152 protein-coding genes and 1 pseudogene (2 of these 153 running past the window's edge) are annotated in these 230,686 nt (G+C 73.3%); 82 read left to right on the top strand and 71 right to left on the bottom strand.

Features of this window, described 5'->3' with window-relative positions; all coding sequences use genetic code 11:
* The 3 genes from MUY22_RS42740 to MUY22_RS42730 all read left to right on the top strand — a co-directional run.
* Positions 1-19,897, top strand: partial view of a type I polyketide synthase gene (locus tag MUY22_RS42740; protein ID WP_256475021.1) — the 3' portion only. It extends 7,010 nt beyond the left edge of the window; the window shows 19,897 of its 26,907 coding nt (coding positions 7,011-26,907); its start codon lies beyond the left edge, outside the window; its stop codon occupies positions 19,895-19,897.
* Positions 19,898-19,936: 39 nt separating this feature from the next.
* Entirely contained in the window at positions 19,937-55,624 is a 35,688-nt protein-coding gene (locus MUY22_RS42735) for a type I polyketide synthase (protein WP_247053096.1), read from the top strand.
* Positions 55,625-55,770: 146 nt separating this feature from the next.
* Complete coding sequence (locus MUY22_RS42730) at positions 55,771-56,460, top strand: O-methyltransferase (protein WP_247053095.1); 690 nt, start codon at positions 55,771-55,773, stop codon at positions 56,458-56,460.
* Positions 56,461-56,475: 15 nt separating this feature from the next.
* Here MUY22_RS42730 and MUY22_RS42725 read toward each other — a convergent pair whose 3' ends face one another.
* Positions 56,476-57,318, bottom strand: a complete 843-nt coding sequence (locus MUY22_RS42725) for an SAM-dependent methyltransferase (protein WP_247053093.1) — start codon at positions 57,316-57,318, stop codon at positions 56,476-56,478.
* A gap of 107 nt (positions 57,319-57,425) precedes the next feature.
* Here MUY22_RS42725 and MUY22_RS42720 point away from each other — a divergent pair, with 107 nt between their 5' ends.
* The 3 genes and pseudogenes from MUY22_RS42720 to MUY22_RS49580 all read left to right on the top strand — a co-directional run.
* On the top strand, positions 57,426-57,761 hold the full coding sequence (locus MUY22_RS42720; protein ID WP_247053091.1) for a YciI family protein: 336 nt from the start codon (positions 57,426-57,428) through the stop codon (positions 57,759-57,761).
* Positions 57,758-58,990 (top strand): RNA polymerase sigma factor, encoded by a 1,233-nt coding sequence (locus MUY22_RS42715; protein ID WP_247053089.1) that lies wholly within the window; start codon positions 57,758-57,760, stop codon positions 58,988-58,990. The genes MUY22_RS42720 and MUY22_RS42715 overlap by 4 nt, the downstream gene beginning before the upstream one ends.
* A pseudogene (locus MUY22_RS49580) lies at positions 58,884-59,486 on the top strand (SRPBCC domain-containing protein); the annotation flags it as partial. The gene MUY22_RS42715 and the pseudogene MUY22_RS49580, both read left to right, overlap by 107 nt.
* A gap of 146 nt (positions 59,487-59,632) precedes the next feature.
* Here MUY22_RS49580 and MUY22_RS42705 read toward each other — a convergent pair.
* Complete coding sequence (locus tag MUY22_RS42705) at positions 59,633-60,277, bottom strand: TetR/AcrR family transcriptional regulator (RefSeq protein ID WP_247053087.1); 645 nt, start codon at positions 60,275-60,277, stop codon at positions 59,633-59,635.
* A gap of 46 nt (positions 60,278-60,323) precedes the next feature.
* On the opposite strand from MUY22_RS42705, the gene MUY22_RS42700 reads away from it, so the two are divergent.
* Together MUY22_RS42700 and MUY22_RS42695 are read left to right on the top strand one after the other, a co-directional pair.
* Positions 60,324-61,472, top strand: a complete 1,149-nt coding sequence (locus MUY22_RS42700) for an epoxide hydrolase family protein (protein WP_247053085.1) — start codon at positions 60,324-60,326, stop codon at positions 61,470-61,472.
* Positions 61,473-61,608: 136 nt separating this feature from the next.
* Positions 61,609-62,052 carry a DUF4328 domain-containing protein gene (locus tag MUY22_RS42695; protein WP_247053083.1) on the top strand — a complete coding sequence of 148 codons (444 nt, stop codon included), beginning with the start codon at positions 61,609-61,611 and terminating at the stop codon, positions 62,050-62,052.
* A gap of 48 nt (positions 62,053-62,100) precedes the next feature.
* Here MUY22_RS42695 and MUY22_RS42690 read toward each other — a convergent pair whose 3' ends face one another.
* Positions 62,101-62,652, bottom strand: coding sequence for a TetR/AcrR family transcriptional regulator (locus MUY22_RS42690; protein ID WP_247053081.1), 552 nt, complete (start codon positions 62,650-62,652; stop codon positions 62,101-62,103).
* Positions 62,653-62,720: 68 nt separating this feature from the next.
* Here MUY22_RS42690 and MUY22_RS42685 point away from each other — a divergent pair, with 68 nt between their 5' ends.
* Positions 62,721-63,419 (top strand): alpha/beta fold hydrolase, encoded by a 699-nt coding sequence (locus tag MUY22_RS42685; RefSeq protein WP_256475017.1) that lies wholly within the window; start codon positions 62,721-62,723, stop codon positions 63,417-63,419.
* A 61-nt stretch (positions 63,420-63,480) separates the two neighbouring features.
* Here the strand turns inward: MUY22_RS42685 and MUY22_RS42680 are convergent, their stop codons facing one another.
* Positions 63,481-64,101, bottom strand: a complete 621-nt coding sequence (locus tag MUY22_RS42680) for a LuxR C-terminal-related transcriptional regulator (RefSeq protein WP_247053077.1) — start codon at positions 64,099-64,101, stop codon at positions 63,481-63,483.
* A gap of 242 nt (positions 64,102-64,343) precedes the next feature.
* Between MUY22_RS42680 and MUY22_RS42675 the strand changes: the two genes are divergently transcribed.
* Positions 64,344-64,778, top strand: coding sequence for a LysR substrate-binding domain-containing protein (locus tag MUY22_RS42675; protein ID WP_247053075.1), 435 nt, complete (start codon positions 64,344-64,346; stop codon positions 64,776-64,778).
* Between the two features lie 154 nt (positions 64,779-64,932).
* Here MUY22_RS42675 and MUY22_RS42670 read toward each other — a convergent pair whose 3' ends face one another.
* Entirely contained in the window at positions 64,933-65,514 is a 582-nt protein-coding gene (locus tag MUY22_RS42670; RefSeq protein WP_247053073.1) for a TetR/AcrR family transcriptional regulator, read from the bottom strand.
* 124 nt (positions 65,515-65,638) lie between these two features.
* Between MUY22_RS42670 and MUY22_RS42665 the strand changes: the two genes are divergently transcribed.
* Genes MUY22_RS42665 through MUY22_RS42645 form a run of 5 tightly spaced genes read left to right on the top strand, consistent with a single transcriptional unit; the run spans position 65,639 to position 68,426 of the window.
* Positions 65,639-66,583 (top strand): SDR family oxidoreductase, encoded by a 945-nt coding sequence (locus tag MUY22_RS42665; RefSeq protein ID WP_247053071.1) that lies wholly within the window; start codon positions 65,639-65,641, stop codon positions 66,581-66,583.
* A 21-nt stretch (positions 66,584-66,604) separates the two neighbouring features.
* A complete protein-coding gene (locus MUY22_RS49870) occupies positions 66,605-66,832 on the top strand; it encodes a GntR family transcriptional regulator (protein WP_371827539.1) in 228 nt (75 codons plus the stop codon).
* Positions 66,816-67,001, top strand: coding sequence for an FCD domain-containing protein (locus tag MUY22_RS42655; protein WP_247053067.1), 186 nt, complete (start codon positions 66,816-66,818; stop codon positions 66,999-67,001). Before MUY22_RS49870 ends, MUY22_RS42655 begins: the two co-directional genes overlap by 17 nt.
* A 49-nt stretch (positions 67,002-67,050) precedes the next feature.
* Complete coding sequence (locus MUY22_RS42650) at positions 67,051-67,545, top strand: SigE family RNA polymerase sigma factor (RefSeq protein ID WP_247064394.1); 495 nt, start codon at positions 67,051-67,053, stop codon at positions 67,543-67,545.
* A complete protein-coding gene (locus MUY22_RS42645; RefSeq protein WP_247053065.1) occupies positions 67,545-68,426 on the top strand; it encodes a hypothetical protein in 882 nt (293 codons plus the stop codon). Before MUY22_RS42650 ends, MUY22_RS42645 begins: the two co-directional genes overlap by 1 nt.
* Before the next feature lie 64 nt (positions 68,427-68,490).
* Here MUY22_RS42645 and MUY22_RS42640 read toward each other — a convergent pair whose 3' ends face one another.
* Positions 68,491-69,822, bottom strand: coding sequence for a glycoside hydrolase family 6 protein (locus MUY22_RS42640; RefSeq protein ID WP_247053063.1), 1,332 nt, complete (start codon positions 69,820-69,822; stop codon positions 68,491-68,493).
* A gap of 250 nt (positions 69,823-70,072) precedes the next feature.
* On the opposite strand from MUY22_RS42640, the gene MUY22_RS42635 reads away from it, so the two are divergent.
* A complete protein-coding gene (locus MUY22_RS42635; protein ID WP_247053061.1) occupies positions 70,073-70,402 on the top strand; it encodes a hypothetical protein in 330 nt (109 codons plus the stop codon).
* A gap of 78 nt (positions 70,403-70,480) precedes the next feature.
* Positions 70,481-71,506: a LacI family DNA-binding transcriptional regulator gene (locus tag MUY22_RS42630; RefSeq protein ID WP_247053060.1), complete on the top strand. Its 1,026-nt coding sequence runs from the start codon at positions 70,481-70,483 to the stop codon at positions 71,504-71,506.
* 44 nt (positions 71,507-71,550) lie between these two features.
* Here the strand turns inward: MUY22_RS42630 and MUY22_RS42625 are convergent, their stop codons facing one another.
* Positions 71,551-72,993, bottom strand: coding sequence for a non-reducing end alpha-L-arabinofuranosidase family hydrolase (locus tag MUY22_RS42625; RefSeq protein ID WP_247053058.1), 1,443 nt, complete (start codon positions 72,991-72,993; stop codon positions 71,551-71,553).
* A gap of 513 nt (positions 72,994-73,506) precedes the next feature.
* Here MUY22_RS42625 and MUY22_RS42620 point away from each other — a divergent pair.
* The 7 genes from MUY22_RS42620 (at position 73,507) to MUY22_RS42590 (ending at position 81,065) form a co-directional block, all read left to right on the top strand.
* Positions 73,507-74,337 carry a transporter substrate-binding domain-containing protein gene (locus MUY22_RS42620; RefSeq protein ID WP_247053056.1) on the top strand — a complete coding sequence of 277 codons (831 nt, stop codon included), beginning with the start codon at positions 73,507-73,509 and terminating at the stop codon, positions 74,335-74,337.
* Between the two features lie 127 nt (positions 74,338-74,464).
* Entirely contained in the window at positions 74,465-74,731 is a 267-nt protein-coding gene (locus MUY22_RS42615; RefSeq protein WP_247053053.1) for a hypothetical protein, read from the top strand.
* A gap of 633 nt (positions 74,732-75,364) precedes the next feature.
* Positions 75,365-76,354 carry an ABC transporter substrate-binding protein gene (locus tag MUY22_RS42610; RefSeq protein WP_247053052.1) on the top strand — a complete coding sequence of 330 codons (990 nt, stop codon included), beginning with the start codon at positions 75,365-75,367 and terminating at the stop codon, positions 76,352-76,354.
* 10 nt (positions 76,355-76,364) lie between these two features.
* Entirely contained in the window at positions 76,365-77,879 is a 1,515-nt protein-coding gene (locus MUY22_RS42605) for a sugar ABC transporter ATP-binding protein (protein WP_247053049.1), read from the top strand.
* Positions 77,876-78,913, top strand: coding sequence for an ABC transporter permease (locus MUY22_RS42600; protein ID WP_247053047.1), 1,038 nt, complete (start codon positions 77,876-77,878; stop codon positions 78,911-78,913). The genes MUY22_RS42605 and MUY22_RS42600 overlap by 4 nt, the downstream gene beginning before the upstream one ends.
* Positions 78,910-79,893, top strand: a complete 984-nt coding sequence (yjfF, locus tag MUY22_RS42595) for a galactofuranose ABC transporter, permease protein YjfF (protein ID WP_247053045.1) — start codon at positions 78,910-78,912, stop codon at positions 79,891-79,893. Before MUY22_RS42600 ends, yjfF begins: the two co-directional genes overlap by 4 nt.
* A 329-nt stretch (positions 79,894-80,222) precedes the next feature.
* Positions 80,223-81,065, top strand: coding sequence for a carbohydrate-binding protein (locus MUY22_RS42590; RefSeq protein WP_247053044.1), 843 nt, complete (start codon positions 80,223-80,225; stop codon positions 81,063-81,065).
* A gap of 31 nt (positions 81,066-81,096) precedes the next feature.
* Here the strand turns inward: MUY22_RS42590 and MUY22_RS42585 are convergent, their stop codons facing one another.
* From MUY22_RS42585 to MUY22_RS42575, 3 genes are all read right to left on the bottom strand, one after another.
* Positions 81,097-81,972 (bottom strand): fumarylacetoacetate hydrolase family protein, encoded by an 876-nt coding sequence (locus MUY22_RS42585; protein WP_247053042.1) that lies wholly within the window; start codon positions 81,970-81,972, stop codon positions 81,097-81,099.
* A gap of 129 nt (positions 81,973-82,101) precedes the next feature.
* Positions 82,102-85,236 (bottom strand): LamG-like jellyroll fold domain-containing protein, encoded by a 3,135-nt coding sequence (locus tag MUY22_RS42580; protein WP_247053040.1) that lies wholly within the window; start codon positions 85,234-85,236, stop codon positions 82,102-82,104.
* Between the two features lie 154 nt (positions 85,237-85,390).
* Entirely contained in the window at positions 85,391-86,839 is a 1,449-nt protein-coding gene (locus MUY22_RS42575) for an amino acid adenylation domain-containing protein (RefSeq protein ID WP_247053038.1), read from the bottom strand.
* A gap of 115 nt (positions 86,840-86,954) precedes the next feature.
* Between MUY22_RS42575 and MUY22_RS42570 the strand changes: the two genes are divergently transcribed.
* The 6 genes from MUY22_RS42570 (at position 86,955) to MUY22_RS42545 (ending at position 92,114) form a co-directional block, all read left to right on the top strand.
* Positions 86,955-87,704 (top strand): SDR family oxidoreductase, encoded by a 750-nt coding sequence (locus MUY22_RS42570; protein ID WP_247053036.1) that lies wholly within the window; start codon positions 86,955-86,957, stop codon positions 87,702-87,704.
* Positions 87,705-87,835: 131 nt separating this feature from the next.
* Positions 87,836-88,048, top strand: coding sequence for a hypothetical protein (locus MUY22_RS42565; RefSeq protein ID WP_247053035.1), 213 nt, complete (start codon positions 87,836-87,838; stop codon positions 88,046-88,048).
* Between the two features lie 44 nt (positions 88,049-88,092).
* Positions 88,093-89,952, top strand: a complete 1,860-nt coding sequence (locus tag MUY22_RS42560; RefSeq protein WP_247053033.1) for a RiPP maturation radical SAM C-methyltransferase — start codon at positions 88,093-88,095, stop codon at positions 89,950-89,952.
* Positions 89,953-89,963: 11 nt separating this feature from the next.
* Entirely contained in the window at positions 89,964-90,578 is a 615-nt protein-coding gene (locus MUY22_RS42555; protein ID WP_247053030.1) for a DUF5825 family protein, read from the top strand.
* Complete coding sequence (locus tag MUY22_RS42550; protein ID WP_247053028.1) at positions 90,575-91,828, top strand: MFS transporter; 1,254 nt, start codon at positions 90,575-90,577, stop codon at positions 91,826-91,828. The genes MUY22_RS42555 and MUY22_RS42550 overlap by 4 nt, the downstream gene beginning before the upstream one ends.
* Positions 91,829-91,946: 118 nt before the next feature.
* Positions 91,947-92,114, top strand: a complete 168-nt coding sequence (locus tag MUY22_RS42545; protein WP_247053027.1) for a hypothetical protein — start codon at positions 91,947-91,949, stop codon at positions 92,112-92,114.
* Positions 92,115-92,126: 12 nt separating this feature from the next.
* Here the strand turns inward: MUY22_RS42545 and MUY22_RS42540 are convergent, their stop codons facing one another.
* Together MUY22_RS42540 and MUY22_RS42535 are read right to left on the bottom strand one after the other, a co-directional pair.
* Positions 92,127-92,810, bottom strand: coding sequence for a response regulator transcription factor (locus MUY22_RS42540; RefSeq protein ID WP_256475009.1), 684 nt, complete (start codon positions 92,808-92,810; stop codon positions 92,127-92,129).
* Positions 92,807-94,000, bottom strand: a complete 1,194-nt coding sequence (locus tag MUY22_RS42535; protein ID WP_247053025.1) for a sensor histidine kinase — start codon at positions 93,998-94,000, stop codon at positions 92,807-92,809. The genes MUY22_RS42540 and MUY22_RS42535 overlap by 4 nt, the downstream gene beginning before the upstream one ends.
* 108 nt (positions 94,001-94,108) lie before the next feature.
* Between MUY22_RS42535 and MUY22_RS42530 the strand changes: the two genes are divergently transcribed.
* Entirely contained in the window at positions 94,109-96,076 is a 1,968-nt protein-coding gene (locus MUY22_RS42530; protein ID WP_247053023.1) for an alpha/beta fold hydrolase, read from the top strand.
* Positions 96,073-96,546 carry an SRPBCC family protein gene (locus MUY22_RS42525; protein ID WP_247053021.1) on the top strand — a complete coding sequence of 158 codons (474 nt, stop codon included), beginning with the start codon at positions 96,073-96,075 and terminating at the stop codon, positions 96,544-96,546. The genes MUY22_RS42530 and MUY22_RS42525 overlap by 4 nt, the downstream gene beginning before the upstream one ends.
* 19 nt (positions 96,547-96,565) lie before the next feature.
* On the opposite strand, the gene MUY22_RS42520 is transcribed toward MUY22_RS42525, so the two are convergent.
* The 4 genes from MUY22_RS42520 to MUY22_RS42505 all read right to left on the bottom strand — a co-directional run bounded on the left by MUY22_RS42520 (position 96,566) and on the right by MUY22_RS42505 (position 104,745).
* Positions 96,566-96,943 carry a MerR family transcriptional regulator gene (locus MUY22_RS42520; RefSeq protein WP_247053019.1) on the bottom strand — a complete coding sequence of 126 codons (378 nt, stop codon included), beginning with the start codon at positions 96,941-96,943 and terminating at the stop codon, positions 96,566-96,568.
* Positions 96,944-97,028: 85 nt separating this feature from the next.
* Entirely contained in the window at positions 97,029-102,743 is a 5,715-nt protein-coding gene (locus MUY22_RS42515; protein ID WP_247053018.1) for an RHS repeat-associated core domain-containing protein, read from the bottom strand.
* A 378-nt stretch (positions 102,744-103,121) separates the two neighbouring features.
* Entirely contained in the window at positions 103,122-103,850 is a 729-nt protein-coding gene (locus MUY22_RS42510) for a trypsin-like serine protease (protein WP_247053016.1), read from the bottom strand.
* Between the two features lie 118 nt (positions 103,851-103,968).
* Positions 103,969-104,745: a hypothetical protein gene (locus MUY22_RS42505; RefSeq protein WP_247053014.1), complete on the bottom strand. Its 777-nt coding sequence runs from the start codon at positions 104,743-104,745 to the stop codon at positions 103,969-103,971.
* Between the two features lie 160 nt (positions 104,746-104,905).
* Here MUY22_RS42505 and MUY22_RS42500 point away from each other — a divergent pair, with 160 nt between their 5' ends.
* Positions 104,906-108,607, top strand: a complete 3,702-nt coding sequence (locus MUY22_RS42500) for a S8 family serine peptidase (protein ID WP_247053012.1) — start codon at positions 104,906-104,908, stop codon at positions 108,605-108,607.
* Here the strand turns inward: MUY22_RS42500 and MUY22_RS42495 are convergent.
* The gene (locus MUY22_RS42495; protein ID WP_256475005.1) at positions 108,604-109,668 is read right to left on the bottom strand and encodes a LuxR family transcriptional regulator; all 1,065 of its coding nucleotides are present in this window, start codon (positions 109,666-109,668) and stop codon (positions 108,604-108,606) included. The genes MUY22_RS42500 and MUY22_RS42495 overlap by 4 nt on opposite strands.
* 54 nt (positions 109,669-109,722) lie before the next feature.
* Complete coding sequence (locus tag MUY22_RS42490; RefSeq protein WP_247053008.1) at positions 109,723-110,358, bottom strand: TetR/AcrR family transcriptional regulator; 636 nt, start codon at positions 110,356-110,358, stop codon at positions 109,723-109,725.
* A 48-nt stretch (positions 110,359-110,406) separates the two neighbouring features.
* Here MUY22_RS42490 and MUY22_RS42485 point away from each other — a divergent pair, with 48 nt between their 5' ends.
* Positions 110,407-111,852, top strand: coding sequence for an FAD-dependent monooxygenase (locus tag MUY22_RS42485; protein WP_247053006.1), 1,446 nt, complete (start codon positions 110,407-110,409; stop codon positions 111,850-111,852).
* On the opposite strand, the gene MUY22_RS42480 is transcribed toward MUY22_RS42485, so the two are convergent.
* Genes MUY22_RS42480 through MUY22_RS42470 form a run of 3 tightly spaced genes read right to left on the bottom strand, consistent with a single transcriptional unit; the run spans position 111,849 to position 114,343 of the window.
* Positions 111,849-112,460: a TetR/AcrR family transcriptional regulator gene (locus MUY22_RS42480; RefSeq protein ID WP_247053004.1), complete on the bottom strand. Its 612-nt coding sequence runs from the start codon at positions 112,458-112,460 to the stop codon at positions 111,849-111,851. The two genes, MUY22_RS42485 and MUY22_RS42480, sit on opposite strands and share 4 nt — an antisense overlap.
* A gap of 43 nt (positions 112,461-112,503) precedes the next feature.
* Entirely contained in the window at positions 112,504-113,232 is a 729-nt protein-coding gene (locus MUY22_RS42475) for a hypothetical protein (protein WP_247053002.1), read from the bottom strand.
* Positions 113,233-113,266: 34 nt separating this feature from the next.
* Positions 113,267-114,343 carry an NADH:flavin oxidoreductase gene (locus tag MUY22_RS42470; protein ID WP_256475004.1) on the bottom strand — a complete coding sequence of 359 codons (1,077 nt, stop codon included), beginning with the start codon at positions 114,341-114,343 and terminating at the stop codon, positions 113,267-113,269.
* Positions 114,344-114,543: 200 nt separating this feature from the next.
* Between MUY22_RS42470 and MUY22_RS42465 the strand changes: the two genes are divergently transcribed.
* Entirely contained in the window at positions 114,544-114,924 is a 381-nt protein-coding gene (locus MUY22_RS42465; RefSeq protein WP_247053000.1) for a hypothetical protein, read from the top strand.
* A gap of 118 nt (positions 114,925-115,042) precedes the next feature.
* A complete protein-coding gene (locus MUY22_RS42460; protein WP_247052999.1) occupies positions 115,043-116,221 on the top strand; it encodes a PLP-dependent aspartate aminotransferase family protein in 1,179 nt (392 codons plus the stop codon).
* Here MUY22_RS42460 and MUY22_RS42455 read toward each other — a convergent pair.
* The gene (locus MUY22_RS42455; protein ID WP_247052998.1) at positions 116,218-116,433 is read right to left on the bottom strand and encodes a hypothetical protein; all 216 of its coding nucleotides are present in this window, start codon (positions 116,431-116,433) and stop codon (positions 116,218-116,220) included. The genes MUY22_RS42460 and MUY22_RS42455 overlap by 4 nt on opposite strands.
* Before the next feature lie 133 nt (positions 116,434-116,566).
* Between MUY22_RS42455 and MUY22_RS42450 the strand changes: the two genes are divergently transcribed.
* A complete protein-coding gene (locus MUY22_RS42450) occupies positions 116,567-117,793 on the top strand; it encodes a TetR/AcrR family transcriptional regulator (protein WP_247052997.1) in 1,227 nt (408 codons plus the stop codon).
* On the opposite strand, the gene MUY22_RS42445 is transcribed toward MUY22_RS42450, so the two are convergent.
* A complete protein-coding gene (locus MUY22_RS42445) occupies positions 117,740-118,951 on the bottom strand; it encodes an oxygenase MpaB family protein (RefSeq protein ID WP_247052996.1) in 1,212 nt (403 codons plus the stop codon). The two genes, MUY22_RS42450 and MUY22_RS42445, sit on opposite strands and share 54 nt — an antisense overlap.
* A gap of 174 nt (positions 118,952-119,125) precedes the next feature.
* Here MUY22_RS42445 and MUY22_RS42440 point away from each other — a divergent pair, with 174 nt between their 5' ends.
* On the top strand, positions 119,126-120,289 hold the full coding sequence (locus MUY22_RS42440; protein ID WP_247052995.1) for an acyl-CoA dehydrogenase family protein: 1,164 nt from the start codon (positions 119,126-119,128) through the stop codon (positions 120,287-120,289).
* Positions 120,290-120,309: 20 nt separating this feature from the next.
* Here MUY22_RS42440 and MUY22_RS42435 read toward each other — a convergent pair whose 3' ends face one another.
* Positions 120,310-120,918, bottom strand: a complete 609-nt coding sequence (locus tag MUY22_RS42435) for a class I SAM-dependent methyltransferase (protein ID WP_247052994.1) — start codon at positions 120,916-120,918, stop codon at positions 120,310-120,312.
* Between the two features lie 363 nt (positions 120,919-121,281).
* On the opposite strand from MUY22_RS42435, the gene MUY22_RS42430 reads away from it, so the two are divergent.
* Both MUY22_RS42430 and MUY22_RS42425 read left to right on the top strand, forming a co-directional pair.
* Complete coding sequence (locus MUY22_RS42430) at positions 121,282-121,971, top strand: M15 family metallopeptidase (RefSeq protein ID WP_247052993.1); 690 nt, start codon at positions 121,282-121,284, stop codon at positions 121,969-121,971.
* 132 nt (positions 121,972-122,103) lie between these two features.
* Positions 122,104-122,430 carry a hypothetical protein gene (locus tag MUY22_RS42425; RefSeq protein ID WP_247052992.1) on the top strand — a complete coding sequence of 109 codons (327 nt, stop codon included), beginning with the start codon at positions 122,104-122,106 and terminating at the stop codon, positions 122,428-122,430.
* A gap of 15 nt (positions 122,431-122,445) precedes the next feature.
* Here the strand turns inward: MUY22_RS42425 and MUY22_RS42420 are convergent, their stop codons facing one another.
* Both MUY22_RS42420 and MUY22_RS42415 read right to left on the bottom strand, forming a co-directional pair.
* A complete protein-coding gene (locus tag MUY22_RS42420; RefSeq protein WP_247052991.1) occupies positions 122,446-123,477 on the bottom strand; it encodes an aldo/keto reductase in 1,032 nt (343 codons plus the stop codon).
* Positions 123,478-123,539: 62 nt separating this feature from the next.
* Positions 123,540-124,007, bottom strand: a complete 468-nt coding sequence (locus tag MUY22_RS42415) for a VOC family protein (RefSeq protein WP_247052990.1) — start codon at positions 124,005-124,007, stop codon at positions 123,540-123,542.
* A gap of 112 nt (positions 124,008-124,119) precedes the next feature.
* Here MUY22_RS42415 and MUY22_RS42410 point away from each other — a divergent pair, with 112 nt between their 5' ends.
* Positions 124,120-125,100, top strand: a complete 981-nt coding sequence (locus MUY22_RS42410) for a YafY family protein (RefSeq protein ID WP_247052989.1) — start codon at positions 124,120-124,122, stop codon at positions 125,098-125,100.
* Positions 125,101-125,278: 178 nt separating this feature from the next.
* Here MUY22_RS42410 and MUY22_RS42405 read toward each other — a convergent pair whose 3' ends face one another.
* From MUY22_RS42405 to MUY22_RS42390, 4 genes are all read right to left on the bottom strand, one after another.
* A complete protein-coding gene (locus MUY22_RS42405) occupies positions 125,279-125,587 on the bottom strand; it encodes a transposase (RefSeq protein ID WP_247052987.1) in 309 nt (102 codons plus the stop codon).
* 373 nt (positions 125,588-125,960) lie between these two features.
* Positions 125,961-127,139 carry a cytochrome P450 gene (locus tag MUY22_RS42400; protein ID WP_247064388.1) on the bottom strand — a complete coding sequence of 393 codons (1,179 nt, stop codon included), beginning with the start codon at positions 127,137-127,139 and terminating at the stop codon, positions 125,961-125,963.
* Positions 127,139-127,846, bottom strand: a complete 708-nt coding sequence (locus MUY22_RS42395; protein WP_247052986.1) for a thioesterase II family protein — start codon at positions 127,844-127,846, stop codon at positions 127,139-127,141. The genes MUY22_RS42400 and MUY22_RS42395 overlap by 1 nt, the downstream gene beginning before the upstream one ends.
* On the bottom strand, positions 127,843-129,585 hold the full coding sequence (locus tag MUY22_RS42390; RefSeq protein ID WP_247052985.1) for a non-ribosomal peptide synthetase: 1,743 nt from the start codon (positions 129,583-129,585) through the stop codon (positions 127,843-127,845). The genes MUY22_RS42395 and MUY22_RS42390 overlap by 4 nt, the downstream gene beginning before the upstream one ends.
* Positions 129,586-130,257: 672 nt before the next feature.
* Here MUY22_RS42390 and MUY22_RS42385 point away from each other — a divergent pair.
* The gene (locus MUY22_RS42385; protein ID WP_247052984.1) at positions 130,258-131,037 is read left to right on the top strand and encodes a class I SAM-dependent methyltransferase; all 780 of its coding nucleotides are present in this window, start codon (positions 130,258-130,260) and stop codon (positions 131,035-131,037) included.
* A gap of 176 nt (positions 131,038-131,213) precedes the next feature.
* The gene (gene mdlC, locus MUY22_RS42380; RefSeq protein ID WP_247052983.1) at positions 131,214-132,800 is read left to right on the top strand and encodes a benzoylformate decarboxylase; all 1,587 of its coding nucleotides are present in this window, start codon (positions 131,214-131,216) and stop codon (positions 132,798-132,800) included.
* Between the two features lie 209 nt (positions 132,801-133,009).
* Here mdlC and MUY22_RS42375 read toward each other — a convergent pair whose 3' ends face one another.
* Complete coding sequence (locus tag MUY22_RS42375; protein WP_247064386.1) at positions 133,010-134,020, bottom strand: ABC transporter substrate-binding protein; 1,011 nt, start codon at positions 134,018-134,020, stop codon at positions 133,010-133,012.
* A 713-nt stretch (positions 134,021-134,733) separates the two neighbouring features.
* Between MUY22_RS42375 and MUY22_RS42370 the strand changes: the two genes are divergently transcribed.
* Together MUY22_RS42370 and MUY22_RS42365 are read left to right on the top strand one after the other, a co-directional pair.
* Complete coding sequence (locus MUY22_RS42370; RefSeq protein ID WP_247052982.1) at positions 134,734-135,729, top strand: YncE family protein; 996 nt, start codon at positions 134,734-134,736, stop codon at positions 135,727-135,729.
* A gap of 105 nt (positions 135,730-135,834) precedes the next feature.
* Entirely contained in the window at positions 135,835-136,134 is a 300-nt protein-coding gene (locus MUY22_RS42365; RefSeq protein ID WP_247052981.1) for a hypothetical protein, read from the top strand.
* Between the two features lie 48 nt (positions 136,135-136,182).
* On the opposite strand, the gene MUY22_RS42360 is transcribed toward MUY22_RS42365, so the two are convergent.
* Entirely contained in the window at positions 136,183-137,892 is a 1,710-nt protein-coding gene (locus MUY22_RS42360; RefSeq protein WP_247052980.1) for a transporter substrate-binding domain-containing protein, read from the bottom strand.
* Between the two features lie 4 nt (positions 137,893-137,896).
* Positions 137,897-138,268: a hypothetical protein gene (locus MUY22_RS42355; RefSeq protein ID WP_247052979.1), complete on the bottom strand. Its 372-nt coding sequence runs from the start codon at positions 138,266-138,268 to the stop codon at positions 137,897-137,899.
* Between the two features lie 226 nt (positions 138,269-138,494).
* Between MUY22_RS42355 and MUY22_RS42350 the strand changes: the two genes are divergently transcribed.
* Positions 138,495-139,310 carry an endo alpha-1,4 polygalactosaminidase gene (locus MUY22_RS42350; RefSeq protein ID WP_247052977.1) on the top strand — a complete coding sequence of 272 codons (816 nt, stop codon included), beginning with the start codon at positions 138,495-138,497 and terminating at the stop codon, positions 139,308-139,310.
* Positions 139,311-139,322: 12 nt separating this feature from the next.
* Here MUY22_RS42350 and MUY22_RS42345 read toward each other — a convergent pair whose 3' ends face one another.
* The 7 genes from MUY22_RS42345 to MUY22_RS42315 are packed head-to-tail and all read right to left on the bottom strand — an operon-like array spanning position 139,323 to position 147,079.
* Complete coding sequence (locus tag MUY22_RS42345) at positions 139,323-140,123, bottom strand: DUF427 domain-containing protein (protein ID WP_247052975.1); 801 nt, start codon at positions 140,121-140,123, stop codon at positions 139,323-139,325.
* On the bottom strand, positions 140,120-141,142 hold the full coding sequence (locus MUY22_RS42340; RefSeq protein WP_247052974.1) for a 2OG-Fe(II) oxygenase family protein: 1,023 nt from the start codon (positions 141,140-141,142) through the stop codon (positions 140,120-140,122). The genes MUY22_RS42345 and MUY22_RS42340 overlap by 4 nt, the downstream gene beginning before the upstream one ends.
* 1 nt (position 141,143) lies before the next feature.
* Entirely contained in the window at positions 141,144-141,689 is a 546-nt protein-coding gene (locus tag MUY22_RS42335; protein ID WP_247052973.1) for an alpha/beta fold hydrolase, read from the bottom strand.
* The gene (locus MUY22_RS42330) at positions 141,686-143,692 is read right to left on the bottom strand and encodes an ABC transporter ATP-binding protein (protein ID WP_247052972.1); all 2,007 of its coding nucleotides are present in this window, start codon (positions 143,690-143,692) and stop codon (positions 141,686-141,688) included. The genes MUY22_RS42335 and MUY22_RS42330 overlap by 4 nt, the downstream gene beginning before the upstream one ends.
* Entirely contained in the window at positions 143,689-144,564 is an 876-nt protein-coding gene (locus MUY22_RS42325; RefSeq protein ID WP_247052971.1) for an ABC transporter permease, read from the bottom strand. Before MUY22_RS42325 ends, MUY22_RS42330 begins: the two co-directional genes overlap by 4 nt.
* A complete protein-coding gene (locus MUY22_RS42320) occupies positions 144,561-145,514 on the bottom strand; it encodes an ABC transporter permease (protein WP_247052970.1) in 954 nt (317 codons plus the stop codon). The genes MUY22_RS42325 and MUY22_RS42320 overlap by 4 nt, the downstream gene beginning before the upstream one ends.
* On the bottom strand, positions 145,511-147,079 hold the full coding sequence (locus MUY22_RS42315; RefSeq protein ID WP_247052969.1) for an ABC transporter substrate-binding protein: 1,569 nt from the start codon (positions 147,077-147,079) through the stop codon (positions 145,511-145,513). The genes MUY22_RS42320 and MUY22_RS42315 overlap by 4 nt, the downstream gene beginning before the upstream one ends.
* A gap of 476 nt (positions 147,080-147,555) precedes the next feature.
* Between MUY22_RS42315 and MUY22_RS42310 the strand changes: the two genes are divergently transcribed.
* Positions 147,556-147,963, top strand: coding sequence for a peptidase inhibitor family I36 protein (locus tag MUY22_RS42310; protein ID WP_247052968.1), 408 nt, complete (start codon positions 147,556-147,558; stop codon positions 147,961-147,963).
* Positions 147,964-148,083: 120 nt separating this feature from the next.
* On the opposite strand, the gene MUY22_RS42305 is transcribed toward MUY22_RS42310, so the two are convergent.
* Positions 148,084-148,479, bottom strand: coding sequence for an HPF/RaiA family ribosome-associated protein (locus MUY22_RS42305; RefSeq protein WP_247052965.1), 396 nt, complete (start codon positions 148,477-148,479; stop codon positions 148,084-148,086).
* A gap of 79 nt (positions 148,480-148,558) precedes the next feature.
* Entirely contained in the window at positions 148,559-149,596 is a 1,038-nt protein-coding gene (locus MUY22_RS42300; protein ID WP_247052963.1) for an alpha/beta fold hydrolase, read from the bottom strand.
* Between the two features lie 134 nt (positions 149,597-149,730).
* Here MUY22_RS42300 and MUY22_RS42295 point away from each other — a divergent pair, with 134 nt between their 5' ends.
* The 5 genes from MUY22_RS42295 to MUY22_RS42275 all read left to right on the top strand — a co-directional run bounded on the left by MUY22_RS42295 (position 149,731) and on the right by MUY22_RS42275 (position 153,716).
* On the top strand, positions 149,731-150,378 hold the full coding sequence (locus MUY22_RS42295; protein WP_247052961.1) for a class I SAM-dependent methyltransferase: 648 nt from the start codon (positions 149,731-149,733) through the stop codon (positions 150,376-150,378).
* Positions 150,379-150,418: 40 nt separating this feature from the next.
* Entirely contained in the window at positions 150,419-150,946 is a 528-nt protein-coding gene (locus MUY22_RS42290; RefSeq protein WP_247052959.1) for an NAD(+)/NADH kinase, read from the top strand.
* Complete coding sequence (locus MUY22_RS42285; RefSeq protein ID WP_247052957.1) at positions 150,886-151,374, top strand: hypothetical protein; 489 nt, start codon at positions 150,886-150,888, stop codon at positions 151,372-151,374. Before MUY22_RS42290 ends, MUY22_RS42285 begins: the two co-directional genes overlap by 61 nt.
* A gap of 235 nt (positions 151,375-151,609) precedes the next feature.
* Positions 151,610-152,929, top strand: coding sequence for a GH25 family lysozyme (locus tag MUY22_RS42280; protein ID WP_247052955.1), 1,320 nt, complete (start codon positions 151,610-151,612; stop codon positions 152,927-152,929).
* Between the two features lie 58 nt (positions 152,930-152,987).
* Positions 152,988-153,716, top strand: a complete 729-nt coding sequence (locus MUY22_RS42275; protein ID WP_247052953.1) for a D-Ala-D-Ala carboxypeptidase family metallohydrolase — start codon at positions 152,988-152,990, stop codon at positions 153,714-153,716.
* A 228-nt stretch (positions 153,717-153,944) separates the two neighbouring features.
* Here the strand turns inward: MUY22_RS42275 and MUY22_RS42270 are convergent, their stop codons facing one another.
* Together MUY22_RS42270 and MUY22_RS42265 are read right to left on the bottom strand one after the other, a co-directional pair.
* Entirely contained in the window at positions 153,945-154,931 is a 987-nt protein-coding gene (locus MUY22_RS42270; RefSeq protein ID WP_247052951.1) for a helix-turn-helix domain-containing protein, read from the bottom strand.
* A gap of 239 nt (positions 154,932-155,170) precedes the next feature.
* Complete coding sequence (locus MUY22_RS42265) at positions 155,171-156,748, bottom strand: long-chain-fatty-acid--CoA ligase (RefSeq protein WP_247052949.1); 1,578 nt, start codon at positions 156,746-156,748, stop codon at positions 155,171-155,173.
* Positions 156,749-156,963: 215 nt separating this feature from the next.
* On the opposite strand from MUY22_RS42265, the gene ggt reads away from it, so the two are divergent.
* Entirely contained in the window at positions 156,964-158,754 is a 1,791-nt protein-coding gene (gene ggt / locus MUY22_RS42260; RefSeq protein ID WP_247052947.1) for a gamma-glutamyltransferase, read from the top strand.
* 18 nt (positions 158,755-158,772) lie between these two features.
* Here the strand turns inward: ggt and MUY22_RS42255 are convergent, their stop codons facing one another.
* Positions 158,773-159,654: a helix-turn-helix transcriptional regulator gene (locus tag MUY22_RS42255; RefSeq protein ID WP_247052945.1), complete on the bottom strand. Its 882-nt coding sequence runs from the start codon at positions 159,652-159,654 to the stop codon at positions 158,773-158,775.
* Between the two features lie 113 nt (positions 159,655-159,767).
* Between MUY22_RS42255 and MUY22_RS42250 the strand changes: the two genes are divergently transcribed.
* Complete coding sequence (locus tag MUY22_RS42250) at positions 159,768-160,466, top strand: SDR family NAD(P)-dependent oxidoreductase (RefSeq protein WP_247052943.1); 699 nt, start codon at positions 159,768-159,770, stop codon at positions 160,464-160,466.
* A gap of 8 nt (positions 160,467-160,474) precedes the next feature.
* Here MUY22_RS42250 and MUY22_RS42245 read toward each other — a convergent pair whose 3' ends face one another.
* The 5 genes from MUY22_RS42245 to MUY22_RS42225 all read right to left on the bottom strand — a co-directional run bounded on the left by MUY22_RS42245 (position 160,475) and on the right by MUY22_RS42225 (position 163,883).
* Complete coding sequence (locus MUY22_RS42245) at positions 160,475-160,987, bottom strand: roadblock/LC7 domain-containing protein (protein WP_247052941.1); 513 nt, start codon at positions 160,985-160,987, stop codon at positions 160,475-160,477.
* On the bottom strand, positions 160,984-161,352 hold the full coding sequence (locus MUY22_RS42240; protein ID WP_247052939.1) for a hypothetical protein: 369 nt from the start codon (positions 161,350-161,352) through the stop codon (positions 160,984-160,986). The genes MUY22_RS42245 and MUY22_RS42240 overlap by 4 nt, the downstream gene beginning before the upstream one ends.
* A 340-nt stretch (positions 161,353-161,692) precedes the next feature.
* Positions 161,693-161,863: a hypothetical protein gene (locus MUY22_RS42235; protein ID WP_247052937.1), complete on the bottom strand. Its 171-nt coding sequence runs from the start codon at positions 161,861-161,863 to the stop codon at positions 161,693-161,695.
* A 65-nt stretch (positions 161,864-161,928) separates the two neighbouring features.
* A complete protein-coding gene (locus tag MUY22_RS42230; protein WP_247052935.1) occupies positions 161,929-163,026 on the bottom strand; it encodes a glycoside hydrolase family 3 N-terminal domain-containing protein in 1,098 nt (365 codons plus the stop codon).
* A 302-nt stretch (positions 163,027-163,328) separates the two neighbouring features.
* Positions 163,329-163,883: a CGNR zinc finger domain-containing protein gene (locus MUY22_RS42225; protein WP_247052933.1), complete on the bottom strand. Its 555-nt coding sequence runs from the start codon at positions 163,881-163,883 to the stop codon at positions 163,329-163,331.
* A gap of 148 nt (positions 163,884-164,031) precedes the next feature.
* On the opposite strand from MUY22_RS42225, the gene MUY22_RS42220 reads away from it, so the two are divergent.
* The 3 genes from MUY22_RS42220 (at position 164,032) to MUY22_RS42210 (ending at position 166,600) form a co-directional block, all read left to right on the top strand.
* Positions 164,032-164,715: an AzlC family ABC transporter permease gene (locus MUY22_RS42220; protein ID WP_247052931.1), complete on the top strand. Its 684-nt coding sequence runs from the start codon at positions 164,032-164,034 to the stop codon at positions 164,713-164,715.
* Positions 164,712-165,032 carry an AzlD domain-containing protein gene (locus MUY22_RS42215; protein WP_247052929.1) on the top strand — a complete coding sequence of 107 codons (321 nt, stop codon included), beginning with the start codon at positions 164,712-164,714 and terminating at the stop codon, positions 165,030-165,032. The genes MUY22_RS42220 and MUY22_RS42215 overlap by 4 nt, the downstream gene beginning before the upstream one ends.
* A gap of 644 nt (positions 165,033-165,676) precedes the next feature.
* On the top strand, positions 165,677-166,600 hold the full coding sequence (locus MUY22_RS42210) for a LysR family transcriptional regulator (protein WP_247052927.1): 924 nt from the start codon (positions 165,677-165,679) through the stop codon (positions 166,598-166,600).
* Between the two features lie 336 nt (positions 166,601-166,936).
* Here MUY22_RS42210 and MUY22_RS42205 read toward each other — a convergent pair whose 3' ends face one another.
* Genes MUY22_RS42205 through MUY22_RS42140 form a run of 14 tightly spaced genes read right to left on the bottom strand, consistent with a single transcriptional unit; the run spans position 166,937 to position 180,959 of the window.
* A complete protein-coding gene (locus MUY22_RS42205; RefSeq protein WP_247052925.1) occupies positions 166,937-167,683 on the bottom strand; it encodes a flavin reductase family protein in 747 nt (248 codons plus the stop codon).
* On the bottom strand, positions 167,680-169,194 hold the full coding sequence (locus MUY22_RS42200) for an amino acid adenylation domain-containing protein (RefSeq protein ID WP_247052923.1): 1,515 nt from the start codon (positions 169,192-169,194) through the stop codon (positions 167,680-167,682). The genes MUY22_RS42205 and MUY22_RS42200 overlap by 4 nt, the downstream gene beginning before the upstream one ends.
* Positions 169,195-169,199: 5 nt before the next feature.
* Entirely contained in the window at positions 169,200-170,186 is a 987-nt protein-coding gene (locus MUY22_RS42195; protein WP_247052921.1) for a hypothetical protein, read from the bottom strand.
* 4 nt (positions 170,187-170,190) lie between these two features.
* Positions 170,191-170,871, bottom strand: a complete 681-nt coding sequence (locus tag MUY22_RS42190; RefSeq protein ID WP_247052919.1) for a 4'-phosphopantetheinyl transferase superfamily protein — start codon at positions 170,869-170,871, stop codon at positions 170,191-170,193.
* On the bottom strand, positions 170,868-171,995 hold the full coding sequence (locus tag MUY22_RS42185) for an acyl-CoA dehydrogenase family protein (protein ID WP_247052917.1): 1,128 nt from the start codon (positions 171,993-171,995) through the stop codon (positions 170,868-170,870). The genes MUY22_RS42190 and MUY22_RS42185 overlap by 4 nt, the downstream gene beginning before the upstream one ends.
* Positions 171,988-173,139 carry an acyl-CoA dehydrogenase family protein gene (locus MUY22_RS42180; RefSeq protein WP_247052915.1) on the bottom strand — a complete coding sequence of 384 codons (1,152 nt, stop codon included), beginning with the start codon at positions 173,137-173,139 and terminating at the stop codon, positions 171,988-171,990. Before MUY22_RS42180 ends, MUY22_RS42185 begins: the two co-directional genes overlap by 8 nt.
* Complete coding sequence (locus MUY22_RS42175; RefSeq protein ID WP_247052913.1) at positions 173,136-173,387, bottom strand: acyl carrier protein; 252 nt, start codon at positions 173,385-173,387, stop codon at positions 173,136-173,138. The genes MUY22_RS42180 and MUY22_RS42175 overlap by 4 nt, the downstream gene beginning before the upstream one ends.
* A gap of 11 nt (positions 173,388-173,398) precedes the next feature.
* Entirely contained in the window at positions 173,399-174,691 is a 1,293-nt protein-coding gene (locus MUY22_RS42170) for a type III PLP-dependent enzyme (protein WP_247052912.1), read from the bottom strand.
* Positions 174,675-176,177 carry a class I adenylate-forming enzyme family protein gene (locus MUY22_RS42165; protein ID WP_247052911.1) on the bottom strand — a complete coding sequence of 501 codons (1,503 nt, stop codon included), beginning with the start codon at positions 176,175-176,177 and terminating at the stop codon, positions 174,675-174,677. The genes MUY22_RS42170 and MUY22_RS42165 overlap by 17 nt, the downstream gene beginning before the upstream one ends.
* Positions 176,174-177,280: an acyl carrier protein gene (locus tag MUY22_RS42160; protein WP_247052910.1), complete on the bottom strand. Its 1,107-nt coding sequence runs from the start codon at positions 177,278-177,280 to the stop codon at positions 176,174-176,176. The genes MUY22_RS42165 and MUY22_RS42160 overlap by 4 nt, the downstream gene beginning before the upstream one ends.
* Positions 177,270-178,634 carry a TrpB-like pyridoxal phosphate-dependent enzyme gene (locus MUY22_RS42155; protein ID WP_247052909.1) on the bottom strand — a complete coding sequence of 455 codons (1,365 nt, stop codon included), beginning with the start codon at positions 178,632-178,634 and terminating at the stop codon, positions 177,270-177,272. Before MUY22_RS42155 ends, MUY22_RS42160 begins: the two co-directional genes overlap by 11 nt.
* A complete protein-coding gene (locus MUY22_RS42150) occupies positions 178,631-178,918 on the bottom strand; it encodes an acyl carrier protein (protein ID WP_247052908.1) in 288 nt (95 codons plus the stop codon). Before MUY22_RS42150 ends, MUY22_RS42155 begins: the two co-directional genes overlap by 4 nt.
* 47 nt (positions 178,919-178,965) lie before the next feature.
* On the bottom strand, positions 178,966-179,694 hold the full coding sequence (locus MUY22_RS42145; protein WP_247052907.1) for an alpha/beta fold hydrolase: 729 nt from the start codon (positions 179,692-179,694) through the stop codon (positions 178,966-178,968).
* Positions 179,694-180,959: a glutamate-5-semialdehyde dehydrogenase gene (locus MUY22_RS42140; RefSeq protein WP_256474992.1), complete on the bottom strand. Its 1,266-nt coding sequence runs from the start codon at positions 180,957-180,959 to the stop codon at positions 179,694-179,696. Before MUY22_RS42140 ends, MUY22_RS42145 begins: the two co-directional genes overlap by 1 nt.
* 225 nt (positions 180,960-181,184) lie before the next feature.
* Between MUY22_RS42140 and MUY22_RS42135 the strand changes: the two genes are divergently transcribed.
* From MUY22_RS42135 to MUY22_RS42120, 4 genes are read left to right on the top strand one after another with little or no spacing between them, the layout of a single operon-like run.
* The gene (locus MUY22_RS42135; RefSeq protein ID WP_247052903.1) at positions 181,185-182,186 is read left to right on the top strand and encodes an aldo/keto reductase family protein; all 1,002 of its coding nucleotides are present in this window, start codon (positions 181,185-181,187) and stop codon (positions 182,184-182,186) included.
* 22 nt (positions 182,187-182,208) lie between these two features.
* Positions 182,209-183,267 carry a fatty acid desaturase family protein gene (locus tag MUY22_RS42130; protein ID WP_247052902.1) on the top strand — a complete coding sequence of 353 codons (1,059 nt, stop codon included), beginning with the start codon at positions 182,209-182,211 and terminating at the stop codon, positions 183,265-183,267.
* Complete coding sequence (locus MUY22_RS42125; RefSeq protein WP_247052900.1) at positions 183,254-184,591, top strand: O-acetylhomoserine aminocarboxypropyltransferase/cysteine synthase family protein; 1,338 nt, start codon at positions 183,254-183,256, stop codon at positions 184,589-184,591. Before MUY22_RS42130 ends, MUY22_RS42125 begins: the two co-directional genes overlap by 14 nt.
* Positions 184,588-185,328 carry a gamma-glutamyl-gamma-aminobutyrate hydrolase family protein gene (locus MUY22_RS42120; RefSeq protein ID WP_247052897.1) on the top strand — a complete coding sequence of 247 codons (741 nt, stop codon included), beginning with the start codon at positions 184,588-184,590 and terminating at the stop codon, positions 185,326-185,328. The genes MUY22_RS42125 and MUY22_RS42120 overlap by 4 nt, the downstream gene beginning before the upstream one ends.
* 5 nt (positions 185,329-185,333) lie before the next feature.
* Here the strand turns inward: MUY22_RS42120 and MUY22_RS42115 are convergent, their stop codons facing one another.
* Positions 185,334-185,984: a YitT family protein gene (locus MUY22_RS42115; RefSeq protein ID WP_247052895.1), complete on the bottom strand. Its 651-nt coding sequence runs from the start codon at positions 185,982-185,984 to the stop codon at positions 185,334-185,336.
* 42 nt (positions 185,985-186,026) lie between these two features.
* Positions 186,027-186,677, bottom strand: coding sequence for a DUF4230 domain-containing protein (locus tag MUY22_RS42110; protein WP_247052894.1), 651 nt, complete (start codon positions 186,675-186,677; stop codon positions 186,027-186,029).
* Positions 186,678-186,774: 97 nt separating this feature from the next.
* On the opposite strand from MUY22_RS42110, the gene MUY22_RS42105 reads away from it, so the two are divergent.
* Complete coding sequence (locus MUY22_RS42105) at positions 186,775-186,933, top strand: hypothetical protein (protein ID WP_247052893.1); 159 nt, start codon at positions 186,775-186,777, stop codon at positions 186,931-186,933.
* Here the strand turns inward: MUY22_RS42105 and MUY22_RS42100 are convergent.
* Both MUY22_RS42100 and MUY22_RS42095 read right to left on the bottom strand, forming a co-directional pair.
* Positions 186,888-192,203, bottom strand: a complete 5,316-nt coding sequence (locus MUY22_RS42100; protein WP_247052892.1) for an RHS repeat-associated core domain-containing protein — start codon at positions 192,201-192,203, stop codon at positions 186,888-186,890. The genes MUY22_RS42105 and MUY22_RS42100 overlap by 46 nt on opposite strands.
* 136 nt (positions 192,204-192,339) lie before the next feature.
* A complete protein-coding gene (locus MUY22_RS42095; RefSeq protein ID WP_247052891.1) occupies positions 192,340-195,192 on the bottom strand; it encodes a LuxR family transcriptional regulator in 2,853 nt (950 codons plus the stop codon).
* Positions 195,193-195,872: 680 nt separating this feature from the next.
* Between MUY22_RS42095 and MUY22_RS42090 the strand changes: the two genes are divergently transcribed.
* Genes MUY22_RS42090 through MUY22_RS42060 form a run of 7 tightly spaced genes read left to right on the top strand, consistent with a single transcriptional unit; the run spans position 195,873 to position 205,116 of the window.
* Positions 195,873-196,733 (top strand): 3-hydroxybutyryl-CoA dehydrogenase, encoded by an 861-nt coding sequence (locus MUY22_RS42090; RefSeq protein ID WP_256474988.1) that lies wholly within the window; start codon positions 195,873-195,875, stop codon positions 196,731-196,733.
* A gap of 19 nt (positions 196,734-196,752) precedes the next feature.
* Entirely contained in the window at positions 196,753-197,958 is a 1,206-nt protein-coding gene (locus MUY22_RS42085) for an aminotransferase class I/II-fold pyridoxal phosphate-dependent enzyme (RefSeq protein WP_247052890.1), read from the top strand.
* Positions 197,955-199,559 (top strand): carboxyl transferase domain-containing protein, encoded by a 1,605-nt coding sequence (locus MUY22_RS42080; protein WP_247052889.1) that lies wholly within the window; start codon positions 197,955-197,957, stop codon positions 199,557-199,559. Before MUY22_RS42085 ends, MUY22_RS42080 begins: the two co-directional genes overlap by 4 nt.
* Before the next feature lie 6 nt (positions 199,560-199,565).
* Complete coding sequence (locus MUY22_RS42075; protein WP_247052888.1) at positions 199,566-201,536, top strand: biotin carboxylase N-terminal domain-containing protein; 1,971 nt, start codon at positions 199,566-199,568, stop codon at positions 201,534-201,536.
* On the top strand, positions 201,529-202,827 hold the full coding sequence (locus MUY22_RS42070; protein WP_247052886.1) for an ATP-grasp domain-containing protein: 1,299 nt from the start codon (positions 201,529-201,531) through the stop codon (positions 202,825-202,827). Before MUY22_RS42075 ends, MUY22_RS42070 begins: the two co-directional genes overlap by 8 nt.
* 15 nt (positions 202,828-202,842) lie before the next feature.
* Positions 202,843-203,883, top strand: coding sequence for a 3-oxoacyl-ACP synthase III family protein (locus MUY22_RS42065; protein ID WP_247052884.1), 1,041 nt, complete (start codon positions 202,843-202,845; stop codon positions 203,881-203,883).
* 12 nt (positions 203,884-203,895) lie between these two features.
* Positions 203,896-205,116: an MFS transporter gene (locus tag MUY22_RS42060; RefSeq protein WP_247052882.1), complete on the top strand. Its 1,221-nt coding sequence runs from the start codon at positions 203,896-203,898 to the stop codon at positions 205,114-205,116.
* A 4-nt stretch (positions 205,117-205,120) separates the two neighbouring features.
* On the opposite strand, the gene MUY22_RS42055 is transcribed toward MUY22_RS42060, so the two are convergent.
* Positions 205,121-206,059: an amidohydrolase family protein gene (locus MUY22_RS42055; protein WP_247052880.1), complete on the bottom strand. Its 939-nt coding sequence runs from the start codon at positions 206,057-206,059 to the stop codon at positions 205,121-205,123.
* A 57-nt stretch (positions 206,060-206,116) separates the two neighbouring features.
* Here MUY22_RS42055 and MUY22_RS42050 point away from each other — a divergent pair, with 57 nt between their 5' ends.
* The 3 genes from MUY22_RS42050 to MUY22_RS42040 all read left to right on the top strand — a co-directional run bounded on the left by MUY22_RS42050 (position 206,117) and on the right by MUY22_RS42040 (position 207,739).
* Positions 206,117-206,590: a MarR family winged helix-turn-helix transcriptional regulator gene (locus MUY22_RS42050; protein ID WP_247052878.1), complete on the top strand. Its 474-nt coding sequence runs from the start codon at positions 206,117-206,119 to the stop codon at positions 206,588-206,590.
* 229 nt (positions 206,591-206,819) lie between these two features.
* On the top strand, positions 206,820-207,257 hold the full coding sequence (locus tag MUY22_RS42045; protein ID WP_247052875.1) for a VOC family protein: 438 nt from the start codon (positions 206,820-206,822) through the stop codon (positions 207,255-207,257).
* A gap of 32 nt (positions 207,258-207,289) precedes the next feature.
* Positions 207,290-207,739, top strand: coding sequence for a nitroreductase family deazaflavin-dependent oxidoreductase (locus tag MUY22_RS42040; protein ID WP_247052873.1), 450 nt, complete (start codon positions 207,290-207,292; stop codon positions 207,737-207,739).
* A gap of 68 nt (positions 207,740-207,807) precedes the next feature.
* Here MUY22_RS42040 and MUY22_RS42035 read toward each other — a convergent pair whose 3' ends face one another.
* Positions 207,808-209,058 carry a cytochrome P450 gene (locus tag MUY22_RS42035; protein ID WP_247052872.1) on the bottom strand — a complete coding sequence of 417 codons (1,251 nt, stop codon included), beginning with the start codon at positions 209,056-209,058 and terminating at the stop codon, positions 207,808-207,810.
* 237 nt (positions 209,059-209,295) lie between these two features.
* Between MUY22_RS42035 and MUY22_RS42030 the strand changes: the two genes are divergently transcribed.
* The 10 genes from MUY22_RS42030 to MUY22_RS41985 all read left to right on the top strand — a co-directional run bounded on the left by MUY22_RS42030 (position 209,296) and on the right by MUY22_RS41985 (position 229,238).
* On the top strand, positions 209,296-216,033 hold the full coding sequence (locus MUY22_RS42030) for a type I polyketide synthase (protein WP_247052870.1): 6,738 nt from the start codon (positions 209,296-209,298) through the stop codon (positions 216,031-216,033).
* Positions 216,026-221,839 carry a type I polyketide synthase gene (locus MUY22_RS42025; protein ID WP_247052868.1) on the top strand — a complete coding sequence of 1,938 codons (5,814 nt, stop codon included), beginning with the start codon at positions 216,026-216,028 and terminating at the stop codon, positions 221,837-221,839. The genes MUY22_RS42030 and MUY22_RS42025 overlap by 8 nt, the downstream gene beginning before the upstream one ends.
* A gap of 115 nt (positions 221,840-221,954) precedes the next feature.
* Entirely contained in the window at positions 221,955-223,667 is a 1,713-nt protein-coding gene (locus MUY22_RS42020) for an AMP-binding protein (protein WP_247052867.1), read from the top strand.
* Entirely contained in the window at positions 223,664-224,533 is an 870-nt protein-coding gene (locus MUY22_RS42015) for a ferritin-like domain-containing protein (protein ID WP_247052866.1), read from the top strand. Before MUY22_RS42020 ends, MUY22_RS42015 begins: the two co-directional genes overlap by 4 nt.
* Positions 224,530-225,060: a PaaI family thioesterase gene (locus MUY22_RS42010; protein WP_247052865.1), complete on the top strand. Its 531-nt coding sequence runs from the start codon at positions 224,530-224,532 to the stop codon at positions 225,058-225,060. The genes MUY22_RS42015 and MUY22_RS42010 overlap by 4 nt, the downstream gene beginning before the upstream one ends.
* Positions 225,057-225,332 carry an acyl carrier protein gene (locus MUY22_RS42005; protein ID WP_247052864.1) on the top strand — a complete coding sequence of 92 codons (276 nt, stop codon included), beginning with the start codon at positions 225,057-225,059 and terminating at the stop codon, positions 225,330-225,332. Before MUY22_RS42010 ends, MUY22_RS42005 begins: the two co-directional genes overlap by 4 nt.
* A complete protein-coding gene (locus tag MUY22_RS42000; RefSeq protein ID WP_247052863.1) occupies positions 225,329-226,198 on the top strand; it encodes a cyclopropane-fatty-acyl-phospholipid synthase family protein in 870 nt (289 codons plus the stop codon). The genes MUY22_RS42005 and MUY22_RS42000 overlap by 4 nt, the downstream gene beginning before the upstream one ends.
* Positions 226,195-227,052: an acyl-ACP desaturase gene (locus tag MUY22_RS41995; protein WP_247052862.1), complete on the top strand. Its 858-nt coding sequence runs from the start codon at positions 226,195-226,197 to the stop codon at positions 227,050-227,052. Before MUY22_RS42000 ends, MUY22_RS41995 begins: the two co-directional genes overlap by 4 nt.
* Before the next feature lie 14 nt (positions 227,053-227,066).
* Positions 227,067-228,263 (top strand): cytochrome P450, encoded by a 1,197-nt coding sequence (locus MUY22_RS41990; protein WP_247052861.1) that lies wholly within the window; start codon positions 227,067-227,069, stop codon positions 228,261-228,263.
* A 300-nt stretch (positions 228,264-228,563) separates the two neighbouring features.
* A complete protein-coding gene (locus MUY22_RS41985; RefSeq protein ID WP_247052859.1) occupies positions 228,564-229,238 on the top strand; it encodes a fasciclin domain-containing protein in 675 nt (224 codons plus the stop codon).
* 329 nt (positions 229,239-229,567) lie between these two features.
* On the opposite strand, the gene MUY22_RS41980 is transcribed toward MUY22_RS41985, so the two are convergent.
* A protein-coding gene (locus tag MUY22_RS41980; RefSeq protein WP_247052856.1) for a vWA domain-containing protein crosses the window boundary here: on the bottom strand, positions 229,568-230,686 show its 3' portion. It continues 519 nt past the right edge of the window; 1,119 of the gene's 1,638 nt are visible here — the last part of the coding sequence; the start codon falls outside the window, past its right edge; its stop codon occupies positions 229,568-229,570.

Here is a 230,686-nt window from a genome sequence, read left to right as displayed (position 1 = left end):
GGCCTGGGGTCCGTGGGCCGGTGACGACGGCATGGCCGCGCGCCTCGGCGCGGCGGACACGGCCCGCCTGGCCCGCGCCGGTCTCCGGCCGCTCGACCCGGCCCTGGGCATGGCGCTGCTGGACGCCGCGCTCGCGGACGAGCGTCCGGTGCTCGTCCCGGTCTCGCTGAAACTCGGCGACCAGATCGCCCCGGTGCTGCGCGAACTCGCCGGCCCCTCGGTGCGCGGCGGCGGCGACGATCTCGCGGCCCGGCTGGCCGGCCTCGATGACGACGCCGGGGTGGCGCTGCTGACCGACCTGGTCCGCGCCGAAGCGGCCACGGTGCTGGGTGGCGGACCCGGCGTCGGCGCGCTGCAGGCGTTCCGGGACGCGGGGTTCGACTCCCTGATGGGCGTGGAACTGCGCAACCGCATCGCCACCCGCACCGGGCTGGCCTTGCCCGCCTCGGTGGTGTTCGACCACCCCAGTCCGGCCGCCCTCGCCGAGCAGCTGCACGCGGACCTGCTCGGCCGCGCCGCGCCCGCCGTGGCCGCCGCAGGTCCGGCGGACGACGACGATCCGGTCGTGATCGTCGGGATGGGCGTCCGGCTTCCGGGCGGGGTCACCACGCCGGAAGCGTTGTGGGACCTCGTTTCCGGCGAGGTCGACGCGATCTCGGAGTTCCCGGCCGACCGCGGCTGGGACGTCGAAGCGCTCTACGACCCGGATCCCGCCGCCGCGGGCAAGTCCTACACCCGGCACGGCGGCTTCCTGCACGACGCCGCGTTGTTCGATCCGGCGTTCTTCGGGATCTCGCCGCGTGAAGCCCTGGCCATGGACCCGCAGCAGCGGCTGCTGCTCCAGACGTCATGGGAGGCCCTGGAGCGCGCGGGCATCGCGCCGACGTCCCTGCGCGGGCAGAACGCGGGGGTGTTCTTCGGGGCCTCGACGCAGCCGTACGGGGTCAGCGCGCGCGACGCCTCCGGCGAGACCGAGGGCTACGTCATGACCGGGTCGTCCGCCAGCGTCCTGTCCGGCCGGGTGTCCTATGTGCTCGGTGCGCGCGGTCCCGCCGTCACCGTCGACACCGCGTGCTCGTCGTCCCTGGTCGCCCTGCACCTGGCCGCGCAGTCGCTGCGGTCGGGGGAGTGTTCGCTCGCGCTGGCGGGCGGGGCGACGGTGCTGGCGACCCCGGACATCTTCGTCGAGTTCTCCCGGCTGCGCGGCCTCGCCGCGGACGGCCGGTGCCGGTCGTTCGCCGACGACGCCCAGGGCACCGGCTGGGCCGAAGGGGTCGGTGTCCTCGTGCTGCAGCGCCGTTCCGACGCCCTGCGCGACGGGCGTGAGGTGCTGGCCGTCGTGCGTGGGACGGCGGTCAACCAGGACGGCGCGTCCAACGGGCTGACCGCGCCGAACGGACCGTCGCAGCAGGCGGTGATCCGGCAGGCACTCGCGAACGCGGGCCTGCGGCCGTCCGATGTGGACGCGGTGGAAGCCCACGGTACGGCGACGACGCTGGGCGATCCGATCGAAGCGCAGGCGCTCCTCGCGACGTACGGCCAGGACCGTTCGGAACCGCTGTGGCTGGGCTCGTTGAAGTCCAACATCGGGCACGCCCAGGCCGCGGCCGGGGTGGCGGGCGTGCTGAAGATGGTCCTGGCCATGCGTCACGGCGTCCTGCCGCGGACGTTGCACGTCGACGCGCCGACGTCCGCAGTGGACTGGACGACCGGTGCGGTCCGGCTGCTCACCGAGGCCCGGCCGTGGGACGTGGCCGACCGGCCGCGGCGGGCCGGGGTCTCGTCGTTCGGGGTGTCCGGGACCAACGCGCACGTCGTGCTGGAACAGGGGCCCGCGCCGGTGCGCCCGGAGCCGTCCGCGGGGCTGGTGCCGCTCGTCGTCACCGGCCGGTCCGCGGCGGGCCTGGCCGGCCAGGCCGCCCGCTTGGCCGAGTCGCTGCCGGCCGACGTCGGCGCGGCCGGCCGTTCCCTGCTGTACTCGCGCGCCCACTGGGAGCACCGCGCCGTGGTGCTGGCCGCGGATCACGAGCAGGCCGTGGCCGGACTGCGTGCGGTGGCCGGTGGTTCGGCCTCGCCCGACGTGCTGCGCGGGATGGCGGACCCCGGACCCGTGGTGTGGGTCTTCCCCGGCCAGGGCGCGCAGTGGGCCGGCATGGGCCGGGAGCTGTGGGCGGCGAACCCGGTGTTCGCCGCCCGGATGGCCGAGTGCGAGGCGGCCCTCGCGTCCCATGTGGACTGGTCACTGTCCGAAGTGGTCCGTGGCGCCGGCGCGCTCGATGCGGTGGACGTCGTGCAGCCCGTGTCGTTCGCGGTGATGGTGTCGCTCGCCGCGGTGTGGGCGTCGCTGGGCCTGCGGCCGGACGCCGTCGTCGGGCACTCGCAGGGCGAGATCGCCGCGGCCTGCGTCGCCGGCGCGCTGTCCCTGGCCGACGCGGCCCGGGTCGTCGCGGTGCGCAGCCGCATCATCGCGCGGCGGCTGGCCGGCCACGGCGGGATGCTGTCCGTCGCACTGGGCGAAGAGCGGATCCGGCTCGCCGAGGGCGTCGAGATCGCGGCGGTGAACTCACCCGACGCGGTCGTGCTGGGCGGGGATCCCGCGGCGCTGGACGAGCTGGCCGAGACCTACCGGGCGCAGGACGTCCGGGTGCGACGGGTGCCGGTGGACTACGCGTCGCACACCGCGCACGTCGCCCGCGCCGAAGCCGAGCTGACCGCTGAACTGTCCGATGTGGACAGTAAGGCGCCCGCGATCCCGTGGTACTCCACAGTGGACAGCGCGTGGACGACCGGTCCGCTCTCCTCGGACTACTGGTACCGCAACCTGCGTGGCACCGTCCGGTTCGCCGACGCCACCCGCGCGCTCGCCGACGCGGGCCACCGCGTGTTCGTCGAGACGAGCTCGCACCCGGTGCTGACGACGAGCGTGCAGGAGACCGTCGCGGACGCCGTGGTGTGCGGCACGCTGCGGCGGGACGAACCCGAGCAGGACCGGCTGCTGCGCTCGGCGGCCGAGCTGTTCGCGCACGGCGTCCCCCTGGACCCGGCGGCGTTGCTGGCACCCGGGCCGGGCGCCGCGGTGCCGACCACGGCGTTCCAGGAGCGGCGTTACTGGCTGACGGCCGAGCGGGGCCCGGACCTGGAGCGGGTGGGGCACCCGCTGCTGACGGCCGCCCTGGACGACCCGGTGACCGGTGGCGTCGCGCTGACCGGCCGCGTCTCGCTGCGGACGCACCCGTGGCTGGCGGACCACGCCGTGTCGGGTGTCGTGGTGGTGCCCGGGACGACGTTCGTGGAGCTGGCGGTGCGGGCCGGTGACCGGCTCGGGGTGCCGGTGGTGCGGGAACTGGTCGTCGAAGCGCCGATGGTGCTGCCGGAGACGGCGCCGGCCGAGCTGCGGGTGACCGTCGGCGCGGCGGACGGCGACACGCGGCCGGTCACCGTGCACTCCCGGGGTGGCGACGGCACCTGGACCCGCCACGCGACGGGCGTCCTGACGGCGGCTTCGACCTCGGCTGCCGCGTCGACCGAGTGGCCGCCCGCGGACGCCGAAGCCGTGGACGTCTCGGCGTTCTACGACCGGCTCGCGGAGCACGGTTACGGCTACGGCCCGGTGTTCCGCGGCCTGACCGCGGCGTGGCGCCGGGGTCCCGTGGTGTTCGCGGAGGTCTCGCTGCCCGACGGCACGGACGTGGCGGGCTACACGCTGCACCCGGCGCTGATGGACGCGGCGCTGCACGCGGCGATGCTGCACACGACCGAGGTGCGGCTGCCGTTCTCGTGGACGCGGGTGGCGATCCACGCGGCGGGAGCGACGGCGGCCCGCGTCACGCTGAGCCCGGCCGAAGGCGGCGTGTCGGCCGAGCTGACGGACGCGACCGGAACGCCGCTGCTGTCCCTGGGCGCCCTGACGACCCGCCCGGTCACCCCGGGCCAGCTGACCACGTCGGCGAGCGACGCGCTGTTCGCGCTCGCGTGGACGGAGCTGTCCCTGGACGCGGGCGAACCCGGCGAGGTGCGGGTCCTCGAGGGCGACGAGCCGTGGCTCGACCCGGAAGCTCGGTGGTTCGTCCTGCCGGTCGACCCCGATCCCGCCGAAGCCGAGACCCGGCGCGTCCGGACCACCGTCGCCCGGGTGCTGCGCGTGCTGCAAGCCGTCCTGACCGGCGCGGACCCGGCCGCGCGCCTCGCCGTCGTCACCTCCGGGGCCGTCGCGGCCGAGCCGGGGGAGAGCGCCGATCCGGTGGCCGCCGCCGTCTGGGGCCTGGTGCGGGCCGCCCAGGCCGAACACCCCGGCCGCTTCCTGCTCGTCGACCGGGACGGCGAGGCCCCCGGCCACGGCGTGCTCGCCGCGCTCGCGGCCCGCGCCGAAACCCAGTGCGCCCTGCGCGGACCGCGCGTCCTCGTCCCGCGGCTCGAGCGGGCCGCCGCCGGGACGAACACCTTCCCGGCCGGCGGCACCGTGCTCGTCACCGGCGGCACCGGGCTGCTCGGCTCGCTCGTCGCGCGCCGGCTCGTCACCGGCCACGGCGTCCACCGCCTCGTCCTGGCGTCCCGGCGCGGTCTCGCCGACGACCTCGCCGCCGAACTGCGGGACCTCGGCGCCGACGTCCGCATTGAAGCCTGCGACGTCGGGGACCGCGACCAGGTCAAGGCCCTGCTCGACGGCATCCCCGGCCTCACCGCCGTCGTCCACGCCGCCGGGGTGCTCGACGACGGCGTCGTCACCGCCCTCGACGGCGGCCGCCTCGAGCCCGTCTTCCGGCCCAAGACCGACGCCGCCGTCCACCTCGACGAGCTGACCCGCGACCGCGACCTGGCCGCCTTCGTGCTGTTCTCCTCCGCCGCCGGTGTCCTGGGCAACGCCGGGCAAGCGAACTACGCCGCCGCCAACGCCTTCCTCGACGGCCTCGCCACCCGCCGCCGGGCCGCCGGCTTGCCCGCCGTCTCGCTCGCCTGGGGACTGTGGACCGAAGCCAGCGGCCTGACCGCCGGCCTCCGGGTCCGCGAAGGCCTCGGCACCGCCCAGGGCCTGGACCTGTTCGACCGCGCGCTCACCTCGGACCGGCCGGTGCTCGTCCCGATCGCCCTCGACCTGCCCGCCCTCCGGCGCCTGCCGGCCGTGCCGCCGCTGTTGCGCGGCCTCGCCGGGCCCGTCCGCCCGCAGGCGCGCGCCGCCCGCGACGGCGGGTTCGCCGACCGGCTCGCCCGGCTGGCCCCCGCCGCCCGCCGCGCCGTGCTCGACGACCTCGTGTGCGCCGAGGCGTCGGCCGTGCTCGGTGGCCTCGACGTCGCCCCGACCCGGGCGTTCCGCGACGCCGGGTTCGACTCGCTCACCGCCGTCGACCTGCGCAACCGGCTGGCCGCCACGACCGGGCTCACCCTGCCCGCGACGCTCGTCTTCGACCACCCGAACCCGGCCGCGCTCGCCGCCCACCTGCACGGAGAGCTGTTCGGGCCGGCGCCGGCCGCCGCCGAGACCGCCGTCGCGTCGGCCGAGCCGATCGCGATCGTCGGCATGGGCCTGCGGCTCCCCGGCGGCGTCGACAGCCCCGAAGCGCTCTGGGACCTGGTGCGCGACGGCGTCGACGCGGTGGCGGGCTTCCCGGCCGACCGCGGCTGGGACCTCGCCGCGCTCTACGACCCCGACCCGGACGCCGCGGGCACGTCGTACACGCGCTCCGGCGGGTTCCTGCACGACGCGGGTGTGTTCGACGCCGGGTTCTTCGGCATCTCGCCCCGCGAGGCCCTCGCCATGGATCCGCAGCAGCGGCTGCTGTTGCAGACGTCGTGGGAGGCCGTCGAACGCGCGGGCATCGCCCCGACGTCCCTGCGCGGACAGCGCGTCGGCGTCTTCACCGGCCTGATGTACCACGACTACGGCGTCGGCGCCCCCGCCGACCCGGAGCTGGAAGGCCTGCGGGGCACGGGATCGGCGGGCAGCGTCGCCGCCGGCCGGGTGTCCTACGTGCTCGGTCTGCAGGGTCCCGCCGTCACGGTGGACACCGCGTGCTCGTCGTCGCTGGTCGCGATCCACCTGGCGGCGCAGGCCCTGCGCGCCGGCGAGTGCTCGATGGCACTGGCCGGCGGCGCGACCGTGCTCTCCAGCCCCGAGGTCTTCGTCGAGTTCTCCCGCCAGCGCGGCCTGTCCGCGGACGGCCGGTGCAAGTCCTTTTCGGACGACGCCGACGGCACCGGCTGGGCCGAAGGTGCCGGCGTGCTCGTGCTGCAACGGCTGTCCGACGCCGTCCGCGACGGCCGGGAGATCCTCGCCGTCGTCAAGGGCAGCGCGGTCAACCAGGACGGCGCCTCCAACGGCCTCACCGCCCCGAACGGCCCGGCCCAGCAGGCGGTGATCCGGCAGGCCCTCGCCGCCGCGAGCCTCGAACCGTCCGAAGTGGACGCCGTGGAGGCGCACGGCACCGGGACGGTCCTGGGTGACCCGATCGAGGCGCAGGCGGTGCTCGCGACCTACGGCCAGGACCGGGAAACGCCGTTGTGGCTGGGTTCGCTGAAGTCCAACATCGGCCACGCGCAGGCCGCGGCCGGTGTCGCGGGCGTGGTGAAGATGGTGCTGGCCATGCGCCACGGCCTCCTGCCGAAGACCTTGCACGCCGGGACGCCGTCGTCCAAAGTGGACTGGAGTGCCGGGGCCGTCCGGCTGCTCACCGAGCCCGCCGAGTGGCCCGCCGGTGACCGGCCGCGCCGCGCGGCCGTGTCGTCCTTCGGCGTCAGCGGCACCAACGCCCACCTCGTCCTGGAGCAGGGCCCCGCGCGCGAACCGGCCGAGCCCCTGCCGGTGACCGGTCCGCTGCCGCTGGTCGTGACCGCGCGCTCGGCGGGCGGGCTCGCGGCGCAAGCGGCGCGGCTCGCCGGGGGAGCCGGCGATCTCGCCGGGACGGCGAACGCGCTGGTGCGGACCCGGGCGATCTGGGAGCACCGCGCCGTCGTCGCGGCGAGCGACCGGGAGACGGCGATCGCGGGCCTCACCGCGTTGGCCGCGGGGAACTCCGCGTCCGGTGTGGTCACCGGCGTCGCCGATCCGGCCGGGCCGGGCAAACTCGTCTGGGTCTTCCCCGGCCAGGGTGCGCAGTGGGCCGGGATGGGCCGCGAGCTGTGGCGCACCGAACCGGTGTTCGCGGCGCGGATGGCGGAGTGCGAAACGGCCCTCGCGCCGTGGGTGGACTGGTCGCTCGCCGACGTCGTGCACGGCGCCGCCGCGCTGGACGCCGTCGACGTCGTGCAGCCGGTGTCGTTCGCGGTGATGGTGTCGCTGGCGGCGTGGTGGGAGTCGGCGGGGCTGCGGCCCGACGCCGTGCTCGGCCACTCGCAGGGCGAGATCGCCGCCGCCTGCGTCGCGGGCGCCCTGACCCTGGCCGACGCCGCGCGCGTGGTCGCGGTGCGCAGCCGCGCGATCGCCACCGGCCTCGCCGGCTCCGGCGGCATGCTCTCGGTCGGCGTCGGCGCGGACCGCGCCCGGGCCGACCTCGCCCGGTGGCCCGGCGTCGAAACCGCCGCCGTCAACTCCCCGCACGCCGTCGTCTTCGCGGGCGAGAGTGGCGCGCTCGACGAGGCCGAGTCGTTCTACCGCGAGCAGGACGTGCAGGTCCGCCGGATCCCGGTGGACTACGCCTCGCACACCGCGCGGGTCGAGGCGATCGAGGCCGAGCTGACCACCGCGCTGGCCGACGTGCGCGCGGGGAAGCCGTCGGTGCCGTGGTTCTCCACAGTGGACCAGAACTGGGTGGAGACGCTCGACCCCGGCTACTGGTACCGCAACCTCCGCGCCACGGTCGGGTTCGCCGACGCGATCCGCACGCTGTCCGGCGACGGCCACCGCGTGTTCCTCGAAACGAGTTCGCACCCGGTGCTCACCACGAGCATCCAGGCCACAGTGGACGATCCGGCGGTGCTAGTGTGCGGCAGCCTGCGCCGCGACCAGCCCGAACGGGAACGGCTGCTGCAGACCGCGGCCGAGCTGTTCACCCGCGGCGTCGACGTCGACTGGACGGCGTTCCTGCCGGAGGCCGAGCCGGTCGCCCTGCCGACCACGGCGTTTCTCGGCGAGCACTACTGGCTGCGGGCCGGACCGGCCACCGCGGACCCGGCCGGCGTCGGGCAGGAAGCCGTCGACCACCCCGTGCTGGGCGCGGCCGTCGAGGACGCCGCGTCCGGCGGGATCGTGTTCACCGGCCGGATCTCCCGCGACACCCACCCGTGGCTGAGCGACCACGCCGTGTCCGGGACCGTCCTGGTACCGGGCGCGGCGCTGGTCGAACTCGCCGTCCGCGCCGGGGACCGGGCGGGCACGCCGGTGCTGCGGGAACTCGTCGTCGAGACGCCCCTGCTCCTGCCGGAAGCCGGGGTCGTCCCGGTGCAGGTCGTGGTGGGCGCACCCGACGGCGACGACCGGTCCGTGAGCCTCCACTCCCGTGTGGACGGTGGCTGGGTCCGGCACGCCGAAGGCCTCCTGACCGCCGACGACCTGACGAAGTCCACTGTGGACTTGTCGACCTGGCCGCCGCCGGGTGCAGTGGAAACCGACCTCGCCGGGTTCTACGACGTCCTGGCCGCCCGCGGGTACGAGTACGGCCCGGCGTTCCAGGGCATCACCCGCGTGTGGCGGCGCGACGAGGACCTGTTCGCCGAGGTCACGCTGCCCGGCGGCGTCGACGCGACGGGCTTCACCATCCACCCGGCGCTGGTCGACGCCGCCCTGCACCCGCTGATCCCGGCCGCGGGCGACGGCGTCGAGCTGCCCTTCGCGTGGACCGGCGTCACGCTGCACGCGACCGGTGCGACCGCGGCCCGGGTGCGCCTGCGTCCGGCCCCCGGCGGCACCGCGGTCGAGCTGGCCGACGAGACCGGCGCGCCCGTGCTGTCGGTCGCCGCGCTGGCGACCCGGCCCGTCCGCCCGGACCAGCTCGCCGCGGCGGGAACCGGCGGGGATGCGCTGTTCGCCGTCGAGTGGACCGAGCTGCCGCCGGGCACCGACGTCGACCCGGGCGACGCCGAAGTCCTGCACGTGGACACCGGCGACCTCCACACCGTGGTCGCCGGAGTGCTGCGCCGGGTCCAGGAGTTCGTCGCCGGACCGGGGACGCGGCTCGTCGTGCACACCCACCACGCCGTGTCGACCGGCCACCCCGAGCCCGTCGACCCGGTGGCCGCCGCGGTGTGGGGACTCGTGCGGTCCGCGCAGACCGAACACCCGGACCGGCTCCTGCTCGTCGACGGCGAGCTGCCGGCCGGTCTCCCGGGGACGCTCGCCGCCCGCGGCGAGGACCAGTGCGCCGTCCGCGACGGGCGCGTCCTCGTCCCGCGGCTCGTCCGGCCCGCTCAAGACGGACTGTCCCTTCCGGACGGTGCCGCGCCGTGGATCCTGCGGTCCGGCGACACGTTCGACGACCTCACGCTGGAACCGTCCGAAATGGACCCGCTGGAGCCGGGCCAGGTCCGGGTGGCGGTCCGCGCGGCCGGGATCAACTTCCGTGACGTGCTCGCCGGGCTCGGCGTGCGGCTGAGTCTCCAGAGCGTCGCCGGCGAAGGCGCCGGGGTCGTCGTCGAGGTCGGTCCCGGTGTCACCGGGTTCGCGGTGGGCGACCGGGTCCTCGGGCTGGTCACCCGCGCGTTCCAGCAGGTCGTGGCGGCGGACGCGCGCACACTGGCGCCGATGCCGGACGGCTGGTCGTTCGAGCAGGCGGCGTCGATCCCGGTCGTGTTCCTCACGGCGTTCTACGGCCTCGCCGATCTGGCGAGCCTCCGTCCGGGCGAGAAGGTGCTGGTGCACGCGGCCGCGGGCGGCGTCGGCCTGGCCGCGGTGCAGCTGGCGCGGCACCTCGGCGCCGAGGTCTACGCGACGGCGAGCCCCGGCAAACACGGCGTGCTGCGGGAGCTGGGCATCCCGGACGACCACATCGCGAACTCGCGGACCCTGGAGTTCGCCGAGACGTTCGGCCCGGTCGACGTCGTCCTGAACTCTCTGGCCGGGGAGTTCGTCGATGCCTCGCTGGGACTGCTCGCCGAGGGCGGCCGGTTCCTCGAGATGGGCAAGACCGACATCCGCACCGGAATCGCGGGCTACCAGGCCTACGACCTCCACGAAGCCGGTCCGGACCGCATCGGTGAGCTGCTCCGCGAAGTCCTCGGCCTGTTCGCCTCCGGGGCGCTGCGGCCGATCCCGGTCACGCCGTGGGACGTCCGGCAGGCGCCGGCGGCGTTCCGGTTCATGGCCCAGGGCAAGCACATCGGCAAGAACGTCCTCACCACCCCCCGCTCGCTCGACCCGGCGGGCACGGTGCTGATCACCGGCGGCACCGGCCGGCTGGGCGCGCTGGTGGCGCGGCACCTCGTCGCCGGCCACGGCGTCCGCGACCTGCTGCTGGTGTCCCGGCGCGGCCCGGACGCCGACGGCGCGGCCGAACTGGCCGGCGAGCTGCGGGCGGCCGGCGCGCGGACGCGGATCGTGGCCTGCGACGTCGGCGACCGGGAGCAGCTGCGCGCGCTGCTCGACGGCGTCGCGCTGACCGCGGTCGTCCACGCGGCCGGGGCCCTGGCCGACAGCGTCCTCGCCGCCCAGGACGAAGCCGGGCTGGCCACGGTGTTCCGGCCCAAGGCCGACGCCGCCGCCCACCTCGACGAGCTGACCCGCGGCCACGACCTGGCCGCGTTCGTGCTGTTCTCCTCGGCCGCGGGCGTGCTCGGCGGCGCCGGGCAGGCCGGCTACTCGGCGGCCAACGCGTTTCTCGACGGCCTCGCCGCGAGTCGCCGGGCCGCCGGCCTGCCCGCTGTGTCGCTGGCCTGGGGCCTGTGGGCCGACGCGAGCGGGCTGACCGCGCACCTCGGCGCGGCCGACACGACGCGGATGGCCCGCACCGGCGTCGGCGCGCTGACCGCCGACCAGGGGCTGCGCCTGCTCGACGCGGCTCTCGCCTCCCCGCGCCCCGCGACGGTCCCGATGGTCCTGGACCACGCCGCGCTCCGCGACCGGGCGCGCACCACGACCGTGCCGCCGCTGCTGCGGGAGCTGGCCGGCCGGGGCCGCCGCACCGCGCGGACCACCGTCCGCGCCGGGACGTGGACCGCCCGCCTGAGCCGGCTGGACGGCCCGGCCCGGCTGGCCGCGCTGACCGACCTGGTCACCGGCGAAGCGGCCGTTGTCCTCGGTGGCGGGGTCGCCGTGGCGGGCGGCCGCGCCTTCCGCGACGTCGGCTTCGACTCGCTGACGGCGGTCGAGCTGCGCAACCGGATCACCGCGGCCACCGGCGTCACCCTGCCGGCGACGGCCGTGTTCGACCACCCGACCCCGGCTGAGCTGGCCGCCCACCTGCGCGACGCTCTCCTCGGCGCCGAGGCCGCCCCGGCACCCGCGGCGTCGGTGACCACCGACGAGCCGATCGCCATCGTCGGCATCGGCGTCCGGCTCCCGGGCGGAGTGGACAGTCCCGAATCGTTGTGGGATCTGGTTTCCGACGGCGTCGACGCCATCTCGCCGTTCCCCGGCGACCGGGGCTGGGACGTCGGCACGGGCGCGTCCTACGCCCGCGCCGGCGGCTTCCTGCACGACGCCGGCCAGTTCGATCCCGCCTTCTTCGGCATCTCACCGCGTGAAGCCCTGGCCATGGACCCGCAGCAGCGCCTCGTCCTGCGGACCGCCTGGGAAGCCCTCGAACGGGCGGGCATCGCGCCGACGTCCGTGCGGGGCGACGACGTCGGGGTGTTCCTCGGGGCCATGGCGCAGGACTACGGCACGCGGGTGCACGAGGCACCGGCCGAGACCGCGGGGTTCGCGCTCACCGGCTCGTCCTCGAGTGTGCTGTCGGGCCGGGTGTCCTATGTGCTCGGTGCGCGCGGCCCGGCGGTCACCGTCGACACGGCGTGCTCGTCGTCGCTGGTGGCGATCCACCTCGCGGCGCAGTCGCTGCGGTCGGGTGAGTGTTCGACTGCGCTCGCCGGCGGGGTCACGGTGATGGCGACCCCGGCCGCGTTCGTGGAGTTCGCCCGCCAGGGCGGCCTCTCCACCGACGGCCGGTGCCGGTCGTTCGCCGACGACGCGGACGGCACGGGCTGGGCCGAAGGTGTCGGTGTGCTTGCCCTGCAACGGCTTTCCGACGCGATCCGCGACGGCCGAGAGGTGCTGGCCGTGGTGCGCGGCACCGCGGTCAACCAGGACGGCGCGTCGAACGGCCTGACCGCCCCGAACGGCCCGGCGCAGCAGACGGTGATCCGGCGGGCGCTGGCCAACGCCGGGGTGACACCGTCCGAAGTGGACGCCGTCGAGGCGCACGGCACCGGCACGACGCTCGGCGATCCGATCGAAGTCCAGGCGCTCCAAGCCGTCTACGGGACCGAACGCGATCCGGACCGGCCGTTGCTGCTGGGGTCGCTGAAGTCCAACATCGGGCACGCGCAGGCCGCGGCGGGCGTCGCCGGGGTGATCAAGATGGTCCTGGCCCTGCGGCACGGTGAGCTGCCGCGCACCCTGCACGCCGGCACGCCGTCGTCCAAAGTGGACTGGTCGGCCGGCACGATCCGGCTGCTGGCCGAACCGCACGCCTGGCCGGCCGGTGACCGCCCGCGGCGCGCCGGCGTGTCGTCGTTCGGCGTGTCCGGCACCAACGCGCACCTCGTGCTCGAACAGGCCCCGGCGGCCGTCGACCGGGAGCCGGCGCCGGACGTCGCCGTCCCGCTGATCGTCTCGGCCCGCTCGGCTGAGGGACTGACGGCGCAGGCCGGTCGCCTCGCGTCCGCCCTGGCCGGCGGCGCGGGCTTGCCGGAGGTGGCCTGGTCGCTGGTGCGATCCCGGGCGGTCTGGGAACACCGGGCCGTGGTGACGGGCGGCAACCGCGACGACGTGATCGCGGCGTTGCGGGCCGTGGACAGCCGCGGCCCGGCCGACCCGGCGAGCGGCGTGGCGTTCGTGTTCGCCGGCCAGGGATCGCAGCGGCCGGGCATGGGCGCCGAGCTGTACGCGCAGTTCCCGGTGTACGCGGAGGCGTTCGACGCGGTGTGCGCGGAGCTGGACCGGTGGCTGGCCGGGCACGTCGACCTGCCGGTGCGCGACGCGCTGGCGTCGGACCTCGTGCACGAGACGGTGTACGCGCAGGCGGGGCTGTTCGCGGTCGAGGTCGCGATGGCCCGGCTGCTGGAGTCGTTAGGGGTCCGCCCGAAGGTGGTGGCGGGGCACTCGCTGGGCGAGCTGTCGGCGGCGCACGTGGCGGGCGTGTTCACGCTGCCGGACGCGGCTCGGCTGGTGGCCGCGCGCGGCCGGTTGATGCAGGCGTTGGCGCCGGGCGGGGCGATGCTGGCGGTGTCGGCGTCCGAAGCGGATGTCGAGCCCTTGCTCGGCGACGGCGTCTGGCTGGCCGCGGTGAACGGGCCCGCGTCGGTCGTGCTGTCGGGCGCGCAGGGGGCGCTCGACGCGGCGGCCGGGGAACTGGCGGCCCGCGGGTTCGAGACGTCGGAGCTGCCGGTGGGCCACGCGTTCCACAGTGGACTGATGGCGCCGGTGCTCGCGGACTTCGCGGCGGAACTCGCGGAGGTGGAGTTCCACGAGCCGGTGCTGCCGCTGATCTCGACGGTGACCGGGGAGCAGGCCGACGTCGGCACGGCCGAGTACTGGGTGGACCAGATCCGCCGTCCGGTGCGCTTCGCGGCGGCGGCCGAGACCCTCCTGGCGCACGCGCCGGGCACCGTGGTGGAACTCGGCCCGGGCGGCGTCCTGACGGCGGTGATCCGGTCGCTGCCCGTGCCGTCGCCGGCCGACGTCGTCGCGCTCACCCGCCGCGACCGGCCGGAACGCGCCACTCTCACGGCCGCGCTGGCCGCTCTCTTCACCCGCGGCGCCGACGTCGACTGGACGCCGCTCTTCCCGCCCGCCACCCGGCACGTGGTTCCGCTGCCCACCACCGCGTTCCAGGAGCAGCACTTCTGGCTGCGGCCCGGCCCGGCGATCGCCGACCCCGGCGACGCCGCGTTCTGGCGAGCGGTCGAGCGGGAGGACCTGACCGCGCTCGGCGACGTGCTCCCCGCCGCGGCCCCGGAGTCGCTCGCCGGCGTCCTGCCGGACCTCGCGCAGTGGCGTCGGAAGCAGCAGGCGGAAGCCGCCGTCGACGACTGGCGCTACCAGGTCACCTGGCAGCGGCTGCCGCAGTCCGAGGTGCCCCTCACCGGTCACTGGCGGGTCCTGGGCGACGACGGCACCTTCACCGCCGCCCTGCGCGACCGCGGCGTAGTCGCCGAGCCCGCCGACCACGTCCTCCTGCTCTCCGACGGCCGCGCCGGCACCCTGCTTCCGCAGGTGCAGGACCTCCTGGCCACGACGTCCGCCCGGCTGTGGGTCGCCACCCGCGGCGCGGTCGGCGTCGGCGGCGGGGACGTGCCCGCCGATCCGCGCGCCGCCCAGGCGTGGGGGCTCGGCCGGACCGTCGCGCTGGAGCACCCCGGCCGCTGGGGCGGCCTGCTCGACCTGCCCGCCGTCCTCGACGACACCGCCGTCCGCCGCGTGCTCGACGTCCTCGCCGGCGACGAGGACCAGGTCGCGATCCGGCCGTCCGGGGTCTTCGGCCGCCGGCTCGTCCGGGCCGGGACCCCCGCGGGCGGTCCGGAGTGGACACCGCGCGGCACCGTCCTGATCACCGGCGGCACCGGCGGCCTCGCCGCGCACCTGGCCCGCGACCTCGCGGCGCGCGGCGCCGAGCGCGTCGTCCTGGTGAGCCGCCAGGGCCCGGCCGCCCCACTGGCCCGCACCGGTGAGTTCGACGTCGTCGCGGCGGACGTCACCGACCGCGACGCGCTGGCCGCCGTCCTGGCCGAGTACCCGCCGGACGCCGTCGTCCACGCCGCCGGGGTGTCCGGTGGCGCCGTCGCGGTCACGGACGCCGACCCGGCGGGCTTCGAACGGGTCCTCGCGGCGAAGGCGGAAGGCGCGCTGCTACTCGACGAGCTGCTGGGCGACCGCCCGCTGGACGCCTTCGTGCTGTTCTCCTCGGTCGCCGCGACCTGGGGCGCCGCCGGTCAGGCCGCCTACGCGGCGGCCAACAGCACCCTGGACGCCCTCGCCGAGACCCGCCGGGCCCGCGGCCGCACCGCGGTCTCGATCGCCTGGGGTCCCTGGGACAGCGCCGGCATGAGCACCGAGGACGGCGCCCGCGCCCGGCTGGCCCGCGGGGCCGTCGCGCCGATGGCCCCGGCGCCGGCCCTGACGGCGTTGCGCGCGGTACTGCGGACGGGCGCGCCGACGGCGGTCGTGGCGTCGGTCGACTGGCCGCGGTTCGCCCCGGTCTTCACCGCGGCCCGCCCGAGCCCCCTCCTCACCGCCTTCGCCGAGCCGGCGCCGGTCACCGGCCCCGCCCGGCTCACCGGCACCGACCTGGCCACCTTGACCGACCTGGTCCGCACCGAGGCACGCGCGGTGCTCGGCGGGGCCGGCGTCGCGGCCCGGCAGGCGTTCCGCGACGCCGGGTTCGACTCGCTGACCGCCGTCGAACTGCGTGACGTCCTCGCCGCCCGCACCGGCCTCGCGCTGCCCGCGACGACCGTCTTCGACCACCCCGACCCCACGGAGCTGGCGGCCCACCTGCACGGCGAGCTGACCGGCGCGACGGCGGACGCGCCGGTGCTCGCGACCACCGCGGCGAGCGGCGACCCGATCGTCGTCGTCGGCATCGGGCTGCGCCTTCCGGGCGCGGTGGACAGTCCGGAAGCGTTGTGGGACCTGGTTTCCGGCGGGGTCGACGCGATCTCGCCCTTCCCGGCCGACCGCGGCTGGAGCCCGGGCGGCGCCGGCGGGTTCGTGCACGACGCGGGCCTGTTCGACCCGGAGTTCTTCGGGATCTCGCCCCGTGAAGCCCTGGCCATGGACCCGCAGCAGCGCCTCGTCCTGCGGACGTCGTGGGAAGCCCTCGAACGGTCCGGCATCGCGCCGACGTCACTGCGCGGCGAGCCCGTCGGAGTCTTCGTCGGGGCGTCGGCCCAGCAGTACGGCCCCGGCACGGACACCGACGGCTTCGGCCTGACCGGCTCGTCGGCGAGCGTGCTGTCGGGGCGGGTGTCCTACGTGCTCGGTGCGCGGGGACCGGCGGTCACCGTCGACACGGCGTGTTCGTCGTCGCTGGTCGCGATCCACCTGGCCGCGCAGTCGTTGCGGACGGGGGAGTGCTCGCTGGCGCTGGCCGGCGGGGTCACGGTGATGGCGACGCCGGCCGCGTTCACCGAGTTCGCCCGGCAGGGCGGTCTCGCCGCCGACGGCCGGTGCAAGTCCTTCGCCGACGACGCTGACGGGACGTCCTGGGCCGAAGGCGCGGGAGTCGTGGTGCTGCAACGGTTGTCCGACGCGGTCCGCGACGGCCGTGAGGTGCTGGCGGTCGTGCGGGGCACGGCGGTCAACCAGGACGGTGCGTCGAACGGGCTCACCGCGCCGAGTGGTCCCGCGCAGCAGGCGGTGATCCGGCAGGCGCTGGCCAACGCCGGCGTGACACCGTCCGAAGTGGACGTCGTCGAAGCGCACGGCACCGGCACGACGCTGGGTGATCCGATCGAGGCGCAGGCGTTGCTGGCGACGTACGGCCAGGACCGGGACACGCCGCTGTGGCTGGGGTCCCTGAAGTCCAACATCGGGCACACCCAGGCCGCGGCGGGCGTCGCGGGGGTCGTCAAGATGATCATGGCGATGCGCCACGGCGAGCTGCCGAAGTCCCTGCACGCGGGCGAGCCGTCGTCCCGGGTGGACTGGACGGCGGGGAACGTGCGGGTGCTGACCGCGGCCGAACCGTGGCCGCGGCCGGGCCGCCCGCGCCGCGCGGGTGTGTCGTCGTTCGGGGTGAGCGGCACCAACGCCCACCTCGTGCTGGAAGAGCCCCCGGTGACCGAGGCGGCCGCGCCGGAGGAGGCCCCGGGTGTGGTCCCGGTCGTCGTGTCGGCCCGCTCGGCCGCCGGACTGACCGCGCAGGCCGAGCGCGTGGCGTCCTACTTGGACGGTCAGGAAAACCTGACGGCACCCGCGTGGTCGCTGCTGCGGTCCCGGGCGGTGTGGGAGCACCGCGCCGTCGTCCTCGCCGGCGACCGCGGACAGGCGGTCGACGGCTTGCGGCGCGGACCTGTGCGCGGTGAGGCCGACCCGGCGCGCGACGGCGTCGCGTTCGTCTTCACCGGCCAGGGCGCGCAGCGGCCCGGGATGGGGCAAGAGCTGTACGAGGCGTTCCCCGCGTACGCGGATGCGTTCGACGAGGTGTGCGCGGAGTTCGACCGGTACCTCGACAAGCCGTTGCGCGAGGCGATCGCGTCGGATCTGGTGCACGAGACGGTGTACACACAGGCGGGGTTGTTCGCGGTCGAGGTCGCGATGGTCCGGTTGCTGGAGTCGTTCGGGGTGCGGCCGAAGGTCGTCGCGGGCCACTCCCTCGGTGAGATCACCGCGGCGTACGTCGCGGGCGTGTTCTCGCTGCCGGACGCCGTGATGCTGGTCGCGCACCGCGGCCGGCTGATGCAGGAGCTGCCGCCCGGCGGGGCGATGGTCGCGGTCGAAGCGTCCGAAGTGGACGTTTGCTCCGTACTGGGCGACGGCGTCTGGCTCGCCGCCGTCAACGGGCCGCGCTCGGTCGTGCTGTCCGGCGACGCGGCCGCGGTGCACGCCGCCGCGGCGTCCCTGCCGGGCAAGACGACCCCGCTGCCGGTGAGCCACGCGTTCCACTCGGGACTGGTGGAGCCGATGCTGGCCGAGTTCGCGCAGGTGACGGGCCGCGTCGAGTACTACGAGCCCGCGGTGCCGGTGATCGCCGGCGACGTGACGTCCGCGCGGTACTGGGTCGACCAGGTCCGCAGTCCCGTCCGGTTCGCCGACGCGCTCGACGCGATCGGCGGCCACGCGGTGACGGCCGTGCTGGAGGTCGGGCCGGACGGCGTGCTGACCGCGATGGCGCCCGAAACGCTCACCGCCGTCGCGCTGACCCGGCGCGACCGGCCGGAACCCGCCACCGCCCTCGCCGCGCTGGCCGCGTTGTTCGTGCACGGCGCCGACGTCGACTGGACCCCGCTGTTCCCGCCCGCCACCCGGCGGATCGTGCCCGTGCCGACGACGGCGTTCCAGGAGAAGCGCTACTGGCTGGAGCCGGAGCCGGCCCCGACCCGCAGTCCCGGCTCCTTGCGTTACCGCGTCGAGTGGGAAGCGTTGCCGGACAACGGAACGCGGATCGCGGGCCGCCGCTGGCTGGTGGCCGCCCCCGGCGACGACCTTGGCGTGGCCGGCGCGCTGCGGGCGCGGGGCGCGGACGTCGTCACGATCCCGTGGAGCACCGACCGGGAGGCGACGACCCGGCTCGTCGACGACGCCGGCCCCCTTGACGGCCTGATCCTGGTCACCGGCACCGCCGACGCCGTCACCGCGCTGCCCGGGCTGCAGGCGGCCCTCGCCGCGGCGGTCCCGGCCCCGGTCTGGGTGGTCACCGAGCAAGCCACGGTCAACCCGGACGCGGCCCAGGTCCAGGCCCTCGGCCGGACCGCCGCACTGGAACACCCGAGCCGCTGGGGCGGGCTCGTGGACCTGTCCGGTCCCGACGCGGTCGACCGGTTGCCGGGGGTGCTGGACGGGACCGAGGACCAGGTGGCCGTGCGCGCGGACGGCGTCTTCGGCCGGCGCCTGGTGCCCGATGACGCGCCGGCGGCCGGGGACGGCTGGACCCCGCGCGGAACGGTGCTGGTCACCGGCGGTGGCGGCGCGCTTGCCCCGCACCTCACCCGCTGGCTCGCCGACGCCGGCGCCGACCACGTCGTGCTGATCGGCCGCCGTGGCGGCGAGCCGGCGGACCTGCCGGGGTGCCGGGTGACGGCGGTGGCGTGCGACGTCACCGACCGGGCCGCGCTCGCCCGGGTGCTGGCCGAGTACCCGCCCGACGCCGTGCTGCACGCCGCCGGGGTTCCGGGCGGCCCGGCCGGGATCGACGACCTGACCCCGGCAAGTCTGGCCGACGCGGTCGCCGCCAAGGTGACCGGCGCCGTCCACCTCGACGACCTCCTGGCCGACCGGCCGCTGGACGCGTTCGTGCTGTTCTCCGCCACCGCCGGGATCTGGGGCGCCGCCCGGCGCGGCGCGTACGCCGCGGCGGCCGGGTTCCTCGACGCGCTCGCCGAGCGCCGCCACGCCCAGGGCCGCCCGGCCCTGTCGGTCGCCTGGGGCACCTGGGCCACCGAGGCCCTGACCGGCGACACCCGGCGGCAGCTCGAGCGCCAGGGATTGTCCACTATGGAGCCCGGCGACGCGCTGACGGAGCTGAGTGCGGCGCTGCGGACCAGACGGCCCGCCGCCGTCGTCACCGCGATGGACTGGGCCCGGTTCGGGTCGCTGTTCACCGCGTCCCGGCCGAGCCCGCTGCTTTCCGGCCTGACCGGCACGGGCGCCGACGAGTCCACAGTGGACGACTCGGCGTCGCAAGCGCTGCGGGAGCGGTTGCGACCCCTGGATCCGGCGGCCCGGCGCACGGCGCTCACCGAGCTGGTCCGGGCCGAGGCCGCCGCGGTGCTGGGCACCGATCCGGGCCCGGCGAAGCCGTTCCGCGACGCCGGGTTCGACTCGCTGACCGCGGTCGAACTGCGCCGGCGCCTGACCACGGCGACCGGCGTGGCCCTGCCCGCGACCGTCGTGTTCGACCACCCCACCGCGCGGGCCCTCGCCGAGCGGCTCGACGAGCTGCTGGCCGCCCCGGCCGGCGACCTCCTGGCCACCCTGGACGCGGTGCTGGACGCGCTCGACCCGGCCGCGCTCGACGACCGGATCACCGCGAAGCTGCGCCGGCTCCTGGAACCGGTGCCCGTGCCGGCCCCGCAGCCACCGGCGGCGAACGACCTGGACGCCGTGACCGCCGACGGCCTGTTCGACTTCCTCGACCGCGAACTCGGCCCGTCGTGACCCCGGCCGGCCCCCGAGACGGAAACCCGAGTGTGACCCGTGGACGTTGACGACAAGGTTCTCGACTACTTCAAGCGGACCGTGGCCGAGCTGCGCCAGGCCCGCGCCGAGCTGGACGAGCTGCGGGCCGCGAAGGCCGAGCCCATCGCGGTGGTCGGCATCGGCGTCCGGCTGCCGGGCGGCGTCACGAGCCCGGAAGCGCTGTGGCGCCTGCTCACGGACGAGGTCGACGCCGTCTCGGGGTTCCCGGCCGACCGCGGCTGGGACGTCGAGGCCGTCTACGACCCCGATCCGGACGTCCCCGGCAAGTCCTACACCCGCTCCGGCGGGTTCCTGGCCGACGCGACGCGGTTCGACCCGGCGTTCTTCGGGATCTCGCCGCGTGAAGCGCTTTCCATGGACCCGCAGCAGCGGCTGCTGCTGCAGACGTCGTGGGAGGCCCTCGAACGCGCGGGCATCGCGCCGACGTCGCTGCGGGGCAGCCGGACCGGCGTGTTCTTCGGCGCGGCCGCCCAGGGTTACGGCGCCCAGTTGCGGGAATCGACCGGCGACGCGGCCGGGTACGCGCTGACCGGCTCGTCGTCGAGCGTTCTGTCCGGCCGGGTCGCCTACGTGCTCGGCCTGCGCGGTCCCGCGGTGACGCTGGACACGGCGTGCTCATCGTCGCTGGTGGCCCTGCACCTGGCGGCGCAGTCGCTGCGGTCCGGCGAGTGCTCGGTGGCGCTGGCGGGCGGCGCCACCGTGATGGAGACGCCGAGCATCTTCGTCGAGTTCTCGCGCCAGCGCGGGCTGTCCGCGGACGGCCGGTGCAAGTCCTATTCGGACACCGCCGACGGCACGGGCTGGGGCGAAGGCGTCGGGGTCCTGGCCCTGCAACGGCTTTCCGACGCGCGCCGCGAAGGCCGTGAGGTGCTGGCGGTGCTGCGCGGCAGCGCGGTCAACGCCGACGGCGCGTCCAACGGGCTCACCGCCCCGAACGGCCCGGCCCAGCAGGAGGTCATCCGCCAGGCCCTGGCCGGCGCGGGCCTGGCACCGTCCGATGTGGACGCCGTCGAAGGCCACGGCACCGGGACGACCCTGGGCGATCCGATCGAGGTCCAGGCGCTGCTGGCGACCTACGGTCAGGGCCGGGAAACGCCGTTGTGGCTCGGCTCGCTGAAGTCGAACGTCGGGCACACGCAGGCCGCGGCCGGCGTGTCCGGGGTCGTCAAGATGATCCTCGCGATGCGGCACGGCGTGCTGCCGCGCACCCTGCACGTGACGGAACCGTCGTCCCGCGTCGACTGGGCCGGCGGCGCGGTGCGGCTGCTGACCGAGGCGCGCCCGTGGCCGGAGACCGGCCGGCCGCGCCGGGCCGGGGTGTCGTCGTTCGGGGTGTCCGGGACCAACGCGCACGTCATCGTCGAGCAGGCCGCCGAGGAGGAGCCGCCGCCCGGCACGTCGACCGGGGTCGTGCCGCTGGTGGTGTCCGCGCGGTCGGCGGCGGGCCTGACCGACCAGGCCGCGCGGCTGGCCGGGGCCCTGGACCCGGCCGCGGATCTCGGTGCGGTGGCGGCGGCGCTGGTGCGGTCGCGAGCGCTGTGGGAGCACCGGGCGGTCGTGTGGGCCGAGGACCCCGAGCAGGCGGTCGCGCGGCTGCGCGAGGTGACCAGCCGCGGACCGGCACCGGACGACGACGGCGTGGCGTTCCTCTTCACCGGGCAGGGTGCCCAGCGGCCCGGGATGGGCGCGGAGCTGGCCGCGGAGTTCCCGGTGTTCGCGACGGCCTTCGACGAGGTGTGCGCGGAGCTGGATCGTCATCTGGACCGGCCGCTGCGCGAGGCGATCGCGTCGGACGCGGTGCACGAGACGGTGTATACGCAGGCGGGGTTGTTCGCGGTCGAGGTCGCGATGGTCCGGTTGCTGGAGTCGTTCGGCGTGCGCCCGCGCGTGGTCGCGGGGCATTCACTGGGGGAGATCACCGCGGCGTACGTGGCGGGTGTGTTCTCCCTCGAAGACGCGGCGATGCTGGTGGCGGCCCGGGGTCGGTTGATGCAGGAGCTGCCGCCGGGTGGGGCGATGGTGGCGGTGGCGGCGTCCGAAGCAGACGTCGAGCCGGTGCTCGGGGACGGCGTGTGGTTGGCGGCGGTCAACGGGCCGGAGTCCGTGGTGCTGTCGGGGACCGCCGAGGCGATCGAGGCCGCGGTGGAGCGGCTGCCGTACCGGACGAAGCGGCTGACCGTCTCGCAGGCGTTCCACTCCGGGCTGGTCGAGCCCGTGCTGGCGCCCTTCGCCGCGGTGGCCGCGCGCGTGACCTACCGCGAGCCGTCCGTCCCGCTGGTGTCCACTGTGTCCGGTGCGGTGGCCGACCCCGAGATCCGCACGGCGCAGTACTGGGTCGACCAGGTCCGGCGTCCGGTGCGGTTCGCGGACGCCGTGACGACGGTGCTGGCGACCACACCGGCCGTGCTGCTCGAGGTCGGCCCGGACGCCGCGCTGACGGCGATGGTCCCCGACGGCGCGCCCGCGACGGTGCCGCTGGGCCGCCGCGGACGTCCCGAGCCGGACGTCTTCCGCGCCGCGCTGGCGGCGGCGTTCGCCTGCGGCGCCGACGTGGCGTGGGACGCGCTGCTGCCCGCGGCGCCCGCCCGCGTGTCGCTGCCGACCACGGTGTTCCGCCCGGACCGGTTCTGGCTGACGCCCGGCAGCGCGGTGGCCGACGCGGCCGGTCTCGGCCTCGACGCGGTGGCGCACCCGGTGCTCGGCGCGGCGGTGGAGGACCCGGCGACCGGCGCGGTGACCCTCACCGGCCGGCTGTCGTCCGACGTGCTGCCGGAAGCGGGCGCGGAAGCCTGGCTGGAGCTGGCGATCCAGGCCGGTGACCGGGTGGGTGCGCCGGTCGTGCGCGAGCTGACGGCCGAACGACGGCTCGCCCTCATCCCGGGGACACCGGTGCGGGTGCAGGTCGTGGCCGGTCCGGCGGAGTCCGGTGCGCGCCGGGTCGAGGTCCACGCGCGTCTCGCCGACGGCGGTGCGTGGGTGCGCTGCGCGACCGGGACCCTGACGACCGCGGCCCCGGTGCCGCCGTCCTTCGCCTGGCCGCCGCCGGGAGCGACGCGAACCGCCGACGGCCTGCTGCGCCGCGGCGAGGAGATCTACGCCGAGGTCGAACTGCCGTCCGAAGTGGATCCCGCGACGTTCGCGATCCACCCGGCGCTGCTCACCGCGGCGCTGGCGATGACGGGGGAGCGACCTTCGGCCTGGGCCGGGGTGACGCTGAGCGCGGGCAACGCGGGGGTCGCCCGGGCCCGGCTGACCCCGGTCCCCGGCGGCTGGGCGCTGACCCTGCAGGACACGGCCGGGGCGCCGATCCTGTCGGCGGAATCGGTGACGACCGGGACGGTGCCCCTCGCGCACGACGGCGCCGGGGACGCACTGTTCGCGGTCGAGTGGCGGCCCCTGCCCGACGTCGCTCCCGGTGGATACGGCGAGGCCCTGGTCATCGACGGTGCGGCCGGCCTCGCCGAGGCCGTCGAGAAACCGTCCACTGTGGTCCTGCGGGTCGCCCCGGGGACGGGCGAGGAGACCGCCCGGGTGCGCGAGGTCCTCGCCGGGGTGCTGGCGACACTGCAGGCCTTCCTCGCGGACCCGGCCTGGCAGGACAGCCGGTTGCTGGTCGTGACCCGCGACGCCGCCGACCCCGTCGCGACGGCGGTCGGAGGGCTCGTCCGCACCGCCCGGACCGAGCACCCGGGCCGCGTCCTCCTGGCGGACGTCACCGGCGAAACCGACCTGGCCGCCCTGGCCGCGACACTGGTGTCCGCCGGCGAGGACGAGTGCCGCGTCGCCGACGGCGAGGTCCGGGTGCCCCGGCTCGTCCGCGAGACCGCCGCCCCGGATCCCGGCGCGCGCCCGCTCGACCCGGCCGGCACGGTCCTCGTCACCGGCGGCACCGGCATGCTCGGCTCCGCCGTCGCGGAGTTCCTCGTGCGGGAGCTGGGCGTGCGCGGTCTCCTGCTCGCCTCCCGCCGCGGGCCCGCGGCCGACGGCGCCGCCGACCTGGTCGGCCGTCTCGAAGCCGCCGGTGCGCGGGTCGACGTCGTCGCCTGCGACACCGCCGACCGCGACCAGGTGCGCGACCTGCTCGCCCGGGTGCCGGACGGGGCGCCGCTCACCGCCGTCGTGCACACGGCCGGGGTGATCGACGACGGCCTCCTCGGCACGCTCGACCCCGCGCGCCTCGACACCGTCCTGCGCCCCAAGGCCGACTCCGCCGTCCACCTCGACGACCTCACGCGCGACGCCGGCCTCGCCGCGTTCGTGCTGTTCTCCTCCGCCGCCGGGGTGCTCGGCGGCGCCGGGCAGGGCAACTACGCGGCCGCAAACGCTTTCCTCGAGGGTCTCGCCGCGCGGCGCCGCGCCGCCGGCGAGGCCGCCGTCGCCCTGGCCTGGGGCCTCTGGGCCGGCGACGGGCGGATCTCCCGGGCCGCCGACGCCCAGCGGATGGCCCGCGCCGGCTTCGGCGCCCTCGACCCCGCGCGGGGCCTCGCCCTCCTCCGCACCGCGCTGACGTCGGCCCGGCCGGCCCTCGTGCCGATGGTCCTCGACCTGCCGGTCCTGCGGGACCGGGCGCGCGACCACGGCGTCCCGCCGTTGCTCACCGAACTCACCGGGCCGATCCGGCGGCCCGCCGCCACCGCCGGGAACGGCCTGCTGAGCCGCCTGGCCGCGGCCGGGCCCGCCGACCGCGTCGCGCAGCTCACCAGTCTCGTCCGCGCCGAAGCCGCCGTCGTCCTCGGCGGTGGCGACGGCGTCACCGCCACGCAGGCCTTCCGCGACGCGGGGTTCGACTCCCTCACCGCGCTCGAACTCCGCAACAAGCTCGCGGACCTCACCGGGGCGGCCCTGCCGTCCACTGTGGTCTTCGACCACCCCGACCCGCAGGCGCTCGCCGAGTACCTCGCCGGCACCCTCGCGCCGGTCGCTCCCGTGGCCGCCGTCGTCACCGGCGACCCGGTGGTGGTCGTCGGCGTCGGGCTGCGGCTGCCGGGCGGAGTGGACGGTCCGGAAGCCCTGTGGGAGGTCGTTTCCGGCGGGGTCGACACGATCTCGCCGTTCCCCGCCGATCGCGGCTGGGACACCACCGGCCTCGACGGCGTCGCCCGCTTCGGCGGGTTCCTGCACGACGCGGGCCGCTTCGATCCCGCGTTCTTCGGCATCTCGCCCCGCGAAGCCGCGGCGATGGACCCGCAGCAGCGGCTCCTGCTCCAGACGTCGTGGGAAGCGCTGGAACGCGGCGGGATCGCCCCGACGTCGTTGCGCGGGCAGGACGTCGGCGTGTTCTTCGGCGCCTCCGCCCTCGGTTACGGGATGCAGGGCCAGGGTTTCGCCGACGAAGCCGCCGGGTTCGCCATGACGGGGTCGTCGGCGAGCATCATCTCGGGTCGCGTTTCGTACGTGCTCGGGGTGCGCGGCCCGGCCGTCACCGTGGACACGGCGTGTTCGTCGTCGCTGGTGGCGATGCACCTCGCGGCGCAGTCGCTGCGGTCCGGGGAGTGCACGATGGCGCTCGCCGGGGGCGCGACGGTGATGGCGACCCCGGCGGCGTTCACCGAGTTCGCCCGCCAGGGCGGGCTCGCGGCGGACGGCCGGTGCAAGTCCTTTTCGGACGGAGCCGACGGCACGGGCTGGGGTGAGGGCGTCGGGGTCCTGGTGCTCCAGCGCCTCTCGGACGCCGTGCGCGACGGCCGGGAAATCCTGGCCGTCGTCAAGGGCAGCGCGGTCAACCAGGACGGCGCGTCGAACGGCCTGACCGCCCCGAACGGACCCGCGCAGCAGGCGGTGATCCGCCAGGCACTGGCCAACGCCGGGGTGCGACCGTCCGAAGTGGACGTCGTCGAGGCGCACGGCACGGGCACCACACTCGGCGACCCGATCGAGGTCCACGCCCTCCAAGCGGCCTACGGTCAGGACCGCGAAACGCCGTTGTGGCTGGGGTCGCTGAAGTCCAACATCGGGCACGCGCAGGCCGCGGCGGGCGTCGCCGGGGTCGTCAAGATGGTCCTGGCCCTGCGCCACGGCGTCCTGCCGCCGACACTGCACGCCGCGCACCCGTCCACCCAGATCGACTGGAGCGCCGGGGCGGTCCGGCTGCTGACCGCGGCCGAGGAGTGGCCCCGCGGGGACCGGCCGCGCCGGGCCGGGGTGTCGTCGTTCGGGGTGAGCGGGACCAACGCGCACCTGGTGCTGGAGGAAGCCCCACCGGCACCTAGGCCGGTACCGATCGCCGATCCGGGTGTCCTGCCCGTGGTCGTGTCGGCGCGTTCGGCCCGCGGCCTCGCCGAGCAGACCGAGCGGGTGGCCGGTTTCCTCGAGAGCCACGACACCCTCGTCGCGCCCGCGTGGTCGCTCCTGCGGTCACGGGCGTTGTGGGAACACCGCACCGTGGCACTGGCCGGGACTGCCCACGAGGCCGCGGACCTGCTGCGGAAGGGCGCGGTCCAGGGCGTCGTCGACCCGTCCCGTGACGGCGTCGCCCTGCTGTTCACCGGTCAGGGCGCGCAGCGGGTCGGGATGGGCTTCGAGCTGGCGGCGGAGTTCCCGGTGTTCGCGACGGCGTTCGACGAGGTGTGCGCGGAGTTCGACCGGCACCTGGACCGGCCGTTGCGTGCGGCGATCGCGTCGGATCTCGTGCACGAGACTCGCTATACGCAGGCGGGGTTGTTCGCGGTCGAGGTCGCGATGGTCCGGTTGCTGGAGTCGTTCGGCGTGCGCCCGCGCGTGGTCGCGGGGCATTCACTGGGGGAGATCACCGCGGCGTACGTGGCGGGCGTGTTCTCCCTCGGAGACGCGGCGATGCTGGTGGCCGCGCGGGGTCGGTTGATGCAGGAGCTGCCGCCGGGTGGGGCGATGGTGGCGGTGGCGGCGTCCGAAGCAGAAGTCGAGCCGGTGCTCGGCGACGGCGTGTGGCTGGCGGCGGTCAACGGGCTGCGGTCGGTGGTGCTCTCCGGCGACGCCGAGGCGGTGCACGCGGCCGCGGCAGGCCTGGCGTTCAAGACCACCCCGCTGACGGTGAGCCACGCGTTCCACTCCGGACTGCTGGACCCGATGCTCGCCGGGTACGCCGAGGTGGCGCGCCGCGTCGACTACCGCGAGCCCACGCTGCCCGTCGTGTCCACTGTGTCCGGACGGGCCGCGGGGGCGGAGCTGGGTTCGGCGGACTACTGGGTCGAGCAGGTGCGGCGCCCGGTGCGGTTCGCCGACGCCGTCCGGACCGTCCTGGACCTCTCGGTCGCGGCGGTCCTCGAAGTCGGGCCGGACGCGGCCCTCACCCCGGCCGTGCGTGAGATCGACGACGCGCCGGTCGCCGTCGCGCTGACCCGGCGGGACCGGCCCGAGTCCGGCACCGCCCTGACCGCGTTGGCCACGCTGTTCGCCCACGGCGTCCCGGTGGACTGGAGCGCGCTGTTCCCGGCCGGGCTCCCGGTCGTGCCGGTGCCGACCACGGCGTTCCAGAACCGCCACTACTGGCTCAAGACCGGCACCGCCGACACCGGCGTCCTGCCGGTCGCCCACCCGCTGCTCGGCGCGGCGGTGCCCGACGCCGCGTCCGGCGGGGTCGTCCTGACCGGGCGGATCGCCCGCGAGACGCACCCGTGGCTGGCCGACCACGAGGTGGCCGGCACGGTCGTGGTCCCCGGCACGGCGCTCGTCGAGCTGGCGGTGCAGGGCGGCGACCGCGTGGGCACGCCGGTGGTGCGCGAGCTGGTCGTCGAGGCCCCGCTGCGCCTGGACGACGAGCCGGTGCGCGTGCAGGTCGTCGTCGGCGCCGACGAATCGGGCCGTCGCCCGGTCGGCGTCTACTCCCGAGTGGACGGTGCACAGTGGACCCGGCACGCCGCGGGCTTCCTGGTCGCCGGGGAACCGGCCGCGACCGGCCTGGGGGAGTGGCCGCCCGGTGGCGCCGAGCCCGTCGACACGTCCGGGTTCTACGACACCCTCGCGGGCCGCGACTACACCTACGGCCCGGCGTTCCGCGGCGTGACGGCGGCTTGGCGGCGCGGTGACGAACTCTTCGCCGAGGTGACGCTGCCCGAGGGCCTGGAAACCGCGGGGTTCGCGATCCACCCGGCGCTGTTCGACGCCGCCCTGCACCCGACCATCCTGGACGCGGGCGACGAGGTGGCGCTGCCGTTCGCCTGGACCGACGTCGTGGTGCACGCCACCGGCGCGACCACCCTCCGGGCCCGGTTGCGCCCGGTCGACGGCGGCCTGGCCGTCGACCTCGCCGACGGTACCGGCGACCCGGTGCTGTCCGTCGGGTCCCTGACGACCCGGCCGGTGCCGCGCGACCGGCTCGCCCGCCCGGTCGACGACTCACTCTTCCGGCTCCGGTGGACGCCCTTGACCGCGGAACCCGGCACGCCCGTCGCGACCGAGACGGTGACCGGCAATCTCGGCCGCCTGACCACGCGTCCCGAGTGGATCGTCCTGCGTGCCGACGCCGGTGCAGGCAGCGACGAACCACGGCGGGTACGGGACGTCACCGGCCGGGTTCTGCGCACCCTGCAAAGCTTCCTCGGTGATCCGACGTGGACCGGCTCGCGGCTCGTCGTCGTGACGTCCGGCGCGGTGGACCTCGGCGGCCCGCCGGACCCGGTCGCGGCGGCCGTCTGGGGACTGGTGCGCAGCGCCCAGACCGAGAACCCCGGCCGCCTGCTGCTCGTGGACGGCGACATTCCGGACGGCCTGCTCGCGGCCTTGGCCGCGTCGGGTGAGGACCAGTGCGCGGTCCGCGACGGCCGGGGCTGGGTGCCGCGGCTGGCCCGGGCCACCGACGACGACCTCGTGCTGCCGGAGGACGGCCCGTGGGTGCTGCGGGCCGCGGGCGGCACCTTCGACGGCCTGACCCTCGAACCGTCGACAGTGGAACCGCTGGCCGCCGGGCAGGTGCGGGTCGACGTGCGCGCGGCCGGGGTGAACTTCCGCGACGTCCTGTCCGGGCTCGGCGTCGACGTCGGCGCCGCCGGGATGGGCGGCGAGTGCGCCGGCGTGGTCACCGAGGTCGGCCCGGGCGTGACTGGCCCGGCCGTCGGCGACCGTGTCCTCGGCATGGTGCCGGGCAGCTTCGCCCCGCAGGTCGTGGCGGACGTCCGCACCCTGGCGCCGGTGCCGGCGGGCTGGTCGTTCGAGCGGGCCGCGTCGGTCCCGGTCGTGTTCATGACCGCCTGGTACGGCCTCGTCGACCTCGCCGGAGTGCGGCCCGGCGAGCGCGTGCTGGTGCACGCCGCGGCCGGCGGCGTCGGGATGGCCGCGGTCCAGGTCGCCCGGCACCTCGGCGCCGAGGTCTACGCGACGGCGAGCCCGGGCAAGCAGTACGTCCTGCGGGAGATGGGGATTCCGGACGACCACATCGCGAATTCGCGGACCCTGGAGTTCGCGGAGCAGTTCGGTGAAGTCGACGTTGTGCTGAATTCCCTGGCAGGGGAGTTCGTCGACGCGTCACTGGGGTTGCTGGCCGAAGGTGGCCGCTTCCTGGAGATGGGCAAGACCGACATTCGCACGGACGTCGACCGCTATCAGGCGTTCGACCTGCCGGAAGCGGGCCCGGAGCGGATCGGCGAGCTGCTGCGCGAGGTCCTGGACCTGTTCGGGACCGGCGAGCTGCGGCCGATCCCGCTCACGACGTGGGACATCCGCCGCGCGCCCGAGGTGTTCCGGACGATGGCGCAGGGCAAGCACATCGGCAAGAACGTCCTGACGCTGCCGCGCGCCCTCGACCCGGCGGGCACGGTCCTCATCACTGGCGGGACGGGCATGCTCGGCTCACTCGTCGCGCGGCACCTGGTGGCCGAGCACGGTGTGCGCCACCTCGTCCTCGCGGCACGCCGTGGCGGCGACACCGAGACCGCCCGTGAGCTGCGGGAACGCGGTGCGCGCGTCGACGTCGTGGCGTGCGACACGAGTGACCGCGAGCAGGTCCGGACCCTGCTGGACGGCCTCCCGCTCACCGGCGTCGTCCACGCCGCCGGGGTCCTCGACGACGGCGTGCTCGCGTCCCTGGACGACGAGCGCCTGGACCGGGTCTTCGCGCCCAAGATCGACGCCGCCGTGCACCTGGACGAGCTGACCCGCGACGCCGACCTGGCGTTGTTCGCGGTGTTCTCCTCGGTCGCGGGCGTGCTCGGCGCCGCTGGCCAGGCTAACTACGCCGCCGCCAACGCGTTCCTCGACGCCTTGGCCGCTCGCCGTCCCGGTGCGGTGTCCCTGGCTTGGGGCCTGTGGGCCGGCGACACCGGCATGAACGCCGGGCTCGCCGACCAGGACCGCCGGCGCATGGCGCGAGCCGGGTTCGGCGCCCTCGACCCCGCCCGGGGCATGGCCCTGTTCGACCGCGCGCTGACGTCCGCGCGGCCCGCACTGGTGCCGATGGCCGTCGACGTCCACGCGCTGCGCGACGTCCCGCCGATCCTGCGGGACCTCGCCGGCCGCACCCGCCGCACCGCCCGGCCCGCCGAAAACCGTGCTGCCGTCCGGGATCTGGCCGCGCTGACGGAGCTGGTGCGCGCCGAGGCCGCCGCCGTCCTGGGCGGCGACGAGCACACCATCGGGGCCGCACAGGCGTTCCGCGATGTCGGGTTCGACTCCCTGACCGCCGTCGAGCTGCGCAACCGGCTCACCACCGCGACCGGGATCGCGCTGTCGGCCACCGTCGTGTTCGACCACCCCAGCCCCCGCGCCCTCGCCGAGCACCTGCACGGCGAACCCGCCCCCACCGAGCCCACGCGCGCGGTCCTCGACGACGACCCGGTCGTGGTCGTCGGCATGGGCGTGCGGCTGCCCGGTGACGTCGACAGCCCGGACGCGCTGTGGGAGCTGGTGCGCGACGGCGTCGACGCGATCACCGGGTTCCCGGCCGACCGCGGCTGGGACCTCGACGCGCTGTACGACCCCGACCCGGACTCGCCGGGCACGTCCACCACGCGATCCGGCGGGTTCCTCCACGACGCCGGCCGCTTCGACGCGGGGTTCTTCGGCATCACCCCGCGCGAGGCGCTCGCCATGGACCCGCAGCAGCGGCTGCTGCTCCGGACGTCGTGGGAGGCCCTGGAACGCGCGGGCATCGCGCCGACGTCCCTGCGCGGGCAGGCCGCGGGGGTGTTCTTCGGCGCCTCGGCGCAGCACTACGGCGCCGGCGCGGAGGACCCCGGCGTCGAGGGGTACGTCCTCACGGGATCGTCGTCGAGCGTGCTGTCCGGCCGGGTGTCCTACGTGCTCGGCGTGCGCGGGCCGGCGGTCACGGTGGACACGGCGTGTTCGTCGTCGCTCGTGGCCCTGCACCTGGCCGCGCAGTCGCTGCGCAGCGGCGAGTGCTCCCTCGCGCTGGCGGGCGGCGCGTCCGTGATGGCGACGCCCGGGATGTTCGTCGAGTTCTCGCGCCAGCGCGGCCTGTCCGCGGACGGCCGGTGCAAGTCCTTCTCCGACCACGCCGACGGCACCGGCTGGAGCGAAGGCGTCGGAGTGCTGGTGCTGCAACGGCTTTCCGACGCGGTGCGCGAGGGCCGTGAGGTCCTGGCCGTCGTCCGGGGCACCGCGGTCAACCAGGACGGCGCGTCCAACGGTCTCACCGCGCCGAACGGGCCCGCCCAGCAGGAGGTGATCCGGCAGGCCCTCGCCAACGCCGGGCTGGCACCGTCCGATGTGGACGTCCTCGAAGGACACGGGACCGGCACGACCCTCGGCGACCCGATCGAAGTCCAGGCACTGCAAGCGGTCTACGGCGTGGACCGCGATCCGGCGCGGCCGTTGCTGCTGGGGTCGCTGAAGTCCAACCTCGGGCACGCGCAGGCCGCGGCCGGGGTCGCCGGGGTGATCAAGATGATCCTCGCGATGCGGCACGGCACGGCGCCGCGGACCCTGCACGCCGGCGAACCGTCGTCGCGGGTGGACTGGCCGGCCGGCGGGATCCGGCTGCTCGCCGAGCCGGCGCCGTGGCCCGAGGCGGACCGGCCGCGGCGCGCGGCGGTGTCGTCGTTCGGGGTCAGCGGGACCAACGCGCACGTCGTCCTGGAGCAGGGGCCGCCGGTCACCGAGGCCGACGTCCGCCTCACCGGGCCGGTGCCGGTGGTCGTGTCGGCCCGGACCGCCGACGCGCTGCTCGACCAGGCGACGCGTCTCGCGGCCTTCCTGGACGGTGGTCCGGATCTCGGGACCGTCGCGTGGACCCAGGCGCACGCGCGCGCCGCGTGGGAGCACCGTGCGGTGGTGTTCGCGTCGGACGTCACCGAGGCGGCGACGCGGCTGCGTGAAGCGCGAGCATCGCAGGTCGCGTCCGGCAGCGGCGTCGCGCTGGTGTTCACCGGTCAGGGTGCGCAGCGGGTCGGGATGGGCTTCGAGCTGGCGGCGGAGTTCCCGGTGTTCGCGACGGCGTTCGACGAGGTCTGCGCGGAGCTGGATCGTCATCTGGACCGGCCGTTGCGCGAGGCGATCGCGTCGGACGCGGTGCACGAGACGGTCTACACGCAGGCGGGCTTGTTCGCGGTCGAGGTCGCGATGGTGCGGTTGCTGGAGTCGTTCGGCGTGCGCCCGCGGGTGGTGGCGGGGCACTCGCTGGGCGAGATCACGGCGGCGTTCGTCGCGGGGGTGTTCTCGCTCGACGACGCGGCGATGCTGGTCGCGGCCCGGGGCCGGTTGATGCAGGCGCTACCGCCCGGTGGGGCGATGGTGGCGATGGCGGCGTCCGAAGTGGACGTCCAGCCGTTGCTGGGCCACGGGGTCTGGCTCGCCGCGGTGAACGGGCCCGAGGCGGTCGTGCTGTCGGGCGACGCCGACGCGGTGCACGCGGCCGCGGCCGCGCTGCCGGTCAAGACCACCTCGCTGCCGGTGAGCCACGCGTTCCACTCCGGACTCGTCGAGCCGATGCTGGCGGAGTTCGCCGAAGTGGCCGCCCGCGTCGAGTACCGCGAGCCGGTGGTGCCGCTGGTGTCCACTGTGTCCGGTCAGCTCGCCGGGGCGGAGCTGTGCTCGGCGGACTACTGGGTCGAGCAGGTGCGGCGTCCGGTCCGGTTCGCCGACGCGGCCCGCACCGTGGCCGGCCAGAACGTGGCGGCCGTGCTCGAGGTGGGCCCGGACGGCGTCCTGACGGCGATGCTGCCCGACGGCGGTGTGGCCTTCACCCGGCGCGACCGGCCGGAGGCCGAGACGGCGCTGGCCGCGCTGGGGCAGGTGTACGCCCGAGGCGTCGACGTCGACTGGACGCCGTTGTTCCCCGAGGACGCGCGCCGGCTCGTGCCGGTGCCGACGACGGCGTTCCAGGACGAGCACTACTGGCTCAAGCCGGGCACCGGCCGCACCGACGCGGCCGGGCTGGGGCAGGTCCCGGTGCGGCACGCGCTGCTGAGCGCCGTGGTGGAGGACCCGGTGGCGGGCGGCGTCGTCCTGACCGGCCGGGTGTCCCGCGAGACGCCCGCGTGGCTGGCGGACCACGCGGTCGCGGGTTCGGTGCTGCTGCCCGGGACCGCGCTGCTGGAGCTGGCGATCCAGGGCGGTGACCGGGTCGGCACGCCCGTGGTGCGCGAGCTGGTGATCGAGGCGCCGCTGCGGCTCGACGCGGCCACCCGCGTGCAGGTCACGGTGGGTGCGGAAGCGGACGGCCGCCGCGCGGTGGCCATCCACTCCCGCCCGGCCACCGGATCCGGTGGCTGGACACGCCACGCGGCCGGCTTCCTCGCCGCGGCCGGCCCGGCCGGCCAGGCGCTCACCGAATGGCCGCCGCCCGGCGCCGAAGTGCTGCCCATCGACGGCTTCTACGCGCAGCTCGCCGAACGCGGCTACGCCTACGGGCCCGCGTTCCAGGGCGTCACGACGGCCTGGCGGCGGCGCGGCGAGCTGTTCGCCGAGGTCACCCTGCCCGGCGGCCTGGACGTCGCCGGATTCGCGCTGCACCCGGCGTTGTTCGACGCCGCCCTGCACGTCGCGGCGCTCGACGCCGCCGACGGCGTCACGCTGCCGTTCGCCTGGACCGACGTCGCCGTGCACGCCACCGGCGCGACGTCGCTGCGCGTCCGGATCCGCCCGGCCGGCGACGGCCTGGCCCTCGACCTCGCCGACCCGGCGGGTGCGCCGGTCGCGTCCGTCGGCTCCCTCGTCACCCGCCCGATCCCGCGCGACCACCTGACCGCGCCGGTCGACGACGCCCTCTTCACCCTCACCTGGACCGAACTCCCGCGCCACGAAGATCCGGCACCCCAAGACTGCGTCGTGCTCCGGGTCGGCGCCGACGGCCCGGGCGACGAGCCCCGCCGCGTGCGCGACGTGGCCGGGAGCGTGCTGCGGTCCGTCCAGGAGTTCCTCGCCGACCCGGCCCAGGTCGGAACCCGGCTCGCCGTGGTCACCACCGGCGCCGTCGCCCCGGACGGCGGCACCCCCGACCCGGTCGGCGCGGCGGTCTGGGGCCTGGTCCGCAGCGCCCAGACCGAGAACCCGGGCCGGCTCCTGCTCGTGGACGGCGACGTCGCCGACGGCCTGTTCGCGACCCTCGCGGCCGCCGGTGAGGACCAGTGCGCCGTGCGCGACGGGCACCTCTGGGTGCCGCGCCTGACGCGCCCCGACCCCGGGCTCGTGCCGCCCGGCGGGCCGTGGGTCCTCACCGCCACCGGCGGCGGCACCTTCGACGACCTCGCGCTCGTCCCCGCGCCGCACGCCGCGGCCCCCCTCGAACCCGGCCAGGTCCGCCTCGCCATGCGTGCCGCCGGCCTCAACTTCCGGGACGTCCTGTCCGGCCTCGGCGTCGACGTCGGCGCGGCCGGGATGGGCGGCGAAGGCGCCGGTGTCGTGCTCGAGACCGGCCCGGGAGTGTCCACTGTGGACGCCGGCGACCGGGTCATGGGCATGGTGCCACAGGGCTTCGGGCCCGTCGTGGTCGCCGACGCCCGCACCCTCGCCCCGGTGCCGGAAGGCTGGTCGTTCGAGCGGGCCGCGTCGGTGCCGGTCGTGTACCTGACGGCGTTCTACGGCCTCGTGGACCTGGCCGGACTGCGGCCGGGCGAGCGCGTGCTGGTGCACGCCGCGGCCGGGGGCGTCGGAATGGCGGCGGTGCAGCTGGCGCGGCACCTGGGCGCCGAGGTCTACGCGACCGCGAGCCCCGGCAAGCAGCACGTGGTGCGGGAGATGGGGATTCCGGACGACCACATCGCGAACTCGCGGACCCTGGAGTTCGCGGAGAAGTTCGACCAGGTCGACGTCGTGCTGAATTCTCTGGCCGGGGAGTTCGTCGACGCTTCGCTGGGACTGCTCGCCGAAGGCGGCCGGTTCCTGGAGATGGGGAAGACGGACATCCGCACGGACGTCGACCGCTATCAGGCGTTCGACCTGCCGGAAGCCGGTCCGGAGCGGATCGGCGAGCTGCTCCGGCACGTCCTGGACCTGTTCGACGCCGGAGCACTGCGGCCGATCCCGGTGAAGCCGTGGGACATCCGGCGGGCACCGGACGCGTTCCGGTTCATGGCCCAGGGCAAGCACATCGGCAAGAACGTCCTGACCCTGCCGCGCACCCTCGACCCGGCGGGCACGGTCCTGATCACCGGCGGCACGGGCATGCTCGGCTCGCTCATGGCACGGCACCTCGTCGCCGAACACGGCGTGCGTCACCTGGTGCTCGCGTCACGCCGTGGCGGCGACACCGAGACGGCCCGTGAGCTGCGGGAACGTGGCGTAGGTGTCGACGTCGTGGCGTGCGACCTGAGCGACCGGGACCAAGTCCGGACGCTCCTGGACGGCCTCTCGCTGACCGGCATCGTGCACGCGGCCGGAGTGCTCGACGACGGCGTGTTCTCGTCCCTCGACGACGAACGCCTGGACACGGTCTTCGCGCCGAAGATCGACGCCGCCGTGCACCTGGACGAGCTGACCCGCGACGCCGACCTCGCGCTGTTCGTGATGTTCTCCTCCGTCGCGGGGGTGCTCGGCGCCGCGGGCCAGGCCAGCTACGCCGCCGCGAACGCCTTCCTCGACGCGCTGGCCGCCCGCCGCCCGGGCGCCGTTTCCCTGGCCTGGGGCCTGTGGGCCGGTGACACCGGGATGACCGCGAGCGCCGACGCCACCCGGCTCGCGCGCTTCGGGCTCGGCGCCCTCGAACCCGCCCGCGGCCTCGCGCTGTTCGACCGCGCGCTCGACGCGGCCCGGCCGTCGCTGCTCCCGATGGCCCTCGACCTCACCGCCCTGCGCGACGTCCCGCCGATCCTGCGGAAGCTCGCCGCCCCGGCCCGGCGGACCGCCCGCACCGACCGGCCCGGCACCGGCGTCTTGGGCGCCCGGCTGGCGCGCCTGGACGCCGCCGCGCAGCTCACCACCCTGACCGACCTGGTCTGCGCCGAAGCCGCCGCGGTCATCGGCGGCGGCGCCGGGATCGGCGGCACGCGGGCGTTCCGCGACGTCGGCTTCGACTCGCTGACCGCCGTCGAACTGCGCAACCGGCTCGCGACCGCCACCGGCCTCGCCCTGCCCGCCACGGCCGTGTTCGACCACCCCAGCCCGGCCGCGCTCGCCGCCCACCTGCACGCGCGGCTCCTCGGGACCGGCGCCGAGGCCGCGCCCGCCACCACGGCGGCGTCCGACGAACCGATCGCCGTCGTCGGCATCGGCCTCCGGCTCCCCGGCGGCATCGACCACCCGGACGCGCTGTGGGAGGCGCTGTCCGACGGCGTCGACGCGGTCTCGGCGTTCCCCGCCGACCGCGGCTGGGCCACCACCGGGCTCGACGGCACCGCCCGCGTCGGCGGCTTCCTGCACGACGCCGGCCGGTTCGACGCCGCGTTCTTCGGGATCTCCAGCCGCGAAGCCCTCGCGATGGACCCGCAGCAGCGGCTCGTGCTGCAGACGTCGTGGGAGGCCCTGGAACGCGCCGGGGTCGCGCCGACCGCGGTGCGCGGCCAGGAGGTCGGCGTCTTCTTCGGCGCGATGACCCAGGAGTACGGCACCCGCCCGGACGCGGCCGCCGATGTCACCGGCTACGGCCTGACCGGATCCTCGACCAGCGTCGTCTCGGGCCGGGTGTCCTACGTGCTCGGTGTCCAGGGCCCCTCGGTCACCGTCGACACGGCGTGCTCGTCGTCCCTGGTCGCGTTGCACCTCGCGGCGCAGTCACTGCGCGCGGGGGAGTGCACGATGGCCCTCGCGGGCGGCGCGACGGTGATGGCGACCCCGGCGGCCTTCGTCGAGTTCACCCGCCAGCGCGGCCTGGCCGCGGACGGCCGCTGCAAGTCCTTTTCGGACGATGCCGACGGTACGGGCTGGGGCGAGGGTGTCGGAGTCCTTGTACTGCAACGGCTTTCCGACGCGGTTCGCGACGGTCGCGAGATCCTGGCTGTGGTGCGCGGGTCGGCGGTGAACTCCGACGGCGCGTCGAACGGGCTGACCGCGCCGAACGGCCCGGCGCAGCAGGCGGTGATCCGGCGGGCGCTCGCCGGGGCGGGGCTCGAAGCGTCCGAAGTGGACGCCGTGGAAGCGCACGGCACCGGCACCGTCCTGGGCGACCCCATCGAAGCCCAGGCCCTCCTGGCCACCTACGGCCGCGACCGCGCACCGGACCGGCCGCTGTGGCTCGGCTCGGTCAAGTCCAACTTCGGGCACACCCAGGCCGCGGCCGGAGTCACCGGCGTGATCAAGATGATCCTGGCCATGCGGCACGCCCGGCTGCCGAAGACGCTGCACGCGGGCACGCCGTCGTCGCGCGTGGACTGGACGTCCGGGGCGGTCCGGCTGCTCGCCGACGCCCGGCCGTGGCCCGAGACGGACCACCCGCGCCGCGCCGGGGTGTCGGCGTTCGGCATCTCCGGCACCAACGCGCACGTCGTCCTCGAACAGGCCCCCGCCCCCGCGACCGTCCCGGCCGCGGGGGAGACCGGACCGGTGGTGCCGCTGGTGATCTCGGCCCGTTCGGCAGCCGGCCTGGCCGCGCAGGCCGTCCGGCTGGCGGCCGCTCTCGACGACGACCTCGGCGCGGCGGGCTGGTCGCTGCTCGGCACCCGGGCCGTCTGGGAGCACCGCGCCGTGATCCTCGCCAAGGACCGTGACCAGGCCCTTTCGGCTCTGGAAGACCTCGGCCGAGGCGTGACCCGGGGTGAAGTGAACCCGGCGCTCAGCGGTGCGGGCTTCCTGTTCACCGGACAGGGCGCGCAGCGCGCCGGCATGGGAAACGAGCTGTACGACGCCTTCCCGGCGTACGCCGAGGCGTTCGACGAGGTCTGCGCGGAGCTGGACCGGCACCTGGATCGCCCGCTGCGCGAGGCGATCGCGTCGGAGCTGGTGCACGAGACCGTCTACACGCAGGCGGGGCTGTTCGCGGTCGAGGTCGCGATGGTGCGGCTGCTCGCGTCGTTCGGCGTCCGGCCCAAGGTGCTCGCGGGCCACTCGCTGGGCGAGCTGAGCGCCGCCCACGTCGCCGGGGTGTTCTCGCTGGCCGACGCCGCGCTGCTGGTCACCGCGCGCGGCCGCCTGATGCAGGCGCTCCCCGCCGGCGGGCGCATGGTGGCCGTCGTCGCGGCCGAAGCGGACGTCGAGCCGCTGCTGGGCGGCGGGGTGTGGCTCGCGGCCGTCAACGGCCCGCGGTCCGTGGTGCTCTCGGGTGAAGCGGACGCCGTCCGGGCCGCGGCGGAGTCCTTGTCCGGACGGGGTTTCCGGACGACCGAGCTGACGGTCGGCCACGCGTTCCACTCCGGGCTCGTCGAGCCGATGCTGGCCGAGTTCGCCGAGGTCGCGGCCCGCGTCGAGTACCACGAACCGCTGGTACCGGTGGTGTCCACGGTGTCCGGAGAACTCGCCGGGGCGGAGCTGTGCTCGCCGCGGTACTGGGTGGACCAGGTGCGCCGGCCCGTGCGGTTCGGCGACGCGCTGCGCACCGTCGCCGGGCAGGCCGTGGCGGCCGTGCTGGAGGTCGGGCCGGACGCCGCGTTGACCGCGCTGGCCGGCGAGCCCCTGGTCGCCGTCGAGCTGAGCCGCCGGGACCGGTCCGAGACCGGCACCGCCCTGGCCGCGCTCGCCGAGCTGTTCACCCACGGCGTCGACGTCGACTGGACACCGCTGTTCCCGGCCGGCGCGCGGCGGATCGTGCCGCTGCCGACCACGGCCTTCCAGGACCGCCACTTCTGGCTCGAGCAGCGGGCCGCGCCGGCCGACGTCTCGGCCGCCGGGCTGCGGCCCCTGGCGCACGCCCTGCTCGGCGCGGCGATCGACGACCCCGGCTCGGACACCGTCGTGCTGACCGGGCGGATCTCCCGCGACGCGCAGCCGTGGCTCGCCGACCACACCGTGGCCGGTACCGCCGTCGTCCCGGGCACCGCCCTGGTCGAGCTGGCGCTCCAAGCCGGCCGCGAGACCGGGACCCCGGTGGTGCGGGAACTCGTCATCGAAGCCCCGCTGCCCCTGGACGGCGTCCGCCAGCTCCACGTCGTCGCCGGGCCCGGTCAGGACGGCCGCCGGCCCGTCGCCGTCCACTCCCGGCCGGCCGGCGGGACCTCCTGGACCCGGCACGCCTCCGGCTTCCTCACGACGGGGGAGCCGGCCCCGCAGGCCTCGGTGGACTGGCCCCCGGCCGGCGCCGACCAGCTCGACCTCGACGGCTTCTACGACGTCCTGGCCGCCCGCGGCTACGCCTACGGCCCGGCGTTCCGGGGCGTCACCGCGGCGTGGCGCCGGGACGACGAGCTGTTCGCCGAAGTCGCGCTGGGCGCGGGCGCAGGGGACTTCGCCGTGCACCCCGCGCTGTTCGACGCCGCCCTGCACGTCACGGCGCTCGAAGCCGGCGACGGCGTCGCGCTGCCGTTCGCGTGGCAGGACGTCGCCGTCCACGCCGGCGGCGCGACCGCGGCCCGGGCGTGGATCCGCCCGGTGACCGGCGGCATCTCCCTGGAACTGGCCGACGCGACCGGGGCACCGGTGCTGTCGGTCGGCGCGCTGCTCAGCCGTCCGGTGGCCCCGGGCGGCCCGGCCGACGGCCGTCTCTTCGCCCTCGGCTGGACCACCCTCCCGGCCGAGATCGTCGATGACAGTCCGTTGTGGACGATCACCGGAGCGGACGACGACCTGCCCGCGGAGCGGCCACCGTGGGTCGCGCTGCGCGTCACTTCCGGCGACGCCCGGACCGCCGTGGGCGCGGTGCTGGCGGCGATCCAGCGGTTCGTCTCCTCACCGAGCCGGCTCGTGGTGGTCACCGGCGCCGACGGGCCGGTGGCGTCGGCCGTCGGCGGGCTCGTGCGCAGCGCGCAGGCCGAGCACCCCGGACGGTTCGTGCTGGCCGCGGGCGACGTCCACAGTGGACACCTCGCGGTGGCCGACGCCCGCGGTGAGTCCGAGTTCCGGGTGCGCGACGGCCGCATCGAGGTGCCGCGGCTCGTCCGGGAACCGGTCCGCGACGCCGTCGCCTTCGACCCCGCCGGGACCGTGCTGATCACCGGCGGCACAGGCATGCTCGGCGCCCTCGTCGCCCGGCACCTGACCGGCACGCACGGGATCCGCAGCCTGCTGCTCGCGTCCCGCCGCGGCCCGGACGCCGACGGCGCCCGCGAGCTGGCCGGCGAACTGCGCGGCTGGGGGGTGCGCGTCGACGTCGTCGCCTGCGACACCGCCGACCGCGACCAGGTCGCCGCGCTCCTGACCCGCGTGCCGGACGACGCCCCGCTGATCGGCGTCGTCCACGCCGCGGGCGTGCTGGACGACGGCGTCGTGACGGCCCTCGACGCGACACGGGTGGACCGCGTGTTCCGGCCCAAGGCCGACGCCGCCGCGCACCTCGACGAGCTGACCGGCGACCTGGCCTTCTTCGTGCTCTTCTCGTCGGTGGCCGGCGTGCTCGGTGGCGCCGGACAGGCGAACTACGCCGCGGCCAACGGCTTCCTCGACGGCCTGGCCGCACAACGTCACGCGGCGGGACGTCCCGCCGTGTCGCTGGCGTGGGGCCTGTGGGCAGGCGAACGCGGGCTGAACGCCGGCGCCGACACCGCCCGGCTGGCCCGCCTCGGCTTCGGCGCGCTCGACGCCGCGGCGGGGATGGCGTTGTTCGACGCGGCGCTCGCCTCGCCCCGGCCGGTGCTGGTGCCGATGACCCTCGACCTCGCCGCCGTCCGCGAAACGGGCACGGTCCCGCCGGTGCTGCGGTCCCTGGCCGGCCGGGCCCGGGCCGCCGCGGCCCCGGTCACGCCCGCGTCCGGGTTCGAGCGGGACCAGCTGATCGAGCTGGTGTGCGCGGAGGCCTCGATCGTCCTCGGCGGCGACCCGGTCGCCCCGGCGCGGGCGTTCCGCGACGTCGGCGTCGACTCCCTGGCCGCGGTCGAGCTGCGCAACCGGCTGGCCGCCGCGACCGGCCTGGACCTGCCGCCGACGGTCGTGTTCGACCACCCGACCCCGGCGCTGCTGGCCGGGTACCTGCACGGCGAGGCGGCCGGTGACGCACCCGCCGCGGTCGTGCCCGCGGCGGTCGTCGACGACCCGGTCGTCATCGTCGGCATGGGCGTGCGCCTGCCCGGCGGCGTCGACAGCCCGGAAGCGTTGTGGGACCTGGTGTCCGGCGGAGTCGACGCCGTGACGCCGTTCCCGACTGGCCGCGGCTGGGACGTGGCCGGGCTGTACGACCCGGACCCGGACAAGGCAGGCAAGTCCTACACCCGCTCGGGCGGCTTCCTGCACGACGCGGGCGAGTTCGACCCCGACTTCTTCGGGATCTCGCGGCGCGAGGCCCTGGCCATGGACCCGCAGCAGCGGCTCCTGCTGCAGACGTCGTGGGAGGCACTGGAACGCGCGGGTGTCGCCCCGGATTCCCTGCGCGGCCAACGCGTCGGCGTCTTCACCGGGCTGATGTACCACGACTACGCGACCGCCGACGAAGGCCTGGAAGGCATGCTCGGCGCCGGCTCCGCGGGCAGCGTCGCCGCGGGGCGGGTGTCCTACGTGCTCGGTGTGCAGGGCCCGGCCGTCACCGTCGACACGGCGTGTTCGTCGTCGCTCGTGGCGATCCACCTCGCGGCGCAGTCGCTGCGCTCGGGCGAGTGCACGATGGCCCTAGCGGGCGGCGCGACGGTGATGGCGACGCCCGGTGTGTTCGTCGAGTTCTCCCGGCAGCGCGGCCTCGCCGCCGACGGCCGCTGCAAGTCCTTTTCGGACGACGCGGACGGCACCGGCTGGGGCGAAGGCGTCGGTGTCGTGGTGCTGCAACGGCTGTCCGACGCCATCCGCGACGGCCGTGAGGTGCTGGCCGTAGTCCGGGGTACCGCGGTCAACCAGGACGGTGCGTCGAACGGGCTCACCGCGCCGAGCGGTCCGGCGCAGCAGGCGGTGATCCGGCAGGCGCTGGCCAACGCCGGGGTGGCACCGTCCGAAGTGGACGCCGTCGAAGCGCACGGCACCGGCACCCGCCTCGGCGATCCGATCGAGGCCCAGGCGCTGCTGGCGACGTACGGCCAGGACCGTGGGACGCCGTTGTGGCTGGGATCCCTGAAGTCGAACATCGGCCACGCCCAAGCCGCGTCCGGCGTGGCCGGGGTGATGAAGATGGTGCTCGCCATGCGGCACGGCGTCCTGCCGCCGACGCTGCACGCGGGCACGCCCTCGACCCGGGTGGACTGGACGTCCGGCGCCGTCCGGCTGCTCACCGAGGCCGTGGACTGGCCTCGCGCGGACCGGCCGCGCCGGGCCGGGGTGTCGTCGTTCGGCGTCAGCGGGACCAACGCGCACCTCGTCCTGGAAGAGGGCGTCCCGGTCTCTGTGCCGCCCGCGGCCGGGGGAGTGGTGCCGGTCGTCGTGTCAGCCCGGTCGGCCGACGGGCTCGCCGAGCAGGCCGAACGCCTGGCCGCGACCCTGGACGACGCGCCCGGCCTGGGTGCGGTGGCGTGGTCGCTGCTGCGGTCACGCGCGGTGTGGGAGCACCGCGCGGTCGTGCTGGCCGACCGCTCGACTGACGCGGCCACGGCCTTGCGCGGCGGAACGGCGGTCCGCGGCGAAGCCGACCCGGCGCGCCACGGCGTCGCGCTGGTGTTCACCGGTCAGGGTGCCCAACGGGTCGGGATGGGTGCGGAGCTGGCGGCGGAGTTCCCGGTGTTCGCGACGGCGTTCGCCGAGGTGTGCGCGGAGTTCGACCGGCACCTGGACCGGCCGCTGCGCGAAGCGATCGCGTCGGAGCTGGTGCACGAAACCGCCTACACGCAGGCGGGGTTGTTCGCGGTCGAGGTCGCGATGGTGCGGCTGCTGGCGTCGTTCGGGCTGAAGCCGCGGGTGGTCGCCGGGCATTCGCTCGGTGAGATCACCGCGGCCTACGTCGCGGGCGTGTTCTCCTTGCCGGACGCGGCGATGCTCGTCGCCGCTCGCGGACGGCTGATGCAGGCGCTGCCCGCCGGGGGCGCGATGGTGGCCGTCGAAGCGTCCGAAGTGGACGTCCACTCCGTACTGGGCGACGGCGTCTGGCTGGCGGCGGTGAACGGCCCGCAGTCCGTGGTGCTGTCCGGTACCGCCGAGGCGATCGAGGCCGCGGCGGAGCGGCTGCCGTACCGGGTGAAGCGGCTGACCGTCTCGCAGGCGTTCCACTCCGGACTGGTCGAGCCGATGCTGGCGGAGTTCGCCGAGGTGGCCGCCCGGGTCGAGTACCACGAGCCGGTGGTGCCGCTGGTGTCCACTGTGTCCGGTGCGGTCGCCGGGGCGGAACTGGGCTCGGCGGGCTACTGGGTCGAGCAGGTACGACGTCCGGTGCGGTTCGCCGACGCCGTCACGACGCTGCTGGACCGGTCCGTGGCGGCCGTGCTGGAAGTCGGCCCCGACGCCGCGCTGACGCCCCTGATCGACGCGGCCGGACCGGCGGTGGCCGCCCTTTCCCGCCGCGGCCGGGGCGAGGTCACGACGTTCCTCACCGGGCTCGCCGAGGCCTTCGCGCACGGCGCCGACGTCGACTGGACGCCGCTCTTCCCGCCGGGCTACCGGGCCAACGTTCCTCTGCCGGTCACGGCGTTCCGGCGCGAACACTTCTGGCTCGCCCGCCCCGCCGTGACCGCCGACCCGGCCGGGCTCGGCCAGGACGAGCTCGCGCACCCGATGCTGCGTGCCGCCGTCGACGACCCCGGGTCCGGCGGCCTCGTCCTGACCGGCCGGCTCTCGCACACCGCGCTGCCCTGGCTGGCCGGCCACACCGTCGGCGGCGTCGCCCTGCTCCCCGGCACCGCGCTCGTCGAACTCGCCGTCCAAGGCGGCGACCGGCTCGGCCTGCCCGTGCTGCGGGAACTCGTCATCGAGGCGCCGCTGCCGGTGCCGGAAGGCGCCGAGCCGCAGCTGCGGGTGGTCGCCGGGCCGGACGACGACGGCCGCCGCACCGTCGGCGTGTACTCCCGCCGGGGCGACGGCCCGTGGACGCGGCACGCGAGCGGCGTGCTGGCCGCCGACACCCCGGCCCCGCCGGCCGACACGGCCGAGTGGCCGCCGCCCGGCGCGGAACCCGTGGACGTCGAAGGCTGCTACGACGTTCTGGCCGATCGCGGCCTGGGGTACGGCCCGCTCTTCCACTGCCTCACCGCGGCCTGGCGCCGCGGCGACGACCTGTACGCCGAGATCGAGCTGCCCGACGGCGCCGACGTCGCCGGGTACACGATCCACCCGGCGTTGTTCGACGCCGCTCTGCACCCGGCCGCCCTGGCCGCCGGCACCGCGGCGCTGCCGTTCGCCTGGCGCGACGTCGTGGTCCACGCCGACGGCGCGTCGGCGGCCCGCGTCCACCTCCGGCCCGACGGCACCGGCGGGCTGGCGATCACCCTGACCGACCCCGCCGGGGCGCCCGTGCTGTCGGTGGGCTCCTTGGTGACCCGTCCCGTTCCCGCCCAGCTCGGCGAAATCCAGGACGACGCGCTGTACACAGTGGACTGGCGGTCCGTGACCCCGTCCGACGCCCCGGCGGTCCCGGCCGTGGTCGTCACCGACGCGGCGGGACTGGCCGCGGCCGCCCCCGGCGTCCAGGTGCTGCTCCTCGTCGAAACCACCGGGGCCCGGGAAACCGTCACCGGTGTGCTCGACGTGCTGCAGGCCTTCCTCGCCGACCCGCGTCGCACCGAAGCAAGGCTCGTCGTCCTCACCCGGGACGCGGTCGCCGACCCGGCCGCGGCCGCCGTCTGGGGCCTGGTCCGCGCGGCGCAGGCCGAACACCCGGGCCGGTTCGCGCTCGTCGACCTCGGCGACGCACCCGCGCCCGGCACGTCCTGGCGCGATCCCGCCGGACCGGCGGAGAACCAGTGCGCGCTCCGCGACGGCCAGGTCCAGGTGCCCCGGCTGGTCCGCGCCCGGCGCGACGCCGGCTCGAGCCCGCTCGACCCGGCGGGCACCGTGCTGATCACCGGCGGCACCGGCACCCTCGGCTCGCTGGTCGCCCGGCACGTCGTCGCCGAGCACGGGGTGCGCAGCCTGCTCCTCGCCTCCCGCCGCGGCGAGACCGCGCCGGGCGTCGCCGAACTGTGCGACGACCTGCGCGGCCTGGGCGCGCGGGTCGAGGTGGCCGCCGCCGACCTCGGCGACCGCGAGCAGGTCCGCGCGCTGCTCGCCCGGGTGCCCGCCGACGCGCCGCTGACCGCCGTGGTCCACGCCGCGGGCGTGCTGGACGACGGCGTCGTCACGGCCCTCGACGCCGCCCGCGTCGAGACGGTCTTCCGGCCCAAGGTCGACGCCGCGGTGCACCTCGACGAGCTGACCCGCGACGCCGATCTCCGGGCGTTCGTGCTCTTCTCGTCGCTGTCCGGCGTGCTCGGTGGCGCGGGCCAGGGCAACTACGCCGCGGCCAACGCGTTCCTCGACGCCCTCGCCGTCCGCCGCCGGGCGGCCGGGCAGCCCGCGCAGTCACTCGCGTGGGGCCTGTGGAGCGACGGGTTGGGCGCGGCCGCCGACGGCGCGCGGCTGGCTCGCGCCGGCCTCCGGGTCCTCGACCCCGGGCACGGGATGCGGCTGTTCGACGCCGCGCTCGCCTCGGACACCACCGTGCTGGTCCCGGCCGCGTTCGACGTCCCCGCACTGCGCGAACACGCCCGCACCGGCGACGTCCCGGCGCTGCTGACCGACCTGGTCGGGCCGGTGCGCCGCCGGGCCCAGCGGGCGCCGCGCGTCACGAACGCCGATGCGGCCGCGCTGCTCACCCTCGTCCGCACCGAGGCCGCCGCTGTGCTCGGCGCGGGCACCACCGTCGGCGCCACCCGGCCCTTCCGCGACGCCGGGTTCGACTCGCTGACCGCGGTCGAGCTGCGCAACCGGCTCACCGCCGCGACCGGCGTCACGCTGCCCGCCACCGTCGTCTTCGACTTCCCCAGCCCGGCCGAACTGGCCGGGCACTTGCGCGACGCGCTCCTGGGCGGGACCGCGCCCGCGGCCCCGGCCACCGCGGTCGCCGACGACGACCCGATCGCCATCGTCGGCATGGGCTTGCGCCTGCCCGGCGGCGTGCGCACCCCGGACGAGCTGTGGGCGCTGCTCGACGGCGGGGTCGACGCCGTGACGCCGTTCCCCGCCGACCGCGGCTGGGACGTCGAGGCGCTCTACGACCCCGACCCGGACGCCGCGGGCAAGTCCTACACCCGCCACGGCGGCTTCCTGCACGACGCGGCGCTGTTCGACCCGGGCTTCTTCGGGATCTCCCGCCGCGAGGCCCTCGCCATGGACCCCCAGCAGCGGCTGCTGCTGCAGACGTCGTGGGAGGCCCTCGAACGCGCCGGGATCGCGCCGGATTCGGTGCGGGGGCAGGACATCGGCGTCTTCACCGGCCTGATGTACCACGACTACGGCACCGGCGCGCACGACAGCGGCCTCGAAGGGATGCTCGGCACCGGCGCCGCCGGCAGCGTCGCGGCCGGGCGCGTCTCGTACGTCCTCGGCCTGCGCGGACCCGCCGTCACCGTCGACACCGCGTGCTCGTCGTCGCTCGTCACCATCCACCTGGCCGCGCAGTCGCTGCGGTCGGGGGAGTGCTCGATGGCCCTGGCCGGCGGCGCCACGGTGATGGCGACCCCGGGCGTCTTCGTCGAGTTCTCGCGCCAGCGCGGCCTGGCCGCCGACGGCCGCTGCAAGTCCTTTTCGGACGAAGCCGACGGCACGGGCTGGGCCGAAGGCGTCGGAATCGTGGTGCTGCAACGGCTTTCCGACGCCCGGCGCGAAGGCCGCGAGGTTCTGGCCGTGGTGCGCGGGACGGCCGTCAACCAGGATGGCGCGTCCAACGGGCTCACCGCGCCGAACGGGCCCGCGCAGCAGGCCGTGATCCGGCGGGCCCTGGCCAACGCGGGCCTGCGACCGTCCGATGTGGACGCCGTCGAGGCGCACGGCACCGGGACGGCGCTCGGCGATCCGATCGAGGCGCAGGCGCTGCTGGCGACGTACGGCCAGGACCGCTCGGAGCCGCTGTGGCTGGGCTCGTTGAAGTCCAACATCGGGCACACCCAGGCCGCGGCCGGCGTCGCGGGCGTGCTCAAGATGATCCTGGCCATGCGCCACGGCGTCCTGCCCCGGACGCTGCACGCCGCCGCGCCGACGTCCGAAGTGGACTGGACGGCCGGCGCCGTCCGGCTGCTCACCGAGGCCCGGCCCTGGCCGGAAAGCGACCGGCCCCGCCGCGCCGGGGTGTCGTCGTTCGGCGTCAGCGGCACCAACGCCCACCTCGTCCTGGAGCAGGGACCCGCGCCCGTGCGCCCGGAGCCGGCCGACGGGCTGGTGCCGCTCGTGGTCTCGGCCCGTTCGGCGGCCGGGCTGGCCGAGCAGGCCGCACGGCTGGCATCGGTCGTCGGAGAAGCGGCCGGTGTCGGCTGGTCGCTGGTCCGCTCCCGCGCCACGTGGGAGCACCGCGCGGTCGTCCTCTCCGACGAGCCCGCCGATGCCCTCCGCCGCATCACCGAAGACCGCGCCGACGTCGTGACCGGCGTCGCCGGCCCGGGCGGCCCGCTCACCTGGGTGTTCCCCGGCCAGGGCGCGCAGTGGACCGGGATGGGCCGGGAACTGTGGGCGGCGAACCCGGTGTTCGCGGCCCGGATGGAAGCCTGCGCGGCCGCCCTGGCCCCGCACGTGGACTGGTCCCTGGCCGACGTGGTGCGCGAAGGCCGGCCCCTCGACGCCGTGGACGTCGTCCAGCCGGTGTCGTTCGCGGTCATGGTGTCGCTGGCCGCGGTGTGGGAGTCCCTGGGCGTGCGGCCGGACGCCGTCGTCGGGCACTCGCAGGGCGAGATCGCGGCCGCGTGCGTCGCCGGGGCGCTCTCCCTCGACGACGCCGCTCGAGTGGTGGCCGTCCGCAGCCGGATCATCGGCCGGCGGCTGGCCGGCCACGGCGGGATGCTGTCCGTCGCGGTCGGCGCCGACGAGGTCGCGCTCGTCGACGGCGTCGAGATCGCGGCCGTGAACTCGCCGTCCGCCGTGGTGCTCGCCGGCGTCCCGGAAGCGCTCGACGACCTGGAAGAGCTGTACCGGGCCAAGGACATCCGGGTCCGCCGCGTGCCGGTGGACTACGCCTCGCACACCGCCCAGGTCGAAGGGATCGAGGCCGACCTGCGTGCCGCCCTCGGCGACGTGCCGGGCGACGTCCCGGCCGTCCCGTGGTACTCCACTGTGGACAGTGCGTGGATCACCGCGCCGCTGCCGCCGGACTACTGGTTCCGCAACCTGCGCGGCACCGTCCGCTTCGCCGACGCGATTCGCGCACTGGCCGGCGAAGGCCACCGCGTGTTCCTCGAGACCAGTTCGCACCCGGTGCTCGGCCCGGCAATACGCGAGACCGTCGACGACGACGCCGTGCTGGTCGCCGGGACCCTGCGCCGCGACCGGCCCGAATGGCCGCGGTTGCTCAAGTCCGCGGCCGAGCTGTTCGTCCACGGCGTCGACGTCGACTGGACCGGCGCCTTCCCCGCCGGGCACACCGGCGTCGTCCCGCTGCCGACCACGGCGTTCCAGGAGGAACGCTTCTGGCTCACGCCGCGCCCGGCCACCGCGGCGGGCTCCGACGGCGACTTCTGGGACGCCGTCGCGCAGGACGACCTCGCCACCCTCGGCGACACCCTCTCCACCACCGACCAGGAAGCCCTGCGCGCCCTGGTGCCCGGCCTGACGCGCTGGCGCGCCACCCGCCGCGACGCCGCCACGGCCGCCTCCTGGCGCTACCGCGTCGAGTGGGTCCGCGTCCCCGAACCGGCCGGCACCGGACGCTGGCTCGTGGACGGCGACGACCCCGTGCTCGCCGGCCTGCCGGGCGCCGGGACCGGCCCGGCCGACGGCGTCGTCGTCTTCGCCGCGGACGCGCGGACCGCGTTGCCGCGCATCCAGGCCGCGCTCGCCGCCGACCACGGCCGCGTCTGGGTGGTGACCCGCGGCGCCGTCGGCGTCGGCGGTGTTGATGGCGCGCCCGACGACGCCGCGGCCGCCGAGGTCTGGGGCCTCGGCCGCACCGCCGCGCTGGAGCACCCCGGCCGCTGGGGCGGGCTGATCGATCTGCCGGCCGACGCCGACGAGACCACGGCCCGGCGGCTGCTCAGCGCGTTGCAGGGGCCCGAAGACCAGGTCGCCGTGCGCGCGACCGGCCTGTACGCCCGCCGGCTCGTCCGTGCCGCCACTGTCGCGGGCCCGGGCTGGACGCCGCGCGGGACGGTCCTGGTGACCGGCGGCACCGGCGGGGTCGGCCGGCACGTCGTCCGCTGGCTCGCCGAAGCCGGGGCCGAGCACCTGGTGCTGCTGAGCCGCCGCGGCGCCGACGCTCCCGGCGCGGCGGACCTGGCCGCGCTCGACGTCCGCGTGACGCTGGTGGCCGGCGACGTGGCGGACCGCGAGACCGTGGCGCGGGTGCTGGCGGAGTACCCGCCGGACGCCGTCATGCACGCCGCCGGGGTCCCGGGCGGCGCGGTGGCCGTCGCCGACTGCACGCCGGAAGACCTCGACGAGGTCCGCGCGAAGGTCGTCGGGGCGCGTCACCTGGACGAGCTGACGGGCGACCTGGACGCGTTCGTGCTGTTCTCCTCGGCCGCCGCGACCTGGGGTGCGGCCGGGCAGGGCGCCTACGCGGCCGCGAACAGCCACCTCGACGCGCTGGCCGAGATCCGCCACGCCCGGGGCCAGGCCGCGCTGTCGGTCGCCTGGGGGGCCTGGGCCGGCGGGATGGCCGAGGAGGCCGGGTTCGCCCGCCGCGCGGTGCTCACCATGGCCCCGGACCTCGCCCTCTCGGCGCTGCGGGCCGCCCTGCGCGACGGCCGTCCGGCCGCCGTCGTCGCGGCGGTCGACTGGCCGCGGTTCGCGCCGCTGTTCACCGCGGCCCGGCCGAGCCCGCTGCTCGACGGCATCCCCGAAGCCGCCGCCGCTGCCGCCGCACCGGACGTCCCCGACGTCACCGCGGCCGAAACCCTGCGGGCGCGCCTGCGCGACCTCGACCGCGCGGCCCGGCTCGGCCACCTCACCGGCGTGGTCCAGGCCCAGGCCACCGCGGTGCTGGGCGAGCAGGACGAGGTCCCGGCGGCCCGCGCGTTCCGCGACGCCGGGTTCGACTCGCTCACCGCGATGGAGCTGCGCACCCGGCTGGCCACCGCGACCGGGCTCGCGCTGCCGGTCACCGTCGTGTTCGACCACCCGGATCCGGCCGCGCTCGCCGAGCACCTGCACGACGAGCTGTTCGGTACCGCCGCAGTGGTGGCCCCGGCGGCCGCGATCACCGCCGACGACCCGATCGTGATCGTCGGCATGGGCGTGCACCTGCCCGGCGGCGTCGACGGCCCGGAAGCGTTGTGGGACCTGCTGTCCGCGGGCACCGACGCGGTCACGGAGTTCCCTGCGGACCGCGGCTGGGACGTCGGCGCCGTCTACGACCCGACTCCCGGCACCCCGGGGAAGACCTACAGCCTGGCCGGGGCGTTCCTGCACGACGCCGGCCTGTTCGACCCGGAGTTCTTCGGGATCTCGCCGCGCGAAGCGCTGGCGATGGACCCGCAGCAGCGGCTGCTGCTGCAGACGTCGTGGGAGGCCCTGGAACGTTCGGGGGTCGCCCCGACGTCGTTGCGCGGCCAGGACGTCGGCGTGTACTTCGGCGCGGCGGTCCTCGGCTACGGCGCCGGCCCGGCGTCGGACGACCTCGCCGGTTACGCGCTGACCGGCTCGTCGTCGAGCGTGCTGTCCGGCCGGGTGTCCTACACGCTCGGCCTGCGCGGCCCCTCGGTCACGCTCGACACGGCGTGCTCGTCGTCGCTGGTGGCGATCCACCTGGCCGCGCAGGCCCTGCGGGCGGGGGAGTGCTCGATGGCGCTGGCCGGTGGCGCGACGGTGATGGCGACGCCCGCCGCGTTCGTCGAGTTCGCCCGCCAGCGCGGCCTCGCGGCGGACGGCCGGTGCAAGTCCTTTTCGGACGATGCCGACGGCACGGGCTGGGGTGAGGGCGTCGGAGTACTGGTGCTGCAACGGCTTTCCGACGCGGTCCGCGACGGCCGGGAGGTCCTGGCCGTCGTGCGCGGGTCGGCCGTCAACTCCGACGGCGCGTCGAACGGCCTCACCGCGCCGAACGGCCCGGCGCAGCAGGCGGTGATCCGGCAGGCCCTCGCCGACGCCGGGGTGACACCGTCCGAAGTGGACGCCGTGGAGGCGCACGGCACCGGCACGACCCTGGGTGATCCGATCGAGGCGCAGGCGCTGCTGGCGACGTACGGCCGCGACCGGGAGCGGCCACTGCTGCTCGGGTCGCTGAAGTCGAACGTCGGGCACACGCAGTCCGCGGCCGGCGTCGCCGGGGTGATCAAGATGGTCCTGGCGCTGCGCCACGGCGTGCTGCCGAAGACCCTCCACGCGGACCGGCCGTCGGCGAAGGTGGACTGGACGTCCGGCGCGATCCGGCTGCTCACCGAACCGGCACCGTGGCCGGAAGCCGCCCGCCCGCGCCGCGCCGGGGTGTCCGCCTTCGGCGTCAGCGGGACCAACGCCCACGTCGTCCTGGAGCAGGCCCCGGCCGCCGACCGGCCCGGGCCGCCCGTCGCGGCGGGCGCGGTGCCGCTGGTGGTGTCGGCCCGCACGGCCACCGGGCTGGCCGAGCAGGCCGGGAAGCTCGCCACCGCCGTCGCCGGGCTGCCGGCGGCGAGCGTGGCGCGGTCCCTGCTGACCGGCCGGGCGCGGTGGGACCACCGCGCCGTCGTCCTCGCCGAAACCCCGCAGCAGGCGGCCGACGGCCTGGAGGCGATCGCCGCCGGGGCGGGCCTGCGCGGGGTCGCCGGGCCGCGCGCGCTCGACGTCGCGCTCGTCTTCACCGGCCAAGGCGCGCAACGGCCCGGCATGGGCCGCGAGCTGTACGAGGCGTTCCCGGTGTACGCCGAGGCCTTCGACGAGGTCTGCGCCGAGTTCGACGGCTACCTCGAGCGGCCGCTGCACACGGCGATCGCGTCGGAACTGGTGCACGAGACGGCTTACACGCAGGCCGCGTTGTTCGCGATGGAGGTCGCGCTGGTGCGGCTGCTGGCGTCGTTCGGCGTCCGCCCGGCGGTGGTGGCCGGGCATTCGCTGGGCGAGCTGACCGCGGCGTACGTCGCGGGCGTGTTCTCGTTGCCCGACGCGGTGAAACTGGTCGCGACGCGGGGCCGCCTCATGCAGGCCCTGCCCGCCGGCGGGGCGATGGTCGCGGTGGCCGCCTCCGAAACGGCCGTCCGGCCGGTCCTCGGCGACGGCGTCTGGCTAGCCGCGGTCAACGGCCCCGAGGCCGTGGTGCTCTCCGGGGAAGCGGCGGCCGTGCACGCGGCCGCGGCGTCGCTCGGCGTTCGCGCCACCACCCTCGACGTCGACCGGGCGTTCCACTCCGGACTGGTCGAGCCGATGCTCGCGGAATTCACCGAGGTCGCCGAGTCGGTGGCATACGCCCCGCCGTCGATCCCGCTGATCTCCGCGGTGACCGGCGTCGAGTCCACTGTGGACATAACGGAGCACTGGGTGCGCCAGGTGCGCAGCCCGGTCCGCTTCGCCGACGTGACCCGCGTGCTGCTCGACCGGGGTGTGGCGGTGGTGGAAGCCGGGCCCGGCGGCGGCCTCGCGGCCGCGGTCCGCGGGCGCGGCGGCGACGCGGTCGCCGTCGCCCTGTCCCGTCGTGACCGGCCCGAACGCGAAACCCTGCTGACGGCGCTGGCCGAGCTGTTCGTCCACGGCGTCCCGGTGGACTGGGCACCGGTGGTCCCGGCGGACGTCCCGGTCGTGCCGCTGCCGACGACGGCGTTCCAGCGGCAGCACTACTGGCTGGAGTCCGCGCCGGCCCGCGACCACGCCGAGACGTCGTTCTGGGAGGCGGTGGCGGCGGAGGACGCCGAGTCGCTGAGCGAGGTCCTCGCCCTGCCCGATCCGGAGCGGCTGCGTGACGTCCTGCCCGAGCTGACCCGCTGGCACCGCGAGCGGCACGGCGAGGCCGTGCTCCGGCCGTGGCGCTACCAGGTCGAGTGGACCCGGCTGCCGGATCCCGCGCCGGCGCGACCGCGGGTGCGGGTGCTCGGCGACCCCGGCCTCGCCGCGGCGCTGGGCGACGACGAATCCCCGGACGCCGTCCTCGTGCGAGCCACGGACGCCGCGAACGCGTTGCCGGTGCTGCAATCGCTGCTCGCGGACGGCCCGCGGGTCTGGGTGGTGACGTCCGGGGCCGTCGGGACCGGGGGCGACGACGTGCCCTCCGACGCCGCCGCCGCGCAGGTGTGGGGCCTCGGCCGGACCCTCGCCCTGGAGCACCCCGGCCGCTGGGGCGGCCTGATCGACGTACCCGGGACGCTCGACGAGACCGCCGTTCAGCGGGTGCTCGGGGTCATCGGCGGACCGGAGGACCAGGTCGCCGTCCGCACGGAGGGGGTGTTCGCCCGCCGGCTGGTCCCGGCGCGCCCGGTCCCGGCCGGACCGGGCTGGACACCGCGGGGCACGGTCCTGGTGACGGGCGGCACCGGCGGCGTCGCCGGGCACGTCGTCCGCTGGCTGGCCGAAGCGGGAGCGGCGCACCTGGTACTGCTGAGCCGTCGTGGCGGCACCGCGCCCGGGGCGGCGGAACTGGCCGCGGAGGTCGAGAAAGCCGGTGTCCGGGTGAGCCTGGTCGCCGGGGACGTCGCGGACCGGGACACGGTCGCGCGGGTGCTGGCGGAGTACCCGCCGGACGGCGTCGTGCACGCCGCCGGCGTCTCCGGTGGTGCCGTCACGATCGCGGACTGCACGCCCGAAGCTCTCGAGAAGGTGTTGGCGGCCAAGGTTTCCGGCGCTCGTCACCTCGATGAGCTGACCGGCGACCTGGACGCGTTCGTGCTGTTCTCGTCGGCGGCCGCGGTCTGGGGCGCCGCCGGGCAGGGGGCGTACGCGGCGGCCAACAGCCACCTCGACGCGCTGGCCGAGATCCGGCGCGCCCGGGGGGAAGCCGCGGTGTCGGTCGCCTGGGGCGCCTGGGCCGACGGCATGACCACCGAGGAGGACGCGCGCGAACACCTGCACCGCCGGGCGGTGCGGACGATGGCCCCCGGCCCGGCGCTGTCCGGGCTGCGCGCGGTGCTGCGCGAACAGCGCGTCACCGCCGTCGTCGCGGACGTCGACTGGGCCCGGTTCGCGCCGATCTTCACCGCGGCTCGGCCCAGCCCGCTGCTGGCCGGCGTGCCCGCGGCGGTCGAAGCCCTGGTCGTCCCGGAACCGGCGGGCACGGCCCTCCCGCGGCTGCGAGACCTCGGCCCGGCGGCCCGGGTCGACGCGCTGACCGACCTGGTCCGCACCGAGGCCGCGGCCGAACTGGGGCACCCGGGGGCCGAGGCGATCGCCGCCGACCGGCCCTTCCGCGACCTCGGCCTCGACTCGCTCACGGCCGTGGGCCTGCGCGACCGCCTGGCGTCGGCGACCGGCCTGCGCCTCACCGCGGCACTGGTCTACGACCACGGCACCCCCGCCGCCGTCGCCCGGCATCTGGCCCCGCTGCTCGACGGCGGCGCGGCCCCGGCCGGCACGCTCGGCGGCGTCTACCGGGACTTGGCCGAACGCGGCCTGGGCGAGGAGATGCACCGGTTCGGCCTCGGCGCGGCCGTACTGCGGGAGCGGTTCACCGGCGGCGAGACCGCCAAGGTCGTCCGGCTCGGCGGCGGCCCGGACGGGCCGCACCTGATCGGTCTCCCGCCGCTGACGGCGTTCGACCACGTGCTGAACTTCGCGCAGCTCGCCCGGTGCTTCCCCGGGGAGACGTCGGTCGTCCTCCCGCCGGGCTACGCGGCGGACGAGCGGCTCGCACCGTCGTTCGCCGCGCTGGCCGACGTCCTGACGGCCGCGGTCACCGCGTGCGCGGCCGGGAAACCGTTCGCACTGCTGGGAATCTCGGCGGGCGGCTTGCTCGCACACGCGGTCGCGGTCCGGCTGGAGCGTCAAGGCCTGGCGCCGTCCGGGGTGGTCCTGCTGGACAGCTACCTCCCGGGCGGCCTGGCTCCGCGGCTGTCCCGAGCGCTGGTGCACGGAGCGGCCCAAGCGGGCGCGGCGACCTACCACGACCACGCGATCACGGCGGCATCCGCGTACACCGAGCTGCTGCGCGAGTGGCGGCCGGAAGAACTGGCGACGCCGACGCTGGTGCTGCGACCGGAGGACGCCGTGCCACTGCCGACGGGGGAGGAGCCCTTGACCCTGGCCGAGCGGACGTCGGTCTGGCCGTTGCCCCACGAGTCGGCCCGCGTGCCGGGCGACCACTTCACGATGAGCACGGCGCACGCCGCGGAAACGGCAGAGGTGGTGCTGCGCTGGCTCGGCCACTCCGCGAAAAAGTGAGCAGCCGAGGCGAGCTCGCGGTCATGGGTGCTTCCGGCCGGGCTGTTCCCGCAGCTCGAAGCCGTGCTGCCCGGAACACGGCTCCTCCCCGGAAAGGCCGGCGAAAGCGAGTTTCGGGCGCGCGGAGAATCGCCCACAATGATCACATGACCAGCCGCGATCCTCTTGCCCTGCTTGACACCCGGGCCGCAGGGGTGCTTCGTCGCCTGCACTCGGCGAACGACCGGCAGCTGCCACGGATCCTCCTGCGGCTCGCCGGTGATCTCCCCGCGCTCGCGCTCGGCCGGCCGCGGCGTCGCCCGCCCGCGGCGGCCGAGCGCTTCGACGACGCATTCCTCGCACTCGGGCGGAAGCAGGCCGCTTACTGCTACGCCCAGGCCCGAGCCGTGCGCGCTCGACGCGTCGTCGAGTTCGGGACGTCGTTCGGCGTGTCGACGATCTGGCTGGCGGCGGCCGTGCGGGACAACGGCGGCGGCACGGTGATCGGCACCGAGATGGTGCCGGAGAAGGCCGAACGCGCTCGGGCCCACGTGCGGGAAGCCGGTCTGGCGGACCACGTCGACATCCGCACGGGCGACGCCCTGGAGACCTTGCGCGACCTCGACGGCCCGGTCGACCTCATGCTCAACGACGGCTTCCCCGACGCGGCGCTCGACGTGCTGCGCCTCGTCGCGCCACGGCTGCGCACGGGAGCGGTGGTGATCACCGACAACGTCGGCGCGATGCGCGGCGACTACGCTGGCTACGTGTCCTGGTTGCGGGACCCGGTCAACGGCTTCGTCTCGGTCCGGGTGCCCTACAAGGGAGGTACGGAGGTCTCGATCCGGGTGGAGTGACGAACGAGCCCTCGTTCAGTGAGCCGGTGACTCGAATCGCGCGTCCCGGTGGCGGACGCCCAGGCCGGCGTACAGTCCGTCGTCCTGGGGGAGCACGGCCGCGGTCAGCCGCTCGGGTTTCCAGTTCCCGCTGGTGGTCAGGCCCGGCTCGACCAGTTCGAAACCTTGGAACAACGCCAGTACCTCCGCTCGCGGCCGGGGGAAGATGTGGTCCTGTGTGGAGCGCATCGTTTCGGCGACCCGGGGATCGGCCAGCACGGCGAAGTCGTTGGTCAGGTGGGTCAGCGCGAACTGGCTGCCGGAGGCGAGCGCGTCGCGGTAGGTGGCGAACACCCGGGGGACGTCGGCTTCCGGTGGCAGGTAGTGCCCGACGGCGACCGCGAGCAGCCCGACCGGCTGCGTCAGGTCGAGCAGGGTCCGCACGGGCCCGGAGTTCAGCACGTCGGCGGGGCGCGTGATGTCGGCCTGGACCGTGGCCGCGTAGGGGTTGTCCGCGAGCAGCAACCGGCTGTGGGTGACGGCGACGGACTCGTAGTCGACGTAGACGACCCGGGCGGCCGGGTCGACCGCTTGGGCCACTTCGTGGACGTTCCCGGTCGTCGGGATGCCGGAGCCGAGGTCGAGGAACTGGCGGATGCCCGCGTCGAGCATGAACCGCACGGCCCGGCGGAGGAAGGCCCGGTTGCGCCGGGCGACGAGAGCGACCTCCGGCTGGATGTCCGTGAGCCGCTGCGCCACGGCACGGTCGGCGGCCAGGTTGTGCGCCCCGCCGAGCAGGTAGTCGTAGATCCGCGCGACGCTGGGCGTGGCCCGGTCGACTCCGGCCGGAACCCAGTCCGCGCCTTCGGCTTCGGTCACCGTCGCCCTCCCTGATGATTCTCGGTACCCAGTATGGCGGATCCACCACCTGGAGCGGGCCTTCGGATACCGCTGCGCGAGCCGATCGGCTGCGCTTGAATGGCGCCATGAAGTACGTCTTGCTGATCTGCGACGACGAGGTCGACGCGCCGACGAACGAGCAGCTCGCGGCCGATCCGGTCCACACCGGGTGGCTGGCCGACCTCGACCGGCGCGGCCGGGTCAGCGGCATGGCGCGCCTGCGCCCGGTGGAGAGCGCGACCACCGTCCGGGTCCGCCACGGCGAGACCCTGATCTCGGACGGTCCGTTCGCGGAGACGAAGGACTTCGTCGGCGGCGTCGTCATCGTCGACTGCGCGAACCTGGACGAGGCGGTCGCGATCGCCGCCGGTCATCCGTACGCGCACCGGGGCTGCGTCGAGGTCCGCCCCGTCTGGGAATGAGCGCGCCGTCCCCGGCGGTCCGCGCGGCCGTCGAGGCGGCCTACCGGGAGGAGTGGGGTCAGGTCGTCGCGACGTTGATCGGCTTCACCGGGAACTGGGACCTGGCCGAGGACAGCGCGCAGGAGGCGTTCGCGTCCGCGCTCACGACGTGGGCGCGCGACGGCGTCCCGCGCAACCCGGGGGCGTGGCTGACCATCGCGGCCCGCAACCGGGCGACCGACCGGATCCGGCGTGACGCGGTCGGGGCCACCAAGCTCCGTGACCTGGCCGTGCGGCAGCCCGTTCACGACGACGCCGCCGAGCCGGACGACATCCCGGACGAGCGGCTGCGGCTGATCTTCACCTGCTGCCACCCCGCACTGCCGCTGCCCGCGCGGGTGGCGCTCACGCTGCGCACGCTCGCCGGCCTCACGACCGCCGAGATCGCCCGGGCGCTGCTGTCCGCCGAAACCACCACGGGCCAGCGGCTGAGCCGGGCGAAACGCAAGATCCAGGACGCCGGCATCCCGTACCGGGTCCCGCCGGCGGAGCTGCTGCCGGAGCGCCTGGCGGCGGTGCTGGCCGTGTTGTACCTGATCTTCAACGAGGGCTACGGCGAGGCGGACCAGCGGGCGCTGACCGTCGAGGCCATCCGGCTGGCCCGGGTCCTGACGACGTTGATGCCCGCGGAGGCCGAACCACGCGGGCTGCTCGCGTTGATGTTGCTGCACGAGTCGAGGCGGGCCACCCGGCTGCGCGACGGCGAGCTCGTCACCCTCGAGCACCAGGACCGGTCGCGGTGGGACGGCGCGCTGATCGACGAGGGCGTCCGGGTCCTGGCCGAGGCCCTGGCGCTGCGCCGGACCGGCCCGTACCAGCTGCAGGCGGCGATCGCGGCCTGCCACGCGACGGCGCCCAGCGCGGCGGCGACCGACTGGGTGCGGATCGCCGGCCTGTACGCGGACCTGAGCGAACTGACGGCGTCACCGGTGGTGGAGCTCAACCGCGCGGTGGCGGTGGCCATGGCGGACGGCATCGCGGCGGGCCTGGCGCTGGTGGACGCGCTGGCGGTGGCCGGCGGCCTGGACGGCTACCACCTGCTGCCGGCGACCCGCGCGGACCTGCTCCGCCGTGCCGGCCGAGATGCCGAAGCCCGCGCGTCCTACGAGCAGGCACTGGCGCTGGCTCCGACCGGAACAGAGCGCCGCTACCTGGCCAAACGGCTCCTCGAACTGGCGCCGGAAAACTGATCGAAGATTTCTCGCGGCAGGTGGCAAAGCCGGCTCTCGCCGTTCGTCGGTGGCACAACAGGGTCCTCCGGGACCCGCACCGACCACCGAGGAGACAGCCGTGAACGACAGCTACACCACCACCTTCACCGTCCCCAGCACCGCCGCCGAGGTCACCGACGCGATCACCGACCCGCGCGCCTGGTGGATGACCGACATCGCCGGTGACACCCGGCAGGTCGGCGACGAATTCTCCTTCGAGGTCCCCGGCGTCCACCACTCCCGGCTCCGGGTCACCGACCTGATCCCCGGCGAGCTCGTCGTCTGGGAGGTCGTCGACGGCAAGGTCGAGTTCGTCGCCGACCAGGACGAATGGACCGGCACCCGGATCCGCTTCGCGATCTCGCCCACCGACGACGGCACCACGGTCCGCTTCACCCACGAAGGCCTGCGCCCCACGGACGAGTGCTACGACGCCTGCTCCGGCGCGTGGAACCGCTACGCCGGCGCCAGCCTCCGCGACCTCCTCGTCACCGGCACCGGACAGCCCAGTTCGAACCCCGACGAGGTCACTTTCCAGGAAACGCGCGCAGCAGCCGCTGAACCGGCGAACGGGCCCAGCGGGGGCGTCGACCGCTGGGCCTGCCGCGGTGGTGATGCCGATCAGCCGGGACCGCCGTCGGGCGATCCGAGGTGCGGAGCCGTTGGTGGCGCGGGGAGAGTGAGCAAGGGCAGGACGACGTCGTCGACGAGACGGTGCTGGGCTTCGGCGTCCGGGGGAGTGCCGTCGAGCAAAGTGGACAGGAACAGCTGAGCGACGGCCAGGCCGAGCACCGCGGCCGGGTTCGCCGCCGTCACCGGCTCGCCGCGGTCGGCGGCCCGGCGGGCGATGGCCGTCGCGACCGCGTGGCCGGTGCCGGCGATCTGGGCGCGGATGAGGCCGCGCAGCGCGGGATCCTCGCGCACCGCGCCCAGGAGTCCCAGCAGTGATGGGCCGCGCTCACCGGTGAGCGCGCGTGCCATGCCCTCGACCGCGACGACCAGGTCGCCGCGCAGGGTGCCCGTGTCGGCGATGTGCAGGGTCTCGCCTTCGGCGTGCCGGCGCAGTGCTTCCGCGACCAGTTCCGCTTTCCCCGGCCATCTGCGGTAGATGGTCATCTTGGACGCCCTCGCGCGGGCGGCGACGGCGTCCATGCTGAGCCGGTCGTAGCCGATCTCGCCGATGAGCTCGACCGCGGCGGCCAGGATCGCGTCTTCACGGGCTTTGCCTCGTCGAGGCGAGGGTGTCTCGGCCGCTTCGGGCGTCATCGATTCTCCTTGACTTCTGTACGATACAGTATCGTACAGTATGACGATGCAGATCACGCCCTTCTCCCTCGCCGTTCCCGAATCGCAGCTCGCCGACCTGCGCGAACGCCTGCGCCTGACTCGCTGGCCGGAGCCCGAAACCGTGTCCGACACGAGCCAGGGCCCGCGGCTGGCCAAGATCCGCGCTTTGTGCGAGCACTGGAGCGGCGGTTACGACTGGCGCCGGTGCGAGGACCTGCTCAACGGCTTCGGCCAGTTCCACACGGAAATCGACGGCGTCGACATCCACTTCCTGCACGTCCGCTCGCCCGAGCCGGACGCGCTCCCGCTGATCATGACCCACGGCTGGCCCGGCTCGGTGCTGGAGTTCCGCAAGGTGATCGGCCCGCTCACCGACCCGGCGGCCCACGGCGGGGATCCCCGCGCGGCGTTCCACCTCGTCGTCCCGACGATGCCGGGCTTCGGATTCTCCGGCAGGACCACCGAACCGGGCTGGACGCTCGCGCGCACCGCCGGCGCCTGGATCACGCTGATGGACCGGCTCGGCTACGACCGCTGGGGCGCCCAGGGCGGGGACCTCGGCGCCGGCGTCACCGACGAGATCGGCCGGAAGGCACCCGCGGGCTGCGTCGGCCTGCACCTGAACTTCGCCATGTTCTTCCCGACGCCGCAAGAGCGGGCCGAGGCCACCCCGCACGAACAAGCCATGCTCGACAGCGCCGACTACTTCTGGGAGACGTTGTCCGGCTACGCCAAGGAACAGTCCACCCGGCCGCAGACCATCGGCTACTCCCTGGCCGACTCGCCGGCCGGGCAGGCCGCGTGGATCTACGCGATGTTCCAGGACACGTGCGGCACCCCGGGTGACGCGGAAGCGTCGTTCACGCACGACGAACTGCTCGACGACATCATGCTCTACTGGCTCCCCAACGCCGGGTCGTCCGCCGCCAAGACGTACTGGGAGATGGCCCGCGCCCGCGCGGCCGCGTCGGGTCCGCCCGCCCCGATCACGATCCCGACGGGCTTCACGATGGCACCGCACGAGCACGTCCGGAAGTCCCGGCGCTGGATCGAACGCCGCTACACCGATCTCGTCCACTTCGCCGAACTCGACCAGGGCGGCCACTTCCTGGCGCTGGAACAGCCGGACCTCTTCGTCGCCGAGGTCCGGGCGAGTTTCGCCACCCTGCGCTGAGCGCACCGCCGGCGTAAGTCACTTGACACGCATCGCGGCGCTTGCTTTTCTCGTGATCCACGCACTGGCCTGGGGGGACCATGCAGCCGCACTTCTACGCGCCTGTTCCGCAGAGACCGATTGCGTCTGGTCGGTCGTGGTCTGGACCTCCCTCGGGAGCCGGCTCGTCACCGGGATCGTCTTCATGCGGTGGCTGTGGCTCGCCCGCACCAACGCCGAGGTGATCGAACCCGCCCGGCACCGGCACTCGCCCATGTGGGCCGTGCTCGGCTGGATCGTGCCGATCGTCAGCTTCTGGTTCCCGCAGATGGTGGTCCGAGACGTCTGGAACGCCGTCAACCCCCAGCGGCCGCGCGGAACGGGGCAGCTGTACCGGACGCCGGGCGCCGAGCTGGTCACCTGGTGGTGGGCCGCCTACCTCACGAACCAGGTCCTGTCCACGACCGGCGCCCGCCTCACCGAGAACACGACGATCACGCGCGGCATGGACACCGTCGCGGCGGTGGCCCTGGTCGTGGCCGCGGTGCTGATCATCAAGATCAGCACCCGGATCACGGCCTGGCAGACGAACCCCCGCTGAGGCGTGCCTCGAACCCTGCGTCCGAGTGGCACCCGCCGGCCGCCGGGATCACTCGTGAGCGTCCAGCGTGCTGAGGAAGTGTGTGAACGCCTCATCCGCGCGGTCACGGTCCTCGGTTGCGTCGAGATCCATGAGGAGGCCGCGGATGACGGCCAGGACCAGGGTGGCCAGTTCCGGCCGGTCCATGCTGCGCAGGCCTTCTTCGAGCGGGCCGAGCCAGTCCGTTGTCGCCGCTCGGCGGAAGCCGGGTCGGTGCTGTTGCGCCGCGCTTTCCCGCCACAGTCCGAACATCCGCAGGTACGGCCGGCCCTCGGGGCCGGTCATGAAAGCCCAGGCCTGCGCGAGGGTGACGGTGTAGGGCCGGTCGGGTTGCACGCGAAGCACGTCGCCGAACGTGACTAGCTGGCGTTGCCGCGCACTGTCGAGGATCGCGCTCAGGAGGGCGTCGCGCGTGCCGAAGTGGTAGATCAGCATGCGCGCCGACGTGCCGGTGGCGCGAACCAGCGGGTCGAGCCGGTCGGGCAGGCCGTGTTCGAGCGCGTGGTCGGTGCACGCGTCGAGCAGCCGCTGCTTGATCTCGGGTTCCGGTCGTCTTCCCACACGGCTACTTTTTCACGTAATAACCGCTACGTCTAACGTCGGTGTTTCGCACCGACGTGGAGGTAGTGATGAGGGTTGTGTTCGTGCACGGCGCATGCGTCCGGGACGGATCGTGGTGGTGGCACCGCATGTCCGGGCTCCTGCGGGAGCGAGGCGTGCCGAGCGTGACCCCGGCGCTGCCGAGCTGTGGGGAGACCGGCGTGCCCGGCGGTACCGGCGGTCCGGGGTTGGCCGAGGACGTCGACGCGGTGCGTCAGGTGCTGCGGGACAGCGACGAACCGACCGTCGTCGTCGCCCACAGCTACGGCGGGATCGTGACGGCCGAGGCGGCCGCGGGTGTGGCTTCGGTGCGCCACCTGGTGCTGATCTCCAGCTATCTGCCCGAGATCGGGCAAAGCCTCGCGGACTTCGGTGACGGTGACCCCGCGCCGTTCCTCGACGTCGACCCCGACGCCGGCACGTTCGGGGTTCGCCCCGAACTGCTGGTGAACACGTTCCTGCAGGACTGCGACGCCGACGTCCAGGCCGAAGCGGCGAACCACCTGACCCGGCAGAGCGTGCGGGTCACCGGCGAAGCGGTCGGGGCGGCCGCCTGGCGGGACGTGCCGACGACGTATCTCGTGTGCGCCCAGGACGCGGGCACGCCGGCCCGTTCACAACGGGAGTTCGCCCGCAAAGCCGGTCGCGTCGTCGAACTCGACGCGGGCCACCACCCGTTCCTGTCCCGGCCCGCCGCGGTCGGCGACCTGCTGCTGAGCCTGTCGTGAGTGGCGCGTAAGCCCTGCTGCTCAAGGCTTGCGCGGCATATGATGCGGCGTCGTGAGCGGGTCAGGTGATCCAGCCCGAATCCTGCGCCACGCGGATGCTGTCCACAAGGGAACGGGTGCGCAGCTTGCTCTGGATCGCGGCCAGGTGGTTGCGGACGGTCCCGGTCGCCAGCCCGAGTGCGGTGGCGACCTCCTTGGGCGGGCTTCCGGCCGCGGCGGCGGTCAGCACCTCGCGTTCCCGCGGGGTCAGCGGACTCTCTCTGGCCGCCCAGGCGGACAGCGTCAGGCTGTTGCTGACGGCTCGGCGGCCATCTTCGACGGTGTAGATGACATCGTGTAGGTGAGCGACGCCTTCGTGCAGGTAGACGACGCCCCGTGGTTTGTGGGAGAGGATCCTCTGGGCGTCGTGACTGGACAAGGACGTCACGAGGAAGATCAGGTTGTTGTGTTCGGTCGCCTCGGAAGCGCTGGACTCCTGCTGCCGGCAGCGGTGCTGGAGATCGTCTTCCGCGGGGTAGAGGACGAAGACGAAAGAGTCCTGGTCGGCGAGTGCGGCGCGAGCGAGATCGATCTGCTCGAAGTCGAACACCCGGTGCGGGTCGAAGTCGTAGGCCCGGGCGAGCAGCGCGGCGACCGCCGCGCGGTTGATGGTGTCCGGGCCGATGAGAATGGCTTGCTGCATAAGGGCTCACCGCGCTCGGAGTCTGCTGGGGATGTGGTTATTCGATCATGGTGAAGGCACCCTACGTCACCGCACTCGCCTGTGCAGCCACCCGTGAGGGTGAGGTGGGATGGTGCGGGAGGTGCCGCCGGAGCCGTTCCACGCCGGCGACCGCGGGCCCCGTGCAACCGGTGGTGTAGGCCGCCGAGCTGGTGGGTATGTCTGTTTTGTCCCGAGCAGATCTCGGGGCACGCACCTGGTAGGTGGCGCCGGATAAGTCCCCAGGCCGGCGTCGCCTGCCGTATAACGCCCTACACGTCCGGAGCCTGGCCGTCCCGGCCATCGACGCGCACCGCGTGCACGGCGCCGGCACGGTCACGGCGTTCCGCGACCACGGCTGGATCGTCGGCTCCCGCAGCTTCGCCGACGAAGACGTGATCCGCCGGCTGGCGTCCACCGCGCGGTTCACCCCGGACGTCACGCACCGGGCGGACAACCTGGACCTGGTCGAAGACCTCATCGCGACCGGCCCGGCACCCGTGGTCGGCCTGATGCCGGCGACCCGCGCCGCGAGGCCGGGAGTCGCACTGCTCCCGCTGGCCGGGCCGGATGTGCGGCAGCGGGCTTTCACCTGCATCCGCCGCGGCCGGGCGGCGCGGCCACCGCTGGCGCTGGTTCTCGGGCTCCTGACCCGGTGACGCCGTCCGCCGAGATCTGTCCCGGTCGAACCGGTCGGCTCTGCAGTTCCCGGAGTCCGATCACCCGCATTCAGGCCGAGCTTCTGCTGGTCCTCGGAACCCGGCGGGGCCGTCATGATCACGATCGTCTGGTCGCATCGCGAAGGCGGTGGCTTCAGGCGGGCCGGGCCGGTGAGGTGGGCGCGGAGAGGGCGCGTAGGTCGTCGAAGGCCTGGGAGAGGCACTTGTCCAGGCTCTGTTCGGGGTCGTCGACCCAGGTCTGGACCGCGTGCTGGTAGGCGGCCCAGCCGGTCCGCGCGGCCAGGTCGGCCAGGTCGTCGCCGACACCACGCTGCCGCAGCGCCTCCGCGACGGCGTCCGTGAGCCACGCGTGCTTGGCCAGCTCCCGCTCGCGGAGGGCCGGCGTCACCGCGATGATCTTCCACCGCGGTTCGGCGAACGGGCGGTTGTCCTCCAGGTTCCGTGCGGATTTCCGGAAGGCGCACAACAGGGCGTCGAACGGTTCGAGGTTTCCGGGTGCGTCGGCGATCGCCTGCATCAGCGTCACGCGCAGGTCGGCCTCGCCGTCGAAGAGCACCTCGCGCTTGTCCGGGAAGTGCCGGAAGAAGGTGCGCTCGTTGACTTCGGCCTTGGCGGCGATCTCCGCCGCCGTGGTCCCGTCGAACCCGCGTTCCCGGTACAGCTCCAAAGCCGCCTGCTGAAGGCGGCGGCGCGCTTCTGCTCCGCTACGTGGCACCTCCCGAGACTACCGCAGTTGTGTCAGTGACTGGCGTCATGTTGCGCCAGTCGCTGACGCTACGCGTAGAGTCACTCACTGGCACTAAGAAGCGTCAGTAAGTGGCATTACGAGGAGTGTTCCCATGCGTGTTTTCGTCACCGGTGGTACCGGCCAGACCGGCCCCACCGTCGTCGCCGAGCTGATCGGAGCCGGTCACACCGTGCTCGGCCTGGCCCGTTCGGACCGCGCCGCCGCCCGGTTGGCGTCGCTGGGCGCCACACCGCATCGCGGCGACCTCGGCGACCTCGACAGCCTGCGTCGCGGCGCCGAGAACGCCGACGGCGTCCTGCACATGGGCTACGGCGGCGACTTCGCCGACCCGGCCGACCTGATCCGCCGCGACCGCGCCGCGATCGAGGCGCTCGGCCGGCCGCTGGAGGGGTCCGGCAAGCCGTTCGTCAGCACGTCGGGGACGCTGGTGACGGTGGCCGGCCGGGTCAGCACCGAGCAGGACCCGCCGGATCCGGCGTCCGTCGCGGCCTTCCGCATCGCGGGTGAGCAGGCTTGCCTGGCCTTCGCGGATCGGGGGGTGCGAGCCGGTGTCGTGCGCCTCGCCCCGACCGTGCACGGGCCGGGCGACCACGGGTTCATCCCGGCGCTCATCGCCGCCGCGCGCAGGACGGGCCTCTCGGCCCGCATCGGCGACGGCGCCAACCGCTGGCCGGCGATCCACCGGGCCGACGCGGCCGTCCTGTTCCGGCTGGCACTGGAGAAAGCCCCCGCCGGCGCGGTGTTGCACGGCGCGGGTGAAAGCGCTGTCACGATCAGGAGCGTCGCCGAGCAGATCGCGCGGAAGCTCGACGTCCCCGCGGCGTCGCTGACCCTCGAGCAGGCGGCCGGGCACCTGGGAAACCCGTTCCTGGCCCGGTTCTTCTCCCTCGACGTGCCGGTGTCCAGCGAGCACACCCAAGCGCTCCTGGGCTGGACGCCGAAGCACCCGACGTTGATCGAGGACCTCGAGACCGGTGACTACTTCACGCCGGAGGCCAGCCTCCGCGCCGAAGAGATCTGGTCGCCGCACCCTTGAAAGGAAGCTCGAGCTTTCCCGGTGGCCGTGCAACACGAGGTATCCGAGCAGGCGTCTACAGGAGGGGGATCGTCCCCGACGAAGGGACAGTCCGCGGTAGGCGGACCGCCCGGTTTTGGTGAGGTGATCGCCGAGCGGATCCTCCGGCTCATCACCGAGCTGCGGCTGCGGCCGGGCGATCGCATGCCCACCGAGAACGAGCTGGCGGCGCAGCTGGGCAGCTCGCGCACCCTTGTTCGACCGCGGTGACGACGAGTTCCACCTCGGCCACGCGGCGGAGGCGGTCGAGGAGCACGCGGCGGTCTACCAGGCGATCCGCGACGGCGACCCGGAAGCGGCCGCGCGGGCCGCCGCGGTCCACCTCGACAACACCCTGGAGGACTACCGCCGCGAGATCCGGTGGCGGGTCTTCGGCTGATCCGCCCGCGACTGCAACGGATCGTGCGGGAGGCGGCGTCTTGAAGGGTGTGCAGTTCGAAGAGTTCTCCCGTGAGCAACTGCCCGGCCTGGTGCGGTTCGCCGCCGTCCTGACCGGCGACCGTGATCTGGCTCAGGACGTGGTGCAGGACGCGCTCGTGCGCGCGCACCAGGGCTGGCGGCAGGTCGCGGCGGCGGACCGGCCCGAGCTGTACATGCGCAAGATCGTCGTCAACGGCTACCTCTCGTGGCGCCGCCGCTGGTACCAGCGATCCGTGCGCCCCACCGCCGACACCACCCGCTTCCGCGAGCCGGCCGTGCCCGATCCGGCGTGGCGGATCGCCGACGCCGACCAGCTCGCCGGGCCGCTCGCCCGGCTGACCCGCGCCCAGCGGGCGGCGATCGTGCTGCGCTTCTACGAGGACCGCGACGACGGCGAGATCGCCGCGGTGCTCGGCTGCGCGCCCGCGACGGTGCGCAGCCACGTCTCGCGCGGCCTCAGCGCGCTGCGCGTCCAGCTCACCGAAGGCAAGGAGACCGTGTGATGACCGACCTCGACGAGCTGCGCCGCGCGCTGCGCGCCCAGGAGTCCCTGGCGCCCGATCCCGACGCTGTGCTCGCCGTCGCCACCCGCCGGATCCGGCGGCGTCGCACGACCAGCGTGGCCGCCGTGACGCTCACCGTCGCCGCCCTCGGTGCGGGCGCCGTCGGCCTGCTGGATCGCGGTACCGCCGTGGTGCCACCGGCCACGCTCGCGAGCCCCCCGTCCGCCACGGTGACGCAGCCGCCGGCCGCCGGCAAGGTGCCTCCGGCCGCCCCGGCGATCAGCCTCGAGGACAGCTCCTGGGACTTGACGATGTGGGCCGTCCAGCCGCACATCGAGACCCTGCACTACGCGCAGAACCACAGCTACGCGTTCACGATCGAGTCCCGTGGCGGCACCGCGCCCCACAGCGCACTGGCCACGAAACCCTCGACAGCGGACCGGATCCCGCACCCGCAGTCGGTCATGTGGCAGGACGGCCCGGACCACTGGATCCGCGTGACGACCACGAAACCCGTGACGGCCCCGGAAATGCTGGCTCTGCTGGGGAAGATCCACACCACGCCACCGATGATCGCGTCGCCGCTCAAGTCGCTGCAGGTCCCCGACGGGCAGCAGGTCGGCACGTTCACCAGCGAGCCCGAAACCAACACCCTGGTGCTCTGCCCGCCCGCCGAGGTGGGGAAGACCCCGCTCGACCCCCGATGCTTCTCGCTGACGGTGTCGCTGACCGGCAGAGCCGCGGACGGCGGTTATCCGCAGGACCCGCTGCCCGTGCACCAGCACCGGACGCTCGGGGCCTACACCATCGAGATCGACAGCTCGCCCGCCCACGCGAAGGAAGCGTTGACCTTGCTCGATTCCGTTCAGCTCAACCGATGATTCCTCGTCCGCCGCCGGACGATCACGGCTCGGCGTGGGCCGTGATCGTCCGGTGGCCGGGGACTCAGGAGCAGGACACTCCGTTCAGCGCGGGGGACAGGAACGGCGGGGTGCCGCCGCTGTAGTCCGCGTTGTAGCCGACGGTCGCGGTGCCGCCGGTGCCGCCGGTGCCGAGCTTGCCGTTCCACGCGGCGTTCACGACCCGCACGGTGTCGCCGGTGTCGGTCCAGGTCGCGTTCCAGCCCTGGCCGACGGTCACCCCCGGCGCGGAGAACGTCAGTGTCCAGCCGTCGACGGGTGCTCCCCGGTTCTCGATGACGACCTCGCCGGTGTACCCGTTCTGCCACGAGCTGACGACCCGGTGCGTCACCGTGCATGAGCCGTTGCCCGGCGGCGTCGTCGTGGACGTCGTCGTCGGGGGAGTGGTGGCGGTCGTCGGCGTGGTGCCGGCCGGCGGCGCCCCGGCGGCCGCCAGGTCGTACGCCCGCTGCGGGACGAACTGCCCGGCCGCGGCGAGGCAGCCGTCGGCTTCGCCCGGCGGCTTGACCCAGAGGTACGCGGCGATCTGCGTGTCACCCGTGGCGTCGGTGCTGGGCGTGCCGATGGCGCGTCCCGCCGGGTCGCACCACTCGCTGCCCTGTGGCCCGTTGCCGTTGCGGCTCGTGTCGATCACCGCGCGCAGCCGCGTGTCGCCCACCGCGTTCAGCACCGCTTTGGCGAAGCCCGCCTCGTCGCCGGTCGACCGGTAGTTGGAGACGTTGGTGGCGATACCGTCGGCGCTGTTGGAGATGTCCGCGGCCCGCACCCGCGACGCGGCTTCGGCGGGCGAGAGCCACGCGGAGTGGCCGACGTCGTAGTACACCTTCGTCTGCGTCGAACCGGACTTGAGCTTCCTGCCCGCGTAGGCCACCGAGGCCTTGGTCTGGTTCTGCTGGTCGGCCGACTGGCAGTTCGTCATCAGCGCGAGCACGTCGGGCTCCAGCACGATCGCCGCGGGCCGGCCCGCGATGCCGGCGGCCACCTGGTCGATCCACGCCCGGTAGGCGTCGTGGGACGGCGCGCCGCCGCCGCTGGCGCCACCGCAGTCGCGGTTGGGGATGTCGTAGACGACCATGATCGGGACCTTGCCCGCCGCCGCGGCGGCGCCGACGTAGGCGTCGACGTCGGCGCGCACGGTCGAGGTGTTGGTGGTGGTGAACCACCTTCCCTGCGGCGTGGCGGCGACGCGGTCGCGGATCATCGGGGTCCGCGAGTCACCGGGGTTGGCGGCGACCCACTGGGCCGCGTTCGTGCCCGGGTCGACGTAGAACGGTGAGGAGGCGGCCTGGGCGCTGCCACCCACCGTCAGCGCGGTCGCGCCGGCGAGGAGCGTCGCGCCGAGGGCCGCGGCGGCCAACTGGGCGCGTCTCTTCCCGGGTCCGTCGGGTAGCCGGTCCGGCCGGCCGTCTCGCGCGGCCGGGCGGGTGGTGCGTCCGTGGGGAACGCGTACCTGTTTCGTCGCTCTCATGAGTCCTCACAGCGTCGTCGGCGTTGGCGACTGGGAGCGCTCCCATACCGGCTCACTGTAACCGGCGCGAGGCGGCCGGGAAAGAGCGGCGGTCTTCGGAGCGGGCAGAGGCGTGCGTGGATTGGGTCATACTCATCGGGTGACCCGTGATGAGGAAGCCGCGCCGCCGGCCCCGGCCCGGCGACCGGATGCCGACCGAGGCCGAGCCGGCGGCGCGGATGGGCACCAGCCGGACCGTGCTCTGTTCGACCGCGGTGACGACGAGTTCCACCTCGGCATCGCCACCGCGTCGCACAACCGGTTCCTCGTCGCGGCCGTGCGCGAGGCCCGCCGCCTGCAACGCCGGCCGAACGTCATCGGCGTGTCCGGCGCGGTCGGCGGGCACGCCGCCCACGCGGTCGCCGTCCACCTCGGCAACACCCCGGAGGACTGCCGCCGCGAGATCCGGCGCCGCCTCTTCGGCAGCTGACCACGCCGCGGCGGGCTCGGTCCTTTGTGGACCGACCGCCCGGGCTCACGAAGACAACGACGTCTTGGGAGAGCGAACGTGTCCTTCGCCGAGTCACCCGAACCGCGGCCGACCCTGGCCGACGTCGCGCGTGCGGCCGGGGTGTCGACCGCCACCGCGTCCCGTGTGCTCAACGGCTTTCCCCGCGTCCGGCCGGAAACGCGCGAGCGGGTCGAGTCGGCGGTGGCGGCCCTGGGGTACACCCGCCACCGCGCCGCGCGGGCGGCGGCCGGGTCCACGGGCTCGGTCGCGCTCGTGGTGTGCGAGGAAGTCCCGCGGCTGTTCGCCGACCCCTACTTCGCCCGCGTGGCCGCCGGGGCGGGGAAAGCGCTGACCGGCGTCGGCCTGCAGCTCGTGCTGCTCACCGTGCCCGCGACGGCGGACTACCAGGGACCGGTGGTGCGGTTCCTCGGCGGCGGGCACGTCGACGGCGCCCTGGTCATCGGGATGCACGGCCGCCGGCCGCTCGACCTCGGCCGGCTCGGCATCCCGGTGGTGTTCGGCGGCCGCCCGGTCTGCGGGCGGGAACCCGGGCGCTTCTCCTACGTCGACGTGGACAACCGCGGCGGCTCCCGGCGGGCCACCCAGCGGTTCCTCGACGCGGGCCGGCGCACGGTGGCGACCATCGCCGGACCCCAGGACATGACCGCCGGAGTGGACCGGCTGCTCGGCTACCGGCAGGCGGTGTCGGGCGCCGGCCACGGCGACCGGGGGCTGGTGGTGTTCGGGGACTTCGGCCAGGCGTCCGGCGAGCACGCCACCGCCCGCCTGCTGGACCGCCGGCCGAACGTCGACGCCATCTTCGCCGCCTCGGACATGATGGCGATCGGCGCGCTGCGGGCCCTGCGCCGCGCGGGTCGCCGGGTCCCCGGTGACGTGGCCGTCATCGGCTTCGACGACCTGCCGATCGGCCGCCGCACCGATCCGCCGCTCACCACCGTGCGCCAGCCGATCGAAGCGATGGGCGCCCGGATGACGGACGAGCTGCTGGCGATGCTCGGCGGGTCGGCCGGGCCGCGCCGCACGGTGCTGGACACCGAGCTGGTCGCACGCACCTCGGGCTGAGACCGTCCCTTCCGGGGAGGGTTCCCCGGAAGGGACGGACGTGGCTAACGTTGCAGCGTCAGGACTCCGGGCCGCCACGGCAGCTGGTCGTACGGGCCGCTCGCGCTGGGGTTCTTGCCCTGGTAGAGCAACTGCAGGGAGCACGGATCGATGGTCTTGGTCTGGTCGGGGTTGGTGCGGACCAGGTCGCCGTGGCTGATGTCGTTGGTCCAGGAGGCGCCGCTGTTGGCCTTGCCGGCGAACGGGTTGCTTTCGCCGGCGGCCTGCGGAGCCCACGACCCGCTCAGGCTGGTGGAGGTGAACGAACGGAAGTAGCGCCCGTTCGCGCCCATCGCCTCGACGATCATCAGGTACTGGTTCTGGCCCTGGACCTTGTAGACCTCGACGGCTTCGAAGAGGTTGGCCTGCGTGTCGCTCATGATCGTCGTGTAGTTCGAGCCGAAGCTGCCCGGGAAGTTCCCGATCGGCATGCTCGCCCGGTAGATCTTGCCGTTGTCACCGGCGAAGAACAGGTACATGTTCGAGCCGTCGGCGATCAGCGTCTGGTCGATCGGACCGGTGCCGGAGCCGGAGATGCTGCCGGTGAACAACGGCTGCGGCGAGGACCAGCCGTTGGGGTTGGTCGGGTCGCTCGACGTGCGGTAGATGAAGGGCCAGGCGCCCCACTGGTAGGCCAGCACCCAGATGTTCTTCGGCGCGAAGTAGAACAGCGTGGGTGCCACCGCGGCCGAGCTCATCCCGTTCTGGCCGGCTGACGCCATGTCGGACCAGTTCGTGAAGGGGCTGAAGGCCATCGAGCCGTACGACGATCCCGAGACGTTCGACGCGTAGACGAGGTGCTTGCCGTTGTAGACGACGTTGGTGAAGTCCTTGAGCGATACCCACCCGTTCTTCGGTGTCGCCAGCACTCCGCTCGAGCTCCAGCGGTAGGTCGAGGGCAGGGAGCAGCCGGTGCCGCCGCCCGTTGTGGTTGTGGTCGTGGTCGGCGTGGTCGACAGGCCCGTCCACTTCTGGTTGCCGCCGCCGTTGCACGTCCAGAGCGCCACCGCGGTGCCGTTGGCCGTCGCGGCGCCGGTGACGTCCAGGCAGAGCCCGGACTGCACCCCGGCGATCGTGCCGTCGGAGTTCACCCGCCACTGCTGGTTGGCCCCGCCGTGACAGGTCCAGATCTGCACCCGGGTCCCGGTGGTCGCGCCGCCGGGCACGTCGAGGCACTTGCCGCCGTACACCGTCAGCCGGCCGCCGGACGTCGACGTCCACTGCTGGTTCGCCCCGCCGGAGCAGTCGTAGATTTGCAGGAGAGCCCCGTCGGCCTGACTGGCGTTCGAGACGTCGAGGCACCGGTCCGAACCGGCACCGCGCAGCGCGCCGGTGACGTCGGCCGCGGCCGGGCCGGCCCCGAGCGTCACCGCCAGCGTCACGGTCGACGCGGCGGTGAGCACACCGATGAGGGTGCGGATCCTGCGGCTGGTACTTCCTCTGTTCATGACGACCTTCTCCCGGCGAGCGAGACGAGTGTTATCGCTAACAGCGTTGCTTCACCCTGGGTCGCCGGGAGAAAAAATGTCAATCCGGAGGTCCGGGTCTTCGGGAACCCGGACGCCGGGCCGGGCGACCGGCCACCTCAGGGCCGTCGCGATAGGTCTACAAAGGACAGTCTGGCCGTGAAAGTTACATTTCCGACGGTCGAGACACTTCCAGTTCCCGCACGGTCGTCTGGTGAGTAGTGGGCATTTCACGCTCGAAGCGAGGCACCGCGACCGGATCACGCCGGCTGTGGTGCGGCCAGGACGTGATCAGGGGTTGAACAAGGCGACAGATCATGCAACGATCGCCGCCGCGTTAGCAACCTATTGTGTCTGGGGTCTCATCCGCCTGACGCGGTTCGAGCCTGGCAGCCGAGCACAGGAAGACGTCCAATGCGATCACCGCTTCGCCGACGAAGCCGAAGAACGATCCTCGCGATCGCCGCCCTCGGGCTGGCCGCCGCCGGGTGCACGGTGGGAAGCGGTTCCCCGACCCTGGCGACCGCGACGAACCTCGCGGTGGTGCAGTCCCTGCACGACGCGCTGCCGCAGGCGATCAAGGACGCCGGGGTGATCCGGTTCGCCGGTGACTCCCACCCGCCCTACCGCACGGTCGCGCCGGACGGGTCGGTCACCGGGATCGACGCCGACTTCCAGGCCGCGATCGGGCAGGTGCTGGGCGTCCGGACGCAGACCATGATCGTCAACGCGTTGCCGGCCGCGCTGCAGGGCATGCTGAGCGACCGGTACGACGCGTTCAACGGCCCGGTCAAGGCCACCGCCGAGCGCGAGAAGCAGTTCGACACGATCACCTGGATGACCACCCGCACGGCCTACGTGTTCCCCGATTCGGCGGCGGGGATCGCGCGGGTCGAGGACCTCTGCGGCAAGCGCGTCGCGGTGGTGACCGCCAGCGTCGTGGAGGAGCAGCTGAACAAGCTGTCCCGCTTCTGCACGCAGGGCAAACGTCAGGCCACGCAGACGGTCGGCCTCGACGACACCAACGCCACGCTGCTGGCCACCCTGTCGGGCCGCGCGGACGCCGCGGGCATGACGGAGGCCGCGGCGATCGACGTGACGCAGAGGCAGGGTGGGACCAAGTACGTCACCCAGACCGAAGCGCAAGGGGCGTCGAAGGACGACCTGGCGTTGTACGTCCCCAAGTCCTCGAAGCTGGGCCCGGTGCTGCAGGAGGTGTTCGAGGAGCTGTTCCGCGACGGCACGTACGTCGGGATCATGTCCCGCTGGGGGCTCAACCAGGTCTCGGTCCCGAAGCCGGTCTTCAACGCGGCCACGCCGCAATAACGCGGACTCCGACGGGAGCGGTTCGTGGGTACCGGAGTCACCTTGGCGGCTACGGCTGTGGTCGTAGCCGCCTTCCTCGCCACCGCTCCGGCGACGGAAGCCGGAACACCCGCTGGGACGCGGCGAGGTGCGTCGATGGGCGACTGCCCGATGGCACGACGACCCCGTCGCCGAGCCCGCCCGGTGGAACGGCGCCGTGCTGGTGGACCTCGACTTCGCCGCGGGGCAGTGGCCTTCGGCGGTCACGTCGGCTCAGGCGGCCGCGGCGGGCAAGGCACGCATCGCGCTCGCGGCGGCGATCGGCCGGCTGCCGCCGGGCTGGGCTCTGGTCGCCGACGGCACGACGCCCCCGTCCCGGACGACCCCTACGCCGACGGCGTGGTGCAGGGGATGATTCTGGCGCTCGCGAGTGGTCCGCTGCCCTGCCCGTCGGCGGGAGATCGGGTAGCAGGCGGGCGAGAACCCGTGGTGGAACACGGGAGTCGACCATGCGCGCCAGCTCACGACAGCCGAGCCGGCGGAACGCGGTGCGGCGGCTGTCCGAGAGTGGGGCTCGACCTGCGCGCCCACCTGGGGCCGCCGCGCCGGCCGGCCTCTGGCGCGGGACGTCGTGGTATCCGGTGCCCTGCGGACCGGGTGCTGGCCGGGCACGCCGAACCGGCCGGCGGCGGCCACGGACGGCACAACAGCCCCCTACCTGAGCCACGCAATCCCGCACTTCAACCGGAAGTACCTCGCTGACCGGCGGCACGACGACCCCGTGTGCGGCACTCGCGGTGGTATGTGACGAGACCGTTACCGCGGTCGGGCTTGACCGGATTGTTGTTATCGCTAACACTGACTCCCCGTCGCCACCCGAAAGAGTGATGGGGGTCACGTTGATGCGGGGTCGGACTGCCCGGTGGCGAAGGGGCCTCGACCGGCTGGTCCCGTGAGGGTGGTCGGCAATGCGCGCGGCCGGCGCGACGACCGGTCCCTGATTCGCGAACTGTTAACGCTAACAGCAAAGATCACCGTCGATCGAGGAGTGCACGTGCTGAAGAAGCGATGGGCCGCCGCGGCGGTCGCGGCGGCCGGACTGGTCCTGCTCACCGCCTGCAGTGGTAGCAGCGGCAGCGGCGGCACGGGAACCTCCGGCGGGGCCGTCACACTCGGCTTCGCCCAGGTGGGCGCCGAGAGCGGCTGGCGGACCGCGAACACCAAGTCCATCCAGGAGTCGGCCGAGTCCGCCGGGATCGAGCTCAAGTTCTCCGACGCGCAGCAGAAGCAGGAGAACCAGATCGCCGCGATCCGCTCGTACATCCAGCAGAAGGTCAAGGTCATCGCCTTCTCGCCGGTCGTCGAGTCCGGCTGGGAGACCGTGCTCAAGGAGGCGAAGACGGCGAAGATCCCGGTCATCCTCACCGACCGGGCGATCGACTCGCCGGACAAGACGCTCTACAAGACCTTCCTCGGCTCGGACTTCATCGCCGAGGGCAAGAAAGCGGGGGAGTGGCTGACCAAGGAGTTCGGCAGCGCCACCGGCCAGGTGAACATCGTCGAGCTGCAGGGCACCACCGGCTCGGCTCCGGCCAACGACCGCAAGAAGGGCTTTGGCGACGTCATCGCCGCCGACCCGAAGTACAAGATCATCGCCTCGCAGACCGGGGAGTTCACCCGCGCCAAGGGCAAGGAGGTCATGGAGGCCTTCCTGAAGTCCCAGCCGAAGATCGACGTGCTCTACGCGCACAACGACGACATGGCCCTCGGGGCCATCGAGGCGATCCAGGCGGCGGGCAAGGTGCCCGGCAAGGACATCAAGATCGTCTCGGTCGACGGCGTGAAGGACGCCCTCCAGGCGCTGGCCGACGGCAAGATCAACCACGTCGTCGAATGCAACCCGTTGCTCGGCCCGCAGCTGATGGACCTGGTCAAGAAGGTCGACGCGGGGGAGCAGGTGCCCGAGCGGATCGAGACCCAGGAGACCGAGTTCGACCAGGCGTCGGCCAAGGCCGCGCTGCCGAAGCGCCAGTACTGAGGGGTTCGCGATGCCCGCCGAAATCCTCGTCATGACCGGGATCCGCAAGGAGTTCCCGGGTGTCGTCGCCCTCGACGACGTCGGCTTCCGCTTGTTCCCGGGCGAGGTCCACGCGCTGATGGGGGAGAACGGCGCCGGGAAGTCGACGCTGATCAAGGTGCTCACCGGCGTGCATGGGGTGGACGCGGGCTCGATCACGCTCGCCGGGACCGCCGTCTCCTTCGGCGGCCCCGGCGAGGCCCAGCGGGCCGGCGTCAGCACGGTTTACCAGGAGGTCAACCTCTGCCCGAACCTGTCCGTGGCGGAGAACGTCTGCCTCGGCCGGGAACCCCGCCGCTTCGGCCGCATCCGGTGGGGCCCGATGCGGCGGCGGGCCGAGGAACTGCTGGCGCGGCTGGACGTCCGGGTCGACGTCTCGGCCGAGCTGGGCACCTGCTCGATCGCCGTCCAGCAGCTCGTCGCCATCGCCCGGGCGCTCGACGTCGAAGCGCGGATCCTGGTGCTCGACGAGCCGACGTCCAGCCTGGACGCCGGCGAGGTCGAGCGGCTGCTGACGGTGGTGCGCTCACTGCGCGACGAAGGTTTGGCGATCCTGTTCGTCTCGCACTTCATCGACCAGGTCTTCGCGATCGCCGACCGGATGACCGTGCTGCGCAACGGAAAGCTGATCGGCGAGTACCGCACCGCGGAGATCACCCCGGTCGAGCTGGTCACCAGGATGATCGGCAAGGAGCTGCGGGTCCTCGAAACGCTCGAGGACTCCGGGCCGACCCGGGCCGAGGTGGCGGACGCGCCGGTGCTGCTGGCGGCCGAAGACCTCGGCCGCAAACGCGGGGTCGAGCCGTTCACGCTGGACATCCACGCCGGCGAGGTCGTCGGGCTGGCCGGGCTGCTCGGCTCCGGGCGCACCGAGCTCGCCCGGCTGCTCTTCGGCGCCGACCACGCCGACAGCGGTTCCGTGAAGATCGACGGCCGCGTCACCCCGCTGCGGACGCCGCGAGCCGGGCTCGACCACCGGATCGCGTTCTGCTCGGAGAACCGCAAGACCGAAGGCCTGGTCGAGGAACTGACCGTCCGGGAGAACATCGTCCTCGCGCTCCAGGCCTCGCGCGGCTGGGCGCGGCCGCTGACCCGGCGCCGCCAGGACGAGATCGCCCGCGAGTACATCGCAACGCTCGACATCCGCCCCGCCGACCCCGAGGCGCCGGCCGGCACCCTGTCCGGCGGCAACCAGCAGAAGGTGCTGCTGGCCCGCTGGCTCATCACCGAGCCGCGGCTGCTCATCCTCGACGAGCCGACCCGCGGCATCGACATCGGGGCCAAGACGGAGATTCAGCGGCTGGTCACCCGGCTCTCGGCCGACGGGATGGCCGTCGTGTACATCTCCGCCGAGCTGGAGGAGGTGCTCCGGCTGAGCCACCGCGTCGTGGTGCTGCGCGACCGGAAAGTGGTGGCCCAGCCGGAAAACCGGGCGCTCACCGCCGACGAGATCATGGCCACGATGGCCGAGGGAGCCGTCTCATGACCAAGCACCGGTTGTTCTGGCCCGTGGTGGCGTTGCTGGCGCTGCTGGCCGGCGACCTCATCGCGAGCCCGGCGTTCTTCTCGATCGAACTGCGCGATGGCCACCTCTACGGGAACCTCGTCGACATCCTGAAGAACGGCGCCCCGCTGATCCTCATCGCGATCGGCATGACGCTCGTCATCGCCACCCGCGGCATCGACCTCTCGGTGGGCGCGGTCGTCGCGATCAGCGGCTCGCTCGCCTGCCTCTGGATCGCCGATCACCCCGGCGGCGTGGGCGCCACGCTCGTCGCCGTCGGACTGGCGCTCGGGCTGTCGCTGGTGCTCGGGGTGTGGAACGGCTGGCTCGTCGCCGTGCTGGGCATCCAGCCGATCATCGCCACGCTCATCCTGATGGTCGGCGGGCGCGGGATCGCGCAGCTGATCTCCGGCGGGCAGATCATCACGATCACCTCGGCGCCGTACGAATGGATCGGCAGCGGGTTCGTGCTGACCCTGCCGAGCGCGATCCTCGTCGCGCTGGCCGTGTTCGTGCTCGCGTCCCTGCTGGTCCGCCGCTCCGCGCTCGGCCTGCTCGTCGAGGCCGTCGGCGGCAACCCCGAGGCCAGCCGGCTGGCCGGCCTCCGCTCGGCCCGGCTGACCTGGCTCGGCTACGTCTTCTGCGCGCTGTGCGCGGGCATCGCCGGGCTGATGATCAGCGCGAACGTGCACAGCGCCGACGCCAACCACGCCGGGCTGTTCATCGAGCTCGACGCGATCCTCGCCGTCGTCGTCGGCGGCACGCAGCTGACCGGTGGCCGGTTCTCCCTGGGTGGCGCGGTGATCGGCGCGCTGCTCATCCAGACGCTCACCACCACCGTCTACGCCCTCGGCATCCCGCCCGAGTCGATCATGTTGTTCAAGGCCGTGGTCGTGCTCGCGGTGTGCCTGCTGCAGTCGCCCGCGTTCCGCCGCAAGCTCCGGCGCCGCCGGACACCCCGGTCCGGACAGCCGGCCCCCGCAGCCGCTCCGGAGAAGGTGGAGGTCACGGCATGACGACCCTGGACCGCGTCCGCGGTTACCGGCCCAAGCAACGGCATCTGCCGATCCTCGCCACGATGGCGCTGCTCGTCGGGGCCTACGTCTTCGGCGCGTCGAGCTACGAGGCGTTCGGCTCCGGGCAGGTCGTGCTCGACCTGTTCATCAACAACGCCTTCCTGCTCGTGGTCGCGGTCGGGATGACGTTCGTGATCCTCACCGGCGGCATCGACCTGTCCGTCGGGTCCGTGGTCGCACTGTCCACAGTGGTCTCCGGCGACCTGATGCAGAAGCACGGCTGGCCCGCGTACGCGGCGATCGCGGTGGTGCTGATGATCGGGGCGCTGCTCGGCGCCGGGATGGGCGCGCTCGTCCACTTCTTCGAGATCCAGCCGTTCATCGCGACGCTGATCGGGATGTTCTTCGCCCGCGGGCTCTGTTACACGATCAGCACCGAGGCGTACTCGATCGACAACCCGACGATCGCCACGCTCGCCCAGGCGCAGCTCCCGCTCGGCGGTGAGCTGCACATCTCGATCAGCGTGGTCGCCGCCCTGGTCGTCGTCGCCGTCGCGGCGTACGTGCTGGCGTTCACCCGGTTCGGGCGCACGGTCTACTCGGTCGGCGGCAACGCGCAGTCCGCGATGCTGATGGGTCTCAAGACCGGCCGCACGAAGATCGCGGTGTACACGATCAGCGGCTTCTGCTCGGCCCTCGGCGGGCTGCTGCTGGTGCTGTACAAGTCTTCCGGCGACCCGCTCAACGGAGTCGGCCTGGAGCTGACGGCGATCGCGGCGGTGGTCATCGGCGGCACCATCCTGACCGGTGGCTCCGGCTACGTGCTGGGCACGGTGCTGGGAATCATGGTGCTGGGCATCATCCAGACGCTGATCACCTTCGACGGCACCCTCAACTCGTGGTGGACCTCGATCATCACCGGGGCCCTCCTGTTCGTCTTCATCGTCCTGCAACGGCTCGTCACCCGCAGCACCCGCTAGCCGGTTCCGGTCCGATGTGGACGGTCTGCGGCAGAGACAGGAATCAGACAAGTTGAGGGGAAAGTCTGGACCACGGGGAAGACCTTTCTCACACTGGTGGGTGAATATCTCCCTGTCCCCGGAGGTGGTCCCCGAAATGCGTCGAAGGAGTTTCCGCAGAAGCACCGCCTGAAGCTGGTCATCTCCTGATCCGCGTGCGGGGCCACGGCCCCGTGCGCCTGTTTCGCACGCGTCATCGACGGCGGGTGCGTTCCCGGCCTGCGTGAGCGGGCCCCCGCTCACGCACCGGACCGGAGCCTGGGCGATGCGCTTTCAGACTAGGAGTTCTGATGCGAAAATCCCTCGTCGCACTCTCCGCCGCGGTCTTCCTCTGCGTGCCGGCCACCGCGATCGCGGCGCCGGCCTCGCCGGCGGCGGCGGGCACCGCCGTGGCCGGCGCGGTCGACGGCACCACCCAGGTCGCCGCGGCCGACCGGTTCCGGGAGATCCGCACCGGGCAGGCCGGGCGTCGCACCGAGGCCACCAGCATCCACGACGACTGGGGCGTCTACACCGGTGGCAGCGCGGTCACCGGGCAGGACGCCGTCCAGTCGGCCTACAACGACCTCAGCGTCTCCGGCGACACCCTCTACGCCCCGACGATGAAAGCTCCCGGGTCCTGTGTGGAGCTGGTGACCGCCTACTCCGGCGGGGCCAAGCAGGTCTGGGCCTGGGACTGGTGCGTCGGCGTGCACGTGGCCAAGTCGGTGAACATCGATGCCGCCTTCCGCACCAACTACGTGACCTCGGTCAACGGCCACGACTCCTACCACGGCAAGGTGGAGCAGACCGACGCGGGCAAGAACACCTGGACCTCGTCGCTGTTCAACTACCACGCCAACCGGTGGGACGTGCTCTACACGCAGTCGGGCACCGACCAGTCCCGGGACAACCGCAGCTGGAACATCTTCGAGGTCTACGCCAGCGGCACGACCACCGCGGCCTACTGCACCGCGCTGGGCACGCGGAACATCGAGAGCAGCAGCTACAAGATCAAGCTGAACGGCTCCTGGCAGGCCGCGGGCACCGGCAACACCTCGGTCATCTCCAACTCCTCGGCCGCGAACTTCCTGTGCCCGAACCTGTCGCGCACCGTGGTGCACGCCAACGATCAGTGGCAGGTCCACCGCTGACCGCCGACCGGCGGAGCTGTCGAGGTGCGTTTCAGCGCGCCGCGAGCGCCCGGCGCACCTCGGCCGCGCCCAGCACCACGGGGGAGTGCAGCGATCCGACCTCGCCGATCTCGATCTCGACGACGTCTCCCGGCCGCAGCCCCTGATCGAGGCCCGGCACGACGGACGTGCCCGTCGAAAGGACGGCGCCGTCGGGGAAGTCGTTGTCCCGCCACAGGTATTCGACCAGGTCGGCCGGCTTGCGGTTGAGCTGGGCGGTGCCGGCTTCGCCGTCGAACACCTCCTGACCGTCGCGCAGGATGCGCATGCGGAGGCTGAGCGACAGCGGGTCCGGCACCTCCCACACCGGTCGCACCCGCGCCGACACCGCGCACGAACCGGTGTAGATCTTGGCCTGCGGGAGGTACAACGGGTTCTCGCCTTCGATGCTGCGGGAGCTGACGTCGTCGACCACCACGTACCCGGCGACCTCCCCGGCACCGGTCAGCAGCAGGCCGAGTTCCGGCTCCGGCACGGTGTTGGCGGAATCGGCGCGGACGGCGATCGGCTCGCCGTCGGTGACCACGCGCCACGCGGCCGACTTGAAGAACAACTCGGGCCGCTCCGCGCGGTACACCCGCGCGTAGACGTCCTCGTCGGCGCTCTCCTCGCGGCGGGCCTCCTCGGACCGCTGGTAGGTCACCCCGGCGGCCCACACCTCCATGCGGCCGTCCAGTGGCGGCAGCAGACGCGTCCCGTCCGTGGACACGGGATCCCCGGCGGCCTCGGCGAGTTCGCGGATCTCCGCCACGGTGTGGCGCAGCAGGTCCCTCATCGACGCCACCGCGAGCGGCCTCAGCTGCTCATCGGTGAGCAGCCCGACCCGGATGTCGCCGGTTCCGTCGGTGAATCGCACCAGGTGGCTCATGCCGGACCTCCTCGTCCGGTGTCGAACCTACGGAGTGCGGAGTGCGGTGGTCAACGACAGCCGAGCGGACGCGGGTGCCGCGATGGAGCGCGCGGCACCCGCGTCACCGGGTTCAAGACACAAGAGGCATCAAGGGAGCTGGGCCACCTCCGCGTCCGTCAGCGCCTTGCCGACCACGTCGACGTCGTCGATCGCGCCGCGCCAGAAGTCGGTGTTGCCGCCGTTGTACTTCGCCCGTCCGAGCGTGAACGCGCCGGTGCCGGCGACGGCCGGTCCGGCCGGGGCCGTCGCGACCTTCACGCCGTCCACGTAGAGCCGGATCTCGGTGCCGGCCCGCACTCCCGTCAGTTCGTACCAGCGGCCGATCTCCGGCACGACCTCGTACCGGGCCCGGTTGCCGCCGGGCGTGCTGAACGCGAACGCGCCCTGCCCGTACTGCAGGTAGAACGGGCTTTCCCGGTCCCGGCCGTCCTGGCTCACCGCGGTCGCGTAGTTGCCGGGCAGCTCGTCGAGCCGCACCTTCGCGGACACGGTGTAGTCACCGGTCGTGTCGACGACCGGGCCGTAGGTGTCGGCGGAGCCACCGGTGAACTGCAGCGCGCCGTCCTGGAACGCCGCACCGGTCGGGGTGAGCGTCAGCGGGTTGTTGCCGCCGCTCGAGTCCTTCGCGGTCGTTCCCCGGCGCTCGTCGAGGTTCCACTCGCCCTTGCCCGCGTAGGGATAGGGCTTGCCCGCGTTGGCACCCGCCTCGATCACGCGCCGGTTGATCTCGCGGACGGGACCGGGGTCGACCTTGAGGCGCTTGCGGTCGTAGGTCCAGAGCCCGTTGAGCTCGCCTTCCAGGTCGGTGACCTGCGTGTAGACCGAAGCCGACAGCTCGGCCCTGGCCTGCCCGAGGTAGAACGTGCGGGTGTTGTCGACGTACTTCGCCGTCAGCGCCGCCTTGTCCGCCACGCCGCTGTAGATCGCGATCGGCGCACCCGGCCACTGGTGACCCGGCGTGCGCAGCGTGAAGCCGCCGTGCTCGCCGTCCATCGCGACGCGCCTGCCGTCCGAGGCGGCCGGGTCGGTGTTGTTGTAGTCGTGGTGGTCGATGACGTCACCGCGGCCCGAGTCGCCCTTGGACGCACAGCAGTTCACCCCGCTGTGGGCGTTGACGATCCGGCTCGGGTCGGCCGCCTTGACCTGGTCGGCGATCCGGCCGGTGGCCGTCTTGTCCCACTCGCCCCAACCCTCGTTGAACACGACCCAGGCGTAGACCGACGGGTAGTTCTGCAGCTGGTGCATCTCCTCCAGGCCCTGGCTGAGCCACGCCTGCTGCGCCGCGGGGTTGTTGCCGTCGTCGAGGGACACGAAGTCCTGCCACACCAGCAGTCCCAGCTGATCCGCGTGGTAGTACCAGCGGGCCGGCTCGACCTTGATGTGCTTGCGGACGGCGTTGAAGCCGAGGTCCTTCTGCGCCTTCAGGTCGAAGACGAGGGCGTCGTCGCTCGGTGCGGTGTTCAGGCCGTCCGGGTAGAAGCCCTGGTCCAGCTGCATCAGGGAGAAGAACGGCTTGCCGTTGAGCGTCAGCTTGGGGATACCGCCGACGTTCGTGATGCCGGTGGACCGCATGCCGAAGTAGCTCTTGACCTTGTCGCCGCCCAGCTTGATCTCCAGCTGGTACAGGTACGGGTCGTCCGGCGTCCACAGGTGCGGGTTGGGCACGGCCAGCTTCAGGTTCGCGTTCGCCGGTCCGCTGACCGTGCCGACCTGCCGGCCGCGCGCGTCCTTGGCGACCGCCGTGACGGTGGCGGTGCCCGCGGACTTGACGTTCAGCGCCAGCGAGCTGGTGGTGAGGTCGGGAGTCGTCTTGATCTCGTCGATGCCCTTGTCCGCCACCGGTTCCAGCCACACCGTCTGCCAGATGCCCGACGACGGGGTGTAGAAGATGCCGCCGGGGTTGGGGGACTGCTTGCCCTTGGGCTGGTACGGGCCGGTCGTGTCGGTGACGGCGACGACGATCTCCTGCTCGTCACCGCGCTTGAGCGCGTCGGTGATGTCGGCGCTGAACGCCGTGTAACCGCCGGTGTGCTCGGCCACGACCTTGCCGTTCACCCACACCTTGGCCTGGTAGTCGACCGCGCCGAAGTTGAGCTTGAGGCGCTGCCCGCCGCCGATCTTCCAGTCGCGCGGGACGGTGACCGTGCGGCGGTAGAACATGTGGTCCTCGTGCCGTTCGAGCCCGGAGAGCTGCGACTCGATCGGGTAGGGCACGACCACCTTCTCGGGCAGCCGCTTGCCGAACGCAGGCTGCTGGCCCTCCTTGGCGGCCGAGAACTCCCACGGGCCGTTGAGGTTGACCCACTTGTCGCGCTCGAGCTGCGGCCGCGGGTACTCCGGCAACGGGTGGCGCGTGTCGACGTTCTCGCCCCACGTCGTCCGGAGCCGTTCCGTCGACGCGTTCGCGGCACTGCGGATGACCTTGCCGATCTTCGTGCCGTTCACCGCGAGCGCGCCGGCGCCGTCGTAGTAGACGCTGACTCGCTGGCCCTTCAGGACCCTCTCGGCCAGCCGGATCGTGACTCGGTCGCGGTTCGCCGTGACGAGCGAGACCGGCATCGGCGTCGCATCGACGTCGATCCGCAGGTGGTCCTTCAAGTCGTCCGAGCCCGAGACGCGGCCGTCGAAGCCGGCCGTGAGCGTGCGGCCGTCCTGGGACACCTCCGCCGTGCGCGGCACGACCTGGTAATCGGCCGGCGGCGTGAACGCCGACAGCGGCACGATCTGCTTCGCGATGGCCGCGCTCGACCAGCGCAGGAACATGTTGGCGCCGCCGGTGTCCTGGAACATCTCCAGCTTGAAGCCGTACTGCTTGCCGGCGGTCAGCGTGACCGGCGCGCCGGTCTGCTCGGTGTCCCAGTCGCCGACCCAGTGGTCGATCACCGGGGCGCCGTCGATGAACAGCCGGAACCCGTTGTCGCCGATGGCGTAGAACGTGTAGGCGCCGGTCTGCGGCACGGCGATCTGCCCGGTCCACCGGGCGGTCGTGTGCTCCGTGCGCCCGGTGACCAACCCGAACACCGAGGTCAGGTCCGGGTGGTCGACCTCCGAGTCGAGCGCGGTGCCGGCCAGGTCGGCGAAGTCGTGCGCGTCCGGCGACGACGGCGTGAAGTACTCGGCCTTCAGGCCGTGCACGGGCTCGGCGGCACCTGCGGGCGGCGTTCCCGACGCCACGCCCAGCGCCACCAGCAAGGCGAGGAGGACGGAAGCGGCTCTTCTCATCAGCGAGATCCCCTTCGGATTTACAACGTTGTAAAACGATCTGGGAGAATCGAAGCAGACAAGTCGGACGTCTATCTACCGCCGAATGTCGGTATCTTGAGGGCCGAGTGCCGATGCCGGGAGCGCGGCGTGCCTGCCGGGACGGACGGTGACGTCAGCCTTCGGGCGTGGGCAGCTCGCGGCGGTTCAGCTTCCCGTTGGGCAGCAGCGGCATCCGGTCGAGGACGAGCACCCGGTGCGGGACCAGGTGCGCGGGCAGCCGCCCGGCGAGTGCGGATCGCAGGTGCCCGGCCTCGGCGGGGCCCACGACGTAGCCGATCACCCGCCCGTCGCGCAGGGCGGCGGCGGCGCGGACGACCCCCGGTTCCCGCAGCAGCGCGTCCTCGATCGCGGCGAGCTCCACCCGCGGGCCCGGCCGCGCGATCTGGTCGGTGCCGCGGCCGAGGTAGTCGAGGTTGCCGTCGGCGCGGGTCCGCACGACGTCGCCGGTGCGGTACATCCGCGCCCCCGCGGTGCACGGGTCGGCGACGAACAGCGACGCGTTCTGCGCGGGCCGGTCGCGGTAGCCGCGGGCCACGCCCGCGCCGCCGATGTAGAGCTCGCCGATCCCGCCCGGCTCGATCGGCTGGAGCCGATCGTCGAGGACGTGGGTGTGGACGCGCGGTATCGGCGTGCCGAGCGGCACGATCGCGGTGTCGCCGAGCACGTCGACGTCCGGGCGCAGCAGGAGGGAGTCCACGGTGGTCTCGGTGAGGCCGTAGGCGTTGAGCACCACCGAGCCCGGGTGCAGCCGCCCGGCGAGCTCGCGGAAGTCGGCCGCGGGCCACCCCTCCGAGCCGACCGACATCAGGCGCATGACGGGCAGCTCACCCGCTCGGCCGAGCGCCTTCGCCTGGGTGGGCACCAGTTCGGTCGCGTCACCGCCGTGGCGGCGGAACTCGGCGAGCAGCTCGGCCGGATCGGCCACCGCCTCGCGCGTCGCGATGACCATCGTGCCGCCCGCGAACACCGAGCGCAGCAGGTCGGCGAAGAAGAGGTCGACGCCGATCCCGATGACGGAGACGAACGTCAGCGGCTCCTCGCGCAGCCGGAACAGCTCGTCCCACGCCGCGAAGACGTGCTCGAGGTGCCGGTGCTCGACGCCCACCGGCTTGGGCTTGCCCGACGAGCCCGAGGTGTACATGACGTAGGCGAGGTTCTCGGGCCGGAGCTCGACGTCGGGGGCGTGGTCGGGCTGGCCGGCCACGGCATCGCCGAGCCGGACGTCGGCCGCGACCTCGGTGGTGTTGGTGAGCACGAGCGAGACGCCCGCGTCCGCGCCCATCCAGGCCACGAGGTCGGACGGGTACACGGGATCGAGCGGCAGGCAGGCCGCACCGGCTTTGAGGACGCCGAGCGCGCCGACCGCCATCTCGAACCCGCGGTCCATCCGCAGCCCCACCAGGTCCTCGGGCCCCAGGCCCCGTCCGGCGACGTAGTGGGCGACCCGGTTGGCCTCGCGGTCGAGCCGCGCGAAGGACATGCGCTCGCCCGCGTAGACGAGCGCAGTGGCGTCAGGGCTCTCGGCGACCCTGGCCGCGAAGAGGTCGAGCAAGCGTTCCATGTGTCTCCCCAGACGGTCCTGCACTCATCGTGCGGGACCGGCCGCCCGCTCGCAGCGTGGCGGCGGGCGGTGAGCCACGGTTGCGTCGTCCGGCACCGCTGTTTACCGTTGATCCGTGCGTATCGCGGTGGCCGGAGCGGACGAACTGGTGGGCCCGCACGTCGCCGAGGCGGCTCGCGGGCGCGGCCACACGGTCGTGCCGCTGGCCGGCGTCGACCTCCTGGACGGCGCCGGGCTGAGCGCCGCGCTGGCCGGCGTCGACGCCGTGGTCGACGTCAGCAACGCCACGTCCCTGGACGAGGAGCCGGCCACGCGGTTCTTCACCAGTGCCGCGGCCACCCTGCAGCGCGTCGGCGCCGAGCGCGGGGTGCGGCACATCGTGACCCTGTCGGTCGTGGGGATCGACGACACCGGGTTCGGCTACTTCCGCGCGAAGGAGGCGCACGAGCGCGTGGCGGGTGCGGGGCCGGTCCCCGCCACGATCGTGCGCGCGACCCACTTCCACGAGTTCCCCGGGCAGCTCGTGGGCCGGACCCGCGACGGCGACCACGCCACGGTGTTCGGCCTGCGCGTGCAGACCGTGGCCGCGACGGCGGTGGCCGCGGCGCTCGTCGAGGTCGCCGAGCTTCCCGCGCGGGGCCGCATCCCCGACATCGCCGGCCCGGACCCGGCCGAGGTGCCCGACCTCGCCCGTGCCTTCGTCGACCACTTCGACCTGCGGCTGGAGCTGCGGACCGACGAGCACACGGTGACCGGCATCGCCGCGGACGGCCTCCTGCCCCGGGCGGGCGCGACCATCCTCGGGCCGAGCTACGCCGAGTGGCTCCACAGTCCCGAGGCCGCCGCGCTGGTCTCCGGCGGCTGACCGATTCGTAGCCGAGGAAACGCTTTACCGACGAGGCTCGCGGGATTTACCCTGTAGTTTCGAGGCGGCCGGCGGACGACCCCGCCGGTGCGTCACCAAGTTTCGAAAACGCGTCGAAACGAGGGGGAAAGATGAAATCCACGCCCGCTGCCGCGCCCAAGATGACGAATCTCGCGGAAACCGACGAGCGTTCCGATGCCGGCCGCGGCATTCGGCCCATCGCCGCTCCGGCGTCCGCGCTCACCGTGACACACCTGGCCGAACGTGACGAGCACGCCGGCACCGGCCGCGGCGTGACCATGTACAACGAAGCCGGAAAAGCCGACGCCGCGAAACCGCGCTGACCGGCCGGACAAGCGGTCCGACGCCCCGCACCTGCCTGGTGTCGATGCCGTGGCACTCGCTGCACCGTCCCTCCCTCGCACTCGGCGTACTGCGCGCGGCCTGCGCACGGGAGGGACTTCCGGTCCCGGTTTCCTACCACGGCAGTCTCGCCTTCGCCGAAATGATGCTGCGCGCCGGTCTGACCGTGGGCGATTACGCGGAAATGGCGGACACCGGGTTCCACCATTCGCTCGGTGAATGGATCTTCGCGGGCGCGCTCAACGGACCCGGTTTCGGTTGTGCGGGCATGCGGGATCTGGCCCGCCGCGCCGGCCTGCCCTTCCGCGTCGCCGCGGCGGTTCGCGACCTCGCGGACGAATTCACCGACCAGGCCGCCGACGCCATTCTCGACCGCGAGCCGGAACTGGTCGGCTTCAGCGCGACCTTCAGCCAGACCATCGCCAGTCTCGCGGTGGCCCGGCGGATCAAGGACCGGCGACCCGACGTGCGGATCCTGGTCGGCGGCTACTCGACCGACGGCCCGATGGGCGTGGCGCTGCACCGGGAGTACCCGTTCGTCGACTACGTCCTGCGCGGCGAGGCCGACGTGAACTTCCCGAAACTGCTGCGGGCGCTCGCCGATTGCGAGACGACCGGAACCCGTGACGGTCTCGACGACGTGCCCCAGCTGTGCTGGCGGGCCGATGACGGCACGACCCGGGTCAGTCCGGCCGCGTCTCGGCTGGTCCCGCCGACGTCGATCACGACACCGGACTACGACGACTGGTTCGCCGCCGTTCCCGCTTCCGTCGCGGCCCGCGTCGAACCGGAGCTGGTCGTGGAGTCCTCCCGCGGCTGCTGGTGGGGCGCGAAACACCACTGCGTCTTCTGCGGCCTCAACGGCACCGCGATGACCTACCGGGCCAAGCCCGCCCAGTCCTTTGTGGACGAAGTGCTCGGGCTGGTGCGCCGGCACCGGATCCTCGACGTCACCACGATCGACAACATCCTGCCGAACGAGTTCTACCGGTCGGCGCTGCCGGAGCTGGCCGGCGCCGGCCACGACCTGCGCATCCACTACGAGATCAAGGCCAACGCGCGGATCGAGGACGTGGCCGCGCTGCGGGCGGCCGGGGTGTGGGACGTCCAGCCCGGCGTCGAGAGCCTGGTCGACGACGTGCTGCGCCGGATGCGCAAGGGCGTTCGCGGGGCACACAACGTGCGGATGCTGCGTGACGGCGCCTCCGCCGGGCTCACCGTCGCCTGGAACTGGTTGTACGGGTTTGCGGGCGAACGCGCCGCGGACTACGCCGCGGTCGTGGCCCAGCTGCCGGCCCTGGTGCACCTGCAACCACCCAGTGGCGCGGCACGGATTGCCCTGCAACGGTTTTCGCCGAACTTCGACGACCCGCGCCAGGGCTTCACCGAGCGTCGCCCGGCGGCCGGGGCGCGCTTCGTCCACGACATCGACGACCCGGAGCGGCTCGCCGAGCTCGTCTACTCCTTCGACACCCCGGACCAGGGACTCACGGCCGCGGAGGTCGGGCCGCTGGTCGACGCGCTGGCCGCGTGGACCGCGGGCTACGCGGGGAGTGCGCTGATCGCCCGCACCCTCGGCGACGTCGTGGTGATCCGGGACCGGCGCCACGGCTGGGCGCCGGTCGACCACGTGCTCGAGCACCCGCGGGAGATCGCGGCCTGGCGAGCACTGGAAACCGGCCGCGCCCCGCTCCGGGTCCTCGCCGAACTGAATCACGAACAGCACCACGACTGGGACCCGGACGATTTCGACCACTGGCTTTGCCGGCTCGGGGAGGCCGGTCTGGTCTTCACCGACGGCGATTTGTGGATCACCCTGGCCACCTCGCCTGCCGTGGCGGGGAAGGCCCACTTGCCGTTGTCGGTGCTCACGCCGTCCGCCTGAGGAGGAGCCACATGCGTACCCTGTCCGCTCCGCACCCGGCGTGGCCCGAGGCGGTCGACCTCGGCTTCGACCGGATCGACGCCGATCCCGGCGGCGCCCGGCGCGTCGTGGCCGGACTGGCCGCGAGTGCGCAGCGGCTGCGGCTGCCGGAGCCGTTCGCCTTCGGCGAGTCCGCGCACCGCGACGCGACGATGGTGCGCCTGCTCGCCACCGCCGCGGCGGCGTTCGTCCCGGTGGACTGGACCTTGCGGGAACCGTTGCCGGGCACCGTTCCCGAACGCGCGTTGTGCCACCTGCCGCCACCACGGGACGACGGGGGATTCGGTCGCGGCTGGCGTGCCGCCCACGACGTCGGCAGCTGCACCTACCGGTACGGCCCGGGGTTCGTCCTCATCCACGACACCCGCCCGGGCGGGCCGATCAACCGCGTCCACGTCGAAGCCGGCTGGGTCGGTACGTTCCGGACCCTGGCCGGCACGGACCGGCCGCCGGCCGGCGGGGCGGCGGCGGATCTCGTCGACCAGCTGGCGGCGCACCAGCTCGCCCTGCGGCTGGACGACGGGTACGCCGTCGTGCTGCCCTACCACGCGGATCGGCGTCCGCCGCCCGGCCGGGTGGTCCCGTGACCGACGCCTCGCCGGAAGCGGCGACGTCGACGGCCGGGCTGCGCGGGCACCGCGCGTTCCGGTTCCTGTGGACCGCGGACGCCGCCTCCCAGCTGGGTACCGCCGCCGCGACCGCGCTGGTGCCGCTGCTCGCCGCGACCACCCTCGGCGCCACGCCACTGCAGATGGGCCTGCTCACCGCGGCGGAGACCGTGGCGTTCCTGGTCATCGGCCTGCCCGCCGGTGCCTGGATCGACCGGACCCGCCACCGCCGCGCGGTGCTCGTCGGCGCCGACGTCGTCCGGGCCCTGCTGTTCTTCGGGCTTCCGGTCGCGGGCTGGACCGGGGTGCTGGACTTCGGGCAGCTGCTCGTCACGGCGGTGCTCGTCGGCGTCGCGACCGTGTTCTTCGACGCCGCCTACCAGGCGTACCTGCCGGTGGTGATCGGGCTGGAGAACCTGGAAACCGGCTACGCGCGCCTGCAGATCACCCTGTCGGTCGCCGCGGCCGCCGGGCCCGGCATCGGCGGCCTGCTCACGCGCGTGATCGGGGCCGCGTCCGGGCTGGTGCTCACCGGGGCGGGCTACCTGGCGTCGGCGGCGCTCCTGTCGCGCGTCCGGGCCACCGTGCCACCGATCCCGCCGCGGCCGCAGAAGGTGCGGCTGCGCACCGAGATCGCCGAGGGCCTCCGCTACATCGTGCACCACCGCCAGCTCCGCCCGCTGGCCGTCGCGAGTTCCGTCGCCGCGTTCTTCACCGCGGGCATCATGTCCATGGAGATCCTGTTCTTCACGCACGACCTGCACCTGGACGCGGCGGGCGCGGGCGTGCTGCTGGCCCTGTCGGGAGTGGGCAGCGTCATCGGCGCCGCGACGACCGGCCGCTGGACCCGCCGCCTCGGGGCGGCTCGCGCCAACTGGCTGGTGCCGGTGCTGACGTGGCCACCCCACCTGCTGCTCCCGCTCGCCCAGCCGGGTCCGATCGGCCTGGTACTGGCCGCAACGGGAATCGTCATCCACGCCGCCGGCGGCACGACCTACAACGTGATCGTGATGACCCGCCGCCAGCACCTGACCCCGGACGCCCTGCGCGGCCGCGTCCACACGAGCATGCGCGTGCTCATCTGGGGAACCATGCCACTGGGCGCACTGGCCGCGGGAGTCTTCGCCGAATCGGCGGGCACGCGCGCGACCCTGACGATCGCCGTCGCGGGAATCCTCATCGCGATCGTGCCCGCCGCCTGGTCCGCCCGCGACCGCCCGGCGCCTTGACGTCCGCGGGAGGCGCCGCACTGATCGGGTGATGGCGGTCACCAATGGTTTCAGCTGACATCAGGGTCAGTGGCTACCTTCGATCGCAAAAAGCCAATCAGCGATTCGAAGGAGTTCCGTGAGCGCGAATCAAGCGGTTGTCAACGTGGTCACCCTGGTCGTCGAGGTCGAGGCGCCCGCGCTGGCCGCGCTCACGGCGGCGATCGGCGGGCTGTTCGCCGCGCCGCCGCGGATTCGGACCGTCATCCCGCTGCCGGAGGGCGACGAGCGCCTCGGGCAGCTGTGACGGCCGGCGCGTTCACAAGCCCGAGGTGTCGTGCGGCTCGATCAGGCCGTGGTGGTGGGCGAAACGCACGGCGTGCACCCGATCCCGGAGACCGAGCTTCGCCAGGACGCGCGAGACGTGCGTTTTCACAGTCTGTTCGCCGACGTAGAGTTGTTCGCCGATTTCCGTGTTGGAGAAGCCGGTGGCCATCAGCAGGAACACTTCGCGCTCGCGGGCGGTGAGCCGTTCCAGGCCGGGGGCCCGGTCGCGGTCCGGGAGGGCCGGGGCCAGCGCGTCGGCCAGCCGTGGGGCGAGCCGGCTGGTGATCGACGGGTCGAGGTACGTGTCGCCCCGGGCGGCGACGCGGATCGCGGTCACGAGTTCTTCCGGTGGCAGGCTTTTCAGGACGAATCCGCTCACGCCCGAGGCCAGCGCCGAGCGCACGTAGTCGTCGGTGCCGAACGTGGTGAGCAGGACGATCTTCAGGGCCCGCCGCCCGGACGACATCAGCTGACGGGCGGCCGCGAGACCGTCGAGCTTCGGCATGCGCACGTCCAGGACGGCGAGGTCCGGGTCCAGGGCGGTGATGGCTTCGACGGCGCTGTAGCCGTCGCCGACGTCGGCGACGCACTCCATGTCCGGCTGGGCGTCGAGGACCGCGCGGAACCCGGACCGGAACATCGCGTGGTCGTCGGCGATCACGATGCGCAGGGTCACGATCCACTTCCCAGGGGCATGGTCACGCTCGACTCCCAATAGTGCCCGGCGGCGCCGAAAGACGCCGTCCCGCCCAGTGTCTCGACCCGCTTGCGCATCCCGTCGAGACCGACACCGAGCCCCGGGGAGCCGCCCGCGGCCGCGATCCGGTTGCGGGTGGTGAGTCCGACGTGGTCGCCGCCGTAGTCGAGCTCGACCCGGGCCGCCGTCCCGTCGCTGTGCCGCAGCGTGTTCGTCATCATCTCCTGCGCCACCCGGTACAGCGTGGTGTCGACGGCCCGCGGCAGGGGGTGCGGGTCGTTGTAGACGACGAACGTCACCTGCAGGCCGGACGAGCGGACGCCGTCGAACAGGTCCGGCAGCATCTCGGCGCCAGGCTGCTCCGGTGACCGATCACCCTCGTGCAGCAGGGAAAGCAGCCGTCGCAGGTCGACCATCGCCGCCTGGCTGGACTGCTCCACCGCGGTGAGCGAGGTGCGCACCGAGCCGTCGGCCGGCACCGGCACGGCCGCGAGGTTCAGCCGCGCCGCCGTGGCGTGGACGCCGATCGCGCTGACGTGGTGGGAGATGACGTCGTGCAGGTCGACGGCGATCGCCTCGCGCTCCTTGGCCACCGCCGCGGCCACCTCCGCCTGCGCGTCCCGCAGCGCCGCTTCCCGCTGGTGGCGCAGTTCGTCCACGTGCGCCTTGCGCGCCGTGGTGTAGCGCCCGACCAGCCACGGCAGCAAGGCGTTGGCGGACACGAGGGTCACGAGCGAGGCCGGCGCGGTCAGCCCGCTGATCAGCAGTGAGCACAGGACACCGCCGCACAGCACGACCAGCGCCGCGCCGGCCGGCCGGCCCCGCAGCCAGGCCCCGGCGCGGTAGGCGCTGACCAGCTGCCCGGCGGTGCTCGCGCTCCGGCCGGGGAGGACGAAGGCGAGCGCGGGAACCAGCAGCGCGTGCCCGAGCGCGACCCAGCCGGAGTACTTCGGCGACGACACGAGAACCGCGTCCGCGACGACGATCCCGGCCAGCAGCACCGCGTTCCACGGCCCCGGCGCGGGTCCCCGCGTCACAAAGCTAGCCACGTCGATGACCAGGCAGAACGCCCCCACCAACAGCGACTGGCGCGCCAGTGACCGCTCCGCCGGGTGCGTGCCCGCGCGGGCTCGCACCCAGCGGACCATCTCGTTCGTGCTGCTGGACATCCGGCCATTGTGCCCGCCGCGATCCCGCCGGAAGTCACTCCGTGGAGGGACAAGCGATCACTGCGCCGTATGACGCCCTCAGGGGGTCGCCGCTCATAACGTGCCGCCATGCGCTTGCCTCCTTCCCGCCGCCGAGCCGTGGTTTTCGCCGGCATCGCGGCCGTCCTGATCGTGCTGAGCACCGTCGTCTTCTGGCCCGACGGCACACCCCGCGTCCCGCGCGGCGCCGCGCCGGACACCCTGACCGTCCAGCCCTGCACCTTCGACACGGAGGCCGGAGCGCAGGCCGCCGACTGCGGAACGCTGGTGGTCGCGGAGAACCGCGCGAACCCGGCGACCAGCCTGATCGCCCTGCCCGTCGTCCGGATCCGGGCCACCGCACAACCCGCGGGCGAACCGGTCTTCCGGCTCGGCGGCGGACCGGGACTGTCGAACATGGACTTCCCCGAGGCCGCCCGGCTCACCGACCACCACGACGTCGTCCTCGTCGGCTACCGCGGCGTCGACGGCTCACGGCGGCTGGACTGCCCCGAGGTGACCGACGCCCTGCAGTCGTCCGACGGGATGACCGGCGCCGACGCCTTGCCCGCCACCAGCCAGGCGTTCGCCAAGTGCGCGAACCGGCTGCAACGCACCGGGGTGGACCTGACCGGCTACTCGGCCGCCCAGCGCGTCGAGGACATGGAATCGGCTCGGAAAGCCCTGGGCTACCCGCGGATCGACCTGGTCAGCTCCAGCGCGGGCACCCGGACCGCGACGATCTACGGGTGGCGCCACCCCGAAGCGCTGCTGCGCTCGGCGATGATCTCGGTCAACCCGCCCGGCCACCTGCTCTGGAACCCGCGCACCACCGACTCCCAGTTCGGGCAGTACGCCGACCTGTGCCGGGCGGACGCCGTGTGCGCCGCGAAGACGCCCGACCTCGCGGCGTCGATCCGCGACGGCGTCGCCACGATGCCGTCGCGGTGGGGACCGCTGGCCATCAAGGACACCAACGTCCGGGTGCTGAGCCAGTACGCGATGCACTACAACGGAAGCGCGTCGGCCCCGAACAACGCACCCGCGGTCATCGACGCCTACCTCGACGGCGGGCCGAGCGCGATGTGGGCGATGTCCGTCCTCGCCGACCTCGCCCTGCCGAGCTCCACCGTCTGGGGCGAGTTCGCCTCCTTCTCCATGCTCGACGCCCCCGCCGCCAAGCAGTACTACGCCCAGGGCGGCGATCCCGGCTCGATCCTCGGCAACGCCTCGACCGACTTCCTCTGGGGCGGCCCCGCGGGCTTCGCCACCGCGTGGCCCGACAGCCCGGACAACGCCGGCTACCGCACGGTCCGGCCGAGCGCGGTCGAGACCCTGCTCATCGGCGGCGAACTCGACTTCTCCACACCGCCGGTCAACGCGACGAACGAGCTGCTGCCCGCGTTGTCCCGCGGGCACCAGGTGATCCTGCCGGGCCTGGGCCACACCGACGACTTCTGGGGACACCGGCCCGAAGCGGGCAAGCACCTGCTGACCACGTTCTTCGACACCGGCCGCGTCGACAGCTCGCAGTTCGACCGGCGCCCGGTCGACTTCGCGGCGGTGCCGCTGAGCATGTCCACGATCGCCGGGATCCTGGTCGGCGTCACGACCGGCGGGGTGCTGCTCGGGCTGCTCGTGCTCGGCCTGCTCGCCCGCAGGCGACGCCGCCGCGGCGCACCGGGCCGCGTGGCGAGCCGGTGGGTCCGGGCGCTGATCGTGCTGCCGCTGGGCCTCGGTGGCTGGTTCCTGGGGGTCCTGTTCGCCTGGACCCTCGCACCCTCCTGGTTCATCGCCGGGCCGCTCGTGGTGGTGCCCGGCGCCGGGCTGCTGATCGGGCTCGGCGCGTACCTCGCCACCCCGGGAACGCACGGCCGGATCACCGGCGTCGTGACCGCGGTCGTCGGTGCGCTGGCGGGGGCGTGGCTGCTGTCGCTGGCCGGGTCCGGGCTCGTCGTCCCGGCGCTCGGGATCCTCGGCGCCGCGCTGGGCGCGAACCTCGTGCTCGTGCTCCACGCCCGCCGATCGGTGCCGGCGGCGGATAGGGTGGCGGCATGAGCCGCTGGGTCGTGTCCGTCGAACGCCGCATCGCCGCCCCCGCGGACCGGATGTACGCGGTGGTCGCCGATCCGTTGCGGCACAAGGACATCGACGGGTCCGGCTCCTTGGTCGAGCCGATCGGCATCAGCTCACCCGTCCGGCCGCTGCGTCTCGGCGACCACTTCGGCATGAGGATGGACCTCCGCGGCAAGTACGTCATGACGAGCACGGTGATCGAGGCCGTCCCCGGCCGGCGGTTCGCCTGGCAGAGCCGGCCGCACGAGGACTCCGTCAAGTGGCGCCTGGTGTTCGGTGGCCGGATCTGGCGTTACGAGTTCGAGCCGGACGGCGACGGCACGCTGGTCCGGGAGAGCTGGGACCTGAGCGAAGAGCCGCTGCGGGTGGTCGTCACGCTGGGTCGCTGGGCGGCGCGCGGGGCGATGCGCCGCACCCTCGACCGGCTGGCCGACCTCGTCGAATCGCACTGAGCGCGGCCGGCGGACCGCGTCAGCCGCCGACCGCCGCCCGGAGCGACGCGCGGTGGGCCCGGTTCGCGGCGAGGAGACCGTCGAGCGAGTCACGGGTGTGGACGAGGTCGGCGATGTGCTGGGTCAGCCGGTCGCGTTCCTGCTGCATCCGCGCGAACGCGGCGTCCGAGTTGCCCTCGCTGGGCGACTCGACGCAGGGCAGCAGCTCGGCGATCGTGCGGCTGGACAGGCCGGCGTCGAACAGGCGCTGGATGAAGGCCACCCGCTCGATTTCGCCGTCCGTGTAGTGCCGTTGCCCGCTGCTGCTGCGGGTGCTGGTGAGCAGCCCCTGCTGTTCGTAGTAGCGCAGGGACCGCACACTCACCCCGGCTTGTGCCGCCAGTTCGCCGATCCGCACGACGTCCTCCCGGTGGTGACCAGTGACAGAACGGGTCTCCTCTGACCGTGGTGCCGGATCTTAGCCGCCGGACCGCGTCGCGACACTAGGAGAACGGCGAGTGGGCGGTGGGAGCCTGGACGGTGGGATCGTCCTCGATGACGTTGTCGTAGCGCCACGCCCGGTACTCGCTGTTCGGGTGACTGTCCAGGGTCCGATCGTTGATGTTGGCCGTGCTGTGCTTCACCGGGGTGGAGCCGAACGAGTAGTACTCGAAGTTCCCCTTGTTGTCGATCCACCGGTGGAAGAGGACCACGTGGTGCTCGGCCGAGTTGAGGATGTCTCCGGGCCTGAGGTCGTCGCGGCTGATCTCGTGGGAGTAGTCGGGCAGGGTCCACGTGCTCGCGCTCCAGCTGAGGTGCCACGCCATCGAGACGTAACCGGAGCAGTCGCGGCGGTACGAGCGCCCGTCGCCCGGTCCGGGTGAGAAACCGGTGTCACCGGGTGCGAGGTTCTCCGGGTCGTAGTACGGCCCGGGCTTGTGATCGACCCAGTACTGCGCGCGGTCGATGATCTCCGACCGGCTGATCTTCACCTCGTCCTTGGCGTCGCACTTCTTGCCGGCGGACGTCGTGCAGGAGAGGCCGGTGTGGTCGATCTGGTTCACCGGGTCGTTGGCGGCGTAGGCGTACCGGTTGAGGCCGACGGTGTCCTCGCCGTCGATGGTGGGGTCGGGCGAGATGAACCGGCCCAGCTGCGGGTCGTAGTAGCGGGCGTTGAGGTACACCAGCCCGGTCGAGTCCTGGCGTTCGGCGGTGAAGCCGCGCGACTCGAAGGGCAGCGACCCGCCGGTCGAGAGGACTTCGCCGAAGGGCCGGTACTTCTTGCGGTGGACCTCGACACCGGCGGCGTTGGTCTCCGCCTGGATCGAACCCTGGACGTCGGTGTGCACCCAGTACTTCGTCCCGCCGTCGACCCGGGCCACCGGCGTTCCGTCGATCGAGGTGTACTTGGTGGTGGTGCCGGCGGTGACGTCGACCTCGTAGTCGGCACCGAGGTAGCGGCGCGTGGAGCTGCCCTCGACCTGCTGGAGGCGGGCGCCGTCGGCGTCGTAGGTGAACGTGGACGTGACGCCGTTCTTGACGACCGAGGCCAGCAGGCCGTCACCGTTCCAGGTCAGGGTGCGGCCGGCCCCGGAGGTCATGTTGCCCGCCGCGTCGTAGGTGTAGCTGTTCGAGCCGGCGGTGGTCACCGCGTGCGGGTGCGCCGGGTCATAGGTGTAGTCGCCGGTCCGGGAGTTCGCGGCGATGTTGCCGGCCGCGTCGTAGGAGACGGACTGGTTGTTCGCCGTGCCGGTGTCCGCGGTCGCACTGGTGAGCTGGTCGGCGTCGTCGTAGGCGTACGTCCAGCTCTCGTCGGGGAACGGGCTGGTGACCTTCGTGATCTTGCCGCTCGCGTCGCGGGTGAACGCGTTGTCCTGGACGACGTCGGCGCCCGACGTCGTCTTGATGCCGGTGAGCCAGCCGCGGGCCCCGTCGTGCGGGCGGGTGGTCACGGTGCCGTTGGCGTTGGCGATCGTGGTCACCTTGCCGTCGGCGTTGTAGGTCGCCGAGGTGACGTAGCCCGGGATCGCCGCGAGCCGGCCCGCGCTGTCGTAGCGCAGCGGCGCCGCCGCGGTGCCCTGCGTGTCACCGTCGGGGTAGGTGGTCCACAGCTTCCGGTCGCCCGTGTCGAAGCCGTACCGGAACTCGTAGGCCGTGCCGCCCACGGTGCGCACCGTCTTGACGACGTGGCCGAGGGCGTCGTAGCCGAACGTCCTGGTGCCGGCCGCGTCGGCGTTCGAGGTGACCTTGCCGACGTTGGAGAAGCCGTCCTGGACCTGGTCGTAGGTCCAGGAAACCGTTGCGGCGGAAGCGGTGCCCGCGTCGGACGTCTTGCCGGTCTCGCGCCCCAGCAGGTCGTTGGTGAAGGTCGTGCGGTGGTTGTTCGCGTCGGTCTGCGCGGTCGCCCGGCCGGCGGCGTCCCACTCGTAGGTGGTGGCGCCCTTGTCCGGATCCGCCACCTTCGTCTGCCGGCCGAGCGAGTCGGTGGTGTAGGTGATGACGTACCCGGTCGGGTCGGTCGACTGCGCGAGGTTGCCGCGCAGGTCATAGACGTATTTCGCGGTACTGGGCTTGCCGCCGACCACCTGCTGGCGCTCGACGCGCTTGCCGTACGCGTCCGTGCGGTCGGTCGTGGTGTGGCCGCTCTCGTCTGTGGTGGTGGTCGACCACGGGCCGTAGCTCTCGGTCCGGGTCGCGCCGTCCGGCAGCGTCGTCCTGGTCGACCGGTCGAGTCCGTCGTAGACGGTGGTCGTCGGGTAGGTCGCCGGCTGCGCCTGGCCCGCCACCCGGTAGTAGGGCGCGGTCTTCGACGCGACCTGGCCGCGGGCGTTGTACGCCGTGTCGACGTAGATGTCGCCGGTCGCGGCGTCCGGGCCCTTCGCCGCGGTGCGGTACGGGCGCTGCAGGCCGTCGACGTAGCGGCGGCTCCACTGCGGAGCGCTCGTGCCGTCCGCGGCCGGCTTCTCGATCTGCTCGTACTGCCCGGCCGGATCGCCGACGTTCACCCACTGGTGGCGTTCGAACTTGCCGCCGGGCTGGGTGGTCTCGACCACCCGGCACAGCGGGTCGTAGGTGAGGGTGGTCGGCTGCTTGTTGAGGTCGTTCACCCGGGTCGGCGTGCCGCAGCCGGCGTCCCACGTCGCGTCGACCGTCTGGGACAGCGCGTTGGTCTCCGAGGTCTGGAACACGTGGTAGGCCGGGTCGTAGCCGAGCGTGGTGCGCGCGCCGACCGGGTCGATCTCCGCGGTGAGGTTGCCCCAGGCGTCGTATTCCTTGCCGGTCTCGACGAACGCGTCCGTGGTCGAGAGCCACCGCGCGGACGTCGTCTCGAAGCCGGCCGCCGGGGCCTGGTCCCAGGCTTTCACGCCGTCGTAGCCGGTGCGGGTCTCGCTGAGCCTGGTCCCGCCGGCGCCGACGCCGGCGACGACCTTCACCGCGGCGGGTTTGTCCACGATGTAGGCGGTAGTGTTGGGCACGAACGTGGTCACCGTCGTGCGCTCGTCGCCCGCCTGCTCTTCGTCGCCGTGCTCGATCCGGGTCACCACCTCGCCGTAGGCGTTGTACGCCAGGCTCGTGTGGGTGCGCTTGCAGTCCGCTCCGGGGCAGACCGCACTCCGGCCGGTGTACGCGTACTCCCAGGTGCCGGTCGGCAGCACGGTCCTCGGCACGGTCGTGCCGTTGGTGGCGTATTCGGTGACCGTCGCGCTCAGCAGCGCGCCGTCACCTTCGTGGTTCTCGACGCGCTCCGGCCGGCCGATCGCGGCGAGGTCCTGGCGGAAGGTCGTGTCGGTGTACGGGCACGCCGTCTCGCCCGCGTTGCAGGGCTTGGTCTCCCGCTGCGTGCGGAACCCGAGGAACGTGCGCTCCGGGTGGTAGTACGTCCCGCCCGCGTAGCTGTAGTTCGTGGTCGCGGCGCCGCCCGGGCCGGCGTCGTCGGTCACCGCGGCCACCGTCTGGGTCAGCGGCGGGTTGTTCGTGTTCGCCCACGCGGAGGACGGCTTGTAGCTCACCGTCGTCTTGGCGCCCCACTCGTTGGTGCGGGACGTCAGCACGTCGGTCGCCGCGCCACCCATGTTCCAGACGTGGCGCCCCTTGTTGAGGCCGAAGTTGGTGTTGTAGAGCTCCACCATCTCCGTGCGCATGTCGCCGTTGACGTCCATCTCGAGGAAGTCGGCGGTGCAGTTGCCCTTGCTGCAGGTGTAGGTCCCCATCGTCGGGTCGCTCGCGCCGGGTGCGAAGCCGGTGCCGGTGGACAGCCAGATGTCGCGCTTCGTCGACGCCCCCAGGAATCCGGGGGAGAGGGTGACCATGTCCATCCGGTGGTCGCCGTTGACGTCCATCACGAGCTGCTTGGACGCCGTGCTGTAGCTCATGCTCGTGTCGGTGGCACCCAGCTTGTAGCCGTAGCCGGTGGAGAGCCAGGTCCGGCGGGTGTACGTGCCGAACGCCGGGTAGAGCTCGACCATGTCGGCCTTGTCGTCGTCGTTGACGTCCATGATCAGGAACCGGCTGCCCGCGCCCTCCGCGTCCGGCTGGCTCCAGGAGATGCCGCCGTCGGTCGCCCCGGAGACGAAGCCCGTGCCGGTGGACAGCCAGATGTGCCGGGTACCGGCGCCGAAGAGCGCGGGCAGCAGCTCGATGAAGTCGGACTTGCCGTCACCGTTCACGTCGGCGGCCTCGAACTGCCGATCCGCGCTCATCCCGATGCCGGCGTCGTTGGAGGCGAGGGTGAAGGTGGTGCCGTCCGAAAGCCATGTCGCGCGGCAGAAGTTCACCGGGAAGATGCCGCAGGAGTACAGCTCGAGGACGTCGGTCTTGCCGTCGCCGTTGACGTCCATCGGGAGGAAGCGCGAGTTCGCGTCGTTGCGGCCCTGGGCCGCGCCGGTCGAGCCCGCCGTGAAGCCGGTGCCGGTGGACACCCACAGCTGCCGCGCCATGCCCAGGCCGGAGGGGGAGAACTCCAGCAGATCGGACTTGCCGTCGCCGGTGAAGTCACCGGGCAGGTAACGCGCGTTCTGGTTGAGCGACGTCGCGCCCTCCGTCGAGGCGAGCGTGAAGTCGGTGCCGTTGGAGAGCCACGTCTTGCGTTGGTAGGAACCGAAGTTCGGCCACAGCTCGAGCATGTCGGTCTTGCCGTCGCCGTTGATGTCCATCGGGAAGTCCTTGGCGTCGTTGCTGTTCCCGGTGAACGCCTTGTTGTCGTTGCCGGAGACGAACGCGGGTGCGCCGGCCTGGTAGGTCGCCGAGACGGCCGGCATCGCCGTGCCGCCGGTGACGGTGCCGGTGGCGTCCAGCACGGCGTCGGAGCCGAACTGCTGCACGGCCGACAGGAGCGACCGCCCCGTCGCGTCACTGGTGGCGTAGGTCAGCTTGTACGCGCGGACCCGGCTGCCGGCCACGCTCACATCGACGGTCTTGATGCGCCCTTGAACGGTCCGGAGGCCGCCGTTGCCCATCGCCTCGAGGTCGGTGTCGGTGCGCTTCTCGTACTGGAACTTGATCGTGGCCTGGTTGTAGGTGACCGAGTCGAGGTACTCCCAGCAGCACTCGAACTGGTTGACCGCCCAGTTGTAGGAGACCGTGTTGTTCTTGGTGTCGACGACCTGGCTGAGGCCCCACCGGTAGACGAGATCGGTCGCGGCGGACAGCACCGGCGCGTAGACGCGCTTGACGCCGTCCTTCGCGGTCAAGGTCCACCGGCTGGCGGCGCCGGTGCCGGTCAGCGCGACCCTCCCGAAGGACTCGTTCTTGGTCGAGTGCGTGCCACCCGAGGTGCAGCTCGGGCTCACACTGCCGGCGACGCAGGGGACGAGCTCCTCGCCGTCGAGGAGGTAGCCGTCCGTGCCGTCGTACCGGGGCGCGCCCTTGCCGCTGCCGGCCCGCTCGATCTCGCTCAGGCCGTTGAGCGTCCAGCCGACCCCGGCCAGCCCGTTGCGCGCGGAGGAATCGTAGGCCAGCGAAAGTTCCGGGGTGATGTTGTGAAAGGCCGGGACGCGGATCGCGATGTCGTCGGTGAACGTGCCGTTCCCGTCGACCCGCCAGGATTTGTCCGGGACCTGCGGCTCCGGCGTCTTCGCGACGTCGGCGAGCGGAGTGCGCGCCGCCTCCTGCTGGCTGTCGGCGGGCGCGGTCACCGCCCCGGCCGTGCTCACACTGCCGGCGACCAGCACAACGGCGACGAAGAATCCGCGCAGCGCGCGGCCGACTACCGACCTCATGGGTCCGACACCTCGGCATGGGAGTGGACGGGCGCACCGTCCAGAAGATTGTGCCGTCCGGGCCCCGATTCCGTCGGCTTGATCAAATCCGATGGTACATCGCAGCCTGTGCACTGAAAAGGGTAAGTGTCACATTGGGGCTACGGACCGCTACCTCGCCCGTGCCCTCTCGATCACTCACGGTCACGTTTCCGAGGGGTCGCTGGAGCCGGCCCGGGACGCCGCACTGTGGGCGGTGGCGACTCGGCGCCGATAGCGCGCGCAGGGAGTCACTAGCGGTGACGACCGAGATGCTGAAGGCCGACAAGCACTTCTTCTGGTCCGGCGGTCACCTGGAGCGGGTGCCCGGGCGGACCTCTTCGGACGGTGCTCGGCCGGTCAGCCGCCGATGACCTGGCGGATCCAGTTCAGCTGCCGGAAGACGTCGCCGGCACCGGCGATGGTGGCGCGGTCGGAGGTGTCGAAGACCCCGACGAGCGTGCCCGTCGCGGCGCCGGTGCCCATGACCGGGCCGCCGGAGTCGCCGCCGGCCGGGATGCCGGTGACGCTCGTGGTGCAGAAGTCGGTTCCGCCCGGGACGGCGAAGCCGTCGCAGCGCGGGTCGTCGGCGGACAGGACCCGCAGGAGCGACTGCTTGAGCACGTCCGACTGGCAGCTGTTCTCGTCGCCCTGGCAGGTGGCGCCCCAGCCGTACTGCCGGACGTGCCGCCCCGGCCGCACCGGGCCCGTGGTGGGGAGTTTCGCCGGGGTGACGGTCATCGGCGGCACCTTGATCAGCATCATGTCGGCGTCCGCGCTGCCCTGCCTGCTGCCGGGCACCGGCCGGACCACGGTGCCCTTCTGCTGGTCCAAGTGGCCGACGTGGAACTCGATGCGGGTGTCCGCGATGGCCTCGGCCTGCTCGAAGAAGCAGTGCGACGCGCTGATGATCCATTCGCGCGTGATCGCGGTTCCGGTGCACTCGCCCTTGCCGTCGACGAGCATCCGCACCGCCCACGGCCCGCTGGTGCTGACCGAGCCGCCGATCACCGCCGACGCGGCGGGGGCCGTGGCCACGGTGGCCGGCGCGACCAGTGCCAGCAGGACGAGCAGACGGCGAAGCCTCATGCGGATGCCCTTTCGTCGGTCGGTGTTCGAGGCGGATCGGACGTCTGCGAATTCTTCCGGCTGCCGGCCCGATCGGCTCGGCGAGGACCGGTCGATCACCCAGGCGATCTCGGTTCCTTCAGCTGCACCAGCCGGTGAACGCGTGGTCCGCCTGGTAGCGGAGGTTCACCGTCCTGGTGTTGGGCGGCAGCCTGATCGGGCCCGGGCGGTCCGGGTCGAACGCGAAGCCGCCGCCGACGAAGGTCGCGCGTGAGCGGGCCGGGTCGGCGGGGCTGTCGCCGATGGCCCAGATCTCGATCGCGGTGACCTTGCGGCCGAAGTGGGCGGCGACGAACAGGCTGCTCCGGCCGTCGCACGGGATCGAGACGTAGTCGTCGGACGCGGCGGGAGCCAGCATGGCGAGAACCTCTTCCGATGTCGTGGGCCGGGGGTCGGGGTCGACGCCGGGCCAGTGGCCGGCGACCGACGAGACGTCGTAGCCGGGGGCGACGTCGCCGCGGTACTGCTTGGCGACCGCGCCGGCGGGGATCGCGGGATCGCCGTCGAACCGGGCGATCCAGTAGTGGGGCTCGGCCACCCCCGCCGCGCGGAAGGCGGCGCGGACGGCCGGCCAGGTGGCCGCGTTGCAGTAGATCGTCGGATCGGCTCCGGCGGCGCGGCGCAGCCGGACCCAGGCGGGGGCTTCCGCGGGCGTGGCGTCACCGGGCTCGACGTCGAGCACGTGCCCGGCGTTCGTCGTCGCCTTCTTGACGATCTCGACCTTCACCGCGTCCGGGAACCGGGCCCAGTCGGCCGCGGTCCAGGGCGCCAGCTTGATCTTGTCGATGTAACCGGCGACCATGGCCGCCGTGCTGGGGATGTGCGCCGCCGTCACGGCGTCGTACAGGGTGCGCATGCTTCCTCCGTCGGCGTCCGGGTCGCCACCACGGTCACAGAACCCGTCGACAATCCGTCGACACCGGCGGCCGGTGAGCCGCTGACGAAGATGCGACGTGTCGTGTTTCGGACGCGGCCGCCCTAGTGACGGATGACGATCACGGCGCGAGCCTGGTGCGATGCACTGGAGATCACGTGTTCTGGTCCTGACCTGCGTCGCCACCCTGGCCGCGGGCACCGCCGGAGCCGCGGACGCGGCCCCCGGCCCGACAGCGGCGCCGGCACCCGCGGCCGTCGAACGGCATTCGGTCACCCTGCTCACCGGGGACGTCGTCCAGGTCGAACGGCAACCCGGCGGCAAGCAGGCCGCCACCGTCCAGCCCGCGCCGGGCCGGGAGAAGATCCGGTTCCACCAGCAGGAGGTCGACGGCCACCTCAGCGTCTTCCCCGAGGACGTCGCCCCGCGGCTGGGCTCGAAGCAGGTCGACCGGAGCCTGTTCGACGTCACCGAGCTGATCGCCGAGGGTTACGCCGACGAGCAGTCGAAGACGCTCCCGCTGATCCTCACCTACCGCAAGGGCGCGGACCTGCGCACCGCCGAGGCGGCCCCGGCGGCCGCCGAGCTGGGCGTGACGCTGAGCAGCGTCAACGGCCGTTCCGCGCGGGCCAGCAAGGCCGACGCCACCGCGTTCTGGACGTCGTCGGCGGGCAGCGCGATCGAGCGGATCTCCCTGGACCGCAAGGTCCGTGCCTCCCTCGACCGGAGCGTCCCGCAGATCGGCGCCCCCGAGGCGTGGGCCGCGGGCTACGACGGCACCGGCACCACGGTCGCGGTGCTCGACACCGGCTACGACCCCACGCACCCCGACCTGGTCGGGCGCGTGCAGGAGGCGGTCAACTTCACGACCAGCCCCGACACCACCGACCACTTCGGTCACGGCACGCACGTCGCTTCGACGATCGCGGGCTCCGGCGCCGCTTCGGGCGGGCGGCTCAAGGGTGTCGCGCCCGGCGCGAAACTGCTCGTCGGCAAGGTGCTCGACGACGACGGCTTCGGCTACGAGTCCTGGGTCCTCGCCGGGATGGAGTGGGCGGCGCACTCCGGCGCCAAGGCGGTCAACATGAGCCTCGGCGGCGGGCCGACCGACGGCACCGACGAGCTCAGCCTCGGTCTCGAAGCGCTCAGCGCGCAGACCGGCACGCTCTTCGTGGTGGCCGGCGGCAACGACGGTGAGCTGGGCGCGTACACGATCGGCTCGCCGGGCACCGCCGCGGCCGCGCTGACCGTCGGCGCCGTCGGCCGGGACGAGAGCCTGGCGCCGTTCTCCAGCCGCGGCCCGCGCCTGGGCGACAACGCCGTCAAGCCCGACATCACCGCGCCCGGCGTCGGCATCGTCGCCGCCCGCGCCGCGGGGACCGCCATGGGCGACCCCGTCGACGACCACTACACCGCCGCGTCCGGTACCTCGATGGCCACACCGCACGTCGCGGGCGCGGTGGCGATCCTCGCCCAGCAGCACCCGGACTGGACGGGCCGGCAGCTCAAGGACGGGCTGGCCAGCACCTCCCTGACCGCAGCCGGGCTCTCGGTGTTCGAGCAGGGCGGTGGCCGGGTCGACGTCGCCCGCGCGGTGAAGCAGCAGGTCTTCGCCACCGGCACGCTCGACCTCGGCTCCGTCGAGGACGGCAAGGCGCCGGTGGCCAAGCAGGTCACCTACACCAACGTCGGCACCACGCCGGTCTCCCTGAAGCTGGCCCTCGACGCCAAGTCCCTCGCCGGCGTCCCCGCCGCCGACGGGATCCGGCTCGGTAAGTCCACTGTGGACGTCCCGGCCGGTGGCCAGGCGAGCGTCACGATCACCGGCGACCCGGCGAAGCTGGCGGCGGGCACCTACAGCGGGTGGCTCACGGCGACCGCGTCCGGTGTGGTCGTGCACACCTCGCTCGGCGCGGACAAGACCGCGCCGAAGCACAAGGTCACGCTCACCGCCCTCGACCTGCAGGGCAAGCCGACGGTCGCGCCGTGGCTGCTGATGTACGGCGAGGACTACCGCTTCGACGTGAACACCTGGCTGGCCGGCGACGGCCTGACGGTCGAGCTCGGCGACGGCGTGTACTACCTGACCGCGCAGGTCAACGGCGTCCAGAGCAGTGACTACGTCTACCAGGTCGTCCAGCCGGAGATCCGGATCACCGGCGACACGAGCATCGTGCTGGACGCCCGCAAGGCGGTGAAGGTGCAGATCGAGACCCCGAAACCGTCGGAACAGGCCGGGATCTGGAGCTACTACACCTACCGGGAACTCGGCTCGCGCAAGATCGCGAACTACGCCATGCAGTTCGACTACACCCGCGAACTCTGGGTCACGCCGACGCCGAAGGTGACGACCGGGGCCTTCGAGTTCGGCTCCCGCTGGTCGCGGATCGCGCCGCCGTTGACGGCGAACGTCCTGGGCGGCCGTGAGCCGCTCACGACCCGCTACCTCGCCGGATCGCCCAAGCTGGACGGCTGGCGGCTGCTCCAGGCCGTCTCCGCGGGGGCGGGCAAACCGGCGGACTTCGCGAAGGCGAACGTGCGCGGGAAGGCCGCGATCGTCGACCCGGATCCGGCGGACTACAACCGCGACGAGGTCTCCCGCGCCGCCGCGGACGCCGGGGCGGCGATCGTCTTCATTGTCGTGCCGGACGGCTGGGGGACCGCCACGGTGCCGTCGATCAGCGCGGCGCCTTTCCTGCGGATCCCGACCGTCCAGCTCGACCGGGACGAGGGGGTGGCGCTGCTCGCCAAGATCAAGCGCTTCCCGGCTTTCCTGAGCCTGCAGGGGATCGCGGTCAGCCCGTACCTCTACGACGTGGTGCAGACCGAGCGCGACCGGATCCCGGAGAAGCTCGTCCACCGGGTCACCGCGGCGAACACCGCGACCGTCACCACCCACTACCGCCAGACCGGCAGCGGCGGGGAGGCCAAGGAACAGCGGTTCGCGTGGAAGCCGTGGCAGGACTTCGCCGTCAACGAGTACCAGCGGTACGTGACGACGCCGTCGACGCGGGAGGAGTACGTCAGCTCCGGGGACATCCAGTGGCAGCACCGGGTCAAGCACGGCCTGGTCTGGGACGAGATGTCGCCGCTCGACGGCGGTATGACCGCGGCGCCGCGCACCTACACGGGTCAGGAGAACCTGACCGAGGACTGGTTCGCGCCGGTCGTGCGGCCCGCCATCCCGCGGGGCGTGCCCGGTTTGGACTCGACCCGTGACGGCGACAACCTGCGCATTCAGATCCCGGAGTTCGTCGACAGCCAGGCCGGTCACTACGGTTTCAACGAAGGTGACGACCAGGCCGCCCCGGCCACCACGTCGGCGAAACTGTTCCGGGACGGCAAGCTCGTGTCGGAGCAGCCGTACGCGTTCGGCACCTTCCCCGCCGGTGCGGACCCGGCGACCTACCGGCTCGACCTGTCGGTGCGGCGCGATTCGCCGGAGTGGCTGTTCGGCACCAGCACGCAGACGTCGTGGACGTTCCGCTCGGCCCGGTCGGCGGCCCCGGCGCTGCTTCCGTTGCTGCAGCTGGACTACGCGGTGGACGCCGACTCCGGCAACCGGCTCCCGGCCGGTCGCAAGGCCAGGATCGGCCTGAGCGCGCGGTTCCAGGACGGGATGGCCGCGCCGGACGTGCGGGCGGTGCAGGCCTGGGCGTCCTACGACGACGGCGAGACCTGGCGCGCCGTCGATGTCAAGCGCACCGGGAAGTCCTACGAGGCCACGATCGACCACCCGTCGCTCGGGGCCACGAACAAGTACGTCGCGTTGCGGGTGCGGGCCACCGACACCGCGGGCGACGTCGTCGACCAGACGGTGACGCGGGCGTACGGGCTGCGCTAGCCGGTTTCGCTCAAGGGCTCCGGGTGCCTTCCGCCGGTTCGCGGCAGGAGGTGCCCGGGGCTCGGCTCGTCCAGCCAGCCGAGTTTGCTGGCCTGCCAGGCCAGCTGCATCCGGGTGTGGGCGTTGACCCGGCGCATCAGGTCCTGCAGGCGCCGCTGGACGGTCCGGTAGCTGACGTCGAGCTGCGTGGCGATCGACTTGTCGCTGACGCCGCCGATGAGCAGGGACAGCAGCCGCCGCTCGTCGGGGTCGAGGTGGCTCGCGGGCGCGGTGTCGCCGATCCGCAGCGGCGACGCGCGTTCCCAGTAGACCTCGAACAACGCGACCAGCGCGGACAGCAGGCTGCTCTCCCGGACGAGCGCGGCGGTGGGCTCGCCCGTGCTGTCGTGGCTGACCAGCGGGCACAGCGCCACCCGGCGGTCGGAGATGGCCAGGCGCACCGGCAGCTTCGAGATCGAGCGGGCGATCTCGCCGCCCTCGATCCCCTCCAGGACGTTGACGATCCGGCCGGGTTCCTCGAGCAAGCCGGTCTCGTAGATCACGCGGTACCGCACGCCGCGGGCCTGCGCCAGTGCCTCCTCGACGTTCTCCGACGCCGCCATCGCGACGTTGCCCTCCAGGCAGAACCACAGCGACTCTTCGCGGGCCCCGCGCTGGATGGCGAGGGCCTGCCGCCGGATCGCGTCCACCCCGGTGACGACCTCGACGAGCTGCGCGGAGTCCCGCCGCCGCGCGCTGCCGCGGTACTCCTCGGCGAGCTGGGACACCGCGGCCCTGGCGGCCTCCAGCTTCTCCTGGCCGTGCACCAGCAGCGGGCCGAGCGAGACGTCCGGCGGCGCGGACACGTAGTGCTCGTCGGTCCGGTTGACGAGCCCCTTCGCCAGCAGGACCTCGAGGATCGGGTCGACCTCGCCGCGGCCCACGCCGATCTTGTCCGCGATCTCGTCGGGCGCGGTCCGGTAGCCGCCGACGATCGCGCGGTAGACCCGTTCTTCATCGGGGGTCATGCCCAGTGCTTCCAGCACAATGCCTCCTGGCCACGTGGCCGGCGGGTGTCCCATCGGCGCTGACGGCTTGTCGACAACGTACAACGCGGGCGCAAACGGGTGAACGGGTCACACCGCTTCGTGATCTTGCCGGTCGTCCAGCAGCGCCGACTCCGCTTGCCCGGCCAGCCAGCAGGCCGCCTGCTCCAAGCCCCAGCCGAAGCTCCACATGGTGCGCCACGACTCGAACCCGAAGTAGAACCACAGGATCTGCCCGACGCGGGTCCGGTCCAGCCCCGCGCGCAGCCCGCCGAGCTCGACGAGGCGTCCCGCGGCGACGTCGAGCCGCGCCCGGGTGGCGCGCACCGCCAAGTCGGCCGCGGCGGCGACATCCCGGTCGGCCGTGCGGTTGTCCAGCAGGATCGCGAGGATCCGCTGCCGGCGCCGTTGCACCGAGCCCGTGCCCTCGGCCACCACCCGCACCACCGCGCGGACGTCGGCGCACCCGGTGACCACCCGCGCCGCTTCGACGGCTTCCTCGTCGCGGGCGCCGTCCTCGGTCAGGGCGGTCACCAGGGCCGGCTTGCCGCCGACGCTGGTGTAGACGGTGTTCACCGCCACCCCGGCGGCCTCCGCGACGGCGGCGACGCTCGTGCGGGCGTACCCGCGCTCGGCGAACAGCGCGGCGGCCGCGTCGAGGATCGTCCGGCGGGTGTCCTGGGCGTGCCGCTCCCGCACCGATGACCGGTAGTCACGTGCAGTCATGGGCCGATGCTACCTCCCTACATTGAGAGTATGGTCGTTACTATGAATATGGGGAGACTCCAGTCGACTGAGCCGGTCCGTGACGACGTCGTGGTCGTCGGAGCGGGGCCGGTGGGCCTGTGGACAGCGGCGGAGCTGGGCCTGGGCGGCGTGCCGGCCGTGGTCCTGGAGCGGGCCGCCGGGCGCAGCCCGCACTCCAAGGCGCTGGGCGTGCACCCGCGCACCCTGGAGGTGCTGGCGATGCGCGGGCTTGCCGAGCGGTTCCTGGCCGAGGGGACGCCCATCCCGCGGTGGCACTTCGGCATGCTGGACACCCCGATCGACCTCTCCGTGCTCGACACGCCCTACCCGTTCATGCTCGCCCTGCCCCAGCGCCGCACCGAGGAGCTGCTCGAAGAGCACGCGCTCGCGGCGGGGGCGCGGATCCTGCGCGGCCACCGCGTCACGGACCTGACGCAGGACGAGGACGGCGTCCGGCTGGAGGTGTCCGGACCGGACGGTCCGTCCACGCGCCTCGCGCGTTACGTCGTCGGAGCCGACGGCGTCGGCAGCGTGGTGCGCACCGCGGCCGGGATCGCCTTCCCGGGCACCGAAACGACGTTCCACAGCTACCTCGGTGAGGTGCGGGTGACGTCGGAACCGGTGCGCAGCGCCCACAACGAGCACGGCGCGCTGCTGTCGGTGCCCCTGCGCGACGGCCGCTACCGGATCTCCGGGGTGGACAAGGCGACCGGTCACCAAGCCGGCCCGTTGACCCTGGAAGCCCTGCGCGAGGCCACGATCCGCGTCGCCGGGAGCGATTTCGGGATGCACGACCCCAGCTGGCTCACCCGGTTCGGCGATGCCGCGAAGCTGGCGGAACGCTACCGCCACGGCCGGGTGCTGCTCGCCGGCGACGCGGCGCACCGGCACCTGCCGGCCGGGGGAGTGGGCCTCAACGTCGGCGTCCAGGACGCGATGAACCTCGGCTGGCGCCTGGCGGCGGTCGCCCGGGGTGACGCGGACCCGGCGCTGCTGGACGCCTATAACGACGAGCGTCACCCGGTCGGGGAGCAGCTGGTCCAGCACACCCAGGGCCAGTCGGCGCTCATCACCGCCACCACCCCGGACGGGATGGCCCTGCGGGCGGTGCTGAGCGGGCTCATCGCCGAGGTGCCCGAGCTTTCGCTGGCGCTGGCCCGCAAACTGTCCGCCCTGGACGTCGCCTACCCGGCCACCGGTCACCCGCTGACCGGCACGCGCGTGCCGGTCGCACAGCCGTGGCCGGTGCTCCTGGTCGACGCGGCCGCACCGATCCCGGCGGCCACCGCGGCCGCGGTGAAGCGGGGAATCGACGTCGTCACGGCGCCGATTCCGTGGACCACCGCGGCGGTGGTGCTCGTGCGTCCGGACGGACACGTCTGGTGGGCCGCGGACGAGGTGGACGACGAGCGGATCGCCGCGGCGCTGGCCGACGTCGGCGTCCGGTTTCCTGAACGGCCCGCTTCGGTCTAGGCCTTGCGCCGCTTCGGTTTGTCCTGCGGCGTCTTCTTCGTCGGTGTCTTCGGCGGTGCCAGGAGGGTCGGCATGAGGGCCACCGTCTCGGCGAACGCGTCGTTGTCGCCGAGGACCCGGGCGAGCACCAGCGAGCCCTCGATACGCAGGAAGACATCTCGGGCGGCACGCATGGCGTCGTCCGGGCGGCGGCCCGCGCGTTGTGCGGCTTCGGCCATCGCGTCGATCCACGTCTTGGCCAGCGCCCGGGCGTGGTCGCGCAGCCGCTCCGGGGTGCCGGCCAAGGTCATGGTGTCGAGGACGCACGACAACGCACCGGCGCCGTAGAACTGGCCGAGCCGGTGCGCGGTCTCCGTGATGCCCTCGGTGACGTCCGGGTCCTCGCGCATCGGCGCCAGTATCCAGAGGAACCGCTTGCCCACCTCGGTGAGCACGGCGTCCGCCATCCCTTCCTTGCCGTCGGGGAAGCGGTGGTAGAGGCTCGCCCGCTGGAGGCCGGTGGCCGCCGAGAGGTCGCCGATCGCCGTTCCTTCGACGCCCTTCTCGCGGAACACCTTGACGAGCAGGTCGATCAGGTCGGCTTCGGTGATGGAGGGGGGTCGGGCCATACCGGCTAGTTTACCGAACTTTCGGTAAACCAGCCGGAGGGTGCTACTTCTTGAGCCGCCGGCTCCCGGCGTGCCAGTCCTCGGTCTTGCCCGTCTCCTGCGTCGTGACACCGAACGACGGCAGCTGCGGGCGCTCGCGCAGGCTGCGCTTGAGCTCGGCGAAGCCGGGGAACCGGGCGAGGCCGACGACGTGGTCCCACAGCGCCGCGGCCTGGTCCTCGTCGGGCAGCCTGCTGATCACCGGTCCGAAGAAGGCGACGCCCTCGGGCGGTTCGAAGTGGACGATCGGCGTGCCGACGTCCTTGCCCGTCAGAGACAGCGCTTCGTCGGACTCGGCTTGGATCTCGGCGTCGCGGGTCGTGTCGTCGAGCGCGTCGGCGAGCGACGTCGGCAGGCCGGCTTCGGTGAGCGCGTCGGCGGCGAGGCCGGGGGTGCCTTGCCAGCCGGGGGTCTTGCCCTCGTCGGGCCCGGCCTCGAGGATGCGCGCGCCGAAGGCCGCGTAGAGCGGGCCGATCGCCTCGCGGCCGTGCTTCTCGCGGACCGCCGACGCGACCCGCAGCAGCCGCAGGCCCGCGGTGTGCTGGGCGTCGTACTCCGGGGGGAAGTGCGTGTCGTAGTCGAGGTGCGAGTTGATCAGGCGCAGGGAGATGAACCGCCAGTCGACGGTGTAGTCGCGCTGCGCCTGGACGATCCGGATCCACTTGCTCGTCATCCACGCGAACGGGCAGGTGGGGTCGAAGTAGAAGTTGATGTCGGCGTTTTCGGTGCTCATGTTCCTCGATCCTGGGTCGGATGGTGGTGGCCGCTCAGTAGACGAAGCTCGGCCAGCCGCTCACGTAGTTGATGAAGCGCTCGCTCAGCCCGCCGGTGCGCAGGTACTGCGCCGTCACGGGAAGCTGCGCACTGTCGTACTGCGGGTTCGCCTTCACCTGAAGGGGGAAGTCCCGCTGGAGGATGCCGGCCCGGCCGATCAGGACGAAGTCGCAGCCCTCGTCCAGCAGCTGCCCGGCGCGCTGGGCGCTCATGATCTTGCCCGCCGCCCCCACGCGCACGCTCTTCCGGGGAAGATCGGTGAAGACACCGAGCATGCTCCGCCCGCGAAACGCTCCTTCCTGGACGAGCTGCGCGGAATCCCACAGGGCCAGGTCGAGGTAGTCGATCAGTTCCCGGTCGAGCACCTCGGCGGTGATGTCCCGCAGTTCTTCCAGATCCAGCCCGTAGCGCTCGACCGACAGTCGCCAGCCGATCTGGAAGTCGGGGCCGCAGGCCCGGCGGATTCCGTCGATCACCTCGATGGTGAGGCGCGCCCGGTTCTCGGTGCTGCCGCCGTACTTGTCGGTGCGGTCGTTGAGCAGCGGGGACATGAACTCCGACAGGATCCACCCGAACGCGCCGTGGACGGCGACGCCGTCGAACCCGGCCCGCTCCGCCCGCACGGCGGCGGCGACGAAGCTGTCGCGGATGCGCTCGACTTGTTCTGTCGTCAGCGCTTTGACGCCCGGCACCGTGGAACCGGAGGCAGGAGCCGGAAGCCCGCCCAGTTCCGGGCGGGCGCGGTGGCCGGCGTGGTGCAACTGCACCGCGGACAAGCCTCCTCCCCGCCGGATCGAGGTGGCCATCTCGGTCAGGCCGGGCAGGTGGGCGTCGCTGTGGACACCCAGCTGCCGCTCGAACGCGATGCCGCCGGCCTCGACGGTGGCGGCACACGTCTGGATCAAGGCGTAGTCGCTCCGGGCGAGCTGCCTGATCCACTCCTGGTCGAAGGGGGACGCGGAACCGTCGTGCTCGCTCTGCTGGTTGGTGAGCGGTGCCAGCATGAAGCGGTTGCGCATCGCCGGGCCGTGGGCGAGGGTGAGCGGTTCGAACAAATCCGAAACTGACATGGAATCTCCTGCTGGTGACGATCCCGGCCGCTCGGCGCCGGCGATCGTGGGGACCTCCGTGCCGCGGACGGCACATGCGTTACCGAACGTACGGTAAAAAACCCGTCCAGGGCCACGTGATGAGCCCCACCCTTGAATATTACCGAACGTACGGTAAAAATGAGGCCGTTCACCTCATCCGATCCCGAGGAGCACGTTCCATGAGCAGTAAGACCGCGGTCGTGGTGCTGTCCGACCCGTCGACCGGCACCGACGAAGCACTGGGCCGGGTGTTCGACGCCCTCGCCACGGCGTGGGAGTTCGCGCAGGGTGGTGAGGCCCTCGTGCTGTTCCAGGGCACCGGCACCCGCTGGCCGGCCGTGCTGGCCGACCCGGCCCACCCCGCGCACGAGCTCTACACGGCGGTGAAGAAGCAGGTGGCCACGGTGGCCTCCTCCGGCTGCACGACCGTTTTCGGGGCGACCGCGGGCATCGAGGCCGAGGAGATCAAGCAGATCGGCCAGAACCAGGCGCCCGGCACCCCCGGTGTCGCGAGCATCCGGGAACTGGTCGAGTCCGGCTACCAGGTCCTGACCTTCTGACGCCGTGACCTCATCGACCGGCTCGCCGCCCACCCGGCGAGCCGGCGGCGAGGTCCGGCGGGATTCCCGAAGCCGGGCGGCTGTCCGGCGCAGCGACGATCCGAAGTGGACGGTGACGATGAACCCCAGCGCACACCCGGCGACCCGCGCCGCGCGAGCGGGCACCCACACCCCGCCCGGCGCAGCCCCGCCCCTGGTGCCGGCGCTGCACCAGAGCACCGTGCACGCCTACCCGGACCTCGCCTCGCTGCACCGGGTCCTCGACGACGAGGAGCGCGGGCAGGTCTACTACCGGTTCGGGCACTACAACGGCCAGGTGCTCGAAGAGGCCGTCGCGGACCTCGAAGGCGCGGCGGACGCGGTGTCCGCCGCGTCCGGCATGGCCGCGCTCACCGGGACGGTGCTCGCCCTCGTCGGGACCGGCGGCCACGTCGTCGCCGACCGCAACGCCTACGGCGGCACCCGCAGCCTGCTCGAGACCGACCTGCCCCGGCTCGGCATCACCACGACCCTCGTCGACGCCGCCGACCCCGGCGACGTCGAACGGGCGCTGACCCCGCGGACCGGGCTCCTGCTCGTGGAGGCGCTGACCAACCCGACGATGCGGGTGCCCGACCTGCCCGCCCTCGCCGCGCTCGCCGCCGCGGCCGGTGCCACCTTCGTCGTCGACTCGACGTTCGCCACGCCCGCCCTGATCCGGCCGCTCGACCACGGCGCCGACCTGGTGTGGCACAGCATCCCCAAGTACCTCGGCGGCCACTCCGCCGCGATGGGCGGCATCGTCGCCGGCGACGCCGGCCTCATCGCGCGGATCCGCCGGTCGATCGTCCACCTCGGCGCCACGCTGGGCCCGTTCGACGCGTGGCTGGCCCTGCTCGGGCTGAAGACCCTCCCTCTGCGGATGCGGGCGCACACCCGCGGCGCGACGGCCGTCGCGGAGTTCCTCGCCACGCACCCGGCGGTCACGCGCGTGCACCACCCGGCGCACCCCGGCCACCCGCACGCCGCCACCGCGGCCCGGCTCTACCCGGGCGGAACGGGCGGCATGCTGTCCTTCGAGCTCGCCGGCGGCCGCCCCGCCGTCGACGAGCTCATCCGCCGCCTCGGGCCGTCGATCCCGCTTTCGCCCAGCCTGGCCGACGTCGCGACGACACTCGTCCACCCCGCCACGACCACGCACCGGTCCCTGGCCCCGGACGACCTGGCGGCCCTCGGGATCACCGACGGGCTGGTCCGGCTCTCGGTCGGCATCGAAGAGCCGGCCGACCTCGTCGCCGAGCTGGCCGCCGCGCTCTAGCGCCGGTCGGCGAGCTTCCGCGCCCGTGCGGTGTAGACGTCGGCGCGGTGCTCGCGCGGGTACGGGGTCACGGTCCGGTTCTGGCCGTGGCTCCGCTTCCCGGTCATGACCAGGGCGTCGCCGTCGGCGGCGGCCAGTAGGCAGTGGATCGCGCCCTCGGCACTGGAACTCGGTGCCGGGCGCGCGGTCGTCGCCGTGCCCGGCAAAGGCACCGGCCGGGAGGTCAAGTCAATCGGAAGTCGCACGAGGGACGCCCGGGTCGTGCTGATCCCGGGCCCGCGGTCCGGCTCGTGATTGACTGGCACGCATGGCCCTGCTCCCGCGTCCGTTCGCCCGGGTCCGCCGGTGACCGCCGAGTCGCCCGCGGCCACCCGGCCGCGCAACCGCAAGCAGCTCATCGTCGAAGCGGCGGGCCGGGTGTTCAGCGAGCGCGGTTACCACGCCGCGTCCATGGAGGAGATCGCCACCACGGTGGGCATCACCGCGGCCGCGCTGTACCGGCACTTCCCGAACAAGTACGCGTTGTTCGCCGAGTGCGCGAACGTCATGGTGGACCGGCTCGTCGCCGCGGTCGACGAGGTGCCGCCCGACGCGGCCTTGGCGGACCTGCTCGCCGCCGTCACCCGGGTCACCGTCGCCCATCGCGCGGCGGGCGGGCTGTACCGGTGGGAGGCGCGTTACCTCGACCGCGACGACCGCCGGGTCCTGAGGGCGAAGTTCGCCCACGTCGTCGCGCGGGTGACCGGGGTGGTGCGGCGCGAGCACCCGCTGCCGGACGAGCACCTGCGGGCCGCGGCGGCCCTCGGCGCGATCGCGTCGGTCACGATGCACCGCACCTCGATCGCCCCGCGCCGGGCCGAGGACCTGCTGCTGGCGGCCGCCCTGCGCGTGGCCGCGACCAGCCCCGCGGCGGCCGTCGGGAGCGCACGCGCCGTCGAGCTGCCCGTCCTGCCCGTACCGCGCACCCGGCGCGCGGAGATCCTCGCCGCCGCCGTCCCGCTGTTCGAACGGGACGGCTTCGCCACCGTCACGAACGGCCGGATCGCCGAGGCCGCGGGCCTGGTCCCGTCGACGATCTACCGCCATTTCCCCGCCAAGGCCGACATCCTGGCCGCGGCCTGCCTGCAGGCCGCGGGGCTGCTGGCCCAAGCGGTGGAACAGAACCTGCACGGGGTGGCCGGCCCGCACGACGCCGTCGTCGCACTGGCGGCGACGTACGTGGCCTACAGCTTCGAGCACACCGCACTCACCAGCGTCGCCGACGCCGAGGTCGCCGGCCTGCCGGCCGCCCTGCAGCGCCCGCTGGCCGTCGCGCAGCGCGAGCACATCGCCGTCTGGGAGCAGCAACTGCGGCTGGCCCGCCCGGACCTCGATCCGCGCCAGGCCCGGGCCCTGGTGCACGCGGGGTTCGGCGTGGTGGTCGAGGCCGGCCGGCGGCTGCGGTGGCAGGACGGCCCGGACCACCGCGCCGCCGTCACCGCGTTGGTCGTGGGGGCGCTGGGACTCCCGGCGCGCCGGTCAGGCGCCGGGCCGGTTCGCGGTGGGGATCACGATGGTGGTGCTCGTCGGTGACGTCCCGTTGTTGAGGAACAGCATCGCCAGCGCGCGCACGAACTGGTCGAACATGTAGAAGCCGACGGGCAGCACGGGCAGCAGCCCCTCCCGGAACGCGATGTAGGTGGGCCACCCGGTGCGGACCAGGGTGGCCGCCGCGTAGTCGCGGGGCAGGGAGAGCCAGTCGCCGATCTTGTCGTTGAGCACGTAGCGCACGAACTCGTTCAGGAATCCGCGCGTGACGCCCAGATCGACCTGCGCGGTCAGGCCGAGCAGGTCCTTGGCCAGTTCCTTGCCCTCGGTCGTCGGGGCGAGGATCGGTGTGAGCGCGTACGCCGACTGCGCGTTCGCGTCGGCCCACGTCTTGGGGATGAACTCGTCGCGCACGCCGAGCAGGTGGATGGCGACCTGCCACATGTGCAGGAAGGCGTCCTCCTCCGCGGCCGTCATCGGCACCTTCCACTCGACCAGCTTCCGGTGCACGAAGGTGCCCAAGCTGTGGAAGGTGACGAGGATGTCGCCGTTGCTGATCGGGATCGGCGTGTCCGTGGCCGCCTGCCAGTGCGCCGACCGCGGCAGCAGGTGCCGCACTGCCGCGTGCACCAGCCGCGTCTTGTTGGCGGTGACCACGAACTGACCGGTGGGTTCGTAGGCGGTCAGCTCGCTCAGGTCGTAGCCGAACGTGAACGTCTTGGCCGCGCGGTCCTTCATGTCGGCACCGCCCGCGGACCAGTAGACCGACTCGGCCTCCCGCGGGATGACCGTGCTCATGATGCCGCTGCCGAGGCCGTACAGCATGAACAGGTAGGTGTCCTTGCGCCGGTTGAAGTCGGCGGCGAGCCGGAGCTTGGCGCGGTCGGCCCAGGCGGGCAGGTTCGCGGCCTGCTGCAGGTGGGCGACGAGGGCGGCCGGCAGGCTGCTGGGCACCGGGTCGTTGTTGTTCGCCCACGACGCCAGCGCGGCGTTGACCGCCGGGACCTGGCCGTTGTCGAGCAGCGATGCCACCAGACCGTCGATCGGGTCGTCCCAGACCTGCCACGGGTCGGCTCCGGTGCCGGTGCCGGCCATCGACCCCGTCGACGACCAGGCCCACGCGGGGGCGGCCGTGCTCGCCACACCCGCGAGCCCCAGCGCCGCACCGAGGGACAAGACACTCCTTCTGCTGAGATTGCTCATTTACATACCTGCTTCCTTGGAGGTGTGTTCGTGCATCTCTGCTGTCTGGCCTGGACTTGGTCTCGCGACGTCGGGCCCGAGCTTGCTCACTGGTGCGATTTCTCATTAACATATCGAAGCCGGGTGCCGGTCAGCAAGGCCGGCGCCGGTGCGCAGGCGTCGAAGGAGTCCCGAGTGACCACAGTCAGCCCGGCCGAGCGGTCGCTCTACGACCAGGACCACGAACTCCTGCGGGACACGGTCCGCGCGTTCGTCGACAAGCACGCCGCGCCCCACGCCGAACGGTGGCGGGCGGCGGGCAAGGTCGACCGCGAGCTCTTCCGGGAGGCCGCCCGCGCCGGGATCCTCGGCTTCTCCATCCCCGAGGAGTACGGCGGGGCCGGGATCACCGACTACCGCTTCAACGCCGTGATCGGCGAAGAGTTCTCGCGCAACCCGGTGTCGGACGGGCTCGCCTGCGTGGCGCTGTCCAACGACATCGTCGTGCCCTACTTCACCGACCTGACGAACGACGAGCAGAAAGCCCGCTGGCTGCCCGGCATCGCCGCCGGCGAGCTGGTCGTCGCGGTCGCGATGACCGAGCCCGGCACCGGCAGCGACCTGGCCGGGATCAGCACCACCGCCGTCCGCGACGGCGATGACTACGTGGTCGACGGCAGCAAGGTCTTCATCTCCAACGGCCAGAACGCCGACCTCGTCGTCACCGCGGTCCGGACCGGCCCGGACCGCCACGGCGGGCTCAGCCTGCTGGTCGTCGAGGCCGATCGGGCGGGCTTTTCCCGCGGCCGCAACCTGGAGAAGATCGGCCTGCACGCCCAGGACACCAGCGAGCTGTCCTTCCAGGGCGTCCGGGTGCCCGCCGCCAACCTGCTCGGCGCGGAGGGGGCGGGCTTCGCCGGCCTGATGCGCAACCTGCCCCAGGAGCGGATCTCGATCGCCGCCAACGCCGTGGCGTCGTCGGAGGGCGTGCTGGAGCGCACCCTGGACTACGTCAAGCAGCGCACGGCGTTCGGCAAGCCGATCGGCTCGTTCCAGAACACGCGCTTCGAGCTGGCGGAAATGGTCACCGCCGTGCGGGTGAGCCGCAGCTACATCGACGACCTGCTGGCCAGGCACTCCCGCGGCGAACTGTCCTCAGTGGACGCCGCGGCGGCGAAGTTCTGGACCACGGAGCAGTACGTCGACATCGTCGGGCGGTGCCTGCAGCTGCACGGCGGTTACGGTTACATGCTCGAATACCGCATCGCGCACGACTACCTCGACTCACGCGTCTCCACCATCTACGGCGGCACCACGGAGATCATGAAGGAGATCGTCGGCCGCGACCTGGGCTTGTAGGTCTCGCTTCGGCGGGGATGCTAAGACTCGCGGCGAGCGAAGAGAACCGCGCCCGGCTTCTCGTCCGGGTGCAGCAGAAACTGGGCCTCGATCCCGAAACCGGCCTCACGCAGCCAGGTCGCCACCTGCTCCGGCCGCCGAAGGTGCTCGGTTTCCGACGGTGACCCATCGCCGACGTGAAAGCCGAGTTGCAGCGGCCCGCCCGGCCGCAGCACCCGGTGGAAGTGCCCGAACACGGCCGGCACCTCGTCGTCGGGGATGTGGATCAACGACCACCAGGCGATCAGGCCGGCCACCGAGGCGTCGGGCAGGGCCAGGTCCGTCATCGACCCCACTTCGAACCGCAGGCCGGGATGGTCGCGCCGGGCCACGTCGATCATCCCGGGGGAGAGGTCGATGCCGAACGCGTCGACGCCGAGTCCGTGCAGGTGAGCGGTGACGTACCCGGGCCCGCAGCCGACATCCGCCACCGGTCCGCCACCGGCGGCCAGTACGTTGCCGGCGAACAGCGCGAGAGCCGTCCGCAGGTACGGCTGCTCGGTCAAGAGGTCGCGCACTTGGTCGGCGTAGCTGACGGCGATGGTGTCGTAGGAGGTCCGGACGTCGCCCAGCCAGTCGTCTGTACCCATGATCCGCACGGTAGCCCACGATCCGTCGGCTTGACCGGCTTTGGCGACCGGATCGGCGAACACACCGCCGGCGACGGCGCCCAGGAAGATCCACGAAGCCCGTGAGCACGGGATGCCCGCGCAGTCCATCGGCGAACTCGCGCCGGAACCCGGCCTCGGCGACATGATCAGCGACCAGGAGATAGAGGGCGGCCGCGCACCGCTGGTTCGGCACCAAGGCGGAATCCGCCACCGGCCTTTGTGGCCACGACGTCCGGGCGCACTGACCCGGCGAGGGAAACCAGGCCACGGACGAGAACCGGCCCGGTTGTGGCGAATCCGACTCGGACTAAGCCGAACCGCGGGGCCGGGCGTGGTGGCTTCATGAAACCGAGAACAAAAGTCTTCGCTGTCATCACGTTCCTATTGTCCGTGGTCTTCACCGGTGCCACGCCGGCGCCGGCCGCCACGGTGCAGACCGTCGAAGTCGCCGCGCCGGTGGCCAGTGGCCTTCCGCCCTACGTCGCCTTCATCAGGCCCGTCACCGCGCAGCGGCTCGCTTCCAGCTGGCACGAGGGCTGTCCCGTCGGTCCCGATCAGCTGCGGCTGATGAGCCTGCGGTTCTTCGGCTTCGACGGTGCGGTGCACCAGGGTGAACTGGTCGTCAACGCCGATCGCGCCGTCGAAGTCGCCTACGCATTCGGCGACCTGTACGCCGCCCGGTTCCCGATCGAGCGGATGGAGACCGTGGAGAAGTACGGCTCCGACGACGACGCGTCGATGGCGGCGAACAACACCTCGGCGTTCAACTGCCGGGCGATCACCGGCGGCACCGCGTGGTCCAACCACTCCTACGGGCGCGCCATCGACGTCAACACCGTGCAGAACCCCTACATCTCCGGCAGTGGCGCGATCTACCCGCCCAACGGCGCGCCCTACGCGGACCGCACGCTGGGCGCGCCGGGCATGATCCACGCGGGCGACGCCACCGAGCGCGCGTTCAGCACCCGCGGCTGGACCTGGGGCGGCTCCTGGGACACCCCGATCGACTACCAGCACTTCGAGAAGCCCTGACCCCGTAAGGAAAACCGAAGGAACGGACCACACTCAGGACCGCCGCCGGCCGGATCGGCGGCGGCCCTGGGCGGGTCGTCGTGGCCGCGCGGCGCTACGGTGTTTCCCTTGGCGAGAGGGGGAAACAGGGCGATGACCGACGAAGCGGACGAGTGGTACGCGGTGCGTTGCGTCTTCCGGTGGACCGAGCCCGACGACCGGCCGTACGAGGAGCGGATCACGCTGTGGCGCGCGGTCGGCCTCGACGCCGCCATCGCGCGCGCCGAGGCGGAAGCCCGGGAGTACGCCGGGAACAGCGGTGTCACCTACCTCGGGCTGGCCCAGGCGTACGAGACCGGGGAGAAGGACCTCACCGAGGGCAGCGAGGTGTTCTCGTTGCTGCGCACCAGCTCCTTGCCGCCGGAGGTGTACCTGGACCGGCACTTCGACACCGGCGGCGAACACCAGGGCGCGCGCTGACCGGCCGGGCCGGCGTCACGATCGGTGCGCCGCCGGGCGCCGGCGGAGTTCCGGGTGTGCGAGCGCCGGTGGGACGTAGGCGACGTCGATCGGTCCGACGTCCGTTCCCGGCGCGACGATCTCGTCGATGCGGTCGAGCACGTCGTCGTCGAGGAGCGTGTCCGCTCCCGCGAGCAGGTCGTCGAGCTGCTCGGGTGTGCGTGGGCCGATGATCGCCGACGTGACCGCGGGGTGGGCCGTCGCGAACGCCAGCGCCAGGTGGGGCAGCGACAGCCCGGCCTGATCGGCGACGCCGGCGAGGGCTTCGACGGCGTCGAGCTTGCGTTCGTCGGTCATGTGCCGCCCCGCCCAGTGCAGCCGCCCGGCCGACGCCGTTTCCGCGCTGCCCCTGCGGAGGCGCCCGGCGAGCAGGCCCATCGCCAGCGGGCTCCACACCAGGACACCCAGCCCGTAGCGCTCGCAGACCGGCAGGATCTCGCGTTCGATCCCGCGGTTGAGGATCGAGTAGTGCGGCTGTTCGGACCGGAAGCGGGCCAGCCCGCGCCGCTGCGCCACCCACTGGGCCTCGACGATGTCCGATGCGGGCAGGTTGGAGTGACCGATCGCGCGGACCTTGCCCGCCCGCAGCAGGTCGGTCAGCGCGCCGAGGGTTTCCTCGACGTCGGTGCCGGGGTCGGGGTGGTGGGCCTGGTAGAGGTCGATGTGGTCGACACCCAGCCGCCGCAGCGATCCTTCGACGGCGGACACGATCCACCGGCGGGAGCTGCCGCGTTCGTTGGGGCCGGACCCCATCGGGCCGTTGAACTTCGTGGCCAGGACGACGCCGTCGCGGCGGCCGCGCAGGGCCTTCCCGACGATCTTCTCGGACTCGCCGTCGCCGCCGTAGACGTCGGCGGTGTCGATGAGGGTGATGCCGCCGTCGAGGGCGCGGTGGACGATGCGCACGCAGTCGTCGGGATCGGGATTGCCGTACGGCCCGAACATCATCGTGCCCAGGGCGTAGGCGCTGACCTGGATGCCGGTCCGGCCGAGCGGGCGGGTCTGCATGGGTTTCTCCTGTGGGGGTGCGGGGAGTGCGGCCGGGACCGGCCGCACTCCCCGCGGGTCGGTCAGGCCTGGGCGTACTCGGCCGCGACGTCGACGATCCAGGTGACGCCGAAGCGGTCGGCGAGCATCCCGAAGGCGGGCGCCCAGGGGGCGGGGCCGAACGCCTCGATCACGGCCCCGCCCTCGGCGAGGCCCTCCCACACGGGGGTGACCTCGTCGACGCTCTCGCCGCGGACGGCGAGGAAGAACGGCTCCGTGGTGATCGTGGTGCCGTTTTCGCGACGCGTGGCGGGCGCGCCCGGGGCGGCCGGCGTCTGCGCGCCGGGCACGTCGTAGGCCATGACCCGGAAGCCGTTGTCGGCGACGACCTGGCCGAACACGACGCGGTCGGCGCCCGGCACCTCGGCGGGCATCCCGAAGTCGGCGTAGGTGGCGACGGTGAGCTGCCCGCCGAACACCGACTGGTAGAACTCCAGGGCTTCGCGGGCCTGGCCGTGGAAGTTCAGGTGGGTGACAGCGGTGAGCGACATGGTGTTCGGTCCTTCGCGAGTGGTTCCTGGTGCCGGAGGTCTCCGGCGACAGGAACGACGATGTCAGCAGTAGCGGACAGGGAACGTCCGCTACTTGTGGCATGGTGAAACCATGCCGATCGCCCCCTCGACGACCACCTCCAGCCGGCTGCTGTCGCTGCTGTCCATGCTGCAGGCCCGCCGCGACTGGCCGGGCGGCCTGCTCGCCGAGCGGCTGGGCGTCAGCGAGCGGACCGTGCGCCGCGACGTCGACCGGCTGCGCGAGCTGGGTTATCCCGTCCACGCGGTCAAGGGCCCCGACGGCGGCTACCGGCTCGAAGCGGGCAGCCGGCTGCCGCCTTTGCTGTTCGACGAGGAGCAAGCGGTCGCGCTCACGGTGGCGCTGCGGATCGCCGTCGGCACCGGCGCGGGCATCGAAGAGGCGGCCGCGCGGGCCCTGACCACGGTGCGGCAGGTGCTGCCGTCGCGGTTGCGGCAGCGCGTCGACGCCCTCGAGATCAGCGCGGCCGGCCCCGGCGGGCCCCAGGTCGACACCGGGGTGCTGCTCACGCTGAGCGCCGCGGTCCGCGCGGGGGAGGAGCTGCGGTTCGACTACCGCTCGCCGGGGCGCCCCGCGGACGCCGAGCCGGGCCCGCCCCGGCGGGTGCAGCCCCACCACCTGGTGGTGCGGGCCGGGCGCTGGTACGTCGTCGGCTGGGATCCCGACCGCGACGACTGGCGGACCTACCGCGCCGACCGGATGACACCGCGGGTCCCGAACGGGCCGCGGTTCGCGCCCCGCGAAGTGCCGGGCGGCGACGTGGCCGCGTTCCTGTCGGCCCGGTTCAAGGGATCCGAGAGCGCGGACGCGTGGCCCTGCCGCGGCGAGGTGATCCTCGACCTGCCGGTGGCGGAGGTGGCTCCGTTCGCCGGCGACGGCGTCGTCGAGGCGCACGGCGCGACCCGGACCAGGCTGACGTCGGGCTCCTGGTCCTGGGCCGCCCTCGCCGGGGCGCTGGCCCGCTTCGACACCGAGATCGAGGTGATCGCCCCGCCGCAGCTGCGTACGGCGTTCGCGGAGCTGTCCCGCCGGGCCACCCGCGCCGCCGGCTAGGCGGTGTCCTGTAAGTCTGCTCGATGGGCTTCGTGATCCAGGTGGTTCCTGGCGGTGCGGGCGGAGCGCCCTCGTACCGGGTTGTACTCGGGTGATCTGCCCGTGCCGTCAGGGGCCGCCTGGGCGCGAAGACCGCGAGCTTGACTTGCAGGACACCGGCTAGGCGCTGTCCTGTAAGTCATCGGAGCCAGCGGACGATCGCGGCGATGGTGAGTTCTGCCTGGTAGCAGGCAACGCGTTTGGCGTAGCGGGTGGCCAGGTCACGGATCTGTTTGAGCCGGTTGAAGCACCGCTCCACGACGTTGGGCTGCTTGTAGGCCTCGGCATCGAAGGCGGGTGGCCGGCCGCCGCGGGAACCTTTGGCTGCGCGGCGGGCGATCTGGTCATCGCGTTCGGGGCTGACGAAGGTGCTTCGCCGGTCCCGCGTCGCTTCCCGGGTCGAGGATGCGAGTAGGCCTTGTCCGCGATGATCGTCTCCGGCCGACATCGGGCCCGGCCCGGGTGATGCTGATGCCATCCAGCTACGGCAGCGGCACCAGTTGCGGGTTGTCCCCGGCCTGGCCCGGAGTGAGCAGGAACCGTATCGGCAGACCGCGGTTGTCGAGGGCGAGGTGGATCTTTGTCCCAGTCCCGTCTGCAGTGCACAGCCGCAGTCGTTCGTGCGCGTTTCCACGGTCCGTGGCGTCCGGGCAGGTCACGCCACGGAGCACCGGTTGAGCTGGATGTCTGGTAATCGTGTGCTGCGGTGGCCGGAGTTGGTCTTCGCGCCCAGGCGGCCCCTGACGGCACCGCCTGCACCGTCAGGAACCACCTGGATCACGAAGCCCATCGAGCAGACTCGCAGGACAGCGGCTGGACGGTCAGGCCGAGTGCAGCCGCACCGGCAGTTCGCGCACGCCCCAGGTGAAGTTCGACGCCGTGTAGCGCGGCTCGCCCACGATGTCCACGGCGGTCACCCGGCTCAGCAGCTCCTCCAGGAACACGGTCAGTTCCAGACGGGCCAGCCGCGTCCCCAGGCACTGGTGGCGGCCGCCGCCGAAGGCGAGGTGGCGGTTGGGCGTGCGGTCCACCCGGAAGCGGCCGGCGTCGCCGAACTCCGCGTCGTCGCGGTTGGCCGAGACGTTCCACAGGGTCACCCGGTCGCCCGCGGCGATGTCGACGCCGCCGATCGTGGTGGGCGCGGTCGCGGTGCGCAGCACGTGCACGCCGGGGGTGGTCCAGCGCAGGACCTCCTCGACCGCGCTCGGCAGCAGCCCGGGGTCGGCCCGCAGCGCCGCCCACTGGTCCGGGTGCTCGATCAGGGCGAGGACGGCGCCGGCCGCGGAGTAACGCGTGGTCTCGTTGCCACCCGCGAGGACGCCGTTGCAGTTCACCACGATCTCGGTGTCGGTCAGCGGCCGCTTCGTACCGTCCGATGTGGACCGCCGGTCGGCGGCGATGCGGCTGACGAAGTCGTCGCCCGGGTGCTCCCGGCGGTCGAGCACCAGTTCCGAGAAGTACAGGAAGATCTCGGCGTGCGCGGCGAGCCTGCTCTGTTCGTCCTCGCCCTCGAAGGCGTCGTTCATCGTGCCGCCGAGCCAGTCCCACTCCTCGCGCGGCACGCCCATCAGCGCGCACACCACGCGGGTCGGCAGCCGGCGCGCGGTCTCCACGACGTCCACCTCGCCCGCGGCGACGGCGTCGTCGAGCAGGCCGCGCACCACGGTGCGCACCAGGTCCTCCGCGTGCGGGATCGCGGCGGGCGAGAAACCCTTGGCCAGCACGGTCTTCAGCTGCGCGTGGTCCGGCTGGTCGGAGACGATCAGCATCTGCCCGGTCACGGCGTCCACCGCGGTCTGGTTGGTGCCCAGCCGCATCCCGTGCCGGGAGCTGAACCCGGCCGCGTCGCGGTAGACCGACAGGACGTCGGCGTACCGGCTGACCACCCAGAACCCGCCGTGGGCGTCGGGGTGGCGGCTCACCGGGTCGTGTTCGCGCAGCCACGCGAAGTGCGGCCAGAATTCGGTGCCGGCGAAGCTCAGGTCGTCGGTCAGGTCCATCAGCACAGCAGGCTCCCCAGCGCGGGCACGGTTTCGTCGGCGAGATCGGTCAGGAAGGTGTGGCTCCCGGCGAAGGAACGCCGGGTGGTGCCGGCGGTGCTGTAGCCGGCCCAGCCGTCGAGCAGGTGCCCCGGCACGACCTCGTCCAGGTCGCCGGACCAGGCGTGGATCGGGCAGTCCACCCGGAACTTCTCGGCGAGCACGTGGGTGTCGGCGAGCTTGTCGTCCCGGCGCAGCACGTCGAGCAGGAACTCCTGGCTGTCCTCGTCGAGATCGCGGAGCTCGGGTGGGCCGGAGACGAACAGGTCGCGCAGGATCTGCTCGTCGATGACCAGGTGCTCGGCGGCCGACCGGTTGCCCGGGGGCTCGGTCGCGGCGAGCACGAGCGCGTCCGGGCCCACCGCCCGCGCGAGCTCGTAGGCGAGCAGACCGCCGAAGCTCTCGCCGACGATGACGAGCGGCGCGCCCGCCCGGAGCTCGGCGAGGTCCGCGGCGACGGCGGCGACGGCGTCGGCGAAGGTCGCCGGATGCTCTTCGGCGAACCGGTTCTCCCGTCCGGGCAGCTGCACGCCGACCACCGAGACGGCCAGCCCGAGCCGGGCCTGCCAGCCGCGGAAGCGGTTGCAGCCGGAGCCGCCGGGCGGCGCGCAGACCAGGGTCGGGCGGCCGGCGGGGGACGGGTGCCACGGCACCACCCAGGCGCTCACGCGGACACCGCCGCGAGCAGGTCCAGCTCCCGGGCCAGCGCGGCCGGGTTGGGGTTGCCCAGCAGCAACGGGATCGACGCCCGCAGCCCGGTCCGCTTGCGCAGTGTGGCCACCATCCGGGCGGCGAGCAGCGAGTGGCCGCCGAGCTCGAAGAAGTCGGCGGCCACGTCGGCCACCGGCTGGTCGAGCACCTCGGCGAAGACGGCGCAGACCTCGTGTTCACGGGCGGTGGCCGGCGCCCGGCCCGCGGGGCGGGCCGCGTCGGCGGCCACCGCGAGCGCGTCCCGGTCGACCTTGCCGCGGTCGGTGTGGGGCAGCGCGGGTACGAAGTCCACTGTGGACGGCAGCAGGTGCTCGGGCAGGAACGTCCGGCAGTGCTCGCGCACGAGCAGGGCGCCGGCGACCGGGTCGTGCCCGTCGGCGAGCACGGCGGCGACGCCGAGGGTGCCGCCGTCGGTCCGCACGAACGCCGTGGCCGCGAGCACGGCCGGCAGCTGCTCGACGACCTGCTCGAGCTCGCCGAGCTCGATCCGGAACCCGCGCACCTTGACCTGGGTGTCGAGCCGGCCGAGGAACTCGAGCTGCCCGTCCGGGCGGGCGAGGACCTCGTCACCGGTGCGGAACAGCCGTTCGCCGTCCACGGTGACGAACCGGCGCGCGGTGAGGTCCGGGTCGCCGCGGTAGCCCCGGGCGAGCGCGGGGCCGCCGAGGCACAGCTCGCCGCGGGTGCCCGCGGGCACCGGCCGGAGGTCGTCGTCGAGCACCCGGGCCAGGTAGCCGGGCAGCGGGCGCCCGATGGTCGTGACGTCGTCGCCGCGGGCGCTGTCGGCGCAGGTCGCGGCGATCGTGGCCTCGGTGGGGCCGTAGACGTTCAGCACCCGGTGCCGGGCCAGCAGCACCTCGAGCAGCCCGCGCGGGCAGCGTTCCCCGGCGACCACCACGACCTCGGCCCCGGCGAGCGCGTCGGCGCAGGAGGCCAGCAGCGACGGCGTGAGGCTGGCCGTGCGCGGCGCGATCGCGGCGATCCGGCCGGCGAGGTCGACGTGCTCGCCGTCGTCGGCGAGGTCGAGGATCGCCGTGCCGATCCCGTTCAGCAGGTGCAGCAGCACGCACCAGAGCCAGCCGTCGAACGCGGGCGAAAGCGGGTTGATCCCCAGGCCGCCCGGTCCGATGTGGAGGGTGCTCATGGCGCCCAGCGCGGTTTCCAGGCCCGCGTAGGTGACCTCGACGCCCTTCGGCCGCCCCGCGCTGCCCGAAGTGTGGATGAGGTAGGCGATCTCGCCCCCGGCCGCGGTGAACGCCCCGCCCCGGGCGCTGTCCGGGTCGAGCACGGGCAGGTCGGCCGGCGCGCCCGGCGGCCGCTGACCGAGGATCAGCGACACGCCGGCGTCGGCGAGCACGTCGGCGGTCCGGGCGGCCGGGTGCCGCTCGTCCAGCGGCACCGCCGTCGCGCCGAGGCGCCACACGGCGAGCAGGCTCGCCACGGCCAGCCGGGACCGTCCGGTGGTCAGCGCGACGGTGGTGCCCGGTCCCGCGCCGGCGGCCGCCAGCGCCCCGGCGATCGCCGTCGTCCGCTCGGCCAGGCCGGCGAAGTCGAGCACGCCGTCCGGCGCGGAGCACGCCGTGGCGGTGGGCCGCTCGGCCGCCCACCGCTCGACCGCGGCCTCCGGCAACCCGATGCTCCTGCTTCGGGCGGCGTTCACCGGCAACGCGAGATCCGTCATCGTGCTGGAATCCATTCTTTCGGACGCGACAATGAAACCGACAAAGGGTGACCCGGCGCGTTCGCCGACGGGGGGTGATCGTCAGGACCGGGGAAGGGCGAGGAGATCGCTGGAGAAGTTACGGTGAGATCGCTTCCGAAGCAATACCACTCGAAGGTGTTCGACCCTCTTCGCCTAGTCGGACTGTACGCAGCGCAACTGCTCCGAATGCGCCGCCGACCATGGTATGCGACCGTTCGTGGCAGGGGGGATAACCCGATTAGCGTAGGAGCGGTCGGATTCACCAATGATTTGACAGTATTGCGAAAAGTGACTATCCACATCGCGTGCCGCGCGGGTTTGTGACTGCCTGTGACAGTGATCGGCGGCGGCTGGTCCCAAGTTCCGGAACCGGCTCCCGCGCCTTGGATCGCCGCGGCGCTTTCCGGTCGCCGGTCCGACGTGGATAGTGCGGTAGCCGCCCGGGCAGTGACGCCCGTCACGTCCGGCGGCGGTGATTACGCCAGTCGGTCCAATTCGGAGCGTCGGCGGCGGACCGCGACGACGGCTTTTGCGATCGACGGCGCGGCCGGCGGGCCGGCTTTGTTCGGGGCGGCGAAAATAAGGGGAGTCCGGGCCTGTCGGACGCGACGCGGCGAGCCGTACGATGCGGCGTCGCCCGATCTGATCGAATGAGGAAAACACCGGATGTCACAGACCATCGGCTGGAACAACTTCGTCGACACCCAGGCGGAGGCCGAGTGCCGCCGGCTCGGCCTGCTGGAGAAGAGCTTCGACCCGTTCAGCTTCCGGCAGCTCGAAAGCCTCGGGGTGCGGCCGGGGTGGCGGTGCCTGGAGGTCGGCGCCGGAGCGGGTTCGGTGGCGGCCAGGATGGCCGAGCTGGCCGGCCCCGAGAACGTGGTCGCGACGGACCTCAGCCTCGCGTTCCTCGGCCCGCTCGCCGATCTCGGGGTGACCGTGCTGCACCACGACGTCACCACGGACGACGCGCCCGGGGAGTTCGACGTCATCCACACCCGGTTCGTGCTGGAGCACCTGCCCGCGCGCGACGCCGTGATCAAGCGGTTGTCGTCGTGGCTCAAGCCCGGCGGGTGGCTGCTCATCGAGATCGGTGTCACGCTGCCCGAGCTGTCCTCGCACCCGGCGACCCGCCAGACCATGGCGGCGCTCGCGCGGGTCATGGCGGACCGGGTCGGTACCGCCCCGGAGTGGGGCCGCACCCTGCCGGTCGCGCTGGAGGCGGCCGGCCTGCTCGAGTGCGCCGCGGAGGGCGTGGTCCTGCCGGCGCGGGGCGGGCAGCCGCTGGCGGGCTGGCTCAAGGGCACGACGAAGCTCGTCGAGGAGCACGCGCTCGCCACCGGCCTGGTCACCCGGGAGGTGCTCGACGAGGCGTACGCGGTGTACGAGGATCCGTCCTTTGTGGACTACAGCTGGATGACCGTCGGCGCGCGCGGCCGCCGGGGCTGAGCGAGCCCGCCCCTCGGTGGCGGGGGAGTGGTCTCGACCACGACCCCGCCCCGACCGGCGGGCACGAAGAGCACGTCTCCGATTGCCGTCAGTGACACCGCAAACACGCGGCTCAGCGCGGCACCGGGCGGCCCTTTGGGGGTTTCCTTCGCGAAGCTAAGCGTTAGTCTGTGGGCATGATCAAGCGCACGGTCCTCGACGCCACCCGTGAACTCCTCCGCGAACTCGGCCTCACCACGGTGTTCGGGAACCCCGGCACCACCGAGGTCCCGTTCCTGACCGACTGGCCGGACGACTTCGACTACATCCTCGGGCTACAGGAGTCCGCCGTCGTGGCGATGGCCGAGGCCTACTCCCAAGCGGCGCGCAAAGCCGTGCTCGTCAACCTGCACTCCGCCGGCGGCGTCGGGCACGGCCTCGGCAGCCTTTACACCGCCTACAAGAACCGGACGCCGCTGATCATCGTCGCCGGGCAGCAGAGCCGCTCGCTGCTGCCGCACGATCCCTTCCTCGGCGCGACGGACGCCCCCGAATTCCCCAAGCCGTACGTGAAGTGGTCCATCGAACCCGCGACCGCCGAGGACGTCCCGGCCGCGCTCGCACGGGCCTACCACGTCGCGACGCAGGCGCCGTCCGGTCCGGTCTTCGTGTCCGTCCCGGCCGACGACTGGACCGCCACCACCGAACGCCCGATGATCAGCCGGTCGCGGATCCGCGGCTTCGCACCGGATCCCGAGGCCGTCGCCGAGCTCGCCGCCGCGCTGGAGGCCGCCGAGCGGCCCGCCATCGTCGTCGGCGGGGCCGTCGACCAGGACGGTGCCGTCGAAGAGACCGTCGCCCTCGCCGAGCGCGTCCGGGCGGGCGTGTGGGTCGCGCCGATGTCGTCCCGGTGCTCGTTCCCCGAGAACCACCCGCTGTTCCAAGGGTTCCTGGACCCCGAGCGCGGCGCGATCTCGGACAAGCTGGCCGCGCACGACCTCGTCGTCGTGCTCGGCGCACCCGCTTTCACCTACCACGTCGACCGCGGTCGCGGCGAGGCTCCGCTGCCGCCGCTGTTCATCGTCAGCGACGACGAGCAGATCCTCGCGCGGGCCTTCGAAGGCACCGGTATCCGGGCCACGCCGAAGCTCGGCATCCGCGCGCTCGTCGACGCCGTCGGCGAGACGAACCGGCCCGCGCCCGCGCCGCTGGAGCGGCCCGCGAAGCCGAGCAGCGAGAAGCTGACCGGCGAGCTCGTCTACTCGACGCTCACGGACCTGTTGCCGGACAACGCGATCGTCGTCGAGGAGGCACCCAGTCACCGCGGGGTGATGCACGACCACCTGCCGATCACCGCGACCGACACGGGCTTCCTGACGGTCGCCAGCGGCACGCTCGGCTACGGCGTCCCGGGTGTGGTCGGCGCGGCGCTCGCCCGGCCGGACCGCAAGGTGATCGGCGTGGTCGGCGACGGTTCGAGCATGTACGGCATCCAGGCCCTCTGGACGGCCGCGCGCCAGGAGCTGCCGGTGACGATCCTGATCCTGGACAACACCGAGTACGCGGCGGTCCGCATCTTCGGCGACTCGATCGGTGGCGGGAAGCTGCCGGGCACCGTGCTGGGCGGCATCGACTTCGCCGCACTGGCGTCGAGCATGGGCTGCCAGGGTGTGACGATCTCGGAGCCGTCCGGCCTGGTTCCCGGCCTGACGGCGGCGTTCGCCGACTCGCGCCCGACGCTGGTGCACATCCGCGTCACCTCGGCGGAGAAGTCGCCGTACTGACGTACTGACGCACCGGCGTCGCCGCTGAGTCCCTCCGTTCCGCCAAGAACGCCCGTCTTCCGCAGCAGGTACCGGCTGCGGAAGGCGGGCGTTCCTGTGTGGAGCGTGGCTCGGCGGCGGCTCCTGCTGCGCAAAGCGGCCTGGCTGGCTTCCTCCCGGAGCGGGAGGAAGCCGGCCAGGCCGGTGGGTCCGCGGAAGCGGTTGCTACCTCAGCTGGTCACCTGCGGGGCGATCATCGAGGCGGCGTCCACGGCGGTCGTGATCGCGCCCATCTGGAGCATCAGGTCGGGCACGCGCTGGAGGCGCCGGGCGTCCAGCTTGGCGACGAAGGCGGGCAGGTTGAGCAGCTTCGCGGTGCCTTCGTCGATCTTGGCGTACTTGACCAGGATCGGCTCCACCTTGGACCGGTCGTTGGTCGTGTCACTGGTGGCCTTCGCCATCGCGCGCTGGAAGGCGGCCAGGGTCTTCGGGTTCGCCTGCACCCACTTCCGGGTCGAGGCGTAGCCCGACAGCGGGAAGTCCTGGGTGGCGCCGGTGTTGACGTCGACCACCGGGATCGCGCCCGCGGACTTGGCGGCCTGCGAGAGGAACGGCTCGGGCAGCAAGGCCGCGTCGACCTGACCCTGCTGCAGGGCCGCCGCGACGTTCGGGAACGGCATCTGAACCCAGTTGATCTTGGTGATGTCGACGCCGTGGTCCTTCATCTGGGACTTGGCCAGCAGGTCGCTCGCCGTGTTCTTGGCGGTCATCGCGATCTTCTTGCCCTCGAGGTCGTTGATCGACTTCACCGGCGAGTTCGGCACCGTGACGATCGACACGGACTTCGGGCTGATCGACGTCGCGTCCGAGACGAACTGCAGGTCGGCCGCACCCGTGCTCTTCGCGACGAAGAACGGGAAGTAGCTCGAGATCGCGATGTCGGTTTCGCCGGAAATCGCCTTGGTCATGGCCGCCTGGCCACTCGCGGCCACGACGGCTTCGACATCGAGGCCCTCGGCCTTGAAGTAGCCGCCGTCCTGGGCGAGCCACAGCGGAGCGGTGTCGACGGTGGGCAAGATCGCGACCTTGATCTTGGTCTTCTCCAGACCGCCGCCCCCAGTCGACGAGGCGTTCGAGCTGTCCGAGCCGAGCGAGCTGCACCCGGAGAGGGCGGTGGCGGCGACGGCGATGAGGGCGAGCCCGAGCGCGGCGCGGCGAGTGCGAACCCGGCCACCGCTCATGGCGTTTCCAAGCAAGGCTTGCTCCTTGAAGAAATTGACGGTTCGGGGACCGAATCCGATGGGAGTGCGTGACTCATTCTCGGGGAGTCACGCGGGCCACTGTAGAGGCGGTGACAGCTTGCTCACAACGGGTGGGGTCAATACTCGGGAGGATGACACACGTCACTTTTTTGGCCTTCGGTCTAGACTCACTGGGCCGTTCGTAGGAGCTGTTCACCCAGTGTAGGACGAAGATCGTGAATCTGAAACGTCAGGAACTCCCGGCGGCCGAGCGCGCCGGAGTGGGCCTGGACCAGGGCGAGTACGGCCCGGACGGTGCCGTCCGGTGTGGACGGCGTGCGCAACTGTGCGGCGGATCCCACGTGGACGACTCGGTCGAAACCGGACGTTCCGGAACGGACAGTCACCGGACCGGGTAGGTCTTGTCCGATCGCGACAGATCGCTCGGAGGTGGGGTTCGTGCCAGGCCTGGACGTGTCGCGGACTCCGGCCGCTCCCGCCGGTACGCGGCCGGGGAGTCCATCGTGGTCACTGTCGGCTCTCGCTCGGCTCGCCTGCGCTGTCGACGAGCGACGGTCGTCGAGCTACCGCGGTGAGCCACAGCCGGCGGGCCGGATCGGCGACCTTACGGCCTCCTTACCGAACGCGGCACCTGCCCACCTGACCAGCGTGGGGTGCCTAACGTGGGCGGCCTTCGTCGAAAGGGGTTACCGGTGCGTTTCGCTCCGTGGTGCCTGGCCGCCGTCCTCCTCGCCGGCTGCTCGAGTCCGGTCGCGGACAAGCCCGCCGAGCTGCCGCCGGCCGCCGAGCCCGCCGCCGCTCCCGGGGTGGCCCGGCCCCCGGCCGGCCAGGTGCTGCCGATCGGCGCGTTCCCCGAAGGTGTCGTGGCCGACCCGCTCACCCACCTGGTCGCGGTCGGCGTCCGCGAGCCGAACGCGCTCGCCCTCGTCGACGCGCGGACCGGGCAGGTGGTGAAACGGGTGCCGCTGCCCGGCTGGCTGCGGCACCTGCAGCTGGCCGCGCCCGGTGGGCCGGTACTGGTGCCCGACGAGACGTCCGACTCGTTGCTGACCATCGCCCTGCCCGGTGGTGAGGTGACCACGACGGTGGTGACCGGGGTGGTCCCGCACGACGCCACCCGCGCCGCCAACGGCTCGTACTTCGTGGCCAATGAGCTGGGCAAAAGCGTCGTCGTGGTCCGCGACGGGCACGTCGTGCACACCTTTGCCGACGTCACCCAGCCCGCCGGGCTCGCCGCGGTCGGCGACCTCGTCGGGCTGGTCGACGTCCGGCAGAACGACCTCACCGTCTACGACGCGGCGGCGTTGCGGCAGGTCGGGCGCGTGCCCGCCGGGGCGGGGCCCACCCACGTCCTCGCCGACAGGCGCGGCCACCTCGCCGTCGCCGACACCCGCGGCAACGCCGTCCTGCTCTACCGGCTCACCCCGCGGCTCGAGCAGATCGGGAAGCTGGCGCTGCCGGGAACGCCGTACGGGATCGCCTACGACGCCGTGCGCGACCGGATGTGGGTGACGCTGACCGCGCGCAACGAGGTGGTCGGCATCGACCTCTCCTCCGGCACGCCGACGGAGGTCGTGCGGCTGCCGACGGTCCGGCAGCCGAACACGGTCAGCGTGGATTCGTCGACGGGACGGCTGTTCGTGACCGGCACGGCCGACGGCGTCCTCGAACTGATCGACCCGCGCTGACCGCCGTGCACAGTGGACAGTCGGCCGGGCCGTAACGGTCAGGTAAGGATCATCGGCGACGTGACGTGGGACACTCGACGTATCACCGAATCAGGAGGGTATGTCATGACCTACCAGCATTCCTGGCGCACGATGGTCGCCAAGCCGGCCGGAGTCCGCCCGTTGCACTGGCTGGTGATCGCCGGTTACGCGCTGGTCGTCGCCGGCGGCGCCAAGGGCGTTTCGCTGCTCACCGCGGGCATGATGACGGGTTTCCCGTTGGTGGGCGCGTGGTTGATGCTCGCCTTGGGGCTGGCCTACGCCGGAGTGCGGCTCCGCCCGGCCGTCGGCGGCGCCCTGCTCGTCGGTTTCGGCGTCGGCGCCCTGCTGGTCGTGCTCTTCGCCGGGATGCAGATGCTCGGGTGACGACGCGAGCGTCCCCCGTGAGTCCGATGTGGACTGTCGCGTCCGGTGTCACTCCGTGAGCTGCGGACCGGTGTTGATTTCGGGGATCAGGCGGCCGAGGGAGTCCTTCCAGGCCCGGGCGTAGCGGCCGTCGCGGTAGCTGTGCGCGAGGATGTCGTGGATCGCCTGCCTGAGCGTCGGATCGCCGATGGCGACGGCGATCCCGTAGGCCGTGTCGCCGAAGCTGGTGTTGAGCAGACGGGTGCGCCCGGCCAGCGCCTTGTCGTAGGCGACCAGCAGTGACCGGTCGCCGGTCACGGCCTCGACCTGGTGGCGCAGCAGCAGCCTGAGGCACTCGTCGACCGAGGTCCGGGTGACGATCTGCCCGGCGTCGCCCAGATACGGTTTCACCCCCTCCAGCCCGGTGCTGCCGGCCACCGCGCACAGGGTCTTGCCGCTCGTGCGGAGGTCTTCGGGATCGTTGATCGCGGTGTCCCCGGCGAGGACGAGCAGCGTCTGAGCGCTGATCTCGTAGGGGCCTGCGAAGGCGATGTGGCGTTTCCGGTCGGTGGAGATCGCCATGCTCCCGGCGACGAAGTCGACCTGGTGTTGTTGCAGGGCCGCGACCCTGGCCGCGACCGGGAGCTCGGTCCAGGAGATCCGGCCGGGTGGGTAACCGAGGTCGGCGGCGATGATTTCGCCGATGGCGACGTCGAAGCCGCGCAGGCTCCCGTCGGCGCAGCGTTCGGTGTGGCCCGGCCGGCCGGACACGATCCCGACGACGATCCGATCGTGGGTCGTCCGGTTCGCGCGCGCCTGGGTGATGGCGGGTGTGGTTTCGGCGTCGACGGCGGCCGGTGACGGTGGTGGTGCGGGGTTGGCGCAGGCCAGCACGGCGTTGACCGGCTGATCCGGCGTCGGCGGCGGCAGTGTGTCGGCGCTGGTGAGCAGCACGGCCGCGGCGGCCACCGCGGCGGGCCAGCGTCGCCGAGGCACGGCCGGGGTGGCGGCCGGGGGGCCGGCCGGCGGCCGCGCCGCGGTGGCCGCCGTGTTGCGGACGAGGACGATGCGGTGGCCGGCGTTGCGGCTGCGCAGCTGGGGGATCGGCCGGTTGCGGGCGTCGAGTTCCGCGCGCAGGTGGTGGTAGATCGTCTCGACGTCCAGGAGGGCGGGGCCGTCCGGCACGCCGGCGCCCAAGGTGCGGAGCAGGGCGCCGGTGAAGGCGGTGAACGGCTCGCCGCGCGGCGCCAGCGCGGTCCTGGTTTCGGCCGTGGCCGTGAGCACGCAGGTGCCGCTGATGGCGACCCGGTCGCCCAGGGCCGCGGGGCCGGCGAGCGAGCCGCCGAGGGCGATGCCGCTGTAGCAGCAGTCGAGGAGGACGACCTTGCGGCGGGAGCGGATGGTGGGGTGCTGCATGGCGTGACGCAGCCAGCGGTAGGGGAGCGCGGTCCAGGGCCGGTCGGGGTCGGTGCCGGTCAGGGCGAGGTGGAGCTCGTCGGAGTCGGGGTCGACGAAGCCGTGGCCGGCGAGGTGGAGGACGAACAGGTCGGTGGCTTCGGCGGCGGCCGCGCGGACGGCGTCGAGCACGGTCGTGGCGGAGGGCGGATCGGTCAGCACGCGGCAGTGCGCGGCCGGCAGCCCCCACAGCCGCGGGTCGGTCAGGGCGGTGGCGAGCTGGGCCGCGCCGCGGGTGACGGACGGCAGGTGCGGCAGGGCGCTGTAGCGCCCGGTGCCGACGATCACGGCCCGGGAGCGCCCGGTGTCGGCGAGGGAGTCCACGGCTTCAGGCGGGTTCGCCGTCCTCGGGAATCCGCAACGCGCGGGCGATGGCGGCGATCTCCGCGGCCGAGGCGCCGGTGACGTCGACGACGACTCCGTCTCGTTCCAGCGTCACGGCGGGCGGCGCCGCTCGCCGCCGGTCCCGCCAGCCGGCGACGGCGACGACGAGGCTGGACAGCGCCAACCCGTTGGCGACGACCGTGTTGATCACCTCGAAGGTGCCCTGCTGTTCGTCGTCGGCGGGGCCGCCGAAGCCGGTCAGCAGCGCGTGGGCGTCCGGGTCATCGCCCAGCCAACGCCACAGGGAGCCGGGCTCCCGGTCCGGGCGGACGGTGATGACGGCGGCGTGGTTCTCGATCGCGGGGTTCAGGGTCACGCACAGCAAGTCGCGGGAGGAGGGCTGTCCGCTACAAAGCCGTCCTCGGGAGTGGGCCGAGTCCGCCGATCGCGGCACCGGCCGGGCCGTCGATATCGGGTGGACCGGGTGTGCTATGCGGTCAATCGATCATTTTCTTCATTCGGCCGTGAATGATTGACGAAGCCGCGAGAAAGCGCTTTCATGATTGGGCTGGACCATCCCCCGCATCCCCAATGGAGTCGATGTGACGCGCAACCCTTCCGCGGTGAAATCCTGGTTCCTGGCCGCCCTCGCCGTGCCGGCCCTGACGTCGGCCTGCCTGCTGGCGACGGCGGGTGCGTCGTCGGCGGCGGTGACGCTGCCGCCGACACCGTCGGCGTGGGACTACCAGATCGGCGGGGCCTACACGCCGCCGTCCGGGGTCAAGATCGTGAGCCGCGACCACTCCGACTCGGCGGCGAGCGGAATCTACAACATCTGTTACATCAACGCTTTCCAGGTCAACGTGGGCGACGACGGTCAGTGGGCGAGCGACCTGCTGCTGCGGGACGCGAACGGGAACAAGGTCGTCGACCCGGACTGGCACGAGACGCTGCTCGACCTGCGCACGGCCGACAAGCGGTCCCGGGTGGCCGCGAAGATCAACGGGATCGTCGACTCCTGCGCGAGCAAGGGTTTCCAGGCGATCGAGCCGGACAACTACGACAGCTACGAGCGGTCGAAGAACCTGATTTCGACGGGGAACTCGCAGGACTACATCAAGCTGCTGTCGAGCCACGCGCACGCGAAGGGGCTGGCGATCGCGCAGAAGAACACGGTGGACCTGGCCGCGAACCGGGTCGCCAACGGGCTGGACTTCGCGGTCGCCGAAGAGTGCGGGCAGTACACGGAGTGCGACGTCTACGCGAACGCGTTCGGGAACCGTGTGGTCGACGTCGAGTACACGAGTTCGGGCCTGAGCAAGGCGTGCGCGTCGTGGAAGGGCAAGATCAGCATCGTCCGCCGGGACGAGGACGTGGTCCCGGCGGGTGAGTCCGGGTACGTCCGGAAGACCTGCTGAGCGACCCCGGGCTCACCCGGCTGCGAGGCGGCTGGTGAACGGCGTCACCGGCCGTTCGAGCAGCTCGCCGTCCACCTCGATGTCGACGATCTCGTTGTAGAACGCGACGTGGTCCTTGATCGGCCCGGCGGCCGGGATCGGGGCCGGGTAGGCCCACGCCGCGTTCGGCGCGTCCGGAGTGGACCAATAGCGGGCGGTTCCCTTGTACGGGCACGACGTCTGCAGCGGAACCGGCGTCAGCCGGTCGAAGTGGACGTCCTCGGGTGGGATGTAGTAGCGGATCGGCAGGCGCGTCTCGAACAGCAGGACCGGCCGCCGGGTCTCGGCGACGACCACGCCGCCGATCGAGACGCGCACCCACCGCGAGCCGGGCAGGGCGTCGACGCGCTTGTACGGGTCACGGGGGTGGACGAAGATCTCCTCTTCCTCTTCGTACCAGTGCTCGACGCCCGGCGAGGTGCGGCCGAACCAGTCGAGCGCGAGGTGCCCGGCCAGCTCGGGCACCTCGCCGGAAACGTCGTAGTCCCAGGCGAGCGCGGGGAACCGCCGCCCGTCGAGGGTCAGGTCGTACCAGGTGCGCACGCCCGGCCGGTCGCGCCCGGCGGCACCCGGGGTGAGCAGGTCGGTCCGGACGTCGCCGGCCGGGAACGCGTACAGCGGCACCGGCCGGCCCGGCTCCCAGACCAGCACCGGGTGCGTGCTGTCGACGACCGTGGTCTCGCCGATCACCCCGCGCACCCGGCGCTCGCCCGGTTCGTAGGTCAGCTCGCCCGCCGGAACCGGGTGGCGCCGGGATGCCGCGAGGTCGCTCATTCGGTCACGGCCGCCACGTAGGGCCGGCCTTCGCGCCAGGCGGCGACCTGCTCGGGCCGGCCGAACACCGAGAGGTACTCCTCGACACCGGACTTGACCGAGTCCCAGAGCAGGAACGGGTCGTACTCCGGCTCCTCGTCGCCGACGACGAACGGCGCCAGCGGCTCGACGACCGTGTCCACCCGCGGGTGCCAGAACACGCCGCTGGACAGCCGGGTCACCGTGCCGCCGGCGACGACGCGGTGGCGGCCCGCGCGCAGCACCCCGTTGGTCCACCGGGACAGCAGCGACCCGGTGAACACCTGCAGCGCGCCGGGCACGATCGGGACGGGCAGCCAGGTTCCGTCGACCCGCTGGCCCTGCAGGCCTTCGTAGTCGCCGCGCTGGTGCAGCACGGTCAGCGCGGACCCGTCCGCGTGCTCCAGCAGCAACAGCTTCTCGCCGTCCTCTGTGGACGAATCGTCGTGGGTCCAGGTCGGGTAGTTGTTGACCGTGAAGGTCGTGTGGTGCGGGGTCGCGGCCACCGGGAAGACGTCCGGGTCGACCTCGAGCGCGCGGGCGTAGAGCCGGAGCACGCGGCCGGCGAGGCCGGTGGCGGCGTCGTGGTAGGCGAGGGTGACGTCGCGGAAGCCGGGATCCTGCTCGGGCCACACGTTCGGGTGGGCGAACTCGCCGGTGTACTCGGCGGGCAGCCCGGCCGACTCGGCGTCGGCGGGGCTGTCGTACCGGCCGATGCTGAACCGCTCGAGCTCGAGGCGGCCGAAGTCGTCCGGCCACTGCCGCCAGCCGCGGTACGGGTGCCCGGTCGGGCTGGCCAGCCCGATCTTCTCGGCGCGGGGCAGCGCGAGCAGCGCGGCGACCCGGTTGTGGAAGTCGTCCACGAGGTCCTGCGGGACGCCGTGGTTGACGACCTGGATGATGCCCAGCTCGGTCCCGGCGGTGCGCAGCCGGGCCAGTTCGGCGGTGTCGCCCGCTTCGGCCGCGGCGACGTCGATCAGGGTGATTTCCGGTGCGCTCATCTCAGTTTCCCTTCCGGACGGTGGTGAGGGCGGCGGCGAACGCGCCGGGATCCCCGGGGGCAGCGAGTTCGGTGATCGTGGTGCCGGGCAGCTGCTCGCGCAGCGCGGTGACGTCGTCGCCGGGTTCGGTGCCGGCAAGCACGACGGTGCCCAGCTCCGCGCGCCGGAGCGCCACCGCGAGCGCGATGACGCCGCCGGCGCCGATGCCGGCGATCACCCGGGCGCGGGGCGCGAACGACGCCACGGCCTCGACGATGTCCCTGGCGGCCCGCTTGGGGGTGCCCGCGCTGCCGCCGGAGCGGCCGGTGCCCGGCGGGTCGATGACCACCACCGGCTCGCCGAGCGCCAGGGCGACGCGGTCGAGGGACCGGGCGTCGGCGCCCGGGGCGGGCAGGAGCACCAGCGCCGCCGGCCCGGCGCCCCAGAGCACCCCGCTGACGTTGATCCCGGCCGTCACGGTGACCCAGCGCCGGTTCACCACCTGCGCGGGCGCCTCGGCGGTCACCTCGGCGAACTCGTTTTCGGGCTGGATCCGGGTGTCGGTCATCGAGGCTCCTTCTCGGCGGCGAGCGGACGGGACTGGGGCAGGCGGTCGGCGGGCAGGTGGCAGCGGACGTCGTGGCCGTTCCCGAGGTCGCGGGCCGGCGGTGGTTCGTCGTCGCAGAGCGGCCCCAGGTGGTGCGGGCAGCCCGCGGCGAACACGCACCCGGCGCCGGTGTCCGCGCGCCGCGGCGCTTCGGTGACCTCGGCGCGGTGGGCGGCGGTGACGAGCAGGTCCGTGTAGGGGTGGTGCGGCCCGGCGAGGACGTCGGCGGTGCGGCCGGTCTCCACCAGGCGGCCGCGGTAGAGCACGCCGACGCGGTCGGCGAGGTAGCCGACCACGGCGAGGTCGTGCGAGATGAACAGGACCGACGTATCGGTGGTTTCCCGTTGCCGCGCCAGCAGTTCCAGCACCCCGGCCTGCACGCTGACGTCGAGCGCGGACACGGGCTCGTCGCAGATCACCAGGTCCGGCCGGCCGGCGAAGGCGCGGGCGATGGCCACCCGCTGCTGCTGGCCGCCCGACAGCGCGGTCGTGCGGGCGGTGAGCAGGTCCGGGCCGAGCTGGACGCGCTCGGCGAGCTCCCGCGCGGTGCCGGTGCCCCCGAGCGTCCGGATCGCGCGGCGCAGGACGGTGCCGACGCGCTGGGCCGGGTTCAGGGTGGCTTCCGGCTGCTGGAAGACCATCTGGACCCGCCGCCGGAGCCCGGACCGGCGCCGGCCGAGCGACGCGGGCAGGTCCGCGCCGGACAACGTCATCGTGCCGGCGCCGGCGCCCGGGCCCAGCCCGGCGATCGTCCGGGCGAGCGTGGTCTTCCCGCTGCCGGACTCGCCGACCAGGCCGAAGACCTCGGCCGGGCGGATCTCGAACGTCACGTCGCGGACCACGGGCCGGCCGCCGTAACCGGCGGTGAGGCCGTCCACGCCGAGCCGGCTCCCGTCCGGCGCGCCCGGGGACGTCACTTTCGCCAGGAAAGATGCGTCCAGAGGGCCTTGAGGCGGCACTTTCCTGGTGAAAGACGCGTCCGGGCGGACCGGGAGCGGGGCGAGCCGCTCGGCGTGGTGGCAGCGCACCGTCCGGCCCGGCGCGAACTCCGTGACGCCGGGTTCGGTGGTGCGGCACAGGTCGTCGGCGAACGCGCAGCGCGTGGCGAAGCGGCAGCCCGAGAACCCGTCGGCGGCCGTGGCCGGCGCGCCGGGGATCGCGGCGAGCCGCCGGACCGAGCGGGGGACACCCACCTCGGGCGCGCACGCCAGCAACGCGGCGGTGTACGGGTGCGCGGGCCCGCGCAAGACGGCGTCGGCGGGGCCGAACTCGCTGCCGCGGCCGGCGTAGAGCACGGCGATGTCGTCGCAGAGCCGGCCGACCAGGTCCAAGTCGTGGCTGATCAGGACGACCGTCACGGCCAGCTCGCGGCGCAGCCGGTCGAGCAGGGTGAGGATCTCCCACTCGACGGACGCGTCCAGCCCCGTCGTCGGCTCGTCCAGCACCAGCAGCTTCGGCTGCTTCGCCAGCGCCGCGGCGATGACCACCCGCTGCTGCTGCCCGCCGGACAGCTCGTGCGGGTAGCGCCGCGCCACCGACGCGGGCAGCCGCACGCGGTCGAGCAGCCCGGCCGCCCGCTCCCGCCGGCCGGGCCGGGGAACGTCCTGCAGCGCCAGCGCTTCGGCCAGCTGGGCACCCACCCGCATGGTCGGGTCCAGCGCGCCGCCGGCCTCCTGGTGCACGAACGCCAGGTCCCGGCGGCGCCAGGTCCGCAGGTCGCGGCGGGACAGCCCGAGCACGTCGACCCCGCCCGCCGTGATCCGCCCCGACACGATCCGGCCACCGGCCGGGAGGTGCCCGCCGAGCGCGCGGGCGATCGTGGTCTTGCCGGACCCGGACTCCCCGACGATGCCCAGCATCCGTCCTTTCGCGACGGTCAGGGACACGTCGTCCACCGCGCGCACCTCGCCCGCGGCCGTCCGGTAGGCGACCCCGAGGTTCTCGACGACCAGCCCGGCGCTCATGCCGCCTCGAACCGGGCGCGCAGGTCGTCGGCGACCAGCGCCACGCCGACGACGAGGGAGGCGATGGCCAGCGCCGGGGCCAGCACGGTCCACGGCGCGGTCGGCAGCCACGCGCGGTTGTCGGAGACCGAGGTGCCCCAGTCCGGCGAACCGGGTTCCTGGCCCAGGCCGAGGAAAGCGAGGGTGGCCACGGCGAACACCGCGTCGCCGAGCCGGGACGTCGCCTCGACCAGCACGGTCCGGGCGACGTTGGGCAGGATCTCGCGCAGCATCAGCGACCAGCCCGGCTCACCGCGCAGCCGGGCCGCGTCGACGTAGGGCTTGGCCCGCTCCACCAGGGTGGCCGCACGCACGCTCCGGGCGACGATCGGGACGAACGAGATGCCGATGACGAGCACCAGCACCGTGGCGGAGTGCCCGAGCAGGGCGACGAACAGGACGCTCGCGATGATCGACGGGAACACCAGCACGGCGTCCAGCACGCGCATGATCACGCCGTCGACCCAGCGGCCGTAGGTGCCGGCGAGCAGGCCGATCGCGGTCCCGGCGACGACGGCGAGGAGCGTGGCGACCGGGGCGATCCGCAGCACCGGCCGGGCGCCGGCCAGTACGCGGGAGAAGGTGTCGCGGCCGAACTGGTCGGTGCCGAGCAGGTTCGCCCCGCCCGGGGCGGCCAGCCGGTGCGCCGGGTGCTGCAGCTGCGGGTCCTGCGGCGCCAGCTGCGGCCAGAACACGGCGACGACGACCCAGCCGAGCACGAGCAGGAGCCCGAGCGCGAGCACGATCGGGACCCGCTTGCGACGCCGGCCCGGCGGGAGCGCGACGGCGGTGACGAGCGCGACCGGGGGCGTCGCCTGCCGGAGGGCGCTCACGCGATCACCCCGCGGCGGATCCGGGGGTCGAGCAGCCGGTAGACGAGGTCGACCGCGGTCATGATCAGCACGTAGCACAGGCCCAGCACCACCGCGGTGGCCTGCAGGGTGGGCAGGTCCTTGTCCAGCGCCGACGTCAGCAGCAGCGCGCCCGCCCCCGGGTAGTTGAACAGCAGTTCCACCGCGACGAGGCCGCCGAGCAGGAACTGGGCCTGCACGCCGAGCGCGCTGACCGCGGGCACGGTCGCGTTGCGCAGCACGTGCCGCCGGACGACCTGCCACCGCGTCGATCCGCGCAGCTCGGCCGCCCGCACGTAGGTGCCGTCCACCACGGACACGGTGCCGGCGCGGACGTGCCGGGCGACGTACCCGGTGCACAGCAGCACCAGCGACAGCGCGGGCAGCACCAGGTGCTCCAGCCGCAGCACCAGGCCCGCGCCCGGCGGCGTCTGCGCGGACGCGGGGAACCAGCGGACGTTCACCGCGAACACGACGAGCAGCACCACGCCGGTGACGAACTCCGGGATCGCGCCGAACACCAGGCCCAGCCCGCTCAGCACCCGGTCCAGCGGCCGGTCGTGGTGCAGGCCGCTGAGCACCCCGGCGGCCAGCGCGACCGGCACGAGCAGCACGAACGCGAACCCGGCCAGCAGCAGGGAGCTGCCGAGCCGGTCGAACACCAGGTCGCGCACCGGGACGTGCAGCGTGAGCGACGTGCCCCAGTCGCCGCGCACGAAGTTCCCCGCCCACCGCAGGAACCGGTCGAGCAACGGCTGGTCGAGCCCGAGCGACCCGCGCAGCCGGGCCACCGAAGCCTCGCTCGCCTCGCGGCCCAGCACCGTCCGCGCCACGTCGCCGGGCAGGACCTCGGTGGCGAGGAACACCAGCAGGGACACCACGAACAGCGTCACCGGGATGGCGACGGCGCGGCGCAGCAGCAGTCCCGTCACGCCTGGGACACCGCGCTGAAGTCCACAAAGGACGACGGATGCGCCTTGATCCCGGTGAAGCGGGTCTTGTTGTAGGCCCGGACGGCGCCGTTCCACAGGGCGAGCACCACCGGGACGTCCTCGTGCAGGACGTCGGCGATGATCTTCGCCTGCCGCTTGCGCTCGTCGTCGGACGTGGCGCTGTCGTAGGCGACGAGCGCCGCGTCGAGCTGGGGATTGCGGTACTTGGCGCCGTTCCACACGCCGTCGGAGGTGACCATGGGCCGCACGAACTGGCTCGGGGCCGGGCGCCCGGCCCAGCCGACGAGGTTGGCCGGCGTGAACAGCCACGGCGTGTCCTTGGCCTGGTCGCCGCCGTAGAACGCCTTCGACGTCTGCTGGTCGAGGGTGACGTCGATGCCGGCCTGGCGGAGCTGGTCCTGCACCGCCAGCGCGAAGTTCTTGCTCGGCGGGTCGAACGACAGCGGGAAGGTGAGCTTCCCGACGCCGGCCGCGGCGAGCAGCTCCTTGACCTTGGCCGGGTCCTTCACCCGCTGCGGGATGTCCTTCGGACCGGCCGCGAACAGCGGGGCGTACAGGTGGTCGTTGCCCAGCTGCGCGATGCCCGCGTCGACCACCTCGTTGAGCGCGGGCCGGTCGAGGGCGTAGGCGATCGCCTGGCGGACTTCCTTGCGGTCGAACGGCGCCTGGTCCACCCGCAGGGTCAGCGCGGTCATCGCGGTGCCGGGGACCTTGTCGAGCACGACGTCGCCGGTCTCCTGGATGATCGACGGGTCGGTGATGACCAGCGCGTCGATCTCGCCGCTGCCCAGCGCGAGCTGCTCGGCCTGGGCGTCGGCGTAGAACTTGATCTCGACGCCGTCGAGGTACGGTTTCCCGGGCTGCCAGTACTTCGGGTTCCGGGTGAAGGTGGCGCCGGTGGACGGGTCGTAGCGGCCGAGCAGGAACGGGCCGGTGCCGATCGCGTGGTCGGTGAACGCGCCCGCGTAGTCCGCCTTGAGGATCACGGCGTTGTAGTTGCCCGCCGAGACCAGGAACGGGAAGTCGGAGAACGCCCGGTCCAGCGTGAACACGACCGTTGAAGCGTCCCTTGTGGACACTCCGCCCGCGCTGAGCACGGACTTGAACGCGGCCAGCGCGGCGGAGTCCTGGGCCGGGTCGAGCAGCCGGTCGAACGACGCCTTCACCGCGGTGGCGTCCAGCGGTGTGCCGTCGGAGAAGGTGACGCCCGCGCGCAGGGTGAAGACCCACCGCTTGGTGCCGTCTTCCGCGGCCCACTTCTCGGCCAGCCGCGGCGTCAAGCTGAAGTCGTTCTCCAGCCAGATCAGGTAGTCCGCGACGAGCTGCACGATCGCGATCGCCGAGCCGTCGTACATCGTCACGGGATCGACGGCGGTCGGCGGCGCCGGCGTGCCGACCCGCAGCGTGCCACCGGGTTTCGGCGGCCCGCCCGCGGGCCCGGCGGTGGGCCCGGCGTCCACGCCGCACGCGGCGAGCAGCGCGGCGAGGCCGATGCCGCCGGTGCCACGCAGCAGCGTCCGGCGTGAGAAAGCGCTTTCGATCATGGTGGACGTCCTTGTCGAAGGCGACGGGGACGTCACCGATCATTCGGGAAAAGGGTGTGACAGCAACAAATGCGTCTGGGCCGGACGGCCGGCGGGTGCGACGGATCGATACTCGCACGGCGCTGTCGCCGCTGCCAAGAGAGGGAAGCGGCCGTTCAGCATCTGGGAGCAGCACCGGGATTGCCGGAGAAACGGCACGGAGATTGGGCCCTCTGGGCGTACCGGTACCGGCGACCGGGCCATGGGGGAGAAGCCGGGCCGGCTCGACGGGGGCGCTCAGCTCAGGGGCACGCACAGCAAGTCGCGGCAGGAAGACGGCGTCCGATCGGGTGAAGCAGGCTTCACCGCCTCAACGGTTCACCGGCGTGAAACGTGACCGTGCGGGTGCCCGGACCGCGGGCATCGTCGCAAGACGGTCAGTGCCGTGGCACGCAAGAGGTGCCACGTCATCGACCGGACCGGGAAAGGGAATCGGCATGGGCACCATCAGGAAGACTCTCGTCCGGACGTCGCTGGCCATCGGCGGAACCATCGCCATGGTGATGGCGATGGCCACCACCGCCTCGGCGGTGTCGACGCCTCGCAACGGGCACTGCGAGCCGGGGGAGTTCTGCTTGTACTACGGGAACGGCGAGACCGGCTCGGTGTCCGACTTCAACGGCTCTGTCGCCGACTACGGGCGCACTCAGCCGACCTGCTACGACTTCAAGGGCGCCGGTCTCGGCAAGGGCAAGTGTGTCTGGAACGACGCGGCCTCGGCGAAGAACAACACCACCGGCCACACCATCTTCCTCTACTTCGCCGACACTCACTTCGCCCTGAGCGTCGGGCAGTCGCTCAACATCAACAACCGGGACACCTCGCACAAGTTCATCGCCAACTAGAACAACCCAATTCGCGTCCGGACCTTGGTGGCCGGGCCCGCGAAGGGTGACACCGTGATCGCCGCCGGCGCGTGGCCGACGGCGATCCGGACTCTTTCACTTATCGCTTGAAGAAGGTGTTCAGTCCCGCGGAGCGTCTTCGATCGTGCCGACCTGCTCGAGGTCGTCCGGTGCGGGCATGTGCCGGATGCTCTCGGCGCCCTTGTGGTCGTGCGCCTTGGTGTAGCGGGAGTCCAGCACCTTGCCCAGCTTGTGCGCCGCGCCGGCGTACGCGTCGTCCACGGTGGTGGCGTGGTGGGTGACCGCGACCGGCTGCTTGCCGCCGGGGCGGGCCTCGATCACGCACTTCTTGTCTTCCGGCTTGCTGCCGCCGTCCTCGCTGAGGTGCACCTCCACCCGGGTCAACCAGCCGTCGAACCGGGAGAGGCTGGTCTCCAGGTCGGTGGTCACGAAGGTGGCCAGTCCTTCGCCACCGTGGACGTTGTGGTCGGTGTTGACCTGGATCTGCACGAGCACCCTCCAAAGCGGGACAACGATGATTTCGTGGCAGTACCACGAGGGCGGCCCGCTCAAACCCGGTGGCCTCCGGTGCAGGTCAGAGCAACCCGGCCGTGGCGGCGTGCGCGGCGGCCGCCGCCCGGGACGTCACGCCCAGCTTGCCGCGGATGTTCGACACGTGGCGGTGCGCCGTGTGGGCGCTGATGCCGAGCCGGCGGGCGATCTCCTGGTCGCTCAACCCCTGCGCGACCAGGCGCAGCACGTCGAGTTCGCGGTCGGAGAGCTCGTGACGCGGTGAGCCGGCCCGGCGGGCGCGCCGGCCGGCGCCGAGGAACTCCCGCACGGGGCGGACCAGCGCTTCCACGTCCCCGCGCCAGGGCAGGTGGTCGGTGCCGTCGAGCGGGACGAAGGTGGCGCCCGGGATGCGGGCGGCGACGTCCTGGCCCAGTGCGAACGGGATCGCGCGGTCGTCGCGGCGGTGCAGGACGAGGGTCGGCACCGTGATCGTGGCCAGCCGGTCCCGGACGTCGAACGCGTACACCGCCGCGAGCGAGCGCTCCGCCGTCTCCGCCGTCAGGCCGGCGCGCTGGAAGCGGACGAACTCGTCGCGTTCCGCCGGGCTCGCGGTCGGCAGGAACAGGTCGGCGAAGACCCGGGAGCCCACGCCCCAGTGCCGGCCGACGAGCGCCACCAGGGAGTCCCGCGCGTCCGCCGTGGCGATCTCGGTGCCGCGGGCGTAGCTGCCGTAGAGGACGAGCCGCTCCACGCGGTCCGGGTGGGCCGCCGCGTACGCCATCGCGGCGCAGCCTCCGGACGACCCGCCGAACAGGGTCACCTTCTCCCCGGCCGCGTCGACGACGGCGCTCAGCGCGGCCACCTCGTCGGCGAGTGAGGTGACCAGCGGCCCGGCGGGGTCGGACATGCCGACGCCGGGCCGGTCGTAGCGCACGAGCGTGAACTGGTCGCCGAGCAGCCCGCTGAACCGCCGGAACAGCGGGTTCCGCCAGTCCAGCTCGAGGTGCCCGCACCACCAGCTGCCGACGACGAGGGGCGGGCCCGCGCCGGTGGTGGCCCAGGCGACCGGGCGATCGTCCGGGCCACCGGTGAACCGCACGGCTTGGTCTTGCTCCGGCATTTCCCCAGCTTAGGCCGGTCCACGCGCCGGCGTGGCCCGTTCCGGCCAGCACCCGGAATGGCACGAGCGGGTGATGCGGTGGGCGGGCGGCGGCTGGTGTGCTGCGTCGCATCGAGTGCTGCGGAGGAGGAACGATGGCCGGAGGGGACGACGTGGGGGCACGGGACGGGTTCGAGGAACGGTTCGGGGCGGTGCTGTACGACCCGTTCCTGCGCCGGGGGGAGCGGCTGGGCCTGGCCGGCCGGCGCGCGGAGCTGCTGCGACGGGTGCACGGACGGGTGGTCGAGATCGGGGCGGGGACCGGGCTCAACGTCCGGCACTACCCGCCGGCGGCGGAGGTCGTGCTGAGCGAGCCCGTCCCGGCGATGTACCGGCGGCTCGAGAAGCGCGTGCGGGGCCACGCCGGGATGCGGCCGGTGCGGGCCGCTGCCGACGCGCTGCCGATGGCGGACGCCAGTGTCGACACGGTCGTGTCGACACTGGTCCTCTGCACGGTGCCCGACGTCGATCGGGTGCTGGCCGAGCTCGTGCGGGTGCTGCGGCCGGGTGGGCGGCTGCTGTTCCTCGAGCACGTGCGCGCCGAGGACCCGAAACTGGCGCGGCGGCAGACGCGCTTGGCGGGGCCGTGGGCGGCGTTCGCGCAGGGCTGCCGGTGCGACCGCGACACCGTCGCGCTCATCAAGCAGCGGTTCGACATCGAGGACCTGAGCACGGCGCGCTGGCGGGGGATGCCTTCGGTGGTGCACCCGCTGATCATCGGGACGGCGACGCCGGCCCGGTGACGACCGGCGTTCCCGGCACCGAGCGGCCAGAATGATCTCCATGGCAGATTTCGGGATCACCCGCGTCGGCGTGGTGGCGCACCCGCGGAAGCCGGTGCGCGACTCGGTCGACGTGCTGGTCTCGTTCGCCGAGCGGCACGGGGTCGAACTGGTGGTGCGGGAGACCGACGCCGCGCAGGTCGGGGCCGGGGTGGCGGTGGTGTCCGACGAGGGGTTCGCGGCCGGGGTGGACGCCGTCGTCAGCCTGGGTGGGGACGGCACGATGCTGGGCGCCATGCGGCTGGCCGTCGAGCGGCCGGTGCCGGTGCTCGGGGTGAACTACGGCAACGTCGGGTTCCTGGTCGAGATCGCGCCGGCCGAGCTGGCCGGCGCGATCGAGCGGGTGCACGCCGGGGACTTCGAAGTCGAGCCGCACAGCCGCACAGCTGCATCGCGCTGGAAGAGGGCGACGCGGCCGCGGTCGCGTTCAACGACGTCGTCGTCGGCGGGGCCGAGCCCGGCGCGACGGTGGAGGTCGACCTGCTGGTCGACGGGGCGCAGTTCGGGTACTACCGCTGTGACGCCCTGATCCTGAGCACCCCGACCGGCTCCACCGCCTACAACTACGCCGCCGGCGGACCGGTGATCTCCCCGGCGGCGGAGGTGCTCGCGGTGACCCCGGTCGCGTCGATGTCGGGCGTCAGCCGCTCGATCGTGCTGCCGGCCCGCGACGTCGTCACGCTGCGTGGAACGACCCGCAGTGCACCGCCGGTGCTGCGCGTCGACGGGAACGCCTGGCGGCCGCTCGAGCCCGCCACCCCGCTGACGGCGACCCTGCGCCCGGACGCGGCCCAGGTCGTGCGCCTGGACCCCGGTCGCCACGCCCGGCGCAGCCGGGTCAAGCTCAGCCTCCTCGACCTGCCGCTGCGTCCCGAGCAGATGGCCGAGCTCCTGCCCACGGACATGCGCGAGGACCTGGCCCGCCTGCGCGAACGCCGTCAGCTGCCGGAGCACTGAACCGACCTCGCCGCCCGGCTCGGAACGTCATCGCCGGCCCGCCGCGCCGACGCCGATCCGCTGCCGACCGGCACCGTGATCCGGGCCGGCCTGGACTGCCGGCGCCGGGACGGCGTCCCAGCGGTGTCCCACGGGGGTGGCGTTCCCGCTGGTCCGGTGGGGTGGGACTGTCCCGGCGTCCCGAGTCGGTCGCTGACCGCGACCGGCGGGGGCGGGCACTGCCAGCCTGCTCGCCATGCAAAGACTCGCTCTGGTCGTCGCGGTGCTGCTGGTGTTCCCCGCCGCGGCCGCTGCCACAGTCGCGGCCGAACCCGTTGCGGTGTGCGGGCACACCACCGCCCAGCCGACCCTGCGGCAAGGGTCGACCGGCACCGAGGTCGCCGAGGCGCAGTGCGAACTGAACCTGGCGACCAAGGCGAGCAAGTACACGCCCATCGGCGCGGACGGCTCCTTCGGCGCGGCCACCGACGCCCGGGTGCGCGTGTTCCAGCGGTGCGCCGCGCTGAGCGTGGACGGCCAGATCGGGCCGAACACCTGGACCGCGCTGAACTCGTGGGCCGCGCGGCCGAAGAAGTGCGCCACCCAGGGCACGGCGGACGCCGCGCAGAGCGTGGTGTGCGGCCTTTCCACAGCCCGCCCGACCCTGCAGAGTGGTTCCACCGGCACGGACGTCAAGGAGCTCCAGTGCCGGCTGAACCTCGCCATGGAGCCGGGGCACTACCCGCCGCTGACGGTGGACGGCAACTTCGGTGACGGCACCCGCAACCGGGTGATCCAGTTCCAGCACTGCGTCAACGCCAGTGCCGACGGCGTCGCCGGGCCCACCACGTGGGCGAAGGTGGCCGACTGGTCCAGCCGCAACGCCTACTGCGTGCCGCCGAAGCCCGCCGGGCGCCCGATCGACGGCGTCGACACGGCGAAGTACCAGCACCCCGGCGGCGCGCCGATCAACTGGGCCGCGGTGAAGGCGTCCGGTGTCGAGTTCGCGACCGTCAAGGCGACCCGCGGCCTGAACACCACGGACGAGTACCTGGCCACGGACCTGCCCGCCGCCCGCACCGCCGGCCTGGCCGTGGGGCCGTACCACTTCTACACGGGCACCACGGCCGGCACCGGCGGCGCGCAGGCGGACCGGTTCATCGCCGCGGTGCGGGCCACCGGGTACACCGGCAAGCGCGCCGGTGACCTGCCGCCCGTGTTCGACCTGGAGTGGAAGGACGACGGCTCCGGCGGCTGCCCGCCGTACGTCACCGTCGCCGACGCGAAGGCGTGGCTGGACAAGGTCCAGGCGGCGTTCGGCCGGACCCCGATCATCTACACCCAGAAGTCGTTCCTGGACGCCTGCCTGGGCGGCACCACGGCGTTCGCGGCCTATCCGATGCAGCTCGCCGACTACCGCCAGTCCGTCACGCAGCCGGCGCTGCCCGCCGGGTCGAGCACCTGGCTGATGTGGCAGTACACCGACGCGGCCATCCCCGACGGCATCCCCGCGCCGGCGACCGGGGACGTCTTCAACGGCACCCAGGCCGATCTCGACCAGCTCGCCAACCGCTGAATCCCGCCCGAAATCCCGCCCGAAATCCCGCTAGGAAAGGACGAGAATGAGTCTCCCCATGAGCCGTCGCACGCTGCTGCGCAGCGCGGCGGTGATCGGCACCGCCGTCGCGGTCAGCCCGCTCCTGCTGCCGGGCATCGCCCAGGCGTACCCGTGGTCCCGCACCCTGGCCGAGGGCAGCACCGGCGCCGACGTCACCGAACTGCAGATCCGGGTGGCGGGCTGGGCGGCCGACTCGGCGAGCCACAGCCGGGTCTCGATCGACGGCGAGTTCGGCCCCGGCACGGCCGCGGCGGTCCGCCGGTTCCAGGCCGCCTACGGCCTGGGCGCGGACGGTGAGGCCGGCCCGGCCACCCAGAGCGCGCTCAACGCGCTGGAGCAGAGCGACGGGTCCACCGCGCACTTCAACTTCAGCGAGTTCACCGACCGGGTGAGCGGCACCTTCAACGGCGGCAAGGTCAGCGCGGCCACCGCCAAGGAGAACGCCCGCCGCTGCATGTACAAGCTGGAGGCGGTGCGCAAGAAGCTCGGGAACAAGCCGATCACGGTGAACTCCGGGTTCCGCAGCATCGCGCACAACGCCGAGATCGGCGGGGCCAGCGACAGCATGCACATGTACGGCACCGCGGCCGACCTGGACGTGCCGGGCGTGGCCAACAAGACCGTCTACCAGAAGGCCGAGACCAGCGGGTTCTCCGGCCTGGAGACCTACAACACCGACCACCAGCACGTGGACAGCCGGGCCGACCTCGGCCGCGCGTGGTGGTGGGAGAACGGGACGGTCTGACCGGCGCTGGGGGTCTGGCGCCGGAAACCCCTCTCCCCGGGGGTTTCCGGCGCCAGGATCCCCGGACTGTGCCGCCGAGCCCGCGCCCCCGGCCCTCCACAGGGTCCCGGCAAGTCGTAGACCCGAGCGGCTCGGCAAGAACGAGAACGGCCACTCCGGGCGGTGTGCCGGCCGTTCCGGGAGGGGCGTGACGAGCGCTTGAACCGACGTGCGGTCCGGCGCCCGCGCTCAGTGCGACCGCGGGTCCTGGAGGGCCGCCGAGCAGGAGGGCCAGTCGCGGAAGTCGTGGTGCGCGCTCCACAGGCGGTGCGCCGCGTCGATGTTCCAGACCGGGTCGAACGCCTGCCGCGGCGTGCCGCCCAGGTCCAGCAGGCGGGCGTCGGAGATCTGGAAGATCCCCCAGTTGCGGCTGCCGTTCGTGTTCGGCAGCACCCACAGCGGATCGAGGAACGAGGCGCAGCGGGCGATCGCGACCGCGGTGTCCGGCGCCTCGGTGAACACGGCCCGGATCCGCTGCTCCACCACCGGCCCCGGCCAGGCCGCCAGGCTGGTCCGGCGGTCGTACAGCGCGTTCTTGGTGGCCTCGTCGACGACGCCGCGCGCGGGCAGGCCGGCCATGACCTGGAACGCGGTGACCCGGCGCAGCGTCTCCGGGCCGAACGAGCCGTCGACCGAGAGCCGCCCCTGGGCCGCGACCAGCAGGTTCTGCACCTCGGTGACGCACTCGTCGTGCTGGCCCATGCTCACCGGCGGCTGACAGGCCGGGGAGAACAGCACCCGGTCGGCGTACCGGCCGGGCGGCTCGGACCCGTCGGCGGTGACCCAGACCAGGCCGCCCGCCAGCAGGATCATGATCGCGATGGCCAGGGCCGCGTACCCGCGTCTGCGTCGCGGCGTGACGTCCACACCGGGGGTCGGCGGCGCGGTCGCGGGGACGACCGGCGCCTCGGCGTGCCCCTCCTCGGCCCGGCCGGCGTCGGCCAGGGCCCACAGCTGGTGCAGCTCGCGCAGTTCCTCCGCGGACGCGCCGCAGACCTTGGCGAACGAGTGGACCACGCGGTAGTCGGCGGGCACGCTCTGGCCCGAGCAGTACCGGTGCAGGCTGGAGCCGCTGGCGCCGGCCCGCCGGCCGAGCCGTTCGTAGCCCTGCCCGCTGCGGTCCTTCAACATGCGCAGGTAGGCAGCGAACTTGTCCACGTGCACGGTCACGGTCACTGGTACACCTCGCTCGGGCGAATGACGGACGGAAGCTAGCACCGTCCCGCCGGAAGCCGGGCGGAAATTCACGGATTGGGCCACTCGGCGGCTCACGGTCCGGCCATGTGGTGGTCACCACCGCCACCGCACCGGACGTCACGTTCCCGGCTCACGCCCCTCGGTGACCCGTCCCCGCCGGCAGCGGCGGCCGCCCGGCGGTGAGTGGCCGACCCGGCCACCCTGCACGTCGGCTGACGTCACACGGGATTGTCCACAGTGGACAGTGCGGTGTAGGCGATGTCCCGCCCGGCACGCTCCCAGATGACGTCGGGCCCGGTCAGGCCCTCGGCGGACAGCTGCCGCTTGACGACCTTGAACGTCGACGTCCGCGGCAGCTCCCGGACCGTGCGCACGTACCGCGGCACCTGCTTGGGCCCGAGATCGGGCTGGCCGGCGAGGAAACGGCCGAACTCGGCGGGATCCAGGGGCGGGTCGCCGAGGACGATGGCGGCCATCACCTGGTCCCCGGTCACCGGGTCGGGCACCGCGTAGACCGCGGCGTCGGTGATCGCGGGGTGCCGCAGCAGGATGCGCTCGATCGGCGCGGTGCCGAGGTTCTCCCCGTCGACGCGGAGCCAGTCGCCCAGCCGCCCGGCGAAGAAGCAGAACCCGGCGGCGTCGGCGTAGGCGAGGTCGCCGGTGTGGAACCGGCCGCCGCGCAGCCGCTCCGCGTCGGCTCCGGGGTCGCGGTAGTACCCGGCGAACCAGCCGGCGCCGGTGGTGTTGACGAGTTCGCCGACGGCGTCCCCGGCGTTGGTCAGCCGGCCGTCGGCGTCGAACTCGGCCGGTGGGCACGGCCGGCCGGTGTGCGGGTGCACGATCGCGACGTCCTCGGCCGGCCGGCCGAGGGAGCCGGCCGGGGTGTCGTCGGTGCGGGCGAAGCCCACGCCGCCCTCGGTGGAGCCGAACGCGTCGACGACCTTGCAGCCGAAGCGGTTCTCGAACGCGGCCAGGTCGGCGCTCGCGCCTTCGTTGCCGTAGACGAGACGCAGGGGGTTGTCCGCGTCGTCCGGCCGTGGCGGGGTGGCGAGGACGTAGGACAGGGGCTTGCCCACGTAGCTGGCGTAGGTCGCGCCGAACTTCCGCACGTCGGGCAGGAAGCCGGACGCGGAGAACCGGCGGCGCAGCGCGATGCCCGCACCCGCCGCGAGCCCGACCGCCCAGCCGGCCATGATGGCGTTGGAGTGGAACATCGGCATCGTGACGTAGACCGTGTCCGTTGTGGACAGTCCGAAGCGCTGGGCGAGCATCGCACCGGGAAACGCGATCTTGCCGTGGGTGCAGCGCACCGCCTTCGGGTCGCCGCTGGTGCCGGAGGTGAAGATCAGCATGAGCAGGTCGTCCGCGGAGGCGGGGACGGGATCGAGCGGCGTGTCCGCGGACGGCCACGACTCCAGGTCCCGCACGCCGATCCCGCCGAGGTCCAGTCCCGCCAGCAGCGGCCGGTACTTCCGCTCGGTGACCACGAACTGGCAGTCGGCGAGCCGGATGTCGCGCGCGAGGGCTTCACCGCGGCGGGTGGGGTTGAGCCCGACCAGCACCGCCCCGGCGAACGCGCAGGCGCCCAGGAGGACGGAGAACGCCGGTACGTTGTCGGCCAGAATGCCGACATGGGGCGGTTTGTCCCGGTCCAGCGTCGCCCGGAGGTCGGTGGCGCGGCAGGCGGAGGCCCGGACGTGCTCGGCCCAGGTGTACGTCTCGTCCTCGAACCGCAGGCCCGGACGCTCGTCGGCGGCGCGGGCCAGCAGCAGTTCGGTCACGGTCGGGACGCCCATCCGCGCACCTCCAGGCACCGGTGATCAAAGTGAAACAGGTTCTACTTCTACCACGGTGACCGGTGCGGGGTCCACCGCCGCCGGGTACTCCGGGAAACACCAAGTCTTCCTCAAGCCCATTTTCTTTCCCCCGCACCGGTGTTAGACCTGCGGTGGTGCTTCCGGGCAGCGTGGTCACCAGGGCGGTGGTCACTCGTCCCGGAGAAGGGACGCTCATGCGCACAGTCCGATCAGTCCTCACGGTCGGCGTCGTCACCACCCTGGTGCTGACCGGGGCCGCGGCGCCCGGTCAGGCCCGGCCCCAGCCATCGAAACAGCCGGTGGCCGTGGGGTCCGGCGGGGCGGTCGTCTCCAACACCCCCGAGTCCACCCAGGCCGGGATCGACGTCCTGCGCCGGGGCGGTACCGCGGCCGACGCCGCCGTCGCCGTGGCCGCCACCCTCGGGGTCACCGACCCCTACGTCGCCGGGCTCGGCGGCGGGGGTTATTTCGTCTACTACGACGCCCACACGAAGAAGATCTCCACGATCGACGGCCGCGAGGCCACCCCCGCCGCCGACGGCCCGAAGATGTTCATCGACCCGGCCACCGGTCAGCCGTACCCGTTCGAAACCGCCGTCGAGAGCGGCCGGTCCGTCGGGGTGCCCGGCATGCTCGCGACGTGGCAGCGGGCGCTGGACAAGTGGGGCCGGTTCAGCCTGGCGGACAACCTGCGTCCCGCGGAACAGGTGGCGGACCGCGGGTTCGTCGTCGACCCGGCCTTCTCGAACCAGACCACCGAGGAAGCGGCCAAGCTGGGCCAGTTCAGCTCGAGCGCGAAGCTGTTCCTGCCGGGCGGCAAGGCACCGGCCGCCGGCTCGGTCTTCCGCAACCCCGACCTCGCCGCCACCTACCGGCAGATCGGCCGCGAAGGCATCGGCGCGTTCTACGGCGGTCCGGTCGGCCGGGACCTGGTGAACACCGTCCAGCACCTGCCGCTGGCGAAGAACGCCACCATCAAGCCGATCCCCGGCCCGATGCAGCTGTCGGACCTGCGCGCCTACCGGGCGCTCGACGCCGCGCCGACGCACGTGAACTACCGCGGCTACGACGTCTACAGCATGGCCCCGTCCTCCAGCGGCGGCATCACCGTCGGCGAGTCGCTCAACATCCTGCAGAACTTCGACCTCGGCAAGATGTCCACCGTCCAGGCCCTGCACCACTACCTGGAGGCCGGCCGGCTCGCCTTCGCCGACCGCAACCGCTACATCGGCGACGCGCGTTACGTCGACGTCCCCCAGCGGCAGCTGCTGTCGCGGTCGTTCGCGGCGACCCGGGCGTGCAAGATCGATCCGGCCCGGGCCGGGCAGAGCCCCGTCGCGCCGGGCGACCCCTATCACCCGCAGGGCTGCAAGACCGTCCCGGCGGCGTCGGCCGGCGGCAACGAGAACCACACCAACCACTTCGTCGTCACCGACAAGCAGGGCAACGTCGTGTCCTACACGAACACGATCGAGCAGCAGGCCGGCAGCGGCATCACCGTGCCCGGCCGCGGGTTCGTGCTCAACAACGAGCTGACCGACTTCAACTTCGCGCCCACCCAGGGCACCGCCCCCGACCCGAACCTCCCGGCGGCCGGCAAGCGGCCGCGTTCGAGCATGTCCCCGAGCATCGTGCTGCGCGACGGCAAGCCGTTCCTCGCCGTCGGCTCCCCGGGCGGCGCGACGATCATCACGACCGTCCTGCAGATCCTCGTCAACCGCATCGACCTGGGCATGAGCCTGCCGCAGGCGATCGCCGCCCCCCGCGCGTCCCAGCGCAACGCGGCGACGACGGACGCCGAACCGGCGTTCATCGCGCAGCCGACCACGGCGGGGCTCGAGGCACTCGGCCAAAGCTTCACCGACGTCGGTGCCATCGGCGTCGCGGCCGGGCTGGAGTTCCTGCCCCACGGCCGGGTCCTCGCGGCGGGCGAACCGGCGCGCCGTGACGGTGGCACGTCCGCGGCGGTCGTCTCCCGCCGGTGAGGTGCGCACCGGCCGGGTTCACCGCCCGGCCGGTGCGGCCCGCTCCTGAACCGGTGGCCCGGTGGCCGCGGCGAGGCGCAGCTTGGTCTCGGCGGGGCTGCCGGGGACGGCGGTCATGATCACGATCTTCAGCTCGGTGTCGCCGCCGCCCAGCACGTCGCAGTTCACCTCGATCGGTCCCACCGAGGGGTGGTCGATCGTCTTGTCGTCCTCGCGGTGGGCGGCCACGGCGCCGGTGGCCCACAGCCGCGCGAACCGCCGGTTGCCCGCGGTCAGCTCGCGGATCAGGCCGGCGAGGCGGGTGTCGTGCGGGAAGCGTCTGGTGGCGCGCCGCAGGTCGGCGACGACGGCGAGGTCCGTGGTGTCGCTGTCGAGCTCGGTCACCGGCCACTGGGCGAGGCAGGCGGGACCCGCGCCGAGCGGGAACCGGTCGCGGGCGAAGTTGCGCCGGCGGGGCTCCGCGGCCGACGGGTCGCCCAGCAGCGCGGCCCAGCCGCGGTTCCACCAGACCAGCTGCCAGTCGGCCGCGAACACCGCGACCGCGACGTCGCCGAGCCGGGAGAGCACCCGGTGGACGCCGGGCGGGATGTGGTCGGAGATCGTGCCGCCGGCCGGCGGGGTGAGGCCGGCGAGCCGGTACAGGTGGTCCCGTTCGGGCGTCGAGAGCTGCAGGGCCCGCGCGAGGGAGGCGACCACCTGCACCGACGGCGTGGTGGCCCGGCCCTGCTCCAGGCGCACGACGTAGTCGACCGACAGGCCGGCGAGGTCGGCGAGCTCCTCGCGCCGCAGCCCGGCCGCGCGGCGGGCCCGGCCCACCGGCAGCGCCGCGGCCGACGGGGGCAGCCGATCCCGCCAGGTGCGGATCATCGCGCCCAGCCCGGTCCCGGGTGTCGTGGTCATGCCCCCATCTTCCCCGAGCACGGCCGCCGGACCCGGCGTCGAGGGTGGTACGGCTGTTCCTGCCGTCGAGGCGTCCCTGGCCGGCCGTCGCAGCGGGGAAGAGGATCGACCGCATGACGATCACCTTCATCACCGGAGCGAACAAGGGCCTCGGCCGCGAGACCGCCCGCCGCCTCGTCGAGGCCGGCCACACCGTGCTGGCCGGCGCCCGCGACCCGGAGGCGGGCGCGCGCGCCGCCGCCGCGGTCGGCGCGCGGTTCGTGCCCATCGACGTGACCGACGACGCGTCCGTCGCCGCCGCGGCCGCCGACGTCGCCGCGCACGAGGGCGCGATCGACGTGCTGGTCAACAACGCCGGCGTCCACGGCCCGGCCGGCGACCCCACCGGCCTGACCGGCGCCGACGCCCTCGGCGTCTTCGACGTCAACCTCGCCGGCGTGGTCCGCACGACCAGCGCGTTCCTGCCGCTGCTGCGCCGGTCGGCGGACCCGGTGATCATCAACGTCAGCAGCGGGATGGGCTCCCTCGCGCTCACCCACGACCCGGCGCGCGCCGAGTCCCGGGTCGTCGCCCCGCTCTACACCGCCTCGAAGGCGGCGCTCACGATGCTGACCACGCAGTACGCGAAAGCGTTTCCCGGCATCCGCGTCAACGCCGCCGATCCCGGTTACACGGCGACCGACCTCAACGGCCACAGCGGCCCGCAGACCGTCACCGAGGGCACCGACGCCATCGTCGGCCTGGCCACCGAGGAGCCCGGCGCCGGCTCCGGGCGGTTCGTCGCCCGCGACGGCGAGATCGCCTGGTCCTGAGCCGCGGTCTACTCCGGCGCCGGCCAGGCGGGGCGCGACCCGGCGGGCGCCAGGGAGGTGTGCCGCAACAGGGTCAGTGCCTGCTTGGCGGCCAGGGTGAACAGCCCCATGGTGATGTCCGGCTGGCCGAACACGACCAGCAGGAGCGACGTTTCGACGGGGAAGACGCAGACGTAGCCGGAGCTGCCTTCGAACATCGCGGAGCGTGACTCGCCGATGCCGGCCTGGGCGGTGAACTGCGCGGCGAGCCCGATGGCCGCCGCGGACATGGCGGCCACGCTGTCGGGCTCGACGCTGTCGGTGTCGTCGGCGAGGACCAGGCCGTCGTGGGTGGCCATGAGCAGCCCGGCGACCTGGTCGACCTGGCCCCGGATCGTGCGCAGCACCTCGAGGGTGCGGCCCGAGTCGGGCGGTGGGCTCGTGACCGCCCGTTCCGGCGGTGGGCTCGTGGTCCCGGTGGACGGTTTGCGGATCGGCAGCGGCGCTCTGAAGTGCTGGCTGTGGATGTCGGTACCGCTCATACGGAAAGGCTGATCTCGATGCGCTTGAGGCTGTGCCGGGCGAGCGCGAGGTTCGCGCGTTCGCGGTCCAGCACGAGGTAGAGGAACAGCGTCGAGTTGCCGCGGGCCGACAGCGGCCGGATCACGTGGTACTGGCGGTGGAGCGTGATGAGGATGTCCTCGATGGCGTCGTCGAGCCCGAGGGAGGCCATCACGCGCAGCTTCGCGCGGACGACCTCGGTGTTGCCGGCCGCGGCGACGTCCAGGTCGAGCCAGTCACCACCGCCCGCCGAACCGAGCGACATCCCGCTCTCGTAGTCGACGAGTGTCGCGCCGACGGCGCCGGGAATGCTCATCGCTTCTTTCAACGCCAGGTCGATCGTCATGAAAAGGGGTTCTCCTGTCGGGCGATCACGTGCGAGTGCGGCAATCGACGTGCCCGGGGCGCGAAGGCTTGCGTCGCGTAGTGGCAGTCCGTTGCGTAGGCAGGTGACGTTATGTGTCCGCGGCGGTGATGAGTACGCCCGTTCGGAGCAATCTGATTAATTCTTCCGGGAGTCAGGGCGGCGCGGCTTTGTGACTTGTTCGCCTGTCCGATGACCTGGTCCGGCATTCGTTTTCCGAGCGGAAGCGAAGTGCGGGCGAGACTTATCGCGGCGATATGCATTCAGCAAATTGCAGATCGGCCGTTGTCACGCGCTGTCCGCGTGTGACGAGCGGGAAACGCTAGCCGGAGAACCGCTCCAGCTCCGCCGCCGGGAAGTAGTTCTGGGTGACCGCGCCGACGCGCACCAGGTACTTGTCGCGCTTGCCGTCGAAGTGGACGACCGTGCCGACGTTCCCGGTCATCGTCCGGCCGGTGATCCGGACGGTCTCGCCCACCTCGAACTCATCCATGACGATCATGGTGCCACGCGGACCGGCCGGCCGGGATCGCTCGGTCCGGTGACGCCCCGGCGGCGTCAGGGCAACCGGCTCCGCAGGGCGGAGATCCGGTCGATCGAGGCCGTGAAGTCCGCGCTCGGCAGGGTGCCGTTGCCCAGGGCGGCGGCCAGCGCGTCGGCGGCGCTGTCGCCCTGGGCGACGTCGCGGGCCGAGGCCAGGATCAGGTCCGTTCCCGCGCCGGCCGCCAGCACCGCGCGGTTGCCGGTGGTCCCGTAGCCGTTCAGGGCCCCGGCTTCCAGCGCGTCGGTGATGGTGACGCCGGAGAAACCGGTGCGCTGCCGCAGTTCCTGGCGGACGACGACCGGGGAGAGCCCGGCCGGGCGTCCGGCGTCGAGTGCCGGGTAGACGGCCCAGGACAGCATCACGAGGTCGACCGCGGCCCGGATCGCCGTCGGGTAGGGCGCTTCGTCCTTCGCGCGCAGCTCGGTCAGCGGCACGGTCAGCGTCACCGGGGCCACGTCGGTGTTCGCGCTCGCCGGGGCCGAACCCAGGCCGGGGAAGTGCTTGGCCGTCGCCGCGACGCCGGTGGCCTGCTGCGCGGTGACGGCCGCGGCACCGAGGCGCCCGGCGACCGCCGGGTCGTTGCTGTAGGAGCGGCCGTACCGGTCGATGAAGTCGCCGGCCTGGCGGTAGACGTCCAGCACCGGCGCCAGGTTGACGTTCATCCCGGCCGCGGTCAGGGTGCGGCCCGCGCCGGTGCCGGCGGCGGTCGCGGCGGCCACCGGATCGGCCGCCTGCCCGACCTGCTTCTCCGACAGGGCGGGCTCGCCCGGCAGCCGGCGCACCTGGCCGCCCTCCTGGTCGGTCATCAGCAGCAGCGGCCGGGACACCGGGCTCTGCGCCGACGCGGCGCGCAGCTGCCGCACGACGCCGGCGATCTGCTGGCTGCTCTGGACGTTCTCGCCGAAGAAGATGACGCCGCCCGCTTCGCCGGCCCGGATGCGCTGCAGGAGCGCGTCCGGTGGTGTGAGGCCGGGGTAGGAGTAGATCACCCGCTGGCCGGCGAGCTGCCGGGGCGTCAGGCCGGCTGCCCCGGGAGCGGCGCCCATGGCGCCCGCCAGCGCCACCACGGCGACCAGGGCCGGCAAAGTCCTCCTGCGCGTCACACGGGTCATGGGTCCGCTCCCTCCAGGTCACTCTCACGGTAACTCTTTCGAGTGGCTGACGGAAATTTTCTGACGGACCGATATGTGTTCGGCTGTCGTGGGCGCGTCAGGGGAATGCGCGAGAAATGCTCGCCGGTCACACTTCCGGCCTTGCTGACGGCCTTTCCCGGACCCGGTCCGGGAAAGGCTGGAGGCGCGTCGCGGATTCCGGCTGCGGTGAACGCCGGATCTCCGGTCGTGGAGCGGTTTTGCCGGTGGCGTAAGCGGTATCCGCCGGGCGTCTTACCCGGCTCTCACGACATCGGGCGGGCTCAGCCCGAGGTGCCCGCGGCCTGGCGGGCCCGGTAGGCGCGCATCTTGTGCCGGGCGCCGCAGACCGACGTCTCGCACCAGCGGCTGACCGCGTTGGGGGAGCGGTCGTAGAAGGCCCACAAGCAGTCTTCCGCGGCGCAGGTCTTCAGGCGGCGCAGGGAACCGTCCAGGCGGGTGGTGACGACGGTGGCGAGCACCCGGGTGATCGCCGTGTCCAGGGCGGTGGCGTCGTCGCCGACGAACTCCGCGCCGGGTGGGTCGATCTGCAGGAGGGGGCGGGTGCCGGTGCGGGCCAGTTCGCCGTTCAACGCGCTCACCGCGGCCGGTGTGCCCTCGGGGGCGCCCAGCAGCTGCCGCAGGGCCTCCCGGAGGCGGCGTACGCGGGTCAGGTCCGCCTCCGTCGGCCGGGCCGGGCACGGCAGGCCTTCGGAATCCGCCCACGTCACCAGGCCGGCCGGGGTGCTCAGGTCGTCCCGGTCCTCCAGCAGTTCGCGGGTGTTGACCAGGCGCTGGACCACGCCGAGCGGAGGTGGTGCGGCGGGACGGGGAACCATGGCAGGCACGTTACCAGCATTATCGCCGTGTGAGTTACAGGTGGGGGCGGAGATGTCTTGCAGGGCGGTACGGTCACCCGCTCAGGTTACCAACACTCGGCTTTGCTGGTAACGTCAACTCGTGACGAGTCCGAGGAGATGAGCTGTCGTGACCGAAACCACCACTGAACCCCGCTCCCCGGCCCGGGTCGTGCGCCCGGTGCTGCCGGTGGCCGCGGCCGATCTGGCGGACGGCATGGCGTTCGGCGCGCTCGCGGCCTCGGTCGGGATGGGCGTGCTGGCCCCGGTGGCCATGTCGCTGCTGGTGTTCTCCGGTAGCGCCCAGTACGGCGCGGTCGCCGTCATCGGCCAGCACGGCTCGGTCTGGGCCGTGATCGGCGCGGCGGCGGCGCTCAACGCGCGTTACCTGCTGATGGGCACCACGATCGCTCCGGCGCTGACCGGGTCCGCGTGGTCGCGGGCCGGGACGGCGCTGCTGATCACCGACGGCTCCTGGGCGATCGCCCACCGCGGTGAGGGGCGCTACGACCTGCGCACGCTGCGGGTGGCCGGCGCGTTGTGCCTGTGCGGCTGGACCGCCGGGACCGCGCTGGGCGCCGTCCTCGGCGACGCCATCGGCGACCCGGGACGGCTGGGGCTGGACGCCGCCTACCCGGTGTTCTTCCTCGGCCTGCTGCGCTCGCACCTGAAGACCACGCGCGCGTGGGTCCTGGCCGGCCTCGGCGTCCTCGTCGCGGCCGCGCTGGTCTCCTGGGCCCCGCCGGGTATCCCGGTGCTGGTGGCCGGGGCGGCCGGTGCCGTGGCGGGGGCGGCTCTGGGGGTGCGGCGATGACGTACCAATGGGTGATCGTGCTGGCGCTCGGCGTCACCGCGCTCACGTTGCGGGTCGTGGTGCCGCTGGCCGCCGGTGGGCGGGAACTGCCCGCCTGGCTGCGCAACGCGCTGACCTGCGCGACTCCGGCTCTCATGGCCGGGCTGGTGGTCACCTTGCTGTGGCCGGCCTCGGGTGACGTGTCCTCGATGCGAACGCTCACCGCGCTGGCGGGCGTCGGCGTCGGCGTGGCCCTGCTGGCCACCAAGCGGTCCATCCTGACCGCGATGATCGGCGCCGCCGTCGTGAGCGCTCTGCTGCGCCTGGTGCTCGGCTGATCCGTCGTCGCCGGGCGCGTGCGTGCGAACAATTCCTAAAAGTGCAAGATCGACCACCGGGCGTCCGTGAACCCGCTGGTCGGAAAGGGACTGCTCCGGCCGCCTGCGGTCGAATCGGGAACTGGAGCGACGTTGCTCTCTTGGGGTGAAGGACAAATTCCTCAGCTGGCCACGTTGGGTGAGAACGAGCAGTTTTCCCTGCCGGATAGTGGCAGTTTGCCAGCCACTTACGGGTGGTATCCGAAGTGGGTCAACCAGCGGGTGAGCGTCGGCCAAGGCCGTTCCCCGCCGCCTGGCAAGGACTTTCGGCAAGGGCATGAACGAAATAATCGAATGGCCACCCGGAGCCGGAAAGGGCCGAGGGTGCCGATCGGGGGACGTTCGTCGTGAAGGGTTTCGTGCCGGCAGCGAGTAGGCGGCACCTAGGAGGTTTCGTGTTCGGGACCGAGTTCGACCACTGCGGGAGGGCGGCCACCACGGCCGGCCGGAGAGGCCGCCGGCACCTGACGGCGGACACCTCTCACCAGAACCACGGCGAGCGGGAAGAGGCCGTGCCGCGAAAATCCACCCCGATCGATGAAGGGACCATTCGCCGCAGCGCGGGCATCGACCCCAGCGCCGCTCGCCAGGATCGGTGGTGACCTGTGGACACCGCTTCCCTCACCACCTTCCTCAACGTGGCCGAGCAGTCGAGCTTCACCAAGGCCGCCAGCGATCTGAGCCTGGCGCAGCCGACGGTCACCGCCCGGATCAAGAAGCTGGAGCGCGACCTCGCCTGCGACCTGTTCCACCGCACCGGCGCGCTCATCCGGCTCACCACCGCCGGCCAGCGGTTCCGGCGTTACGCCCACAAGATCGTGAAGCTGAGCCAGATGGCGGAGGAGACGGTGCTCGAGGGCGCCGCTTCCGGGGACGCGCTGAGCGTCGGCGCCGACAGCGGGCTCGCCTCCTACCGGCTGGTGCCGATCATCGAGTACCTGTACCGGCGGCACCCGGAGCTGGCGCTGGAGATCCGGCCGATGGAGGAGGACCCGTGGAGTCGGATCGGCGACTCCGACGTCGACTGCGCGTTCTTCATCGACGTCTGCAAGTCCTCGCCGAAGGCCGATTCGACCCTGCTGTGCCCGGAGCCGCTCGTGGTGGTCACCGGCCCGGACGGCCCGCTCGGCCGGGAGCCGGTGCCGACCTCGCGGCTGGCGAAGTACCCGCTGCTGTGCGCGCACCGGGACAGCGGCTACCAGCGCCTGTTCGAGCGGACGCTGAGCGATGCCGCCGACGGCCGGATCCGGTCGCTGTCCTTCGGCTCGATCGACGCGGTGAAGCACGCGCTGACCGCGGGGCTGGGTATCGCGCTGCTGCCCCGGCTCAGCGTCGCCACCGAGCTGGCCGAGGGCCGGCTGGTCGAGGTGCCGTGGACCGCGCCGTTCCAGGTCTTCACACAGGTCGCCTGGCACCGCGAGATCCGCACCGACCCCCGGTTCTCGGTCCTGCTCGACGCGGCGGCCCGTGCGACCGCGGAGCAGGTCGCGGACGCGGGAACGCGTCCGGCCCACCGGTCCGCCCTCTGAGGGCGGACCGGCGAGCCGGTCCCTCTGTCTTCAGGCCCCGAACGGTTGGCGCTTTCGTCTTTTAGCGCCCCGTCGGGGCCTTCGTCTCGCCACCCACGTGCCCGGTGCGGCTCGGCGCGTCGTCCTTCCGACTCCTCCGCGACGGCGTGCTTGACCACCCCGCTCGACCGAAGTCCGTGAATGCCACATCGAGGGACACTAGGTCCCTCAATGTGGCATTCACGGCTTACGGCAAGGCTCGGCCGCGGCAGGGCCGGGAACCCGGGCAAGAGTTCGCCCGGCTCGGCGGGCCGCCCCCAGCGGGGCGGCCCGCCGAGCCGGGCGATGGTTCTTTCTTCAGGCTCCCAGCGGGTATTGCTCGCGGCCGTAGAGCACCGTCGGGGCTTCGTTCGTGTGCCGCAGCCAGACGACCTTGCCGACGACCACGGTGTGGTCCAGCAGCGCCGCGGTGTCGCCCACCTCGCAGACCAGCGCCACCCCCGCCGCGGACAGCACGGGGATCCGGCGCTCGGGCTGCCACGGCACGCCGTCGAACCGCTCGGCCGGGCTGCCGGAGGCGAACTTGCGGGTCAGCGCCCGCTGCGACCAGGACAGCGTGTTGACGGCGAACGACCCCGTGTCGAGGATGGCCGCGAGGGTCCGGCTGTGGCTGCCCAGCGACACCAGGACGCTCGGGGTGTCGGCCGAGAGCGACATCACGGCGTTGGCCGTGCAGCCGACGGGGGAGTCCCCGGTGACGGTCGTGAGCACGGTGACCCCGGTCGGCAGCTTCGCGATCGCCTGGCGGAATCCCTCCGCGGGCACCAGTTCCGGTGCGGGCGGGGACCCCGGGGGCGGGCCCTGCGCCGACGGGCCGTGCGTCGCGGACTCCGGCGTCGGAATCCCCGGCGTCGAAACTCCCGGCGCCGAAACCTCGTGTGCCGAGACGTCCGGCGCCGAAACCGGAACGCCCGGCGGCGCGGCCTCGTGGGCCGGCATGCCCGGCACCGGCCGGGTTTCGGTGGGCCGGCGGGTGGTGCGGAGCGGCGACTGGGTGACGTGTGCGGTGCGCATGGTCTTCCCTTCCCGGGGTGTGGTGGTCATCCGCGCTGCCCGATCGCTTCCTTGGTGAGGGCCGAGCGGTCGATCTTGCCGTTGACGTTGAGCGGCAGCGTGTCCAGCACGGTGAGCCGCCGGGGCACCATGTACCCGGGCAGCCGGCCGGCGACGGCGGTGAGCAGCCGGTCGGAGTCCAGGTCCGAGCCGGTGCACACCGCTTCGAGCTCGGTCGTGCCGCCGCTGCCGGGCAGGGCGAGCACGATCGCGTCGCGCACCGCCTCCTGGTCCCGCAGCACGGCCTCGATCTCGCCGAGCTCGACCCGGTAGCCCTGCACCTTCACCTGCTGGTCCGACCGTCCCAAGTGGACGAGAGCACCGTCCTGCCAGGACACCCGGTCGCCGGTGCGGTACCACGCGGTGTCGTCGAGCTCGTCACCCGCGGCGTGCGGCCGCGCGGTCTCGTCGCCCGGGCCGAAGTGGTAGAAACGGCCTTCGTTGGCGGCCGGGTCGAGGTAACCGGGGAACCGCTGGGGCCCGCGCGCGCAGAGTTCCCCTTCCACCGCCGGACGTCCCCGGTCGTCGAGCACGACGTGGCTGACGCTGGGGTAGAGGCGCCCGATCGGCACGGTCCCGTTGGCGGTCTCCGGCCAGTCCGCCGGGTCGGCAGGCAGCCGGTACTCCGCGCAGCTGATGGTCAGCTCCGTGGGGCCGTAGAGGTTCTCCACGACGCCGTCGGGGGCGGCGCGCTGCCAGGCCGTGGCCTGGTGCGTGGTCAGCGGTTCCCCGCAGAACAGGCTCCAGCGCAGCGTCGGCATGCTCCCGGGCCGCAGGCTGCGCAGCCGCTGGGCGTAGGACACCATCGAGGGCACCGAGAACCAGTGGGTGAGCCGCTTCTCCGCGACGAACCGCACCGGCGCCAGCAGGTCCTCGCGGCTGGGGACGACGAGCGTCGCGCCGCCGCCCCACGCGGTGAACATGTCGAACACCGACAGGTCGAAGGTCAGGTCGAAGGTCTGGGAGACGCGGCTGCCCGGCTCCATGCCGTAGCGCGGCACGACGTGCTCGAGGTAGGCGCAGACGTTGCGGTGCCGGATCGGGACGCCTTTCGGCCGCCCGGTCGAGCCCGAGGTGAACAGGATGTAGGCCAGGTCCCCGGTGGCGGACGCCGGCGGGGTGCCCGCGGCGCCGCCGGTGGGCTCGGCCATGGCCAGCTCCGGCACGCCGAGGTCGGCGGGGTCCTCGGTGAGGACCAGGTCGAGACCGGCGGCCTCGGCGATCATCCGGTTGCGCTGGGCGGGAAAGGCGGGGTTGAGCGGCACGACGGTGCTGCCGAGCCGGTGCGCGGCGAGGTAGCCGGCGTAGGTGAGCACGCTGCGCTCGGCCAGCACGCCGATCCGGGCGGGCACCGATCCCAGCGCGGCGACGGCCTCGGCCGCGACGTGCCCGGCGAGCTCTTCCAGCTCGCGGTAGGTCAGGGTGCGCGCGCCGACTTCGAGCGCGGGCGCGTCGGCGTGCTTCCCGGCCGACGTTTCGAACCAGTGGTAAAGGGTGTTCATCGTTCTCATGCCTCCGATGCCGGGCCGGCGGTCGTCTTCGTGTTGGTGCGCGCCAGGTCGTCGAACGTCCGCTCCAGCAGACCGGCGCGGGGCCGGCCCCTGGCGGCCGACTCCGCGGCGAACCGGACGACCTTGGGCAGCTCGCCCCAGCTCATCGCGGCCGCGGCGGCGTCCTCCGCGCAGATCTCGCCGTTCGCGGCGAGCACTTCGAGCCGGTAGGTGTAGTGCCTGCTGGCCGCCCACAGGTCGTCGCCGTAGCGGGCGGCGGCGGTCTCGTCCTCGGTCAGGACCCCGCTGATGCGGCCGAGCACGTCGGGCAGGGCGCAGGTCCAGTCGTCCGGGTTCGCCGCCGGGTCGGCGGGCGCCTCGCCGACAGAGCGGGCCAGCCAGCGGAACCGGTCCGCGAGCACCGGCTCCACGGCGGCGCCCAGCGCGTGGCGGTCGCGGTTGTCGATCTCCGCCGGCCACGGGGCGTGCGGCGTCAACGCGCGCTCCAGCGCGGCGTCGTCCAGCCAGCCGAGGAACGGTTCCTGGGCACCGAGCGGGGTCAACGCGCAGAAGTGGTCACCCACCAGCCAGTGCCCGTCACGCCGGCCGAGCAGCAGCAGCCAGTGCGGCGAGTGCGCGGTCTCGTGCGCGGGGGACCAGGGCAGGTGGAAGGTGTCGGCGACGGTCAGCACCCGCCCCGAGCGGGTGAGCTCCGCGTCGAGGTCGCCGGCGGCCAGCGCCCAGTCCGGGGCCCCGCGGTAACCGAGCGGATCGTGCGCGGCGCTGTCGTCGACGCGGGCGTGCTGGGAGAACACGAGGTCCCCGCTGCCGCCGTCGAGCCGGACCGCGAGCCGCACGGCGTGCGCCAGGCGGGTCTTCACACCGGGGTCGTCGGCTTCGAGGTAGGCGACCAGGTTGGTGGTGTAGCAACTGAGTTCCGGCACTACGTCCGGGGCGTTGATGAGGTGCACGTCGACCTCCGTCGTCGTGGTCGGGTTCCGCACCGGATCACCAGTGCGGAGCGGTGTGGAAGGCGCAGCTGAGCGGCACCGGCGATCGGGTGCGCAGGCTCAGCCAGGCGAACCCGCCCCAGTGCCCGGACACCGCGCCGGGCGGGACGTCGATCGACCACGGCCGCCCGGCCATGCCGGTGCCCGCGGCCTTGACGCACGCTTCCTGCACGGTCCACACCCAGGCGAACTCCCGGGCCCGCCACGCGCGGGGCAGGGCGGTGACCTTCGGTGCGTGCGAGCCGAGGCACCGGCGCACGGTCGAGTCGGTCAGCCGGTCCGGGGGCAGCTGGACGTCCACGCCCACGTCCCCGTGCGCGCACACCGCCGCCGCGATCCGGTCCCCGTCGTGGGAGATCGTGATGCCGGGCAGCGCGAGGTCCGGCGCGCCGCCGGCGTCCAGCCGGGGCTTGCCCGCCGGGTCGGTGCGCAGCGGCAGCGCGGCCAGGTCGGGCCGCACCCGCCGCAGCAGGCGCCGCAGCAGGTGCCGGCCGGCGAGGAACTCCGCGCGGCGCCAGCGCGGCCGGGTGCCGGCGTCGGCGAGGTCGCCCGGGTGGGCGAGCGCGTCGCCGAGGTCGGCGCGGGAGGCCGAAGCGACCCACACCCCGGGCGAGATCTCGGCGCCGTCGGCGGTGACGTCCAGGCCATCGCCGGCGTCGGCCCGCGTTCCGGCGGTCACGCGCGCAGCTCCTCGAGCAGGGTCCCGGCGCCGTCGGCGACCGCGCCGAGCATCAGCTCGGTCACCCCGCCGCCGATGCCGAACACCGCGGCCTCGGCCCGCACGAGCTGCAGGCCGTCGTCGGCGAACCCGTCGGCGCCGCGCCACCGCGCGCAGCGCGAGAGCACCTCGTCGGGGGTGATCCCGATCGCGGCCTTCAGCAGCGCCGCGCTCGTCGTGTCGTGCTCTTCCACGACCCGTTCGCCCAGGGCTTCGTACAGGGCGCGCAGTTCGCGCACCCGCAGCAGGCAGCGCGCGAACTCCTGGCGGACCGAGTCGTGGTCCCACAGCGCGCGGCCGTCGATCTCCCGCTCGGTCAGCGCGGTCCGGGTGTCGGCCAGCACCCGGCTGGTGAGCGCGGTGGCCCACTGGGCGCCGGCGAGCCGCTCGGTGCCCATGTGCCGGGCGAACAGGGCCAGCCCGCGCCCGGTCCGGCCGAGCACGGCCGACGCGGGCAGGCGGACCCCGGAGAACTCGACGTGCCCGGTGCCCGAGCCCGGGAGCAGGGTCGTCGTCGCGGGCGTGACCCGCACCCCGGCCGTGTCGGCCGGGACCAGGACCCAGGTGAAGGAGGTGAAGTGGCGGCCGGGCCGATGCCGGGCCAGCACCAGGAAGTACGCGGCGCGCGTCGCCGTGGTCACCCACCGCTTGGCGCCTTCGAGCCGGACGGTGTCGCCGTCGACCTCGATCTCCGTGCCCAGCCCGGTGAGGTCGGACCCGGCCGCCGCGGCGTCCGTCGCGGCCAGCGCGACCTCGCAGCCGCCGTCGGCGACCCGGTCGAACGCGGCCTCGGCCGGCCCGGTCCCGGCGGCCAGGATCGGCAACGCGCTCGCCGACTGCACCAGCACGCTCAGCGTGATGCCGTTGTCCCCGCGCGCGTCGACCGCGCGCAGGGTGGCGCCGAGCCGGTCCGGGTCGGCGACCAGGCCGGTCGGGGTGCGCCGGCGGTACTGCGCCCGCAGCACGCCGGCGGACCCGAGCGCCCGCCACACCTCGGCGGCGGGGGCGTCGGATTCCACAGTGGACAGTGATTCCGCGGCGGGACCGGCGCGCACGCGCGAGTCCAGCAGCGCTGACTCAGGCAAAACGCACCTCCTGGTCGAGGAGCGTGAGCCGGCCGTCGGCGAGGTGCAGCCGGTCGTTGCTGTAGTTCAGCACCGCCGAGCGCAGGTCCCGCAGCGACTGCTCCAGCCGCGTCGGGGAGTCGCGCAGGTAACCGTGGCGCATCCCGACGGCGTCGACCAGCTCGTCGACGGCGCGGTAGCACTCCTCGGCGGCGGTGATCTTCACGGCGTTGATCAGCAGCTGCACCTTCGGCACGCTGAGGTCCGCTGTGGTCTCGACGACCTCGCGGGCGTGGTCGATCAGCGCGTGCACGGTGTCCAGCCGCTGGCGCGACCGCGACAGCCGCGTCATCAGCAGCTCCGAGCTCAGGTCGGTCTTCCCGCGGCTGCCGCGCAGCGAGCCGATCACCCGGGACAGCGCCCCGGCCGCCGTGCCCAGCCAGCACGACGCCCAGCCGAGGTGGGCCAGCGGGCCGAACACGGTGGTGACGATCGTGTGGAAGTCGCCGTGCCGGCCGACGACCTGGTGGGCGGGCAGCCGCCCGCGCAGCTTCAGCGCGCCGCTGTCGCTGGCCCGCATGCCGAGCGGGTTCCAGCCGCCGGCCGGCTCGATCTCCACCTGCGAGCGGGCGGCGTAGACCAGCGAAACCTGGTTGTCCGCCTCGGAGTCCGGTGACCGCATGGTGATCAGGAACCCGTCGGCGTGCCGGCCCCCGGTGACGATCGGGGCGAAGCGGTCGACGAGCAGCTCGCCGTCGCGCCAGGCCGCCGCGGACTCGGCGGTCAGCAGGTGCCCGCCCTTGCCCGCCTCGGTGGTGACCGAGGCGATGTAGAGCCGGCCCGCGGCGATCTCGGGCACCAGCTCCGCGCGCAGCTTGCCGTCGGCGTGCGCGAGCACGGCGGCGACCTGCTGGCAGTGCATGGCGAAGATCATCGCCAGCGACATGTCCACCCGGCCCAGCTCGACGCTCGTCTCGAGCATGTCGGCCAGCGATCCGCCGAGCCCGCCCTCTTCGGCCGGCACGAGCAGGCCCAGCAGGCCGGTGGCACGCAGCTCGTCGAGCGCCTGCACCGGGAACGCGGCTTCGTCGTCGGTCTCGCGGACGTGCTCGGCGGCGACCTTGGTCACGCGCCCCACGAGCTCGGCGAGGGGAGCGGTGGTCATGACGAGACCCCCTGGTGCTCCAGCTGAGCGTTGACCGCGGTCCACAGCGTGGCCGGGGTGGCGAAGGTGGCGTCGGTGATGTCCTCGTCCGGCAGGGAGATGCCGAACACGTCCTCGATCTCGAACAGCACGTTGATCGACTGCATCGAGTCCAGCCCGCACTCGCGCAGCGAGTCGTCCGGGCCGAGCTCGCGGCCGTTGAGGAACTTCAGGAACGGGGTCAGCAGTTCGGTCATGCGGGGGTCCATCGGTTCGCTCCTCATTTCGGGTCCGCCGTAGCGGGGTCAGTGACCTTGGTGGTCCTGACCAGTTCCACACGCGAGGTCCGCGCGGGGGTTCCGGGGCGGTCGCCGTCGACGACGACCTCCGCCGGCAGGGGGTGGCCCAGGAAGGCGATCAGGCTGGCGTACAGCCCGTAGGCGCCGACGTTCGGCACCGCCACCAGGTCGCCGGGGCTCAGTTCGGGCAGCTTCCCGTTGCGGGTCCAGGTGTCCAGCGGCGTGCACAGCGGGCCGGCGACGAGCGCGTCCAGCGCGGGCGGGCCGGCCGGGCCGAGCAGGTGGGGGTTGAGCGGCGGCAGCCGCCGCATCCCCGACATGCCGCCGAGGTGGTTGATGCCGGACTCCAGCACGACGATGTCCTTGCCCTGCGAGCGTTTGACGTCCAGCACGGCCGTGACGAGGGTGCCCGCGGTGCCGACCAGGTACCGGCCGGACTCGAACACGACCTCCGGGCCCCGCTCGCGCCAGCCCGGCACCTTCTCGCCGAGCAGCGCTTCGAGCCCCTCGCGCAGGCCGGGCAGCTCGCCCGCGGTGCCCTCCTTCGCGAACGGGGCACCGAAACCGCCGCCCAGGTCGAGGGTCCGGAAGCGGACCCCGTGCTCGGCCAGGGCTTTCTGCAGCCGCGCGGCGGTGTCCAGCGCGCGGCCGAACTGCCCGAGCAGGTCGTCGACCTGGGTGAGGTTGGTGCCCATGTAGAGGTGCAGCCCGGCCGCCTCGGCGTGCGCGCCCCCGGCGAAGCGGGCGGGCTCGGCGAGGATCCAGCCGGTGTCGGCGCCGAACTGCGACGGCACGCCGGTCATCGCCAGGCCCTGGCCCGGCACCGGCTGGTCGTCGTTGACGCGCAGCAGGTAGCGGGCGTGGACGCCGGCCTCGCCGGCGAGCCGGTCGAGCTGGGTGATGGCGTACGGCGAGTCCACGGAGAACTCCCGCACCCCGGCCCGCAGCGCGGCCGTGATCTCGGCGTCCCGCTTGGCCGGGCCGGTGTAGAGCACCTGCTCGCCCGCCCAGCCGGCGTCGAGCGCGGCCCGCAGCTCGCCGGAGGAGCAGACCTCCGGGCGGGCGCCGGCCTCGCGCAGCGCGGCCAGGACGTCCGGGTGCGGGTTGGCCTTCAGCGAGTACAGCAGCCCGGTGCCTCCGGGCAGGGCCTCGTCGAGCCGCCGGTGGTTGCGGCGGACCTCGGCCAGGTCGTAGACGTAGGCGGGGGTCGGCAGCGCGGCGAGGTCGCCGGGCAGGTCCGCGAGCGGGGAGGGGTGCTCAGCGAGCAGCTCCACTGGACACCTCCTCCGCGATCGAAGCCAGCGCCTTGCGGTCGACCTTTCCGTTGCCGGTCAGGGGAAGCGTGTCCACCAGGCGGCAGGTCGCCGGGATCTTGAACTCCTCGATCCGGGTGCGCATCGCGTCGAGCACGCCGTCGGCGGCCAGATCGCCGGTGACGAACAGCCAGGCCGGGCGGGTGTCCTTCGGGACCAGCACCGCGGCTTCGCGGACGCCGGGCACGCGGCGGGCGGCGGCCTCGACCTCGGTCGCGCTGACGCGGAACCCGCGCTCCTTGTAGATGTCGTCGCGGCGGCCGTCGAAGTAGAGGTAGCCCTCGTCGTCGAGCCGGCCGTAGTCGCCGGTGCGCAGTTCCGGGAACAGCCCGTCCACGCGCGGGAACTTCTGCTCGGTGAGCTCCGGACGGCGCCAGTACCCGGCCATCACGTTCGGGCCGCGCACGACGATCTCGCCGACCTCGCCGGCGGGCAGCCGCTCGCCGGCGTCGTCGATGACGAAGACCTCCGTGCCGGGCAGGGCCCGGCCGCTGGAACCGGGCCGGTCCAGGTCGCCGTCCACCGGCATGATGGTGGCGCGCTTGCACTCGGTCAGCCCGAACATCAGCTGCACGCGCAGGCCGGGAATGGCTTCGCGCAGGCCTTCCAGCGTGCCGGTGGGCATCGCCGCGCCGGTGTTGGTGAGCAGCCGCAGGGCGGGGGCGGGCGTCGGGCGGCGCCGCAGCAGCGCGCTGAGCGCCTCGGCGACGGCCGGGACGGCGGGCAGCACGGTCGCGCCGGCGCGCACCAGGTTGCCGACCAGTGACGGCCCCACCTCGGTGGGCGCGCCCAGTGTCAGGTTCGAGCCCGCCGTGACGGACAGGAACACCTGGTAGAGCCCGTAGTCGAAGGACAGCGGCAGCGGGCTGTAGACGACGTCGTCGCTGCGGTACTCCAGCACCGAGGTGATCGCCCCGACGGCGAAGAGCAGCTGCTGGTGGGTGCTGACGACGGCCTTGGGCAGCGAGGTCGTGCCCGAGGTGTAGATCAGGCACACGACGTCCACCGGCAGCGGGGGAGCGGGCAGCTCGACGTCGTGACCGGGGCCGGCGGCGAGGTCCTCCACCGAGACGGCGGGGACACCGGCCGCGTCGGCCGAGCGCCGCACCTCGTCGTCGCCGGTCACCATCAGCACCGGCTCGGAGTCCGCGAGCACGTGGTCGAGGCTGCTGCCGCGGACCTGTTCGTGCAGCAGGGAAAACGCGACCCCGGCGCGGGCGGCGCCGAAGACCACGGCGGGCAGCAGGGTGCTCGCCGGGGCGTTGATCAGCAGCCGGTCGCCGCGGCGGGCGCCCCGGTCGGCGAGCGAGGCGGCGACGCGCTGCGCGGCGGCGGCGAGCTCGGCGTAGGTCGTCGTCTCGCCCCGGCAGGTCAGCGCGGTCCGGTTCGGCCACTGCCGGGCGGCGTGGTCGAGCAGTTCGTGGAGCACTCGAGGGGAGTAGGTCATCGTGTTCCTCCTGCGGCCAGGACGGCGCGGCAGAGGCCGTCGACGTGGGTGAGCTTTTCCGGGACCAGGTCCTCGGCGGCGAACTCGACGCCGAGGTCGCTTTCGATCCGCTCGACGATCTCCATCATCCGGAACGAGCTGAAGCCGGGGATCTCGCCGAGCGCGCCGGCGCCGGCGGGGGGTTCGGTGCCCAGCACGGTCCCGATCACCGAGGTGACGGACTCGCGGACCTGCACCGGGACCTCGGCGGTGTCCACTGTGGACGTCGCGGTGGTCTCGACGATGCCGCCGAACGCGGTGTGGTCCGCGGCGAGGCACTCGGCGAGGCGCGGGAACAGCGCACGCGGCTCCTCACGGCCCGCGGACACCCGGCGGCTCGCCAGGTAGACCTGCTTGGCCAGCGCGTCCCACTCCGCCAGGTGCGCCCGCACCGCGTCGGTGTCCAGCTCCATGGCCGCGGCGTGCAGGCGGCGGCTGCGGGTGAGCAGCCAGGTCTGCAACGTCAGGCCCCGCAACGCCCGGACCCGGTCGGGGTGATCGGCGTAGGTCGCCACGAACGAGCCGGCGTCGGCCAGTTCCACCAGCGGCGTGCGCTCGGTGGCGGAGCCGTCGGCGACGAGGTCGAAGGTCAGCGCGCCCTCGGGGAGCGCTTCGGCGAACTCCGCGTGGCCGAGCATCCAGCGGCCCGGCCGGGCCGCGCCCCACTGGGTGTCGTTGTGGTAGCCGTCCACGACGGTGACGCCGTCCTCGGCCGGCTCGACCAGGAAGCTGTGCTCCAGGTGCTGCTCGTGGAAGTAGGGCACCCAGGGCAGGTGGTAGGCGTCGGCCACGACGTAACAGCCGGGGCCCGGTGCGAGGCCGTCCGCGCCGGCGACCCGCTCGCGCCGGGTGACGCGCATGCCCAGCAGGGTGGCGGATTCGGTCACGTGCGCGTCGACCCGCGGCTCGACGGTGGGCAGGCCGTCCGCGCCCGGCCGGGGCCAGAAGCGCAGGACCCGGCCCAGCGCGAGGTGCGTGCCGTCGCCGTGGAGGCGGTCGGCGAGCTCGGCCAGGTTCACCTGGACGCAGTCGAAGAGGCGGTGGTCCAGCGGCTCAGACGGCATGACCACTCCCGGCGATCGCGAGGCCCTGGACCGGCTGCAGCTGGTCCATCGCCGCCAGGAGCGACTGCTCCACGGGCGGCTCGTTGCTCAGCTCGCCGTCCATCAGCTGCTGGTAGGCGGACAGGTCGAGGTAGCCGTGCCCGCTCACGCAGGCGACCACGCCGCGGGTGGGCCGCTCCTCGTCGTCGCGACCCGAAGCCAGGCGCGCGGCGACGGCCAGCGCGTGGCCGGACTCCGGTGCGGGGAGCACCATCTCCGTGCGGGTGAAGACCTGACCGGCCTCCAGCGCTTCGACCTGGCCGACGGCCCGGGCGGTGATCTGGTCCTGGTGCCGCATGGCGGACAGGACCTTCGCCGCGCCGTGGAAGCGCAGGCCGGCCGAGTGCGAGTCCGGGATCGGGTAGGAGCTGCCGATCGTGTACATCGCCTCCATCGGGCTGACCCCGGTGGCGTCGGTCTTGTCGTAGGCGTAGACGCCGCGGGTGAGCTTCGGGGTGGTGCTGGACTCCGCGGCGACCAGCCGCGGGCACTCCGCCCCGGTCGCGGCGGCCTCGGCGAAGAACGGCAGGGCGAGCCCGCCGAAGTTCGAGCCGGCGCCGACGCAGCCGACGACACTGTCCACTTCGGCCTCCAGCTCGGCGAGCTGCTCGATGGCCTCCAGCCCGATCACGGACTGGTGCAGGATGCTGTAGGTTTCGCCGCTGCCGATGCAGAACGCGGCCCCTTCGGTGCGCCCGGCGTATTCGACGGCTTCGCCGATGGCCAGCGCGAGGCTGTTGAACCCGCCGCCGGCGCGGGCGGCGACCTCGGTCAGGTCGCTCGGGCTGGCGTGCACGGTGGCGCCGAGGGTCCGCATCAACGTGCCCCGGTAGGGCTTCTTCTGCAGGCTCGTGCCGACCATGAACACCCGGCAGCGCAGCCCGAAGATCGAGCAGGCGGCGGCGAGCGCGGTGCCCCACTGCCCGGCCCCGGTCCCGGTGACCAGTTCCTTCACGCCGGCCTTGGCGTAGTAGTAGGCCTGCGCGAGTGCGGTGTTCAGCTTGTGGCTGCCGGAGATGTTGCCGCCCTCGTACTTGACGTAGATCGGCACCCGCGCGCCGACGGCCTCCTCGAACCGGCGGGCCCGCCACAGCTGGGTGGGTCGGAAGGTGCGGTAGGCGTCGAGCACCTCGGCGGGGATGTCCCAGAACTCGCGGCCCGGTGCGGACTGGCGCACCAGCGCGAACGGCAGGTTCACCGAGACCCCGGCGTCCGAGCTGCCGGCGGTGGCCTCCGGGCTGCGGTCGGGCGGCAGCGGCTCGTCCAGGTGCGGCAGCACGCTGCGCCAGCTGGTCGGCATCGCGACGGTGCTCATCGCTGCACCTCCGTCTCGCGGGCGCCTTCGGCGACGACCTCGACGAGGTCGTTGACCGTCTTGAAGGTGCGGCCGACGAACAGGTCGTCGGGCAGTGTCACGTCGAGGGTGTCCTCCAGCTGCACCAGCATCCCGACGAAACCCATCGAGTTGATGCGCAGCAGGTCGCCGCTGAGCGGCTCGTTGTCCTGGATCTCCTCCGGCGCCAGTGAAAGCCGGGATTCGGCGATCACCACGCGCTTGACGGAGTCGGAGACCGTCGTGTGGTCTGGTCCGGTTGTCATCTTTTGCCCTCCCAGGCATTTCGGGGATCGGGTTTTCGCAGGGAAGTTCAGGCCGTACGGGCCAGGTCGGCGTCGTTCCGGGCGAGGAACTCGTCGAGGTGGCCCAGCACGGCGGGCAGGGCTTTCCGGCCGAACACGTCGAAGTGACCGCAGTGCAGTTCGCGCACGCGCAGCCGCCCGGACAGCCGGGTCCAGTTCTCGATCTGGGTGCAGCGGTTCGGCCCGTCGCACGCCATCAGCAGCGCGGGGCCGGGGTGGGTGCTGGTCACCCGGTGCCGGCCCGACGCGGTGACGTGGGCGTGGGCGGTGGTTTCGGCCGACGGCTGGTCGCGGGGAGCGACCTTGGCGTGGACCGAGCGCATGATCCGCTCGACGACGTCGTCGCGCTGGGTCGCGGTGCCGAACTCGTCCCGGCGGGTGAAGCTGTCGATCATCACCACGGCGGGGGCCGGGCCGGTCTCGGCGAGCCGCGCGCCCAGCTCCCAGGCGAGGACGCCGCCCATGGACCAGCCCACCAGCAGTTCCGGGCGCCGCGGCAGGGTGTCCAGCAGCCGCAGGTACCGCCGCGCCATCGCGTCGACGTCCTCGTCGGGCCGCTCGCCTTCGAACAGGCCGCTGGCGCGGATCCCGCTCACCCCGCCGCGGCGGGCCAGCCGCACGGCCAGCGGGGTGTACGGGCTCAGGCCGCCACCGCCGGGGTGCACGAGCACCGCCTGCGAGGCCTGCGGCCGCCGGCTCAGCGGGAGCAGCAGCGGGGGCTTTGCGGGGGCGGTCATCAGTTCGCCTCGCGCAGCCGGCCGTTGGCCTCGACCACCCAGCTGTAGTTCACCAGCGCGGCCAAGGTGATCGGCCCGCGGGCGTGCAGCCTGCTGGTGCTGATCGCGATCTCCGAGCCCAGCTCCAGCGTGGGACCGTCGTTGAGCCGCAAGGACCCGTTGACGACGATGGTGGCCGCGTCCACCCGGTCGGTGAACGCGCCGGTGACCTCCGGGTCGGTGGCGGCGATCGCTTCGCTGTGCCCGGAGCCGTACCGCTGGATGAACTCCACGGCTTCGTCCGGGGAGTCCACCGCCACCACGCCGATCGTGCTGTCGAGGAACTCCCGGCCCAGGTCGTGCTCGCCGAGGGCTTCCGCCCGCCACTGCCCGGTCGTCTCCGGCTGCCGGATCCCTTCGCCGACCCGCAGGGTCAGCGGCCGGCCGTCGCGGCGGGCGCCGTCGAGCAGCGCCGCCACGAACTCGTCGGCCACCGGCCGGTCGACCAGCGCGATCTCCAGGGAGGTGCACCCCGCCGGGGCGGGCAGCTTGCTGTCCAGCGCGATCGCGACCGCCTGGTCCAGCTCGGCGCTCGAGTGCACGTAGAGGTGGTTGACCCCGCCGCCGCTGGCCAGCACCGGGATGGTGCCCGCGTTGTGGCAGTAGTCGACGAGCGACGGGCTGCCGCGGGGGATGAGCACGTCGATCTCGTCGGGCCGGCGCAGCAGTTCCTTCATCAGCGCGCGGCTGGGGTCGTCCAGCACGGTGACCAGGCCCGTCGGCAGCTCGGCGTCCTCCAGCGCGGCGGTGACGGCGGCGCCGAGCGCGGCGTTGGTCCGCGCGATCTCCTTGCCACCGCGCAGGATCACCGCGTTGCCGGCCGCGACGTTGAGCAGCGCGCCCTCGACGGTGACGGTGGGGCGGGCCTCGAAGATCATCAGCACCACGCCCAGCGGCCGCGGCACGCGGTGCCGGGTGCCCCAGTCGCCGATCGGGGTGCCCGGCGGGCGGGTGGTCAGCTCGCGCATTTCTTCGGCGACCGTCGACGTCAAGCTCACCAGGTCGGCCAGGTGCTCCTCGGTCAGCCGGAGCCGGTCGACGAGCACGTCGGGTAGGCCCTGCTCTTGAGCTCGGCCGACGTCGGCGTCGTTCTCCGCGCGGATCCGCGGCCACGCCGAGGTGAGCCGGGCGGCCAGCCCGGTGCAGAAACGGTCGTAGGGTTCGGTGCCCAGCGGCGGGGCCGCCACGGTCGCCGCACGTGCGGCGCTCACGATCTTGTCTACCATTGTTCTCCCGACCTCGAACCGGATTCCAGCCGCGGTGACTCCGCGGCGATTCCGATGATTTCCCCCGGTAGATGACTCACGCTCCCACCGGGAAATGATCGGGGCAAATGTGATCATGGCCCAGCTGATGGGCTCATCAATAGTTTCTATGACCCCATCAACCGCACCCTGATCCGCGGTTCTAAACGTTGACTACGCGGAAATTTCCTTGGAGTGTCTTCAGGCATGGAACATCGACGACTGGGCCGCAGCGGCCTATCCCTGAGCAGGATCGCCTACGGCAATTGGATCACCCACGGATCGCAGGTGGCGGAAGAACAAGCGAAGAAATGCGTCGAAGCGGCGCTCGACGCCGGCATCACCACTTTCGACACCGCCGACATGTACGCGAACACCCGCGCCGAAGAGGTGCTGGGACGCGCGCTGGCGGGCCGGCGCCGGGAAAGCCTGGAGATCTGCACCAAGGTGTACTGGCCGACCGGCCCCGGCGGCCCCAACGACCAGGGCCTGGGCCGCAAGCACATCATGGAGTCCGCGACCGGCTCCCTGCGCCGGCTCGGGACCGACTACCTCGACCTCTACCAGGCCCACCAGTTCGACCCCACGGTCGAACTGGAGGAGACCATGCTGGCCTTCGCCGACCTGGTGCGCCAGGGCAAGGTCCTCTACGTCGGGGTCTCGGAGTGGACCGCCGACCAGATCACCCGCGCCGCCGCGCTGGCCCGCGAGCTGCGTGTCCCGCTGATCGGCAGCCAGACGCAGTACTCGATGCTGTGGCGGGTCATCGAAGCCCAGGTCATCCCGGCCTGCGAGCGCGAGGGTATGGGCCAGCTCGTCTGGTCGCCGATGGCCCAGGGCGTGCTCACCGGCAAGTACCTGCCCGGTCAGCGCCCGCCCGAGGGCTCCCGCGCCACCGACGGCGAGGGCAGCGGCTACATGGTCCGCTGGCTGCAGGACGACGTGCTCCGCAAGGTGCAGGAGCTGCGCCCGGTCGCCGAGGAGCTCGGCCTGACCATGGCCCAGCTGGCCCTCGCCTGGGTGCTGCAGAACCCCAACGTCACGTCCGCGATCACCGGTGCCTCGCGCCCCGAGCAGCTCACGGACAACCTCAAGGCCGTCGACGTCGTGCTCGAGGACGCCGTGATGACCAAGATCGACGAGGTGCTCGACGGCGTCAGCCGCTTCGACCCGACCTTCATCGGCGTGCCGCTGACGGCCCTCGTCTGATCACGACTCCAGGGAGAAACGCGTGTCGGACACCGAATGGGCCTACGACGGAAAGCGCTATCGGTCGCACCGCTTCCCCGGTGAAGTCCGGGCGGAGATGAAACCCCTCAACCGCAGCGACAACTGGCACGCCGGACTGGCGTGGCTGGAGGACGCCTGCTGGATCGCGGCGTGCGTGTGGCTGTGCGTCGCGGTGTCGTGGTGGTGCTACCCGCTGGCGGCGCTGGTCATCGGCGCCCGCCAGCGGGGGCTGTCCACGATCCTGCACGACTGCGCCCACGGCGTCGGCGCGGCCGACCACCGGGTGCGGATGCTGCTCGGCACCGTGCTCACGGCGTACCCGATCTTCCAGCAGCACTACGCCTACAAGGTTTCGCACGTGTTCACCCACCACCCGCGGCTGGGCGATCCGGACCAGGACCCGGATCTGCGGTTCTTCATCGAGCAGGGGGCCTACCGGGCCGCGTCGCCGCGGGCCTACGTCCGCCGGGTGGTGCTGATGCCGCTGTTCGGCACGCAGACCTGGGCCTACCTGCGGTACCTGGTGCGCAACCGGTACCGGGTGCTGCGGGCGGGCCGGGTCCAGGAATCCTCGCCGGTCCAGCCCCGCAAGCGGGCGCTCGACCGCATCGGGTTCTGGGCGTTCTGGGCCGTCGTCGCCGGCGTGTGCTGGTCACAGGGCTGGATGCTGGAGCTGCTGCTGTTCTGGTTCGTGCCCTACCTGACGAGCTTCCAGATCCTGGGCTGGTACATCGAGCTGTCCGAGCACACCCCGCTCGTCCGGGACTCCCGCGTCGACCTGCACATGACGCGCAACCGCAAGAGCCGCGGCTGGGAGAAGTTCCTCACCGGCATCCACAACGACAACTACCACCTGGAACACCACCTCGACCCGCGCACGCCGTTCTGGAACCTCGGCAAGGCGCGGCGGGTGCGGCTGGCCGATCCGGAGTACGCCGCGGTCGACGCCGTGCTGGGCGGCCTGTTCACCCGCGGGCCGCAGGGCCAGCCCAGCGCCGTCACCGCGATCGTCACGTCCATGTCCGAGCAGCCGAAGGAGCACGCTCATGCCGGCCAGTGACCGAGCCGCCAGCACGCCGAAGCAGTACCGGCGGCCCGAGTCCGCGGTGCTGCACGCCGGTGCCGAGCTGCGCACCGGCCCGACCGCGCCGGTGGTCACGCCCATCTTCCAGACCGCGGCCTACGAGCTGCCCGGCACCGGGGCCGCCGCCGGCATCTTCGACCTCAGCGAGGACGGCCACGCCTACACCCGGCTCAACAACCCGACCTGCGACGTCCTCGAGGCGCGGATCGCCGCGGTCGACGGCGCCCCGGCGGCGCTCGCCGTCTCCTCCGGCCAGGCCGCGACCACCGTCGCGCTGCTCAACCTGTGCCAGGCCGGGGACAACATCGTCAGCTCCGACGAGCTCTACGGCGGCACGTGGAACCTGCTGGCCAACACCTTCGCCCGGTTCGGCATCGAGACCCGGTTCGTCAGCCCGGAGGACCCGAAGAACTTCGCCGCCGCCACCGACGAGCGCACCCGGTGCTACTTCGGCGAAACGCTGCCCAACCCCAAGCTGCGCATCTTCCCCATCGAGGACGTCGCCGGGCTCGCGGACCAGGCCGGGGTGCCGCTGGTGCTGGACAACACCCTGCTCCCGATGGTCTGCAACCCGCTGGAGTTCGGCGCGAACATCCTGGTGTACTCGGCGACGAAGTACATCGGCGGGCACGGCAGCGCCCTGGGCGGGCTCATCGTGGACGGCGGCACCTTCGACTGGACCCGCCACGCCGCGCGGCACCCGCTGCTCACCGAGCCCGACGCCGCCCACGGGGGCGAGGTGTGGACCGAGGCCGGTGCCGGGCTCGAAGGCGCGCTGGGCCGCAGCCCGTACCTGCTCAAGGCGCGGGAAACGCTGGTGCGCGACCTCGGGCCGTGCCTCAGCCCGTTCAACGCTTTCCTGCTCATCCAGGGCATCGAGACGCTGCCGCTGCGGATGCGGGCGCACGGGGACAACGCGGCCGCGGTGGCGCGGTTCCTCGCCGCGCACCCGGCGGTGGCCTCGGTCCGCCACCCGAGCCTGGCCGGCGGCGAGCAGAAGGACCTGCTCGAGCGCTACCTCGGCGGCAACGGCGGCCCGCTGGTGCAGTTCGAGCTGACCGGCGGGCAGGAGGCGGGCAGCCGGTTCATCGAGGCCCTTCGCCTCTTCGCGCACGTGACCAACATCGGCGACGTCCGGTCCCTGGCCACGCACCCGGCGTCCACCACCCACGCCCAGCTGCCCGTGGCCGACCAGCTCGCGGCGGGCGTGACCCCGGGCTCGGTCCGGCTGTCCCTGGGCCTGGAGCACCCCGACGACCTGCTCGAAGACCTCGCCCAGGCGCTGGAGCAAGCCCGGTGAGCCGCCCGCTGATCGCGCTCGCCGCGTCGGCCGAACCGGTCGACGACGTGTCGCACATCGCGGTGCGCGAGGTCTACGTCCGGGCCCTGGAACGGGTTTCCGGCTGCGCGGTGGCCGTCGTCGGCGGCCCCGCGCCGTACCTGGCGGAGCTGCTCGGCCGGTTCGACGGCGTCGTGTTCGGCGGCCACCAGACCGACGTCCAGCCCGCCCGCTACGGCGGCGCGCCCCGGCTCGCTCCGGCGGACCCGGCCCGCGACGAGCTCGCGTTGCGGGTGCTGCCCGCCGCGGTGCGGGCGCGGCTGCCGGTGCTGGGGGTCTGCCGCGGGCTGCAGGAGCTCAACGTCGCCCTGGGCGGCACGTTGCGCGACCTGCCCCACGACGGGCACCGCGAGGACCTTTCGCAGCCCCGGGACCGGCAGTACCTGCCCGCCCACGAGATCCGCCTGCGCGAAGGCGGGGTGCTGCGGCGGCTGCTGGGCACCTCGGCCGTCTCGGTCAACTCGCTGCACCACCAGGCCATCGACCGGGTCGCCCCGGACCTGCGGGTGGAAGCGGTGTCGGCCGACGGCGTGATCGAGGCCGTCTCGGCCACGACGGGCTCGTTCTGCCTCGCCGTGCAGTGGCACCCGGAGTGGTACGCGGGCACGGACCCGGTCTCCGCCGCGCTCTTCCGCGAGTTCGGCGTCGCGGCCCGGCTGGCGGCCGGCCGCCGATCGCAGCTGGCCGAGGCCGGCTGAGCCGCTCAGCCCGGCTTTCCCTTGCCACGCCCCATGTCCAGCAGTGGCATGAACAGCTGGGCCAGCGGCCCGATCGTGCAGGCGTACAGCACGGTCCCGATGCCCACGGTGGCGCCGAGGGCGAACCCGATCACCAGCACCGCGATCTCGATGCCCCAGCGCACCGCCCAGATCGGGTGCCCGCGCTGGGCCAGCCCGGTCATCAGCCCGTCGCGCGGCCCCGGCCCGGCCTGCGCGCCGATGTAGCAGCCGGTGGCGAAGCCGTTGAGCACGATGCCCGCGATCAGCACGACCCAGCGCAGCCACAGGTGGTCGAACGACGGCAGCAGCGCGAGGGTGACGTCCATCGAGGTGCCGACGAGCAGGACGTTGCACAGCGTGCCCAGCCCCGGTTTCTGCCGCAGCGGGATCCACAGCAGCAGCACCGCGGCGCCGATGAGGTTGGTCCAGACGCCGATGCTGAGCCCGACCGTGCGGGTCAGCCCCTGGGCGAGCGCGTCCCACGGCTCGACACCGAGCCCGGCCGCCACGACCATCGCGTCGCTGATCCCGTAGAGCACCAGCCCGAAGAGCAGCTGGCTCCCGCGCCGCACGGGCCGGCCCGGCGGGATCAGCGGCGACTGCAGCAGATCCCGCGGGCGTGCTTTCGAAGACACCACTGTCCGGCCGACCTTCCCGTCGAGTACTGGCGAGTGCGATCAGCCGACGGCGTTGTCGGCGTAGTTCACCGTGATGTTCTTGAAGCCCAGTGACTGCAGCAGGCCGACCAGCATCGTCCGGGTGTTCTTCTCCGCGTCGGCCACCAGCGGGCTCTTCTCGGCCGCGGCCTGGATCTGCTTCTGGGCGAGTTCGTACAGTGCCTGCTGGGAGTTCGGGTTGCCGCTGAGGAACTCGTTGATCCGGGTGAACAGGCCCTGCTGCTGCGCGTAGACGTGGGACTCGTGCACGTCCAGGGTCGCCGGCTCCAGTTGCGCGTGGCCCAAGGTGATCGTGGCGGACAGGCGGTCGTCGGAGACCTTGACCGCGTCGCCCTTCAGGTGCGAGAAGTCGACGAACGCGTTGTCCGTGCCGACGCCGATGAACAGCGTGTCGCTGCCCACGAGGAAGCTGGGCAGCACCGAACCGGTCGTGATGTCGACGACCACCTGGAACGAGCCGCTGGCCGCCTCGTAGCGGGAGAGCTCGACGATCGACTGCAGCAGCACCGGACCCGAGTGCTCTTCGGTGTGCTCGGCGAACGGGTTCCGCAACTGGGGTAACAGGTGTACCGCCGATCCGACGAGCACCGCCGCGACGACGACCACTACGGCCACGGCCATGGCGATGAGCCGCTTGCCCCATTTACTCATACCGGCAGGAATACCCACGTCGCCGCCCGGTCAAGCGGCCGGCGGCGGTACGGTGTTGCCCGCTCGCGTGGCCGGCCCTCCGACGACGGGAAACATCGTGCGCAAGTCCCTGTGGCTGTGGATCCTGCTGCTCGTCCTCGCTGTCCTGGTGCTGGGGATGATCTTCGGCGGCTACCGCATGGGCACCAAGCTCGGTGCCCCCGACGGCGATCAGCCGTCGACGTCCATCGCGTTCGGGTCCTTCGGCGGCTTGTAGGTCGCGTTGAAGTCCGCGATGTCCTTGTCCGTGATCGACTTGAGCTCCTTCGGGTCGAGGTCGCCGCGCTCCAGCGCGGCCCAGTCGTCGGCCGTCGGGTTCTTGTAGAAGCCGCCGTAGCCCGGCCATTCGCCGGTGCGGGCCGCGTCGCGGGCGCCGTGCATCTCGGCCGCGTCCCACTTGTCGATCGGCTTGGTCGTCACGTGGCCGGTGCCGTCCACCGTGTGGCCGCCCGCCGGGGTGGCCTGGCCGGCCTGCGGGTTGTACCGCATGCCCTCGCCGCCGGAGTGCATGTCGTCGACCATCTTGTGGTACGAGTCGTCGGCGATGTCCATCCGCTTCTGCTCGGCGTCGTAGGAGGCCCGGTCCGGGTGGTTCGGGTCGGCCTTGACGGCGTCCCGGCGGTCCTGCTCGGCCTTCGCCGCGTCCGCCGTGTCCTTGTCGTGGAGCGGGTGGTCCTTGTTGTGGACGTGGTTGGGGTCGTCCCCGTGGTAGACCTGATCCGAGAAGCTGTGCGGCTTGTCGTAGCCCGCGCCGATGGTCTGCGAGTTCTGGAAGCCCTGCTGGTGCCCGTAACCGAGCTGGTTGAGCTGCACCGCGCTGCTCGGGTCGTTGGCCTCGATGGCGTTGCGCTGCGCGTTGCGGTACGACCCGAGGCGGTCGTCGTAGCCGAGCTTGTCGTCCTTCGTCGTGTTGGGCGAGTCCCGGACGTCGCCCTTGGTGAACCCGGACTCGTGGTTGCTGCCGCCCTTGCCCGTGCCCGGGTGGTACCGGTGGTTGGCGTAGTCCTCGTAGTACGCGTTGGCGTTGTTCTCCAGCGGCTTGCTGCTCTTGTCCGCCCGTGAGCCCTTCGCGGCGCCGTTGTCGGTCAGGATGTCGTAGCCGGCGGCGTGCTCGGACTGGTGCGTCTTGTCCCCGTCGATCTTGAAGTCGTGCTTTTCGTCGAGGCGCTTGCGCTCGGCGTTCCGGTCGCCGTAGGTGCCTTCCGGGTACTTGCGCTTGCTCGTCGACGGCCCGGAGTTCCCGCGGGCGTAGGGGTGCGCCTGGGCCTTGGCGGCCGCGGCCGCGCAGGGCGTGGTCCGCGTCGGGGCCAGGCCGAGCGGGTCGATCATCGCGGTCGGGTTGCCGACGTAGGCCAGTGAGTCCGGCGCCGGGGTCAGGCCCAGCGGGTCGTGCGAGAGGTACCGGCCGGTCTCCGGGTCGTAGTAGCGGTGCCGGTTGTAGTGCAGGCCGGTCTCGGGGTCGTGGTACTGGCCCGGGAACCGCAACGGCGTCCCGGCGGTGCCGCCGGCCGAGACGACCGGGCCCCACAGCGCGGTGTGCACGTGCCCGGCCAGCGCGCCGGTGTCGTCGACCAGCTCCGCGGGCGCCCCGACCAGGTCCGAGACGATCGCGTGGAACCGGTCGCCGCCGGCCGCGCCGAGGACGCGTTCGGTCTGGGTGAGCGGCAGCCGCGCGCCGGGCGCGTACTCCCACACCGTGGCGACCGGCGGCCGTCCCGGTCCACTGTGGACCTGTTCGGCGGGAAGCTGGCCGTCCCAGGCGAATTCGACCTGCTCGGCGACGCCGCCGGTGGCGTCGAGGCGCTGCTTGGCGACGCGCCGGCCGAGCGGGTCGTAGCGGTAGCGCCACCCGACCCCCTCCGGCGTGCGGACGCCGAGCAGCCGGTTCTCCGCGCTCCACTCGTAGGTCCAGCGCTGCCCGCCGCGCTCGCGGGCGACGACGCGCCCTTCGCCGTCGTGGGTGTAGCCGGTGGGGCCGGCGGTGGTGAGCAGGGTGCCGGTGTAGGCGCGCGGACCGGTGGCCTCCGGCGCGCCGGACCAGCCGGCTCCGGTGACGGCGCCGGTCACGTCGTAGTCGTAGTTCTCCTGCCAGCGCGGGCCACGCACCGCGCGGACCCGCCCGGCGGCGTCGACGTCGAGCGTGCGCGGCCCGGAGATCAGGTCGTCGACGCCGGTGAGGTAGCCGTCGATCAGGTAGCCGTACTCCCGTCGCTGCACGGTTTCCGCGCCGCGGAGCACCGTCTGCGCCGAGAGCTGCCCGGTGGGGGTCCAGTCCTGGCGCAGTTCCGCCACCGGCCCGGCGCCCTTGTGCAGCCGGCGCACCGTTTCGCGGCCCGCGGCGTCGTAGCCGAACCGCAGGGTGCGCCCGGCGGTGGCCAGCGCGGTCGGCCGGTCGGCGGCGTCGTAGCCGGTCACCGACTCCGCGCCCGACGGCGTCCGGCGGCCCACGCGGCGGCCCAGGGGGTCGTAGCGGGAGTACACGACCCGGCCGTTGATCGACTCGGACAGCACGCGGCCGAGCGCGTCGTAGGTGAACCGGACCTCGCTGTGCGCGTTGGCCGCCGTCAGCATCCGGTCGGCCGCGTCGTAGGTGAACACGGCGACCTCGTCGGCGCTGCTGCGCCGCACGACCCGGCCCACGCTGTCGCGTTCGAGGGTGATGGCCTGCCCGGCGCCGTTGGTGCGGTGCACGAGCCGTCCCGCGGCGTCGTAGCCGTAGCGCAGGACGCGCCCGTTGTAGTCGGTCTCGCCGACCTTCCGGCCCGCGGCGTCGTACTCGTAGCGCCACACCAGGCCGCGTTCGTTGGTGACCGAGGTGAGCCGCAGTTCGGTGTCGTAGCCGTACTTCAGCGTGCCGCCGCCGGGGCTCCGCTCGCTGACCGGCACGTCGAACTGGGCGTACTCGATGCGGCTGACGCCCCCACGCGCGTCCGTCCGCTCCTCGAAGCTGCCCCGCGCCGTCGAGGCGAACCGCTCGACCGCGCCGTCGGCGTCCCGCGCCTGCACGAGGTGGCCGGCGGCGTTGCTGACCAGGGTAGTGGTGTGGCCCAGCGGATCGGTCGTGCTGGTGGTGTTGCCGAGCGCGTCGTAGCCGTAGCGCCACACGGCGCCGTCCGGCTCGGTGACGAGCACGGGGAGCCCGGCGGCGTTGGCCTGAATCCGGGTGACGCCGCCGAGGGCGTCGGTCGCGGAGTCCACGGTGCCGGTGAAGGGGTCGTAGGTGTAGGCGGTCGCGGCGCCGGTCGGGTCGACGGTGCGGGCGAGGCTGCCGCGCCCGTCGTACTCGTAGCGCCACACGGCGCCGTCCGGTCCGGTCACGGCGGCGGGCCGGCGCCGCTCGTCGTAGCCGACGACCATGCGGCCGCCGTCGGGCCGCGTCACCGCGGTGAGGTTGCCGATCTCGTCGTAGTCCCAGCGCGTGACGTGGCCGAGCTCGTCGGTCTCGGCGACGACGCGCCCGAAGCGGTCCCGCTCGGCGCTGGTGGTGTGGCCCAGCGGGTCGGTCTGCCCGATCACCCGCAGCCGCTCGTCGAGCCGGTAGCGGGTGACGGCGCCGAGCGAGTTCGTGACGGTCGTGACGCCGGGCTCGTAGGCCAGTTCGGTGTTCAGGTAGCCGCCGGTGCCCTGCGCGCGCACGCATCGGCCCTGGGCGTCGTAGCCGTAGCGGTACCAGCGGCCGTTGACGTCGTCCCAGCGCACCAGCCGGCCGTCGGCGTCGTAGGTGAACTTCTGCGGGGTGCCGACCGCGTCGACGACCTCGACCAGCCGGCGCGCGGCGTCGTAGCCGTACTCCGCCAGCGGGATCGGCGAGCCCGCGGTGCGCAACGCCGTGACCAGGCCGTCGGCGCTGTCGATCTCGACGCGGTAGCCGCCGGAGTGCTCGATGGCCACCGGCACGCCGTCGCGGTAGCGCAGCACGATCCGGTTGCCCGCGCCGTCGACGACCGCGCGCAGGGGCAGGGTGGTGGCGCCGCGGCCGGCCGCGAAGTAGCGCATCCGGTCGGACTGGGGGTCGCCGACGATGAACCCGTGCCGGACCCGGCGCAGCGCCAGGTACGGGCCGCTCTCCGGGACCACGGCCTCGACCCCGCGCGGGACCGGGTAGCGCAGCAGCGTGCCGTCGGCCAGGGCGAGGTGCAGCCCGTCCGGCTCGACCTCGAGCCGTTCGTCCAGCGTCGAGGTCCAGGTGGGGCCGAACAGCCGGCCCGCGCGGTAGGTCGACAGGTGCGTGCGCGCGATCACGAGCGGCAGCGCGCCGGGCAGCGACACGTCCTCCTGCTCCAGCATCACCGCCCCGGTCGCGACGTCGATCGGGTCGCCGCAGTCCGTCTTGTCCTTGGTCGGCGTGGTGTGTTCGTCCGGCTTGGGGTTGTTGTCCTTGATCCGCGGCCCGTCGTCGGGCTTGCCCTTCGGCGTCGACGAAGGCTTCGTGTCGCCACCGTCGGGACCTTTCGACGCCGGGGGCGGCGTGGGGTCGGGACTCTTGGGCGTGTCGTCCGGGCCTTTGGACGCGGGTGGCGGATCGGTCTTGGCCGGCGGCGCGTCCGCACCCGACGAGTGCGTACCGTCGCCGTCACCCTTGGCGCCGGACGGCGAGGTGTTCCCGTCACCCTTCGGCGGCGGCGGATCCGTCTTCGCCGGCGGCGCGTCCGGCCCACCCTTGCCCTTGGGTCCGCCCAGGTCCTTGGGGTTGCCCTTGATGTCGATCTTGTTCGGCGGCGGCGACGCCTTACCCGGCTTGATCTTCCGCAACGCCTTCGCCGCATCCGAGAACAGATCCCCGGCCCGCTTCAACAACGGGACCAGCGCCTTCAACGCCGTGACCAGCCGCTTCACCAAGTTCGCGATCTTCGACGCCGTCTTCGCCACGGCGTTGATGACCTGCGGGACAACCCAGGTGAGCCCGATACCCAGGGTGAACACCACCTGCAACGCCCAGCTGATCAGATGCCCGATCAGCTCGGCGATGATGTCGCGCACCAACGCCCGGACCGCGGCGACCACTTCACCGGCGGTCTTCACACCGCTGGAAGCGCCTTCACAACCCTTCTGCGCCGTGTTCAGCAACGTCACCGTGTCATCGGCACGCTGCCGATAGCTGTCACCAGCAGGACCGGTCCACGACGCGGTGTCCGCCTTGACCATCCCGCTCAGGTCCTCACCGATACTGCCCAGCTCGGTCGCGATGTTCTTCCACGTCTCCGACTGCGCCGCGATCTCGTCCGCGTTGCCGGTCAGCCCGTTGAGTGCTTCCTTGAGCGGCCCGACGTGCTCCATCAGCCACCCGACACCCGCGGCGAGGACCGCACCGAACGGGTCCATCGCCATCGACAACGCGTCCAGCGCGGTCCCGACCGCGCCCATCGCGACCGAAGCCCAGTCACCCGACTCGATCGCGGACTTCAGGTCGGCCGCCGACTCCAGCAGCGAGACGCCCGAGTACGCCTTCGTCGAGTCCTTGGTCTCCGCGACCAGCGGATTGCTCACGTGCGACTTCCCCTCCACCGGCCGAGCTGCAACAAGTGAAGTTAACAAGAACCATCCGGGTGAACCACGTGAACCCCGGCTGAATGCCTCTTCGCCCCGTCGATCTTGCCCCGTTCCTCGTGCCGTCCACGAGGACTCACGGGCCGATGTCCGAGGCGTAGGTGAAGAGGGTGACGCGGTCGGGCAGCTTCGTCTTCGTCATCAGGCTGGACACGTGCTTTTCCACCGTCTTCGGGGAGATCAGCAGCCGCCGGGCGATCTCGGTGTTGCCGAGCCGGTGCGCCAGGAGCCGGAACACGTCGTACTCCCGGACGGTGACGCCGGCGTCGAGCAGCTCCCGGGGGAGCCGGTGCAGGCCGGGCCGTCGCTGCCGGACCGGCTCGCCCGCGCGGCGCAGCAGGACCCGGCACGCGCCGGCGACCGCCGGGACCGCGGCGTCGTGGAAGTACTCCTCCGCGGCGCGCAGCCACGGCACCGGGTCACCCCAGCCGTCGGCGAGGGCGGCCTCGGCCACGAGCCGGGCCCCGAGGTGGATCGCCATCCGGTACGGGCGGGCCGCGTCCCGGGCCTCCTTCGCCGCGGCTTCCGCGCGGGCGCTGTCGCCGTGGCGGCCGTGCAGGACCGCCTCCGCCAGCGCGGTGAACTGCCGGTTCCAGCGCAACCGGCCCGCCGGGGCCGCGGCCGCGGCGGCCAGCTCGTCCGGGCCCAGGTCACCGGCCAGGACGTCCAGCAGCGGCCCGAGCCCGTGCCGGCCGGACAGGGGCGCGCCGCCGGCGAGCCTCAGGTCGCGCCGGGCGCGGTCGCGGTCCTCCTCGAGCAGGGCGCAGAACGCCTGGGCCAGCCCCGGGCCGGGGTCACCGTCGGCGGCGCGGATTCCGGCCAGCGCTTCGGTCATGCCCGCCCGGTCCGCTTGGTGGGCGGCGCAGATCGCGCGGGTGACGCGGGCGTGGCGGACGACGGCGTCGAGGTGGTGGCGCTCGGCGGCCGCCGCCAGCCGCGCCGGCTCGCCGGGCCGGTACTCGCCCCCGAGCACCTGGCCGTACCGGACGATCCGGGCGTCCGCCGCGTGGCTCACCGCCACCGCGCCACCGCGGTCCGCCTGGTCCCGGGCCAGCACCAGGCCGCCGACGTCGCCGTCCGCCTGCGCGAGGTGCTCGCCCAGCCGGAGCAGGACGTGCGTGCGCCACAGCGGCAGCCGGTGCGTCTCGGTCAGCAGCCGGGCCCGCTCGAGGTGGTCCCGGGCCGCGTCCGGGTCCCGCTCCCAGGCGAGGACGCCGAGCGCGAGCAGCGCCTGGCAGGCGACGACCGCGTCGTCGTGCCGCTCGGCCTGCGCCAGGGCGGCCGCGGCCAGCTGCCCGGCTTCGCCGCCCCCGCCCGGCGCCTCCAGCAGCAGGAGCGCGTGGACGGCGTCGATCGCCGCGCCCTGCCGGTCCGGGCCGGCGGACCCGTGACACGCCCGGGCGGCGGCCACCTGGGCGAGCCCGGCGTCGTACCGGCCCGCCAGGCAGGCGGCCCAGGCCAGCCGCGCGTGCAGCGCGGCGGCCCGGTGGAACAGCCCGACCTCGTCGAGCCGGCCCGACAGCTCGAAGGCCCGCTCGACCTGCCCGGTCTCGCCGAGCACGTAGGCCAGCGACTCGAGGACACCGCCGCGCAGCGGGAGATCGGGGCTGTCGGTCAGCAGCGCGTCGGCGCGGCCGAACAGCCCGACCGCGGCCCCGGCCGCCCCGACGGCGAGCGCGCGTTGCCCGGCGTCCGCGAACAGCCGTCCCGCGACGGCCCGGTCGCCCGCGAGCCGCCGCAGCTCCGCGACCCGGGCGCACCAGTCGCCGGGGAGCCCGGGGTGCAGCCGTTCGGCGGCGTCCGCGGCGAGCCGGGCGAGTTCGGCCCGCCGGGTGGGACCCAGCCGGGTGAGCACGGCCTCGACGGTGAGCGGGTGCCGGAAGGCGTACCAGCCGAGCGCCGCCGGGTCCGGCTCGACGAGCCGCGCGTCGATCACGGCGTCGAGGAAGCCGGCCACCGTCCGGTCGTCGGCCCCGGCGGCCCGCTGGACCACCGGCGCGGCGAACCGGGCACCCATGACGGCCGCGGCGGCCAGCAGTTCGGCGCCATCCGGTCCCAGCTGGGTCATCCGGGCCTCGATGCTGGTGACCAGCGCGACGGGCACGGTCCCGGCCGGTTTGTCCGCGAGGTGCCAGCCGTCGGACCGCTCGAGCAGCAGGCCGTCGTGGATCAGCTCGTGCAGGAGTTCTTCGACGAGGAACGGGATGCCGGTGCTGAGCTGCCACAGGTGCCCGGCCGTCGCGCCCGGCACCCGCTCGCGGTCCGTGCCGAGGCACGCCGCGATCACGCCGTGCACGTCGTCGCGGCCCAGCCGGTGCAGGGTCCGGACGGCGCAGACGCCGTGCCGGGCCGCCGAGCGGGCGATGTCGCGGGCGGCGGAGGTGTGGTCGCGGATCGTGCCGATCAGCAGGACCCGGGCCGATTCCAGGTTGTTGACCAGGTACTCCAGCACGAACAGGGTCTCCGCGTCGGTGTCGTGGAGGTCGTCGAGCACCAGCACGCAGCCGCCGGCCCGGCCCACCACCGCGAGCAGCCGCAGCACCGCCTCGGCGACGACCAGCAGCGGCGGCGCCGGGTCGTCGTCCGGGCCGGTGCGCCAGTCGGGGACGAGGACGCCGAGCGCCGGCAGGTACGGGCCGAGCTCGGCGACGTCGAGGGGTTCGGTGTCCCGGGTCAGCGAGAGCAGGGCCTCGGCCAGCGGGCGGAACGGCACCAGCGGCCCGATCGAGCTGCCTTGGCCGCGCAGCACCCGGGCGCCGCGCCCGGCCGCCCGGGCGGCCGCCTCCCGCGCGAGCCGGGACTTGCCGATCCCGCTTTCCCCGACGAGGACGACGGCGCGGCCGTGCCCGGCCAGCGCGTCGTCGAAGGCCGTGGCGAGTTCCCGCAGCTCGCCGTCCCGGCCGATCAGGTCCGGCGACCGGATCAGCATGCCCGGTGGGGACCGGGTAACGGGACATGATCATCGGAATAATCGTATTCGCGCATCGAATTGTTCCCCCAGCTCTCCGGTCACTCCGGATAGGCACTTCTTGGATACACGACGGGTGTGATCACGCCAAGCGGGACCGAATACTGGAATAAGCGGGAGCGTTGCGTGGAGGTCTTCTGGTAACGGGGCGGGCGAGTCCCCCAGGTTTTCCCGGCCGGGTCGCGGGACCCCGGAATCCGGGGCTCGCCCGATCGGAGGTTGACACGCGCCGGGCGCGTCCGCGTCCCGCTCCGGCGCCGTGAGCCACGCCGCACCGGCGGTCCGGGCCGGCGGTGTCGACGTGCCGGTCGGGCCGGATTCGCGCTGTTGACGGCGATTCCGTGGGACGGCGGGGGCACTCCGTGGGAAAGGTGGGGGAGCGGCCCCCATGGCGCCGCGACGCCCGGCATGGGCAGACTGGCGATCGCCACGGCTGGGGTGCGGTGGACCGGGGCACTGGGGTGACACGGCGGGAATGCGACGCGGAGCGATCCGCGCCGCACATCGGCGCGAACGCGTATTCGGCAGGGTCGCCGGATTCGGCGCGCCTTTCGTCGTGCTCCCGGGCAATCATCTCGAACAGGACAACTCCTTGACGCGGCGACGCGGATGTCGCGGACCGGCAGAATGCGGGGAAACAAGTGCTTGCGAACGGAATCACCCGGGTCGGCGTGGTCGGCTCGGGCACGATGGGCGCGGGGATCGCCGAGCTCTGCGTGACGAAGGGCGTCGACGTCCGGCTGGCGGTGTCGCGGGAGTCTTCGCTGGTCTCGGCGCCACGGCGGATCGCGGCGTCGCTCGGCCGCCGCGTGGAGAAGGGGAAGCTGACCCCGGCCGAGCGCGACGCCGCGCTGGCCCGCCTCTCGGTCGGCACGGACCTCGCCGACCTCGCCGACCGGCAGCTGGTGATCGAGGCGATCCCGGAGGACGAGCAGCTCAAGCTCGGCCTGTTCGCCACACTCGACAAGGTCGCCGGCGACGACGCGGTGCTGGCCACGACGACGTCGGCGATCGCGATCACCCGGCTCGCCGCGGTGACCAGCCGCCCGGAGCGGGTGATCGGCCTGCACTTCTTCAACCCGGTCACGGCGCTGCGGCTCGTCGAAGTCGTCCCGGCGCTGCCGACGGCCGACGCGGTGACCGACCTGGTGACGGCCTTCGCCGAGGACACGCTGGACCGGCGGGCGGTCACCGTCGCCGACCGCAGCGGGTTCGTGGTCAACGCGCTGCTGGTCCCGTACCTGCTCGCGGCGATCCGGCTGGTCGAGGCCGGCTACTGCCCGGCCGAGCGGGTCGACCTCGCGATGGAGCTGGGCTGCGCGCACCCGATGGGCCCGCTGCGGCTGGCCGACCTGATCGGCCTGGACGTCGTCGCCGCCATCGCGGCCGCACTGCACGCGGAGTTCAAGGAGCCGCTGTACGCCACGCCGCCGTCGCTGGCGCGGCTGGTCGAAGCCGGGCACCTCGGCCGCAAGACCGGCCGCGGCTTCCACACCTACTGAAACCCTTGAGGAGAAACCGATGCACTCGTTCCTGAACATCAAGAAGTCGGCCCGGATCAGCGACGACTTCTGGGACGTCACCAACAAGGCCGGGCTGTTCGACGTCGTCGTGGCCGGGCTCGGCGACGGCCGCCACCGCGCGCTCGCCGACGGCCACGAGTTCGTGAACATGTCGTCCTACTCCTACCTCGGCCTCGACACGCACCCGAAGCTGGTGCGGGCCGCGGCCGACGCCGTGCTCGCCGAAGGCGCGCTGAACACCTCGACGTCCCGGATGCGCGTGCGCTTCGGGGCGCTCAGGGACGCCGAAGCGGCGCTGTCGGAGCTGTTCGACGTCGAGGCGGTGACGCTCAACTCGTGCGCCGCCGCCGCGTGGGCGGCCCTGCCGCTCGTCGCGTCCGGCATCTTCACCGAGGGCGAGCCGCCGCTGATGGTGTTCGACAAGAACGCGCACTTCTGCCTCAACGCCATGAAGCCGAGCGTCGCCGACGAAACCGAAGTCGCCGTGGTGCCGCACAACGACGTCGAAGCGCTGGAAGAACTGTGCAAGCAGCACAAGCGGGTCGCCTACGTCGCCGACGGCGTCTACAGCACCGGGGGCCAGGCGCCGGTGAAGGAACTCCTTCGCCTGCAGGAGAAGTACGGCCTGTTCCTGGTCTTCGACGAGGCCCACGGCATCTCCACGGTCGGCCACCGCGGCCGTGGCGTCGTGCTCGAAGAACTGGGCCAGATCAACGACCGCACGATCATCATCACCTCGCTGAACAAGGGCTTCGGCGCGTCCGGCGGCGCGATCTTCCTCGGCCGCCGCGGGTCCCAGTGGCGGCTGGACACCGCGCAGCGCAACGGCGGCCCGCTGATGTGGTCGCAGCGGATCAACACCGCGGGCCTCGGCGGGCTGCTCGCGTCCGCGGAGCTGCACCGGACCCCCGAGCTGACCGCGTTGCAGCAGCGGCTGCAGGACAACATCGCCCGGTTCGACCGCCTGGTGGAGACCGGCGAACGCGGCGACGGCCTGCCGATCCGGTTCGTCCGGGTGGGGTCGGAGGACGCGACCGTCCGGCTCGCGCAGGGCCTGTTCCGCAACGGCTTCTACGTCTCGCCGATCTTCTTCCCGATCATCGGCCGCGGCAAGGCGGGGCTGCGGATCATGCTGCGCGCCAGCATGACCACCGCCGAGATCGAGAAGTTCGCCGCGTTGCTGGGCACGTTGGGGGAGGCGTGACGGCCCTGCGTTCGCACGTCGACGTCGCCTCGGCCGGCTTCCGCCGCAACGTCGAGGACTTCGAGGTCAACCGCGCGGTGATCGCCCTGGCCAAGGCCGCGGCGCTCGCCGGCGGCAGCGAGAAGGCCCACCGCAAGCACGCCGATCGCGGCAAACTGACCGCGCGGCAACGGATCTCCCGGCTGCTCGACCCCGGCACACCGCTGCTGGAGGTCGGGCAGCTCGCCGCGCACGACGTCTACGACGAGCCGGTCCCCTCGGCCGCGCTCGTCACCGGGATCGGGGTCGTGGCCGGCCGGCCGTTCATGATCTTCGCCAACGACGCCACCGTGAAGGGCGGCACGTACTTCCCGCTCGGCGTCCGCAAGCACCTGCGCGGGCAGAAGATCGCCCGCGAGAACGGCCTGGGCTGCCTCTACCTGGTCGACTCCGGCGGGGTGTTCCTGCCGCTGCAGGAGGACCTCTTCCCCGACGAGGACCACCTCGGCCGGATCTTCCGCAACATCGCGGAGATGTCGGCCGAGGGGCTGCCCCAGCTGGCGGCCGTGATGGGGTCGTGCACCGCCGGCGGCGCGTACATCCCGGCGATGTGCGACGAGACGGTGATGGTCCGCGGCACCGGCACCGTGTTCCTCGGCGGCCCGCAGCTGGTGCGCGCCGCGACGGGCGAGGTCGTCGACGCCGAGACGCTCGGCGGCGCCGACCTGCACACCCGCGTCACCGGCGTGGCCGACCACCTCGCCGAAAACGACGACCACGCCCTCGCGATCCTGCGTGACCTCGCCGCGCGCAGCACCCGGCCGCGGCTGGCGGAACCACCCCAGGCACCGCGGCCGCCGAAGTACGACCCCGCCGAGCTGCCGGGTGTCGTCAGCGCCGGGCTCAAGGAGCACATCCCGGCGCGCGAGATCCTGGCCCGGCTGCTCGACGACAGCGAGCTGACCGAGTACCGCGCCCGGTTCGGCCCGACGATCGTCTGCGGGACCGGGCACGTCGGCGGCTACCCGGTCGGGGTGCTGATCAACGACGGCGTCCTGTTCTCCGAGAGCGCGCAGAAGGCCGCGAACTTCATCGAGGTGTGCGCCCAGCGCGACATCCCGCTGCTGTTCCTGCACAACATCAACGGGTTCATGGTCGGCGCCGAGTACGAGGCCGGCGGGATCACCAAGCACGGCGCGAAGCTGGTCAACGCCGTCTCGTGCGCCAAGGTGCCGAAGTTCAGCCTGGTGATCGGCGGCAGTTACGGCGCCGGCAACTTCGCGATGTGCGGGCGGTCGATGGGCTCGCAGCTGATGGCGATGTGGCCGAGCGCGCGCTCCACGGTCGTCGGCGCGGAGCAGACGGCGAAGGTGATGACCCTCATCCGCGGCGACCAGCTCGCCAAGGAGGGCCGCGAGCTCACGCCCGAGGAGGAGGCGGCGATCCGGGAGCCGATCCTCGCCTCCTACGAGCGGCAGGCGCAGCCGTTGTACTACGCGGCCCGGCTGTGGGTCGACGCCGTCGTCGACCCCGTCGAGACCCGGGACTGGCTGGCGCTGTGCCTGGCCATGGCCGCCGACGCGCCGAAGCGGGAGACCCGCTTCGGGGTCTTCAGGATGTGAGGGAAGATGCCGAAACGTGTGCTGATCGCCAACCGCGGTGAGATCGCCCGCCGGATCGCGCGCACCTGCCGCCGGCTCGGCGTCGACCACGTCGCCGTGCACTCCGACGCCGACGCGGGTGCCGCCCACCTCGAAGGCGCCTTCGAGACCGTCCACATCGGACCGTCGGCGGCCCGGGAGAGCTACCTCGACATCGACGCGGTCGTCGGCGCGGCGCTGCGGACCGACTGCGACGCCGTCCACCCCGGTTACGGCTTCCTGTCGGAGAACCCGGAGTTCGCGGCGCGGGTGACCGAGGCCGGGCTGGTCTACATCGGACCGGACGCCGCCACGATCGCGGCGATGGGGGACAAGGCCCGGGCCCGGGAGCTGATGGCCGCCGCCGGCGTGCCGGTGCTGCCCGGTTCGGAGCATGCGACGGAGTCCGCGGCGCAGCTGCGCGCCGACGCCGCGCGGATCGGGTACCCGGCGATCCTCAAGCCGGTCGCCGGGGGCGGCGGCAAGGGCATGCGCGTGGTCCACGGCGACGCCGAGCTGCCCGAGGCGGTGGCCGAGGCCGTCCGCCTCGGCCGGGCCGGCTTCGGCGACGGCCGGCTGCTGGCCGAGCGGTACGTCGCCGCGCCCCGGCACATCGAGGTCCAGGTGTTCGGCGACCGGCACGGGAACGTGGTGCACCTGCTCGAACGCGAGTGCTCGCTGCAGCGCCGGCACCAGAAGATCGTCGAGGAGGCGCCGGCCCCGCACCTGCCGCCGGTCACCCGCAAGGCCCTGCTCGACGCGGCCGTGCGGGGCGCCACCGCGCTGGGGTACGTCGGCGCCGGCACGTTCGAGTTCATCCTCGACGGCGACGGCCGGTTCTTCTTCCTTGAGGTCAACACCCGGCTGCAGGTGGAGCACCCGGTCACCGAGGAGATCACCGGGCTCGACCTGGTCGAGTGGCAGCTGCGCGTCGCCGACGGCGAGCCGCTCCCGCTGCCGCAGCACCGGATCCGGGCCACCGGCCACGCGATCGAGTGCCGGGTCTACGCCGAGGACCCGGCCCACGGGTTCCGGCCCGCGCCCGGCCGCGCCGAGGTCGTCGAGTGGCCGCCCGGGGTCCGCGTCGAAGCCGCGTTCGACGGGCCCGGCGCGGTGCCGGGCTTCTACGATCCGATGGTCGCGAAGCTGGTGGCCGCCGGGCCGGACCGGGAAACGGCGCTCGCCCGCCTCCGCACCGCGATCGGGGAGACCACGCTCGTCGGGCTGACCACCAACCTCGGCTTCCTCGGCGAGCTGCTGGCCGAACCCCGCGTGCTCGACGGCCGCGTCGACACCCACCTGGTCGACGCCTTCACCGCCCGGTCCGCGCCGCCGGACCGGGCGGCGCGGGCCCTCGCCTGCGCGGCGGCCATGGCGGTGCCGGACCGGACCGCCGGGGCCTCGCCGTGGTCGGGCACCGTCGGGGCGTTCGACCGCGCCGCCCTCGACCCCGACGCGCCGCTCGGACGGATCGGCGTCCGCCACGAAGGCCGGGACCGCGAGGCCCGGCTACTGTCCCGCGACCGCGCCGGGCTGCGCGTCGACACCGACGGCGGCCGCTTCACCGTGCTCGCCGCACCCGCGCCGGGCGGGCTGGTCCGCGGCACCGTCGGGACCACCCAGTGGACCGGGTTGGCCACCGCGGCCGGCTACGAGATCGTCATCGGCGGCCACCGCGTCGCGCTGGGCCGCCGGAGTTTCGACGAAGGCGGCGGTGACACCTCCGACGGCGCCGTGCGCACGCCGATGCCGGGGGTCGTCGTCGGGGTGGCCTGCGCACCCGGTGCGCGGGTCGAAGCGGGGGAGCTGCTGGTGGTCGTCGAGGCGATGAAGATGGAGAACCGCATCGTCGCGCCGTTCGCCGGGACGATCGAGCGGCTTTCCTGCGCGCAGCACGAAACCGTCACCGCCGACCAGGTCCTGGTCACGCTCACACCCGAAGGAGACACCCATGCCTGACGCACCGAACCTGCTGTTCGTCGGCGGCGCGCGGCCGCTGAGCTTCAGCCTCGACATGGCGACCGAGGCGCTCGCCCAGGCCGCCGCGCGCGGCCTGCGCGTGCACGTCACCAACACCGCCGAGATCCTCGCCGCCACCGCGCCGGTCGTCGCGGCGGCCACCGTCCAGTCCACTGTGGACGTCCTGACGCCCGGCGCTTCCGCCGCGTGGGCCGCGGCCCAGGTCGCGGCCGGCGAGCGGTTCGACGCCGTGTACGCGCTTCAGGAGCTGGCGCAGGTCGCCGTGGCCGAGACGGCCGAAGCCGTCGGCGCGCCCGGCAACCCGCCGGACGCGGTGCACCGCGTCCGGACCAAGGACGCCTGCCGCGAGGCGCTCGCCGCGGCCGGGTTCCCCCAGCCGGTCGTCGGGCTCTGTGCCGGCGAAGCCGAGGCGGCGGTGTTCCTGAAGGAGCACGACGGGCCGTGGATCGTGAAGCCGCGTGACGCCATGGGCAGCGTCGGCGTCAGCCTGGTCACCGACGCCGCCGAACTGCCCGCCGCGCTCGCGCTGCTGCCGGACGCGAAGCCGTTCCTCGTCGAGCAGTTCGTCGACGGGCCGGAGTTCAGCGTGGAAGGCGTCTTCCTCGGCGAGGTCCCGAAGATCCTCGCCGTCACCGCCAAGGAGAAGGTCCCGCCGCCGTTCTTCGTCGAGACCGGGCACGTGCTGCCGGCGCCGCTGCCCGACGCGCGGCGCCGCGAGATCGAGGACACCGTGTCGTCCGCGCTCACCACGCTCGGCCTGCGGACCGGCGGTTTCCACGTCGAACTCTGGCTCACCCCCGCCGGCGTCGTGCTCGGCGAGGTGCACGGCCGCTTCGGCGGCGACTGGATCCACCGCATGCTCGCCCACGCCATCCCCGGCCTGGAGCTCTACGGGCTGGTCTTCGACGACATGCTCGGCCGGCCGGGCACCGGCGTCCCGCCGGCGCCGAGCCGCGGCGCGGCCGTCCGGTACTTCACGCCGCCGCCGGGACGCCTCGCCGCCGTCGAGGGCTGGGAGCAGGTGCGCGCGCACCCCGCCGTGTTGCACGCCGAACTGGGCGTCGGGCCCGGCGACGAGATCAAGCCCCTGCAGCGCTCCGGCGACCGCGTCGGGTTCGTGGTCGTCGGCGCCGACACGCCGGAGGCGGCGAGCGCGCTGGCCGCGGACCTCACCGGTTCCGTGAAGTTCCTCTTCGACCCCGAGATCGAGCCCGAGATCGACCCCGAACCCGAGCCCGGCCGGCTACCCGGTCTCTGGGCCCTGCGCTGACGACCGAAGGACGACATGACCAGCGACATCGGCATCATCGCCACCGGCTCCTACCTGCCCGACCGCGTCGTCACCAACGCCGAGATCGCCCCGGCGGCCGGCGTCGACGCCGCGTGGATCGAACGCAAGACCGGCATCCGCGAACGCCGGCACGCCGCCCCCGGCCAGGCCACGTCGAACCTCGCGGCGATCGCGGCCGACCGGGCGCTGCTCGCCGCCGGGCTGAGCCCGGCCGACGTCGACCACGTCGTCGTCGCCACCTCCACCCCGGACCACCCGCAGCCGGCGACGGCCAGCCTCGTGCAGCACCTGATCGGCGCCCGCTCGGCGAGCGCCGTCGACGTCAACGCCGTGTGCAGCGGCTTCGTCTACGCACTGGCGATGGCCCGGGGGCTCGTGCGCGACGGCGGGCACGCGCTGGTGATCGGCGCCGACGTCTACTCCCGCATCCTGGACGTGCGTGACCGCAAGACCGCGATCCTGTTCGGTGACGGTGCGGGGGCGGTCGTGCTCGGAGCGGTACCGGCGGGAGGGGGCGTCATCGGCACGCGGCTGCGCGGACACGGTGCCGACCACCGGCTCATCGGCGTGCGCGCGGGCGGCAGCCGGGTGCCCGCGTCGGTCCGCTCGGTGCTGGACGGCGAGCACTACTTCCGGATGGACGGGCGTGGCGTGCGCGAGTTCGTCAGCGGGCACGTCCCCGCAGCCATCGCCGGGACCCTGCGGGAAAGCGGGCTGCCCGCCACCGCCGTCGACCACCTCGTGCCGCACCAGGCCAACGGGGTGATGCTGCGCGAACTGGGGGAGGCGCTCGACCTCCCGAACGCGACCCTGCACCTGACCGTCGACCGGTTCGCCAACACCGGCGCGGCGTCGGTGCCCATCACGCTCGACGCCGCCCACCGCGCCGGTGCGCTCGACGTCGGCGATCTCGTGCTGCTGGCCGGGTTCGGCGGCGGGATGAACCTCGGCGTCGGCCTCTGCCGCTGGACGGCCGCGCCGCCGCGAAGCGGCACCGCCGTCCGGAACCACACCAGCGCCCTGTCCCACGGCTGAGAAAGGTCTGTCATGCCCGCGCTCCTTCCCCGCAGCGGACCGCCCCGGCTGCTCGCGGTGGCGACGCTGATCACGATGACCGGCTACGGCGTCTACCTGACGGCCGGCGTCCTGTACTTCACCCGGGCCGTCCACCTGCCCGCCGGTCAGGTCGGGGCCGGGCTGACGATCGCGGGCGCCGTGTCGCTCTCGGCCGGGATCCCGTTCGGGCACCTCGCCGACCGCCACGGCGCCCGCACGGTCTACGCGCTGACGCTGGTGCTCGGCGCGATCTCGATGGCGGGGTTGTGCTTCGCCGGCGGGTTCTGGTCGTTCGTCGTGTTCGCGAGCCTCGGCGCCGCGGCCCAGACGGCCGGGCCGGCCGCCCGCAGCCCGCTCGTCCAGGAGTACGGCGGCGAGCGGCCCGCCGAGTTCCGCGGTTACCTGCGGTCGGTGACCAACCTGGGCATCGCGTTCGGCGCGCTGCTGGCCGGCTGGGGCGTCGCCGCGGACACCCGCAACGCGTACCTGCTGCTCATCGCGGCCAGCGCGGTGTCCTACACCGCGAGCGTGGTCGTCGTGCTGTTCCTCCCGTCCGTGCCCCCGAAACCGGCGGGCACCGGCCCGCGCTGGGTGGCCCTGCGCGACCGGCCGTACCTCGTGCTCACGGTGCTGGACGGCGTGATGGCGATCCAGTACCGCGTGCTGACGGCGGCGGTCCCGCTCTGGCTGGTCAGCCGGACCACGGCGCCGAACTGGACGATCTCCGGCGTGATGATCGTGAACACCGCGATCGTCGTGTTCTTCCAGGTCCGAGCCAGCCGCCGGATCGACACGACCCACGCGGGCGCGGTGGCGTTCCGCCGCGCCGGCTTCGCGTTCTTCGCCGCCTGCGTCGCGATCGCCGCCATGGCGGGCGCGCCCACCTGGCTGGCCCTGGTCTTCCTGCTGGCGGCGGTGATCGTGCACACGATCGGCGAGATCTGGCAGGCGGCGGGCGGGTTCGAGCTGTCGTTCACGTTGGCCCCACCCCACGCGGTCGGCCAGTACCAGGGCCTGTTCGGCATGGGCCTGGGCCTGGGCGTGACGCTGGGCCCGGCGGTGCTGATCGCACTGTGCATCACGTGGGGCACCCCGGGCTGGTGGGTGGTGGGAGGCATCTTCGTGGTGACCGGCCTCGCGGTCCCACCGGTGGTCCGCTGGGCGGAGCGCGACCGAGCCCGCCGCGCGGTGGCCGAGCCGCAGGCAGCTTGACGCGTCAGGAGCCGGTGGCGAGCCGAGGGAACAGCACCTCCGCGGCCGTGCGGTCGACGTCCGGGAAGTGCTCGGCGCCTGGGCCCTCGTACGTGGTCAGGTTCCGGTCGAACCCTTCGCGCCATTCCTTGGGCGCGAAGGGGAAGTCGCTGCCGTAGAGGACGTGGCCCGGCTCGGCGAAGGCGTACAGGGACGGCAAGGCCGTCGGGGTGGCCGACAGCGCCGTGTCGAAGTAGAACTTCCGCAGCCCGGCCAGGATGCCGTCCGGGGTGGTGCCCGGGTTGAACATCGCCGCGCCGGTGAAGCGGTGCGCGGCGAACGGCAGGAAACCGCCCGCGTGCGAGAGGATGACGCGCAGGTCCGGGTGCCGGTCGAACACGCCGTGGGCCACCAGGTCGAGCGCGGCGCGCGTGGTGTCGAACGGGAAGTCCAGCAGCGGGCTCGGCAGGCCGTCGAGCCGCGCGATCGGCGGCTCGGCCGGGTGCACGAACACCACGGCGCGGCGCGCGGCCAGCTCCGTCCACAGTGGACCGTACGCCGGGTCGCCCAGGTAGCGGCCGCGGGCGTTGGACAGCAGGACGACGCCGTCGGCGTGCAGTTCGTCCAGTGCGCGCACGGCTTCGGCGACGGCGCCGTCGAAGTCCGGCAGCGGCAGCACGGCGAAGTGCCCGAAGCGGCCGGGGGCGTCCTTGACCAGCTCCGCCTGGAAGTCGTTGACCTCACGAGCGAGGTCGCGGGCCGCGGCGTCGTCGCCGAAGTGGACGCCCGGTGCGCTGATCGACAGCAGCCCGGTGGCGATGCCCGCGCCGTCCATCATCGCGGTCGCGGCGCCGGGGCTCCACGAGGGCATCGGCCACCCGCCCGCGGTCTCGCCGTTGTCCTCGAGCGCTTTCAGGTAGCGGGGAGGGAGCAGGTGCTGGTGTACGTCGATCCGGCCGGTCATGATGTCTAGCCTCCTAATAGCTAGGTTGCTAACTATTGCTTTGCTAGGCTAGCTCGCATGACGACGACCGGCAACTACCCGCCCACCGCCGCGGAGGTCGACGAGCTCGTGCAAGCGGCCGACACGGTGTTCTTCGCGATGCGGAAGGCCCGGTCGGCGGGGGCGGACCGGGACGGCGGGCTGTCGCTGCCGCAGCTCACGATGCTCGAGCCCCTGGCCGCCGAGCCGGAGCTGCCGGTCGGCCGGCTCGCGGCGGCCGCGGACGTCTCCATCCCGACGGCCACCCGGATGCTCCAGCAGCTGGAAGCCGCCGGGGTGGTGGTGCGCCGGCGCTCGGCCGAGGACGAGCGCAAGGTGCTGGTGGCGCTGACGGCGGAGGGCGGCGGACGGCTGACGCGGCTGGTCGCCCGCCGCCGGGAACGTCAGGCGGAGGCGTTCGCCGTCTTCACGCCCGCGGAGCGCGAACAGCTCGTCGCCCTGCTCCGGAAGCTCGCCCCGGTGATCGACGTCAACCTGGGTGGCCGGGACTGAGCAGGTAGGCCGGCGCCATGTCGGCGAAGCTTCGCCTCGCACGACCCCACGGACGCGAAGAATGTCTACATCGGCGGTTACGAACTCAACGGGCATCTCCCCGCGTTGTCGAGCATCATCCGTCTCTGAGGGTGACCGCGGTCACGCGGGGGCGGTGTCGAGAACGTCGTGTCGGCTCCGTCCCCGGGGCGAGAGCGGCCACGAGGGCCGCGCGACACGGGAGGACAGCATGACGATCCACCGGATGGACCACGTCGGCGTCGTGGTCGGGGACCTCGCGGCCGCCATCGCGTTCTTCGTCGAACTGGGCCTGGAATTGGAGGGCGAGGCGTCCGTCGAGGGCGACTGGGCGGACCGGCTCATCGGGCTGGACGGCGTCCGCACGGACATCGCCGTCGTGCGGACGCCGGACGGCCACGGCCGGGTCGAGTTGTCGACTTTCCGCTCGCCGGTGACCACGGCCACCGCGCCGCGGCCGTCGGTGGACGTCCCGGGCATCCCACGGCTCACGTTCGTCGTGGACGCCGTCGACGACGTCGTCGACCGCCTGCGCGGCCACGGCGCCGAGCTGATCGGCGAAGTGGTGCGGTACGAGGACTACTGCCGGTACTGCTACGTTCGCGGGCCCGAGGGCATCATCATCGGGCTGGTCGAAGAACTCGCCTGACGTAGATCCCCTGACCGGAAAGGACGTTTGCCATGGCCGTCGCCGCTGATCTCGACCGCGCCACCGACTCGGCGTGGGACTGGGTCGCCGAGCAGACCCGGGCGTACCTCGCCTCGGACGGAGCGGAGGGACACGAGTCGGACGGCGTGTTCACGCTCCTGCTCGCCACGACCGGCCGCCGGACGGGCGAGGCCCGCCGCACGTGCCTGATCTACGGCACCGCGGGGGACGACTTCGTCGTCGTCGCCTCGAAGGGCGGCGCCGACGACGATCCGGCGTGGTTGAAGAACCTCCAGGCGAACCCGAGCGTCGGCGTCCAGGTCGGCCCCCGTCGGTTCACCGCCCACGCCCGCGTCGCGACGCCGTCCGAGCGCGAGTCGTTGTGGCCGTTGATGACGCGCATCTTCCCGCTGTACGACGAGTACGCGCGGAAGACCGACCGCGTGATCCCGATCGTGCTGCTCACCCCGGTCGCCGGGTAACGCACCGGGAATCGCCTCGGTACTCGGGTTCGAGATCGAACTTCGCAGCGGGGCGATGAACGTCTTGCTCACCCCGCAGGGCTGAGCAGGCGGACCGGGAGGTGGGTGAGGCCCCGGATCAGGAGGCTCGGCTGCCAGCCGACCTCGGCGGGGTCTGTCGCCAGCTCCAGGTCCGGCAGGCGGTCCAGCAGGACCCGGAACGCGATTTCGCCCTCCAGCCGGGCCAATGCCGCGCCGAGGCAGTAGTGGATGCCGTGGCCGAAGGCCAGGCTGCCGCCTCGGGGGCGGTGCAGGTCCAGCTCGTCCGGGTGGTCGAACGCCGCCGGGTCGCGGTTGGCGGAGCCTATCGCCAGCAGCACCGTCTGGCCGGTGGGGATCGTCGTCCCGCCCAGGGTCACCGGTTCGGCGGCGAAGCGGACGGTCGCCGTGTTGACCGGGCTGTCCAGCCTCAGGAACTCCTCCACCGCGCCGGGCAGTGACGCCGGGGCGGCGCGCAGCCGCGCCCACTGGCCCGGGTCGCGCAGGGACGCCAGTGCGCCGTTGCCGATCAGGTTCACCGTCGTTTCGTGGCCGGCCACGAGCAGCAGCGAGGCCATCCCGGTGGCTTCCGCGTCCGACAGCTCGTCGCCGTGGTCGTCCGGGGCGATGATCGCCGACAGCATGGCGTCGTCGGGGTGGGCGCGCTTGTCCGCCACGAGCCGGACGAGGTACTCGCGCATCTCGGCCGACGCCGTCACGAACTGCTGGGGCGTGGCGGGCGACAGGATCGCGTGCGACCAGGTCCGGAAGTCGCCGCGCCGGTCGTCCGGTACCCCCAGGATCTCGCAGATCACGGTCATCGGCAGCGGAAAGGCCAGCGCGTCGATCAGGTCGACGGATGGCTCGCCCGCGGCCAGCCGGGCCGCGACGGCGTCGACCAGTTCGACGGCCAGCGCCTCGATCCGCGGGCGCAGTCTCGCGATGGCCTTGGCGGTGAACGCCTTGGTGACCAGCTTCCGCAGCCTCGTGTGCTTGGGCGGGTCGGAGTTGAGCATGTGGTCGTGGACGTCGAGGCCACTGAGGCCGGCCGCGGCGGCCGGCCCGAACAGCGTGGCGGCGTCCTTGACCAGCCGCGGGTCCGCGAGCGCGGCGCGCACGTCCTCGTACCGCGTGACCAGCCAGAACGGCGGCGCCCCCGGCGCCTGGGCCCGGGTCACCGGGCGCTGCTCGCGCAGGAGCGCGTAGACGGCGTGCGGATCGGCGGCGAACCGCTCGTCGAGCAGGACGACGTCGTCCGCGGTGCCGGGCACCGTGCGGAGCGGCGGTGAAGGTGTCGGCATGCGAAAGCTCTCCTTCGGACGATGTCGAAACCGCGGTTTCCCGGAAATCGCGCGCACCGAGTCCTGCTGGATATCTTCCTTCCTATCGTGCGTGCGCGTGAAGTCAAATACGAGGTGGGGACACTAATGAATCCCTTAGTCTCGTCCCGGTGACCGGAGACGATCTTGAAAACGCTTGCCCGGCGTGGTTAGGGTGAAATTCACCCGGCGATCGACGAGCACTGGACAGGTGGTTCCATGCAGTTCGGCGACAGCGCTGCTCCGTCCTCGATCGCCGTGATCGGCATTTCGCGCGGTGGCCGGCCGGCGCCGCTGGTGGACGACGCCCGGCGCGCGCTGGCGAACGCCGCGATCGTGCCCGGGGCGTGGGAAGGCTTTCCTGCCGGGGTTTTCGCGACGGCGCAAGCGGATTCGATCGCGGCCGGCCTGGGTGTCACGGGTCCCGTCGTGACGGCGGACGTCCCCTTCGCCGCGGTGGTCCACTTGGCTGCGCAGAGCATTCATTCGGGTGAATCCGCATCGGCGATCGCGGTATCCGTTTCTTCGACGGGCAGTGCGTATTTCGTCCTGAAATCGACGGCACGGGCTGTCGTGGACAGTGATCCGATCCATTGTGTTCTCGCCGGAAGTGCGCTAGGCCGGGTGGCGGTCGTGCGGCGCGCGTGCGAACGCGCCGGCGTGGACGTCGATGACATCCGGTTCGCGTGGCACGGTGAATTCCGCTCCGGCGAGACGTCGCTGGCCGATCTCGAGCGGCCGGTCGACGCCGACGACGCGGTGACGGCCCTGCTGGAACTGACGGGCCGGTTCGGCGGGGGAGAGGCCACCGCCGTACTGAGTTCCCGCGACCACGCCGGGAACCACGCCGTCCTGGTGCTGGCCGAACCGCCGGTGCGTCCCGTGCCGGTGCGCGACCCGTTCCCGGTCGTGCCGCTGCTGCTGTCGGCCGACAGCCCGGAAAGCCTGCGCGGCCAAGCCGAAACCCTGCGCGCCCACCTCGACCGCCCGGACTCGCCGGACCCGCTCGACGTCGCGCACACGCTGGCCCTCGCCCGGCCGCACCTGACGCACCGCGCGGTCGTGCTCGGCGCGGACCGGGCGGAGCTGACGACGGGACTGGCGGACCTGGCCGCCGGCCGCAGCGCGGTGACGCGGGCCGGGACCGGGCGCAAGGTCGCGTTGCTGTTCCCCGGCGAAGGCGGGCAGCGCCCGGGCATGGGCCGTGAGCTCTACCCGCGGCTCCCGGTGTTCGCCGCGGCTCTCGACGAGGTGTGCGAGCACCTGGACGCCGTGTCGGCCTGGTCGGTGCGCGACCTGCTGCTGGGTGACGCCGGCACCGCGGTCGCGCCCGAGGACGAGGCCTTGTACAGCCAGGACGCCCTGTTCGCGCTGCAGGTGGCGTTGTTCCGGCAGTTCGAGCACTGGGGCGTGCGCCCCGACTTCGTGGTGGGTCACTCGGTGGGGGAGCTGGCCGCGGCGACGGCCGCCGGGGTGTTCGCGCTGCCGGACGTCTGCGCGGTGCTCGCCGAGCGGATCCGGCTCTTCCGGGAGAAGACCACGGTCGGCGGCGCGATGGTCGCGCTGCGCGTCACCGAGGACGAGGCCCGCGAATCCCTGGCCGGGCTGGCGGACCAGGCCGCGATCTCGGCGGTCAACGCGCCGCAGTCGGTGGTCATCTCCGGCGACCGGGACGTCGTGCTGCGGATCGCCGGCGACTGGGAACGCCGCGGCCGCAAGGTCAAGCAGCTGGCCGTCGACCGGGCCTTCCACTCCCCGCACATGGCGCCGATGGCCGGCGACTTCGAGCGGTTCCTCCGCGGCCTGCCCACCCGGCCGCCGCGCATCCCGATCGTCCCAGTGCACCCCGGGCTCGGCACCGAGCCCGGCGTCGTGTGCCGCCCGGAGTACTGGGGCGCCCAGGTGCGCGGCACCGGGCACTTCCTCGGCTGCGTGCGGGCCCTGGCCGCGGCGGGCGTGGACACCTACCTGGACATGAGCGCCAACGGCGTGCTCGCCGCGCTGGTCGAGGAGACGCTGCCGGAGGCCGCGAGCGGCGACGTGCTCGTGACGTCGGCCCTGCGCGACGGCCGGTCCGAGCTGTACGCGGTGCTGGGCACCGCGGCCGAGCTGCACGGCCACGGCGTGCCGATCACGTGGTCCGAAGTGTTCGGCGGCGGGAGCGGGCGGCGCGTGCACTTGCCCACGGAGGTCGCCGAGCCCGCCGGCGCGACGCGCGTCGCGGACCTGCCCGCGCTCATCCGGGCCGAGGCCGAGTCGCTGATCGGCGCGGACTTCCGGGCGGACCGGACGTTCCTGGAGCTGGGCATGGACTCCGTCGCGGCGGTGGAGCTGGTCCGCAGGCTGCGCCGGCGCACCGGGCTGCCGATCGCCACGACCGCGCTGTTCGACCACCCGACCCCGGAGCGGCTGGCCGCGCACCTGGACGGCAGCACGCCCCGGCGGGCGGTCGTCGCGCCCCGGCGCACCGCGTCCGACGAGCCGATCGCCATCGTCGGGATGAGCTGCCGGTTCCCCGGCGGTGTGCAGAATCCGGACGACCTGTGGCAGGTGGTCGCCGACGGCCGGACGGTCCTCGGGCCGATGCCGGAGGACCGCGGGTGGGACGTCGCCGCGCTGTACGACCCCGAGCGGCGGCGGCCGGGCACCAGCTACGTGCGCGAAGGCGGCTTCCTGCACGACACCGCCGGGTTCGACAACGCGTTCTTCGGTATCGGCGGCCACGAAGCCCTCGAAATGGACCCGCAGCAACGGCTGCTGCTCGAACTGGCCTGGGAGGCGTTCGAGCGGGCGGGCATCGACCCGGCGACGCTGCGCGGCAGCGACACCGGTGTCTACGCGGGCGTGGCCCACGACGACTACGGCACCGGCCCCGGACACGGCGGTATCGGCACCCGGGAGAACCTCGCGATCGGGACCGTGTGCAGCGTCGCCTCCGGCCGGATCTCGTTCACCTTCGGCTTGCAGGGCCCCAACCTTTCCGTCGACACGGCGTGTTCGTCGTCGCTCGTCGGCGTGCACCTGGCCGCCACCGCGCTGCGCCGCGGCGAATGCTCGCTCGCGCTGGCCGGCGGCGTGGCCGTGCTGTCCTCACCCACCGTCTTCGTCGAGTTCAGCCGGCAGGGCGGGCTGGCGCCGGACGCGCGGGTGAAGCCGTTCGCCGACGGCGCCGACGGCACCGCGTGGGCCGAGGGCGGCGGCTTGTTCGTGCTGGAGCGGTATTCCGACGCCCGCCGCCACGGCCACCCGGTCCTCGCGCTGATCGCCGGCTCCGCCGTCAACTCCGACGGCGCGAGCAACGGCCTCACCGCGCCGAGCGGCACCGCCCAGGAGCGGCTGCTGGCCACCGCGCTCGCCGACGCCGGGCTGCGACCGTCCGATGTGGACGTCGTCGAGGCGCACGGCACGGGCACGAAGCTCGGCGACCCGATCGAGGCCGGGGCGCTGCTGGCGGCCTACGGCGCGCACCGCGCCCCGGACCGGCCGCTGCTGGTCGGCTCGCTCAAGTCCAACCTGGGCCACACCCAGGCCGCGGCCGGGGCGGCCGGCGTGATCAAGATGGTGCAGTCGATGCGCCACGGCACGGTCCCGGCGACGCTCAACGTCGACCGGCCCAGCGAGCACGTCGACTGGACGGGTGGCCTGCACCTGGTCACCGAGGCGACCCCGTGGCCCGAGGGCGCCGTCCGGCGCGCGGGCGTCTCGTCGTTCGGCATCGGCGGCACCAACGCGCACGTGATCCTGCAGCAACCCCCGGCACAGCCTGACGTGCCGCGCCTGACCATGAGCGCCGTCACTCCACTGTGGACGATCTCGGCCGGGTCGCCGGACGCCCTGCGCGCGCAGGCCGCCCGGCTGGCCGCGCACTGCGCCGCTCACCCCGAACTGGCCGACCACGACCTCGGGTTCTCCCTCGCGACGACCCGCGCCGCGCTGACCCACCGGGCGGTGCTGACCGGCCGGGAAGCACTGACGGCGCTGGCGGCCGGGAAGACCGATCCCGGGCTCACCACGGGCGTCGTCGGCGAGGGCGGCCTGGCCTTCCTGTTCGCCGGGCAGGGCAGCCAGCGCGCCGGGATGGGCCGGCACCTGCACGAGTGGTACCCGGCTTTCGCGCGGGCCTTCGACGAGGTGTGCGCCGAACTGGACCTCCCGCTGCGGGACGTCGTGTTCGGCGCGGACCAGGACACCCTGGACCGGACGGAGTTTGCGCAGCCCGCGCTGTTCGCGGTCGAGGTCGCGCTGTTCCGGCTGCTGGAGCACTGGGGCATCCGGCCGGACCTGCTGCTCGGGCACTCGGTCGGCGAGCTGGCGGCCGCGCACGTCGCGGGCGTGCTGTCCCTGCCCGACGCGGGCCGGCTGGTCGCCGCGCGGGGGAGACTGATGCAGGCTTTGCCCGCGCGGGGCGCCATGTACGCGGTGGCCGCCACGGCGGACGAAGTCGGCGAGCTGCCCGCGGAAGTGTCACTGGCCGCGGTCAACGGCCCCCGCTCGGTGGTGCTGTCCGGCAGCGCCGACGCCGTCACCGCGGTGGCCGAGCGGTTCCGCGCGCAGGGCCGCCGCACCAAGCGGCTGCGCGTCAGCCACGCGTTCCACTCCGCGCTGATGGAGCCGATGCTCGACGGCTTCCGGGCCGTCGCGAAGAGCCTGGACTACCGGCCGCCCCGGATCCCTGTCGTGTCGGACCTGACCGGCCGCGTGGCCACCGACGAGCAGCTCTGCTCACCGGACTACTGGGTCGACCACGTGCGCGGCACGGTCCGCTTCGCCGACGGCGTCCGCACGCTCGCCGAGCAGGGCGTCACCACGTTCCTGGAGATCGGCCCGGCAACGACGCTGACGGACATGGCCGCGGACTGCTTGGACGACGTCGTGGACACGGCCGTACTGCCCACGGACGACGTGCTCGCCGCGGTCGCCGCGCTGCACGTGCGCGGCCACGGGCCGGACTGGGCGAAGTGGTACGCCGGGAGCGGCGCGCGGCCGGTGCCGTTGCCCACGTACGCCTTCCAGCGCAAACGGTTCTGGCTCCTGCCCGAATGGGCGCCGGAGCAGAACCGGGCCGACGCGGAGTTCTGGGCCGCCGTCGCGAGCGAAGACCCCCGCCGGTTCGGCGGCCTGCTGGGCACCGACCTGGACGTCGCCGGCCTGCTGCCCGCGCTGGCGCGCTGGCGGCGCGAGCACGACCAGGACACCGAAGCGGACCGGCTGCGGTACCGGATCGGCTGGCAGCCGGTCACCGGCCACGACGCCGCGAAACGCGACTGGGTCGTCGTCCACTCCGCCGACCGGCCGGTACCCGAGCCGATCCTCGCGGCGCTCGGCGGTACGGCGCTGGCCGTCGACGCCGACGCCGGTCGCGCGGAGATCGCCGGACTCCTCCGGGACGTCGAACCCGGCGACGGCCTGGTTTCCCTGCTGGCCCTGGACGAACGGCCGCACCCGGCCGGGGTGCCCGCCGGGCTCGCGCTGACCACCGCGCTCGTCCAGGCCGCCGGGGACGTCGACCTCGACGTCCCGTTGTGGTGCGTGACGCAGGCGGCGGTGTCCACCGGCGCCGGCGACCGGCTCGGCGCGCCCGTGCAGGCCATGGTGTGGGGCCTCGGCCGCGTCGCGGCCCTGGAACACCCGCGGCGCTGGGGCGGGCTGGTGGACGTGCCGTCCACAGTGGACCACGCCGTCGCCGAGCGGCTGGCGGGCGTGCTGTCCGGCACCGAGGACCAGGTCGCCGTGCGCGCCTCCGGGGTGTTCGCCCGGCGGCTGCTGCGCGCCCCCGCCGCCGGCACCCCGGCCGGACGTGCCTGGCCGCGGCACGGCACCACCCTGATCACCGGCGCTTTCGGCGCACTGGGCCGGCACCTGGCCCGCCGGCTGGCCGCCGAAGGCGTGCAGCGGTTGCTGCTGACGGGAAGGCACGTCGACGACCCCGCGTTCGTCGCGGAGCTGACCGCGCTCGGCGCCGAGGTCGACGCGGTCGCCTGCGACGTCGCCGATCGCCAGGCCGTCGCGGACCTCCTCGCCGCGATCCCCGCCGACCGGCCGCTGACCGCGGTCGCCCACGCGGCCGGCGTGCTCGACGACGGCGTCATCGACGCCCTGGACCCCGACCGGCTCGCCCGCGTCCTGCGCGCCAAGGCCGACGGCGCCCGTCACCTGCACGAACTCACCGACGGCCTCGACGCCTTCCTGCTGTTCTCCTCCGCGACCGGGGCCGTCGGCAACGCCGGCCAGGCCAACTACGCGGCGGCCAACAGCTACCTCGACGCGCTGGCCGAGCAGCGCCGCGCCGACGGCCTCGCGGCCACCGCGCTGGCCTGGGGCCCGTGGGGCGACGGCGGCATGGCGGACGCGGCGGCCGTCGGCAGCCGGTTGCGCCGCGGCGGCATGACCGTGCTCGACCCCGGCGTGGCCGTCGCCGCACTGGCCACGGCCTACGCCCGCGACGAGTCCGGTCTGGTGCTCGCCGACGTCGACTGGGAGCGCTTCGGCACGGTCTTCGCCACGACCCGGCCCAGTCCGCTGCTGGCGGAGCTGCCGGAAGCCTGCCGGAGTGCCGCCGAACCGCCGGAAGAGGCCCCCACGCTCCGGCTGACCGGGCTCTCGGCGGCCCAGCGCCGCCGGGAGCTGCGCGACCTGGTCTGCCGGCACACCGCGCTGATCCTCGGGCACGACTCCGCCGCGCAGATCCAGCCCGGCCGCCCCTTCCACGAGCAGGGCCTCAGCTCCCTGGGCGTCGTCGAGCTGCGCAACCAGCTCGGCGCGCGGACCGGGCTGCGGGTGCCCGCGAACGCGTTCTTCGACCACCCCACGCCGCTCGCACTGGCCGGCTACCTGGAAGCGGGCCTCGCCGACGATCCGGCACCGGCGGCCACCGAGCCCACCGAGTCCGCAGCGGACGTGCTCAGCCGGGCCGAACGGGAAGTCTTGCTGGCACAGGAGGATCTCATCGATGGCTGACGACAACGCGGTGCTCGCCACGCTGAACCGGGTGACCACCGCCCTGCGGGACACCCGGGAACGGCTGCGCGTGACGCAGGCGCGGGCACGCGAACCGATCGCCGTCGTCGGGCTGGGCTGCCGGTTCCCGGGCGGGGTAGCCGACCCAGAGGCCTTATGGCGGCTAGTCGAGGGCGGCCACGACGCCGTCACGGCGTTCCCCGCCGACCGCGGCTGGCCGGCCGACCTCACCGGCGCGGGCGGTTTCCTCTCCGACCCGGCGTGGTTCGACGCCGCGTTCTTCGGCATCGGCCCGCGCGAGGCCCAGGGCATGGACCCGCAGCAGCGGCTGCTGCTGGAGATCTCCTGGGAGGCGCTGGAGCGCGCGGGGATCGACCCGGCCTCGCTGCGCGGCTCCCGCACCGGCGTCTTCGCCGGCACCAGCGACCAGGACTACCGCCAGCTGCTGATGGCCCACCTCGACGACCACCCCGATCACCTGGCCACCGGCACCTCGGCGAGCGTGCTGTCCGGGCGGATCGCCTACCTGCTCGGCCTGGAAGGGCCCGCGGTCTCGGTCGACACCGCGTGCTCGTCGTCACTGGTGGCCCTGCACCTGGCCGTGCGCGCGCTGCGGGCGGGGGAGTGCGACCTCGCGCTGGCCGGCGGCGCGCTGGTGATGGCCACCCCCGGCATCTACCGCGCCTTCGAGCACCAGAGCGCGCTCGCCGCCGACGGCCGCTGCAAGGCGTTCGCCGACACCGCGGACGGCGTCGGCTGGGGTGAAGGCGCCGGCGTCGTCGTGGTGGAACGGCTTTCCGACGCCCTCGAGCACGGCCACCCGGTCCTCGCCGTCGTCCGCGGCACCGCGGTCAACTCCGACGGCGCGTCCAACGGCCTGACCGCGCCCAACGGCTTGGCCCAGCAGCGGGTCCTGCGCGCCGCGCTGGCCGACGCCGGGCTGCGGCCGTCCGATGTGGACGTCGTCGAGGCACACGGCACGGGCACGAAACTCGGCGACCCCGTCGAGGTCGCGGCCCTGCAGGCCGTCTACGGCCGCGACCGGGACCGCCCGCTGGCCATCGGCTCGATCAAGTCCAACATCGGGCACAGCCAGGCCGCGGCCGGCGCCGCCGCGCTGCTCAAGGTCGTCCTCGCGCTGCGCCACCGGACCCAGCCCGCGACGCTGCACGCGGACCCGCCGTCGTCCCAGGTGGACTGGACCGGCGGCGGTGTCGAGGTGCTCACCGAGAACCGGCCCTGGCCGGCGGACGGCGACCGGCCGCGCCGGGCCGGGGTGTCCGCGTTCGGCATCAGCGGCACCAACGCGCACGTCGTCGTCGAAGAAGCACCGGCTCGCACCGAGACTTCCCCCGCGAACGCGGCGCAGCTGCCGTGGGTGCTCTCCGCGCGTTCCGAGTCCGCGCTGCGGGCCCGGGCCGGGCAGCTGGCGTCCCAAGTGGACGGCCGGGACCCGGTCGCCGTGACCCACGCGCTGATCACCACGCGCAGCACGTTCGAGCACCGCGCCGTCGTGCTCGACGACGACCCCGCGACCGCGCTCGACGCGGTGAGCCACGACGCCACCGTGCCCGGCCTGGTCCGCGGCACCGCGGACCTGACCGGCAAGGTCGTGTTCGTCTTCCCCGGCCAGGGCGGCCAGTGGGCGGGCATGGCCGCGGACCTCCTGGAGAGCGCGCCGGTGTTCCGGGAGCAGCTCGAACGCTGCGCCGTCGCCCTCGCCCCGCACACGGACTGGGACCTCCTGGACGTCCTGCGCCAGGCCCCGGACGCGCCGTCACTGGACCGCGTCGACGTCGTCCAGCCCGCGTTGTTCGCGGTGATGGTCTCCCTGGCCGCCCTCTGGCGCGCCTCGGGGATCGAACCGGACGCCGTCGTCGGGCACAGCCAGGGCGAGATCGCCGCCGCGCACGTCGCGGGCGCGCTGTCGCTGGAGGACGCCGCGCTCGTCGTCAGCCGCCGCGCGAAGGCGCTGACCGCGCTGTCCGGCCTCGGCGGCATGGCCTCGGTCGAGCGGCCCGCCGAAAGCCTGCGCCTGGACGACCGGCTGGCGATCGCCGCGGTCAACGGGCCGGAGTCCGTGGTGGTCGCCGGGGACACCACCGCGCTCGACGACCTGGTCGCCGAGCTGACCGCGGCCGGCGTCAAGGCGCGACGGCTCGGCGTCGACTACGCCTCCCACTCGCCCGCGGTCGAACGCGTCCGCGACCGCGTGCTCGCCGACCTCGCCCCGATCTCGCCGCGGGCCGCGGAGATCCCGTTCCACTCCGCGGTGACCGCGACCGTGCTCACCGGCACGGAGCTCGACGCCGAATACTGGTACGACAACCTGCGCAAACCGGTGCGCTTCGCCGAAGCGCTCGCCGGGCTCCCGGCGCCGGAGCACACGTTCTTCGCCGAGATCAGCCCGCACCCCGTGCTCGTCCCCGCGGTACTGGCGGCGGTCGGCGACGACGCCGTCGTCACCGGGACGCTGCGTCGCGGCGAAAGCGGCCGGGACGCGTTCTTCGCCGCACTCGCCCAGGTGTACGTGCGCGGCCTCCGTCCGAAGTGGACGGATCTGGCCGAACCCGGCCGGCCCGCGTTCGCCGAGCTGCCGACCTACCCGTTCGAACGCAAGCGCTTCTGGCTGGCGCCGAAGGAGACCCGCAGCAGCGCGCACCCGGTCCTCGACGCGCCGGTCGAGCTCGCCGACACCGGCGAACTCGTGCTGACCGGCCGGCTCTCGTCGGCGGAGACGCCGTGGCTGGCCGACCACCAGGTCCTGGACGCCGTGATCCTGCCCGGCACCGCCTGGCTCGAACTCGCCCTGCACGCCGGGGCGGCCGCGCAGTGCCCGGTCGTCAAGGAACTCACCCTCGAACGGCCGCTGGTCCTGCCGAACGACACCACGGTCGCCGTCCAGCTGCGCGTCGGCGCGCCGGACGCGGCCGGGCAGCGCGACCTGCACCTGTACGCGAAGGCCGACGGCGCGAAGTGGGAGCGCCACGGCGAAGGGCTCCTCGGCCGGCAGCCGGCGGACCCCGAGCCGATCGGCGTCTGGCCACCCGAAGGCGCGGAACTCGTTTCGCACAGCGGTCACTACGCGACGCTCGTCGAGCGCGGCCTGCGGTACGGGCCCGCGTTCCAGGGCCTGCGCGCGGTCTGGCGGCGCGGTGACGACGTCTTCGCCGAGGTGGCCTGCCCGGTCGACACGCGCGGGTTCGCCGTCCACCCGGCCCTGCTCGACGCCGCCCTGCACGCGCTCGGGTTCGGCACCGGCGGCCCGGTGGCCGACGGGCCGATGCTGCCGTTCAGCTGGACCGAGGTGACCGCGCACGCCACGCGCCCGGCCGCGCTGCGGGTCCGCCTGCGCGGCGGGGTGGGCGGCTCGGTGCGCCTCGACGTCGCCGACGGCGAAGGCGCGCCGGTGCTCTCGGTGGGCTCCCTGGTGCTGCGCCCGGCCACCGCGCGCGGCGACGTCCCCCGCGACGCGCTCTTCCGGACCAAGTGGGTCGAGGTGCCCGCCACGGGCAACACGGCGCCGGGCGGCATCGTCGCCGTCGGCCTGGACACCGGCCGGTTCCCCGCGTTCGCCGACCTGAACGCCCTGCGGGCCGCCGTCACGGCCGGGCAGCCGGTGCCGAGCGCGGTGCTCGTCGGCGGGTCCGGCGACTCGGTGCGGGAGGCCACGCACCGGGCGCTGGCCCTCGTGCAGTGGTGGCAGGTCTTCCCGGAGTTCGCCGCCGCGAAACTGGTGTTCCTGACCTCGGGCGCGGTCGCGGCCCGCGGCGGTGACGACGTCGCGGACCTGGCCGGCGCGGCCGTGACCGGCCTGGTCCGCTCGGCCCAGACGGAAGAACCCGGCCGGTTCGTGCTGCTGGACGCCGCCGACGTCACGCCGTTGACGGTGGCCGCCGCGCTGGGCACCGGCGAGCCCGAACTCGCACTGCGTGGGGGAGTGCTGCTCGCGCGCCGGCTGGTGCGCGCCTTCGCCCCCGCGCCCACGCCGTTCGCCGACACCGAGGACGTCGTGCTGATCACCGGCGGCACCGGCACCCTCGGCGGGCTCCTCGCCCGGCACCTGGTCACCGGGCACGGCGTGCGCCGGCTGGTACTGGCCGGCCGGCGCGGCCACGCGCCCGACCTGGTCGACGACCTCGCCGAGCTGGGCGCGACGGCCGCCGTCGCCGCCTGCGACGTCGCCGACCCCGCGCAGCTGCAACGGCTGCTCGACGAGCACCGGCCGACGATCATCGTGCACGCGGCCGGGACACTCGACGACGGCGTGCTGCCGGCCATGACCCCGGCACGCCTCGACGCGGTCCTGCGGCCGAAGGCCGACGCGGCCCTCCTGCTCCACGAACTGACGAAAGACCGGCCGCTCAAGGCGTTCGTGCTGTTCTCGTCGGCCGCCGCGACCGCGGGCAGTGCCGGTCAGGCGAACTACGCCGCCGCCAACGCCGTCCTCGACGCGCTGGCCCACCGGCGGCGCGCGCTCGGCCTGCCCGCGATCTCCCTGGCGTGGGGCCTGTGGGCGGAGCGCAGCGACCTGACCCGCCACCTCGCGCCGTCACCGGATGCCTTGTCCACCAAGGAAGCGCTCGCCCTGTTCGACGCCGCCGTGTCGCTCGGCGACCCGGTGCTGGTGCCCGCCCGGTTCACCCTGGACGGCGCCGTCGACCGGCCGCTGCTGCGGGAGCTGGTCGAGCGGCCCGACACCCCGGACGACGACCTGCGCCACCGGCTGGACCGCCTCGGCGGCCCGGACCGGGAGCGGGCGCTGGTCGACCTCGTGCTGACGACGGTCGCGGGCACCCTCGGCCACGACGGCACCGGCGACCTCCGCCCGAACGCCGGTTTCCTCGAAGTGGGCGTCGACTCGCTGGCGGCGGTCCGGATCCGCAACCGGCTGGCCGGGGTGCTGCGGCTGCGGCTGCGCGCGACGGTGACCTTCGACCACCCGAGCCCGGTGGTGCTGGCCCGGCACCTGGCCGAGCTGCTGGCCACCGGCGCCGAGGACGTCATCGACGAGGAAGGCGCGCGGATGCGCGAGTCGGTGCTGAGCACCCGGGACACCGAGTGGCAGGAGACCCGCCGGTTCGTCACGTCGCTGTCGGAGGTGTCGCAACCGCCGCAACCGGTCCGGCTCGCCACCGGCTCCCGGCACCCGGCGCTGGTGTGCGTGCCGGGCATCGTCGGCATGTCCGACCCGGTGCAGTTCGCGCGCCTGGCCAAGTCCTTCCAGGGCGACCGGGACGTCTGGGCGGTGCGCCACCCCGGCTACCGCCGCGCCGAGCCGTTGCCGAAGAGCCGGGACCTGCTGCTGGACCTGCACGCCGCCGGGCTGCGCGCCGAACTGGGGGACGAGCCGTTCGTGCTGGCCGGGCTGTCCGCCGGCGGCCTGGTCGCCTACCAGATCGCCCGGCGGCTGCGGGAGCAGGGCAGCCCGCCCGCCGGGGTGGTGGTGCTGGACAGCTACGTCCCCAGCGAGCACCAGCGGCTGGTCCGCCTGCTGCCCGGGCTCGGCGAGGAAGCCCAGGCCCGGATGGACAACCCGAACCACGCGGTGCCCGGCGACGACGGCTGGATCACCGCGATGCTGCACTACCAGGAATTCGACTGGACACCGGAAGAACTGCCGATTCCCGTGCTGTTCGTGCGCGCGGCCGAACCGCTGGAGGGCTGGCCCGCTGATTGGGAACCCGAATGGCCCTTCGAGCACACCCTCGCCGTGGCGCCCGGCAACCATTTCACCATGCTGGAAGCCCACGCCGCGGACACCGCCGGGCTGATCGACGGCTGGATGCGCGAATCCCTGGAATGACCGCGGGTAAGCGCTTTCGAAAACGAGTGGTTCTACCAGAAACGCCATCGCCGGCTTTGCTTGGCAGCCGGGAAAAGCCAACATCGAGAACGCAGCCGACTCGAGGGGAATCCGCGTGCAGCGACCCGAGCGCAACGCCCGATTGGCCGGGCGGACCCTGGGCGAAAGCCTGGCCCTGCTGGCCGGCTCCACCCCGGACGCCCGTGCGAGATTCCCCACCGCCGGCGACGAGATCACCGCCACCGAGCTGGACCTGGCCGCCACCGCGGCCGCCCACGGGTTCCTCCGCGCCGGCGTCCGCCCCGGCGACGTCGTCGGCGTGCTGGTCCCCACCGCGGCCCGGTTCCTCACCACGATCTACGGGCTCTGGCGCGCCGGCGCCGCGGTCAGCGTGCTGCCGATCCAGGCCGGCTTCGCCGACGTCGCCAACACCGCGCGCCGGCTCGCCCGCATCGTGACCGCCGCGGGCATGCGCCACCTCGTGCTCGACCCCGCCCACGCCGACCTCGGCGACGCGCTCCGCGGCCTCGGCACCGGCGTCACGCTGGTGCCGCCGCCCGCCCCCGGCGGCACCGGCGACGCACGCGCCCTGCCCACCGTCGATCCGACGTCGCTGGCCATCGTGCAGTTCACCTCGGGCAGCACCAGCCGGCCCAAGGGCGTGATGCTGCCGCACGCGACGACCATGGCCGGGCTCGAGTCCTGCGTGATCGCGGGGGAGTTCACCGCCGGCGACGTGTTCCTGCAGTGGGTGCCGACCTTCCACGACATGGGCCTGATCGGGCTGCAGTCGCACTGGCTCAACGGCGCCGACGTGCACGTCTTCGCCCCGACGACCTTCCTGCGCCGGCCGGGCGCGGTGCTGGCGCACTTCGCCGCGCACGGCGGCACCGTGCTGACCGGCCCCAACTTCTCCTACGACTACCTCGTCGACCGCGTCCCGGCGGAGGAGCTGGCCACCTTGGACCTGTCCCGCTGGCGGCTGGCGTTCAACGGCGCGGAACCGGTCAGCGCGGCGACCGTGCGGCGGTTCACCGAGGCCCTGAAACCCAGTGGCGTGGCCGAATCCGTGATGTACCCGGTGTACGGCATGGCCGAGGCCACCCTGTCGATCAGCTACCCGGACCCCGGCAGCACCGCGCGCGTCCGCGCCGTGGACCGCCAGGAGCTGGGCGCCACCGGCGTCGCGCGGCCGGTCGCCGAGAGCGCGCCGACGGCCAAGCCGGTCGTCTCGGTGGGCCGCGCGGTGCACGGCATCGACCTGCGGGTGGTCCGCGACAGCGGCGCGGTCGCCACCGACGGCGAGTTCGGCGAGATCCAGATCAGCGGGGACCCGGTGACCACCGGCTACTTCCGCGATCCCGAGGCGACCGCCGCCGCGTTCGACGGCCGCTGGCTGCGCACCGGGGACCTCGGCTTCCGGCTCGACGGCGAGCTGTACGTGACCGGCCGGCGCAAGGAGATGGTCGTCGTGCACGGCCAGAACTTCTTCCCCGACGACGTCGAGCGCGTCGCCCGGACCGTGCCGGGGGTCTACCGCGGCCGGTGCGTCGCCTTCTCCGACACCGACGACGAAGGTGGCGAACGGATCGGGGTGATCGTCGAGACCGGGGCGGACCCGGCCGGCGTGTGCGAGGAAGTGCGCCGCCGCGTCGCCGCCGAAGTCGACCTCGCGCGGGTGGCGATCTACCCGGTGAAACCCCGCTGGATCCCGCGCACCACCAGCGGCAAGTGGCAGCGGGTGCTCGCCGCCCGCCGCGTCACCGCCGGCGAAGCCGACGGCATGTTCCCGGAAAACGCACACGACGGCCGAGGAGAACGGGTGTGAACAACAGGACGACATCGCGGGCCGGCGTACCCCTGCTGGCCGACGAGGAAATGCACAGCGCCAGGATCTTCGCCGACTACCAGCACGCGACGTGGGAGCTGCACCACATCCCTTGGGACTCCTTTCAAGCCGATCTGGTGAAGCCCGAGCACATCATCTTCGCCAAGGGCGCCATCATCGGCGAGTCCAACGTGGTCGCGGCGACGCACGGGCTGCTCGACGAGTTCGGCACGGACTACGACTTCTCCCAGTTCACCTGCATCTGGGGCTACCAGGAGATCCAGCACCACCTGGCCTTCCAGACCTGGCTGCAGCTGGCCGGGCACAGCATCGAGCACCGCACGATCGCGTCGATGCGCGAGGCCTACCCGCCGGGGGTCACCCGGGCGGCGACGCTGGCCACCAACGTCATCTGCGAGGTGCTCGCCACCCACGCCTACAAGTGCGTCGCCCGCAGCATGGAAGAACCGGTGCTGGCCGAGATCCTGCGCAAGGCGAGCGGCGACGAAGCCCGCCACGCCCGCGAGTTCGTGCACTACACCGCGCAGCAGCTGGCCGACCGGCCCGAGGAGCTCGTCTCGGTCTTCGAGACCCTCTACATCTACATGGGCACCACCCGCGACCTCTACCGCCACCCCGTCAGCCGCTTCAAGGGCGACCTGCCCGAGCTGGCCGGCCACGAGACGATCGACGAGATGTTCGCCTACTTCGCCGAGGTCGACGAGGACGGCGCCGAGTGGGCCAAGTGCTGCGAGCAGCTGTTCAAGTACTTCTCCACGATCACCGGCTACCCGCTGACGAAGATGGCGGACGTCCGCCGCGCGATCGTCGACGAGTCGCTCAAGGCCGAGGCGGCGGTCGGATGACCGTCGCCGCGCACCAGCCGGGGGAGGAGATCGAATTCCCTTGGCACACCGAGCCTTCCTTCAACTGCTTCGGTTGTTCGCCGCACAACCCGATCGGGCTCAAGCTGCGCATGCGGCGACTGTCCAATGGGGACTACGCGGCCGAGACGGTGTTCTCCGAGGACTACGCCTCCTACCCGGGGATCGTGCACGGCGGGATCGTCCAGGTGCTGCTCGACGAGGTCATGGGCGACACCCTCGCGCTGGTGCACGGCATGCTCGCGTTCTCGGTGACCCTGCGCAGCCGGATGCTGCTGCCGCTGCGCGTCGGCGTCCGGTACACGACGACCGCGCGGATCACCGGCCGCGGCCACGGGGTGCTGCACACCGAGGCCGAGATCACCGGGCCGGACGCCGAGACGCACGTCATGGCGGGCGGCACCTTCCAGCCGATCCGTTCCGACCAGGCCCGGACCCTGATGGACCTGGACGAGGCCGCCTTCGGCCGCGTCCGGCACTACTTCGACCACGGAACAGGAGAGTCATGACCGCCGAATCCGCCACCCGCGAAGACATCGCGTCCGTCACCGCCGAGTACCTCGCCGGCGAGCTGAAGATCCCGACGGGCGAGATCGCCGCCACCGACGTGCTCCGGGACCTGCCCGGCGCCGACTCGATGAAGATGCTGCGCGTGGTGGCCAAGCTGGAGCGCCGCTGGGACGTCGAGTTCGAGGACGAGGAGATCTTCGCGGTGAAGACCGTCGACGAGCTCGTCACGCTGGTGCAGAAGGGCATCGGCGGCGACCTGGCCGAGTCATGACCGCGACGACCCCGCAGCAGGCCCGCGAGGCGACGAACAAGCACTACGAGCTGCCGCCCGAGCTGTTCGCGCTCTACCTGGACCGCCGCCTCAAGTACAGCGCCGGGCTGTACGCGGAAGAGCACACCGACCTCGACACGGCGCAGACGAACAAGCTGCACTTCGTCGCGCGGCAGCTGGGTCTGAAGGGCGGGGAACGGCTGCTCGACGTCGGCTGCGGCTGGGGCAGCCTGATCCTGTTCATGGCCCAGGAGTACGGCTGCCACGCCACCGGCGTGACGCCGTCCGGCCCGCAGGCCGGGTACATCCGGGCGCGCGCGGCCGAGGCCGGCGTCGCCGAGCTGATCACCCTGGTGCCCGGCTCGTTCACCGACGTCGAGCCTGCCGGGCGCTTCGACGCCGTGACCATGCTGGGTTCGATCGTGCACATGCCGGACCGGACCGAGGTGCTGCGCAAGGTCCGCGGCCTGTTGCGGCGCAACGGATCGCTGTACGTCTCGGAGAGCTGCTTCCGCGACCACGAGACCTACCGCGAGTTCTCCCGGCGCCCGGGCACGGTGCACGTCACCGAGGACATCTTCGGGTTCGCCGACATGGTGCCGGCCTCGGTGCTGCTGGAAGCCCTCGAATCGGCGGGGTTCAGCCTCACCGGTCTCACCGACCTGACGGCGCACTACCACCGCACCATCGAGCAGTGGGAGGAGCGCGTGCACGCCGCGCGCGACCGCGTCGAGCAGGTGGCGCCCGGCATGAGCGAGCCACTGATCCGGTACCTGCAGACGGCCAACGCCGGCTGGGGGTACACCACCAAGCACTACGCCCTGACCGCGGTGAAGTCCCGGATGGGCCCCACGGAGGCGCCATGAACCAGCCCGACGCGTCCGGTGCCCCGGCGGACCTGGACCCGGCCGAGATGCGCCGGCTGGCCGGGGCCGCCGTCAGCCGCGCGGGCACCCGCCAGTGGTCGGTCGACGACCTGCCGTGGGAGTCCCTGCGGCCGGAGGAACTCACCGAGACCGACTGCTCGGTGGTCCGGTTCATCACCTTCATCGAGGACCACATCCCCGGCTACCTCACCTACTTCCTCCAGGCGTTCCCGGTGTCCGGCGGCGACCAGGCCATCGAGGAGTTCTGCTTCAACCGCGAATACTTCCGGTTCCTGATCTCCTGGGCCAACGACGAGGAGCGGCACGCGTCGGTGCTGACGCGCTACCAGATCGAGGCGGGCATCAGCGACCCCGACACCCTGATGTGGGAGCTCGCGCAGGAGGGCAGCAAGAAGTTCGCCCTGCCCTACGAGACCCCGGTGCAGGCGTTCACCTACACCCTGGTGCAGGAGAAGGCGACGCAGCTGTTCTACCAGCGGTTCAAGGCCGTCGCGACCGAGCCCGTGCTGCGCTCCCTGCTGCACCGGCTGGCCCGCGACGAGGCCCGGCACTTCGCGTTCTACAGCGAGCTCGTCACCGCCTACATCCGCCGGCACGGCCTCGCCGCGACGGTGCCCGACCTCAAGGACGTGCTCGCGACGTTCCGGATGCCGCTGGCCGACACGCTCAAGGGGTACTGGCGGTGGTCGGTGAAGATCACCGACGCCACGTCGTACGACCACACCGAGGCCTACGACGCGCTGGTCCGGCTGGTGACCGGCTTCGCGGGTGAAAGCGGCCGGGCGTCGGCGGCGGACCTGACCGGGTTCGTGCACCGCATCCGCGCGATCTGAGGGACGGGAACCAGATGACCACGCTGTTCGACCCCCGCGATCCCGCGGTGCGCACCGACCCGTACCCGGTGTACCGGCGCCTGCGCGAGACGGACCCGGTCCACCGGTCGGACTTCGGCTTCTGGGTGCTCTCCCGCTACGCCGACATCGACGCCGTGCTGCGCGCGCCCGGGGTGTCCAGCGAGTTCTACCGGAACCCGAGCTGGGCCCAGCGCCGCGGCGGGCTGGACAGCCCGCTGGTGCGCAGCGTCCGGAGCTGGCTGCTGATGCTCGACGGGCCCGCGCACCGGCGGATCCGCGGCGTCATCGGCAAGGTCTTCACCCGCGCCGCCGTGGACCGGCTGCGCCCGCGCGTGGCCGCCGAGACGCACCGGCTGCTCGACGCCGCCGGCGAGGGCCGCACCGACCTGATCGCGAGCCTCGCGCTGCCCCTGCCGGTCACCGTGACCTGCGACCTGCTCGGCCTCCCCACGGACGACCGCGACCGGTTCCGGCGCTGGACCGAGCAGATCAGCCGGGTGATCGACCCGGCGATCACGGCCGCGGACGTCGCCGAGCTGAACCGGGCGGAAACCGAGTTCCGCGCGTACGTCACCGGAGAGCTCGACCGCCGCCGCGCCACGCCGCGCGACGACATCCTGTCGCTGCTCGCCCACACCGAAGTGGACGGCGTCCGCCTGACCGACCACGAGATCATCGCCAACGTGCTGTTCCTGTTCGTCGCCGGCCACGAGACCACGGTGAACCTGATCGGCAACGGCCTGCTCGCGCTGCTGCGCCACCCCGGGCAGCTGAAGCTGCTGCGCGAGCACCCCGAGCTGATCCCCGGCGCCATCGACGAGATCACCCGCTTCGACGCGCCCGTGCAGATCGCCTCGCGGCTGCTCGACGACCAGGTCGTGCTCGACGACGTCGCACTGCCCGCCGGCTCGAAGGTCATGCTGCTGTTCGGCGCGGCCTGCCGCGACCCGGAGCGCTACGCCGACCCGGAACGCCTCGACGTGACCCGGACCGGGATCAAGAACCTGGCGTTCAGCGGTGGTCCGCACTACTGCCTCGGCGCGGCACTCGGGAAGATGGAGGCCGCGACCGTGTTCCGGGCACTGCTGGACCGCTACCGCGTGATCGAGCTGACCGGCGAGGAGCTGTGCTGGCGGCCCAACGTCAGTTTCCGCGGGCTGGAACGGCTGCCGCTGGACCTCGCGCACTGAGCCGCGCGCGAAGGCGGCGATCCAGCCGGTAGGTGACCGACCGCTGGTCATCGTCGTGTACTCGCCCAGGTACACGGCCGCGCGGCGACGCCTTCCTTCACTCGATCGAGGGAGATGGCGAAAGCGACCTGTCCGGCGGCGCGACGGCTGCGAATGGAAGGCATACCCGGGAACGAGCCGGGTGAAGTTCTCCGCCGATCGGCCGATCCGGTCCGGCGGGAGCGCCGAACCACCGCCAGTTCCCCGGGCAGATCCACAGTGGACTGTCCTCGCCGCCGCAATCCGTGGAGTGATTTTCGCATGAGCAAGCTTCGTATCGCCGGTATCGGCCTGACCGCGGTCGCCGCGCTGGCCCTGACCGCGTGCAGCAGCAACGACACCGCCTCTTCGGGCTCGGCGAGCAGCAGCGCGTCCGCGCCGGCCCCGATGTCCTCCTCGGCCGCCGCGCCGGCCGGCGGCGCCACCGACGGCGTGACCACCAACGCCGACGTCTTCGGCCCGGCCTGCTCGCAGCTGCCGCAGGGCTCTTCGCCCGGTTCGCTGGACTCGATGGGCCCGCAGCCGGTCGCGTCGGCCGCGTCGACGAACCCGCTGCTGACCAAGCTCGTTGCGGCGGTCAAGGCCACCAACCTGGTCGACACCCTCAACAGCGCGCCGGCCATCACGGTGTTCGCGCCGGCCGACCCGGCCTTCGCCGCGCTGGGTGACGCCAAGTTCAACGAGCTGGCGGGCAAGCCGGCCGAGCTGTCGCCGATCCTGCAGTACCACGTCGTCGGCAAGCGTTACGACGCCAAGGGCCTCGCGTCCGCCGGCACGCTCGACTCGCTCAACGCCGCCGGTGGGCCGCTGAAGATCGAAGGCACCGGCGACAACATGACCGTCAACGGCGCGAAGATCCTCTGCGGCAACATCCCCACCAAGAACGCCACCGTCTTCGTCATCGACAAGGTGCTGACCCCCGGCACCAACAAGTAACACCGGATCTCCCGGGCCACCTCACCCCTCCCGCGCGGGTGGTCCGGTGACAGCAGGCCGCCGCGGCTCCGCCAACTCGGAGCCGCGGCGGTCGCGTCGCATCCACGAGGTGACGCGACCTCGTGGTGTCCGGCCTGGCGGCGGGTTGCAGGAGATCCGCCGCCGGGGGACGCCGAAGCGGCGGCGTTCCGCCGGTCGCCGGCTCTGCCGGTTCACTCCAGGGCAGGGCCGGCGGCCGGCCCTCGGTCTCGCCGGCCGTGAAGTGCTTACCGGCAACGAAAACGAAGGCCACCTCGGGACGCGCCCGAGGTGGCCTTCGGAATCATCTCCTACTGCTCGGTGGAGAGCTGGAACTCGACGCCGCCGAGGTCGTCCTTGCCGTCGGACTGCGACATCCGGAACACGAACTCACCGCCGGCCGCCGCGTCGGTCGCGGTGAACGTCACCGCGGTTTCGAGGCGTTCCTTCGGCTCGATCACCAGGCCCTGCAGCGTCGCCTGCCGCGGGTCGACGATCTCGACCTGCGTGTCCCCGACCGGCCGGACGCCGACGCCCTTCTGGCCGCTCTGGCGCCAGCGCTCGGCGAGCACCTTGCCGAGGTCGACGACGACCGTGCCGGGCCCGCCCGCGAACGGCTTGCCGGGCTGGGTGAAGACCAGGTCCGTGGTCAGCCGATCGGCGACCGGGTTGCCCAGGGTGAACGGGTGGGTGGTGCCCACGCCGGGCTTGAGCTTGATCGTGTCGACGTTGCGCCACGCGATGTTGTTGTTGTTCCGCGTGTTGGTGAGCGTGTTCGACCCGGGCAGCTCGGGGGAGGTCATCGGGTCGGTCGCGGAGATCCACCGCGCCAGCAGGCAGAAGTGGCCGGGACCGGGGACGCCGGCCCACACGACCGGGACCTGCACGGACCCCGGGGCCACGGTCACCGTCGCCGAGGAGCCGACCGGGACCCAGTCCGTCGGCCACAGGGCCGCGCCGCCCTGCGCGGTGTAGGAGACCTCCACGTGGCCGGTCGACGCGCCGGAGCCGTACGGGCCCGGGTTGTTGAGCGTCACCACGACGTAGTTCGTCGCGCCGACGACCGGGTTGATCGAGGCGCACGGCGGCAGCGACGCGCACACCTTGATGTCCGGGCTCGTCCAGATCGGGTTCAGCGCGTGCGGCGCGACCCCCGTGTCCGCGGCGGCGTCCTTGATGAACACGTCCGTCTTGCGGCAGTTCTTCAGCGCGTCGAGGATCGCGGTCCCCGCGCCCGCGCCGCTGGCGGGCGTGGCGGCGTAGGTGCCGCCGGTCGTGGTGGCGTAGTCCTGCATGATCGTCGGGATGACCGGGTAGGCCGTGCTCGTCTGCACGTAGACCGACGAGATCTTGATGCCCTTGGTCGCCGCCTGGACCGCCCGGAGGTGGGCGTTCGCCTGGTCGGCCGCCGCAAAGGCGTCGTCGAAGCC

The sequence above is a fragment of the Amycolatopsis sp. WQ 127309 genome, from assembly GCF_023023025.1.
Classification (GTDB): domain Bacteria; phylum Actinomycetota; class Actinomycetes; order Mycobacteriales; family Pseudonocardiaceae; genus Amycolatopsis.
This window is presented reverse-complemented; position numbering and strand designations above follow the sequence as displayed.

Coding starts and splice junctions, on each gene's coding strand:
- MUY22_RS42730 (WP_247053095.1), top strand. CDS start 55,771: ATGACCAGCCGCGATCCTCTTGCCCTGCTTGACACCCGGGCCGCAGGG.
- MUY22_RS42720 (WP_247053091.1), top strand. CDS start 57,426: ATGAAGTACGTCTTGCTGATCTGCGACGACGAGGTCGACGCGCCGACG.
- MUY22_RS42715 (WP_247053089.1), top strand. CDS start 57,758: ATGAGCGCGCCGTCCCCGGCGGTCCGCGCGGCCGTCGAGGCGGCCTAC.
- MUY22_RS42705 (WP_247053087.1), bottom strand. CDS start 60,277: ATGACGCCCGAAGCGGCCGAGACACCCTCGCCTCGACGAGGCAAAGCC.
- MUY22_RS42700 (WP_247053085.1), top strand. CDS start 60,324: ATGCAGATCACGCCCTTCTCCCTCGCCGTTCCCGAATCGCAGCTCGCC.
- MUY22_RS42685 (WP_256475017.1), top strand. CDS start 62,721: ATGAGGGTTGTGTTCGTGCACGGCGCATGCGTCCGGGACGGATCGTGG.
- MUY22_RS42680 (WP_247053077.1), bottom strand. CDS start 64,101: ATGCAGCAAGCCATTCTCATCGGCCCGGACACCATCAACCGCGCGGCG.
- MUY22_RS42665 (WP_247053071.1), top strand. CDS start 65,639: ATGCGTGTTTTCGTCACCGGTGGTACCGGCCAGACCGGCCCCACCGTC.
- MUY22_RS42645 (WP_247053065.1), top strand. CDS start 67,545: ATGACCGACCTCGACGAGCTGCGCCGCGCGCTGCGCGCCCAGGAGTCC.
- MUY22_RS42625 (WP_247053058.1), bottom strand. CDS start 72,993: ATGAACAGAGGAAGTACCAGCCGCAGGATCCGCACCCTCATCGGTGTG.
- MUY22_RS42605 (WP_247053049.1), top strand. CDS start 76,365: ATGCCCGCCGAAATCCTCGTCATGACCGGGATCCGCAAGGAGTTCCCG.
- MUY22_RS42600 (WP_247053047.1), top strand. CDS start 77,876: ATGACCAAGCACCGGTTGTTCTGGCCCGTGGTGGCGTTGCTGGCGCTG.
- yjfF (WP_247053045.1), top strand. CDS start 78,910: ATGACGACCCTGGACCGCGTCCGCGGTTACCGGCCCAAGCAACGGCAT.
- MUY22_RS42590 (WP_247053044.1), top strand. CDS start 80,223: ATGCGAAAATCCCTCGTCGCACTCTCCGCCGCGGTCTTCCTCTGCGTG.
- MUY22_RS42585 (WP_247053042.1), bottom strand. CDS start 81,972: ATGAGCCACCTGGTGCGATTCACCGACGGAACCGGCGACATCCGGGTC.
- MUY22_RS42580 (WP_247053040.1), bottom strand. CDS start 85,236: ATGAGAAGAGCCGCTTCCGTCCTCCTCGCCTTGCTGGTGGCGCTGGGC.
- MUY22_RS42575 (WP_247053038.1), bottom strand. CDS start 86,839: ATGGAACGCTTGCTCGACCTCTTCGCGGCCAGGGTCGCCGAGAGCCCT.
- MUY22_RS42565 (WP_247053035.1), top strand. CDS start 87,836: ATGAAATCCACGCCCGCTGCCGCGCCCAAGATGACGAATCTCGCGGAA.
- MUY22_RS42560 (WP_247053033.1), top strand. CDS start 88,093: ATGCCGTGGCACTCGCTGCACCGTCCCTCCCTCGCACTCGGCGTACTG.
- MUY22_RS42555 (WP_247053030.1), top strand. CDS start 89,964: ATGCGTACCCTGTCCGCTCCGCACCCGGCGTGGCCCGAGGCGGTCGAC.
- MUY22_RS42535 (WP_247053025.1), bottom strand. CDS start 94,000: ATGTCCAGCAGCACGAACGAGATGGTCCGCTGGGTGCGAGCCCGCGCG.
- MUY22_RS42530 (WP_247053023.1), top strand. CDS start 94,109: ATGCGCTTGCCTCCTTCCCGCCGCCGAGCCGTGGTTTTCGCCGGCATC.
- MUY22_RS42525 (WP_247053021.1), top strand. CDS start 96,073: ATGAGCCGCTGGGTCGTGTCCGTCGAACGCCGCATCGCCGCCCCCGCG.
- MUY22_RS42515 (WP_247053018.1), bottom strand. CDS start 102,743: ATGAGGTCGGTAGTCGGCCGCGCGCTGCGCGGATTCTTCGTCGCCGTT.
- MUY22_RS42510 (WP_247053016.1), bottom strand. CDS start 103,850: ATGAGGCTTCGCCGTCTGCTCGTCCTGCTGGCACTGGTCGCGCCGGCC.
- MUY22_RS42505 (WP_247053014.1), bottom strand. CDS start 104,745: ATGCGCACCCTGTACGACGCCGTGACGGCGGCGCACATCCCCAGCACG.
- MUY22_RS42500 (WP_247053012.1), top strand. CDS start 104,906: ATGCACTGGAGATCACGTGTTCTGGTCCTGACCTGCGTCGCCACCCTG.
- MUY22_RS42495 (WP_256475005.1), bottom strand. CDS start 109,668: ATGGGACACCCGCCGGCCACGTGGCCAGGAGGCATTGTGCTGGAAGCA.
- MUY22_RS42490 (WP_247053008.1), bottom strand. CDS start 110,358: ATGACTGCACGTGACTACCGGTCATCGGTGCGGGAGCGGCACGCCCAG.
- MUY22_RS42485 (WP_247053006.1), top strand. CDS start 110,407: ATGGGGAGACTCCAGTCGACTGAGCCGGTCCGTGACGACGTCGTGGTC.
- MUY22_RS42480 (WP_247053004.1), bottom strand. CDS start 112,460: ATGGCCCGACCCCCCTCCATCACCGAAGCCGACCTGATCGACCTGCTC.
- MUY22_RS42475 (WP_247053002.1), bottom strand. CDS start 113,232: ATGAGCACCGAAAACGCCGACATCAACTTCTACTTCGACCCCACCTGC.
- MUY22_RS42470 (WP_256475004.1), bottom strand. CDS start 114,343: ATGTCAGTTTCGGATTTGTTCGAACCGCTCACCCTCGCCCACGGCCCG.
- MUY22_RS42465 (WP_247053000.1), top strand. CDS start 114,544: ATGAGCAGTAAGACCGCGGTCGTGGTGCTGTCCGACCCGTCGACCGGC.
- MUY22_RS42460 (WP_247052999.1), top strand. CDS start 115,043: ATGAACCCCAGCGCACACCCGGCGACCCGCGCCGCGCGAGCGGGCACC.
- MUY22_RS42445 (WP_247052996.1), bottom strand. CDS start 118,951: ATGAGCAATCTCAGCAGAAGGAGTGTCTTGTCCCTCGGTGCGGCGCTG.
- MUY22_RS42435 (WP_247052994.1), bottom strand. CDS start 120,918: ATGGGTACAGACGACTGGCTGGGCGACGTCCGGACCTCCTACGACACC.
- MUY22_RS42430 (WP_247052993.1), top strand. CDS start 121,282: ATGAAACCGAGAACAAAAGTCTTCGCTGTCATCACGTTCCTATTGTCC.
- MUY22_RS42425 (WP_247052992.1), top strand. CDS start 122,104: ATGACCGACGAAGCGGACGAGTGGTACGCGGTGCGTTGCGTCTTCCGG.
- MUY22_RS42420 (WP_247052991.1), bottom strand. CDS start 123,477: ATGCAGACCCGCCCGCTCGGCCGGACCGGCATCCAGGTCAGCGCCTAC.
- MUY22_RS42415 (WP_247052990.1), bottom strand. CDS start 124,007: ATGTCGCTCACCGCTGTCACCCACCTGAACTTCCACGGCCAGGCCCGC.
- MUY22_RS42410 (WP_247052989.1), top strand. CDS start 124,120: ATGCCGATCGCCCCCTCGACGACCACCTCCAGCCGGCTGCTGTCGCTG.
- MUY22_RS42405 (WP_247052987.1), bottom strand. CDS start 125,587: ATGTCGGCCGGAGACGATCATCGCGGACAAGGCCTACTCGCATCCTCG.
- MUY22_RS42400 (WP_247064388.1), bottom strand. CDS start 127,139: ATGGACCTGACCGACGACCTGAGCTTCGCCGGCACCGAATTCTGGCCG.
- MUY22_RS42390 (WP_247052985.1), bottom strand. CDS start 129,585: ATGGATTCCAGCACGATGACGGATCTCGCGTTGCCGGTGAACGCCGCC.
- MUY22_RS42385 (WP_247052984.1), top strand. CDS start 130,258: ATGTCACAGACCATCGGCTGGAACAACTTCGTCGACACCCAGGCGGAG.
- mdlC (WP_247052983.1), top strand. CDS start 131,214: ATGATCAAGCGCACGGTCCTCGACGCCACCCGTGAACTCCTCCGCGAA.
- MUY22_RS42375 (WP_247064386.1), bottom strand. CDS start 134,020: ATGAGCGGTGGCCGGGTTCGCACTCGCCGCGCCGCGCTCGGGCTCGCC.
- MUY22_RS42365 (WP_247052981.1), top strand. CDS start 135,835: ATGACCTACCAGCATTCCTGGCGCACGATGGTCGCCAAGCCGGCCGGA.
- MUY22_RS42345 (WP_247052975.1), bottom strand. CDS start 140,123: ATGAGCGACCTCGCGGCATCCCGGCGCCACCCGGTTCCGGCGGGCGAG.
- MUY22_RS42340 (WP_247052974.1), bottom strand. CDS start 141,142: ATGAGCGCACCGGAAATCACCCTGATCGACGTCGCCGCGGCCGAAGCG.
- MUY22_RS42335 (WP_247052973.1), bottom strand. CDS start 141,689: ATGACCGACACCCGGATCCAGCCCGAAAACGAGTTCGCCGAGGTGACC.
- MUY22_RS42330 (WP_247052972.1), bottom strand. CDS start 143,692: ATGAGCGCCGGGCTGGTCGTCGAGAACCTCGGGGTCGCCTACCGGACG.
- MUY22_RS42315 (WP_247052969.1), bottom strand. CDS start 147,079: ATGATCGAAAGCGCTTTCTCACGCCGGACGCTGCTGCGTGGCACCGGC.
- MUY22_RS42310 (WP_247052968.1), top strand. CDS start 147,556: ATGGGCACCATCAGGAAGACTCTCGTCCGGACGTCGCTGGCCATCGGC.
- MUY22_RS42300 (WP_247052963.1), bottom strand. CDS start 149,596: ATGCCGGAGCAAGACCAAGCCGTGCGGTTCACCGGTGGCCCGGACGAT.
- MUY22_RS42295 (WP_247052961.1), top strand. CDS start 149,731: ATGGCCGGAGGGGACGACGTGGGGGCACGGGACGGGTTCGAGGAACGG.
- MUY22_RS42290 (WP_247052959.1), top strand. CDS start 150,419: ATGGCAGATTTCGGGATCACCCGCGTCGGCGTGGTGGCGCACCCGCGG.
- MUY22_RS42280 (WP_247052955.1), top strand. CDS start 151,610: ATGCAAAGACTCGCTCTGGTCGTCGCGGTGCTGCTGGTGTTCCCCGCC.
- MUY22_RS42275 (WP_247052953.1), top strand. CDS start 152,988: ATGAGCCGTCGCACGCTGCTGCGCAGCGCGGCGGTGATCGGCACCGCC.
- MUY22_RS42265 (WP_247052949.1), bottom strand. CDS start 156,748: ATGGGCGTCCCGACCGTGACCGAACTGCTGCTGGCCCGCGCCGCCGAC.
- ggt (WP_247052947.1), top strand. CDS start 156,964: ATGCGCACAGTCCGATCAGTCCTCACGGTCGGCGTCGTCACCACCCTG.
- MUY22_RS42255 (WP_247052945.1), bottom strand. CDS start 159,654: ATGACCACGACACCCGGGACCGGGCTGGGCGCGATGATCCGCACCTGG.
- MUY22_RS42250 (WP_247052943.1), top strand. CDS start 159,768: ATGACGATCACCTTCATCACCGGAGCGAACAAGGGCCTCGGCCGCGAG.
- MUY22_RS42245 (WP_247052941.1), bottom strand. CDS start 160,987: ATGAGCGGTACCGACATCCACAGCCAGCACTTCAGAGCGCCGCTGCCG.
- MUY22_RS42240 (WP_247052939.1), bottom strand. CDS start 161,352: ATGACGATCGACCTGGCGTTGAAAGAAGCGATGAGCATTCCCGGCGCC.
- MUY22_RS42235 (WP_247052937.1), bottom strand. CDS start 161,863: ATGGATGAGTTCGAGGTGGGCGAGACCGTCCGGATCACCGGCCGGACG.
- MUY22_RS42230 (WP_247052935.1), bottom strand. CDS start 163,026: ATGACCCGTGTGACGCGCAGGAGGACTTTGCCGGCCCTGGTCGCCGTG.
- MUY22_RS42225 (WP_247052933.1), bottom strand. CDS start 163,883: ATGGTTCCCCGTCCCGCCGCACCACCTCCGCTCGGCGTGGTCCAGCGC.
- MUY22_RS42215 (WP_247052929.1), top strand. CDS start 164,712: ATGACGTACCAATGGGTGATCGTGCTGGCGCTCGGCGTCACCGCGCTC.
- MUY22_RS42205 (WP_247052925.1), bottom strand. CDS start 167,683: ATGACCACCACACCCCGGGAAGGGAAGACCATGCGCACCGCACACGTC.
- MUY22_RS42200 (WP_247052923.1), bottom strand. CDS start 169,194: ATGAACACCCTTTACCACTGGTTCGAAACGTCGGCCGGGAAGCACGCC.
- MUY22_RS42180 (WP_247052915.1), bottom strand. CDS start 173,139: ATGACCACCGCTCCCCTCGCCGAGCTCGTGGGGCGCGTGACCAAGGTC.
- MUY22_RS42175 (WP_247052913.1), bottom strand. CDS start 173,387: ATGGACCCCCGCATGACCGAACTGCTGACCCCGTTCCTGAAGTTCCTC.
- MUY22_RS42165 (WP_247052911.1), bottom strand. CDS start 176,177: ATGACCTACTCCCCTCGAGTGCTCCACGAACTGCTCGACCACGCCGCC.
- MUY22_RS42160 (WP_247052910.1), bottom strand. CDS start 177,280: ATGCCGTCTGAGCCGCTGGACCACCGCCTCTTCGACTGCGTCCAGGTG.
- MUY22_RS42155 (WP_247052909.1), bottom strand. CDS start 178,634: ATGAGCACCGTCGCGATGCCGACCAGCTGGCGCAGCGTGCTGCCGCAC.
- MUY22_RS42150 (WP_247052908.1), bottom strand. CDS start 178,918: ATGACAACCGGACCAGACCACACGACGGTCTCCGACTCCGTCAAGCGC.
- MUY22_RS42145 (WP_247052907.1), bottom strand. CDS start 179,694: ATGACCGCCCCCGCAAAGCCCCCGCTGCTGCTCCCGCTGAGCCGGCGG.
- MUY22_RS42140 (WP_256474992.1), bottom strand. CDS start 180,959: ATGGTAGACAAGATCGTGAGCGCCGCACGTGCGGCGACCGTGGCGGCC.
- MUY22_RS42135 (WP_247052903.1), top strand. CDS start 181,185: ATGGAACATCGACGACTGGGCCGCAGCGGCCTATCCCTGAGCAGGATC.
- MUY22_RS42125 (WP_247052900.1), top strand. CDS start 183,254: ATGCCGGCCAGTGACCGAGCCGCCAGCACGCCGAAGCAGTACCGGCGG.
- MUY22_RS42110 (WP_247052894.1), bottom strand. CDS start 186,677: ATGAGTAAATGGGGCAAGCGGCTCATCGCCATGGCCGTGGCCGTAGTG.
- MUY22_RS42095 (WP_247052891.1), bottom strand. CDS start 195,192: ATGCTGATCCGGTCGCCGGACCTGATCGGCCGGGACGGCGAGCTGCGG.
- MUY22_RS42085 (WP_247052890.1), top strand. CDS start 196,753: ATGCACTCGTTCCTGAACATCAAGAAGTCGGCCCGGATCAGCGACGAC.
- MUY22_RS42075 (WP_247052888.1), top strand. CDS start 199,566: ATGCCGAAACGTGTGCTGATCGCCAACCGCGGTGAGATCGCCCGCCGG.
- MUY22_RS42070 (WP_247052886.1), top strand. CDS start 201,529: ATGCCTGACGCACCGAACCTGCTGTTCGTCGGCGGCGCGCGGCCGCTG.
- MUY22_RS42065 (WP_247052884.1), top strand. CDS start 202,843: ATGACCAGCGACATCGGCATCATCGCCACCGGCTCCTACCTGCCCGAC.
- MUY22_RS42060 (WP_247052882.1), top strand. CDS start 203,896: ATGCCCGCGCTCCTTCCCCGCAGCGGACCGCCCCGGCTGCTCGCGGTG.
- MUY22_RS42055 (WP_247052880.1), bottom strand. CDS start 206,059: ATGACCGGCCGGATCGACGTACACCAGCACCTGCTCCCTCCCCGCTAC.
- MUY22_RS42050 (WP_247052878.1), top strand. CDS start 206,117: ATGACGACGACCGGCAACTACCCGCCCACCGCCGCGGAGGTCGACGAG.
- MUY22_RS42045 (WP_247052875.1), top strand. CDS start 206,820: ATGACGATCCACCGGATGGACCACGTCGGCGTCGTGGTCGGGGACCTC.
- MUY22_RS42040 (WP_247052873.1), top strand. CDS start 207,290: ATGGCCGTCGCCGCTGATCTCGACCGCGCCACCGACTCGGCGTGGGAC.
- MUY22_RS42035 (WP_247052872.1), bottom strand. CDS start 209,058: ATGCCGACACCTTCACCGCCGCTCCGCACGGTGCCCGGCACCGCGGAC.
- MUY22_RS42030 (WP_247052870.1), top strand. CDS start 209,296: ATGCAGTTCGGCGACAGCGCTGCTCCGTCCTCGATCGCCGTGATCGGC.
- MUY22_RS42025 (WP_247052868.1), top strand. CDS start 216,026: ATGGCTGACGACAACGCGGTGCTCGCCACGCTGAACCGGGTGACCACC.
- MUY22_RS42010 (WP_247052865.1), top strand. CDS start 224,530: ATGACCGTCGCCGCGCACCAGCCGGGGGAGGAGATCGAATTCCCTTGG.
- MUY22_RS42005 (WP_247052864.1), top strand. CDS start 225,057: ATGACCGCCGAATCCGCCACCCGCGAAGACATCGCGTCCGTCACCGCC.
- MUY22_RS42000 (WP_247052863.1), top strand. CDS start 225,329: ATGACCGCGACGACCCCGCAGCAGGCCCGCGAGGCGACGAACAAGCAC.
- MUY22_RS41995 (WP_247052862.1), top strand. CDS start 226,195: ATGAACCAGCCCGACGCGTCCGGTGCCCCGGCGGACCTGGACCCGGCC.
- MUY22_RS41990 (WP_247052861.1), top strand. CDS start 227,067: ATGACCACGCTGTTCGACCCCCGCGATCCCGCGGTGCGCACCGACCCG.
- MUY22_RS41985 (WP_247052859.1), top strand. CDS start 228,564: ATGAGCAAGCTTCGTATCGCCGGTATCGGCCTGACCGCGGTCGCCGCG.